A 230686-nucleotide genomic window follows, 5' to 3' on the forward strand; every position below is an offset into this window, starting at 1 on the left:
GTAAGCTGCGCGGTGTATGGTGGAATTACACCGGATGTTTTTCCAGCAGAGGAGTAAAATATCCCGCGGGCTGCCGGCTGGTTTCCATAGCCGGGAAAGGTTCCCGGGTCATAGTTTCCGTACCCGGCGTTGATGTCGATTTGCTGACTGTATCCGATGCCCGGAGCGAGCAGGGACAGCGCCAGTAAAATCAACCCTAGGTAATAATTAGTTCTTTTCATGATTGCAAAATTTTGGTATGAACTCGCGTCCGTCTACATGTTTTTGAAAACCTGTATGATCAGGTTATTGTTGACATTGTCGGCCACTATTTCTCCCCCTGACAGGTCAGGAATGAACACGCGCAGAGGATAAGTTCCACTAGGCGTCGCAGAGGCAATCGAGACAGTAGCTGTAATGCTGTTGCCCAACGGTGATGCAGGGATATCTGTGTTAGTTGTCAGCGTATAATAGGTCCCCGAGTTGGTAATGGTCCATTCGGCAGCCGAAGCGCCCGTCAGAGCGATCACCGAGCTAGGCGTTGGCTTGTAGACACGAACAGTGATCAGATCGCTGGCAACAGTTCCCGTGCGCATGTTACGAAGCCTTACCGTGAAAGGCCTGACGGTCTCTGTTGTCGAAAAGGTCACATTGGGCATGATGGTAAAAGGACGCAGATCAGGGGTGGTTGCCAGGTCCTGAATAGAACCGATCCCGATCTGACTAATTGCAGCGCCAGCAGGAACTACGCCCGTGAGTGTACTGTTCTCGGCCACGCCTGACGCGTTGGCTGACCCGCTCAAATCGAGCCATTGGGAACCGTCCCAGCCGACCAGCCTCAGGTTAGAAGCCGTGGATTCGAAGGCTGCCACATTGGGGATGGATACGGTCACATCCAGATCGATCGTTGACGCTGTAACTGCGACCCAGTCCCAACTGCCTGCCGCATATACGCGCTTGATAGATGGCGATGGCGTGTTTGGTGCTTCTCCCAGATCGGACGCGTATGCCACACTCAGATGGGCATCGGCATTGGCAGGAGCCGAAATCTCCAATGTTCTCAGATCCGCGCTGCTTCCGACCGGGAAGACAAAACCTGTGTTACCGATTTTGGATACGTACCCGTCTACGTGCTGCGCATCTGTGAGCCCACCCGTGTAAGTAGCCCCTGCCTGGAACCTGAGCGCGCCGGTCGCCGCGTTGGCTCGTACGGTGGTCGTAATTCCGTTTTCAAAGCTAGCCGTATTAAACACGTTCGCGCCAGCGGTATTGGTGATATTGAATGCACTGGCCGCCCCGTTCTTCAATGCAAGTGTGGAAAAATTAGGAGCAACACTACCGCTGATTCCCTGCACACCGGCTGCTCCCGCCGGACCATTGAAATTGTCGGTGCTCCCGCCGGACCCGTTGGCATTGTAGCTGTTATTGACACGCAGAGAGTTGGCATCTGTCTCATAGTGCTCAAATACTGCTCCCGAGGAAGCTGTGTAGGCGCCCGAAGCGGTTGCCGTTACAGCCGTGTAGCTCTCGCGGTTGCTTACCGCGCCGTAGTTATTGAAAGTAGCCCCGTCGATGACAAGCTGCGCATGGGCTAGTTGGTTCCCCAACAGTAATGCCATACCTGCCATCAGGCTGATGTATTCTTTTTTCATCGTGAAAGCTGTTTAAATGAAGACTGTATCTTACAACTCTCCGACTAGTTCAAGTAGGTTACATCCAGGTTGGAAGAAATGGTGCCACAGATTTGGTATGCGCTGGCAGGAGCACCGTTGTTATACCATCTGGTCGCCCTTACATCGAACGTGTGGTTTCCTGCAGTCAGGGTGCGAACACCGGACAAAGTCAATTCGAAGTGACCGCTCACTTCAGTCTGGATGATAATAAAGATGCCGCTGGCAACTCCGTCGATATATATCTCAAAGCGGTTAAATGGGCTGTAACCTGTCCATGCAGACACGTCGTCAACACCAAGTACGTAGTTGATAAATGCGGCTTTTTGACTGGGGAAATTGATGACATTGGTCGTATTTGAAACCGTTGTATAAGAACCTTCCGTCACACCAAAAAAAGCATCTGCCTGCGCACCGTTTCCAATGGGTACTGCATAAGAGGCCGTTTGAGTAGCGGTGCTAGCGCCCGATCCCGCAGGGGCCTGCCAGCTGGCGATACCCGCGGCGTTAGAAGTCAATACTTTTCCGGCACCCTGGGTGCCATCTTCGATAGCCACATTGCCCACTACATGCAATTTGGCCGCAGGAGTGGTAGTGCCGATCCCTACATTTTGCGCCATGGCAGCAGAAGCGGTAAGGCCCATCAATAGACTTAGGGAGTAGATTGTTTTTTCCATCTGGATTTTAAATTAGATTAAGAAATAAATTGATAAAACTGTTGGAGTACAGGCAATTGTAAAGGCGATTTGGTGGAAACCAATGGTCGACTAATGCACTAATCACCGGAGATTGCCGGCAATACGCTGAAATTTTTCTTATCGTGGGAAGATCATGAGCTCAATGACCAGTGCGTGTTTGTATTACAAAGATGGGTGGTGAAATCGGTTTGGATGAAGACACTTTGTGGTAGGTTTGAGACGAGTTTTGGTAGTATTGGCATACCCGTCGGACGGAAATCGGCTGCTTTTCTCCGGAAGTCATAGAGCAGATGCCATATTCTTGTCTGAATATGCAGGTCAGGTGTCGAATTAGTGTTTATCGAGGACAAAATTGTGTCCTGCTGTAACCTTATTTGCCTGCCTGGATCATGCTTGATACGCATTATACCTGGTCAGTGTGCACATCGTTTGAATCTGCGACCTCCGGGACTTGTTGTCGGGGGATGGGTAGAAAAAAGCTAAGCCATTCCTGCTCTCTTCGCCGAGCATGAATGGCTTCCATATCTTTAAGTTTACTTGCTGCCTTGCCTGGTCGTTTCCCGATTGACTGTCAACCCGGTACCGCCTCAGGCCGGGACCTTTCGAAGCGTTTCATTTTTCTCCTCAATGATCCTTTTTTGACTTTCGATGATGTCCATTAACTGCGCAATGATATATTCGTAGTGATTTTTTTGAGGTTGATCCTTGCTTCTTTCCTCAGAGGCAATTCTCTTTTCAAGACTTTGTTGCTGGGTTTGAAGAACCGGGGCTAATAGATTCAATAGGTCCATATCCATAGCACTTGCAACAGCGATCAGCAAGTGCAAGTCGAGCTGTTTACGTTCGCCTCTTTCGAGCCTTGCGTAACTTCTCTCGTCGATTCCAAGCTTAAAAGCTAGATCGGCTTGTGACATTCCGGCTGCTTCCCGGAGGCTTCGGATACGTTTTCGTATAAGGTCTTCTCTGGACATTTTTGTGGTGGTAAGATTTAAATTGGCTTTGCTGATAAAAATCAAGTTTTGTAGCCTTGGCTATTGTTGGAGAGCTTATTAAGCTCGGCAATGATGTTATGCTGCTTTTCGATAATCGACCGGAGTAAGGTGATCACCTCCTGGTAATGATACTCCTTATTGGTGAAATCCATCGATTCGGCTAATGCAATATCAGGTTGGGCTGACCACGCACGATTTTGCGTAATTGGTACCAAGGTTTGTTCAGGCGCCGTTTTCAACGCATCCGCGATCACCAGTAACTGATGAAGGTCCAGCCGTTTTCGCTTGCCGGCCTCCAATTTTCGGTAGTTGGTAACGTCCAGATTGATCTTTCCGGCCATTTCTTTTTGGGAAATGCCCGCTGCCTGGCGCAATATCTTAACTTGATCGACAATGGTTTGTACAGGGTGCATAGGCTATTGAGAGTGCTGATAAAACTAATTGTACAATATGGATTGAGGGTATCCCGACGGCTTAGCTTGTTGCAAAAAATTTTTGGATGTACTTCAATAATTGGCTTTCTAGCGCTCAGATCTTTGGTCTCGGAATATACTCCACCATCACGCAGGTTGACAAAGGTAAATTAATCCAGGGTCCGTATGTCTCGAACCTGTTCGAGGGATTAATAGAATTAAGACGATAAGATATCCCTTTTCTAATTCGATTTGCCTAGAAACAAGATGACCTCCTGCCAAGGGGAGGAGGTCATTCTAATGTGATACTCAACGTGCTCGTCTAGACTAAGACAAGTTCTTTCAAAGGCGACGATATGTCTTAACGTATATGTATATACGAAGTTTGATTTTGTATTGCTGACCGGGGTTTTGATAGTGATTGCCTGATGTTCTTAAACAATCCCGTTTAAAACATGGCTTTACACGGGATTAAACACCAGTCCTGTATTATCTAGCTTTACCTTCCGAGTCCCTGTCGCCGATCAATAGCTGAGCCATATGGCAGCAGGTGTACCAAGCTGGGAGTCGCGGCCCTGGTTGATGAACTCGTCATGGCCTTGAAAAGGCCATCTGGATTTGGGAACAAATCTATTGCGGAATTCCAGGAAAGGGAATAGCTATTATTCGAGAATCGTCTAGAATCAATTACCTGCGCATCGCCGCATTTCAGCGGCACATTTTTGCCTGGAGCCCATTTAACTTTGCTTGAATCGAGCAGGATTCAATCGCGAACAGAAAATCAGAAGATGAAAAAAGTTTTAATTGTAGACAACCAATTTTTGATGAGGTTAAGCCTAAGGGTGGTAATTAGAGAACTAAGCGGGGAAATTGGCGTTACTGAGGCCGTGAATTTTAAGGAGGCACTTAAACTGCTGGTTTCTGATCAGTTTGATCTGGTCATTCTGGAAGTTTTGATGGATGAATACTCGGGAATAAAGATGATGGAAATGATTCGCAGCATTGCTCCTTCCACGGCGGTGCTGATCTGCTCGACGGGGGATGAGCTACTGTATGCCGAACATTATATTCTGCGGGGAGCCAGTGGCTTTGTCGTTAAGACAGCCGAAAAGGAAGAAATTTTAACTGCTATTTCAACGGTTATCAAGGGAAACCGTTACCTCAGTGACAGGGTACATGATAGATTGCTGATAAGGACCGAGCTGGAAAGCAAAGTCAAAGAAGCACTCACAAAACGTGAAAGACAGATATTGCCGTTAATCCTGGAAGGCAGAACCACGAAGGAAATTTCGAAAATGCTGGAAATACATGTAAACAGTATCAATTTTTACAAGTCGAATATTTTTCGAAAAATGCAGGTGAATAACATTCTTGAATTAGCAGAAAAGGTCGATATCAGTAAGCTTTTTCCACAATCTTACTCAGTCTCTGTCTGACTTTTGACCAATGTGCCGGGCCTGGGCAGACGCAGATGGAAACGAATGTAATCAGTTTGGCTAACCCAAACGGCAATGTTGGCCAGGGTAGCTACTTCTTTAACAATTAACAATCCCAAGCCTTTTAGCTGGCTCGAATTAGAAAACTTTTCGATAGCCGCATCGTTGTCTTCTAACGTAAGAAGTTCAAGTATTTCCTCGGGCAGATTTGTAGCTGTGTTGGCTATAATAATCTCTTTGGTGTCAGGTTGAGAATTGTTCAGATACACGCGAATCTCTCCCCGTAAGGTATATTTTGTAGCGTTATCAAGCAAATTGTGAATGATTATAGAAAGCAGCTGATAGCTTGCGTCAACATGTTTGTTTTCGGGAATTTCATTGTAAAACGCGCTTGCATTGGTGTGCACTGTTTCCCGGAAGAGTTCATACTTCTCCTGAATTAATTGATAGATGTTAACAGTTTCGAACGTCATTTTTTTGCCGTAAAGCTGTGCTCTGGCGAAACTGACCAGTTGTTCGAGCATTGAACCCATCCGGTCGGACATATTTGAAACCATTAAACCGACTTTGGAAATTTCATCGATCTGGCCCGACTCGGCCAGGTCGGGAATTCTTTTGGAGGCAAACGAAACATATCTGAGTGGAGATTGTATGTCATGACTGATAGAGGCAACAATTCGGGAAAGTAAATAAATCTGTTGATCCATGTCTTTGCGTGAGGCCTCCAGATCTTCCAAGCTTCTGCTCAATTTATCGGTCCTGACAGCTATTATTTCTTCCAATTCGGTATTCTTTTGTCTCATGGATCTTAGCCTATGCCGGTTATAGGCAAAAGTAGCCAAGATGACTAACGCGATTATGGCAACACTGATAGCCAGGATAATCCAGATGTTTTCATACCATCTTTCGGAAAAATTCAGCCCGATGTGTTTAATCTCATAATTATCCAGGCCAAAACCGTTGTTTTTTCTAACAAAGAGCGAGTATTCGCCCGAGTAATGGCCGGTCAGGTTGACAGTAAGCTCGTCGGTTTCCAAAGGTATCCAATCAGATGGAGCTACGGTCTCAGAGCGTTTGACGACGGCATAAGAAACATTCAGGTTGTCTTTATGACCCAAATAGGCCGTGGCGAAATATAGCCTCACATCTTCCACATTCTGCGGGAAATCGATCGTCTCGCCGGAATAGCTAACCGGGATTCCGTTGGCTTCCACTGCACTCAGAATAATCCTTTCGTCAGGCAGGTGGCGACGAATTTCAGTTGGCTGAAACCAAATCAGGCCATTTAGTGAGGGTAGCGATATAAATCCGCTGGCCAACTTGACTCCGCAGGGTTGGCATTCCCCATTAAATTCATTGGTGTTAAATCCTTCATCTTTTGCGTGATAATGGTAGTAAAGCCCACCAGTGTAACGCCTTGTTGTGCCATAACTTGTAATATTGCTTTTGCCCGAGTATTTCTGTGCGTATACAAGCAGATCGTTTTTCTTGACCTGAAACAATCCCTTGTTGGTGGTAACCCATAGATATCCCAACCCATCTTCAACTACGCAGTGAGAACTCGCCAGGTAGCGTTTCCGATCCAAGGGAAAGCGGGTTAGCTTTCCGTCAGCCGTCAAGAGCATCAACCCGGTTTCCAGGCCCGTTATCCACACCCGACCGTTATCTGACGGATGTATGCTTTTGATGTGAATTCCACGGGTGCCTTCTATGAGCGAGCTCGTTTCTGTGAGCGTATTTACCCGGTAAAGTCCCTTCGAGGTGCCCGCAAGTACTTCACTTTCACCGCCAGGTTCCAGACAAGTGATTTCTGTCAGAGCATGGCCTTTTATTAACCTTGGTCGAATCTTGTCCGCTGCTGTTTGGCCTCTGTACAAACCTTTGTTGATCACACCGATCCAGATATCATTATCCGTGCCCTCACATAGGGCCGTGATTTCATTTTCAAAAGTCCACACCTGATCGGGTCTTAGTGATTTTTGATCAATGCGAAGCAGTGTTTGATAACGTTTGGTCCAGATTGTGCCATTTCGACTTTTAAGCATAATTCGCTTCTCGAAAGGATTGATCTTTGCGATCTGGCTGACAAATTTATGATTGGTTTGGCTGGGAACTGGGCCCTTTCCGATAATAATGCCCGTCGGCGTGATCACACTACTTGCAGAGTAGGGGACTTGCGCGTAAAACACATTTTCTCCCACCTCTCCTTTGACTACCACGGGGGTAAATTGTGTTTTGCTCAACACGAAAAGTCCATTTACCCGGCTGCCCAAAAACACTTTTTGAGAAACATTATCCAAATAGATTACATCGACACCCAATGCGTGCAGGTCAAAATCCTCCACCAGCAATTTCGCGGAAAGATCGCCATTTCCCTGCTGGACCAGCATGTATAAGTTCTTGCCGGAGAAAAGAAAGGCTTGTTCGGAGTTGCCATTCCAATAGAATTTCTGTCCCTTGGTTTGCTGGTGGTCTTTCGACGGGTCTTCTACGGCTGGGGCAAGAGCGAAATGCGAGGTCTTGCTCTGAGATATTTGGATATAATTCCCCTGACCGATCCGGTAATATAGTTTTTTGCCAATCGAAAAGTAATTCCACAGTTGACTGCCAGCGCTCGGGCGTTGGTAGCGCTTTTTCCAATCCTGGTAGTAGGCGATTTTATTTTTAGTAATCATGAAAAAATTACCTTCACCACCGCCGGCCATAATCATGTGGTGGTCATTGCCGGTCGAATCCGAATACAGCAGATCGGGAAGGCCGACAACGTAGGTGATGTCGTTCAGATCATTGATATCCAGCCCTAACGAAAGCATGCGCCGATCGCGGTTAGGGTAATAGTTTGAATCTGCGGTAGCATGGCCCGCTTCAATCTTTACCGAGTAGTGTGGCCAAAACCTTGCGTAGGCGACCTTGACTCGTTCAGGGCGGTCCAATGCTTTTAACTTGTGAGTCCGTACAGAACTGCGTATACTGGCGACACGGTTGCTGGAAATGTTTAGATTGGAACTATTGAAAACTTCGAAATGGTGACCATCGAAACGGACCAGACCATCTTCCGTCGCCAACCAGATAAAGCCATCATCATCCGAGGAGATCCCCTTTACACTATTTTGTGGTAACCCGTTGTCTGCGGTAAACTGACTGACAGAATATCCAACTTGCCCGTATAAAGTATTCGGGGAACCAGCACATAAGGCAAGCAAAAATATTAATAGTTTTTTCATATGCAGTTTACTTCATTTGGGGGTACATACCTGTACCCAACTTAGACAGCGAGGGGTACTACGTTGTCAGGATTTCGGCTTGACCTGAGTTGTACTTACATCAATCAGATCCGGATAGTCTTGCAAAATTTTCTTGTAGAGCTGAATTACGTTGGTGACTCCAAACTTTTCAAAGATGCTTAGCTTGTGGGTACTGACCGTGCTCCATTTGATGCCAAGCTGGGATGCAATTTCTTTGGTCCACTTTCCTTGCAAGAGCAATGTGATAATTTCTGCCTCCCGTGGCGTGATTGTCGATGCTTCTTTGGGTTTTGTCGGATTAGTGACTGATTTGAGGTAACTGTTGGCAAGCAAATTTTGGGTTTTCGGACTCATGTATTTCTCTCCCCTGAGAACAGTCTGTATTGCCTCTGCGACGGTGGGTAGCGGAGAGGCCTTTGATAGAAAGCCGTCGGCACCCGCTGTGAGGTATTTGATAGAATAATCTTCTTCTTCCATCGCAGTGTGTATAAGTACCCGGATGTCGGCGCGGAGACTTTTGAGCTTTTCTATCATCTTGGTACTGTTGCCACCAGGCACATCAATATCCAGGATGATTAGATCCACGGGGGTATTTTTAATCGTCTCAAGACCCTGATCAAAAGTGGACGCGGAAAGTACCTGGGTGTCCGGGAGCTTTTCTCTAATAATCGCTACGAGAGCCCATAGAACAAGTTCGTGATCGTCTACTAAAAGTATTCTAGTTAATTGATTCATAGGTAAATGTATTTGATCCTCCGGATGCTTCGCTACAAAACTATGGTATGTAGATTAAAATCTATACAAGCTATAATTCGATATTTGACTAGAATTCATTTCGACTTGAACTGGCATCTTAGCCAATCAGAAATGCGCTGGTCGCAATTAACTTTGCAAACCCATTTACAGCAGAAGCAGGAAAAGTGCTAGGTGGCGTGACTTTAACTATTGGATAACGACTTGTTAGTCAGAGTTAAAATGCTTGAAAGGTTGGTTTAAAGCAAGATGTTAAATAAAGTTTGTCTGAAAGCATACAGCACTATTCGCACACACTAGCGGAGCGCGGAATAATGCAGGCCCATCCAGAGCTCTGGACAGGGCCTGCCGAGCTCCATCCACCAGGACTATGCTTCAAATCACTGACTATTGAGAATAATGAGCAAGATTTTGATCATCGACGATGTGTTTCTGTACCAACTTAGTTTGGGTGAAATAATACGGGAATTAGATGGCAAATCTGAGATAACCCATGTTAGCAGCTTGTATGTTATTGGCAGCCATCCCCGTTGCTTTACCCTACGAGCCCAAACTGGTACCCAGGGAAAAAGAGGTTATGCATTTGGTTTTGCAGGGGTTGAATACCAGGGAAATATCACAGGTGATGAATATCATGGAAAGTACTGTGTGCACTTACCGGGCAAACATCTTCAGGAAGTTGAAAGTGAAAAATGTGAAAGACCTTGCAGCGAGAGTAAGAGTATAAAATTATTTACCTATCTGGTCAATAGCAGGGTTCTAGGCCATTGCATCGGAATAAGATAACCATTATGATTTTGCAGGCTTTTATTTTGTGTTACCTTCGATCGTTTCGCGAGTAGAGTTACTGATATATTTTCCGTTATTCAACACGGTTTGGCACGCCTCAAGGACATCTTCAAATGCTGCGTGTTTTGAGACAAAGCCATTCGCTCCGGCAATCAGATATGCAGCTGCAAATTCTTTCTCGGGCAAACCGGTGTGAATCAATACTTTTACTTCTGCTTGCACATTTCTCAGATACTGAATTGTCTCGACAGTATTTCCTCCCGGCACACCAATATCCAAAATGACCAGGTCGACAGGGCTTTGCAACAGAATTTGCAGGCCCCTGTCAAAATTTGGGGCTGATTTAATCACGGCGCCTTCGATCGCTTTTGTGAGCATTCTTTCCAGAGCCCAAACGACAATGTCGTGATCTTCAATGATTAAAATATTTATTGGGACGTTCACTCCTAATCTCTGATTTGCTCACCGTTTAATTGATCATCGCAAAATGATACCTAAGATAGGTATCATAGGGGAAGTACTAACCGTTAAAGGCATTCTTTTTTGCGCTTTTTGCAAGGGTTAATTGTAACCGTCTGATACATGGAGTCATACCTTCCCAAAGGCAGCGTTCCCCCACCTTGATCAGGCGTGGAAAGGCAATCCTGTTTCTAATCTACGACCAACCGGACAGAATTCACCTTTAAAATACCTAGAAATGTCCTGTAACAGGCGGTATCTGTCTGCGATGGATTCGCCTGAATCAGCAAGATTTGTATAAGTCAGGAAATAGAATTTGCATAACGTATATAAAACATAGTGATAGAGGTTTTACAGCCCGGCACGGTTGATCGCCGGGTTGTTTCTTTAACATTTCTTATCGTTTTCCGGCTATCTCCTGGGATGGGATGTAGCGCATCCTTTTTATTATATTTTTCAAATTTTATATGAGAATTGCATTTGTGTTTTATGTGTTGCTGGCCCTACTGTCGTATAGCGGGGTTTCAGCCCAGGTCGTTTCGCAGGATTCATTGAAGGCATTAAATGACCAAAAAAAGGTTCTGGCGCTAAACAAGCGGTTGAACGATAGCAAAATCGAGCTAGCCAAACTTGAGAATCAAATCCCACATGCGGTCGATGAAACAGCCAGTACAGCCGAACGCGCCCAACGATCAGCAGAGGAGAATAAGGTGGCCGCCGGCGAACTGAGTACCGACCCTCAAGACAAACAATTGGCCAGAAAGGCCAGCAAAGCTGCATCCGCTGCCAGTCGTGATGCCAAGCGGGCAAGAAAAGCGGCGGATAACCTCGCGAAGCTGCGTCGCAATGTGGACTCGCTCAGGGAGAAAATTAAGGAAGATGAAGGTAAATTAGCCTTACTGACTCCCAATTAATCCATTTGCTATCAGGTTTGCCCCGCCCCAAGTTTTCATTGTGAAAGCTTGGGGCGTTCGTTTTAAACTTGCATCCGATCGCTTAACGAAACTCGTCGGCGACTTTCTGTTGAAGCGCCTGAAGGCTCAGTGCTATCTCAAAGCATTCGGTGTCGGTCATGTTTTGAATCGTATGTTTAATGTTGTTGACAACCACGCGTCCCCCCCGAATCAACCACATGCCCGAGTCTGTTGACTTTTTCACATAGTGAATTCCAGTCGGTAGATAGATAATCCGAGAATAGATTGGAGGGAATGATTTTGAAATAGGCGTGCTGGGCAATCAGCTCTGATTTAATTGAACTCACCTCTAGGGACGAATTCTGGGTAAACTTGGTGAGTTCCAGGTAGACGAAAATATTGAAGGATTTCATCTTGCATATTGATTATTACAGTAACAGGAATGGTTATTTGAGCTAACAATATTATTTCGATATCCATCCTGAATATTCAGGTTTGGATTTACGATTTATTAGGTATTTGGTGAAAGTTTTTTTTATTTAAATTGGTAGGTAAAATGCTATGAATTAAAACAACTACATTCTACCAACTCAACCCCCTCTACGTTGCCAATTGCCAATGCAAGTTTTTCTGAATCTTCTTGTTTGGCAACTTCCCCTTCAAGGGTTACCGTTTCATTGGACGTCTTAATAGTCAGATTGTGATAGGAGAGGCCCAGAGACTTGACATGTGCCATCAAAGCGCCTGCGCGTAGTGGTTCGGCGGCTTCGGGATGAACTATTTCAATAGTTTCATTTTTATTGAATACTTTAATCCCAACACCTTTAATAAAAGATAACAGGCCCATAGCTTTGAATTTATAGTTGATTATTTTTTGCAATAATTAACCATATATTCTTCAAAAACAATGAGAAGTATGAATTTGAATTTAAGTTTCCTTTAATTAAATGTTTTGTATTTGATATATACTGTCTAATATATTTCCTAAATGAATATCGACTATTATCTATGTCATATCTAAAACTGACTGGATAATTAGATTTTTACCGCATCTATTTGTGGTGTATTGGCGTAATTTTATTTTTAATTATTTAAGTAAAATGGGTGCTAATTTTAAAAATGGGTGCTGTTAATGATTGGCTATTTTCTTCGCAACGAGTCTATCAGTGCTGCGGTGATCTGTTGATTATCCGGCTTGGATAGCTCTTGAATTAAATGGATTTGCCGCCGGATTTCCCTTATTATGCTCGTTGATTTCGTGGTATTTGGTCTTTGATTGTTAACATTATCGGACCTGACCCCGTCCTGTATTTGCTCGGATGTTTTGAACGCATCCCTGGCATAAGTTGCAACAGCGACAATGCTCTCGATATCATTGGTAATCATATATTCCAGACTGCTTAATGTGATGATGCAGGCATCTTTTGCCCGTTGACTGATAGAGTCCGGGCATTGGTTGATGTCCGGCATTATCAACTCTACACAGTCCATTAACCCCACGATTTGAGCAGGCGAGCTGGAAATGTCATCACTCAGTCGTAAATGGATCGCATCTATTGCGAGGCACAGTATGTGCGCATCACCCCATTCAGCCTTTTGCTGAAAAGCAACATAGTTTGGATACAGGTGCTCGCAGGTCAGTGCGCCAAAGAGCAGTCTTGCCTTGTCGGATAATACGTTTAGTCTTTTTCTTATTTTGGCCGGATACCTGGACATGTTTCGAAAGTGCTTTTTGGTTTAGTATAGTTTGTTCGTGCTTTCTTGCAAATAGGTTTTCCAATTCATTCTGTGCGCATGATTGGCATTGGCATACAACGTTGTACTGTCTACGGTTGCTTTCTGGCCATTATACCGGGCTGTCCGGTAGCATTTTACTGGTCTGATCTTGCAAAGCTGTCACCTTTGCATCGAGTCTCTCTTTAAGGCGGAAAACGAATTAGGGTGCATATGAAGGAAATTGGCAATGTCCTTTTCCTTTGCCTGTCCTATGATCCGGGGGTTTTGACTTAAAAACTTATTAAAGCGAGAAGCTCGCGGAAGCCTGAGCACCACTTGGTTATGCTCAAAATGCTTCTGATGATAGCTGGCCTGGAGCCTGAGGCAGACGTTTCTGAACTCCGGATACGCGCCCGTGATCAGCTCAAAATTTTGCGTACTAATCCTATATGCTTTCGTTGGGCAAGTTGCCTGCATGCTCAGCTGTGAGGGCTGTTTGTAGAGCAGGCTGCTTTCAGAGAAAACCATATCCCCGTTGCCAAAGAACCAGCAAGTTGTTTCAGCCTCATCGGCCCGTTTAAAAAAGCTTCTAATACAACCCTGCACGATAAAATAGATATACTCCTGGTGGGTGTCCGCAACCAGAATGGTCTCATGCTCATTCAGGTAGGTTAGTCGAGTTGACTTGGTTAGATCCTCCCATAGTTTTGAATCTTGTTCTACCTGACCGGAATTTGATAGGAGCGCGAAAAATTCAGTCATTTTACTGACGTACACTAAAGTAAAATGATATCAAAAAGCCAGGTAGTCAAGGTCCGTGTTTTGCTAGTGAGTGACCTGGAATATTGCCAAAGAGTTAAGCACGGATGCGTGTTGTTAGTTATTTACAAATCTGATGGCCAGATTTGTTTACCACCTGGTTTTGACCGGAACTGACTTTCTTTTAAATGCACAGCCCGAAGACTCGCCGGATTGGAAACATACTGGCCTTGACTATTCACAATATACGGGCTGCCCGGCCCTGGTTATCTTAAGTGCTTGATCGGGCAATCGGCCGCATTTTTTGAATCAGCCTGATTCCTCATGGATTGGCTTGGGGCCGGTTTCACAAATGCAGCCACCAGGCCGGTTCCGGGTTTGAATGGACCTGCTTGACTTGCAGGCAGAACCGGTGACGGGAAACAAGGAAAACCTGTGTCGCTTGGATGTTGACATGGGTAGTTGGACAGTAGATTTGTGGTCAGGAAAGGGGATATATTGCAAACATACGGGCACCATCGGTTACTTGTCAATCACAAATCGTTAGGAAATTGCTCACAATTCATTAGGTCGTTGTATATTTTTAATATCATTCATCCAGCTTTTGACTTGTTTTGAATGGCCGGGACGAATGATTTTGATTTCGCATATGACGAATCATAATTGAATTTGGATACATAATGGTAGGGTAGTGCTTTTTGCAAAATCTTAGAGGGCGCCTCTGAGCGGTCCTACCCAAGCGAGCATTATAGCATGGTGGTGCCTGGTCTTTGTATTTTTCCAAGTTGTTGCGATCGTTGGCTTAACGCCCAATACCGGATAAGGTAGAAATATTTTTACGAATCGAGCCGGTTAAGGCAGTCATCTGCCACCAGACGTGATTTCGATTTGATTCGCTCCCGTTTACTACCTTACTAGCTTTGTATACTTGTCGGCCATCTCAGGCAGAGCCTGACTGTATGCGAACCGAAACATTGGCAATGACATCATCTTAAATGGCAACCAAGCGCGTGGACCAAGCTTGGTGTCACAGGAATTCAAAAATGCCAGGTCCGATGCCGGGATTTTTGTGATTCGAACACAGACGTACTGGTAGGGGGCAGTTAGTTTGTAAAGATGGCGACTTCATAGGTATGTCCGCTCTATACTGCCTTTTGATTTGAGGAGGTGACCGGTAGGAATCTGTGCATAGTCAAGAGACCATTTTTGGTAAGTATTAAGACAGCTGCTAATCATAGTGTGTTAAGTTAATATTCAGCTCTATACATTTTGGAGTAGAGTTGTTTTCCATGTGACTGCAACCCGGGCAGAATGTAGTATTGAAAGCGGAGCTGGAATTTTTCCGCTCCGCTTTTGCAATTCTGATTTGTAAGCTGCTTTCCTAGTCGATGATCGCACAAAGCCGGATATGTGTGACGGTGTTTTGCCCGTTTCGGCAATAGCTAAATGTCCGGATGAATATTTGTTCATATTTGAGAAAGCAAGAGGATACAAATGTTTCAAAAGTGGTGTCCGGATATCTGTCAGCCAAAAAGGATGTATGTGGCAAAAATAGCGATCCCAGGCCATGTGATTAATGGCGTTTATTCGCTCTTTGGATAGAAATAATTCGGCTTTAATAACTGCGGGCAATATTCGGGCAGCGGGCTTTTACCCCGATGCAGTTTGGGCAAAACCGGTTGCATGATTACCGGTTCTGTTATTGTCCGGCGACTGTTTCTGATTTGTTGAGTTGAAGCCGGAAATAAGTGAAGTTGGCTTGACTAACGTTGATTGAGATTTGAGCCAGTGCGGCGACCTCCTTGACAATCAGAAGCCCCAGCCCTTTGACTTTGCCAGTGTCTACAAGCTCGTCCAGACTGCGCTCTTTGAAGGGTGAATTTACCATATCGACGATATAGTTGGGGATGTTGGCTCCACTGTTGGCAATAATCAACTCTTCACTATTCTGATCTATATCGCTCATATACACTCTTATCTGGCCATTTAGAGTGAATTTTGCGGCATTATCCAGCAGGTTATGCAAAATAATCGATAGCAGCAGGTGATCTGATTTTACTTGCTTTTCTACCGGCAGGTCATTAAAGAACAGACTGCCGTTCCGCTGAATTGTGCCAAGGAAAAGTTCCACTTTTTCCTCCACAAGATCCCTGATCGCAATGTCTTCGGGTGTTAGTTGTTTACCATACACCTGCACCTTTGAAAAATTAATCAATTGTTCCAGCATTGTACCCATCCGGTGCGACATGCCTGATGTCAAAGAGCCAATTTTGAGGATTTGATCGGTATCGCCCGATTCAACAAGTGGGGCAATCTTATCTAAGGTAAATGACATGTACTTTAGCGGGGATTGTACATCATGACTGATTGAAGCTACAATCCTGGATAGTACATGCAGCTGTTTGTCCTTTTCTCTTCTGGACAACTCAAGGCCATGCAGGGTCCGGTTTAGCTTCTCGGTGCGCTGCGTAACGATTTGTTCCAACTGGACATTCTTAGCAATGATTGACCTTAGCTTATAGCTATCAAATGCAGCCGTCGAGCCAAAAATAATCAAACCGATCAACAAGACTGCTCCTGAAATAATCCACAGGTTTTCATGCCATTTCTGAGGAAAATCCAGCAGAATACGCGTTGTCGTGTAATTGTCCGGGCCAAATCCGTTGAGCTTGCGGATTGTCAGTGTATACCTTCCTGAGTGTTTTTCTGAAATTTGGACTTTAAAATCGTCGTTTTGCAATGCAACCCAATCAGACTCCAAAATGGGTTTGCCTTCTTTTACAAGTGAATAGAAAACCTTTAGATTCTCACTGTTGCCGAAATAGGCGGTAGAGAAAAACAGTTCGATATTGTCAGCCTTGTCGGGGATGCCCACTACTTCATTTGTGATCGGAATTTGCTTGCCGTTAACTTCAAACCTGTCCAAGATGATGCGTCCTTCGGGCGTGTAACGCTGCACATTCCTGGGCTGAAACCAAACCATACCTTTAATGGACGGTATGGAAATATAGTCAACTTTGACCGACGTGATTTTTAAGTAAATCATCGCTTGCCAGATACCTAATAAACTGTAAGTAAGTGACATCGAACAAACTGCTACAAATTTCCGGCGAATTTGGATCGCCAAGCGCTTGAAGTCTAGCCGGGTTTTGTTGCCATTTATTTTTCGGATTGGGGATTCGTATCAAAAGGGGGAAAAGCGGATGCCTGCCGACAAATTCGGGCTTAGAAAAAATGGCTTTCTGAGCACTTCAACATAAATTCCCGCTTCCAGGAATACGCTGACCCGGTTGTCGGGTATAAAGTATTCAAATCCCCCAATCGCAGAGCCGCCCAATGTGAGCGCCTTTTCATACTGACCATTTAGCCGTTTAGGATATGACCGGCGGTGTTTTCCTGTCCTCGGGCAATCCCGCACAGCAGCGTTAAAATAAAAATGCTGACCGATTTTTTCATTGTTTCTAAATTATGGTTTGTTGAAGTGAAGATTTTCGGTTAGATGTGACCGGCAGAGGCTGCACCGGTACACTTAACTGTTGTTTATCAAAATGCAGCGTTTGCAGGATGTAATCTGACAGGCATTTTTGCCTGCATACCGACACAGCTAAAAAGTAGTTTGCGATTTTTAAAAGAAGCGTTATGTGGAATGAATGCGCAATGCTTGTACTTAGGTGTTAGCTATGTAGTTCGTCTTCCTGCGATTAGTTGGGCTTGTAGTTTTTTTAGCTCCTCCCATTTGCCATCCCGGGCAAGCCTGGATTGCAGAGGCCAGCTTGTCGGGTCATGCATTTGATAACCTTCGCCGGCTCTGTTAAGCAGGTTGAGCAGCTTACTTAAATTGGCGGCGGCCAGATCTGCATACGTGTCGATACCGTCATTATAGAGAAATTCCTCAATTTTGGGTCCGATTCCTTCAATCACTTTCAGATTGTTTTTTTTGACTTTCACCTCACGTCTGCTCAGTAAGCTTACTCGGCTCTTTTTTTTGCAGGCATTCATCGAGCTCTTTGCGGATCGAGTGCAAGTCAGCCTGAAGACGCTTTGACCGTTGGTAAGTCAGCCAGCTGGCTAGCAACCATCCCACCAGGGCACAGAGGATCAGTAGAACGATAATCTCTGCGATGGCGACAGGCCTGCTCATCGGGTCTATCAGTAGAAGCGTATGCGGTCGGGATGTTACCAGCGTCGAATCGGGGGCAGCTTCGATGGCTGAAAAAGTAAAATTCAGGGCCTGCAGCAGAGAATCCTGGCTGGCTGGCAATGACTGCGCGCTTTCTCCCAAAGTGCTGATCTGACCTCCGGGGATGCCCCTCTGCAAATGCAGTTGTTTTATTTGCTCGGCCCTGGCAAGGCCCAGATTAATAGCTTCTGATTCATTGGACTCAGAAAGTAAATAATGACCTACGATCGTCAGCTTTCGATCCGGTTAGCCCTCAGATAGCTCGCCAGCGAATCCAGCAGGTGCTGTAACGGCATCCAATTGGGCTTTTCTTCTGATAAAGCAAAGCTTATATTTTTCTGAGAAGTCACCGAAAAGCGGTCGCCGTCCTGAATAGATAGCGGGCTGTCGGGACGCTGGTAGCGGATAGGCTCACACAGAACCGGTTCGCATAACAATTTGATCTTGCATACATGCCACCAGGTGGAGGCGGCCATCCATCCACCAAGGATAAGCCACCTGAAAACGTTACTTTTTGACATAATACGGATAAATTATGGAATGCCTGACTTTGATGAAGACCGTAATCACCGGTTTTGACCGGCCAACAATTTATGGACAAGCCCGGCCAGTATTGCGCCTGCGATAGGCGCGGCAATAAAAAGCCAAAGTTGCTGGATTGCCCACCCGCCCACAAAAAGGGCCTGGCTTATACTTCGGGCAGGATTGACTGACGTATTGGTTACCGGGATACTGATCAGGTGAATCAGCGTGAGCGCTAGGCCGATAGCGATGCCGGCAAATCCGGATGGAGCTTCGACACGCGTTGCGCCCAGAATGATCAGCAGAAAAAAGAAAGTCAGGGTAAGCTCGGTTACAAATGCGGAAACCATATTGTATCCGCCCGGGGAATGCGTGCCATAACCATTGGCGGCAAAATCGGCAATGGAGCTGCCATTACCTGTTACAATAACAAATAGCGTTGCCGCACCCAGTAACCCGCCTGCTATTTGGGAAATAATGTATCCGGGCAGCTGGTCGGCATCGAGTCTGCCACCGGCCCACAGACCTATCGAAACAGCCGGGTTTAAATGTGCGCCTGAAACAGAGCCCACTGCATATGCCATGCTCAGAACGGTGAGACCAAACGCAAGAGAGACCCCCAGAAGACCGATACCGACCGCAGGAAATGCCGCTGATAACATGGCGCTTCCGCATCCGCCGAATACCAGCCAAAATGTGCCCAAGAACTCAGCTAAATACTTTTTTTTCATTGTAAAGCGGATAAGAATTAAAATTGGTTAAAAGAATATTGAATGAAATTAAAAGAGGTGGGCACTGGATCTTGTTTGCGCGCTGGTGGGTAGTTTTTTCCTGAGAATAGGTCTGTGAGCAAGCAGCAGGAGCAGAGAAACGATCCCAAATGCTACCCAGCGGTTAATGGAGCTGCCAGGCATCAGATCTGTAAGTGCCAGGGCGAGGTATCCCCATGAAACAGAAAAAAATACCACCAATACCACACGGAAGAAATGATTGCCGTAGCAAAGCGTACTGGTGAGCACGCTGGCGAGTGCTGCTAAAAAGAATGCAGAGGGCCGATCCAGGCCTGCAGATTCATAGCACAGAAACGATACATACATCCATGATGAAACGATCTCAAGGATAAAAATTACAAAGTGTCCGGTTAAATTGAAGCGCTGTGGACTGTCGGTAATAGAATTGTAATGTCGCTGCATAGGCATCTTCGCTATCGGGTTGAACGGAGGTTGTTTTCAAACGATTGTGGGTTGGTCAATGGGCGACTAATAGATTTCTTATTTTATTGAGCAAACATATTTTAATCAGCGCGTAAGAAATGTAGATTTGTTAATGGTTGTTTGTAGATTTTTACGCACAGATGAAAATATATCTCCCGGTATAACCGGGAGACTATCGGCATTTCGTGTCCAAAAGTTATTCGAAAGAAATTTAATGTATTGAATATATTTACTAGCCTTACAATAGCTAATTGCCAATTGATTTGTTGGTAACTTTAATTTTTTCGTGACAATAGTTGTCGTTGAACTTTTGAACAGACTCCGACTGGGTGATGGGTGCGATTAAGTTTACCAAAGATAAAATGTGCAAATATTATTTGTAATAGCAATTATTCTAGTATGTCATAGAATTTATTTAGATATATATATCATATTGAATCAATACGCAAGTCGCTAATTAAAAACTAAATTTGTTTTTCAATTAAAGCTGCCGCTAGCAGCGACCTGTTCCATGTTAATATTGTTGATCCTCACAAGGCCTGGTTCCTGCGGAAAATGAGTGTTAGTACCCTTGAAGTCCCCTCTAAACTGAATCGTAGACAGATAGTGAGAATTTTTTGTTTTAACAGATGAGTTGAATAAATGATATGCAAAAGGGAAGACTTTCTCCGATCTGCTCCTGGGCTTTAACTTTATGCACGCTGATTTTAGCACTTAACCTGACGCTAGTCAAGTTTGATCCTGTGACCGGAGGGGGCGTCGCTGAACTGCTACTTTCGCTGTTGCTTTCCGGTATTATCTTCAACGCGTATGTAGTTCTCAGTGAGAAGCTGTCCGAATGGTATAAAAAGCATCTGATGCTTTTGCAAGGCTGGCTGATGATGGTTTGCCTGACGCTTTTTTTTGGGGTACCTACTTTATTTGTCATCCCTGAACACACCAAGCTCGTGGGATCTGCACCCGGTTCATATCAATTGCAAAACCCAAATATCAATGATGTAATGCACAAAAAGTTTATCGACTACTGCCGGATCTATGTCTATCCGGCCCGACTCGATGCAGGGCTGAGCACCGGGGATCTGGTGGTACAGTTTCTGATCGGACTTGCCTTGTATATTGTCATAGATATTTCAGTGACGTTGGTGCTGATCCTGTTGGCAAATATTTTCGATAACCACTTCGAAATTGGCCTTGTAGACAACTGTATGATCGCCGTTGATCTAGCCATCAAATTCCTTTTGACAATTGTTTTTGGAAAACGGCTTTTACCCATCATTAAAAAGCTTTTCAACAATCAATGATTCACTTTGATCGCAGCGCAGTAGCTTCGCTCAGCGTCTCATCATGATTCTTAGATCACTTCGCTGCTCGATCCGTGCACAATCACCGGTCGTATTGGCTTTTTTATTGTGGAGCTTCTCGTCCGCGACTTTTGTTTTGGCGCAAAGACCAGGTAATGTGCTTGAAAGGGGCAGGTTAGCTCCCGCCGTCCAATGGTCATTGAATTGATAACCAACTCCGGGGCTCAGTGAAAATGCATTAGACTTGACACCCGTCGAAGCCTTCGAGGAGGCGATGTCAAGGTTGCCATACACGAGCAGCGTGCCGGTTTGAGCTAATGCTGCTTTTGAAAAAAGCAATGCCGAAAATAGCAAAGTAGTAACTTTCACGGTTTGAAGATATTAGTTGTTGGATGTAATTCACGGCCAAGACGACTGCATGCGGCAGACCGGTAGTCCAGGGCGCTGGCTCGCAGGGAAGCTTTACCTATATGGCTGTCCGTTGGTAGTTGATTTTCGAAAGACAGTATTGTCCAATGCCGGGTATCGGAAACACACGGCATTGGAACTGTGCTAACGCCTAAAAGCATACGTCGCTATTTAACGTCTGCTTACCAAGCTGATCAGAAAGAGCAATAGCCATCCACCAAGTGCAGCAATGATGATGTGCCCCAACAGGCCTTGTCCTCCAATGCCCAGTTTACCGGCAAGCCAGCCACCCAGAATAGATCCGGCAATACCAACAAGTATGTTGCCAATTAAGCCGAAACCCCATCCTTTGAACAGTACGCCGGCTAGCCAGCCTGAAATGGCTCCGATCAGGAGGAAATACAGGAAATCCATAATAAATTCGATTTGTTTGGTTAAGAAATTGTCTGTTAAGAAGTTCGGATTTGCAATGTTTTATCAAGCTTGCTGGCAGCAGCTGTGCAAACCTCAATTATATACCCTGCCGGTACTCTGAGTCGACGGTTGATAATAGCTTTGGCAAACGTAAAATTTTTATTTGTAAAAAAATGGATACTAGAATTGATTCTAGTAATGTTAGCCGCTGTTCGAGAGGATGGTTGAAATCTACATTTAATTATAGAAGTAATTTGTGAATTGATTTTCGATTATGTCGACTAACCTGAATACGATTAAAGACGTTTCTTTTATATTAAATGTTCCTTTTAATTTCGCGCCATGATTGGTTTTATTGCTCATTTTATGGTCAAACTTATTTAATTAATTATTTATGAAAGATAAATCTATTTATTGTATTGTTCTTTATTTTACTTTTATAGTAGCATTTAATTGTGCTTGTTCGAAAAAGAGTGATGAAATAACGCCAGTTACAAATTCGATGGTTTATACCGAAAACGAATCTGGTGATATTTATGCGGTTAAACAACAGCTTTATTTTTAGTTTCAAGTCCGAAATCTCGTCAGAAAGCTTTTATTGTCCGGGCTTTTCACGCACCGAGCTAGCTGGGGTATAACCTAGCAGTAAGGCGATCTATTTCGGTGATATATTTATTGGCCTTTTCGATAACAAAACATGATGATCTCATAACGAAGGCTGTTTTAGTGTGAGACATTGAACGTTTACGGCAGACTTAATTTAAAAAAGGTTTTCGCGTCAATCTGTCGCTTGCAAGAGATGTCATCGTTCGCAAAGCAACGACAACCTTGACAAACCAAAGCGCTTTTTTCTTAATGCTCCTAATACACTGAATCATTTCTAGGCGACGGTGCGATTAATTCTAGATGTATGCTATTGTTAGTGTAAGCGACACTGTATGAATTCTAGCTATCACTCGAACAGTAGCTATTTTAGCTTACCTGGTAGGACGCTATTTTTGGTGCCATGTTCTTTCATGCGCATGTTATACATCTATCTAATTTGTTTCAGCCTTTTAGCCCCCTTTTGCAGCACAGATCTGCTCAGTCAAAGCACGTCGACCGTTGGGGTTAGTCGATTGCGCGGCAACCATGAGTCAGGTTACTTTTTCGCGCTACGTCAGGTTCCTTTGGGCAAAAAGGAGTATATCTTCACCGCAGATCCGTTAAAAAGGGCCGCTTACATTAGTGCAGGTCAGACCATTCCATTGAGCTACACGATGACCGTAAAGAATGCCCGGGGATTTGATATGTATTTCTCCGCGACGGATTATAGCATAATATTATCTGTCAAAGAGCAGAAAGTGGTTGATGAGCTGACAAGTGAATACGAAGGCACCTTGATTGTTCGCCATGGGCGGGATAGGCAGAAGTTTGCGGTACATGGGCTGTATGTCAGGTGAAATGAGGTAACAACTTCTCCAAAATGCTCCCTGACGAAATGAGTGACCTGACTGGAGAATTCGGAACTGCTGACCAGGGTAATCCGCTTTTGGCTCACCATGTTATTTCGGATGGTATGGACCATGATATCATCCAAATTAACAGGTAGTTATCTACGTGCTCGAGAGATAAGTCAGGTGGTCACTTTGCCACGGAATAGGCTGGTCTGACACCATGGTTAGACATGTTGTTTTTTGCCCCAGCCCCCCAAGACAAAGATAGCGTAGCACTTAGCACTTTCAAACTAAGGTTATGGCAGCGCAGATCGATTCTTTGGGTTGGTGCTGACCCAGAGGAAAAATGTTGACTATTCATGACCGGGAATGAACCGCGTCTGATCATCTGCCCGCGCCAACAAGGCGTCAATGGCCTCAATCAGGATAAAATATTGCCGTCTGCATCTGCATCAACACCTGGTAGGCCATACTAAGCGAAAAAAAGGCACTGCGCCCAAGAAGTTCTAACTTTTTTGGGAACAGCGCCTTTTGGGGCGTTCTCTGTTGTCCCGCCGGGATTCAAACGTGTGACCCAAATATTGGGAATAGCCATACGGCCCGGTGACCTGTTATATAATGCAATTAGAATCTAAAAAGTCAGTCTAGTCTTCCAGTTTAATAGTCTCTATCAATGTTAAAAGTCGTGTTAAGTGTTCGATTGACATCCCCGCATCTCCGTAGGTTGATTTTGGTCTAATTGGTTGCCATCTTTTTAAATTCGTTGTATTTTCACGTTAAGTTTATGTCTCGAGAAAGCCCCGCAACTCAAAAAAAGGGAAGTTGCCAATCTACATTAGAGTCACTATCGAAGGTAGGAGACTTGAAATCTCCACCCAACGAACCTGTGAACCAGAGAATGGACTGCGTCGACTGGCCGAAAAAATGGTCAAAAGGAGGATGTGAAGCAGCTAAATCTGTACCTGGATCCCGTTCAGAACAAGGTGTATGAGATTCATCGATACTTATTGGATCATGAACTGGACATCACCCCAGCAAATTTTAAATCCCAGCTTACAGGATCGTCTTTTCAAAAAGCACAATGATGAAATGTTGGGCTTGGTGGGAAAAGATTTTGCGAGGGGAACGTATAATCGGTATGAGGCAGCTTCCAGAAACGTCAAGAGTTTCCTTAACTGCAAATCTTTCTCTTCTGCTTTTTAGTAGGTGAACTCTCCACTTTGAATCACCTCTGAGGCGATCTTTCGAAAAACAGATCGACATTAGACTCTATCCGGAACAGGTTACCGAGGCTTGAGGTCGAATTCCCAAACTTGAAGCGAGAAAGATCTGAGAAAAATTGACAGCACCCCTAAGCAGGGTTTTGTTCTTTTTCCATACGCATCAATGGTTTGACAAAGGGATCCGGCCGAAGTTGGCGCAGCTTTGGCTCTACTCGCTCCGCAAACTCTTGACCGGGTCTGTGAGCGCTGCTTTGATACTTTGAAAACTGATCGTGAACAATGCGATGCCAGTCGCCAGTATGGCAGCCAGGCCGATGACCCACCATTCGAGGGTGGTTTGGTAGGCGAAGCCTTGCAGCCATTTATTCATGGCATACCACGCGATCGGTGATGCGATGACGATGGCAATCACGATCAGTTTTAAAAAATCCTGTGAAAGCAACCCTACAACCCCCGCGACGGTGGCGCCGAGTACTTTACGTACGCCTATTTCCTTCGTGCGCTGCTCGGCCATGAATGCGGATAGGCCGTACAAGCCCAGGCACGAGATGAAGATAGCCAGACCCGCAAACAAATTGAAAATGCCTCCCATTTGCTGCTCGCTACGGTAGAGATTATCCAGGTCCTTATCCAAAAAACCAAATGTGAAAGGAAAGGCCGGGTTGAGTCGTTGGTTGATCTTTTCCAATGCTTTGATCGTCTGCTCGTTATTGCCCGCTGTGGTACGGACCATTACCACGCCGCCCCATTTGTTAAGGCGCAGGATCAGCGGCTCCATGGCATATTGCAGCGACTTGAAATGAAAATCCTTGACGACCCCAATGATCGTTCCCTTGGTATCTCCGAAAGTGAGCGGCTTTCCTACGGCATTGTTGATGTTCATCCCCATGACCTGCATCGCCTTTTCATTGATCATATAGCTGGAACTGTCGCCCGAAAATGTTTTGTCGAATCCACGGCCTGCCAGCACTTGCGATTTGAAGACTTTGACGAAATTTTCATCCACATCCAGCGAGGGGAACACGACCTGGTTACGGCTAATTTGGCCGTCCCAAACGACGTCAACGGTCCCGGATTCCAGCTTTGTGGGCAGATCTGAAATGACGGTGAAGTTTTCCGTCAGCGGATTTTGGGCCAGTAATGTTTTCAATGCCTGTTGTTTTCCTCCCAGCTCCCCGGTCATGGGCAGATACAGCAGGTTGGACTTGTCGAAGCCCAGGTTTCGTTTTTTGATAAAATCGAGCTGTTTGTAGACCACCGCAGTGCCAACGAGCAGCACAATAGCGACCGCAAACTGCGTTACCACCAGCGCATTCCGAAAAAGCAGGTTTCCTCCGGCTACCCGCATCTTGCCTTTCAGCACTTTTACAGGCGCGAACCCCGACAGGAACAGTGCGGGATAGCTGCCGGAAACCAGGCCCACCAAAACTGCGATGCCTAGCAGGCTCATCAGCAGCTTACCATCCAGCAAATGAATGGCGAGGGTTTTCTCGGTCAGCATGGTGAACACGGGCAGCAACAGGTACACGATCCCGATCGCGATCACCAGCGAGAGGAACGAAAACATGAGCGATTCGCCCAGGAACTGGAACACAAGCTGGTACCGATTGGCACCCACCACCTTACGAAGGCCTACTTCCTTGGCCCTGCGCTCGGAGCGTGCCGTGGCCAGGTTCATGAAATTAATGCAGGCCACCGCCAGAATGAAGATCGCTACGATAAAGAAAACGTTGACATACTGAATGTTACCATGTCCCGGAACGTCGATCTGCAGGTTGGAATGCAGGTGGATATCCGTTAACGGTTGCAGCTGGAAATCGATTTTGATCGTCTCGCCATGTGCTTTGAACATTTTGCCTATTTGTTGCAGGAGTTTTTGCCGGGCGGGGCCAGAGGCGGCCGTCTTTTCGTCAAGTTCGAGGTAGGTATAAAAGTTGAAATTGCCCCAGGTGTCGTTTTTTAAATCCCAGTTCCAACTGGCCATTGTTTTCATGGGAATGATCGCGTCGAACTGCAAATGAGAATTGGAAGGCGTATTGGCCAGCACGCCGGCAATGGTGAAGTTGTCGTGGTTGTTGATGCGCATCGTCTTGCCTACGGCGTCGGCTGTACCGTAATATTTTCTGGCCGTTTCTTCGGTGATCAATATCGCTCCCGGGTCGCTCAGGGCCGTAGCGGTATTTCCGGCCAGCAGCGGGAACGAGAACACTTCCAAGAAGTTGGAATCGGCATAAAAGACGCGCTTTTCTTCCACCTTTTTTTCTCCCACTTCAAACAGCATCGGGCTGGGTTTGCTCATTCTTACCCCGCCTTTGACCTGCGGCAACTGCGCCTGCAAGCCCCTGGCCATTCCTGCCGGACTGACGGCCGCTTTGAAGTCGCCTGCACTGCAGGTGAGGCGAAATAGCTGGTTGGCTCGGGTGTGGAAGCGGTCGTAACTCAGCTCGTTCTGCACCCACAACAGGATCAGAATGCTGCAAGCCATGCCGATGGATAAACCGGCAATGTTCAGTAACGAATAAGCTTTTTGACGGACAATGTTCCGCCAGGCGATTTTGAAATAGTTTTTTAACATATCAGGGCTAAGAGAAAATGGTTGATCATATTGGGTTTTGCCACCACGCCGGCGCACAAATGGTGGGAGCACCGTGAGAACATTCAGCAGATAGCGCAGCAATGCATGTGTTTTTCCAGAACGTTTACACGCATACGCATACAGCTCGTCCAGGTCGCCTTCCACTTCTTCAATCGTATTTTCAGGGTGCAGCCAGCGAAGCAGCGTTTTCGCCCACCGCGGCGGTTGTGGTGTGTTCATATCCCGCTTAGCTTTAAAGTAGCATCGGGCATTAGTTTCCAAAGTTTGTTGCGCAGCTGCTGGATATCGGCCAGCGCGCTTCTCCCGAGGGTTGTCACCTTAAAAAGTCGTTTCCGCCTGCCTCCACGCTCAGTAGTAGCCCCTCCGAGCTCGGAGGTTACAAACCCTTTTTCTTCCAGGCGGATCAATGTATTATGAACCGCGCCGAAAGTGACTACCCTGCCCGTATGCTGCTCGATTTCATGAGAAACCGTTACGCCATAAGCGTCGCCATCCAGGATTACGATCATCAATAGAACGAGCTCTTCAAATTCACCCAAATAGGTCCTTCGCATTCAAGAAAATGATTAGTTTATATTTTATAGTATAAATGCATGCCAGGTTTGGGAAGCCCCAAAAAAGGGCTATTAATGCCTTCCAGAATCATCGAGGAAAAATTTATTGTTCACGCGGGGACGGAGCCGTGTCCGATATTGAACAGTAGATAACAGGAAGGTCAGTGGACGTTGGGAATTAATGTGATCATACTGCTGGCATCGAAAGTCCGTTCCAGTACCCACCCAGATGTTTCCTCCGGCAGCGGCCCTATTTAAGGATACACTTTCAATGACCAACGTATTGAATTCGGCATGCCTGCCTGTTTGAATCCAATGGCTCAATTCATTCAGTAATCTATTTTAGCCTCCAAACTACCATAGCTGATTAAAGAGTCTGGTGTATCAAAATGCACCATTTTCGAATGTGTGTGAAAAATAATGGTCCTGTAATCTGGATAAAATGTTTGGCAACCCAATCATGTCGGTAGCCTTTTTAGGCCACCGAAAAGTATTAAGCGCATTGGTTTGTCTGAATTTTTCCCATTTGCTTCATGAAACTATTTTTGCATTGCATCCTGCTCGCCCCTTTTTACTCGTTAGGCCAGTCGGCCGCTGACCAGAAATTCGTGCAGGAAGTGGTAACCATTCATTCAACTAAAGAAGGGTTGCCGGAAGGGAAAATCTCTCGGATAACATTAAAGAATAATAAGCCCGTCGCAACGGTGACGGGTAAAACAGTGCAGTTCCACGAGGGGAAATGGATGTCGGTTCCTAATGAAAAACCGGTGGCTTATGCGGGGCTACCCGTTTTTTCTCAAACGAAAATACTCACCGCTGTGCCCTATCGCGATGGGTATGCGATTGGATGTGAGGAGGGTTTGTATTTTTTCAAGCATGGCAAAAAACCGGAACGGATCTTTCCAAGAGATAACCAATATAGCTGGGTGCTCAGGAATGTTGCGGCGCTGGTAACCGACTCGAAAGGGCGGCTCTGGTTTGGTGCGGATGAAGGCGCGGGGTATTTGGACGGCAATAAATGGAAGCTGTTCACCGGAAAGGAAGGCTTACCTTATAACCAATTCACCTGCGCTGCCGCCGGCCCGGAGGGCATTGTCTGGTTCGGCACGAAAAAAGGAGCTATTGAAGTAGACAATGACGAGTTTAAATATCGTTTCAGCCGCCGCTGGCTACCGGACGATCAGGTAAATACCATTGCAGTCCAGAATGATAACGGCACCGCGTGGATTGGCACAGACAAAGGCGTCAGTCAGATCGCCCGGGTTTCTTTGTCGCTGGAAGAAAAGGCAGGACTTTTTACAAAACAGGTGGAGCAGCGGCATAACCGCATGGGTTTTATCGCGCAAAGCCATTTGAAAGAACAGTTCAATGTAGCCACTTCGGAAGTAGCGATTTCGGATAACGACGGGATGTACACGGCCATGTATGGAGCGGCGCAGGCATTCAGGTACGCCGCCACGGGTGACCCCGAGGCAAAAGTGCTGGCCGACCGAAGCTTCAAATCCTGCAAATGGTTGGTCGACATTTCTCATGAAAAAGGTTTTCCGGCACGGGTAATCGTTCCGGTAGATTGGCCTGAGCCCGTGAACGAGATATACAGCCGGGAAGCAAATCTGCGACACCAGCAAAGTGATCCAATGTGGAAGGATATCTACCCGCGTTTTCCAAAAAGCAAAGACGGTAAATATTATTGGAAATGCGACACGAGTTCAGACGAACTGGCCGGACATTTTTTCTTCTATGGTGTTTACTATGACCTGGTCGCCAAAACAGAAGAGGAAAAACAGGCGGTCCGGGACGTAGTAGGCGACATCACTGATCATTTGGTACGCCATGGATATAAGCTGGTAGACCACGATGGCAAAGTGACCCGCTGGGGTGATTTCTCTCCGGAATATATCAATTCAGTGTATGGATACGATCAGCGCGGGCTTAATTCCATGATGATGCTGTCGTTTCTGAATGTAGCCAGACATATTACCGGTGATAAAAAATACGAGCAGGAGGCAAAAATCCTGCGCGACAAATACAGGTATCACATCAATGCAATGCACCCGAAGGAATTTTTCCCGCCGGAAAACGTAGTTCCCTGGGACAATAACCTTTGCCTGATGAGCCTTTACGGGCTTATCAATTACGAAACAGACCCATCACTGCTACTCATGTACCGCCAGGGGCTTGAAGTGGCCTGGCAGCATATCCATAAACAGAAAAACGCATTCTGGGACGCGATTTATGCATCACTTGCTAACCGTTTCACCCAGCAGGCAGACCACAAGATGTTCGAGAATAAAGGTCTTTTTCCAGAAAACAGGCTTTATTCTTCTAAGGTTGTTAGTGGGCATTATAAGGGAAACTACCGCGTCGACTTTATCCTGGAAAACCTGCAAAAAATTCCGTTGGACCTGATCGGCTACACAATGGATAACACCCATCGTCTCGATGTGGTGTTTGACACTTCGCCGATGCAGGAAAAAAACATCGGATGGCACGTCAATGGCTATGCCCTCCCTATTGATGAGCGGGGCCACGTCCGGCAAGACCGCGACGGTTTTGCATTGCTGGCATCGGAAGGCGATGGCCACGATGAGCACGAAGGGACTTTTTTCCTGCTCCCCTACTATATGGCCTACTATCACGGATTACTTTCGCGCTAGTGATCCAAACTGGACTGGTCAGCTTACCGCATTTAAAGCATTCGGAAAGTGCGTGCCAAACGCTGGTGTTGACCCAAATCTACCATCTAAATATTTTCTCAAAACGCTAATCATCGTACCATAATTTTCGATGAGTTACACATGGAGTTTCATCGAGAAACTAACCAATCGTTTTAAACGATTGGTTAGCGAGACGTTCCTCGGTTGCCTACCCGCCATGTATTCTGAGCCAGCCGAGAGAAAATAAAACGATTCAATTAGGAATTTTTCACTGCTGTTCTGGTACCAGGGCGTTCAGCACGGGTTGATGCCATTTGCCGGTTTCTTCGTCGAAAACGCGAAAAATTTCCCGGAAGCCCCATATATGGAAGCTCATGCCATTTTTTTCTGCCAGCTCCCGGATAAATTTGATATATCGGGCGCGGGACACTATATCGGCTTTTTCATTCACGCCAAATTCCCCCAGGTTGATAGGCCTGAACTGCGTCTTACTCCATTTGGTGCAATAATTGAAATCACGGATCAGCGGCCTTTTCTCTTCGTCCGTGCCTGCCCATTTCGTTCCCACACCCGACTCTGCCCTCGCATAAGCCAGCCCCTGGTGTGTAAACAGGTGTGGCAGATAGTAATGGATTTGCACAATTAGGTTCCATTCATTTTCAGGCAAATCCAGTAATCCGATTGTCCATGACTGCCCAAGGTTTGGTGTGCCGATGATGATGGTACGTCCCGGGTTTGTTTTCCTTATTAGCTTAATTGATTTCGCAATTAACTCATTCCAGAGTTTTGCGCCCATTTCAATATTGGGTTCATTCAGTAAATCAAAATAAACTTCCGGAGGATAATCTTTGTAATGCTCGGCTATTTGCTCCCAAAGCGCATAATAGCGGTTGATGTTTTCATCAAAAGTAACTCCTTTCTCGCCTTCCGACATATTGATGTATGGGTAATAATGCAGGTCAATCGATACGGCCAACCCATTATCCAGGCACATTTTTACAATGCTGTCGACTTTGTCAAAGAAGGCAGGCTCAATGGCGTAAGGAGGCGTTTTAGAGCTGTGGACAGACCATGTAACAGGAAGGCGTACGCTGTTGAACCCTGCATCGGCAATCATTTTAATGTATTCTGGTTTGATGGGTTGGTCGGCTATCTTGTACAAATGCAGATCTCCGGAATTGTTATCCAGAAGTCCGTTCAGGTTTAGCCCCCTTCCCAGGCGTTTGTTCCGTTCAAACGCCAGTTTAGCTGCATTAGGTGGAGTTACGGCCAACGGTTTTTGTGCAATGACTTTTGCGTCACGGCTTAATTTCAAATACAGGGCCTCAGGTTTTTTTGAATCAGGATCGATTGTAGCTGGACGTTGCGTATACCCGGGTGCACCAAACAAACCAAAGAACTCTATCGTACCGAGATCTGAAAAATGGACGATTGCAGCGCAAATCATTCCTCCCGGAATGGCGGTCAGGTCAAGAGCTACCGGGCTGGAACTGGAATCCACCTTATATTGACAAGTGAAAGAAAGACCTGAAAAAGCATCCGAGTGGATGGACATGGTCTGGTCGTTTTTGAACACGACGGTCACCGGACTGCCATCTTTCATGCCGTACCATTTTCCAATGATGGAAGGCGGCATTGCCTTTGCATGGCAAACGCAGTAAAAGAGACATAACAATAATGTCAATAGATTTTTTACGGTTTTCATTTTTTAAATTTTAATGTGAGTCTGCTACTTTCTCCGGCCTGATCAGAACAGGGCCTAGTAGTCCGGCGGGCATGATTTGGTCTTCTTTTCCTTTAAATTGCCGGTACCTGGCATCGCCATTTTTCGCTTTGCCGATAAATTCATTCAGTTGACCCGGCGTAACGCGAACCTGGATTGTATTATTCCCGGATTTCAGAAACCGGGTGATATCAAGCAGGTATGGCGGAAATATCCGTTTGCCCACAAATACATTGTTGATGTACACTTCGGCTGTAAAGCAGACCTTTCCCAAATCCAGAAAAAAATGCTTGTCGGCGCTCCCTTGTTTCCATTGAAAAGCGGAGTTATAAATTCCATCTGCCGAAGAAAATCTTAATAGCGAATCGCTTTTCCAGTCAAATAGCACGGTGTTTTTAAGCAGTACGCTATCAACCCTAATGTCCCAATTGCTAAGCGACAGTACAGCTTCTGTTGGATTTACACGGGCTGTGGATGCCTTTGCCGAACTATCAGCGGTGTCGCTATTTTGAGAGGCATAAAAAAGAACGGAACTGAACGGAGCCAACTGATAGGAAACCGTTGAACTACTGTTGGCTATAATGGCGCCTGTTGTTGCATCCAGCCAGTAGCTGTGCTTGTACCTCTTGTCCAGGACCAAATCAAGCGATTGCCACGCGGCACTTTTGTTCCAGATAAAATGGATACGGCTGCCGTCACTCATCTCCCGCCGTGCCTGGCGGGTGAAAGAACTGCGCTCCTTAAATTGGATTGGCTGGGGCAAATCTTTTATCCATGCACGAAGCTGACCGATATCATTAGTATGAAGACTGTTTTTCCCTTTGAGCGCCGCCGCAATGCATTGCGCGGTTTTTTCATCGTTCTGCTTCCAGTTGAGGAAAGATGGTTGTTTGGTGGGCACGCTACCTACTGCCAGTAAGCGCATGCCGCCAGAAGCCAAACGCCTGATCCGTTCAGCGGTTTTGAGGTGGATTGTGGAATCATATGCCAGAATGAGTGCGGAAATGTGGTTGTCACGGATATTCAACCTGCCATCCTTTTGTAGTTGGGCTTCCTGTATCGAGGCATCGTTCACCCATGCCCAGCTAACACCGCCTGCTTCCAGTTCATTGATCAAAGGATAAATCTTCCCGGCCCACTCCACCTTGGCAGCATTTACATGTTCGTCGCCTTTGGGTAAGGGCCCTTCAACATCCGGTAAATAGCCATTGGAAAGGATCTCCTCCGGATTAGCGGGTATATCCTCCACACTGAGGAAGGGAAAGTAGATAAGCACATCCGCTTGCGGCTTTCCTGAGCGAAGGGCATATTGTACCCTGCCTACGTACTCATTAACCTGCTTTTGATCCTTCCAGAAAATATTTGCTTCTCCCAGATTGGAGGAGAAATTGATACCCGCAATGAAGGGAGAGGAAAAAGGATACCACCCTTCGGGCCCCAGCTTCTCGGGTTTATAACGGTAAGGTACGCCGTGATAAATGACCTGATTGACGCCAGCAGCAAATAGCTTATCGACAGCAAATTTGATTTTTGAGGGGGTGGTCGTATAGGCCCGGTTACCGAACACGACCGATTCTGCTGTCATGAGGGGCCGGTTGTACAAAAGAGCACCGGAAGTCATGACTTTCATGGCAGCTTCTGACCCGAGCATGCTTTCCGTTTCAGGAATCGAGGCAAGACCAGCCATGGCGAGCATGTCCATATTCAAACCATACGCCTGGGTACGGTGCAGTAACCCCCGGGACTCCATCCACTTTTTACTGGTTTTAAAAAAATGCTCTCCCAGCAATTCACCTAGCGTAATGTCGTAGTCATAACGCAAACGCCAGTCCTGGTTCGAAAAAGTAAAATCGGGTTTTGCATGCGGGTTCAGATAACCGACGAAGTTGTATTTCCGCTGCATGTTGGCAGGCAGGTAGGGAGTGATGTCATAACCCCGTTTCTTTTTAAAATAAGCAATAAAATCAGGTGAGTAATGACGGTTGGCCTTGAATTCATAACTGTCATTGAAAACTGCCCGAAAAGGATTGCCGAAATAGGGCTGTAAACCAGTCCTGGAACCAAACAAATGGCTATACAATTTGAGCACTTTTGTGGAATCCAGGTGATCGACGACCGGACCTTGTTTCGGCGTGGCGGCAATATTAGTTTGCTCACCACTTGGAACTGCCCAGAAGGCGATTACTTTCCACTTTCCTTCCGGAAAATTCCAAACGAGTGTATCATTTTGGACCCAGGAGGTGACCACCCGGGTAGAAGCAAAATCCAGTGGAACAAGCTCGCCGGTGTCGGTATCATTGGATAATTTAGCGACAACCACAGCCTGCAAACGGGAAGGAACCGTTGTCTTGTTTGGAAGCCGGGGCAGCGGGATGGATTGCTTGGTGCCTCCACTGACGGTGACGGCACCATATTCCAGGGAAAGAAACCCATCCTCCGGGGCTAAAAAAGGACCTCCGGGAGGCCAGCCGCTGCCATTTGTCACGTCCACAATCAGCTTCCGCTTCCGTGCTTCCTCCATCACGACTGTTAGGTTCTTGTAATACGCAGGCGTGTCCCAACTTGTTACTTTTGGCCTCGTCTTCTCATTCATCGGAATTACGATGTTCAATGGCTGGACTTCAACCCCGCCAAAAAAGTGATCGGCGAACAGGTTCATCTCCCTTTTCAATTCTTCCGGTTCTACATCATTGCCGGGCCACCACCAACGTGCCATGGGCGCAAATGATTGCGAAGGCTTCTGAAAGCTTGCTAAGTTGAAATTGAAGGGATTTAACCAATGAGATGCCTGATTTTTACTCGAATCCGGGAGCACCTGTGCGATGCTGACTGTGGTTGCGAGCAGAAGGGGGACTATCACTTTCATGAGTTTTAGTTTTTGACCCGTACCGCTGTCGCGTCAAACATGTTCATCAGTTGTCCCTTTAAATGGTCCTCGTCAACTTTCGTCAGTTCAAGGTTTACGTCGTAGCCCTGGGCGGTGAAGAAGAGATTTACTTTATCGCTTCCTTCCTCAACCTGGGTTATGACAATGGGCTCTTTGGGCGCATCGGCCGCCAAACTCACCAGTTCGCCCGTGAGCTTACCGTCTTTCCGGACCAGGACGGCGCCCATTTTGGCGTCGCCGTCGGGTGTGCCCACTATCAGGATTTCCCATTTACCGGCAAAAAAATCAGCTGCAGGCGCCGACTGAGAGGACGCGTTGTAATAAAAGCCCAGCAGAAATAAGAACATGAATAAATTTGCTTTTTTCATTTTGTTGGTTGGTTAATTGTGTTTTTGTTTGATTTGGTCAAGAAAAGAGTCTGTCAGAATCGATAAGAGGCCGACAGATATAACGATCGAGGTTGGATCGGGAGGATGCTGAAAACCGCATTCGGGTTCCCCTCCCGTTGCGCCGGTGTAAACCCACCCGTGTTGCCGCTATTGGGAAAGCCACCGGGCGCTTGCCAGTCCATCACACCCACCTTGTTGAACAGGTTGTTGATATTGCCATTAAGTGTCAACCGCTTCGTGAACCGATATCCCAAGCCCAGATCGGTCTGACCAAAACCAGGCAGGTAGAAAGTTTCCAGGTTGTTGGCGGCCCGTTTTCCCAGGTAGTAATAGTTAACGAATGCACTGAACCGGCCAGCTGTATACGTTGGTGTCAGCGTGGCCATAAAGTCTGGCGTACCAGCGATGCGGCCTCCCCGGACCTCCTCCACGCGATCATCCTGAGCGCCCGGATCACCAGTTACCCACGACCGGCTGAGAATGGAGCGGGTTCGCTGCAGCGTTGCAACGGCCCGGATACTTAGCTGGCTGACAGGCGAGTAGGTCCCTTCCAATTCCAACCCATAACTTTGCCGACTGCTATATACATTTGGGGTATAATAAAAATTGTTGTTCTGGTCGGAGACATATGCACTTGTGGCCAGGTTGGTCATCCGGCTGTAATAGGGGGTAATAAATGCTGTCAACTTGTCCCGCTTTACTTTCAGCCCCATTTCAACCTGGGTGACGTATTCGGGTTTAAACAATTGTTTATCGACCTGGTCCTGCGAGAAAGCACTGGTATACAAGGTGAGGTCCGGCGCTTTGTTACCTTGTGAAAACCGCCCATACAACGCCAGATTATCCTGGAATTGGTAATTCAGGGCTCCGGAGAATGAAAATGTGGCGATGGTATTGTCCGTAAACCAGGGCGCCGTAGCCTTATTGACTGCATTATCCCAAAGCGTCAGGGGATTTTCATCATAACCACCAGCTGAGGCCGAGCTGTCCGTAACAGAGCCGAGGCTACTGCCTTTTACCCGTGTATGATCGTAGCGAAACCCGTAATCGAGGTTTAGTTTGTCAGTGATCTGCCAGCTATGGCCAAAGAAGAACGCCAGTTGTTTTTGTCGCAGGTCGCTGGATTTGAAGGATCCTCCGGTGTTGAGCATTCCCTGCGGGTTGGTAGCCTGGTAGGTGGTACCGGCAAAATCGGTAATGCTTATGCCCAGCGGGTGAGGCCGGTTTTCAGCAGTGGAAAGGGCGAGTCCGGCCACATTCTCCTGGTAGTCCATATGCGAGGCACCATAGTACAGACCCGCTGTGAAGGTCATCTTGCCAACACGTTTGCTGACCGAAAACTGATCGAGTACTTCGTTTAGTTTATTGTCATTGGACCGGGCCAATTGCAGCAGAACCGGGTAAGGTTGGATAACCGAATTCGGCAACTGTCCCTTTATGACTGGAAAATCAAAACCCAGGAACTCGTTGTTGGGCCCCAACCGGGGCAGCTGCATGGTCGTCAAAGCTGGTTGTCCGGTGGTGAGGTCGGTAAAGTTATAGGTGCCAAACCGGCCCAGCGACTGCATGAAATAATAAGTCAACAGTTCATTGGCCGACAGAATGCCAAGCGGTAACACCGAATTCCAAGTAAGTACCTTGCTGGTGTATTTAATGTTGTTACTGACCGACCAGCCTCCACCCAGCTCATGCTGCCAGTCGATCCCGAGGGCACGATCCCGGGCATGGATCAGGTTTTCCGGATCAAAACGACGAACAGGAGCGGCCTTGCTGTACTTATAATCGAAAACCTGACTGCCGGGACCGGCAAAGGTGTCGGTGTTCCGGATCCCAGGTGCAGTCCCTGGTTTATCAAAGTTCCGGGCCGGTAAAAAGTCAAGGTAACTGTTGTGGTCGTTGAGGAATTTGCCATAGAGTTTCACACTACCCTTCCGATAGGTTTTCACCACATTTGCTTTCAACTGACCCCCATAATTCATGGGGTAGCCCGCGTAGCGTACGCCGTTGTTATAGCGATAAAAACCTCCCAGGTGAAACGCAAGATCACCCTTTCGATTCAGCTTACCACCCAGCGACAAATCGGCACGATAGTATGGATTGGCACTACCTTCCAGGCCGAATTTCGCCCGCATTTCTCCTGCCAGGACGGCCCCGCCCGTTTTGGAGACATAGTTGAAGATGCCGCCAGGCGCGTTAGGGCCGGTAATGGCCGCCGAACCTCCCCGAACGGCCTCCAGACGGTTGATCGTAGCGTCGGCCCGCAGAAAGTAGTCGGGCCCCAAGCTAGTGCCGGACACATTGGTTACCGGTAAACCATCCTCTTGCATCGACACATAAAAATACCCGCTCGTGCCGGCACCGACGCCCCTTGAATAGACCGTGTTGCGGATTTCTCCCTGTGAAGAATTGACATAGACCCCCGGAACGTTTTTCAGCAAATCAGCAGCACTATTGGGCTGCAAACGCTGAATCTGATGGGAAGACAGCGTGGTGATACCCACCGAGGCCTCCATGCGTCTGCGCTTGTCGAAGACCCCCGTTACGATAACCTCATTCAGGGCTCTACTGTCGACGTCCAACGCTACGTTAAGGGTCAAGCCGGTACCCACTGTCATCTCTTTGGCCATATAGCCCACAAAACTGAACACTAATACCGCTCCTGCATTCGGGACTGCAAGCTGGTAGAGGCCCTGGACATCCGATTTTGTACCCCAGGTAGTTCCTTTCACCACGATACTGACACCGGGCAGCGCCTCGCCTTTTTCATCGGTGACTTTGCCCGATACCACAAGGTCCTGTTGCCTTCGAGAGGCAACGGACAAGTCTGCGCTTGAACCTGTTGGCAGGCTCTGGTTGGTTTGGCCGAGACAGAGAGCCGCGGACAAACCAACTGAAAAGAGGTAGAGAGTTGATCCCATAACTGATCGTTAATAACTGAGAATGTTTTTATTTCTCCCACAAAGTTTACTAGCCGAAAAGTAAAAACTGTCCTCAACTGTCCCCCGACATTTATAAGTAACCTGCGTTCGATCAGCCCATTGGGAGCAGAAACAGGCCAGATTATACGCCTGAGGCTGTTTTTGTTAATATTCTCAGAAGTTTTGGTGAAATTATTATTGCGTATTTTTTACAATATAATTTTTTTAGCCCTATCTTTATTGCGTAAAAACTACGTAATATATGGTTGGTCAGATAGCAATCAATGATTTCTCCAGCACGCCAAAGTATTTGCAGATTGTCAATTACATTGTTGATGGCATTCAATTCAATGCAATCCGGCCGGGTGAAAAACTACCTTCATTGTATGAACTCTGTGCCGAACTCAACGTCAGCAAACGGACCGTCGAACGAGCCTATGATCACCTCAGAAAACAGAATATCATCGGAGGGGTCCATGGTAAAGGCTATTACATTAACTCCTTGAAACCGGGGCAGGGCCTGAAGGTTTTACTACTGTTCAACGAACTGAGCACACACAAGAAAATTGTCTACGATGCCTTCGTTGACCAGATGGGAACAGATTGGAGCGGCGATCCCGTTGCGTTAGACTTGTTTACCTATAACAACAACTATCGCATTTTCGAAGACCTGTTGCTGAAACACCTGGGGGAGTATAGCCATTATGTTATAATCCCTCATCTCGACAGCCATCAGGAAAAAACAGCACAGTTGCTCAACCAGGTACCTAAGGAGAAGCTCATTCTGCTGGATAAGCGGGTGGAAGGGCTTAGCGGCCAATATGCATCCGTCGTCCAGAATTTTGAAAAAGACCTGATTCAATCGTTGACCGAGGCCTTACCGCTCCTTAACAAATACGCAACGCTGAACATGCTCCTTCCCACCGACACGAATCGGTCTAATGCGATTGTGAATGGCTTTTTTGCTTTCTGCTATGAGTATGGCTTTCAGGCAAAACCTATCTACGAGGTAGGTAACCTTAGTATCGAGGGTAGTAGTGCCTATATCTGTTTACGCGAGGAAGATTTGTTTACAGTAATTGGAAAGACCAAAGACACCTCCTATCAGATCGGGAAACAGGTCGGCATCATTGCCTACAATGAGACGCCCCTAAAAGAAATTCTGTTGGATGGCATCACGGTGATATCGACAGATTTTGACCGGATGGGCCGAACCGCTGCCGACCTGGTTCGTGCCAACCATCCCCGGCATGTAGAAAACCCATGTCGGCTGATTACCCGCCGGTCACTTTGATATGTCTTATTCATAATCCTATTTTTGCTTTATGACTGAAATTGACGCTGCCATTGCTTTTATACTTAATGGTCACCAGCAATTCATGGCTCATCTGTCGCTGGATTGCGCCATTTTGGGCTATCATGACCAACAGGTAAAAATTCTGTTGATCCGATACAACGGCCATCAGCAGTGGGGATTACCTGGTGGACCGATCCGTCATGAGGAACCAATCTCCGTAGCCGCAAACCGGATAGCGGAGGAGACCACCGGTATAAGCGGTCTGTTCCTTCAACAGTTTCACACCTTTGGGGATAGTCCCTACCGGGTACACCACCGAACAGTTCAGGATCTGGAACGATTAATTCAGCCCGATGCGCTGGGGATTAAAATCAAGAAAGATAACTGGCTTTTAGGTCGCCAAATAACAATCGGCTACTATGCGCTGGTTGACTACCAGCAGGTTTCGGTCCGAACTAACTTGTTTGTTGAAGAATATCGATGGTGGGACATTGATCAGGTTCCCGAGCTGCTCTTCGATCATAATGACATGGTTACAAAGGCGCTGCAGACGGTCCGCCTGCACCTTTACCATCAACCGATCGGGGCTAACTTGTTGCCACCCAAGTTTACCCTGCCCGAAATTCATTTCCTCTACGAAAGCCTGCTGGCAAAATCATTGGACCGGCGTAATTTCCCAAAGAAGCTATTTGCATTGGGCTTGCTCAACAAACTCGACGAACGGCGGTTTATCGGGCCTCATCGTTCCCCCTATTTATATGAATTCAATAAAGCGAATTATGAAAAAGCATTAGAAGAGGGAATTGTGTTGGTCATTTAAGAGAAACTGGCATGCAGCTCTCACTGCTCTATCACAAAATACACGCTCATTGATTTTTGCTTAAAAGTATCTTGATTTCAAAGTAAATATTTTCGAAGTATAATCAATTCAAATCGTGAAATTGATGAATTACTACCATCAGAAGGAATTATTCAACCAGTTTTCGGAAGGCGCTGGCTTTTACATGTAAAACTGGTTGGGATGGCAGTAGGGTATAGTAGCCTTCCAAACAATAAATCAGAAAACGCGACATTACTGGGCGGTGAGAAGATTTCAGCGCTTTTTGACGCAAGCCTTAAACCTCCAATAACTCTCGTGTTTTGCTTGAAGTGACTTACCCGAATTACTTGTCGCATCTGTCTCAAATCTTGTTGTGAGATGGGAATTGCTGCATTGATCAGACGGAAGGACGTCTCGTAAGCCGGTGCGGCCCAAAGGAGAGGGCTGTGCCCCATTCAAGGTAAGGTTGAGTAACTTATATAGTGTTTCATCCTCCCGATATTTCGGGAGTAATTGATTAGCATTCGGTAAATAAAGACGACTAATTGATGGCATTAAGTTTTTTAAACGAAAAAGCGCCCTCTAAGGCGCTTTAAACAACAGTACAAATAGACACAGGATATTTCCCTAGGTCTTCTTGGTACCTAAGGGGCCACACCTTTGTTGCGCGCTATTTATCTATTGAAGTTTATCCCTAGTCTGGCATTCAGCAAAGGAAGATAAGGCGCTCGAAAAATCAGTTGTTTGTGAAATGCAGCATTGCACGTTTGCCCATTTCGCCGGGACGAAAGCGGGGATAGCTGATAGTAGCGCTTATAATAACCGGCCTTACCCTCGGGTTCCAATCCGTAAGGGCAGGGGCAGCTAATCCGATCGACAATTTAAGGGATGATTACTCCCAAACCCTTAAACATCGTTGCTGGATGTACTTACAGTTAAAATCTCACTCCAGAACCGTGGCGGTGTTGATCATTATGTTTACGATTCGTGTTCAGTTAACCTTAAACGGCTGTCGATCCGTTCAAGGTTAACTGGAAACAGGGGTGTTATCGGGTAATGGCTTGGTTTTTGCGAATTACCCAATGCATATCAAGAGCAAACAAAGTATTGAATACTTAGACGCTATAAGCCATCGCAATAGACTTCGATACTTTCAAAGCCCATCGATCCGCCTTCCTGACCGGGAGCATTTGGCAGGATACTTTTGAAAAATACATATTGTGTCAAAACAGGGTCGAATTTAAACTGAAAGTCCAAATTTTTGTTATTGACGTAATGGTTCATCAATACCGCGTCACTTCCGTTTTCATCGGTCGAGCAGTAGATTTCAAACTCCGTTGCATAGTTATACGGTGTGAACCTGAAAGCTATTCTGTTTATTTTATTAAGGGAAAGCAAATTAACCCGAACGGTATTTGCATAGACTCCGCCGGCAATCGCATAGGAATTGGGGTTGCCATCCGTTGCATTAATCGCATACCGAATGTATTGCGACGGGATTAATTGACTTCCACCAATTCCACTGAGAAAACGCACTGGTTTACCCAATGCCAGGTCATACTTTCTTTCGTCTGACACTACTCGATATTTCAAATTTACAATCTGACCAACTGTATCCATTTTGTTATTGTGATCTAATGGAAATGGATAAAAGTCGCCGAGAGGACTTAGATTAAACGCCTGGATAATGCGCAAGTCTCGCGTGTACGGAATATCTGTGAAGGTATTGGCGTAATATTTCTTGCGGTCTGCATCGGGAATGCCTTTTTCGTTGGAAAGTTCCTGAATAGCAATTATATATGTCATTCCCGCTTCTAGCCTGATCTCGGCAATGTCAGTGAAATAGTAATCCCCTGTTGAAGAAATGTCTGGCAACAGATTACCGGAATAGACAGGGTATTCGTCAAAGTACCGCTTGACGATAACGTTTCGCGTTACGTTTGTGCCCACCGATCTACGTCCGATTCCTGTGATGATAATCGGCGCGCTGCCAACCGTAAATTGCATGCCGCGGTAGAAGCGGCTGTTGTCGACAGTTTTGTATAGATTTGTTACTTCCTGATAGGATAATGTGTCGTTCGGTTTTTCTCCAAGCAGTAAATTTACTGGTCCGCTTGTCGAATAGCCTTCGATCACTAGCTGCTTCATGAACCCGAGACTTTTGCCTGTCTGCAAAGTTCTCACTTTAATGATGGTGTTTCGGGTAATGGGTATCGGATTCAGGTAAACATTCGAGGAGTTCTCGTCAGGATCGGTCCCGTCCAATGTGTAGAATATCCTAGCCGGCAAGCTCGTCGTAATTATAACAGTATTGTTCAAAAGGGAAATCTGCGGGTCCTCACTAAATGCTTTGTTTGTAGTTACATAGCTACCAATGGCCGACATTATTGGTTGAAACCGAGGGTCTAGCAGCAGTCCATCGCACCGAACGGGTAAACCCATAGATACAGTAGCACCGGCCTTCCAATTTAGCCCGATGTTTTCGTTGACAGAGACAGGGTCTTTAATAGGATCTTCATGTGTCGTCGCGCCCCAACCCCATGAGCGGGTGACTTTGTTAGAGACATAGATTGCCATTTTCTTTTTTGACATCAATGGTGTAGCTTGCTCAGAGCTCATAATCGCGTTTGTCGAAGAGTCTAGCGTACTTTCATAAATGACAAAATCGGCGTAAGGATACAGCACTTGGGTACCCCCAAATTTTAACTCTGTGTTGAAGCTACCACGAACGCCCGGATTGACTCCGAAGATAAAAAAGGGGTTATGATGTCGAATTACCGGTATGACTTTGTCATAGTACAACCATCCTGGATTGATTGGCGGATTTCCATAAATGTCCGATGCTCCGCCGATGTCCATCCATAGACCGTCAATTTTCTTATTTACAACAAGTTCGGTAATGTAGCCAAGGTTAGGTGTTCCCCAGTTTCCGTTGGAATCCGCGTCAGTCCATGAAAATTTTACTGGATCAGTGCACCCTTGAGTGCCATCAACGCATGCCGGATTTCCACGATAGTCGGGACAAAAATAGCTGATTACCTTTAGGTTACGAGCATGGAATGCCGCGACAATTTCATCGACGAAGTCGCGATTTTCCGTATGAAGCTGATATCTTGTTGGAGTAGTTGATATCCAGTTGCGATAACTATCTTGCCATATTGCGGAGAATTCGATAAAACCGGCGCCCCAACCTTCCATCTGTTGGGCCCAGTTTGCTGCGTTTAATTGCGTCACACGGCCTTCGAATTGTTGCGTTCCCGTTCCGTTTAATGGCGGGTCACGCGGTGGGCTATTCTGGATGGCAGGATGAGTGAATCTTCCCCAGTGAGTGGTAACCCCAAATCGGGCGTCCCGCAGCCACCGGGAGCGTTCCGGATAAACCTTAAATTTGAAACGTTTTGTATCATAATCTGCTCCCGATGTTGCGCGTAGCGTAAACTCGAAAAGCCCTTCTTTGGTGGGCGTACCAGAGAGCTGACCATTTTGTAATAGCGATAGTCCCGGAGGTAAAACACTGTTCGTATTTGGTTCAACTTCCCATTGATATGTTGTGCCTCCTGCTGCTTTAAATTGGAAGTATGGTTTGCTAGTTTGCGCAATGGTTGCGTTAGAAACCCAATCTGTCCAGGCTTCATAGGGCAGGTTGTCTACAAATGCAGGATATATAGCGGTTGCTTTATTTAAGAAATAGTCGTCCTCGGTTTCACACGAGGTTGTTGTGATTGTAACTGCCATTGTCGATCAATTTAGAATGACTGTGATACACTAGAAATGTGGGGTAGGGTCACAATCTAAGTTGCTGATTGTCCTGAAATAAGATTGTCGGTTGACAGTACTTTGGGGTCTGGGCAACGAAGTAGTGCATATGCTACAACGCCACTGGAAGTTCCGGTCTTTATAATGTTGTTTCCGTTAATATTTAAGTTAGAAACATCATTGATTTGGCATGCTGCTTGTTTATTTAGGATTTGATTTGCTTGTATCAGTACTCCATCAATAGACAATGGAGCCGGTAGGTTTGTAGAATCTATGCCAGTTATCCTAATCGGGCCCGAAAACCCGGAGCCTGATAGGTCTTTAAAATAGTTGCCGGTAATTGCCAGGTTTCTCAGCAGTCCTGAATTTGATGTAAATATTCGAACCGAATACTGTATAAACGACAAAAGTTGATTATCGCAAATTTTGACATTTTCGTGGGTCCCGCTTGCAAGGTCCAATATAATGTTTCGATTAGAATGGGTCAGCGGTGGGGCGATCCTGAAAATGTTTTCCGCTATAATCAAATTATTCGCCGACTTTGCATAGATACCATCGAACGCGCTTTCGAACCGACACCGTCGAACTGTGACATTGTTCGTTGGGGCTACGTGACCAATAGCCAAGGCTGTTGGGCCTCCAAGAAACTTGCAATTTTGCAAAACAAAGTCGTTAACATTATCAAGGAAAAGGGCGCTTGTGTTTGTATGTAGAAAGTCCTTGAACGAAACAGAATCGATGATGCTATCATAGTTTGCGACCGTAAACCGAAAACTTGTTATCTGCGCGTTGGTGTCAACTGGGGAAATGGCTATACTTCTACACTCAAACCTATCGGATGTAGTTATCGTAAACAGCTCTTTATTCGGGTTGGGATTACTAATCCGAAATTGTGTGTTTTTGCCCTTAATGGCGAGCGGACCGTTAACGGTAAGGGCAGCATTTACCCTGATAGCGTTTTTTTGAAGAAAAATCAGTTCTCCGCCGTTTTGAATTGCGTTGTCAATCTCATCTTGTATCCGTGGTGCGTTGTCTGTAGAATTGTTATCAACTGCTTTGGACATTACCGAACTCCGTTCAAAGAACGTATACATGTATTCTGAATTTCTAAGTCCTGTCTCGACTTTGTCAATTGCAACAGTATATCCATCTGTCTTATTAAAAGCATTCAGTTCACTCCAGGTGATAGTTCTGTTGGTACCCGACTGGGCATCCGATCGGACTGTCAGGCGTAATTCCATGCTTTCCGTGTTCGCTTGCAGCGTATAGGGAACGATTACCTCGATGAATGCAGGGTTGGCCGAAAATGTGCGGGAAACGATTGAGGAGGCGATTGGAGTCACATTCGTCCCTCCCGAAAACAATGAAACGGCAAAATTCTGTTGAAACACACCAAGGTTCATGTCCGAAATCAGTAGCCTGAACCACACTTCGTCCCCACCTGTCCGGTCAGGGAATATCGTAGTATTGAAATTACCACGACTTAGGTACGCGCCACTGCCAGTTACAGATGAAGAAATGGTCATGGTTTTACTGCCATTAGTGATCGTCACACCAGTCACTGCTTGTCCTGCTGGTGTTCCAATTGGGCCGCCCCAGAAATCTGATCGATTAGTTAAAATTTTGTCCGTGAAATACTCTTCAAAAGGAGTCATACAAGTGTTTTTATATGGTTTAAACAAAAAAAGGAAATCCATGACAAAGTCAATATTCACGTGCTACTGGCGTGACATAAGGATAAAAGAATCGAAGAGATGGGTGCGGTATTTCTTTAATTACTTGATTTTTGACAAAATATTGCTCAATCGTAAAAAGAAGTCAATAAATAGTTTGCGAACATATCAAGCCTTCTTTATCGATTTTCCTTGTGTTCAATTCCATAGTGATAATTAGACGCTTTGCACGAAAAGCTCTACGTAATACCTATATAGCAATCTATTGTTAGATTTTTATTTCGCTAATGGTATTTATAATTGATTTTCATTCGGTTAGCTACGCCTTATTTTCCACCAAGTATCAAAAAACGGCGTATAATATTGATCGTCACCCACACCGGATACGACTATCTGGATAATCCGCCGAAATGATTACTGGGTTAGTCATTGGAAGGCGTAGTGTTTAAGTGCAATGTGCTCTTGTGCAGCCGTTTAATCAAATTTTTGAAACCTTGTAATATTTCAGAGCCTAAAATGGTAACTTTTGGTTATTCGCCTAGAAACCAACCCAACTCTGATAATGAATAAGCTAAGATACGCTGAGCTCATCACTCAAATTCTCGCCAATAGCTACGGATTTTGGTCCTCCCTGAAAAATTCACTGCTTTTTTGGTGCCTGATCGCAGGTTTGGTGTTGCTCATTTGCGCCAAAACGAAGCTGCTTTTTCGGTTTTATTTTTGGTTGACCAAGTTGATGCAGCGGTATTGGGGAATGCCGCGAATCTGTCGGCAATACCTCGTGCCTATGTTTTGGAGAATTCTCAGATCAAACTGGTACACTGTCTTATTGTTAGTGGTTCTATGGATTCTGTTCTTTTATATCGATGCAGGAAGTGATTTGATTATCAGTTTTGTAGGTTACATAATCAAGGATGGTGAAGAATGGTGGTGGAAACTCCTGGCGATATATTTTTTGTTTTTTTTGACTTTGTTGACAGCTCTCGCAATTTGGGCGATACCTTTTTTTCTATTTACCGGCGAGAGGGTGAACAGAATTAATCTCGACCGACGTAGTATTCAGCGGTTTTATGTGGGATGTAGGATCCTTTCCATTGTGGCAACTGTCCCTTTCCTGATCCTGGCAAATGCTTTCTTTTTTAGGTACGTTAACGAGGACGTTGCAAACTCTAAAGTTATTGGTGTGAATGGGGCAATTTTGTTGTTCTTGGCTGTTTTCGATGCTTTGATTCTAAATTTGAAAACTGTCAAAGCACCCATGGAGAATGCGACAGTTCTTCTACGCGAGCTGGTTGGCCGAGTATTTCCCAATTACTATTTCAATCTACTTACACGTCTTTTATTGATCGAGCTACTTTACTCGGCGCTGGTTCTCCTAGCAGTGTCTCTGATCGACGAGAATCTCCGCGATAGGGATGCGTATATTAGTTGTATAATTGGAGGCTTCATGGTTTTGAGCGGCGTCACTGTCTTTAGGTTGATTTTCTTTACGAATGGTGTTGATATGAAGCAAAAGGACATTCGTAAACGAGTCGACCAATTGACCAGTACAAAAACCGCAGCCGAGAGCAAGAAGTTTTACTACACGCTGTTCTGGTTTCTTTGCATTTTCAATTTGACTTTTTTTCTGCTGCCGTCAATGACTGCCATTAATACGATGTTTGTCATGTTGGCAGTTTTCGCCTTTTTGATCAATTACGTTGATTTTTGCCGGCACCTGGCTGTGGCCGAAAAACCATGGCAAAAAATACTGGGCTATCTGGGCATTGTCATATTTCTTGTCGCTCCCAATATAACCCCGCCTGGCCAGTTCGTCGTGCCTTTAAGAGAATTGAAAACAGCTTCGGCGCAGAACCTGATTTCTTGCGAAAGGTTTAGCAAAGGTCTCGGACCTGTAGATAGTAAAAGGCTCTTGGAGAATGCAATAGAACGACGCATTAAGTTTATTGAATCTCATAGTAAGGCGGCAGATAGTAGCAATATTTACATTGTCTGCGGAATGGGTGGAGGGTCAAGGGCTGGTTATTTTACGGCTCGGGTATTAGGGCTTCTTGATAACAAAGTAGACGGCTTTTGGAGTAATACGTTGCTATACAGCACCGTGTCTGGGAGCTCACCTGGCACCTACCATTATCTGAAACATAGGATCGCAGCTCCTTTGGAAAAGGGGGAACTGAGCTACCTTCAGCACATCTACCGGCAGAACTTTAATTCTAGCGGCATGTTTGGCCTATTACTTGGTGACGGATTTGAAGGTGCATTTGGGGGATTGATTAACAGGATCAAGGCGCTATTTTCACCTTCAAAAGTTTACACCGCATTTCGCGATCGGAATGTCCGGATCCGGCAGGAATATGATTTCGCACTTAAAGAGGCACTGGCTGGAACCGGCAATGAGAAATTTCTTAAAAACACTTTTCGATTCGGTGTCGATATTAGTGAGCCCGATGACTTTCAGGGATTTTATCTGCGGAATCAGGATACGATTCCAATTCATCTTGTAAATACTTTTGAGGTAAATTCAGGGCGACGGACTGTTTTGTCGCCATTTGTTGCAGGTGACACTACGTTATTTTCAAACGCCATCCAACCACTTCAGGATATCTCATTCTCTAACTCCATAGCCAAACGCGATATTACCTATCGCGAAGCAGTTAACCTTTCTGAATTGTTCCCTTTCCTTAGCGCGGCTTCAACGATCGGCGAAAATGACCGATATCAATTCGTTGATGGTGGATACTTTGAAAATTACGGACTTGCGACGGCGTTGGACGTTGTACGGTATCTCGAATCTATCCAGAGCCCGGTTTTGAAACGGCTCAAAATTGTACTCATAAAGAACAGTCTGCAGCGCTCAAAGGTTGAAAAAAGTAGCCTTCAATTGTTAGCACCCCTTGTTGGAGTAATCAATGCACCATTTACAGGTCATGCAAATCAGCTTCTGTCAGACGGGATCAAAAAGTTCAACGCAAATATGGTGGTTTTGGAATTCGATCCCGATGCCGACACTTCGAAAATTTCGCTCACCAGGGCCCTGACAACGAAACATATCAAAGCACTTGATGAGCAGGCGATTAGCCAAGTAATTATCAACGAAGCTGCCATCAGGCGTTTGTCTGCTACGGCAGCTGCCCAGCGGAGGGACTCGTGCGGCCTTAATAATTGAAAAAATACTGGAATGCAAAGCAGTTGACTGCCCCGCATATTCCTGTTTACGCGGGTTGAATTGCATAGCCTTCGGAAGCTCCAGCTTTCCCGGCTGCGCGCAATCCAGGCGCCAACAATTTTAAGGTTGGGCCTCAGCAATCAGGGCTTTTTTGATGAGTGAGCGCTCTGTGGTCGAAAGAACGAACGTCGTTTTGGACTGGTGGTGGTGTTCCTTTTTCCTTAGGCAGCTTTCTAGCCCTACCAAATAAATGGAAGGTTCTCGGATGAGATCTGAATTAACTAACAAATGTCAAGTGCTGCTGGATTGGCGATGATAACCTTTGTCCTATCAATAAAAGATAGCAAAAATGGGACAAAGAAATCTGGCGCTGGTTACCGGCGCGAACGGGCATTTAGGGAATAACCTTGTTCGTCTATTAATAAAGAAGGGTATTCCTGTAAGGGCAACGGTTCGCAACCTGGGCAATATTACTTCTCTTTCAGGGTTGGATTGTGAAGTACATCAGGCGGACATTACTGATAGGCAATCGCTATTGAAGGTACTTGATGGCGTAGATGTTTTTTATGCCGTGGGAGCGGCGTTCAAACTATGGGCGAAGGATCCCAAAAGGGAAATCTATGACGTAAACATGGAAGGGACGCGCAATATGATTGAAGCGGCGGCCGAAATGGGCGTCAGGCGAATTGTTTACGTGAGCTCTGTTGCCGCGCTTGACTATACAAATCTGCCGACCAAGGAAAGCTCAGGTTACAATCCTGAACGAGGAGATATGTATTACAATTCAAAAAATGATGGCGAGCAGTTGGCTTTTCGCCTGGCGGCCGAGCTGGGAGTCGAATTGGTCGCAGTTTTACCCTCGGCAATGATAGGAGGTGAGGCTAGCTTGCCTCTGAACGTTTCCTATGGCGTTCTGAAACTGATCTTGAACAAGCAAATCCCGGTTGATACAAAAATTACTTTGAACTGGATCGATGTCAACGACGTGGCAGAAGGCTGCTACCTTGCAGCCAGAAAAGGCAGGACGGGTGAAAGGTATATTCTGGCCAATGAAAAGTGCATGTCTATCACTGAGTCTACCAGGATTTCAGCGAGTATATATCCTGAATTAAGACTGTCGGTTCCTAAGTCCTTGCCGGGCTTTATGTTGACGGCTATTGCGGGCATGATGGAGTTTTCTGCCTGGATTCGCGGAAAGGCTCCAGTGCTGACCAGAAAGGATATTGTGATGTTTTCTGGTCTGCAACAGAATTTCGATATCAGCAAAGCGCGGATGGAGCTTGGTTTTGACCCGACTCCCCCCGAACAGGCGTTAAAAGCAGCGTTGGCTTATTTGATGGAACATAAGCACCTGCTTTCGTAGTTTTGCTATCAATAAATGACCTAACGTAGGAAACCAACCGCATGCACAGTAAACTGATCGGATGCATTCAGCAATTCCATTCGCTTTCCAGCGAAGAGGCCGCCCTAATCACGGCTAGTTTTGATGCGGTGTTGATTCCGAAAAACCGGGTTATCGAAGAGCAGGGAACGGTGCCTAAATATCTGTATTACATCGTATCGGGTTACCTGAGACTATTCCACTATAACGAAGTTGGCGATGAGGTTACGACCCATATTAATTGCCCACCGGGGTTTTTTACGTCTTATTCAAACTTTGCCTCGCAAACTGTCTCTTCAGCAAACGTAGAATGCATTACCGCATGTGAGTTGCTAAGAATCACGAAACCTGAGATGGATGCGCTTACCGCTGCTAGCCCTGTGATGAAGGATTTTAGTATAAGGGTTTTTCAGCAGTCGATTGCTTACAATGAAAACAGGTCAAATGAGCTAGCCACACTCAGCGCCGAGCAGCGGTACCGGAAGCTTATCGATTCATATCCAGAAATACTGCACAACGTGCCCATTCAGTATATCGCTTCTTTTTTGGGAATGAAGCCCGAAAGTTTGAGCCGTATAAGGAAGAAAGTGATGCATTAGCTGGTGCAGGAGAAGTGTTGAGTTTTTTATTGATTCGAACGAATGTTGATAGATTGGAGATTAAAAAACTTTATGTGGTTAAGGTGTTGATTATAAGCTTAGTGATGGTTCGAATACCTTAGGGGTATTTTTGATTTAATTCTCCATTAAATAGGAATAGTCCGTGAAAACTGCGTCGATTTGGCGATTTTCCAGACATACCGGTTAAGGACCTGTGTTTCGAGAAATTCCTCAGGAGTCAGGATATACCGCTCCCAGATCGACTTATACTTCCGCGATCCAGTCTCCCAGGTCTTCTGATGTCCGCTTCGGATATGCCGGCTATGATCTGGTCACCCTATTAGAATGACATTGATAGAGAGTCGAATTGACTAGTAGTTGATTTGACAGCACACGCAACATACATTCGAGCAGACAACACGGCTAGTTAATGACTGAAATTGTTTGCCGCTATGACCGGGCTCATGATTTTGCATCGGCAGTCTAACTAGATTTGATCTGGATATACCTCATATATTGAGATGTATTTGAATTTTGATCACTTGGTAATATTGTACATCGTACCATCCAATCCGTGTCGTATGAAAAATTCCTACCTACCAAAACTGGTATCGTTGACTTTCATCTTTGTGATGGCAGTAGCGCTTTCCTGTACGGACCACACCGAACCGGACCCGCAGACTGGGTGTAAATTGGTCGATGGCACTCCCAGGCTTTATCCTTGTGAATTTGAAATTCTGAAAGTGGAATTTTGTAACAAGTTAAATATCAATGATATTTTCGGAACTGTAATGCCGGGCCATCCCGACATTACCCTGCCTGTAAGCCTGGCATGGAGCAGCTTTCATCCCTCGCCTGGTTTCGTAGATGCTACTTTCAAAGTCAAGATCCATGTCAAGCGAATTTCGAATCCGGCCTTCGACGTATTTTATCAGTATATAATGCCCAAAATTATACGTGTATTGCCGGTTGGTCCCGATGCATTTGACATTAGTAGTTTCCCTCCGGTTTTCCCGCCGCTTCCGGTCCGGCTGGATATGCCGGTCGGTGATACGTCCATCGTCATTGCAGATGCTTCTTATCACGCACGCGAGCAGGTTTTACCACCCCTGAATAAGCCTGTGTATTCAGAAATATCCGGCAATGTCCTTTTTCTGATATACAATATGACGACAGCTAACGTTCTGGCCAATGCTCCCAATAATTATCCGACCATTTTGGATGTTGCAGAAAGTCATATAGCACTCAATCCCACCTTAGTAGAGTAACGCCTCAAAAAAAGTATGAAAAAGGTGCTTTATAGGAGTCTTCGGCGCAAATTTTCATTTTCAATGCAAAAATTGGCCTCCCGCTGCTGACCTGCATTTTAAGATCGTCCTTTTATCACGGTATGCAGATCAATTTTGTTGATGAGAACATAGTCACCGAAATCATCAGGTCGACCAAATTGTCTTTATTGACTCCGTCCCTACCGTTTTGCATCACTTGTTTTTTGATCGGATTTTTTTCAACCATCGCAGTCATTCTGAGTGCGCAGCGATCTAGCGTATCTAATGCGGTAGGTACCAATCTACCAGCCATAAAAAAGATGTCGCTCCAAAGATCAATTGGGTTGGGGATGCTGTCTTTCATTATGCGGTTTTGCGTGTTTTCATCTGGTGTTGTCCATAAAATATGTAAACAGATTCTTCAAGCTCAATACGTTCTGGGGGAAATGCCACCAATGGCAGCCAGGACAAGCCCAGGAAATAGCTTGTCGGGGAAGGATATTTGAAGGAGTTGATTATTGTCTGTCAGATTGTTAACTTAGCATGCGCACATTCGAAATATTTGGTTCCCTGCGAGAAATAACCCGTCAAATGGAGATGTTGGATGCGCTTTTCAGACATGCTACCGAAGGGATTATCGTTGTGAACAGGGGAGGGGTGATTGTTATGGCGAATCCCAGCCTTAGTCCCTTCCAAACCAGCGAGGGACAGTTTGTGGTAGCATTTATCATTGACATCACCGAAAGAAAGACGCAGGAGAAGAGGATATTGGAGGCCAACGAGCAAATTCATAAGCTCAATGCCGAGCTTGAAGAACGGGTGCGCCAGCGGACGGCCGAGCTTGCCGATGCAACCCGCTCGGTTGAAAAATCGCAACGAGAGGTTGTCAAGGCGCTGGAAAAAGAAAGAGAGCTGAACCAGATGAAAAGCCAGTTTGTCACAGTTGCCTCTCATGAGTTCCGTACCCCGCTCGCTACAATCCTTTCTTCATCATCGCTGATCAGCAAATATAGCTCCGCTAAGGACGACGAAAAAAGGCAAAAGCACATTCAAAGGATCAAGTTCACGGTAAACAATCTCACAGAAATTCTAAACGACTTCTTATCCATTGGGAAACTAGATGTGCGTGTCGAGGAAAATATGCTTCTCAAAGGTTGCTAGGATCTGTTTAATCACTCATTTAATGATCAATAACTTGGAAGCTAAAACGATTCTTTTGATAGAGGATAATCCGATGATGCGCGAGAATACAGCCGAGATTCTCGAATTGGCGAACTACCGGATATTAACCGCCGAGAATGGTAAAGAGGGAGTTCAAAAAGCTATCCAGTCCAGACCGGATTTGATTATTTGTGATATTATGATGCCGGAGCTTGATGGGTATGGGGTGTTGCACCTTTTGGGGAAAGATGAAAAGACAGCTAGTATCCCGTTCATATTTCTGACCGCCCGCGCCGAGAAAAACGACTACCGGAAAGGGATGGTGCTCGGTGCAGATGATTATCTGACCAAGCCTTACGATGATGTCGAGCTGCTCAGCGCAGTGGAAACGCGGCTCAGCAAGAACGACCGTATCAAGCGGAATTTCGAAAGATCAAGCGAAGGGATCGATGATTTTCTCGTAGAGGCAAGCAGTTTGAACGGAATGGGGAATCTTTGCGCCAATAAACGCGTGAAGACTTTAAAAAAGAAGGAAATGCTCTACTCCGAAGGGACCTACCCGGCAAGTCTTTATTTCCTGCAAAAGGGTAAGATCAAAGAGTTTCGTTCAAACGACCAGGGAAAGGAATATATCACTAATCTGTACAAGGAGGGCGATTTTGTGGGCTACCTGGATTTGTTGCAGGCAGATTCCTACCAGCAGTCAGCTGTTTGTCTGGAACCATCGGAAGTTGCTGTTATACCCAAGGACGATTTTCTCAAACTTTTTCAGGGCAGTCGGGCCGTAGCATCCAAGTTTATCCGTATGCTCTCAGACAATGTTCGCGACCGCGAAGAGAAACTTTTGCACCTTGCCTATAATTCAGTGAGGAAAAGGGTAGCTGAATCCCTTGTCGCGCTGGCTAATCGTTATCATGAGGATAAATCCAAACCGTTTTCGATGGCCATTTCCAGGGAAGACATTGCATCAATGTCCGGAACGGCGACCGAGACGGTGATCCGTATGCTCTCTGATTTTAAGGAAGAACTTTTGATCGAAATGAGAGGGAGCACCATCACCGTCCTGGAATATGACAAGCTGCTCAGAATGCGGAACTGAACCGTTTTTTCTTCAATGTTTATCCCGGTAATCACTTGACAAGTTTAAATGGTTAGGACTGACAGCGATCAGTATTTGTATTGCCGGACATCATGTTCAACACTGGCTGTTGTTGGTAGATTGACGCTGGCAAAAAAGCGGTAGCATGACAATAACGGAAAGACAGATTTCTTCGGTTCGTGAAATCGACCTGAGCCCTAAGCAAGGCAAAACCTACTGGGCAGACGCCAGCCGTGAATGGCGTGAGGAATTTATCTACTTCTTACTGGTCGACCGTTTTCACGATGACCTGGACCGTATGCCAACCACCGTTCCCGGCAGACAGAAGGGCTATGGGGATGCAGAGCAACTGCAAAAGAGGTGCGGTGGAACGCTGAGAGGCATAACAAGACACCTTGATTATATAAGGGACCTGGGCTGTACAGCATTATGGCTGAGCCCGGTATTTGAAAATAACGATACCTGCTATCATGGGTATGCCATTGAGAATTACCTCAATGTTGATCCAAGGTTTGGCAGCAAGCAGGATTTGGCCGAGTTGGTTGAAAAGGCTCACGAATTTCGTATTAAGGTATTTCTGGACATTGTCCTGCATCACTCGGGCGATAACTGGTCCTATCCCGGCGACTATGATTACTACTATTATCAAGGTGCTGTGTTCCCGTTCTGCGAATGGAGATCCGATGAAATTCCAGTTCCGGTTGAACTTCGTAATCCGGAATTGTATTGGCGCAAAGGTCGTATCCGTAATTTTGATGCTTACCCGGAAACCCGGGAGGGAGACTTTGCAGGCTTAAAGAGTTTTAAGAACGACGCTTCCCCGGAAGGCTTGCTGGTTCAGCAAATATTGACGAAAGTACATTGCTACTGGATACGTGAAACCGATGTGGATGGCTTTCGAATTGACGCCGTCAAACATATGGGTGAAGAGATGGTTAGTCAGTTCTGTTCACACGTGAGGGAATACGCATATTTGTTAGGGAAAAAAGATTTTTTTCTTTTTGGTGAGCTTGTCGGGCCAGAAGAAATGTACAACCGCTACATCGGCCCGAAGACTTCGGTAGTGGTCGAAGACAAAGCCATCTATTTCGGGCTCAATTCGGTACTTGATTTTCCGCTTTATCACATTCTGGCGGATGTGGTTCGGGGGATATCACGGCCGCAAAAGCTTATCGAGCGGTATGAGTCGCTAAGGGAAAATGCGATGAGCAGGGGAGAATTCGGGGAGTTCCTCGTTACTTTTATTGACAATCACGATCAGGTCGGGCAGACATTTAAAAAGCGGTTTGGCCATGAGGCTTCGGAAGACCAGATCATCGCCGGAATCGGATTTTTACTGTGCGCGCTGGGAACGCCCTGTATTTATTATGGGACCGAACAGGGCTTTGAGGGCGCGGGTACCGAAGACTATAATGTCAGGGAATCGATGTTTAGCCTCGAAGGCAGCCCTGTAAGCGCGCTAAGTAAATCCGGCCGGATCTACCAGCAGATCGCTGCTTTGGCCAAAATCAGGATGAAGAGCCCGGTGCTTAAATTCGGCAGGATGTATATGCGCAAGCAATCCATGGACGGAGAGATTTTTACCTTGCCGACCTTCGAGAAGTGTCTCCTGGCCTTCTCGCGGGTGCTATATGATCATGAAATGGTGATAGCCTACAATAGTTCTCTGACTGAGGAAGACCAGGAGTATGTGCGGGTAGACCCATCGCTCAATCCGCAGGGAAGCGTCTTTACCTTCATCTATGGACAATCCGGTAGCATGAATGTATTGACTAATGAGGAGGGAAGCCGGCATTTTATCAAGCTGCGGCTTGCGCCGGCGCAGTTCGTTATTTTAAGTAACAAACCAATGTAAATCCCGCCTGCAATCCCAGCCAACATTTCCACCTTACGACTCCAATACAAATTGACGATCTGTAATCGACCAACCCATGCAGCAGCTGGATAAAAGATATTATACCCTAACCGTAGAACAGGCCCTTGTGGTTCTGAACACCGACCCTGAAAATGGTTTAGAAAATCAGCAAGCCAGCCTAAGATTATTACAATATGGTCAAAATGTAGTTGAAGACAAAAGGGAGAAAAGTATGCAATTTGCGGCTCCTGAGCGCTCACGTAGGAAGTGCTCAGCGCTACAAGTATGAAGATAGTTTTCAGTGTTGTAAGAAGCATATTTCCTTGCTGGCGTTAACTGAACCTTGCATACCTTATAGGTTTGCATCGCTCAGGGTTGCCTCCTTTTGTTGATCGCTCTTTTGGAATGCTGATCCGCACTGGCAACGTTGCGCTATTTTGTGGTATTCTTTTTCAGCTTTGCCTTTGAGGTCTTCCAGCGTGTCCTGGCAGCTCTTTTCAAGGTCTTCGATCAAGTCCAACCCAGCCTCAGTAAGTTTGCGCCGGGTACGCTTGCCTTTTTCCGGAGCAATTAAAATACCTGCCGCTAAACCTGCCGCGGCGGCAAGTGTTATGGCGAGTGCAATTCTGATACTTTTCATGATTTGAATAGTTAATTAAATAAATTGTTTCTGCAAGGTTGCCGCCTTCTGCAATGAAGCGACAATTGCAGGATAAAGTAAGTGGCCTGAAATCAATTAATCTGTGATCACAGAGTTGTTCAATGCTGACCTTGCTCATATTAACTGGTATTCAGAAATCGTAACTTTCTATACGTAAGCTATTGGTTATCGTTAACCAATGATTACGATAACGTTGGAGTCTTAACAAGATAGTTGTATGAATCTGCCAGCAACGATGCGTGCGATGGTTCTGTCCGAGCCCGGAGAGCCATTAAAGGAGGTCACTGTCCCCGTTCCAAAACCCGGGACCAGTCAAGTGCTTATCAAGGTTGTCGCCTGTGGTGTCTGCCGGACCGACCTTCATATCATAGACGGGGAATTGAAAGGGGCCAGGCTCCCCTTGATCCCGGGACACGAGATAATGGGTACAGTGGTTGGGCTCGGGGAAGGGGTGACTAATCTGAAAATAGCTGCAATGGTCGGGATTCCATGGTTGGCTCGTACCTGCGGAAAATGTAAGTATTGTTTAACCGGTAGAGAGAATTTGTGCGATCAGGCTCTGTTCACAGGCTTTACAGTCAACGGCGGATATTGCCAGTACACTGTGGCTTTTGAAAAATACTGTATTCCGCTTCCCGGTTATTATCAGCATCCGTGGGCAGCGCCCCTCCTATGTGCGGGCTTAATTGGCTACCGCTCTTATCGAATGCTTGACAGGAATTGTGAAAAAATCGGCATTTATGGTTTTGGAGCTGCTGCTCACATATTGATCCAGATTGCCCGTTTTCAGAATAAAAAGGTGTATGCGTTCAGTAAAAAGGGGGATACCGCCGCCCAATTGCTGGCAGAAAAATTGGGAGCAGTCTGGGCTGGTGATTCCTCTCAACCCGCTCCCGAAGAGCTTGACGGAGCGATCATCTTTGCGCCAACGGGGGAGCTTATCCCCAAGGCACTTTCAGACATCGAAAAAGGTGGCACCGTCGTCTGCGGGGGGATCCATATGAGCGATATCCCTGGATTTGAATACCGTCTGCTGTGGGGGGAACGAGTGGTCAGGTCAGTCGCTAATCTGACGGTCAGAGACGGGCAGGAGTTTTTCCAATTAGCAATGAGGATTCCTCTCAAAACGCAGGTCCAGTTTTATAAACTCTCACAGGCCAATCAGGCCCTTGGTGATCTCAGGGAAGGGAGGGTTTACGGTGCGGCTGTTTTGGTTATGAATCAGGAAGGAGAGTGATACCGAGTTTATGCATAATCTTGTTTGCTGGTGGTAGGGAAGATCGAATAGTAAAGCGAAAGATGAGAAATGACAAAATAGATATTGTGCACAACGAGGACCCTGTTTCATCGATCAGCGCGGATGCTGAGGTTGATTCTGAACTGGCCGAGAGGGTGTCTGAGATCCTGCATGGGGATCATCTGATCGACACCGCCAAAATATCGGTCAGGGTCTTGAATCGCACTGTTTACCTTGAAGGTGCTGTCAATTCCGAAAACGAGCGGAATATGGCTTACCAGGACACCATAAATATTTTTGGCGTCAGGAATGTTGTGAACTATTTGACCTTTCCGTGTCCCTACTTGAGGGGAAATAGGATGTGAAATTTTGCGGGTATAACACAACCCGGATTTTAATCGCCATCAGCTAGACGAAGCTCGCTGGCTGCTCCTGTACGACTACTCAATAGTATAGCTCAGCCGGTTTGCGTATACGACAGAATTATCTCCCAGAATTGCATATGCCCTGTAATAGAAGAAAGTCCTTCCCGCAATGATATCTTTCATGTAAGAATATTCATTGGTACCCAGGGTCAGCTTCTTGTCAAAAACAACCTTGTTGTCACTGATGGTGGGTAGCTGATTATGATTTCCCACGCCTCGGAAATAGGCGGTAAATACCACCCCGTGCTCAATAATCGGCTGATCTCCAAGTTGGCTGGCCTCCATTCTGAAAACGGTTGATTGCGTTGCCGGACTAAACGGCAATGTTCGTATTTCAATCTGAAACGCCGGGATTTGGTGATCTTTGACGCAAGATGAAAGCATTGACATTATTAAAACCAGGAATGCAAAATAAGAGGACGGTTGATGTGCCTTTGAAGGCGCCTGGTTGAACGGTTTCCACACAAGGCCACTAACCGAAGCCACCGTGGATCTACCTTCTTTGCGTGGAGGTATTTCTTCCGGTTGTGTTAACGGACGTGGCTCAGTCTCGGGAACTATCTCAGGTTCATAGGGAATTTGCGGCCGGACTGGTGCGTCCGGTATGAATTCGGGCTTTGCCGGCTGGCCGCCGATTTCAGGATTGATAGTCAGGATATTTTTCATTTGAAATAGGTTAATGGTGCATAATCAGATCTTGTTCCATGCTAGCGGTGGGCGATGAAAAGGGGTGTCTTGAGCTGCGCCATCAAATGGTCGGCCATATCGACGCGAAGCCAGCGGGAAACCATTGATCGTTGGAAGGCGCCCAGGACCACAAGTTCATCCTGGCGTTTATTTTTGAGATGCTTTATAATTTCAGCAACCGGTTCGCCGTGGATTACTTTGTAGGATGCCTCCGGGAAATGCCGCTTCATGAACTCTTTCATCAACCGGTTTTCGGGTAAATGCAAATCAAGGTGATAGGGTTTAACCGTCAGCACTTCAACAGGCAGTTTGCCAAGAGTCGGAAGTAAATAGCTGAACATTTTGATCGCATGTACCGAGGCAGGGCCTCCGTCGTAAAGCAGCACTACTTTTTCGATATTTTCGAATTGCTCGGGTACGACCACCACAGGGCACTCCGCACTTTCCAGCAGGTGTCTCACAAAGCTTGTCGGTACATCCTGATCGAAGCGGGAAAATGTTTCTTTTTTACAGATGATCATCAGGTCCGCATACAGACTTTCATGTAACAATTGCGGCATGGCTGCGCTCTTGCCATGATGGATATTGAAATTAATCCGGGCGGATTGACAGGTTTCCGTGAACTGTGAGACGGCATTGTCCTGGACCATTTTATCGTGTTCGTCCAGCGTGCGAGTGATGTTTTCCTCGACTGCGTCTTCCAGTGAGAGATCGTAAATAGAATAGCTATGATAATTTTTGTCCTCGTTAAAAACCCCTACCAAATGCGAGTGGGTCTCCCGGGTCAGTTGGGCGGCGTACTCAGCTGTGCTTTCTGAGTACTTTAACCCATCAATGGCGGCGATGATTTTCTTCATGGTCGGATGCGTGTTTGTGAAACAATATTGATTAAAAATACAGGGCTGACTTTGGGTGATTAGCGATGGTGATCAATGCGTGATATGATTAGCGTCAGTGCCTTGTCTTGTGTCAGGGAGCGTATGCGTACTGCTCGAGTGTGAAATCAGCTGGCTGTGCTTACCCGGTCATTCAGTCGGCCTGACTCTCCAGTTGAAGCCTGGTGTGATGTCTGGTGCCGTTCCTGACGAAGGTGATCGTGACTTTTTGTCCGGGATGTGACCGGGCAATCCATTCGCTGAGCTGGGCCGTAGATGCTATCTGAACATTGTCCACCGCAATGATCATATCCCCGGGCTCCAACCCAGCCGCGCGGGCTGGCCCGGCATTCTCAATATCTTCAATTAGTAGTCCTGCAACAAGCTGATTATTGAGCTCGGCTGCTTTGGCTGGGTCCATTTCAGAAGTTCCAATGCCAAAGCTTCCCCGTCTGGCCTTACCATAATTCAGCAAATCGTCGGCCGTCTTTTTGACCACCTCAACCGGTATTGCGAACGAGTAGCCCGCGTATACGCCATTGGGTGATGCAATAGCGGTGATGATACCTGTTAATCTACCGTCCAGATCTACGAGCGCTCCGCCGCTGTTGCCTATATTGACAACGCCGTCGGTCTGAATGAAGGATTGCAATACCCAATGAGCGCTTTTTTGAGCAATATTTCGCGCTTTGAAGCTAATGATGCCTTGTGTTACGGTGGAGGTAAAGTTCAAAGGGTTCCCGGCAATAAGCGCTATGTCACCGGTCATCAGAGAATCGGAATTGCCGAATTGCAGAAATGGTAATCCGCTTTCATTGATGCTAAGTAAAGCGAGATCGGTTGCCTTGTCTGTCCCAATGATTCGTGCGGCATACCACCGGCTGTCGCTGAGTAGGACTTCAATTTTGTCGGCTCTTTCAATCACATGATAATTGGTGACAATGTAGCCGTCTTCACTGATCAGGACCCCTGACGCAGAGCCACTTCCGTCCCCGAGGCGGTCGGCGGTGGGATGTTTGTAAGGCCCAACCACATCTTTATCGAAAAAATCAAAGTAGAAATCCGGAATTGCTTTCGGGATCTCTTTTATGTAGCTCGTTTTAATCCGGACAGTTGATTGTATGGCGCGTTGGGCTGCGTACCTGAAATTGAAACTGCGCATACCGCCCTCCCTCGTACGCTGAGTTGTTTTGCCCCTTGCCAGTAATTGTTTTGAAGCAAATGATTGGAGCGGGATTTTGTCAACCGGCCTTTCTATTTGCTGGCCCTGGCCTTTGCAGGCAGATAGCAGCACACAAAGAATCATGGCATAAAGCCACCTGAATGTTTTTCGATTAATGCGACACGGGTTCATATTCTGGCACATTTTTAAAAGCCTTCTTTAGTGGTAAAGTTTTTAATATGGCCGCATTATTTTTCTGATCAATGCTGGTGCAAAAGATGACCATTGTCAGCCAGATTCGCATTGGGCTGTGCGATATTTATCAGTGAGTTGTAGAGGAAGAAATTATGATGATTCTCGTCTGTGGACTGCCTGGATCAGGCAAGAGTTTTTTTGCTTCCCGCCTTGCCGCGAAGCTGAATGCGGAGTACATCAATAGTGACCGGGTTCGTAAAGCGTTGCTGGCCGCGGGCAGGTACTCTTTCGAAGATAAGCTTCGGATTTACCAGCACATGGCTGAAAGGGCCGTGACCTTAGCGAGGCAGGGGAGAGACGTGGTAGTGGACGCTACATTTTATCATCATACTATGCGCGAGCTATTTACCCAGGCTGCCCTGCAAAACCGGTGTCCGGTCCGGTTCATTGTGATCGTGGCTTCTGAGGCACTCGTGAAAGAGCGGCTGTCACGGCCAAGAACCGACAGCGAAGCTGATCTGGGGGTGTATCAGACCATGAAGGCTCAGTTTGAAAAGTTTACCCAGCCACATCTTCGGCTGCAATCCGAAGCCGACAATATTGAACAGATGCTGACGGCGGCAGTGGATTATTTAACCGTCACTAATGGAAAGCCTTGAAATCAATAGTCTCGCCCAGGAGGGCAGCTTTCAGGGAATGCCGTTAAATGCTTCTCTGTTGCAGACGCATATCTCCTGGGTTTTACTCAGTGGCAGAAGGGCTTTTAAGATCAAAAAGCCTGTTAAACTTTCATTCCTGGATTTTTCGACAATTCAGGCTCGAAAACTAGCCTGTGAGAAGGAACTGGAAGTCAACCGGCGTTTTTCGCCAATTTATCAGGGTGTGCTTCCGGTTGGAAGGGGAGGTAATACTTTTTGTATCGGCGGGGCCGGAAGCGAAATTGTTGACTATGCCGTGATGATGCGACGGCTCCCGTCTGCGCGGAAAATGGATGCGATGCTGGCCGCCGGAAAAGTAGAAAGCACCCATATTGTCTCTCTGGCAAAACTGGTTGCATCATTTCACCGGAGCGCTGAGGTTGTTTCACTACCATTGCAGCTCAGTGAGATGGTGGCAACCTTTGATGACATTACCACGGTGAGCGGGTTTGTAGCAGAACATCTGGGCACTGCATTTGGCAAGCTTATCGAGCATGCGGTAGCGCTAAGTACGCAGTTTTTGACCACCTATTTACCTCGTATGAACGAAAGGGTTCGACTGGGTTTTCGAAGGGACCTTCACGGCGATTTGCATTCGGGGAATGTCTTCCTTTATAAAAAGCCAATCCTGTTCGACTGCATCGAATACAACGATCGCTTCCGGCAAATAGATGTGCTCGATGAAATAGCATTCCTTTGCATGGATCTGGAATGCTTCGGGAGGTATTCGCTTTCGGAAATGTTTCTCTCGCTTTATTGCGAGGATTTTCCTTGTTTTCAGACCGAATCAGACAATCTGATTTTTTTTTACTACAAATGCCTCAGGGCCAATATCAGGGCCAAGGTTTTCGCAGTGACCGCCATGACCGCACCCAATGATAAAAGCAGGCAGAAGGCGCTGGGTTTATGCAAAAAATATCTGGACCTTTTAAGCACCTATTCCGGCCAGCTTGCGATGCATTAAGGTACCCGTGTGTTCTTTGTATGATCGGATTGCATGGTTGATAACCAATTGATTTTTAAATGACTACGAAAATATACCACGCTGCCTGCTTTTCGCTCTTTTGATACTTCACGGAGTTCCCATCTGGCGGGTTCCTTTACTCCCGTCGCAGGCCGTTTGCTGGCGATTGCTCTTCCGTTTTTAGAAAAGCAAAAACAACATCATAAAATTCGTTCGGAAGAAAGGGCTTGACCAGGTATTCGGAAAACCCGTTCGATAATGCCTTGTCACGCTCGTCGGTAAACGCTGAAGCCGTCAGCGCGATGATGGGTGTAAGGGCCCCCTGGGCACGGATGATCTGGGTAGCCTCAAAACCATCCATAACCGGCATTTTAAGATCCATTAACACCAAATCGTAGTGATTGTGATTGAATTTTTCAACCGCTTCGCAGCCATTTTCGGCCTTATCGTACTGCAAACCTATTTTTTTAAGCAGACTCGTGGCAAACAGTAAATTAATAGCATTGTCATCCACGACCAAAACCCTTGCTTCCGGGAGGATAACTTTTATGCCCACCGGTTTTTCTTCCACCTCTTGTTGATCGGAATACTCGAAATCAATACAAAAAGAAAAACGCGATCCGTGCCATTGCTCGCTTTCTAATTTTATTTCACTCCCAAAAAGTCGGAGAAGCTCTTTGGTTATCGCCAGTCCGAGCCCTGTGCCGCGATTGCCTCTCTTGGCTTCCATACTGCTTTGTACGAAGATGTCGAAAATAGAAGATTGATCTTCCAGCGAAATGCCGATTCCTGAATCGCTGATTTCAAAGTGTAACGATGTCCGGTTGTCATCCCTTTTAAGTTCTGTAACTGCCAGCTTTACAAAGCCTTTCTCCGTAAATTTAATCGCATTATGGATCAAATTGGTGATGATTTGGTTCAGGCGTACCTGGTCGCCGGTCAGGTGTGCTGGCAAAGCCGGGTCAATTTCAAAGATTAAATCCAGTTCCTTCTCCTGAGCACGCGGAACGAAGGTTTTTTCAAGATTTTCAAGAAAAAAGGAAAGGTTAAACGGCTCTCTGGCAAGTTTGACATGATTGGAGTTGATTTTATTGAAATCCAGGACATCATTCACCACCGCCATCAGGTGATCGGAGGAAAACTTTAATGTGCCGACCAGCTCCTTCTGGAAATCTGTTCGCAGATCCTCTTGCAGCAGCAAATGGATAACGCCCACGATGCCGTTCAGGGGCGTCCTGATCTCGTGGCTCATGGTGGAAAGGAAGTCGGATTTTGCCTGCATTGCCTCCTTAGCAAGCAGGTTTTGCTTCTCGAGTTCCTTGTTTTGCCTTTGCAGGCTGTGGAAATAAATAAATTCACGGTACTGCTTGTTATAGCGCATTTGCATAACCAAAGGGAAAACGCTTTGCCCCAGAAAATAGAAGAAACCGCCCTCTTTCAAAAAACGAAGCAGCACATCCTCACCATTGATATACAGCGCAAGGGAAAAAAACAAGACTGTGGTTGCCGAACTGGCCAGGGCATAACTAAACTTCCAGCGCAGGACCCAGAACGAAAAAATAAGTTGTAGGGTCAGATTAATACTTAGATCATAGTAATAAAGGGTCTGAAAACGGGCCAGGATAAACGAATGGAAAATGACCATTAACATCCGGCTGTAAAAAGAGGCGTTCTGACTAGTTATCTTCTCTCTGAAATGCAGGAGAATGATCAGCGCTACCAGGCTGCTGCAAGTAATTTGTATCAGGAAAATAGACTGATAATTGGGATTGCCATTCAGGTAATAGAGGAGCGAGGTGGATGGATAACAAACCGCAAACGTGAAACAAAATATCCTGTTTCCCCAAATGGACTTTGCTTCAAACTCTTTTTCCCAAAGATCCTGCAAGCCGCGTGGGTTATCCATTGCCTTTTGGTAGAAATTAAGTGTTGCCAATGCCGATAGAACGCGCTATAAAAACATCGCAAAGTAGCAATTTGGAGCACATATTCCATATTGAAACCCTGAAATAGCAGATAAATGTTATGCGATTGGGAAAGAGCTCATTTATTGCTTTTTTGGACGCGAGCGAAAGGTACCCAATGAACTATTCCGACACATACCCCTTGGCAACAAAAGTTCGGAAAAGTCCAGCTGAGGGTTTCCCGTACAACCGACATATAGCTCGATTTTATACCGCCGGGAAAACCACTCTTTTAAAATCAGAACAGCTTCCGCATTAGATAGCACCAACTACGACTGGTTTAGCTGTCAGAATCCATTCGTGGCAAACTTACGACTGACGCCTTGTGCACGTGTTAATAGGTGTCCGGCAAATACTCAGAAGTAAGGTAGTTTTTAAAATGAACAAAAATTTATATATTTGAATGTTCTAATATAATAGTATATGGATAGCCCACTACACCTTTACAAAGCGGAATTTTTCAAGACGCTGGGACATTCTGTCCGGCTGGCGATCCTGGATGCGCTCAGAGAAGGCCCGCTTTCGGTCAGTGAATTGCAGGTTATTATACAAACCGAGCAATCCATTCTCTCGCAGCATCTGGCTAAACTGCGTGCAATGAAGTTTGTAAGCAGCCGCAGGGAAAAAACCACCATCTACTACCATGTCCATGATCGGGAAGTTTACCAGTTCCTTGATTTGGCAAAAAATATATACGTGCGCCAGCTGCAACAGTCGCAGGAAATGCTCAAAGAGCTAATGCCTTCAGATATAGATTAATGGTTTATGCAGAACCGATGAAGATGACCTGAATATCCCTCGGATATGTTAGCGGTAGACAGCAGCAAAAGTAATGAATGCCTCAATTAACGATAGTCCGGCCCAAAATGGCCTATACAACGAGCAGAAAACGCTTGAACTGCTGAGGCGTTTTTTGCCTTCACAACCACCGCTGAAAGATTTCATCCACCACAACCCGCTGCATGGCTTTCAAAGGTTAAAATTCGAAGACGGACTTGCCTGCGCCTCGAAGATTTTTGGTTACCAGCTTTATCTCCCATTGGAAGAATACAGATCGCTTTATGGCTCGGGACGCATCAGTCGCACCGCGTTGGGACAGGCGGTGTTAGAAAAACATCCTGACAAAGGTTTTGAAAGCTGGCAAGACAGGCTTTTTTCCAAACAATACAAAGCCCGCAAGCACGCTCGCATCGGGTCACTACGCTCCAATTGGAAGAGGTTATATAAAATTGACCTTGATTCGCAAACACATCCAGTGTTGTTTCGTATCCTATCCGGTTATCTGGACCAGGGAATCGCTACCTGGCAGTTTCCGGTGGAACCGGCAGGGTTTATCGGCTCTGTTCGTAAAATGGAGCAAAACGGCTTGGTGAGCTTCTTCCAGAGTAAACGTGCTTCGCGTCTGTTACTAGATACTTCTTGCGAAATAACGGATCTTTTAGAGACCCTTGTCGGCCGGCCCGCTTTATACAGTCAATATCTCTTTGACCAGCAATTTGCCCATCCCGGCTGGTCGGGAATGGCATCCTGGGTCGAAAACAACCCCGGCAGCCTTTCGCTGGAAAGAAAAATTTCCCTTCGTGAGCTTATTCAGTTTGAATTGCTGTTGGAAATCGATGCGTTAGATTCCCGTTTTGGATACGCCTGGCTGCCATTGGGCAGGCGAGTCGGCACAGTGTCCGGGGATATTTTCGCTCCCGCGGAAAAGACAGAGCAGGAACAGATACTGGCAATCTGGCAAAACGCTTTTGAATGGACCTACTACGATCATGTTCTGGCTATGCTTTCCCGCCAGAAAGGCAAGAATGAGCAGTACCACAACAGGTCGTCTCAGAGTCTGTTCTGTTTGGACGACCGTTCCGGCTCACTCCGGCGCCACCTCGAGCAGGCTGACCCTGCATGCGAAACATTTGGGACGCCGGGCTTTTTTGGCGCTTCGTTCTTTTTTCAGGCTCAGCCCAACGGAAGTTATACCAAACAAGCTCCGGTCCAAAGCAAACCCACACATCTGATTAAACAAATCGGAGCAAGTCAAACCCACAAGAGCAGCCTTGACTTGCCCTTAGGTTCCAATTCTCTTTTCCGGGGCTGGTTGATCTCACAGACGCTTGTTTTTTGGGCGACCTTCAAATTATTGCTCAACGTTTTCAGGCCGCAATCAAGCCTGCTCGCGCCGGAAGCCGCCAAAGAACATGAGAACGCCCCTTGGCTTAGCATCGAAAACAGCGCTTCCTACCAGTTGGAGAAGGGCTTGCAAGTTGGCTACACGGTGCGGGAAATGGCCGATTGCGTCGAAAGCGTGCTGCGAAGCATCGACTTGACAGCTGATTTTACCCGGGTTGTATATGTGATCGGGCATGGGGCGAGCAGTGTCAATAACCCCCATTATGCCGCATACGATTGCGGGGCCTGCTCGGGTAATCCTGGCGGGATCAATGCCAGGGTTTTGGCCTGGATGGCCAATCACCAAAAGGTACGCGAGCTACTTGATGAAAAAGGAGTCCGGATACCAGACCAAACTCAGTTCGTGGGAGCCTTTCACGATACCACCCGTGACGATATCACTTTCTATGACACCCAGATGCTGTCCAAAGAAAATCGGCTGCACCATGATGCCAATCATAAAGTTTTTGTGAAAGCCCTGGATCTGAATGCGAAGGAAAGAGCCGGAAGGTTCGCTTCGGTAGATCCAAAACTGACCCCTGAAAAGGCGCACCAGGCAGTAAGGTCCCGGTCTGTGTCCCTGTTTGAACCTCGCCCGGAGCTCAACCATGCCACCAACGCGGTTTGCATCGTCGGGCACCGGAACTTGTCCAGGGGACTCTTTTGGGACAGGCGGCTTTTTATGAATTCATACAATTATGCCAGCGATCCCGATGGCAAGGCCCTATTCGATATTCTGAGCGCAGCAACGCCGGTTTGTGCTGGCATTAATCTTGAATACTTCTTCTCGCGAACCGATAATCTCCGGCTTGGGGCGGGTAGTAAACTACCCCACAACGTCATGGGACTTTTAGGGGTGGCAAACGGCATGGAAGGGGACTTGCGGACCGGGCTGCCCAGTCAGATGACTGAACTGCATGACCCTGTCCGCCTCCTGATGATCGTCGAGCATTTCCCCCATGTCGTCTCGATGGTTATCGGCAGGTCCGAAAAACTTCGAGAGTGGTTTGTAAACCAGTGGGTCCATTTGGTGGTGGTGGAGCCAGGCAGCAGGACATTCCTTAGATTTAAGGATGATCGGTTTGTGGCGTATCACCCATCTGCTTACGATGAAAAAGCCGCGGAGAATATCTGGCCAGTCCACGGGCAGCGCATGGATAATCTTTCAAAACATACACTCCCGGTGCAGCCATGACATATTTTATCATACTGTTGCCACTAATTCCGTTGATCGGATTTCTGATAAGCCTGGTTGTTCCGTCCCAAAACGAACGGCTGATCTCAGGTGTCGCATTCATTACGACAGGCCTTCAACTGTTTACTTCCCTGGTATTTACAATTTTCTGGATACAGACCGGCAGCCAGGTGCTAACCTCGGAGAATATGGTGATTTTCAAATCTGGAAGCTATGAATATGCCCTGGATTTATTCCTTGACAGAATCACCCTTGTGTTTCTTCTCACAGGAGCTGTGCTGACTTTCCTGGTCACTACTTACAGCAGGCGGTACCTGCACCGGGAGGAGGGCTATAAGCGTTTCTTCTACACAATCCTCCTGTTCTTTTCCGGGTACAACATTACCATTTTTTCAGGGAATTTTGAGACGCTTTTTATAGGCTGGGAGATCCTTGGCATAACCTCATTTCTGCTGATCTCGTTTTACCGGGACCGCTATCTGCCTGTCAAAAATGCGGTCAAGGTGTTCTCAGTTTATCGTCTGGCGGATGTGAGCATATTGCTGACTATATGGGCGAGCCATCACTTTTGGAACACCTACATTACTTTTGAAAAAATATCCGACTACCAGCTGGTAGATCGGCAATTGCAGGCACACGACTTGGTTGGTACAGCCCTTTCTGTCATGATAGTCGTTGCTGCGGCAGCCAAATCGGCCCAATTGCCATTTTCGTCCTGGCTTCCACGGGCAATGGAAGGGCCCACCCCCTCGACTGCGATCTTTTACGGCGCTCTTTCGGTCAATATGGGCGTGTTCCTGCTACTGAGAACATGGCCGTTCTGGCAGCACCAACCAGGGATTCGCCTGTTGATCGGTACGATCGGGTTATCAACGAGCCTAGTCGCGACTGGCATCGCGCGGGTACAGTCCTCTGTGAAGAGCCAGATTGCCTATGCATCCATTTCGCAGATCGGGTTGATTTTTGTGGAGATTGCCGCGGGTTTGGAAAACCTGGCGCTGCTACATTTTGCAGGAAATGCTTTTTTGAGGGCTATTCAACTGTTAATATCTCCTTCCATAGTGAGCCAGAGGATCGGTCAGTATCCAGGGGTCGAAGAATCCTCTGCTATCAGTCTTAAAAGGTTTGTTCCCGAGCGCCTATGGATCGGCTTATACATGCTCAGTCTCAAAGAGTGGGGCCTGGACCTGTTCATGTACCGTTACCTGTGGAACCCATTTAAAAAAATTGGAGGGGCGCTTGGTTTTCTTACCACCCGGCGCGTCGGCCTGTTCCTGACAGCCCTCTATCTGGCAGGTATCTTCTTTTGCTTCAACCGGCACTATGTTCCCCGGCAGCTAGGGGAATGGCTGTCCATTGCGTTTTCACTCCTTGGCCTGATGATGGCTATTAAATCCTTTTCCGAAAGAAAAAATGTCTGGTTAAGCTGGATATTGGTTATTACGAACCATCTCTGGGTTGCATTGGCGGTGTCCTGCAACGAAAGTGTTCCCGGCGGTCAGCTTATGATGTATTTAAGCGGGGTCGTCATTGCCGGCCTGGCTGGCTACTGGTGTCTGTTGCGGCTTCGGAAAACGGAGCGCCACATCGGGCTGGGCCAGTTTCACGGGCATATTCAAAGGCACAAACGGATTGGTATTGTATTCTTTCTTTCATGCCTGGGGCTTTCAGGATTTCCCATCACGCCAACTTTTATCGGCGAAGATCTTGTATTCTCCCATATCCATCAAAATCAGGTCCTGTTTGCATTTTTTGTGTCGGTGGGATGCATCATCAATGGTTTATCCCTGATCCGCATTTATGCCCGGGTCTTTCTGGGACCAGGCATGCGTTCACAATACGAATTAAACTACCGCTCATCCTGACTAATTCGGTTACGCTCATAAAACAGACTGGTCAGAAACAGATAATCTTAAAACAACATTGAATCCGCTTAATGAAAGATAGTAAGAAAGAGAATGGCAAAGTGGAACAGTCTTTAAAGAGCAGTCCCACTCTTTTAATTAATAGCATCCTGGTGATGAAGTGCCCCGCTGCCGGAAAGGCCATCTTTTCGTAAAGAAAAATCCCTATGCATTCAGAGATAGCCTTAAGATGCCCGACTTCTGTTCGGTCTGCGGGCAGGACTTCAAGATCGAGCCCGGATTCTACATTGGCGCGCTGTGGACCAGCTTCCAACGCATGTGAACTGCAACATCTTAAAAACCGGGGATACGGTCGTACTCACCCGATCGCTGGCCGTGAGGGGTAGTTCGCTGAACGCCAGAATGGGCACCGTCGTGAAGAACATCCGGGTCGTCGAAGACAATGCAGAACAAATTGAAGGCAAGATAGATGGTCAGCTGATCGTGATTTTGACCAAATATCTCCGCAAACAAGCTTAAAGAGAATCTTAATTTTTACCCGACAAGTGGCAATGATCCAAAAACTAAATCAGCTTTTCAAACAACTTGATCGTCAAAAATACCCCTTTGTCGATGGGCTCTACTATTTATTTATCCTTGTGTTCCTATTGCTGCTCTTTTTAGTTTTCGCTTGACACCGGTAAAAAAGTAGACCCTTTGCTGGCCCCTCAGGGTCAGCTCCCTGGCCACTGGCTCCTGATCGGTAAAATGTTACAGCTGCTGGAAAGAAGTGTAAACAAACTGGCTGTTGGGCGCGTAGTGACCCGTCCCGACTTAAGCCTTCCCAAAGTCCAAATTAAGAGACACGGAAGAATATCGAGGTGAAATTGCTCATAGGATAGTTCGAAGCATTATGGCCGGGTCCTGTGGACCTGGTTATAATTGTAAAGAAGAGCGAGCAGGTATAACTAAAAATCATTAAGTCACCTACAAGATGACCCTAGAACAAAAAAAGCAGCTATATCGGGCACTTTTCCCAGAGGTTCTGGCCAAACGGATGTGCGATCAAATGGATTCGTTTCACGTTGTCAATAAAACGAACAGCATACCGGAGATCCTTGCGGTCTTTGTGCAACACAGCATCAACTGCCCGCGCGCATATCGGGTTCTTGGATACCTTCCCAGACCAGCGGAGCCATTTTTTACCTTGCTCAGCCTCGTGCTTCTTTCAAAGGAAACTTCTTTGACAGCGTCCAAACCGTGGTTAGCAACGGTTGTGGTAGATATACCAAGGCTTCCCATAACGGTGATTAGTTCGCCCACAAACTGGGCCTGCTGGCTTTCCGATCAAATACCAAAGAAATCGAATCAAGTCACTGGCGCAACAAGTTAAGCGTATACCAGCACTTAGGGACTCTTTCTTTGCTGCCAGGGATTTTCTCGCCCGTTCAAATTGCCGATCGGGGCAAGATTTCAATCAAACAATCAGAGCATAAAATGACCAGAGACCTAAGCTAGACGTACGTCTGTAGTAATTTCTGTCTCATTTCATTTTCATATCCTTATGCTCATTTTTCAACTTTAGACAATGCATGGCGCAAGCACCGTACTGCTTGTAGTTTTCATGGACCAGAAGAAGCGTTTTGCCATGTTGATCTTTGACTTCACAAATCCCGTTCATGGGGACAGTTACAGTTAGACTGTCACTGGCACCGCTTTGGACATGATACAGATATGTACCGTTTTTCGATGCCTTTCCCAGTTTTTTTCCCGTTGCGGCATCAACTGCATTACCCTGATCGTCAATGTGGGCGATTTTTTTTCCGGCGGCATCCTTAATAATCCCCTCGCTGGTTACCCAGCCGATGTGCTTCCCTTTTGCATCGATCACTTTTCCATTTGCATCAATGGATGGGACTGGTTGTTTGTAGTTCTGAGCGTACGTTCCGGGCGCAGTCAACACCATCAGTAACATGATGGCAATCATTGTTAGATTTTTCATTTTCATTGATCGGTTTTGTTATTGGCGATCAAAGATAACTTGGCACCGGGGTTGAAGGTCTGATTTGGGGCATGATCAAAAATGACCCTGGTCACAACTTGATTCAAAAGCAAAGCGCCTATTTTACTTTCAACAATCCCGCATTGACCGCTAAAACGACAGTAGAAGCGCTGTGCAGGAAATAGCTGGATATCCTAAGAAGTTATACCGGCCGGCTAACAGCGCATTAGGATGCGTCGTGGTTTGCTGTTTTACCAGAATACAGGTTGATAACCAATTGGTTTGTATATGACTAGGGTCATAATTTGACAGTCTGATAACGAGCAACTTTGTGCAGTAACAACCACACGAAAACATGCTACGCTATCTGCTTTTCGCTCTTTTGATGCTTCATGGAGCTATTCATCTGGCAGGCTTCTTTACCCCGGTCGCTGGCCGTGTAATGGCGATGGACAAAGCCCCCGGAATTTATTGGGCAGCCTGTTCGGCCCTGTTTGGACTCACCTCGCTGCTATTGATCTTGCATGAAAAGCACTGGGCCTGGGTAGCACTTCTGGCCGTTGTCAGTTCGCAGGTGCTCATCGCATCGGCCTGGGAGCAGGCCCGTTTTGGGACGATACTTAATGCTATGATCGTGGTGGTGATCCTGGCGGCGCTATTTGTCAGAGAGGCGCCTGTACTGTTTCGCGACTGACCTTTAGGTTTACTTCAAATACTTGCTTCGAAATATATATGATGGCTTGCTTTACTACTACTCAGGCACTTTTGGCATTATGGCGCCAGGCCCGCACGCGATTTTCGGATCAACTGCCGGCGTTGACAGAAGAAGATTTGACAAAAAGGTTGCCCGGTACGCAAAATAGCGTGGGTTTTCTGCTCAGGCATATCGGCGAGGTGGAAATGCTTTTTGCAAAGAACGTCTTTGGTGAGCCTATCCAGGTAAAGGCGCAAACCCTTATAGCCCAGTACGATACCGGAGAATGGACGGATCTGGACGAGCTGTTGTCTTTTCTGCACCGGTCAGGCCAGGCACTTGAAGCTGTTATTTCCAGACAGGGTGAGCAGGACTGGCAACGTGAAATTGAAACGCGGGAATTTGGGAAAAAGACATTGGCCGAATCGCTGGGCAGGATCATCTCGCATACCGCTCATCATGGTGGTCAAATGGCCGTGATTCTCAAATATGCTGTTGCCCAGCCATCAGTGGCCTCGGAAACGAAAGTCAATTCCGGGGCGTAGCAGTACCGCTCCGGACAACGACCTTTAACCCCTAAAATTCATGAAAGCACTTTTTAAATTTTCCTCGCTATCTGTTTGGGTGATATGCGTATCACTGGTTGCCTGCACAGACCACCAGGAGCCGGGTACGGAGCGGCTGCGCATCAAAAAGCTCACCAGGAGCTTGCCGTATCAGCATGGGTACAGTGTTGTCAGCATACTCGGTTATGACTGGCAGGGCAGACTCGATTCTGTTTACAGCTACCAGACTGCCGACAGTGCACATTCACCTACTCAGACCAGCAACTTCCAGTACGATAATCAGGGCAGGCTGGCCCAGATGAAAAGGACGCTGTTGATTGCCACCACCACGGTCGAAAAGGGGGTGCCAGCTACATCAGTGTCAACAACGGACTTTGTTTACGACGATCATCCTAACCCGTTTTATGGTATTTCTTTAATTCCCGCCCCGGTCGGGATTGCCGCACCCACCAGTGGAAATTTCTCTCACTATACTTATTGCGGGGGCGTCGACAACTTCCTCCACCTGAGCCGGAACAATCCTACCTCTTCCAATATCAAGGGATATACCCAGACGCTTTATCGCTATCAATACAATGCACTTGGGCTACCGGAAAGCAGGGTGACACTCGTCAAGCCGATGCTGGATCTGCCAGCTGTGCTCTCGGAAACTTTGCTGTTCGAGTATGAAACATATTGATCGTATATAGGTGAGCGGTAAGATTTGGTTTCATTTTTAAACCTAAAAATAAACGAGCTATGAATAGCATTTACCATTCGCTGGTTAAAGCGTTTGCGTGGGTGATCCGGCCGGATCAGACCGGACGCCATTTGCCCGCAGCCCATTCCCCACAGGATTTCCACGCGTTTATGTCAAAGATCAAATCCAACGCGGGCCGTTTTAAGCGCTAGCTATTATGGACACAATTAGACCACTTTCCAAAAAGGAGCGGCCAGTTAGCGGGGACGGTAACGTTACTACTGCGACCAAATGGGCATTGGGCCTGATCACTTTACTGATCTTGGTTTTCTTATGTGGCCGTTTGAACCTGTATTTGCGGTTCAGCGGGGACGTGGCCAGATTGCTGGCGAACGGCTCGGATGTTTCCGGCCGTAAATTTAGCTACCGGCAGCTGGAAGGGCTACCGCAGCCAGTGCAACAGTATTTCACGCATGTGCTCAGGCCCGGGCAGTCCTATATTTCGAGTGTGCACCTGCTGCACACCGGGCTCTTTAAAACAGAGCTTAAAAAGGGCTGGGTGGCAATTTCGGGAGAGGAATATTTTACGGCTCACCGCCCCGGATTTGTCTGGAAAGGGAAGACGCCCACCTTCACAGCACGCGATATGTTCGTGGATGGTAAAGGGCTTGTGGTGCACCTGTTTTCTCTTTTTCAAATACAGGACAGCCACGGGCCGCAATTTAACCGGGGGGAGCTCATGCGTTGGCTTGGCGAAAGCGTTTGTTTTCCGACAAACCTGCTGCCATCCAAGGACCTGCAATGGTACCCGGTAGACGACCAATCGGCCAGGCTGGAATATAGCTATCAGGGTATGCTGATCAGCCTGATGGTAAAGTTTAATGCTGCCCATGAAATTGAACAGATGACAGCAATGAGAAATATGGGTGAAGGGCCCAGACAGAAATGGGTTACGCGCCTGAGCGAATATCAGCTTCGCGACGGTATCCGCATTCCGACCGTATTGGAAGCGGCCTGGGATTTGCCGGAAGGCTATTTCCCCTATGCACGCTTCGTGATCACAGAGATCGAATACAATCGGGCATTGTAAATGGCGTCACAAGAATCATTTTGAACTAAATATTAATCTGAGGACCATGAAAATCTTACAAGATAAGGTCGCCATCGTTACTGGCGCAGGCTCGGGTATCGGGCGCAGTGTTGCGCTCACCTACGCGCAGGAGGGAGCAAAAGTTGTTGTTTCGGATATGGACGAAGATTCAGGCCGTCATACCGTTCGTCTGATTACTAACCAGGGAGGCGAGGGCTTTTTTGTCAAATGTGACGTCTCATCGCCGCAGGATAATGAGGCGCTCGTCTGGGCGACCATTGACAAATATGGTGCACTGCACATTGCGTGTAATAATGCAGGGATAGGCGGCGCAATGGCGCCAACGGGCATGTACCCGGTCGAGGCCTGGGACAAAGTGATCGCTGTAAATCTTTCGGGCGTATTCTACGGTGTGCGCTACCAGATTCCGGCCATGCTGAATTCGGGTGGGGGAGCGATTGTGAATATGGCCTCCATTTTGGGCAGCGTCGGCTTTGCCAACAGTCCGGCGTATGTGGCCGCCAAGCATGGCCTGCTCGGGCTAACCAAAAATATCGCCCTCGAATATGGTCAGAAAGGAATAAGGGCTAATGCAGTCGGCCCTGCATTTATCAAAACGCCGCTGCTGAAAGACCTGGACGAACAGACAATGCAATGGCTGGTCGGCCGGCATCCGATCGGGCGAATGGGCGAGCCGGAGGAAGTGGCCGAACTGGTGCTGTGGCTTAGCAGTCCGAAGGCTTCATTTGTCACAGGCGCCTATTACCCGGTCGACGGTGGTTACCTGGCGCAATAAAAGGGCACCCGCTACCGGTGTAATGCTAACCGGCATTCCAGCCGTGTTCCGAAGCGTGGTTGTGCTTTGCTTCTCGATGATTTTCGGTTGCCAGCAGCGGTCGAAGCCGATCCGGCCGGTTCAGGGTGCCATCACAGAATCTGTTTATGCTTCCGGTATTGTTAAAAGTAAAGGGCAGTATCAGGCTTTTGCCGCGGTTTCCGGCATTATCGACAGCGTCTATGTCAGAGAGGGTCAGCAGGTCAGCAGAGGGCAGACGTTGCTGACTATCATGAGCGATCAGCAGAAGCTGGCCAGCGAGCGGGCGCTGCTGGCTGCCGAATATGCATCGCTGCCAGCCAACCTGGACCGTTTGCAGGAAATGCAGCGCAATGTGGAGCTGGCTGCCGACAAGTTTAGCAATGATTCCTTACTGCTCGCCCGGCAGCAGCGGCTTTGGCAGCAGAAAATCGGCACTTTGGTGCAGGTTGAGCAGCGTCAGTTGCAATACGATGCTTCCGCTGCCGCATGCAAGTCTTCGCTAAGGCAGCTGACGGACCTGCGTAGGCAACTGGCGCTGGATGAAAAGCAGTCGCGGCTAAACTGGGCAATCTCACGCGCTCAGCAGGAGCAGTTCAGTATCGTCAGCCAGCTCGATGGTGTAGTTTTTGATTTATTGCGTGAGAAAGGCGAAAGTGTCGCGCCGCAGACCATCCTTGCAATCCTTGGAAATACTACTAAATACCTGCTGGAATTGCAGGTGGATGAATACGATATTTCCAGGATTCGTATTGGAGCACAGCTCCTTGTAACAATGGATAGTTACCAGGGTCAGGTCTTTGAAGGCATTGTAGAAGAAATTCATCCTATTATGAACACGCAGACCAGGACCTTTACCGTGCAGGCCCGGCTTAAACACCCCCCGCCGGGACTTTACCCGAACCTGACATTGGAAGCCAATATTGTCTGTGCCTATAAGAAAAATGCCTTGCTGATTCCCAGGCGCTTTATGGTCGACGATTCGACCGTGTTGCGTAAAAATGGCGACCGGATCCGCGTCCGTCCAGGGCTGCGTGATCTGGAAATGGTCGAGATACTGTCAGGGTTATCGGCAAGAGACGAAATAATCCAGCCCGAACAGTGAAATACGCATTGCTCATCCAGATATCCCGCGCGCTGCTGCTAGCCAGGTGGAAGCAGACGCTTGTCGCTGCGATAGGCGTTACGTTCAGCATCACTATGTTCATCGCTTTACTAAGCTTTATGTCCGGGCTCAACCAGCTTTTAGACGGGCTGATCATTAACCGGACGCCACATGTCAGGCTCTACAACGATATTAAGACCTCACCGGTCCAGCCGGTCGCCCTGTCGGCTAACTTCAAAGGGGCTTCCCACCATTTTGTCAGATCAGTCAAGCCGAAAGCGGAGCGGCCCGAAATTCGAAACAGCCGCGCTATTATCAAAGCCCTGCAAAAAGATCCGATGGTACTGGGCGTGGCGCCCAAACTCGTTACGCAGGTTTTTTATAATCTCGGAGCTGTCAGGATCAATGGGATCATTAACGGGATACAGCCCCAGCAGGAGAAACGGCTTTTTCTATTTCAGGACTATGTCACCCGGGGCGATGCCAGCGATCTGGACAGGGTCTCGGGCGGCATTATCCTTGGGAAGGACATCGCCGATAAAATGATGGCCGCGCCCGGAGAGGTGATCTACGTGACCACCATCACAGGCGCAATGATGCCGCTGAAAGTGGTCGGTTATTTTCAGTCGGGCCTGAGGGAAATTGACCAGGTGAACAGCTATGTTTCAATGGCGACGGCGCAAAAGCTGCTTGGAAAACCTTCCAATTATATGACCGATATCCAGGTCAAGTTGCGCGACATCGGCAATGCGCCGCTGCTGGCCGGTCAGTTCAGCAAGCGTTTCAGCGTAGATGCCATCGATGTTCAAACCGAGAACGCCCAATATGAAACCGGCAGCTTCATCCGCAGCCTCATCTCCTATTCGGTCGGCATTACATTGCTGGTCGTGGCCGGTTTTGGGATATACAACATTTTAAATATGATGATCTATGAAAAAATGGATTCCATCGCCATCCTGAAAGCGACAGGCTTTTCAGGATGGGACGTTAAATTCATCTTCACCGGCATTGCCGCTGGCATTGGTATTTTGGGAGGATTGATCGGCCTGCTGCTCGGCTTTGGCGCCTCGTTGCTCATCGACCAGGTTCCTTTTGAGACGTCCTCACTGCCAACGATAAAGACATACCCTGTTAACTACGATCCTGTCTTTTACCTGATCGGATTCGTTTTTTCTGCCGCTACCACATTTTTTGCGGGCTATTTTCCCGCACGAAAAGCCAGCCGGATCGACCCGGTTATCATCATCAGAGGAAAATGAAAGAGCTCATCTTGCAGACCAGCCACATTAGCAAATCGTTTCGTGACCCGGTTGATGTAACGGTATTAAGTGACATCAATTTACAGCTGTCCAGGGGAGAATTTGTGTCGGTAACAGGCAAATCCGGCTGTGGCAAATCCACGCTGCTTTACATTTTATCGACTATGGATACGGACTACGATGGAGAGCTTTACATCGACGGCGTTTGCATGAAGGGCAAAAGTGAGCCGCAGCTTGCCCGGATCCGCAATGAAAAGATAGGGTTTGTATTTCAATTCCATTATCTGCTCAATGAATTTTCTGTCTTGCAAAATGTCATGTTGCCCGCGCTCAGACTGGGCCGGTGGGAGGCTGATGAGATCCAACAGCGCGCCTATGAGAAACTTGTAGCACTGGACATGGCCGAGCACGCGCAAAAGAAACCCAATCAGCTTTCAGGCGGCCAAAAGCAAAGGGTGGCCATCGCTCGGGCGATGATCAACGATCCGCTGATCATCATGGGCGACGAGCCGACAGGCAATCTGGACAAGCGCAATAGCGAAATTGTTTTCGATATTTTCCTCGAACTGGCCCAGCAGCAGGGCCAGACGCTGCTGATTGTAACCCACGATCAGCAGTTCGCCCGCAAGACCGGGCGAACTATTCAGATGGAGGACGGAAGGATTCTTGAACCACTTTACTGACTACCATTTTCTTTCAAATGGCATACCAGCAGCGGAATATCAGTCGCAAGCGCCAGCTTCCGGGTAAGGCCCCGGCCATTCAGCAGCAGTTGCAGTAAATTCTTGTCGCGCCTGCAAAGGATCAACAGATCGGCATGTGCCTGGTGACAGTATGCTTGAAGACCTTCCAGGACGCTATCTGCGTCGCGGACAGCAATATCTTCGGGTGGAATTCCAAAATACTCCTTTATTTCCCGCATGTATTGGGTATCAGACTGAATATTGAGCTGCTGGTCGGAATTGATTTTTAGAAATGTAATGTGTGCTTTCAGCTGCCGGGCGAGCCCGATGGCTTGGGCGAGCACCGGTTTTTCGTCGAATTCCAGTTGGGTGGCATAGACAATATTTTTAAAATCAGCCTCCACAGCCATTGGCGGAATGATCAGCACGGCACAGTCGGCATCTGAGGCAATGGCTGCGCTGTTACTACCCAGTAATTTGTCCAGCAAGCCGCCTTGCCCTGTTCTTCCCATCACGATCAGATCGATCTGATTGCTTCGGGCTTGATCAAGGATCGCGGGCTGGGTTCCGCCGGTTTCCCAGACACCTTCCGCATGGACTCCCTGCCGGCGAGCGAACGCCACGGCTTCGTCGAGTTTTTCGCGGTATGACTCTTCCAGCTCGCGGTAAATTTCCAATGAGCCGATATACTCCGGCAAAGCAATGTCATTTACATAGGGGTGATACACATAAAGAATCAGCAGGCGTGCCTTGGTTTTGTCTGCGATACGAATGGCGAAAGAAAGCGCTTTGTGGGCATTCTCTGAAAAATCGATGGGTACGAGGATTTTTTTCATGAGCTCTTCAAGTGTATATGTGGCAGACCATCGTGGTTCTGCAGGCTCAAATTTCCGGCTGCTTGCCGGATACATTTATGATTTATGTCATGCAGCTTTCTGACTAAAGTTTTGAAGTGGAAATAATTGATTTGGGCCATTACCGTCATTTTTGAAACTGACAACCGTCATGATCACCTGGGCTTTTAATAACCAACTTTACCAGCAGATTCCACTTGAAAACTAAAAATTATGTTACCTCAAACGATGAAAGCAGCGGTTGTCCACCAGTTCGGCCAGCCGCTCAGGATCCAGGAAGTCGCGGTGCGCCGGCCTGGCGCTCACCAGGTTTTAGTCAAAGTGGTCGCCAGCGGCGTTTGCCATACAGACCTTCACGCAACAGATGGCGACTGGCCGGTAAAACCGCAATTACCGCTCATCCCGGGCCATGAAGGTATCGGCTATGTAGCCGCGGTGGGACCTGAGGTGACTGGCGTTAAAGAAGGCGACATTGTGGGGGTGCCCTGGCTGTACAGCGCGTGCGGTTGCTGCGAGTATTGCATTACCGGCTGGGAAACGCTCTGCGATGCCCAGCAGAACGGAGGGTATAGCGTCGATGGTAGTTACGCGGAATACGTGCTGGCCGACGCGCGCTATGTGGCGCACTTGCCGGCATCAGTAGATATGATCGGCATGGCGCCCATCTTATGCGCTGGCGTGACCGTCTACAAAGGTCTGAAGGAAACTGATACCAAGGCAGGGGAGTGGGTGGCCATTTCAGGCATCGGCGGTCTTGGCCACCTGGCCGTACAATATGCGAAAGCAATGGGTATGCACGTAGCGGCCATCGATGTGAGCGAGGATAAACTGGATCTGGCAAAGCGCCTTGGGGCTGATCTGACCGTAAATGCTACCGTGAATGATCCGGGCGATTTTCTGAAAAAGGAGACCGGGGGGATGCATGGCGTGCTGGTTACCGCGGTTTCACCCGTGGCTTTTCAGCAAGGGATCTCCGCGCTCCGCAAAAAAGGCACAATGGCCTTGACCGGGTTACCTCCCGGCAGTTTCGATCTACCCATTTTTCAGACTGTGCTTAACCGGCACACCATCCGCGGCTCTATCGTGGGTACGCGCAAGGATATGCAGGAAGCAGTCGGCTTCGCCCTCGACGGAAAGGTGAAAGCAACCGTTCACACGGCGCGACTCGAAGACATCAACAGTATATTTGACGATATGAAGGCGGGCCGTATCGAAGGTCGGGTCGTGATGAGCATATAGTGGTATGGCGCCTGCTGAACCAATTTTACAAATGCAGCTTGGGGAGCCGCCCCTAACAGCGCTATATCAGGCCCTGGAAACAGATGGAAGCGGTCTTGACCGTGAGCAGGCTGCGCTGAGACTGCAACGCAGCCGCGCTGGTAAAGGCCGCCCAGATAGCGGGCTGCGAAAGATATTGGCAATCATGGCTAACCAATTCAGAAGCCCGCTGGTGCTGCTATTGGTGGTCGCAGTCGTTTTGTCCGCCTTTTTGGGGGAAGTTTACGATACGTTTATTATCGGCTGCATTATCCTGGCAAGTGGGCTTTTGAGCTTCTGGCAGGAGTACAAGGCAGGTAAGGCCGTCGAAAAGCTGCAAAAACTGATTTCGCAAAAAAGTACCGTGCTTCGTGGCAACACCCAGCAGGTTGTCGATGCACAGGATGTGGTCCCGGGTGATTTGGTTCTGCTGAAAGCCGGCGATATTATCCCCGCAGACTGCCGGATCATCGATAGCAATGAACTGCATGTCAACGAAAGCAGCCTGACCGGGGAAAGTTTTCCCGCAGAAAAGATGTCGGGACAAATCAGTAGACAAACCGCGCTTTCAGAGAGCTTCAATTGCCTTTGGCAAGGCACCAATGTGATCAGCGGGACCGGCAAGGCGCTTGTGGTCCGCACCGGCGCGGATACCGTTTTCGGTAAACTCCGGGAAAGTCTTTCGGAAACTTCCGAAACAGCCTTTGAGCGTGGAATTCGTGGTTTTGGCTACTTTCTCTTGCAGATCACCACCGTTTTGACGCTGGTGATACTTGCGGTCAATATTTATTTTGGAAAGCCGCTGATCGATTCGGTGCTTTTCTCGTTGGCTTTGGCTGTGGGGATGGCGCCCGAGCTGCTTCCTGCTATCATGACGGTGGCCATGTCCACAGCTGCCGCGCGTATGATGGAGCGCAAGGTGATCGTCAAAAAGCTCTCTTCGATTTTCAATCTGGGTGAAGTGACTGTGCTCTGCACCGATAAAACCGGAACCATCACCGAGGGCAGTGTCCGGGTTTGCGATGCGGTCGACGGGGCGGGGAATTCCCGGCAGCATCTTCGCCTGTATGCTTATCTGAATGCCGTCATGCAGCAGGGCTTTGCCAACCCGATCGATCAGGCATTGGCCGATTTGGCACTGGGTATGGACGGCTACCGGCGGCTCAATGAAGTTCCATACGATTTTATCAGAAAGCGGGTGACGGTGTTAGCGGAAGGTCAGAATGGCAACCTCATGATCAGTAAGGGCGCCCTCGAATGTATCCTCGAAGTATGTTCACGTCTGGAGGTTGATAAAGGGGTTTATGTACCCCTGGACGAAGCGCACCGCCTGTCGCTGCTGAGGCAATACCAGACCTATTGCGAGCAAGGTTACCGGGTGTTAGGCATTGCAGTCAAACAGACTCCGCTTGACCATATCACAAGGGCCGACGAAAATGAAATGTCATTTGCAGGGTATTTGCTGCTTGAAGACCCGTTAAAGCCGTCGAGCCTGGCCTCGATTCAAAAGCTGCGCGCATTGGGCGTGGAAGTGAAAATTATCACGGGTGATAATCGTTTTGCCGCCATGCACATTGCCCAAAAACTCGGTGTTGCAGCCGGCTGCGTCCTGACGGGCCCCGAGCTCGATGAGCTCTCCCCGGAGGCATTTCACCAGCGCGCGATGGGGATAGCCGTCTATGCAGAGATAGAGCCGCATCAGAAAGTCAGGGTGGTCAAAGCGCTCCGGCAACAGGGGGCGGTAACGGCCTATATCGGCGACGGGATCAATGATGTGGCGGCAATTAATGCGGCCGATGCGGGTATTTCGACACACAATGCGGTCGACGTGGCCAAACAGGCTGCCGACTTCGTTTTAATGGAAAAAGACCTTTCCGTGCTGGCCGATGGTATCATGGAAGGCAGAAAGTCTTTCGTTAATTCGATGAAGTATATTTTCATTACGACCGGCGCTACTTTCGGTAATATGTTCAGTGTAGCGGGCGCTTCGTTGCTGTTGCCATTTCTTCCGATGCTGCCCAAACAGATACTGCTTACCAACTTCATTACCGACCTTCCTGCTCTGGCCATCGCCTCCGACCAGGTAGATTCGCAGCAGACAAGACGATCGGGGAAATGGAGCATGAGCCTGATCCGGCGCTTCATGGTCGTCTTCGGGCTTCACAGTTCATTCTTCGATTTTCTGACTTTTTACATCCTGTATTTTAAACTCCACCTGTCGGGAGCAGCTTTTCGTACGGGCTGGTTTATAGAATCAGTGATCACAGAGCTGTTGATTCTACTGGTGGTCAGGACACGCCAGCCATTTCTGAGCAGCAGGCCAGCCAATCCTTTGCTTTGGCTTACAGTCATCGCATTACTGGTCACGATTTTGCTTCCGGTATCACCAGTGGCAAGCCAGTTGGGTTTTACTGAAATTTCTCTCAAAGAAACGTCATGGATCGGCGGCATTCTGATTTTCTACATCGTCACTGCCGATACGCTCAAAGTGCGGTTTTTTCGAGCCGGCAGAAAGGGCGGCCAACGCTGAGCAATGTCATATTCTGCGGTGCGTGGTGTCATCGGTGCGCCAACGGCCGAAGGCTAATTTAGGGCTGGCGTATAACCATACAGGGTAGTGCGGTCAAACCTTTAACATCAAGCCTATGAAACGAATACTTGTTCCCTGTGATTTTTCGGCAGCGGCAAAGCATGCCTTTCAGTTTGCAGTTGAAATGGCGGCCGCTTGTAACGGTCATGTTTTTGTACTAAAAGTAATGCAGGTCCCTCATGTTTTCGCAAACGGGATGCCGGGGCAGCCTTACATGGCGATCGACCCGATACCGATGATCGACGAGTGGATCGCTTACAGTGAAAAAGAGTTTGAAAAGATGAAAATTAAAACCGGTCGCCCTTCAGGCTCGGTAGAGCTGCTGCTGGAAACCGGATACGTAAACGATGTCATTTGTGATGTGATCACTAGAGAGAAGATCGACCTGGTCATCATGGGCACTGACGGTGCTTCGGGGTTCAAAGAATTCTTCATCGGTTCGCATACCGAAAAGATCGTCCGGGCCTCCCCGGTGCCGGTTATGGCCGTACATGGCCCGCTGCATCTGGAATGGATCAAAAATATCGTGTTTCCGACCAACATGGAGCTTGATCAGAAGCCGCTTGTCGAACAGGTCAAGTCACTTCAAACATTATTCGGAGCAGTAGTCCATTTGCTATATGTGAACGGGTTTCCGTTTACACTGGAATCCGATGAGGAGGCTGAACGTAAGTTAGAAGACTATGCCCTGTTTTATGGATTGAAGGACTACACCATCCATGTCAGCAGGGGCCTCAATATCCAGGAAGGTATCCTTAAATATGCCCGCCGTATCCCCAATTCAATCATAGCCATGGGTACGCACGGTCACAAGGGGCTGGCACATATTACCGAAGGGAGTCTCGCCGAAGATGTAGTCAACCATCTGGCAGAACCTGTCTGGACCTATGTAATGCAATAAGCTAGTATTAACCCAATAGCCTGATCTATTATGACAACCTGTATCCCCGATCTTGCTATCGCTGAGCAGATCAACAGCATTCTTCACCGAGATGTCCGCATTGATGAGCATGACATTCATGTGAGCGTTTACGACGGCTGGGTATTTCTGGACGGGCACGTGGACTTTGAGACCGACCGCGACCTGGTTCAATCCCGGATTGAAAACGTTGCCGGCGTTTGCCGGATCACCAATAATCTGACCTATCCACGCCTGGTAAGTCATTGACCCATGGGACATTCTACTGACAGATTCCGTATCTTGATTCCCTGCGACTATTCGCTGGCGTGCAAGCAAGCGCTGGAAGCTTGCGCGACACTCGATTGGCGAATGCCTGTTGAAGTATTCATTCTTACCGTCGAAGATCCTATGCAGGCCGGCGCGCGCGAGATGATGGATGAACGCCTGTTAGCAGAATGGGTTAAAGTTTTTTCCCCCGATATCAACGTCCGGAACTTGCAGGCAAAAGGCCGGTTTGTCAATGTCGTCCTGGAAGCGCTCGCAATTCATGGTATTGACCTCGTTATTGCAGGTACCAGAGGGGCCAGGGGATGGGAGGGAGTCTTTCTGGGATCGCATGCCGAGAGAATCGTTCGCGTGTCTCCTGTTCCCGTCCTTGCCATTTCACAGCGCCCGCACCTTACCGGATTGCGGGATATTGTCCTTCCCATCGATATCGATCGCGATCCTGTCGAACTGCGCGCTTGCATGAGGAAGATACCAGGTTTGTTTAACGGGCGGTTTCATCTCTTGCATGTGCAAACAAACCCTGCTGGAAGCGAGCGGGCCGCCATGAAGTTGCTGGGAGAATACAGCCGGCATCTAAGGCTTGGGCATTGCACCAGCTCGGTGATTTTTAACGAATCGGTTGCCGGGGGTATCCTCAGATATGCCACGCAGGCCGGTGCGGACCTGATTGCGCTGGGAACATTGGGGAGCCCGGATCCGGCACACATGTTCCGGCCCAGCGTTGCGGCCGATATCGTCAATCATGCCAAAATACCAGTCCTTACCTTCCAGCTTAGCCACCGGCAGGTATCGGTATCATTTTAAACCTTACTACTATGACCTACCAAGCAGATCAAGAAAAAGTTACTTTCGTACTTCCCTTGTATTTTCTAAAAGCGGAAGTCACATTTACCCGGCAGTCGGCTGACGACGGGCTTACTGTTCCCCTTGCGCCGGGCAATGGTCCCCGCGTAAGCATTTCAACGCGTCAATTTGCAAAAGGTTTCTGGCTCGCCCGATTAAGCTGGTCTGTCGGACGCGAGCGGTTTTGCAGCGAAGGCTGGTTTGAGATTGCATAAGGAAACATGTAGCAATAAAGAAGGGCTGTTATCGCAGCCCTTCTTTATTGCTACATGTTTCAAAACCGAGGTTATGGATGCGCAATGAAGACCGGCAGGTTCAGATTGCGGATCAGCGGATCGGCAGTGCTCGGTGTGAGCATTCTTGAAAACGTGCTGCGGCAATAAGAACCCATGACAACCAGCGTCTTCTTCTTATTCATTAAAAAGGCGAAAAGCTCCGAATTGGGCTGGCCATAAAGTTTTTTGAAATGCGCGTTGGAGTAGTGTGCGCTGACAAGCCTGGCCAGTTTCCCCTCGTTAGGGTCTTCCTGCGCGCCTTCATTCATTACCTGCACGATTGTCAGCCGGCAATCTTCCAGCTCGGGGAAAAGATAAGAAAACTGCTTGATGGAATGAACGGCCGCGGCATTGCCGTCGTAGGCAAATACGATCTCTTCGATCCCTTCGAATAGATCGGGCGCTATCATCACGGGGCATTCGATGGCGCATAGCACATCTTTGAGAAACGCGCTGGGTTTTTTCTCATCCCAGGGTTCGAAAGCCAGATCGCTGCCGATAATCATCAGATCCGCGTAGCGGCTTTCGGCAAGAATCTGTTCAAGCGGTTCGTGCGGGTTCTCATGCACGCTTACGTGTACACCCTGCCGTTCACAGATCGCGCGGAAAGTACTTTCGTTTTCGCGGAGCAGTGCCTGTTTTTCTGCGAAATCGGGTAGGTCGCTCAGTGTCAGTGTCTCTACAAAAGCAGTCCCTAATGCTACTTTCATCTCAGGGACTTGTTCGTAGGGCGCATTTTGCATAAAGATTCCTGTGAGCCTTGACCGGGTCAGCGAGGCCAGATAGCAGGCGAACTGTACGTGATGGGTATTGAGGTGACCGGCGTCGATCACCAAGCGAATGTTTTTCATAGTGAATGCTATTATATGGATTGTAGAATACGGGCTTTCATTGAGCCGGTTGCGGCCAGGTTGGCATGTAGTTGGAAGGCTTCTTCGAGAAGGTGCGGAGTATGGCCCCCGCGTCGGCAGGCACGCAGGAAATAGTCGGAGAGCTCCTGATAGTAATCAGGATGGACACAATTTCTGAGAATAGCCTCTGCTTTTTGCCTTGGCGCTAGTCCTCTCAGATCGGCAAGTCCTTGTTCGGTAACGATCACATCCACGTCGTGCTCGGAATGGTCGACGTGCGTAACCATGGGTACTATGCGCGATATTTTGCAGCCTTTGGTCACCGACTCGGTTACAAAAATGCTCAGGTAGCTGTTCTGGGCAAAATCGGCAGAACCGCCGATGCCGTTGACAATGTGACTACCGGAGATATGCGAAGAATTGACATTGCCATAAATATCGCATTCAAGGGCTGTATTAATGGCGATAATGCCCAGCCGCTGGATTATCTCGGCGGCATTGGTAATGTCTTGCGGGCGAAGCAGGATTTTGTGACGATAACGCTCGAAATCGGCGAACACGCGCTGGTAACAGGCTTCGGACAAGGTCATCGAGCTTCCGGATGCAAAATCCATCTTCCCGCTCTCAATGAGCTTGAATGTGCTGTCTTGCAATACCTCCGAGTATATGGTCAGATGCTCAAAGTCGCCTTCTGCAAGCCCGCTCAGTACGGCATCGGCGATTTTGCCGATCCCCGCCTGCATGGGCCTCAGCGAGCGTGTCAGGCGCCCGGCAGCTATTTCCTGCTCAAAGAAATGCAGCAAATGCCCTGCAATGGCCTCGGCGACAGCATTGCCAGCCGCGGTTTCGGCAGGGCTGTCCTTCTGGTTGGTAAACACGATGGCTGCAATCTTGGATGGATCGCAGGCAATGACCTGCTGCCCTATGCGCTGCCATACCTCGGTAATCGGCAGAATAGCCCTGCCGGTGGGATCTTCGGGCAGAAATACATCGTGTATGCCCCGGATCCCAACAGGTACCGCCTGATTGATCTCGATAATTACCTGACCGGCTTGCTGGACAAAGATCGCCGAATTACCCAGCGAAGTGGTGGGTACAATACTGCCATCGGCTTCGATCGCTGCCGCCTCAATGATGGCAATGTCAATCGGCGGTAAAAAACCGTTGCGGATATGGGCCGCTGTTTCGCTCAGGTTTTCATCGATATAGGAGAGTTTACCCTCATTGATGATCGTCCGCATCACAGGATCGGACTGGAATGGCAGCCGCGTGTGGACTGCGCCAGCTGTGGCCAGCGCGCCGTCGGTCCCATGGCCCAGCGAAGCCCCGGTCATGAGCGTAATGCGGGTGTGGTCGTGTTCAGCCTTTTCGGCCAGCGCGGCCAGTACCGCTTTGCTGTCTCCTGAGCGCGTAAACCCGCTGGCGCCAATGACCATTCCATCACCGATGAGCGCGGCGGCCTGCCGGGCAGGCATAATTTTGGAAGCCAGAGATGTATGTTTAATTCGGGATGTGTCGGGCATGGTGTTTGTTTTTTAATTTGACGGATTTCGGATCTTCAAAGAGGATGGCATGGCCGCTGTCAGTTCTCAACAGGCGTAGCATGGCCCACGCGAGCAGCAAGGGCATTGGAAAGGCTGCGTACAGTCCCAAAGGGGCAATAGCGATCAAGAAGATAATTCCCGCCCAGCAGCCCACTTGAAATAACTGTCCCCTGGTGGTCATGGCTAGCGCAATTAGCAATTGGCATACTGCTATGGTGAGAACCATCGGCGTAATGATGGGAATGAAAGCGCCGAGTATAAACCGCTTGTAGAACGGCGTAGCGCTATCGGCAAAATCCTGGTAGTTCCATGGTGCATTCAGAGCGATATAGGCGTTGAACCCCGCAGCGAACAAGAAAAGCAGCAGCAGGATCATGCGCGCCAGCGGCGGCCGGGTTCTGCTAATCCAGATCATGAAGATGGCTAACGCGTTGCAGCTCAGGTAGAAGATCCAGGAGACCGTGTCAAAGAATTTGAGTGAGTCCATCGTGCTGGCTGTTAAGGTAGTTGGGTTTATTTAACTACCTCAAAATAAGCGTTATATGGCCTTAAAAAACTTGACAGGGCTTATCTGGGAATATGATCTGCGTCAGGTTTTAGCAAGCGCTGGCCGTAGCGGGTTTTCTCAGAGTGCCCATGAGCAGTTTATAGATTCCAAACCATAGAACAGAGGCCATACCGCATCCGATACTGAAAAGTACTTTTCCCGTATCAGGCATTGAAAGCCGGAACAGGCCCGAAACAGCCGGGATCAGAAATATCAGAACGGTTAAACAGATGTTGATAGCAAGCGTATAAAATATCAGCTTGTTGCCCGGTTTGAGAGATTCACCAAGGCTGCCCTGATAGGAGCGGTTTGTTGTCGTTAAGGCAATGTTGGCCGAGATCAGCCCGATGAAAATCATGGCGCGGGTGGCATCCTCCGTCTGGCCGCCACTTAACGCGATTTGGTAAATCAGTATCAGGGCGGCCGCGATGACAACTCCCTGCAAGATGCTGAATGCCAGCTCGCGCAAACCGAAAAGCCTGCTTGTGGCCGGGCGGGGTTTCTCCTTCAAAAGGCCCGCCCGGGCCGGCTCATTCTCGTAGACGATCGAGCAGGTAGGGCCCATAATCAGTTCAAAAAATATGATGTGTACCGGATCGAAGATGACCGGATAGGTCCAGTTCAGCGCCAGAGGTAGAAATACAAGCAGAATCAGTGGCGTGTGTATCGCCACGATGTACCGGATAGCATTGCGAAGATTGACGTAAATGCGCCTGCCGCTTTCGATGGCGGTGACCATTCCGCCCAGATCGTCATTGAGCAGGATTAAGGCCGAAGCCTGCCGGGCGATCTCGGTGCCTTTCCGTCCCATGGCAATCCCGATGTCCGCTGCTTTTAAGGCCGGGCCGTCGTTGACGCCGTCGCCGGTCATCGCAACGATCTCATCTTGCGCTTTTAAAGCCCGGATCACGCTTAATTTGGCCTCGGGGAACATCCTGGCAAACACGGTGATCCTGCCGACCTCTTTCAGTAACGCCTGTTCGTCCAGGGCCATAATCTGCTCACCTGTCGCGATGTGCTCACCGTCTCGCAAGCCAATTTGCCGGGCAATGTAGGCGGCCGTTACCGGGTTATCCCCCGTCAGGATTTTGACTTGCACGTCGGCTTGATAGAACGCTTCCAGGACCTGTTTTATCCCGGCTTTGGGAGGATCATAGAATGCAACCAGGCCTAGGGGTTGAAACGGGAGGCTTTGCTGGCTTTCGGGAAAATCCGTGCCTTGGAAGTCTGATTTTCCCACGGCCAGCACCCGAAAACCTTTGGATGTAAAGCTGCCAGTGGCATCCAGCAAAGCAGCGCGGTCTTTGGCAGAAAGCGCACACACATTCATCAAGGCTTCCGGCGCGCCCTTGACGGCGATGATACGCTGATTTTCTTTGCCTTGCCAGATATGGGTCATCATCGGCGGTTTGCCTTCCAGCGGGTAGCCCAGCAGCATCGTTAGCCCGTCGTATGCAGACAACCCGGTAGGGGAGGTCTTTCCAAAGACGCGGTGCAGTTCTGCTTCCATGGGATCAAACGGGCTTATTTCACTGGCCAGCGCCGCATGGTAGAGTAGCTGAGTGGCACCCGCGGAAAGGGAGGAAAAGTCTGTAACAAGCTCCCGCCCGTCGAGCACGAACATCCCGCAAAGCGACATTTTGTTTTCGGTAAGTGTGCCGGTTTTGTCAGTACAGATCACAGTCGCGCTACCAAGCGCTTCCACGGTTTGCATCTGCTTGACCACAATGCCCTCTTTCATCAGCCGGTAAGCGCCCAGCGCCATGAAGGTGGCGAAAGCAACCGGGATCTCTTCGGGCAGAATGCTCATCGCCAGCGTCAATGCGCCCAAAAGGCTTCCCGGCAGATCGCCCGACCGCGCAAACCGGATCGCCCAGACGGCTACGAATATAATCGCCCCGATGATGGCCATGTCCCTGACAAGGCGCCGGATCTGGACTTGTAAAACTGATTTTGCAGCCGGAATGGAAGCAATGCTGCTGCCGATCCGGGCAAGTCGGGTAGCGCCGCCAACCGCTGTAATGCTGCAGACAGCCTGGCCCGAAGTGACTTGCGTTCCGGCAAATAGCGGGTCGGGAGGGCTACCCGCGAGTTTGTAGACCGGCATGGATTCACCGGTCAGGATTGATTCATTGACCGAGAAATCGTCAGCCGACAATACGATCGCATCTGCCGGCACGAGGTTTCCTTCTCCGAGCTCAACGGTGTCGCCCACCACCAATGCCTCACTTTTAAGCAAGGTCCAGACCCGGTCACGAAGAACGCGGTATGCCGGGCTGGTGAAGTTTTCCAGACTGACCATTGCGCGGCGGGTCCTGCTCTCCTGAATGATTGAGATCGTTGCCACCAGCCCGATTGCCACCAGCATGATGACCGCCTCTTGGGTCGAGCCCATTAAAAAATAGATTACCGCCGCAGCAACCAGCAGCATCAGCATCGGTTCAGCTGCTGCCGCTTTCAGGATAAACCATAGTCCGGACGACTTTTGTTTTTTGAGCATGTTCTGCCCATGCTGCTTGCGGGAGGCTTCTACCTGGTCAGAGGTAAGGCCACTGTCTTTCAGGGGATCTTTCACCGGTCATTACATTAAGTCATAAAGGTTGTTGAAATTCGATTCTATTTTACTGATTATAATCAGTTTATCGGAAGCTGCACGGCAAGTAGCAATCAAGTAAGGTTTCCAGCTAAAAGTAAGTGCCGCCCGGATCACCGGCGGCACTTTTCATTTTAGTTTAGGTTAGTTATGCATTCGATTTTGCATTCACGCATGCTCGGAAAGTTTGTAGGTCCAGACAGCCTCGTTGGTGTGGTTGATGACATTTTCGGCCACACTTCCCAGCATCAGGTGGGTCAAACCTGTGTAGCCGTGCGTGGCCATGGCGATCATCGAGCCTGACATGCGGGCGGCGAATTTTAGCACGCCTTTTTCCTCGGTGGAAGCATGGGTAACATGAACGCTATATTCGGAAAGGTCATAATATGCGGCCAGATCGCCGAGCATGCCAGTCAGTGTTTTATCAGTGTCTTTGGTATTGGGTGTCTTCACGTAAAGCAGATGAAGGTGTGCGCCAAAAAATGATTGCAATGCCCGGATCTGCCATATAAAGCGATGCTGCTGCAGATCGAAGGTCGTGGGGAAAACTATATTGCGTATCTGACTGATTTTTTGGCCCTTATGGATGGAAATAACGGGTACGGGGGCGGTCCTGACGACTTTTTCTGTATTTGAACCCATCATCACCTCAGCGATCCCGTTGCTCCCGTTTGTCCCCATCACCACCAGATCAGCTTCTGTTTCATGTATGGTCTTAATCACTATCTGATGCAGCAGCCCCTGTTCGACACGAAAGCCAGGTTCTATGCGCGTTTTCAGCTCACCTCTTACCCGCGCAAAATGCTCAGTTGCCTCGCGACTTAATTCGGAGAGTATCGAGGCAGAGCCGATCGGATACCCGTTCGGGTCCAGACTTTCCAGGTAAAGCGGTGTCATATTTACCACATGCAGCGCTGTTACCTCACCATTCGCTGTTTCTGCCAGCTCGATAGCGAACCGGAGGGCGGACATGGAAAGCGCAGAGAAGTCAAAAGGGACAAGGATCTTTTTCATATACAGCTCGCTTAGGTTGAAATGGTCATTTAAGCCAGTTGCAAGTTATTGACTGATAATGCCTCGAAAGATGATCAATAGCGCCCGGTGAACTGACTTTGCTCATGTCTGCCAGGTTTTGTCTGCTTTAATTTTATGTCCATACCAACTTTTCCACGAACTTATGCGGACAGCGCTTGCTATATTGGGGGTGATGCTCATCGGGTGCAGCCCCGAGATTAGAGTCTACCATGAGGTTGACAAGAGCTATCCCGTTAATCAATACAAGACTTTCCAATGGGCAAAGGCGGATAGCCTCGTCTGGGAAACGAATCCGTTGTATTTCAATGAATTAAATGATGGGAGAATCAAGCAGGCTGTCAATGATCTGCTGATCGCGAAGGGATATCTGCCTGGTCGTGACACCGCCGCCCTGACACTACGCTATGATATCCGCGTGGAAGAACTATCCATACTGTTGCCGGATCCATATGGGTACATGTACGGTGATTATTGGATGATGCCGCGCGATAACTTGTTCCGATACCGGGAGGCGACATTGGTTATCGATGTCTGGCATTCACACAGCAGAAAGCTGATATGGCGGGGCTGGGCGGTTGCGGCCATCGAAGTGGTTTTCGATGACGGGAAAAAGCCCGAAGTCGTTATCCGGTCGGTCGCAGCAAAAATTCTCGATGCATTCCCCTCGCATGTCGACCCAGTCGACTCAGTGGCGACAAAAGATCGCTTAGAAAACTAAAAAAGGCCGGTACACCGGCCTTTTTTAGTTTTATTTTGTTCAGAATGCGAATTCTTCTTCCTCTACAATCAGATTGTTGACTACCTGATTGACGCCCCTGGCCGACCAGGCTGCCTCCTCGGCATCATCTCTTTCGGCCCACGATCTGACCCGGCCTTCCAGGGTTACACGATTGCCGGTGATAAAGACTTTGATCTTTGAAGAGTCAATTGAAGCATGACGCTGAAAGGCCGCGCCGATTTTTTCAGTGACGTCCGAGTAGACCGGGTGAGGCCTGACGGTGATTTCATTCACAACAAGCCGGATACCTTCAATGTTTTCGATCGCCGTTTTTGCCATATTTCTCTCATAGCCCCAATCGACCTGGCCGGACAGGGTTACAAACCCGTGCTCAACGGTGACCTTCAATTTTTCGTCGGCCACTGCCGTGTGCCAGCGCAGGGCGTGCAGGACCTGGTCCGCGATTTGCTGGTCGCTCTTCTGCTTGTTGGTCGGAAGGTGCACTTCCAGATTTTCAATGACTGCTTTGACGGCGCTGACCTTGCGTACACCTTTTTCAGCGGCGAGCTTTTTAGGGTAAGAATCAATAGTCCCCGACAAAGTCACAATCCCATCTTTAACGGACACTCCGATCTCCGCGGCAGCCAACGCCGGCTCCCACCGAAGTTGTTCAATGACATCTTTTTGGATCTCAAAATCGGTTTTCATGATTTTTTTGATATTAAGTTGATCACGTTTTTTCTGTTTTCCTGTGAAAACTATTACCTCGAAATTAGCCGGTCCTGATGTGGGCAATAATGATCAGCGTCAATATGGAATGTGATTGTTAGTTGTTCCCCGCTCCACCGAGCGCGGCGCTGGTGTAATGCCGGAAATAGATGGATCTTATTGGTCGGATTTGTTTTTCAGAAACATCAGCAGCGAATAGGCGCCTTTCGTAACGCAAAGCGTCCCTTGCAGACCGGTAGGACTCAGGATTTCGGTCATGCCGTTTTCGCTATTGCCCGTCTGGACTGCTGTCATGACAAACCCTTCTGTTCCGGAAGTAAATATGAATTCCTTTCCTTCAAAGCTGACGATGGCCTCGTCAGGGAGAACAGTCGCATTGCGTGACTCGAGTGCAAGCTCCGCGTTCATGAATGTGCCGGGCATCAGGCCTGGCTCATATTTCTGAAAGTGACAATGGATCTCGGCTGTCCGCTCGGCCGATAGGTCTTTGCCAACCAGTATCACCTCGCACGGAATTTTCCGCTCGGGTCTGGAATTGGTAAATGCAAGTACGCTCTGGCCCTTGCGGATCTTGTCAAGGTCTTTTTCAAAGACTTTCAGAGCCAGATGGATCTCCGAGGGGTTGATCAGATCAAAAAGCACTTCGGTGGGCGCCAGGTATTTACCGATGTTGACCTTGACGCGGGATACATAGCCCGAGATGGGCGAATAGATGTTGACGCTGCGCGATATTCTTTCGGCGCTTAGCTGGCGCGGATTGATTCCCACCAACCGTAGCTTTTCGGCCAAAGCACCCATTGCCACCTGTTGGGCCCGGAAGTCGGCTTCCGCTTGCTGATAGGTTTTGTCGCTCACAGATTTAGAGGTGTTCAGGCTCTTTTGACGCTCGTATTCGGTCTCAAGGTATTCGATGCGCGCACTGACAGACAGATAATCCTGTTGCAACTGAATGTACTGCTGATCTTCCAGTACCGCCAGCACTTGACCTTTTTGTATAAACATTCCAGGCAATAGGTTGGTTGACTTCAGATACCCACCCATTGGCGCGCTGATTGATACCGTATTTTGCGGCGGCACATCGATCTTACCATTAAGTCGTAATACGGACGAAACCGATCTGGCCTGGGGAAATGCGGTTGCAATACCCGCGTTGCGGATTTGGTCTGGCGTTAGTTTGGCGATGTTTTCTTTTGCCGATGTTTTCGCGGCGGGCTGCTGATCAGTCGTTTTCGCAGCACATGAGCTAAGCAAGACGCCAAGGGCAACATAAAGCAAAGATTTGATATCCATCATCACTATTGGCTGAGGAAATAGTCTAGTTCTATCGCATTTTGGTTCAGAATGGCGATCACATCAAGGTATTCGCTTCTGACCGAGGTGGCCTGCGCAATCAGCTGACTCCATTCCAGGTAGTTGATATTACCTTCCCGAAGCTGGCGGGTTGCCGTCAGGGTAATGAGCTCGGCGTTGGGCACGGCGGAATTCTGATAGTAGCTGGCGCGCTCGAGTGCCTGACGGTAGCCAGTTAATGCCGCCAAGTACCGGGCTTCAAACTGTCGGTACTGGCTCTGATACAGTTCTTGTGCAGCCTGCCCAGCTATCTTTGCTGCGTGGATGCGTGCCTTTTGCGCACCTGCGAAAACAGGAATGCTTATACCGATCTGCGCAGCCTGAAAGCGTGGCCAACCATTGTACAGCTTATTGTCAGCACCAGTGCCGCGCATGCTCATATTGTTGTAAGCCAGGCTTAATTCGGGTAGAAGCCGGGCTTTCTCCACAGCAATAGCCGCACGGGCAACGTTCTGTTGCCGGTCGGCCAACTGCATATGGGGATGCGATGATAATTTAGAAGTATCTACATATATGGCCGAAGAAAAGATAAGTGCCCCATCTTGCGGAGCATATGATTCTGGCCCGTTGAGCAGTAGGTTGAATGTCATAAGCGCCAGTTTATGATCGGCACCCAGCTGTCCCAGCTGTTGCCTGAGCTGCCTCAGTTGCATTTGAGCACTTGTCTTTTCGAGTATATTGGCCTCTCCCTGTGCCGACCGTTCGGCAGCGCGCGTAGCAACCGCATTGAAGAGGCTGTCGAGCGAGCTGAGAAGGTGCGCCTTTTGCCTCAGATAAAGCAGCGTGTAAAATTGATCAGCGACATTGCGCCGTAGATCGACCGCACTAACTGAGGCTTGGAGCAGCCCCGCGTCAAATTCCTGTTCCAGTAGCGATCGCTGACGCCGGTACACGACAGGAAGACACACCGACTGGGATAGCGTAAGCCGCGTATCGGTATAAGCGCTGTTGATCTGCCCGGCCTCCATACTTATGCTGGTTTGTGGTAGGTTGACGGCAGTTTTCAAAAGTGCTTTGCGGTATTCAGCCTGTAACTTTTGGCTTTTCAATTGATTATTGTCTCTAAGAGCCAGGTTAATGGCCGTTTGAAGGTCGATCTGTTTTTGTGCTTGCGACTGGCCGGGAGCAAGTGCACAAGCCAAGACCAGCAGGATGCCTGCGCGTGCTTTAAAAAGGAACTTGTTTTCAAATACAAAATAAAGAACCGGTAAGACGAACAATGTTAACGCCGTCGCGACCAGAAGGCCGCCGATCACAACCGTGGCCAGTGGCCGTTGTACTTCTGCTCCGGCACCATTGCTCACCGCCATTGGCAGAAAGCCCAGGGAAGCGACAAATGCAGTCATCAGAACCGGGCGGAGCCGATGGCTGGCGCCTTCGAGTATGGCCTTCTCAACAGAGCTCCCACCCGCTTTACGAATCCGGTTGAATTCGGCTACGAGTACAATGCCATTCAGTACCGCCACGCCAAATAACGCGATAAAGCCGATCCCGGCACTGATACTGAACGGCATTCCGCGCAAGGCAAGCAGGAAAATGCCTCCGATCGCCGATAGTGGTATGGCTGAGTAAATCAGCAGCCCGTCGCGCACCGAATTGAATGCAAAATAAAGCAGCAAAAAGATCAGCAAGAGCGATACCGGAACGGCGATCATCAACCTTGCTTTGGCGGCATTCAGATTCTCGAAAGCCCCGCCGTAGGTGATGTAGTAGCCGGCAGGTAAGCGCAAGCTTTTGCCCGCTTTGATTTGTAGCTCATTTACAATGCTCTGCACATCGCGGCCGGCCACATTGAAGCCCACCACAATGCGCCGTTTGGCGTCCTCCCGCTGGATTTGATTGGGACCTGTGACTCTGCGGATGTCGGCCAGTTGGGAAAGCGGGAGCTGAACTCCACTTGGGGTCGGCACCAGCAGATCGCGGATCTGGGCCTCATTCCTTTTTTGAGACGGGTTGAGCCTTACGACGAGGTCAAAGCGTTTTTCTCCCTCGAAAACCATCCCGGCGCTTTGACCGGCCAGTGCCGTGTTCACGATGCGGTTGACCGACCCGACGGTCAGGCCGAACTGGGCAATGGTATTTCGGTTGTACCGGATTACAATCTGCGGCAGACCCGATACGGCTTCGATGTACAGGTTACGCGCACCGTCCACCTGATTGACGAGCCTGCCCAGGCGGGACGCGTATAAGGCCAGCGTATCCAGGTCTTCCCCGAATATTTTACAAACTACATCCTGGCGCGCGCCGGTCATCAGCTCATTGAAACGCATTTGCACCGGGTACTGAAACCCGGCCGTGATGCCGGGGACTTCCTGCAATGCGCGGCCCATCTTTTCTGAAAGCTCGGTGAATGTGCTTGCTGAGCTCCACTGGCTTTTGTCTTTCAGGATTACCATCATATCACTCGCTTCCATCGGCATCGGGTCGGTAGGGACTTCGCCGCTACCAATCTTGGTAACCACTTTTTCGACTTCGGGGAAGCGGGTTTTGAGGATATGTGCCGCCCTGGTGGTGTTGGCAATTGTGGTCGCCAGGCTGCTGCCTGTGAGCACACGCGTATCGACGGCAAAATCTCCTTCTTCCAACGCGGGTATGAATTCACCTCCCAGTGTGGTGAGCGTAAAAACCGCCGCTGCGAAAAGCAGCAATGCAGAAATCATCACTAGCCTGGGCATACGCAGCAGCTTTTCGAGCATGATCAGGTAGCCGGCCGAGACTTTTTTTATTGCCCTATCCGACCAGGTCAGTTTGCGGCGTACTTTTTTGCTTAAAAACAACGCGCTCATCATGGGAATGTAAGTGATCGAAAGCAGAAAGGCCCCCAGCAGCGCAAAAGCTACTGTTTGTGCCATCGGTTTAAACATTTTCCCTTCTATACCTTGCAGGGTGAATATGGGTAGGTAGACAACTAAAATGATCATCTGCCCGAAAACAGCGCTATTCATCATGCGATCGGCCGATTCGTTGACCTGCTCGTCCATTTGGGTTTGCGTAAGCCGGTCGGTGCCTGAAAAATGGGTGCTCTGAGCGATCTGATGCATTACCGCTTCGACAATGATCACAGCGCCGTCGACAATGAGGCCAAAATCCAGGGCCCCAAGGCTCATCAGATTGCCGCTGACGCCGAAGGTGTTCATCATGATTACCGCGAAAAGCATGGCTAGTGGAATCACCGACGCCACCAGCAGGCCTGCCCTGACATTGCCCAAAAAGATCACGAGTACGAAAACAACGATCAGGGCACCTTCCAGCAGGTTTTTTTCAACCGTGCCGATCGCATTGTTGACCATTTTGCTACGGTCCAGAAAGGGCTCAATCACCACGCCCTCGGGCAGTGTTTTCTGGATCTGCGCCACGCGCTGCTTCACCGCGCGGATCACCTCGCTGCTGTTGGCGCCTTTTAACATCATTACCACGGCTCCCGAGACTTCGCCCTGATCGTTGTAGCACATTGCTCCGTAACGGGTTGCAAAGCCTGTCTTGATTTCGGCAACGTCGCGTATGAAAACCGGCTGCCCGTCGGGCAGGTTCCTGACAACAATGCTGCCGATATCTTCCAGGTTTTCCACCAACCCCTCGCTGCGGATGTAGAGCACCGACGGGCCCTTTTCGATATAAGCTCCCCCGGTATTGGCGTTGTTTTCCTGTAATGCGGTAAATACATCATTGATATTCAGTCCCATAGAAAGCAGTTTGGCAGGCTCTACCTCTATCGAATATTGTTTGAGCTTGCCACCAAAACTGCTCACCTCAGCTACCCCCTGGACTCCAAGCAGCTGCCTTCGGACGATCCAATCCTGAATCGTTCGAAGTTCGGTTTCATCGTAGCGGTGCCGGTAACCTTCCTTGGCACGCACTACGTACTGATAAATTTCGCCGAGGCCGGTGCTGATGGGCCCGAGCTCCGGCGTGCCGATGCCCTGAGGAATTTGCGATTGTACTTTCGCGAGCCGTTCGGAGACCTGTTGGCGTGCCCAGTACACATCCACATCATCCTCAAAAACAATTGTGACCAGGGAAAGGCCAAAGCGCGAGAAACTACGTATCTCTTTGAGTCCCGAAATGTTGTTGTTGGCCTGCTCAATGGGAAACGTAACGAGTCTTTCGATATCGGTCGCGCCGAAAGAGGGTGCGATGGTGATCACCTGCACCTGATTGTTGGTAATGTCAGGTACCGCATCAATCGGCAGCCGGGTGAGCTCATAGCTTCCGTAACCGATGAGGGCCAGCACGAGCAGCCCCACTTTGAGCTTGTTGGCGACCGAGAATGCGATGATCCTGTTAAGCATTGGGCAGTTTACGATGTCTTTTTCAATGTCAGCTCAAACCTGTTTTTGACCGAAATAGATTCTGCGATCTTGGTGATCACCAGGGTAGGTACCTGTATATGATGGTCTGCTAGTTTTACATCAAAGGTGCAGCTGAGCGTGAGCCGTCCGCCGCTGACAGTAAGCTGACCGTTGAGCGTCCGGTTTTGCTTGACGCCATGTATGTCCAGAACGCCGCTCGCGCTGACTGGGTAGGTGCCGTCCCTGGAAAAATCAACCTGTTCGTTGATTTTTCCAGTAAAACCGGCGGCCGGGTACTTATCGGTCTCCATATAGTTTTCATTGTAATGCTCCTGCATTAGCTTGTTGGGGAAGTTAAATGCCCGGTGCTGCATCCGGACTGCGATTTCTCCGTTGACACTATTAAGCAGGACCGACACTTGTTGGTTTACTGCCGATATGTTTTCGAGCGGTGTTTCCGAGAAAAAACTGGTTTGTCCGGCTTTGGTCATATACACCTGCGCGCTCGCGCAGATCGCCAGCAGTTGGCTGACCATTAGCAGCAATGCCCATTTGAAAAGCTTAGTATCCATCGTTTTTGCCGCGTTTTTTACTTTTATCAAAACTGAAAGTCCTGGCCACATTGAAACCATAGAAGATATCCCCATTGCTCCATTTGCCAGTAGTTTGGCCCAGGAACTGCTTTTCGATCATGCCGCGGGAGTTGGTCAGATGAAGCTGGAAAACGTGTCCGCCGGTCTCGATGTCAAAGCCAAGTGAGAGTGTATTGGTGTATTGCGGGTCCCGCTGCGTAGTGCCGCCAATGGTCTTGGGTGTATACCAATATTCTACATTGAACGAGGTCCGCTTGGTGAGCTTGTAGCGGCCTCCCATTCCCAGCGCGTACACATTGTTGGCATCCAGAGGCTTCTCTGCCAGATTGCGGTGCATTACCGTTGGGGTAAGCTGCAAGGATAGCTTTTCATTGAATTTCCGGGCAATCAGCGCCTGGAATGTATAGGTCTGCCGTTGGGTGATGGTGTAAAACGGAAGATCCGGCGTGGATGTGCTTGCATTATGTGCGTCGCTTGCGAAAAGCGTCACCGATACGGGCATGTTGCGCAGGCCGCTCGATTGGCGAAGCAGGCGATATTTTACAAAAACGTCGATCGTTTTTTGATAGCTGCTGCGGCCTAGGCCCACCATCAGACGGTCGGTGAGGCCGTATTCCAGCGCGAGCCGGATCTGGGATTCGTCCAGACCGAAAAAATTGCCCGCACCGGAATTGATCGCCCCGAACCGGTGCGAAATAATAAAGTCCATGTTGTTCTTGCCAACTGTTTCTACCGAATGCCCGTTGATAATGCGGGTGCCTTTGAAACTTGCCGCTGCATAATGCACTGTAGAATCGTCTGCTTGTTCGAGCTCTTTCATCAGATCCGTCTGAGCGAATACGACAGAAGCCAACAGGCTGAACAGTAGGGTGAATGTCGTTTTGCGCATCGCTTAGGCGGTTATGGTCAGGATTTGGTCGGCAAGGGTTGTCGTGTAGACGGCTATGCCCTTCCTGCCTTCGCTATTGAGGCCCTTGCCGGCGTTATCGTACTTGGCCCCATGGGCTGTGCAATAGAAATGGTCGGTCTGGTAGATCACCTCGTTGCGGCCCTCATGGCTGCATGTGCGGGTAGCTGCTATGTAGGTGCCTGTATTGCTTCGCACGATGACGACGCCGTCCTTTACGACGTAACCACCACTGGATTTCAGGGCTGCGTAGGCCGGATCGTTCAAATCCAGGGTCATATTGGTAGGCGCGGGATTGACGCGGTCGTTGGTGCAGGATTGCATATGGCTGCCAAAATAGAATGCGGCAAGGGCAGTTCCGCCAAAACCAAGCTTACGCAGAAATGCATGGCGGCTTAGATTCTCAGCGTGTCCGGTGGAGTTCATAAATGATCAGTTGGGTTATCTGTGATTACTTTCTGTTTAATCAAAGATATCCCTGCCTTTCTTAAGGGATTCTCAAGAAATTCTTAAGATTGGCTTAAAATTGGGAAAGAGAGCGTCACTTGGGTGCCTTTGCCAAGTTCGCTTTGAATCGTGAAACCTACGCCCAGCATTTCGCACATACGGCTGACAATAGAGAGCCCCAGGCCGCTGCCTCTCACTTCAGGGTGGGATAGGGGGGCGGACCGATAGAAGGCATCGCGGATCCGACTGATGTCGTTGGAGTCGATTCCGATCCCCTTATCTGCCACGGCGTAATAGGTGATCTGCTCAGAAGTAGCGATGCTGATAGCAATGCGGGCCGGTCCGGATGAATACTTCACAGCATTGGAAATAATGTTGTCCAGCATGATATCGGCCATGTACGGATCACTATATACGGTATCAATTCCAACTGTATCCAGATCGACAGATAGATTCTTTTCTACGATTTGCTGCTGGTGCCGCACCAGAATGTTGGCGGTGAGCTCGGAAAGGTCAACGATTCCCATGGTCATGGCCTTTTGCTGGCTTTCAAACCGCGCCAGTAGTAGCAGTTGATCGACCAGGTGATTAATGCGGTCCATTTCCCCGATGCAGAACGAGATTTTTTCCACGTATTCATCGGCTGACCGCGGCTTCCGGATCAGCACTTCCAGGGTGCCTTTAATCACAGCCAACGGAGTCCTGAGCTCATGTGAGGCGTCGGAAGTAAATCGTTTTTCCCGCTCGATGGCATGCTCGACGCGTGTCATCAGCTCGTTCAGGGTCGTGACCAGCAAATACAATTCGTCCTGGACAAATGGCACCGGAATGCGGCTACCCATGTTGCTATTCGACATCTTGCTGGCCGTTTCGATCACCGTCAGTACCGGTTGAATGCTCCTGCCGGCCAGGTAGCGCGTGAAAATAAAGAGGATGGCTAGCACCGCCGAAAACGCGATCAAAAGCACCACTTTTAAATTAAGAAGAACTCTCTCCGACTCATCGATGGGCATAGCGACAACGATGTAGCCCACCGGCCGGCCATTTTCCCTGATCACCTGCTGGACCTGTTCGATGGCCAGTCCATGCAGGGTAGTTTTGAAAACAGCATGGTCTGCCGGCGAGAAATGGAGTTTTAGCGAGTCATTTTTCAGATTGGGAGATTTGTCGATTACCTTCCCCGAAAGATTGGTAAGTGCGACAAACACCGGGTTGATTTCCAGTTCGCTATGCTCGCGTTCGAGCCATTCGGCCTTGTCGGCAAAGTAGGGCTGTCCGCGCTGGACGCCTACCTCATAGAAATGCTTTTCCAACTCATAGCCCAGGTCTTTTTCCAGACGGTTGAAAACTGTGGCGCTGACGATGTAATAGATTAGTAGAAAAATAAGGGCGATCAGTAGCCCCGTGCCGAGGGTAAAGTTAAGCGCGATCCGGTTTCGGTAGGAGGATCTCATGCCAGTGTTGTTCATATTTCCTTTGCAATGTAACCCACGCCCCGGATTGTCTGGATGTAGTCTTCCTCTTTGGTGAGCCCCAGCTTTTTGCGCAGCGAATTGATATAAACGTCGATCACACCGGTATTATATTCGAAGTGAATATCCCAAACGCTTTCGATGATGCGTGTACGGCGGCATACCTTTCCTTTGTTGCGAAGCAGAAATTCCAGCAGGCCAAACTCTTTCTGCGTCAGCTTAATTTCCTGCGAATCCCTGAAAACCTGGTGCGATTGGGTATCTACTACAATAGGGCCCAGCCTAAATTCGATCTGTTCACCTGAATGCGGCCGCAATTGCACCTTGATCCGCTCTAAAAGTTCTTCAAAGCTGAATGGCTTTTTGATATAATCATTGGCGCCGGCCTGCAAGCCGAAGACCGTGTCCTGCACCGTATCGCGGGCTGTCAGAAAGATGATGGGTGTTTTGATACCAGCTCTTCTGATTTCCCGGCACACTTCGACTCCGCTTTTACCCGGCAGCATCCAATCGAGCAGCATCACATCGTATCCTTCGGCAAGTGCCATTTCAAGGCCGTCCAGGCCGTTGGTAGCCGTATCAACCGAATAAGACTCCTCTTCAAGCCCCTGTCGGAGGAAGTTTAAGATGCCGGATTCGTCTTCGATGATCAGGATTCGCATACGATTGGTGATAGTACTACAATCAGGGCATACGAAATAAGTAAGAAGCTGTGAAATAATTATGTTGAAGACTCTTAAGATATGCTTAAATCTCAAAAGTGCCCTTGGCAGTCTCCCACGTCTTACGCGCTTTAATCCAGAATTTTCCTGATCATCTGCCGGATTTCAAGGCTGGCCATGCTGCTCTGCCTCGGGGTGGTCTGCGTAAAAATAATGCCTGCAATTTTGTGTTTGGAATCCTGCCATGGGTGTGTACCAAATAAGCCAGGGCTGCTGCTTTCCACTACTTTTCCGTCGCTATCGAAAACGTCCAGCCAGTTGCCGACACCGTAACGGACCGGCCTTTCGGGCGTCGATGAGAACGGATTGTGTGCGTAGGGCGTGCCCGTAATCTTTGCATTTACAGTCTGGTCGGTCAGCATCGCATCGATCGCTTCTTCGCTTAGTACCCGGTGCCCGTTATAAGTGCCCCGGTTGACCAGCATTTCTAGGAACCGAAGATAATCGGCGGCGGTCGTGCGTACGCCGCCTGCGATGATCGGGTTGCGAACGGAGCGGTAGTCGGCTGTCATCCCGCAGGGCCCGGCAATGCGGTCATCGAACAGGTCCTGCCATTTTTTACCCGATACGATTTCGGCGATTCTGCCGCCGATCTGCATACCCGCGCTGCCGTAATCGAATTCTGCACCGGGGTGGGCGATCAATGGCGTATAAACCGCGATGGAATCGACTGCCTGGGCAAGGGTCATCAGCCTTTTGTACTCGTATTTCTGTGGGGAGTCGCCTCCGAATCCGGCCGTATGGGCAAATAATTGCCTGATGGTAATACTGCCTTTCCGGTGTGCGGTGAAAATCGGCAGGTACTTGCCGATCGTGTCCGAAAGCGATAGCTTACCCTGGCCGACCAGGCTCATCATGACTGCGGCCGAAAGCCATTTCGTCGCCGAGGCAATTGGCTTTGCGGTATGCTCATCCAGCCCGATGCTTTTTCTGTAAATCAGTTGGCCGTTTTGGGACACCAGCACGATTACCTGATTATTATAATCATCCGCATGCCCTTCAATGAATTTGTCGACCTCGGAAAAATCGTAATCGTCAGACGCTTTCGGCTCAACCTGGCCGGTGCGACAGGAGCAAAATACGAGTGTGCACGCGGTCAGTACTTTCAGGAGTTTGATCATCTCTGCTTATGATTTACGTTTTCTAAATTGCTCTTTCATTTCCTGCTGTTGCTTTTTGAACTGCCTGAATTGCTGCGGGCTGAGCACACCTTGCAGCTCCTTTTCCTTTGCCGCATTAATCTGCCTGAACGCTTTGAGTTTGGTGAGCCTGCTGCCGCTACCAGCGATAACCGGGTCCGTTTGCCGGGCATAACTTAAATTGATGGAGGATACTTTTGCTACCTGCGCAGAATCGAGTTGGAGCGTTTCTTTCATTCGCTGCGTTTGCCATTGTGCCCGCTCATCAGCAGGCATATTGGCCAGCTGGGCTTGCTGTGCATGTGCGGAGCCGGCCAGCAGGAGTATCCATACAATGGCACAGATAGTTGTGGTCAGGTTCTTCATTGGACGTATCGTTTTGTTTCTCGGCCAAAACAAATACAGGAATGTGGGATCAAAAATTTAACTCAATGATCGCGGGTAAATCCGGCGTGGAATCCGGGTGTTTTCCCTTGAACGGATTATTTTCGGCAGAAATGTATCTGAACCGGAAAATCAGCAGGCTCACAGGATAAACTGCGCCATTCGACGGAGATTGTTTTGGTTCTCGACGATATGGCTTACCATTGCAGCTCCAATCCGTCTCACAATGAAAACGACTGCGTTCAAGAAGATCCCAGCGATGACCATATTTGCCTGGCTGGGCTACTGGCTGATCTGGGTGCTGATGTTTTCCAATGCCCGTCGGGACACTGATGCCGTTTGGGCGGCGACTGTCAATGTAGGTTTGCAGGCAGGGACCGTATATACCAATATGCTGCTGCTGATCCCGACCTTTCTGGAAAAAAAGCGATATATCGTTTACGGTGTCCTATGCTTTGCGTTGCTGGTGCTGTTCGCCAAAATTCAGACATCGCTCGTGCCCGCGGACATGAAGATAATCCTGAAACGCAATATTCAATATCCCAGGGCATTTCAGTTTATGCGGGCCTACCTGTTGTTTATGGTTGTGCTGATCATCAGTACCGCGCGGAAATTTGCGGCGGACCGCTTCGAAACCCTGCAAATGCAAACCGAACTTTCCAGACAGCAACTGGAAAGTGAATTGCAATTTTTGAAAAACCAGATCAATCCGCATTTTTTGTTCAATACACTCAACAACATTTATACCCTGGCTTACCTGAAAGACGACAGCGCCGCGCCGATGATCATGAAGCTTTCGGATTTGCTCAGGTACATGCTATACCAATGTCACCCGCAATGGGTGTCATTGCAGGATGAGGTCGCTTTTTTGCGCAACGTCGTGGAAATGCAAAAATTGAAATCCGAAGTTTACCAGCGCCAGGTCACATTCGAAGCGGCGGGTGTAAGCGGTGACCATCAGATCGCGCCGTTATTGCTATTGACCTTTTTAGAGAACAGCTTCAAACATTCGGACCTGGATATGAACCCGCAAGGTCGCATAGGCATTAAGCTGCATGTGGATGGCCGGAATACAATGTCCTTTCGATGTATTAACACCAAAAGGGCTGTATTGACGGCGGAGAGTGAGCCCGGCGGGATCGGTCTGGCCAATGTTCAAAAGCGACTGGAACTCGCATATCCCGGGCGACATGCATTGGATATCGCCGATCATGCCGATACCTTTGAAATCCGACTGACTGTAAACCTATGAAAATGACCTGCATGATTGTCGATGACGAGTCCCTGGCGCGTAAACTGCTCACGGATTATGTTTCCAAAATCCCTTCGCTCGATCTGGTAGCCACGTGTGCCAACGCGATCGAAGCTGCGGCCGTGCTGCAAAGCCGCCACCTCGACCTGCTCTTCCTGGACATTCAAATGCCTGACATCAATGGGATCAGCTTTATGCAGACGCTTGGGAAAGACCAGTTGGTGATTTTTACGACTGCCTACACTGAATATGCCGTCAAAAGCTATGAGCTTAATGCAGTCGACTATCTGGTTAAACCCATTGCTTTCGAAAGGTTCTTTCAGGCGGTTGGCAAGGCAACGGACCAATTGAGCAGGCGTAATCTCATACAGCAACCGGCCACCGCCGATGATGAGCAGGACCAAATATTCATCAAAGCGGACTCTAAAATATACAACGTTACACTTGGCGATATCGACTATGTAGAGGCTTACGGCGAGTATGTACTGATCCACCGCGGGGCCGACCGCCTGATGCCGCTTTTGCAGCTTGGCAAGTTGGAAGAACTATTGCCCGCTACGCGTTTCATACGGGTGCACCGATCCTACATCGTTCAATTTTCCAAAATTGAAGCTATTCAGGGCAATTCGATTTGGATCGGCAAAAAAGAAATTCCAGTTAGCCGGACCTACCGCGACATGCTGATGGAGCGGGTTCAGTTGCGGCATGTGAATTAGCCGACTTGACCCCAGGGCCTGCACGGACAGCCTAATAACAGCATTATGTTTCGGTAAAAATACCTTAGGAGGAGCATTGTAAATTTGGCACGGCGGAGTGCTTTGCAGCTAAGGCTATTGTAAGCGTTGAATCCTGTTTATTTTGACTACGGAGTGTAAGTGATTGTGCTCGGAATTCACTACGAGATACTCGACCAGCTAACGAAATTCGGCTAAAATATGTCTGAGGGAGTTTGATTTAGGGTGTACGTGCTCCAAAACGATCGATAATATAATACAACAACATTCAGAAAAACCCTGCAAATAACTGATTTGCAGGGTTTTATTTTTGTGCGTATACAATCAAAACGTGCAATTTTTTTCAATATTCCGGTGAGCAAATCGAGAGCAAACCGCCTTTTTTAGGCAAGTTTTCGAAGTGCTCACCAGAATGTGGCAATGGGCGCTGAGGCTACTTGCTCACCACAATCTTTCTCATAGTTTGCTCACCATCTTTGGTAACGATTTTAACCAGGTACATTCCGTTGGGAAATTGGCCGAGATCGATACCATTTTCTGGCACAGAGTTGTATTTTAAAACGGTTACGCCGCCGGTATTAACCAGCGAAACCAGGCGAATCGCACTCGCATCAAGACCTTTGATATACAGTAGGTGCGAAGTAGGATTCGGATATATGCTTATCACCAGACCGGCCGTTGTGACGCTCACCGTGCGTGAGTAGGCAAAGCTACCGTCCAGGTCAACAGTTTTTAGTCGGTAGTAATTGGTCCCGGAAAGCGGTGCTTCATCGATCAATGAGTAGCTTATTAATCCGTGGCTCTCTCCGGCAGCAGCAGTCTGTTTGATTTTGTTCCAGTTCTTGGCGTCGCTACTACGCTCCACGTCAAAGTGGGATGCATTGATTTCTTCGCTCGTTTTCCACGACAAACGTACGAGGCCTGCTTCCTTAACCGCCTCAAAGCTGACCAGCGTTACTGGCAATGCGCCTTCCCAGGTGAGGGTGTAGGTGGCAGGGCTAGGGTCGATAAGCCCGTCTGCGTCGACATAGGCATATTCAAATGAGGTTTTCGAATAACCTGAGCCCGTCATTTTTAGACTGAACAGTGCGGGATTGGGAAACAATCTTGCGGTAACAATTTCATTGGTGCTTACCAAAGAGCCGTCATAATACAATTCTCCATTGTCAGGAAGCGAGGTAATGATGACACCTTTCGGGTTGGCATTGGTACCTGTGTTACCCGAATAAAATCCATCTTCCGAGTCGTTACCTGACATGAGGGGAGGATTTGCGCCGGTTCCATTCAAAGAGATCATCTGATCGACTGTCGGCCGGGCGATAGGAGCGTTCACGCTATTGGAATTTGGCAGATTTAGGTAAGTGACAGTAATGGCAGCCTGATCGGAGAGGCCGGTCGCAATTTCCGTCAGTGTATAAACAATCGGTGTTGGATTTCCATTAAAACCTATCTCGGGTGCAAAAGTAACTTCACCTGTTGCGGGAGCGTAGGTCCACATGCCCTGGCCTGGTACGCTAAGTGTATTTTGAACGCCGTCCAACGAAGGATCCAGGTCCACGGCAACGGCTGCGGCTGTTGGCACACTTCCGCCATGAAGCTTGTCATTACTAATTATGTTCAGGGTAACATCGGTTGCTGGTGCATTGCGCAGGCTTTGATCGTCGTCGGCGATAGGTGGGGTTACTACCTCCGCGTTATCTTTATTGTTGGCCTGGTTGTCGTCGTTTTCGTTGCTCTGTACTATGGCCGTGTTCAGGTAAGGTCCTGTTGTATTGACTTTGGCCGTCACAGTCATCGTAACGACTTCGTTTTCGGCTAATGTACCGATCGTCCACGTATCGGTTGCCGGGTTCCAGGAACCTTTGGAAACGCTCACATTCTCAACGGTGTAACCATCCGGAATTTCGTCTGTTACTATCACGCCGGTAGCGGTCATCGGGTTTCCCGCATTCTCAGGCAGCGGAATGTTGGTCGCCTCGATCGTAAAGGTTATAGTTTGCCCGACACTGGGCGTAGCCGCAGACACTGTTTTGGTTACTGCCAGGTCTACGTCGGAAGTATAGTTGAAAAGCAGCTCACGAACAATTTCGTCGTTGTAAGCGCCTGTCCAGGTATTGATCGTGTTATTTTGACTAAAACCATTGTCGCCGTTGGCCCACCATTTGTGATCAGGTCCTAAAACGCCTGTCACATTAACCGGAACGCTCCTGGGGCTCAATGTGCTGGTGCCGGAGATATTGGCTCTTGCGATGTCACTGTCATCCCAGTAAAGCTTGTCGTTAACAGGCTCGGTACCTGATCTGAGCGGTCTGACGTGCTTGATAGAGATGCCCAGGCTTTGCTCCATATCATAGATCGGAAAGTGTACCGGGTAAAACATGAGCGAGGACACGAAGTGGATTGCCGTTCCTGAGGGTACATCTGTGCCGGTGCGGTCCTTTCCGTTCCAGTATATTTGGTAGATACCTGCGGCGTCATACTCGTTTGAAATGATCACGTCGCTTCCGTCGTAATACCCGTTGCCATTCAGATCAATCAAAATATCTACAATGGACGGGTTGTCGATTTCGACCTTGAAAGACGCTTGGCCGGCGGCGGGACTAGAACCCGGTCTTCTGGAAAAGACGGCTTCAAATGTTGCTATTGGTAACGGAGGCGAAGGCCAGACACTCGCGTCTGGATTGCTTACGAACAATGGGAAATGCGCATTCGACGAAGAGCCATTCATTGAACGACGGTTTTGTTCGAATGTCAGATTGCTTTTGGGACCATCCAGGTTTGCAAAAAATATGGCATAACCAGAGCTGCTGCCCCCAAAGTTGGCGTATTTCACATAAAAATCCTGGGCAGGTGTAAGGGTATTGTCGATCGGAATGTAAAAGCCAAAGTTTGCAGGCGAAGAAGTGGAGCTGGAAGAGCCTGCGGTAGTTGGCAGGTCATTTACCACACTCCAATATTTGCAATACAAACGGCCGTTTTGCCGCGTGTAGCTGCCGGGCGATCCCGAGGCTACGGTAACATCCCAATAATTAAATTCCAGGTTATTCGATTCGATTTCAACCCAGTAGGCTCTATCCGATCCAGTGGTGTTTTTAAATGAATAAGCAGTATATCCATTTCCCGTTACCTGGCTGGGCCCACTGCTAGCGGCTGTGGCGCTAGAAGGCCTGCCGGTAGCCCCTCCGGAGCCTTGGGTAATGCCTTGCGCATGAGCCAGTACTCTGTTCGGAGCGGTGGTGGCAGTCGGGTAAAAGCCTGTGGAAGAATTGTCATGGTACCAGTTGAAGTTGACCGTAGCGGTACCGGAAGAAGTCCTGAAACCATAAAAGACGGTTTCGTTTGCTTTAACCCATACATACATACGGTGTGCAGGATTATAGGGATTACTTGCCGACCCTGTGTTGGATGCCAGCATCATAAAGCCCCGGGTGACATATCCCGTATTGCCACCGCCCGAACTGCTTGTTGACGGGATAAACAGATTAACTTGCCTGTTGTCGGTCACGCCCCATGCGGAGGAACCTTCGGCGGAAGCACGGTCTATCCCGCAAAGCAGCGCCATCGCGAGCACTGCGAGGCCCATAAGCATTTGAGTGAACTTTTTTGTGGGAGATAAAGGATTGATCAGGGGGGCGCCGGGCTCGGCCGACCTGGAAATTTCTTTCATTGAAAAGCTACTGGTAAATTCTGATTGCATGCTGATATAGAGGTTTTACTATGGGAAAACAAGACAGTGCCATCTGCGAGCAGGCTCGCAGCGGTCCATCTTTAAATATTTAAAGAGATTTGTTGGGACTTTGAGCGTGGTTTGTAACACTCTTTTTTGTGATGTCGCCGCCCGATTACTTTGGCAAGTATATACGTTTTTGGTGCGAAGACTGTCCTTTAAGGGATCAAAAACCAACTTTTCGGGGTGAAGATCTTAGTTCTTGGGGAGACAATTTTGGCTGATCAAATGTATTCAGGCACTCGAAAAATTTTAACTACAAGCTTAGTCAAATCAGGCTATCGTTTTTCTCTATACGTATGACAATGAACGAGCGGACAGTTCTAATTTTGAAATCGTATTAGTTCACTTCATCGAGTTGTTTGGGACACCGTTATACTTATGATTGCTGCTTGGAGTGTATTGCATTGCCAGACCGCTACATCCGAGGCTGCTGCTAAATATCGGCCCTTTTCCTATGCGGGTGTTGCGCACATTGGTTTTGCGAGGCCCAGTCAACTTGATTTAATTGGCCACCTTTATTTCTGTCGGCGTCAATGCGTTTTTTTCGCTGAAAGACCCGTGGAGTTGTCATCAGCAGGTCGATCGCAATTTGCATATTGACATATATCCGGTTTGAGACCAACGATTTGACACAATCTTTGAGATCGTGGTCGCCGAAATCATCGGGTAAATATGCATCGATTTTTTCCCGGAAGAAATGGATGATGTCGCCAATTTGATGCTGATAGTCAAAAAGAATGATCTTGCAGTTCAGATACACCGACCTTATCTTTTTAATAGCGCTTATAATTACTTTATCGGACATATTTCTCACCCTGAAAAAAAAATAGGTGCAGCATTCGACCGTGCTGTCTATTGACAGATCGGTTAGCAAATTGTATTCAGAAAACCTGCATCTGGGTATCATCGATTGCATAACCGATTTGATTCCCGCTCGGAACATGGGGCGGCTATCTACAATGATTACCCGATAATCTTCTTCGGTGAGGTGGATTCTCATTTTCGTATAATATTCTTTATATGAATGATGCGGAGGCGATCAAATCAATGATGGATGTCCGACGATTTTATCAGGCTCAAATTGCCACTTTATTTTCAGACACTGGGGGGAGATAATCGTCATTTTGGTGCGGTTATTTTTTTGCCGGATAAAAAATTAAGTGTAGGGAAAAATGCTTTCCGGTAAATCTCGTGACAGGCCCCGACAGTGCTATCCTGCCGGTATCCGAACCCCGGCGGAATGGTAGAAAATCTTGCCTATCTGGTAGGATTTTTGTGTTTATGGCCTGTTTTGGGCAGTAATGCGTTGAATGCGAATAAGCTGTCAGGTATGTTTGTGGGCATCCGACGGGAAGTCAAGATCGTCGGCCCAGATCTTTACTCAACTCCGCAATAGGTAATTCCGGCATTTATTTTAGCAAGCACCTTTTTATTAAAATAACAAATTATTTGCACTTGATCGTGTTATGAATTCGGAAGAAGGGAGGCTGATATTAATTATTGAAAATAGTATTAATCCGTACAATCTGGGGCGGAATATATCAAGGAATAGCTTCCGTGTAATAGAAAGCAATGGCGGTGAAGAAGGGCTTTCCCTGGCACGTCAATTAAAACCCGATTTGGTTATCTGCGATATTTCCACTTCGTCGGTTGGCGGAATGTCGATCTGTACGGAATTGAAATCCGATGCCGCGACAAGCCACGCATCCGTCATTTTATTGGGGCCCGTTTCGCAGCAAATAGACGGACTTAGAGCTGGTGCGGATGATTATATCTCTTTGCCATTCGATAGCCAGGTGCTGGGATTGAAAATAGAAAACCTGATTCGGTCACGCGATGCAATGCGTGGTAAAGTCGTACAGGAAATGTCGGCCCAATCCGAATCGAATGGATTAAACGACCAGTTTCTTGAAAAACTGGAACAGCTCATCCTCGAAAATATAGCGGATCCGGATTTTGGTGTCCATGAAATGGCATTTCAAATAGGCATTAGCGTTTCGGTCCTTTATCGTAAGCTCCGGTTACGTACAGGTGCCACTGTAAACGAATTTGTTAAAACAATTCGAATGAAGGGAGCCATGAAACTATTGGAGACAGGAATTTATAATGTGGCGGAGGTAGCCGCCGCAATCGGATATGAGGATAGCAAATATTTCAGCAAAGAATTCCGGAAATTTTTCGGAGAAACTCCCACGGAAGTGAAACGACGTGCTAAATGAAGTAAACGTAATGACTACACTGGTATACACACTAAATCTTAGCCGGATTCCGGCCGACGTTGAGTAAGTAAATCAGCCTCCCGGATTTGCGGGAGGCCTGATTTTGTATAATTAGCTGATTGTGTTCTTTTTAAACTCGTTCGGGGTTTTCCCGAACACCTTTCTGAACTCTTTGCTGAAATACTTGCTGTCGTCGAATCCGATCATCGTGGCTACCTCTGCTACATTATAAACCCCCGATATTAGTAGTTTTTTGGCTTCATTAAGCCGGATCGCTTTTACAAACTCGTTTACGGTCATACCTGTGAGCGCCCTCAGCTTGCGGTATAGCACCGATACGCTCACCCCCGCCTGCGCCGCAAGTTCGTTTACGCCGAAGTCGGGGTCGGCCAGGTTTTCGGCTACCATGGTTCTGATCCTGGCAATAAATGCCTCGTTCACATCCTGGGCAATAGTGTTCCCGTCCTCGTCTGTCAACACTGATTGCCGGTAACGCGCCCGCAACTGATCTCGTACGCGGATGAGGTTGCGGATTTTCAATTCAAGAATCCGCGGATCGAAGGGTTTAGCCAGATAGTCGTCCGCACCCGATTCGAGCCCTTCGATGACTTGTTCGTTCTGGGTTCGGGCGGTGAGCAGTACCACTGGAATGTGTGCGGTGGCGATGTTGGTTTTCAGTCTGTTGCAGACTTCCAGTCCATTCATTTCGGGCATCATGACATCCGACAGGATAATGTCAGGCAAATGCTCGTTGGCCAGTTCCAGGCCGTGCAAGCCATTCTCCGCTTCAATGATATTGAACTCGCCTTCAAACAGGTCCCGGATGAATACCCGCAGCTGGTCGTTGTCTTCGATGATGAGGATGGTGTTGGACTGTTTGGCATCAGCTAGTTGGTTACTGGCCGGCATCGCCGCCGTTTCAGCCAGCATATCGCCCATATAGCCATTTCCGTTCAGCGCCAGCTCGTCGGGCCCGAAATGCCGCTTTTCCCGCAGCAGCCTGATCGCCAAAGTAGTGCCTCCGGGTGACGCTTCGCCGTGTGCTTGACCATTGTGCAGACGGCTTTCGGCGGTAAGGTAGCCGCGGTGCTGCTCTACAATAGCCTTGGACAAGGCCAGTCCGATGCCGTAACCGGGCTTCTCCGAATCCGCCTGGTAGTAATAGGTAAAAAGCTTCTGCAAATGCTCCCGGGACATGCCCTTGCCGTTGTCTTCCACGGTGATTTTTACTTCGTTGGAGGTTTCTGCAATGCGCACGGTTACCTTGCCGCCTTCGGGCGTGAACTTATAGGCATTGCTCAGCAGGTTGTAGAATACCTTTTGCATCTGGTCGATATCGAACCATAAGGGTACCGGCGTTTCCGGAGCGATGAGCATGGTTTCTATGCTTTTGTCCTTCGCCATGTGCTCAAATGCGGCAATCACACTTTTGATAATCCTGACCACGTCGTGTTCGCGCACCTGCAGGCGCGAACCGCCGCTTTGGATCTTACGGAAATCGAGCAGCTCGTTCACCAGCAGCATCAGTCTGTCGGAACTGGTTCGGGCATAGCCGAGGTAATTTTCGTTGTTCTTGCCCTCTACCGCCTGGTGGTAGGCTTTTTCCAATGGCCCGCTGATCAACGAAAGGTGCGTCCGGATTTCGTGGGATACGTTGGTGAAGAAATCGAGTTTTACCTGGTTCAGTGCATTTTCTCTTCTGAAAGAGCTCCTTATCCAGAAGAAGCGCGTAATAATATACACGATACCGGCGGTCAGCAACAGGTAGAAAGCGTAGGCGTACCACGTTCGCCACCAGGGCGGCAGGATGTTGATCCTGACTTGCAGCGGCTCTTCTGTCCACACGCCGTCGCCATTAGCAGCTTTTACCTGGAAAATATAGCTTCCGGCAGGCAGGTTCGTGTAGGTGGCCGATGGGGTTTGCACGTAATTCCAATCCCGGTCAATGCCGTCTATTTTGTAGGCATACCGGTTGACATCCGATCTCACATAATCGAGCAGCGCAAAGTCGAGGGTAAAAATGCTCTGATCATGCCGGAACGTGATCTCCTTTACCTTGCCGACCGGCAGGGGGAGAATGCCGGTACTGTCGCTTACTCGTACTGTTTTGTTATACAATTTCAATGCGCTCAAGACAATCGGAGCGGTGCGGTTAGGAATGGAGATGGTGGCCGGGTCGAAGCTAAACATGCCCTTGTCGGTCACGAAATAGAGATGGCCATTCCTGTCGACCGTCCCCGCGCCCTGCATTAAGGTCCCTTTCAAAGGCAAACCATCGTGTGCGCTGTACGATTGCAGGGTCCTTTCCTTTGGATGGTACCGGTACAATTTCGATGATGCATTGATCCAGATATAGCCTTTGCTGTCGGGTACTACATCCAGCGCGGCTTCCCTCGGGATGTCCGTGTTCAGCTCAAATTGATTTTTTTCGGGATTATATTTTAAAAGCTGCGTGTGGCAAGCGGCCCATATGGTTCCCGCCCGGTCTTCATTGATCCGCCAGGAAATGACGAACTCTTCCTGCGAACGAATTTTTTCAATCGCGGGCCTGGGCGACCTGGCTGCTTCCGCTTTTATGCGGTACAACCCGGCTTTTCCGCCGATCCAGATATTCCGCCGGGAGTCTTCGAAAATAGTTGTGGTGTAGGTGACCACAGGTTCTTTTGTGAAAGTACCGGTCGTTTTGTCAAACAAAAGCAAGCCGTACCGCCCACCGACCCAGAAATGCCCGAAGCTGTCTTCGGTGATTGCGTAGGTGCGTCCATTAGCAGGTTCGATCTGCCCTGGTTTAGCGAATGGGTAATGCCTGTAAATTCCCCTTCGGAAGTCGTAACTGGTGAGGAGCGTGTTGCCGCCGGCCCAAAGCACCTCGTTTTGATCGATATAAAACGTATAATAGTCGCCCTCAGCAGCCAGTTTTAGTGGAAATGTCATCGAATTTTTGCCGTCGGCATCGAAAAGCAGGAGCTTGTCCGCTTTGTCCGAAATACTCCACATGCGATTCGTTTTACTTTTTCCGATCCACGCATTCACAAACGAGCCGGCACGCGGATCGTTAGGTTCGAACGGCCACCGTCTGAAACGCGGCGAATTGAAATGGAAATAGTGAATCCCGGAATAGTAAGATCCCAGCCAGAGTCCGCCCTGGTTATCAAGGTATGCCGAAAGCAGCGCGTTTTCGGGCAAGCTTTGCGGATTGCCGGGCTGGTTGGTATACCAATCCGCCTCTCCGGTTAATGGATCGAAGTGCGCCAGCCCTGAATCCGTGGCGAGCAGCAGCTTACCCCGTCTGTCGGAGATGATTTCCCTTACGACCGGCAAGCCGCCCGTGGTGTTTTTCAAACCAGTGATGGTACTGAAAGCTTCGGCCGCCGGGTCGAACCGGATCAGTCCTCCGAGACTGTTTCCCAGCCAAATAGCCCCGTTATCGTTCGTAAAGACCGTCAGAAACTCGTTCAGCTGCGTTTGGGATATGGTCTTCGGCATTTGGTACAGCTTCGGTTTCCCGCCATTTGCCGGCATTCTGATCAGCCCGTCGGCGGTGCCCAGCCAGAGCGTTCCGTCTATACCTTCCGCCATGCATTTGATATTCAGGGCCCGGCCTTTGAATTCGTTTTGCAAATGGCGGGAAACATTGAACGACCCGTTGCCCGTGACGATCCGGGTGAGCCCATGCTGCGTCCCTGCCCAGATCTGTTTTTTGCTGTCTTCGATCAGGCAGTTGACCCACTCGTTGGACAATGAGTTAACCCGGGTGGAGTCATATTTAAAATGGGTAATATCAGCCGTATTCGGGTCATAGAGCGTCAGCTCCGAAGCCGTACCCACCCAAATGCGCCCCCGGGAGTCGGAAATGATGTCACGGATGTCCGAAAAGAGCGGCTTTCTGGCCGGATCCATCCGGTAGGGCGTCAGCGTCCGGGTGTCGTAACGGATCAGCCCGTTCAGCGTACCGAACCACATAAACCCGTCTTTATCCTGCGTAATGGCAAGGACTCCGTTTATGGGCGATTCTTCCGCCTCCGAAAAATTCTTAAATGACTGTCCTGCCGCGGGGGCGAAGCAGGAAAAAACGGCAATGAGTGTAAGCAGTAAATTTTTGTAGCTATTCATCAACGGGTATGCACTAGGGAAACAGACGATGATTTTGTGAAATCACGCAAACTTACGACCTCTCGACGTATACAGCCAAACTGAATGTGGCCTGGCAGGGCTCCGACAGGTGCTCGTAAGATTTGCCCAAACTTTCCCGCTAAGATCCGTGAAGTAGTGCGGGAAATGTCATTATGGGGCCTTTCTGACAAGAAAAACCTACTATTTAGCCAAGATTCTCCCCTACCTCAATCGAATTAAGTTTGGACATTTGTCGTAGAAATATTTTCAGAATACCTCCACTATTAGAATTAATTCCGCGGTAAACGATCCTGGAAATCTGCGCTATGCCACACTATGTCATTTTCATTTCCTGACACCAGGCAGAACAGTTTCGCACCTGTGAGATAAAGCCTTGTAACTGAATCGGACCGGGGCAAAGAACCCATTTCGGGGCGGAGCGTATCCTCCTGGCTGGCCATGCCATGCCCAAAAATTCTAAAATCAATTTATTAATACTTAATGTACTGATTATGAATAAATAAAAGAAAGAGAAGAGAAGTGTAAACCATTTATGGACAATTGAAAACTATTTTATGAAACGAAATGTACAAGTTGCCGCCATCGCACTTGCTTCTGCAATGCTTGCGTGCTTTGGCGCACGTGCGCAGACACCCGGTGGGGTTTCCCCAGCGGTCTGGTACCGGGCCGACGCACCTGGCTCCGTATTTTCAGACGCAGGCTCCACGGCCGCGTCGAATAACGCCACCGTTCAGCAATGGAACGAAGCGCGCGGGACAGGCAGGAACCTGATCCAGGCTACGGCCAGCGCACGGCCGGTTTTTTCCAATAGCTCCGCGTTGGCAAATTTTAACCCCACCGTCACCTTCGACGGCAGTAACGACTTTCTACAATTCACCGCGGGTACGGGTGTAAATCTGATCGACAGGGCCAATGGCAGTATCTATGCCGCCGGCTATGTGAACACGCTGAAACAAAGCGGATTTGCCGGGTTTCACGCATCGATGGATTATCCGGGTCTGCATATTTTTGGTAGCAATAACAAACTGCTGTTTTTTACAGGAGGTCCTGGTTACCAGGGATTGAGTGCCTCTGCCTACACAGCAGACATGTTCTTTTCGGCTGGTTCGGGATGGCAGAACGGCGCTGGTACGAATGCATCGTACGCAGCGGCGACCGTCTCGCTCAACGGTACACGTACCGACTACAACGGCAGCCAGCTCTATAATGCCAACCTGAGCACCGGCGCGCGTGATTTCCGCATTGGCGCCGACAACAACTACGGCGCATTCAGCGGCCAGCTCAATGAGGTACTGGTATTTGAGGATAAACTGACAACAGACCAGATGGACCGTGTCGAGACTTACCTGGCTATCAAATACGGAACCACTTATGCCAGCGGAACGCGTGATTACAAAAATTCGGCGGGTAACGTGGTTTGGAGCGCTTCCGCAAATGCAGGTTTACAAAACAACATTGCGGGTATCGCCAACGATGGTGTTTTGCAGCAAAAACAATCATGGAGCACAAACCCCGGACAACAAGTGCTGATCGGTACTACGGGCTTAACGAACACGAACGCAGGTAACTCATTAGCGCTGAACGCAGGGCAGTATCTGATATGGGGCGACAATGGCCTGGCCAAAGTGCCAACCGTATCTACCACTGCATTTCCGTCGGTATCCCATCATTTTCAGGCGATATGGAAGGTGCAGAATTCAGGGGCTGTGGGAACCGTTCGTGTGGCCTGGCCAAAAAGCCTTAAAAGTCTGAGCCTGATCCAAAGTAGCGATCAGACTATCGGTGCAGGAGATGTGCTGACACCTTTGACATCCGAGACTACAATCAATGGCGTCGTTTACAACTATGCGGATGTGACGCTGGCCGATGGTCAGTATTTTACATTTGCGGCCAAAGTACCGGCGCCCGGTGGTGTTACCACAGGTTTAACCCAATGGTATCGTGCGGATGAAGGCTTGGTTAAAGTTGGAGGGGATGGTAGCAATGTTACGACCTGGACAGATTTTGCAAGAGGTACTGTTTCCGGTCAAATTGCAACAGCGCCTGTTCCGGTTTATAAACAAGGTGCAACAAACTATTTCAATTTCAATCCGGGTGTGAATTTTACTGCAATCCAGCAAATGTTGGGCAACATCACCACCCAGACCTTAGAAAATACTTCCTTCGATATTTTCACATTGACCAAAGAAGGTATGAGTGGAACGAGGTATTTTAACATTGGCATGAATAATACCTCATTGGGTGGTGCCAACTGGGATCAGCCCGGACTCTATGCCAGCGGCAACATGGCTACCAGAAATAGTACAGGTGGAGGGCTAGGCATTTCAAATCCAGGTAATGTTGGCTTTTCAGCCACTATACCAAGCATCATGTACCACACTTTCACCAATACCTCCATCAGGAAAGGTATCAATGGCGCTGGGGTGGGTGCACAATGGAATGTTTCGGCAAGAGGCCAGATGACTGGCGGCCATATTTTTGGCTCTAACGGAGGTACCAATCCTCCGGGTGGTGATGACTGGGGCTTCACCGGTCATATTGGAGAAGTGGTTATTTATGGTGGCGGAAATTTGACTGCGGCTGAAAGAAACAGGGTAGATAGCTATCTGGCAATCAAATATGGTATCACATTGCCGGCGGGTGTAAATTATCTGAACTCCAATGGAAGCGTTGCGTGGGATGCGGCTGCTAACAGCGCCTATCATAACAACGTGGCTGGTATTGCCAGTGATGAGTCGTCCGCATTGAGTCAAAAGCAAAGTATCAGCGTCAATAAAGGGCAGCAGGTTATAATTTCGACCACTGGCCTGACAGACACTAATGCTGGAAACGGAACTTCACTTTCTGATGGACAGTATTTGATTTGGGGCGATAATGGTTTGTCTAAAACGCTTTCTGCATCGTTTAATTTTGCCAGTGTCCCCACATTGAATTTACGCTTTGCGGCTATCTGGAAAGTACAAAATACAGCAAATGTAGGAACAGTGCGTGTGGCATGGCCGTCCGGAATTCCAAGCCTTACGCTTATTCAAAGCGCCGATGCTACCATTGACGATACAGACGCCAGAACAGATATGACTGCCAATTCAGCATCTGTAAATGGTGTTTCTTATAATTACGCTGACGTAACCCTGAGTGATGGTCAATACTTTACTTTCGCAGGGTTCGTATCCGGACCGGGTAATGTAGCTTCGGCGGCATGGTATAGGGCAGATGCAGCAGGTCAGCAGTTTTCTGACGCGGGCACAACGGTGGCAACAGATGGACAGGCTCTGCAACAATGGAATGAATACAAAGGCACCGGATACAATCTTGTGCAGGCGAGTGCAGGAAACAGACCTACTTTCTCTAACACCACAACGCTGGCCAATTTCAATCCAACAGTTACATTCCCTGGCAGCCAGTGGATGCGATACACTGCTCCCACAGGAGTAAATGTAATAGATCGGGCAAATGGGTCAATTTATGCGGCAGGATATCTTAACAGCCTAAAAAATGTTGGTTTTGCCGGTTTTCATTCTTCCACGGATTATCCCGGGTTACACACTTATCCTTCGGGTGGCAACTATAATCTGTTGTTCTTTACAGGAGGGCCGGGTTATCAGGGTTTAAGTGGTAATAGTTTTGTGAATAAAAATTACTTTACCATAGGATCCGGATGGCAGAATGGTGAGGGCAGTACCGCGGCTTATGCGGGTGCTACTGTTTCATTAAATGGTAACCGCACCGTCTATTCTGGTACCAACCAGATTCAAAATGCCGTCATCAATAATGCTTCCCGGGATTTTCAAATTGGCCAGGATGACAACCATGGCGCGTTGAATGGGCAGTTGAATGAAGTAGTTGTATTTGAACAACGACTTACCGAGGATGAAATGAATCGGGTTGAAACCTATATGGCGATCAAATATGGTACAACCTACGCAGCGGGTACAAAAGACTATGTAAACTCATCTTCTGGTACTGTGTGGGCAAATGCTACCAACAATGGCTATCATTTCAACATTGCAGGTATTTCCCGTGACGATATGGGTTCCTTGTATCAGAAGCAGTCATGGAGCACCAACCCAGGCAGGCAAGTTTTGATCAGTACCACGGGTCTCGACAATACAAATGCTGGCAACACAGGTGTACTCTCCAACGGTCAATACCTGATTTGGGGTGATAACAATCTCGCAAAAGCGCCAACGGTTTCTATCGCAGGAATAAGTGGTGTTAATTACCGCTTTGCATCCATCTGGAAAGCTCAAAATACCAACGCTGTTGGTATGGTAAGAGTCGCATGGGCTAAGGGATATGCCAACCTGAAACTGATCCAAAGTGGGGATGCAACCATTGATGCATCGGACGTAATAACAGCGATGGAAAACAGCCAGGTTGTAAACGGGATAGAATATGCCTATGCCGATGTCACAATAGCGAATGGACAATATTTCACCTTTGCAGCCTTTATCCAGGCACCGGGTGGAGTAACCAACAACCTGAGCTACTGGTACCGCGCTGATAAATTAGTTGATGCTGCGGGTGAAGATGGCGATGTTGCTTATTGGACAGATTTCACTTCTGGTACAACGGTTGGGCAGATTAATGAAGCTCCTTTGCCTAAATTTAAAAACGGAGGTGCTACTTACTTTAACTACAACCCGGGCATCAATTTTACGGCTATCCAGCAAATGATAGGTAATATAGATGTGCAAACCTTACATAGTTTGGACTTTGATATCTTCAAGGTTACAAAGGAGGGGGCAGCGGGTTCTAGGGTATTTAATGTTGGTATGAATAATACAACATTTAATGGAACCAACTGGGATCAGCCATCACTTTATCCTAATGGCGGGGTTGGCCGAAGAAATAATACTGGGTCACTAATAACGTACAACGCTGTTCCAGGCGGCATTGTAGCTTCTACTACTGTATCAAGTATTATGTACCACAAGTTTTCTGATGTGAATGTAAGTAACGGCCTCAATGGTGCTGCCATTGGAACTGGTACAGATCATACTGCGACGGGCGCTGTTACCGGTGGGCACATTTTCGGTGCAAATGGAGGAGTAAATCCCCCCGGAGGAGATGACTGGGGATTTAGCGGGCATATAGGCGAGTTGGTTGTTTATGGACATGGTAGCGTTACTGCTACCGAAAGAAACAAGGTAGATACTTATCTTGCTATCAAATATGGTGTCACGTTGAATAATACTAACAATTACACCACTTCCAGTGGAGTAGTTGTTTGGGATAAAGATGCAAACATTGCCCATTACAACAACGTGGCCGGTATAGGTAATGACTTTATTTCTGCCCTGCATCAGAAACAAAGCCGCAGCCAGCATGCGAACACCAACGATCAGGTGATCATCGGTTTGGAGGACATTGCCGCGACCAACGCTGCCAATACCGGTACATTGTCGGATGGGCAGTTCCTTGTGTGGGGTGACAACGGCAATACCCAGGCGATGACCAACACAGCCAGTACTTACACAGCATTCGAATATGAAGGCAGCGTCAACAATGCGCGTCGCATGAACCGTATCTGGAAAGTGCAGAATACCAATGGGGTCGGAGAGGTGCTGATCCGTTTCCCGCAAGCTTCGGTGGGGACTACTACGCTGGCCAACGATGCGTGTGCAGGTTACGTGATCCTGTTCGCGTCCGACGCTGCGTTCTCGTCCAACGTGACGGCAGTTCCGGTGACTTTGAATGGCACAGACTACGAAGCCACTCATAGCTTCCTGAACGGTGCCAGCTACTTCACATTCGGGAAGGTGACACCGATCACCACGGGCACCGTGTATCTGCCGGCGGTAGTGGAAGAGACCACCCAGTACAACGACAACTGCGGTACCGGCGTGTGGACGTATTTCCGTAAGAGCGCTGACGCTTCGCTGAAACTGTTCGCAACGTCAGGTCTACCTGCGGACGTCCTCAATAACCTCACGGTGAAGATTACTCCGGAAGGCGTGACCTATACAGATGGTACCAAAACGACCAGCCTGATGCCGCGCATTGCATCGGTTACCAACGGCTCTGCTACTGCATTCACAGGGGCCAAAGTACGTATCTATTACAGCGCTTCCGAATTGACTGCTACGCAACTTCCGGGCGCTCAGGTGAACGCATGGTTCAAGTATGAAGGATCAGCGGAAGACGTCATCGCGAATGTGTACGGTTCCGGAGTGCTTGACGCAAGCAAGGCCGTCCAACTGACACCTAACGCGAGCGGCGTGGAGGATGGGGTCAATTATGTGGAGTTCCATAACATTTCTTCACTTTCTTCATTCGTGTACCTATCGACTACCTCTGAATCGGCAATGCCTGTAACGCTTACTTACTTCAAGGCGGCTAAGGAAGGTGGCATAGCCAATCTGGCCTGGGCTACTGCCGAAGAGGTGAACAACAAAGGGTTCGAGATCCAGCGGAGCGCCGATGCACGTAACTGGAACATCATCGGATTTGTGGAAAACCAAACCGAAGGCGGTAACAGCAAAGGTGCGTTGAGCTACGATTTCAAAGATGCGTCGCCGATGACAGGTACGAACTACTATCGTCTGAAGCAAATCGATCTCGACGGAACTTACATGTATAGTTCTGCCGTAGCACTCCGGTTCGACGTTGTGAAAGGTGCATTGTCCGTATACCCTAACCCGGTAGTCAATGGAAGATTGTCGCTCAATCTGCCACATTCCGGCTCGTACAAGGCATCGATCTACAATGTCGCCGGCGTGGAAGTGATGCAAGCCAACCAGTCGGGTGACAGCCTGGATATTCGTAATCTACGCGCAGGCCTGTATGTGGTCAGGATCGTGTACGCAAATGGCGAGAGCCACAGCAAGACATTTGTAGTGAAATAACAAAGTGTGCTGGGGTAAGTAAAACAGTATCCGAAGTTTTCGGATACTGTTTTTTACCAACCATTTGATAACCAAATACCTTAACTACGCTATACCGCACTAGACCAATTGGACCAGATCAACTCCCTGGCCTGCGATAATCCTTATACCCAATGGGCTCCCCTCAGGAACCCAAAAAGGAATTCTTACTTAAATCAATATATTCCATGAAAAATGTTTACACATCACCAGACCTTCTGGCCCGAAGATTCAGTAGCTTTATTTTTGCTGCGATTCTGACATTAAAGGCATTATCCTTTGCGAATGCACAGTCATGCCCGGACCCAGGGGGCGGAACTCAATGGTATTTTTTTGACCAGGACTTTGATGGGGGGAATTATTTCCCGGAAACCGTGCCTGCCGGAAAAATTGGGAGTGGAAGGTCGACTTCCGGCAAATTCAATCTCGAAGCGACGATGAACGCCATATACCCCCTTCGTTCAGCCACCATCTATCCTGAGCTTTCTGACGGAACAATGGGCAAAGTTGTCCTTCGGTTTGACTTTCTGGACATGGCACCTTCGGCTGTTATCAAAATCTATTTGGGGACTTCGGCAAGCGGGACTCCCACAGAAACCGTCACGCCAGCGAATGCTTCCGGCTACTTGTCGCAGACGCGGACATATACGGGCCCGATCACTGTGACTTTCGAAAGTCCCGTTGCTTCGTCGGGCGGCGATTTTAAAATTGTTATTCCTTATACTACCGGCGACCAGTTAGCTACATCGGCATTTGGTTTTCAGGTCGCATATTGGAAAAAGTTTATAACCCCGAATTCATACATTGCGATGGATTCATATCCGGAGGAAGCTGCACCAATTGCTACCGCCTATTTTGATGGGAACAAGAATCTTGTTTCCTCTGAAATATCCTTTTGCATCGATTACGGGAAGCCGGCGCCTTCCATGGCCAACAGCAACTACATCGGTGAAGTTATATTCTCGCCCAACGTTCGTCCGGACCTGGATAAGTCGGGAAGTGCGGATGCGGTCGATCAACTGAAAGCGGCACGGCTGGTTTACATATTGAATAATATTCCAGCACCGGCAACAACATATGCCAATTTTATGGCTGTCCAGTCTGCGGTGAATTCTACCACAGGTGCTGACTATGCAGTGCACTATTCCGGGCTCCACGGGGACGCTATCGACGCTATTCCAGGCCTGCCAAGTCCTGCTGAACCGGTGTTTTCAATTACCGGTCCGGGATCGCCGGCCGTAGCAGGAACCGCTCAGAATTTTACGGTTGACCTTACGGACGACGGCGGGCATCCGAGAATTTTCAAGTTGGAACTTCCCGCCGGCATAACGCTCAATTCGGTGACAGGGGCTTCATACGATGCCGTCAACGGAACCATCACTTTTCCTTCCTCACCGGCTTCTGCGACCGTCTCGGTTACCAACCCGGTCAACACCACCGCGACCCTGCGGGTCATATACGATCAGCCGGGCTTCTGGAATGTCAAGAATCTTATTGTATATGAACCTTGCACTGGTTTAGACGATTTCCAAGGGTTTATTGGCCTGAGCAAAGGTGACATCACGCACCCGTTCCGGGAAGCAACCGGTTCCTGGCTCGCCCAGCCTGCTTTTCCATGTTCGGAACTGAGCTATGTGATCGGCAACCGGAATATAGATGGTGCCAACGTTTCGGACGGTTACACACTTGATCTTTCGACCGGTAATACAACCCTGGCCAAACAGACCCTGATCCCAGGTCCCAACGCTTTCGTTAACGCCATCGGCTACAACACCGTCGACAACTATATCTGGGGTTTCCGTTACGGCACTAATCAGCTCGTCCGGATCGGCAGTGATTGGTCTGTGACATTCCATGATGTGACCGGTTTCCCGTCTCCGGTTCCGGGCTTTGCAACCGGAGATGTGAGCCCGGGTGGCATTCTGTACCTGTATGCAGCCAATTCAAACCAGATCACCAAAGTCGACCTGAATCCCGGCTCAGCAAATTACCTGACTGCCGTAACATTGCCCACTACGCCGACCAACTTGAACGATTGGTCGTTCAATCCTACCAACGGTCTGATTTATGCATTCGGTACAGACAAAGTACTATATCAATTTGATCCGGTAACTGGTAACCGCACCACAGTAGGCCCTGTAACCGGTGCAGGCATCGAAACATCTGGCTACACCGGCGCTTTTGGTACCGCTTTCTTTGATACAGACGGGGACATGTATGTAGGCAATAACGGCAGCGGGGCCATTTTCAAGATCAGCGCTCCTCTTACCAACCTGACGGCGTCGCTGTTCTCGACAGCGTCCGGAGTAACCCCAGGTGACGGCGCGCGCTGCCCAAGCGCAATTGTCAATGATCCGCCAGTGGCCGTGGACGATGATGGCACGACTACTTGCAATGCTACTACGGTCGACGTGCTGGCCAATGACATCGCTGGAAGCGTACCGTTGGTACCATCGAGTGTGAAACTGCTGACGCCAGGCTCGCCCGATCGGGTAACGACCCTGACTGTCGCTGGACAGGGCCAATATAATGTGGACCCAGTCAGTGGGGCCGTGAGTTTTATTCCATTGAACGGCTTGCGTGATACGGTCTCTATTGACTACGTTGTAACCGACGGCAACGGGCTCGAATCGATCGCCACATTAACCATCATTGTCGATTGCCCAATGCCCGTCAAACTGGTTGCCTTTGATGCCAGGAAAGAGGGAAATTTGGCGCACCTTACCTGGTCTACCACCGAAGAAGTGAACTCGGACCGCTTTGAAATAGAGCGCAGCACCCATGGGAAAGTTTGGGTTTCAATAGGCAGTGTTCGGTCAAACGGGGAAAGCAGTATTTTGAGAAATTACTCTTACACCGACAATTCACCGGAAAAAGGTCAAAATCTATACCGCCTGAGAATGGTCGATATGGACGGTACATATGCTTTTAGTTCTATCAGAATGCTGTCTGTTGAAAATGGCGCGGCGCAGATCTCGGTCTACCCCAATCCGGTGCAGGACGAGCTGACTATTGAAGGATTAGGCGGGTTGGAAACGATCAGGATTCTGGATGTATCAGGACGGATCATAACCCAAGGCCACAACGGAACAGGCCAAAACAGGCATACGTTTGACATTCAGTCCCTCCCTAATGGAACCTATGTGGTCAACATTCAAATGCCTGACGGTTCTATAGTCTCCCAAAAGCTGATAAAAAGCAAATAGTATGTAAAATTTTGCTTGCTATAAACTGAGCCCCCGGCGCAAAAAGAGGGTGTCTAAAAAGGAGGGGCAATGAAAAAGTCCTTTTCAAAAAGGCTAAAAAGGAGTGGGAAACGGCAGTTTTCTGCTCCTTTTTTTGTGTTAAAGCGGGCTTTAAGGGACATCAGTATGCTTAAAGTCAGTTTAATGCGGTAGTCGCCACATAAGGACAATCGACGTCCCGACTAGCTACTATATTTCTTGAAATTAAGGTTCAGTTAGCCCTACGCAAGTTCCTTAATGATCTTCCAAACTTCGATACGGGCCTCCGGATCCAGGCCGGTCGTAGGTTCGTCCAGAAATACGAGCTGAGTGTTTCCAATCAGACTCATCGCTATGTCGAGCCTTCGGCGCATACCGCCTGAGTAAGTGGATGCCATTCGCCCGGCCGCTTCGGTGAGGCCAAAGCGGTTTAACAAGTCATCGGCGATTTGACGCGGGTTTTGAAGATGCCGCAGCCGCGCGATCAGTATCAGGTTTTCTCGCCCGGTAAGCATTTCATCAACGGCGGCAAATTGGCCGGTCAGGCTGATCACCTGACGGACATGCCCCGGATTTGCATTGACGTCAAATCCACCAACGATCGCTTTTCCGTTATCGGGTTTAAGTAGTGTGGTCAGGATTTTAACGATCGTCGTTTTCCCGGAGCCATTGGTGCCGAGCAGGGCGAAAATATTGCCCTTTTCTACCTCGAAATCCACTCCTTTGAGCACAGAAAGCCCTTTGAAGGACTTTTGCAGCCCTTCAACTTGTATTGCCAGGTTTTGCATGATTACTTTCGGTTAGAGGATTGTAACGTTTGACAGATCGACTGCCATCAGGCCTTTGAGCGCCAGGTAGGTGAGCTTGTCCATGGTAGCCCCATAGAAGTCGATGGTTTTCAGCGCCAGGTGTGATTTGTTAGTCAAGGAGAAGGGAACCGTAAAAGATACATTCCTCAGGGCTGCGCCCCGGAAAGACACATCGTTTAGGGCAGACTTGTCAAACCGGACACCATCAAAGGTCTGCCCATTGAAATCGATCCCGCGCAGGTCGCAGTAACTGAAATCAACGCCTGTAAAGGTGCAGTTCTGGAAGACTGTTTTTCTAAGGTCTGTTTTAATCAATTTCACATCCACCAGGCTGGCGTCCACAAACTTTGCGCCCTGGCCGGACATGTTCAAGGTCGTGCGGACAAGAACGGATTTGTCAAAGCTTGCACCGGTAAGTTCTGTGGCCGAAAAGTTGCATTCCGTCAGATTTGCGCCATTAAAATTGGCTTCACGTGCGTCGGTGGCATCAAATAAGCATCCGGTCAGGTCGGCATTGGAGAAGTCGGCCCCGCGTAACGAGCTGGCTTTGAATTTTCCTTTATGCAAAACAACCCCTGCAAAATCGCTTTCTTGCAGATCGGCCGCCGTGAGGTTTATCAGAACCTGACGGTCGTTGGAATTGGTAGCGTTCTCCATTACAGGAACGGGTTGGCTTGTCGACTCCCTCGCATTAGGTATTTCGGCGGTCACAGACGGCGCGTTTTCAGAAAAATAATTGAGGTCAACCCCTAAAATCTCTGCCAGCCGGTCAAATGTGGTGATGTCGGGCATCGATTCTCCGCGTTCCCATTTTCCTACTGCCTGCGGGCTTATGAATATTTGCTGGGCGAGCTGCGCCTGCGACATGTTTTTCTCTTTTCTTGCTTTGGCGATTTTCTCGCCGATTACCTTACTGTCCATGCGTGTTTTGTGTTTTGTTTTTCGACATCGCAAAACTATATTGGCGACGTCGACCGGCCTGCAAAAAAGCAACTACTCTTGGTTGTATCGACGCTACACTTGGTTGTTATTTACTTACAAAGCGTGGTTTCAGTGAAAAACCCGACGATTCGAGAGGTCCGACACCTAAATTTTGCAGATTCCTGAGAAAGTTGATTTATTTCGCAAAAATCGAAAACTCCTTTTACTTTGGAACACAGTACAGACTATCACGCATTTCACAAACAGATCAAACCCGCCGGGCTTCTGATAGCCATCGGGATCGTATTCGGGGACATTGGAACCTCGCCACTTTACACATTGAACGCTCTTTTCCATGAAGGAGAAATCGTTTCGCAAACCAAGGCACTGGGGATTCTCAGCTGCATCATCTGGACGCTTACACTTCAAACCACTTTAAAATACATTCTGATCACCTTGCAGGCGGATAACCATGGCGAAGGTGGAATCTTTTCGTTGTACACATTGATCAGAAGATATTTTGGTAAATGGCTGATCGTGCCTGCTATCCTGGGAGGGGCATTTTTGATTGCGGACGGGATTATTACCCCGCCCATCTCGGTAGCTTCGGCCATTGAGGGGCTTCAAAAATTCGATCCGCACCTGGATACGGTGCCTATCGTGATTGCCATTATCATCGTTTTATTCCTGATCCAACAGCTAGGGACGCAGCAGATCGGAAAGTTTTTTGGCCCGGTAATGCTCATTTGGTTTTCGTTTATCGGCGTGATCGGTTTGATGGCGCTTTCATCGAACTGGGCTGTTTTAAAGGCTATTAATCCCTGGTATGCATATGAGCTTTTGGTTAACTATCCGGAAGGTTTCTGGCTTTTGGGAGGTATCTTTTTGTGTACCACAGGTGCGGAAGCACTGTATAGCGACATGGGCCACGTCGGCCGAAACAACATTCGCATAAGCTGGATTTATGTAAAGGTCTGTCTGATTTTAAGCTACGCCGGACAGACGGCCTGGCTGCTGGGCGTCGGAAAGGCCAATGCATTGAGCCCGTTCTACAACATTATCCCGCAGGGTATTTACATTCCTACGGTCATTTTGGCCTCTATGGCGACGGTGATAGCCAGTCAGGCGCTGATATCGGGCTGTTTCACATTGGTGAACGAGGCGATCCGGCTCGGTGTGTGGCCCAGAAACCGGGTGATATTCCCGGGCACGATCCGTGGACAGATGTACATTCCGTTCTTCAACTGGTTTTTGATGTGCGCCTGCATTCTGATGGTCCTGCATTTCCGTGAATCCAAAAACATGGAGGCGGCTTTTGGCCTTTCCGTCACATTGACGATGCTTATCACCACCTTTCTGATGGCGCTGTACCTTATCACCCGGCGTTTAAATCCGGCGCTTGTTGCGCTGATCACCGCTGTGTTCCTCGCCGTCGAATGCTCGTTTTTGATCGCTAACCTGCAAAAGCTGCACGAAGGCGGCTGGATCATGCTAGTGGTTGGAGCTATTCTTTCCCTGACGATGCTCACCTGGCAGCAGGGCCGCCGGATGCAGGAAAAACTGGTTGCATTTTCGCCCATTACACCCATCGTCGCGCAAAAGTTGAGCGATCTTTCAACGAACTACGCCATCAGGAGTTATGCCACTAACCTGATATACCTTACTTCAAGCAACAAGAATGAATTGATTGAAACCCGGGCGCTGGATTCCATTTTTAACAGCCCCGCCAAACGGGCAGATATTTATTGGTTCATCCATGTTAACGTGGCCGACGAGCCTTACACGCTACATTACGATGTGAAAACAATTTCACGGAACGATGCCTACTTTATCAATATGCACATCGGGTTTCGCATCGAGCCCAAAGTCGATTTGTTCTTCCGCCGCATTGTTCAGGACCTGATAGCAAGCGGAGAACTCGCATATGAACAGGCTGAGGAAAAGAAATACGACAGGCGCGATATGGGTGATTACCGGTTTATCGTGGGCAGTTCCTACCTGTCCTACGACAACGCTCTATCATTTTGGAAAAATCTTCTGATTAAATCCTATTATAACCTGAAACTGATCGGCGTGCAGGAAGGGGCTAATTTCGGGCTGGATGAAAGTAACGTCGTCTACGAGAAATATCCGCTCGTTTATCAGCCGCTGGACGAATATGTGATAAAACGAATTCCGACGGCGGGGAGCCAGTAATGTGCTACATTACTGAAAAGTTGTAAAGACAATCTTATCGTTTTGTTCGTAGACACAGAATATTTTGTCTTGGACTGAACTAGCAGCGAGCTTCGGAAACTGCCCTTTTGCAAGTCGCCCCTCCCTTCCATGTGAGCCTTTGTACAGTATCTCGCCGTTTTGGTGCCATACAATCAACGGGCCATGCCGTGTTTCAACTACCGTCGGGGTATTGCCTGTGCCAACTTTTACTTCTTGCTTACCGGGTTTCGCCTCGAATACTTCGGTTTGACGCCTCCAAACAGTAGTAACGATTCCGCTTCCGTCGGCGGAAATATCGCCACCATCCATGGGACAGCCATCAATCATGAAATCCGTTGATCCGAGTTTTTTTGCAGTACTAAAATGTTGCCCATAATCCTTTGACTGGACAATGTACATGTTACGAGCGCCATCCAGTTTGTTTCGAAACATTATATGCAGCACCTCCGTCTTATCGATAAACACGGAAGGTTTACAGCAGTCGCAAACGCCTTTTTGTTCTCCTTTATAAATGAGCTGGTTTTTCCCCCAGGTCGCTCCGCCATCTTTAGAAATAGCTCCAAAGAGGTTGTTGTTGCCTAAGCGGGTATCTAACCATGCTGTGTAGACCAGATTGCCGCTGCCTGCACATATCTCCGATAGCGCTTCTTTTGCAGTTGAGTCTTTGTCGTTGATCTTTACCGGAGCAGACCAGCTTCCTGGTCCGCCGGAAGACCTGAGGGCATACAAGTTTCCGTGATGATCACCAACGGTGACAGTGACGAAATCTTTGGTGGTGGTAATTTGAGGTCCACGTCCCATTCCCAAACCCATTTGGGGGAATTTTCCGAGTAAGGATGGCGCGGAGAATGATTTTCCGCTGTCTTTTGAAAAAATATAGTAAAGCAGCCGGTCATTGCCATTTTTTAAGCCATAGGCAATATGTATGGTACCCTTTGAATCGACAGCAATTTGAGGCTGAGCACCCACAGCCAACTCTTTTTCGGATATTACCCCAGCGGACTGCCTTTTTTCTTTAATCGTCGCTAAGAGAAGCGGAACTATAAAGAGGACAATTAATAGCTTGCGTAAAAACATGATTTTGGAAACTGATCGTTCGACACTTTAATATGGGTAAGATAAAACGGGTGGTGATTTACCCCCGAGCGTAAGAAATCCCATAATTATGTAACACACAGCACAAATTGTGTAGAAAAACCTGTTGAATAGGCTGCAATATTTGCACCTTCGAGATATGGAACGGAATGAAAGGATGTGTTTTCTTTATACTGATCTTGGTGGGCCAGCTGTTTGGAGCTGGCGAAGGCCTTGCATGCGGTAAGAAGCACGTCAATAAAATCAGCTCTGTTTCGCACAGGGTTGTCCAAAAAAAGGCCTGTTGCACGAGGCACCAGTACTACGGGTCGTGCAATCGAAGTAAACAGTGTGATCATAATTGCAGCCAGTCCGGCTGTGACTGCGCACACGCAGCCAGTGCCTATGCAATGAAGACGCAACCGGCCGGGCTTGTCAATACCGTATTTTACACCATCGATAATACTTCATGTTGGTTTTTCCAGCAGCCGGCGCCGAAGCCGGTCTACCTTTCCCTTTGGACACCTCCCAATATAGGTTGGTTGTTAAATTATCTGCAGCCACAGGTACGCCCTGTCGGGACTGTTGCCTGATAGAGGCTTTTTATGTATTTAACAACCCGAAATTCTATTCCAATGAAATCAATAAAGCTATTGATGGCAATGATCCTATTGCTATCCACCCTTTTGTCATACGCCGACATCAAGAACCTTCAAACAGAAAACGTGAGAATTGCCGGCGCATGCGCTCAATGCAAGGAAGCAATCGAAGCTGCCGCATTTCAAAAAAATATATCCGAGGCCTCGTGGAACAAGGACACAAAAATAGCCGCTATCAGCTATGACAGTAAGAAAACCTCGCTGGATGCGGTATTGAAAAAGATCGCACTGGCCGGGTATGATAACCAAAATTACCTCGCGCCCGATGATGCCTATGCCCGCCTGGACGAATCTAACCGATATGAGCGTGCAGTGAAGCGCCCGGTGGCCGCTCAGGAAAAAATGAACGCTCATCAGCATGGACATGACGCTGCCAACAGCCCAAACGAACAGGTTGTACCGTCAGCCGACGATCCGCTGAAACCGGTTTTGAATGCTTACTACGCCGTGAAGGATGCGTTGATCGCTTCTGATGGAGCAGCAGCTGCCTCGAAAGCGGACAACCTGGTGAAAACGCTTAAAGCGGTAAAAATGGATCAGCTCGGAAGCGAGCAGCATACCGTTTGGATGAAAGTGGTGAAAGACCTGGATTTTGATGCCGAGCATATTGCCGAGACGAAAGATGTAGGGCATCAGAGGGATCATTTTACTTCACTGTCTGATAACATGTACAAGCTGATTAAATCGGCCAAACCAACCGAGCCGGTTTATTATCAACATTGCCCGATGGCCAAGGAAGGGAAAGGTGCGAATTGGCTCAGCCAGGAATCTGCAATCAAAAATCCTTACTATGGCGCGCAGATGTTGAATTGTGGCAAAACAACCGAAACAATCAAATAATCGATGCCTTCATAGCGAAATGCCATAATCAGGTGATTAATGCCGTTCCGCTATGAAGGTACTATCTTATAACCACCTACACACGATGGATTTATTGAGAGTCCTCATTTTTAAGGCTACGCTATCGCTGGCTATCCTAATGCTAAGTTCGGGGCTGACACATGGCCAGAAAGTTGTCCGCTATGATCTATACGTGAAAGACACAACCGTGAACTTTACGGGAAAGCCCAAACGTGCCATTGCAGTAAATGGACAGATTCCCATGCCGACTTTGACATTCACAGAGGGAGACACAGCCGAGATTTATGTCCATAATGAGCTCGACGAAGAAACCTCACTGCATTGGCACGGGTTGTTTCTGCCGAACAAATATGACGGGGTGCCCAATCTCACGCAGATGCCCATCGAGCCTCATTCTACTCATTTGTACCGGTTTTCGATTATCCAGCACGGCACGCACTGGTACCACAGCCACACCGAGTTGCAGGAACAAATAGGCATGTACGGATCGATGATCCTTCACAAGAAGAGAGAACCCGAAATACCCACGGTACCCATTATCCTGAGCGAATGGACAGATATGAACCCTAAAAACGTCCACCGGATGCTTCATAATGCCAGTGATTGGTTTGCGATACAAAAAGGGGCAACCCAGAGCTATTCGGAAGCGGCTGGCCAGGGGTATTTGAAAACCAAACTGGGCAATGAATGGAAACGGATGACGGCGATGGATGTGAGCGACGTTTATTACGACCGTTTTCTCATCAATGGAAAAAACGAAAGCCAACTTAGTCAATTCAAACCGGGAGATAAGGTTCGGCTGCGGATTTCAAATGGCGGGGCATCGACCTACTTCTGGCTTACTTATGCAGGAGGAAAAATGACTGTGGTTGCCACTGATGGCAATGATGTGGAGCCGGTTGAGGTAGACAGATTAATCATAGCCGTCTCGGAGACCTACGATGTGATCGTTACAATTCCGGCCACACCGGCGGGTGCTGAGCCGGTATCTTATGAATTCCTGGCTACATCCGAGGACCGTACCAAGTCGGCATCATTATACCTGGGCGCAGGGGTGAAGCAACTTGCATCGCCATTACCAAGACTCAAATATTTCGAAGGGATGAAGATGATGAACGGTATGATGAAAATGAATGGTAATCTGGATGATATGGGAATGAATATGAGCCTGAATCAGATGGATATGAATGTCGTCATGTACCCCGAAATTACAGGCCCGCTGAAAACCCGAAAGCAAGGTACTGAGAGCAAGAACGAAAAGGATGACATGAAAATGGGAAATCAGGATGACGCCGAAAAGGACAAGCATGCAAAGCACAATATGTACAATAGCAATGCATTGTCTTCGATAACGACCTTGAACTATGCCATGCTCGCATCGCCTGAAAATACATCATTGCCTAAAAATTCAACCGTAAAGGAATTGCGATTTGTGCTGACGGGTAATATGAACCGGTACGTGTGGAGTATGGACAATAAAGTTGTCTCGGAACGGGATAAGATCCTGATCAAAAAGGGAGAGAACGTTCGTATGATCATCTACAATAATTCCATGATGCGCCATCCTATGCACCTTCATGGCCACGATTTCAGGGTGCTTAACGGAAATGGTGCGAACGCGCCCATGAAAAACATCATCGACATCATGCCGATGGAAACCGATACGCTTGAATTTGCCGCTACCGAAAGTGGCGACTGGTTTTTCCATTGTCATATCCTGTACCATATGATGAGTGGGATGGGCGCGATTTTTTCGTACGAAAATTCGCCTGCAAATCCTGAGATCCCGAATCCCAGGTTAGCGCAGCGCAAATTGTTTGCCGACGACCGGGAATTCCATTTCATGGCCGAAAACGACTTTGCCACCAATGGAAACGACGGTGAAGCGATGGTTCAAAACACGCGCTGGAGCATCGGCTCAGAGTGGAGATTGGGCTGGAACGACCATCACGGATACGAAGTAGAGACCCATTTGGGCCGGTACATCGGCAGAATGCAGTGGCTGATGCCATTCATCGGGTTTGACTGGCGATACCGGAAGATGGGAATGGATGAAGTCGAAAAGAACCTGTTCGGGCAGCGCAATACAAAAGACAAACGATCAGTGTTGAGCGTGGGTGTCAACTACGTCTTACCCATGCTGGTAACAGCGCAGGCGGAGATTTTTACAGATGGAAACGTGAGGTTTCAGTTGGAACGGATGGACATCCCGCTCTCCAGGCGATTGAGAATGAACTTGATGGTCAACACTGACAGGGAGTACATGGCGGCAGTCAAATACATATTCACCCGGTATATTGGGGCTACGGCTCATTACGACAGTGACATGGGATTCGGGCTCGGACTGACACTGAATTATTGAAAATAAGTGTAAGCACATGATAAAATGATCTGATTATGGAACATCACCATCACCACAGTCATCACTCAGACAAAAAAACGGAACACGATGATCCAATGAAGTCGCATGGCAGCGCGGATCATTCCCAGCACGGAGGTAGTCGTGGCGACGATGGTGGGCATAGTGGGCATGACAAGCACGCTGGCCATCACACGACTGACTTTTTGAAGAGGTTTTGGATATCTCTTGTCATTACAGTCCCTATTCTATTGCTATCCCACATGATCCAGGAGTGGGCTGGTATCGATTTGCGGTTCCAGGGTGACCAATATCTTCTTTTGGCGCTTAGCAGCATCGTCTATTTCTATGGAGGTTGGCCTTTTCTGAATGGCTTGGTTGGTGAGCTGAAAAGCAAGACTCCGGGCATGATGACGCTGGTGGCGGTGGCGATTACTATGGCATATGTTTACAGTGTGGCTGTCGTGATTGGGCTTGAAGGCATGGACTTTTTTTGGGAGCTGGCGACATTAATCGATATCATGCTCATTGGCCACTGGCTTGAAATGAAATCACAAATGGCGGCCTCGCAAGCGTTGGAATCGCTGATTGCTCTTCTTCCTTCTATCGTTCATGTCGAAAGGGATAAGCAGGTAACCGATATTCCGTTGAAAGACCTTCGGAAAGGCGACATTCTGTTGGTTAAACCGGGGGAAAAGGTTGCCGCTGATGGATCTGTCATTGAGGGTTCTTCCCATGTGAACGAAAGCATGCTTACCGGAGAAAGCATCCCTGCCCAAAAGCAAAAGGATGATAAGGTGATTGGCGGCGCGATCAATGGTGATGGCATTTTGAAAGTCCGCGTCACCGGGGCGGGGGATGACAGCTACCTGAATAAGGTGATTAATATGGTGAAGACAGCGCAAAGTGCCAAGTCAAACACCCAGAACCTGGCAGATAAAGTAGCAGGCTGGTTGACATTGATTTCAATCACGGTCGGCGTTGTTACTTTTATCGTATGGTATACGAGCGGCCAAAATCTGGCATTTGCCCTGGAAAGGATGGTTACTGTAATGGTAACGTCTTGCCCGCACGCCCTCGGAGTCGCCATCCCGTTGGTCATCGCGATATCTACAACCCTTTCGGCGACCCATGGCCTGTTGATAAGAAACCGTACCGCATTTGAGAACGCCCGGAAGCTGACTACCATCATTTTTGATAAAACAGGCACGCTTACCACGGGCTCTCATGAGATACAGCAAATTATTCCGACTTCTAACGAGTTCTCTTCCAGTCAAATATTGCAGTATGCTGCGGCTTTGCAGCAGAATTCTGAGCACCACCTTGCGCACGGAGTAATCAGGGAGCTGAAACGCCGGGGCTTGGAGCTGTGGGCATCGACGGATTTCAATTACAAACAAGGTATTGGAGTGAGTGGTGTGGTGAACAGTAAAAAGGTTGTCGCTGCGGGACCTAACTATTTCACGAGGGAAAACATGCCTGTGCCAACTATTCCGGAAGAAGTCGATCAAGCAACCGACACGGTGAATTTCATTATGATAAATGGAGAAGTAGTTGGTGTGATCACTTTTGCGGACAGCATCCGCGAAAGTGCCGCGCAGGCCATTTTGGAATTGAAAAAGATGAATATCAAATCATTTCTCCTGACTGGAGACAATGAAAAAATTGCCCAGTCTGTCAGCCAAAAGTTAAAGATGGATGGCTACCTGGCTAATGTGCTACCCCATGAGAAACAGGAAAAAGTTAAAGAGTTACAAAATAAAGGGGAAATCGTGGCAATGACTGGTGACGGGGTAAATGACGCGCCGGCACTTGCCCAGGCGGACGTAGGAATTGCTGTGGGTTCCGGAACCGACGTCGCGGCAGAAACGGCAGACATTATCCTGGTCAATAGCGATCCCATGGATGTTGTTCAAATGATAACATTTGGCAGGGCCACTTATCGGAAAATGGTGCAGAACCTGGCTTGGGCAATAGGATACAACATACTAGCCATCCCCCTTGCCGCTGGAGTCTTGTATCCGTCTTTCATGTTGAGCCCGGCAATGGGCGCCGTGTTGATGAGCGCATCGACCATTGTGGTTGCCATTAACGCAAAGCTTTTGCGGGTAAAACCGCACACGAGTACCAAATAGAAAGTTAGTTACCCGTTGCAAGTACAATCTTTGTCTTATCTGTCGGATAATCAGACAACTATGATGAAATTATTTGCAACACGCGAATCCGACAAATCGCGTCCGGAAGCAATAGTGAAATGAAGGCGAAGGCACAGGGAACCCGGCTGACTGTAAGCGAGATCGGTTTTCAGCTAGGCTTTGAATTTCCGCAATCGTTCAGTCGGCTATTCAAGAGTAGAACCAATGTGACGCCGCTATTTTACCGGCGTTCGCAAAATTAGGATTAAAAGGATTTAGTAAAAACGTCTCCTTTTTACCGACTTTTGTATCCTATGAGTCAGTCAGTTTATGCGGAATTTTGCCTTGTATTTAACATAGTAGAAAGCAATGGCAAAAACAATTTTTATTACAGGAGCATCCCGTGGATTGGGGCGCATTTGGGCAGAGGCATTTCTAAGTGAAGGTGATCAGGTAATTGTAGCAGTGAGAAATACGGATTCATTGCAGGCGCTGGCTGAAAAATATCCATCCCATTTGCTTGTTTTAAAATTAGATGTAACTGATAAAAAAGCTGGCTTTGAAGCCATCACAGCAGCAAAAGCCCATTTTGGAAAGATCGATGTTCTGATAAACAATGCCGGGTACGGACATGTTGGCGCAATTGAGGAGTTGAATGAGCAGGAGATCAGAGAGCAGTTTGAAACCAATGTTTTTGGCTTATTATGGCTGACTCAGGCAGTAATACCCATCATGCGTGAACAAAATTCAGGACATATTATTCAGGTTTCAAGCGCATTAGGGTTAGTAGCGTTTCCAACGCTTGGTATTTACAGCGCATCCAAGTTTGCGGTCGAAGCGATCAGTGAAAGCCTTGCAAGTGAAGTGAGCGGCTTTGGGATAAAGGTAACTATCGTCGAGCCTAATGGTTATCTGACAGAGTTCAGCACTTCGTCCGGTGTACAAAGCGAGCCAATAAGTTTGTACGATGGGGTGAGGGCTTCGCTGAATGAATCAAACCATCTTGAAGATTGGGGAGTGCCGGAAGCCACCGCCGAAACCATGCTCAAACTTATTAATTCAAAAAAACCGCCTCTGAGATTGATATTGGGCAAGGCTGGTCTGCAGTGGATTAAATACACTTATGCAGAACGCATGAAAACGTGGGAAGAATGGCAGGATGTTTCCATTGCAGCACACGGTAAATAAAACTTTAAATTGTAGCCCTTTAAAAGGGGCTACTTAACCGGCCCTCAAAATGAAGCATTTCGAGAGTATCAGCGCATTCAACCAGGCTACCGGAGTGAAACCACCGGAGCACCCTATGTTCAGTATTCTGTATGCCAATAAAGATGACCATTGGCCCGGTGACGTTGAGTTTATTGCAAACTTTTACATTATTGGTTTTAAAAAACTGACTTCGGGAAGTGTGCTTTACGGAAAAACAAAGTATGATCATGACCTTGGAACGATGTCATTCATTAAGCCGCGCCAAAAAGTTACGTTCAGAGATATACGCTTAGAAGAAGCTTGTTTTCTTATTCTTGTTCATGAGGATTATCTAGCAGGCTCGGCGCTGCACAATGAAATAAAAAAATATCATTACTTCGATTATGATATTAATGAAGCACTGCACCTTTCGCCAAGTGAGGAGGAGACAATCTGGACGCTGATGCAAACCATGAATAAGGAGCTTCACAATAACACAGATGCATATAGTAAAACCATTATTCTGAGTCATTTGAATACACTCTTGAAATATGCAGAGCGTTTTTACAAAAGACAATTTATTAACCGGGCGGAGATTACCGGAGCAATTGCCACCAGGTTCAATGAAATGCTGGCAGCCTATTTTGCAGCAGAAGAAGCTCATAAATCCGGTCTTCCAACCGTGACCGCACTTGCTGAGAGGCTGAATTTGTCACCAAGATACCTGAGTGATCTGCTCAGACAGCAGACGGGTAAAACGGCATTGGAGCTTATTCACCTTTATTTAATAGCAGAAGCTAAAAATTTGCTCAAAGGAACGGCCCTGAACATCAATGAAATTTCTTCCGCACTGGGTTTTGAAAATTCCAACTATTTCTCTCGCTTGTTTAAGCGGACAGTCGGGCTTACACCACACGTTTTTCGGCAGCAAAATTTGAATTAGTTAACGCCTTCAATGGGTTAAATTAAACGCCTATTTAGCCACGACCCGCACCCGATCCAGATTTTGGATGCGGGTATATGGGATCTTGGCGTTTCCACTCCCTTGGGAGGCAACCCTGAACGTTGGGAAATAGGTGCCGGTTTTTAAAAACTTATAGGTAGCCTCGATTGTGACACGAGAACCGGTCCTGTCGGCTGGTAGGATCTACCCGCAACGGGTTATTTTTTTAATTAACCATAGGGTGTCGCGCTCAAAATTGTCTCTGTACAGTTAGCAGTCAGATCGTTGATGTTTCCCTTAACTGGTGTTGCCATGGAAGTCTCCAAACAACTTGTCATGCATTACTTTTCCGGAAAGACCACCTCCGAAGAGGATAAGGTGGTAGAGCAATGGCTTGCGTTGCATCCGGACAATGCCGCCAGGGCGTTGGAATGGATCAGCAAGGAAGCGCAGGAAAAGGATCAGGAAATTTTCGGAGATCTGATGATGTCCAAAGGGCAAGTCTGGGCCGATGCACGGCAGCGACTTCCGAATGCCCGTGCCAATCGCAAAAAGCCCTTCACCTCCTATGAGAGTCAACGGACTCTGAAAAGATATCTGGCCATCGCCGCGAGCCTTATATTGATCTGTACGCTTGCCTGGTTCCGGCTGAAACAACCCGAAACAGTCCATATCGCAGCCGCTTACGGACAAACCCGTCACATCATCCTTCCCGACAGCTCCGAAGTAGTTCTGAATGGTAACAGCAGCTTGCGGTACCCGGCATCCTGGGATGGGCGCCCGCGCGAGGTATGGCTGGAAGGAGAAGCTTTCTTTGACGTGAAACATCTTCGGACACATTCGGCTTTTACAGTCCATTTGTCTGCGGACAAAAACATCCAGGTGCTGGGAACGCAATTCAACGTGATCGACCGGCAAACCAGGAGTTGCATCGTGCTCAGATCCGGAAGTATCCGGCTAAGCCTGGCAGGAACAAAAAAACAGGTTTACATGACGCCAGGCGATATGGTGCGGATCAGTGAGAACGGCTCGGAAATAACCGGAAAGGAGGTTGTCAATCCCGAAAACTATTCGTCCTGGACCCGGGGCCGCTGGCGGCTTGATGGTACTTCGCTACAAGAAATGCTGCAAAAAATCGAGGAAAATTATGGCGTGACGGTACTGGTCGAAAACCGGGAACTGTTGACCAGAAGAGCTTCCGGCTCTATTCCACTGGGCTCAACAAACGCCGAAACCGTTATCGGGGACATCGCCAATTTGTTTGAATTACATTTCGTCAAGAAAGATAGTAAGCTGATCCTGGCCCGGTAACCGGCCAGCTTCCGGGGAAAGACATTGTGCTCCATAGCCGCAAAACGGGGTGCAGTCTTTATTGTAAACCCCAATTTACCCAGTCATCATTAACCCAGAGCCTGTCGGCGTAAGTCAGCTGTTTGAAAAGACCGTTGACAAGGCGCTACCTGGCCGTGTATTGCAGTTACGTATAACCTGTTTCGTTACTTAAACTACGGATGACCACTATGAAAAACATTTCCAGGATTGCACTATGCATGTTTTTAGGGCTGATCGGCTACCCGGCGAGCGCTCAGGGACAACTGGTCTCATACCTGAGCGAAAACCGCGAGGCCGATCAGCCTCATCAACCGCAATACATTCAGTTGAAAGACGGGCTTATGGCGCTTGAAGGAAAATTCAATGTATCGATCGCCTACCAAACGGGGCTTATCGACCAGATTCAGATAGACAGAAAGCTGCTGGTATCGCCCAACAAGGATGCGACGATTGAAAGCATGCTCGAAACGGTACTGAAAGGCTCGAAAATACATTACCGAAAGCCACGCGAGGGGTTCTACCTGCTCTACAAGGAGGAAAATACACCCAAAGCCCAGGTTAAAGGCAACGGTGACTCCCCGAATGTCCTGTTGAAAGTCGACGCCAGCCCGGACTACGACAACAAGGCATTCGGTATCAGCGGCAAAGTGTCTGAAAAGACGACAGGAAGCGGAATTCCCGGGGTTAACGTGCTTTTAAAAGGAGCCAACATAGGCACCGTTACCGATGAGCAGGGTGGGTTCAGAATTGAAGTACCATCGACGGAGGGGGTGCTGGTATTCTCCTACATCGGATATGTTACACAGGAAATACCCATTGCCAACCAGTCCGTTGTGAATGTAGTCCTGGCTGAAAACGTGCAGGCCCTTTCGGAGGTAGTCGTGACCGCGTCGGGGTTTAAGGAGGCGGCCGACCGGTTGGGTTCAACCAGCAGTAAGGTCGCCGGAGAAGCGCTGGCAAGGTCGGGAGAGACCAGCGTGATCAACGGCCTGGCCGGGAAAGCGGCGGGGGTACAGGTATCCAGGGCTGCCGGCGATCCGGGTGCTGCGGCGTTTATCCAGATACGCGGCCAGAACACGCTCACAGGCAATACGCAACCGCTGATCGTGGTGGACGGTATCCCGATCAGCAATACCACCGAGGGCGGCACCTCGGGTGGCGTAGTGCCCCAGTCGCGCCTGAACGACATCAATCCGAATGATATCGCCTCTATGCAGATACTGAAAGGCGCCTCTGCGGCCGCCCTATGGGGCTCCCGCGCTGCAAACGGGGTAATTTTGATTACCACTAAAAAAGGGGCCGACAGTAACAAGCTTAATATCGGTTTCAGCTCCACATTTTCGATCGACCAGATCAACCGCTTTCACCCTTTCCAAGACAAATTCGGGCAAGGCGCCGGAGGTGTCTACAATCCCAATGGGGCCAACGCCTGGGGGGATAAGATTGCCAACCGTGCCGGCGGTGCGGATGAAGTCAATGCGGCAGGGGCCTTTTTTGAGGCTGTTGATGGTACGAGGTATTATCCCATTATTAAAAAGAATTCACAGGATGTTTTTAATACTTCCAACTATGACAAGGTTTTTCGCGACGGTCATTTTATGGACAATGCGTTGAGCCTGAGCGGCGGAGATCAGAAAACTACCTACTTTTTCAGCATTGGCGACATCCGACAGAAAGGTGTACAACGCGGTAACAGCACCTACAACCGCACCACGCTGCGACTGAATGTGGAGCGTAAATTCAATGAAGTGGTGCGGATGTCCGCCACGGCCGCCTACACCAAGAGCTTTTCGGACAGGATCCAGCGGGGCAACAACCTGGCAGGGGCGATGGTGGGCCTTTTACGCAACCCGGCAGACTTCGATATCTCCGATTACAAAGGGAGCTACTATACCAGTCCGACGGCGTCGGCGGTTACCGGCCGGCAGCGTGGGTACCGCAGCTACCTGGGAAGCGTCATCAATCCGGCCAACAACAACGCGCTATGGGCGCTGTACGAACAGCAGAATTCTACCGATGTCGACCGCTTTATGAACAGCGCCGAATTGGGGATCAAGCCCGCTGCATGGCTGGATATTGTTGCCCGCGCCGGGCTGGATACGTATTCCGACGAACAAATCAACTATTTTCCGGTCAATGACATCACCGGTGCGGGAACCGGCCAGTACAGGGAGCAGGTCACCAAAGAAACCCAGGTGAATGCGGACCTTCTGGCTCGGGCCACCAAAGATTTTGGCCCCAATTTCAGCTCCACCTACGTGGCGGGCATCAACATCAATAACCGCAAATACAATAACATGGGTGTGACGATCTCCAATTTTCTGGTGGCCGACGCACCGGCAAACTTTGCCAATGCCACTGCGCTCAACCGTACGCCCGTTAACCTGAAAACGGAGGTGCGTACGGTCCGGGCGTACGCTACCGCAAGTTTTTCGGCTTATGACGCATTGTTTCTGAACCTGTCGGGCGCCGCAGAATCGGCTTCGTCTTTCGGTGCGCTTTCCGACAAAACATTCTACTATCCTTCGGCGGACTTAGCCTGGGTTTTTACCAGGCTGAAATGGATGGACCGGGTAGGGGCTATCAATTTCGCCAAGCTGCGCGCATCCTACGGTGTGGTGGGTGTGCAACCGCTCCCATACCGCTCCAATACGATCTTCTCTTCCACCATTTTTAGCGCCAACCCCTGGGGAGACAACCTGGTGGGCTCCCAATTCGGCAATGGCGCCTATACCCAGGGCAGCTCTATGGGCGACCAGTATCTGAAACCGGAGCGAAAGACCGAGTACGAAGTCGGTTTGGATATGCGCCTGCTCGACAACCGCTTGAAATTGGGCTTGACCTACTACAATAATAAGATACGCGACGTGTTGGTACCGGTAACCCTGGCGCCCAGCACGGGCTTCGCCACCAAGTACACCAACGCCGCAATACTCCAGAACAAGGGCCTTGAAATGGACCTGAGCTATGATGTGATCCGTAAGGGAGGCTTCAACTGGGCCGTTCGCGGGAATTTTACCCGGAACCGCAGCAAGGTGCTCGATCTGGCCGGTACGCAGTCGCTGTACCTGGTAGGTGGTATCGAAAATTTTTTGGATGCCCGCGCGGTCGTGGGACAGCCCACAGGCGTATTCTGGAGCAGCCGCTACCTGCTGAGGGAAGATGGGTCGATGATGCTGGATGCCAATGGATTTCCCGTGGCAGACCCGGTTACCGGGGTAGTGGGCGATCCGAACCCGGACTGGATAGGCGGCTTTGGGACTACATTGTCCTACAAGAAATTCAGCCTGGATGTGCTCTTTGAAACCTCGCAGGGCGGCGACTATTTCAGCGGTACCCGGGGTGTTATGTACAATTTCGGCACGCATCGCGACACTGGCAATGAAGTCACGCTGACCACCGACACCAAAAATTACGCAGGCAAGACCATCCCCGCTGGAACCACGGTCCGCGGTAATCTGAAGGACTTTGGGGCAGGCCCTGTGCTGCTGGACGAAAGTTGGTACACTACCCTTGGTAGCGGATTTGGGTCGTTGAAGCAGCAGTTTGTGGAAGACGGGAGCTGGACGCGTCTAAGGCAGCTTTCACTTTCCTACCGGTTAGATACCGAGGCATTCAGGAGGGCAACGAAGCTACAATCGGTAGAGTTTTCGGTAACCGGTCGTAACCTTTTTTTATGGACGAAAGTGGTAGGCATCGATCCGGACACTAACCTCTCAGGAGGACCTGCTGGCCGCAATATGGATTACTTTAATACCCCCGGCACACGTTCGTACCTGTTTACCATTAAAGTAAACTACTAGCATTCCGCAACCCGTAGCATCCATTTCACAGCATTTACAAATCACGATGAAAACGACGAGAAGGAAACTGATAATAATTGTAGGCATGGTCCTGGGAGCCGGGCTCATCTCCTGCGAATCACTGGTCGACAATATGAACACCGACCTGAACAATCCCACCGATGCCTCGGCATCTTTGATCCTGACCGGTGCCCAGTTGGGGAACGTTTCCGTGCAGGAAGGCCACCTGGCGCGCGTGGCGGCGATGTGGTCTGGTTACTTTACCGGCACCGATCGTCAGTACAAGGATATTTACAGCTACAACGTCACCGGCGCGTCCTTCAATGACGTCTGGCAGTTTGTATACCAGGGGGTCGTAGAGCAAACCAAGCTGGTGATTACCAAGTCCCAGACTACGAATAACCGGCTCGTGCAAGGTATCGCAAAGATCACCCGTGCCCATGCGCTGGGTACTGCTGCGGCCTGCTGGGGTGATGTTCCCTTTTCGGAGGCTGCTGACATCGCTCGGTTTCCCAATCCGGCTTTTGAGCCACAGGTCGAAGTCTATCAAAAACTGCAAGCGTTGCTCGACGAAGCTATTGCCGATCTGGAATCGGGCATTGGCAGTTCTCCCGGGGCTGCCGACATTTTCTTTCAGGGAGATGCAGGCAAATGGAAGGAAGCTGCCTATACGCTTAAATCGCGGTTCTATATGGAAACGAGGGAGTACCAGCTGGCCTATGCCGCAGCAGGTAAGGGGATCGCAGGCGCGGCGCGCTCGCTTGTGGTTACGCACGGAAGTACGCTGAACGTGAATGAAAACCTGATGTACGCTTTCATCGCCAGAAACCGGGTGGGAGATATCAATGCGGCGTTGTCGCTGGCACCGAAACTATTGAACCCGGCCAGCCCGGATTATCGTGGCAATGCCAGAACAGACGAAACGGCGCGCTATAACCATCATTTCATCACCGTAAACGCCAGTGGTACGCAGATTCCGGTTTCTCCCAATACCAACAGCTCGACAACTTCCAGAGGGCTCTTCGGTCAATCGGCACCCTATCCATTGGTTACCTTTTCCGAGAATCTGCTCACATTGGCGGAGGCCGGGTTGAGAAGCGGCGGGGTGGCAACCGGACTGGAAAAGCTCAATGCTTTCCGCGCCTACCTGAATGCCGGCGGGGATCTTGATCCGACCTACAAAACGTACACTTACCGGTACGAACCCTACACGGCCAGCGATATCGCGCCGGGCGGCATGCTCAACAAAGACGGCATTCAGGCGGAGCAGGCATTATTGCGGGAAATCCTGATGGAAAGGTACCTGACTTTTAACGGGCAGATCTTAGGTTTTAATGATCTGAGACGGACCAGGAAAGAAGCCGTGGCGGTGCAATTATCACCGAATGCAGGCGTCGCTTTGCCCGAACGGATGATTTACAGCGAAGCGGAAGTAAATTCCAACACCAGCGCCCCGCGCCCGGTCCCCGGGGTATTTGTAAAAACACCGGTAAATCTTTAATAAATTGTTTTGTAATCTGCCAAACCGATCCATAACCGAATGATGTTTTTTCAGAATCAAAAAATATGGCTGCTGCTTTTAATGCAGGCAGTGCTGTTTACGGTCAAAGCCGCGGCGTCGCCGGCTGACTCGGTGAAGGTTACCCTCACAGAAGGGACCAACCTGGCCATTGCCCTTTCACCCGATAAAAAAACCATTGCGATGGATTTGCAGGGTACCATTTTTACCATTCCTGTTACTGGTGGAGCGGCTCGCGCTGTGACCGACGAATTCGGTGATTGCCGACAACCGGTATGGACTCCGGATGGTTCCCAGATTACTTTCCAGGCATTCTGGGACGGAAACTTTCACATTTATTCGGTTGGGAAAAACGGCGGGAATCCCGTGCAGCACACATTGGGCAGCTTCGATGACCGCGAACCCTGCTGGTCGCCGGACGGCACCCGTCTGCTTTTTTCGTCTGACAGAAGCGGCAACTACGACATCTGGCAACTCGAACCGGCAAGTGGCAAGCTCACTCAGCTTACCAGTGACCCGGGAAACGATTACTTTCCTGCATTCTCTCCGGACGGCTCGCAGATCAGCTACGTCTCGGAACGAAGTGCAGCCCCGGGGATTTACATGATGGATAGTGCAGGCCGGGAGAAACTGTTTCTGACCACCACCGGCAAACTCGGTGCTCCTGCTTGGCATCCGAGCCAGCCCAAAATCGTTTTCCATAATTTTATCGAGGGTAAAACAGTGCTGGATATGGCCATGATCGGCGGAGGCGAATGGGTAACCCTTTCCGCAAACGGCGAAGATGTATTCCCTTTCAAAGCCAGCTGGATTTCCGATACCGAATACCTTTATACGTCAGGGGGAAAGATCAATCGCGGAAAGCTCGGCGAGCAGCAAAAACTTTCAATACCATTTGCCGCTCAAATGACATTGGGCAGAAAACCCTATCCATCTAAAAAATATGATTTCAACTCAGCAAACAGCCACCCCGTTAAAGGTATTCGGGGGCCGGTAGTCTCACCGGACGGCAACAATGTCGCTTTTACCGCATTGGGGGATATGTACTTGCTTAAAAAAGGCAGCGCTGTACCGACGCAGCTGACCAACGATGAATTCATTGAAATCGATGCGGCATGGTCGGCGGACGGCAAACGGCTCGCGTACCTGAGCGACCGCAAGGGCGACATGGACCTATATGTGCGGGAAATGGCCACAGGTAAGGAAACCCTGCTGCTGGACGCTGACGGGCCACTTACCCTGCCTGCCTGGTCGGCCGATGGAAAACAAATTGCCTATTATCAAAAAGACCCATCGGTTTTCGGGCGTTCTTCGCTCCGGGTCATTGATATTGTTTCAGGCAAATCCACAACTGTTTTCGAACCGGTTTTCGATGGCTCTCAGCCCAGCTGGTCACCGGACGGCAAATACATCGTCATATCTTCGCTGGTTCCCTACTCAACCCGTTATCGGGAGGGTGTCAGCAAATTCCTGCTTATTTCGACCACCGATAAAAGTTATCGCTACGTGACGCCTATCAATGAGAGGACACTTTCCACCCGTGGAAAAAACGGGCCGTACTGGTCACCCGACGGTAGCAAATTCGCATTTTCGATGGACGGTGTGCTCTGGACAGTCGCAGTAGGAGCAAATGGCGACCTGCTTGCCGCCCCTCGCAGGCTGACCAACGAACTGGCTGAAAATCCGAGCTGGACGGGCGATTCGAAAAGTATTGTATACATGGCGACAGATGTTCTCAAGAAGGTTTCCGTAATAAGCGGCATTACCGAGACGATTCCGGTTACACTTAACTACAAAGCACGTCAGCCCACGGGGCGTTATATCATTCAAGCCGGAAAACTATTTGACGGCAAGACGGATGGTTACCAGAGCAATGTGGATGTGGTCGTCGAAGGCAACCGTATCATCAGCATCGAGCCACATAAACCAGGACGGGCAGGGAAATTGATCGATGCATCTTCCCGGACTGTGATCCCCGGTCTGGTCGAAATGCATACACACCAGTCGGCCAGTGCGGGTGAACCTCTGGGGAGGTTATGGCTGAGCTATGGCATTACCACGATCCGGGAGCCGGGTGGCGATCCTTATGACGTCATTGAACGGAAGGAATCCTGGATCAGCGGGCGGAGGCTCGGGCCCCGCGACTTTTATACCGGCGGGATTCTGGATGGCAGCCGGATCTATTACGGGATGAACGTGGGCAATGTTCCCGGCGCACAGCTGGAACTGGAATTGGAAAAAGCAAAGCGGCTCGATTTCGATATGATCAAAACCTACGTCCGGATGCCCGACCTGATGCAGCAGCGCATTACGGCTTTCGCGCATTCGATTGGCGTACCGGTGTCTTCCCACGAGATTTATCCGGCAACGCGCTATGGTGTGGATGCCGTAGAACACATGGGCGCGACAAGCCGGAGAGGGTATTCGCCCAAGCTGACGGCCCTGAATAATTCGTATCAGGATGTTACCGAGCTGCTTATCCGGTCGGGAATGAACATCACACCGACCGCTTCCCTGCAAGGCGGGCTGCCTATGCTGGTTGACAAGGACCCCGCCTTTTTTGAGCATAAACAATTTGCTGCCTTTTATGGGCCGGCTGTCGTCGAGCAGATGAAAGCGCAAACGAGCCTGCGGACTAAGGGCAATCCGGCCTTTTTAACGACATTTTCAAATATCCAGAAAACGGTCAAAACCATGGTAGAGCGCGGAGGGCACGTCACGCCCGGCACTGATTCCCCGATTATACATCCGGGGATCAGCTACCATGCCGAGTTGCAGAGCTGGGTCGACGGCGGTATCTCGCCCTTTCAGACGCTTCGGTCAGCCACGCTGTATTCAGCTGAGGCACTGGGTGTCGCCAAGGACCTGGGCACTTTGGAGAGGGGAAAGCTTGCCGATATGGTGATCGTCGACGGAGACCCGCTTAAAAATATCAAAGATGTTCTCAATGTGCAAACGGTCATCCGGAACGGCGAAATCTTTGGCATTGAGGATATTCTGAAAGCCAGGGTCGAACAAGGCAAAACGGTACTGCCGGGTTTTCATTCAAGCAACTAAGCGCTCCAATGACGATGAAAGTCCTACTCATCACAGTCCTTTCTTCCCTGATTTTCCTTTCCAGGGTAACCGCTCAAAACGATCAGCTTGTGAGCGAACGGATGCTGCCGGCCATTGAGGAACTGAAAGATTTTGTGGCGATCCCCAATGATGCGCTGGTGGCTGAGGATATCGACAAAAATGTGGATTGGGCCCGAAACGCTTTTGTGAAAAGAGGTTTTGAAATCTCGGTGCTTAAAACGGATAAAATGCCCCTCTTTCTGGCAAAAAAAGCTTTCCAGGGTAGTCGTAAAACGGTGCTTTTTTACTTTCACCTCGATGGTCAGGCCGTGCGGCAGCCAGAATGGTTTCAACAAAATGCCTACTCAGCCGTGTTGAAGGAAAGAGACCAGACCGGTACGTTCAGTGAAATCGATTGGTCAATGCTGCGTAACGGAAAAATCAACGACGAATGGCGGCTTTTCGGGCGGTCGACATCCGACGACAAAGGTCCTATTATCATGTTTTTGCAGGCCCTGGATATGCTAGCCACTCAGAAGCAGCAACCACCATTCAATATTAAAGTGGTTCTGGATTGTGAGGAAGAAAAAGGTTCCCCCGGGCTCAAAGGCGCGCTGGCAAATTACAAGACCGAGCTGGCGGCCGACTATCTGATCGTCATGGACGGCCCTATGCATTCGTCGAACCTTCCCACCCTGACTTTCGGCTGCCGGGGCGGTACAGGCTTTTCACTGACGACCTATGGCGCCATTACCCAGCAGCACAGCGGGCATTTCGGGAATTACTCGCCCGATCCGACATTTAGCCTTTCCAGGATAATCGCCTCGATGAAAGATGAAGACGGCAGGGTTTTAATCAAAGGCTTTTATGACGGCATCAAGTTCGACGACCAGGCGGCGAAGGTAATGGCGGCAGTACCCGACGTGACGGCCGACATTAACGACAGGCTGCAAATCGCGGCAGAAGAAAAAGTAGGGAAAAACTATCAGGAATCGATGCAGTATCCGTCCCTGAACGTCCGGGGCCTGAAGGCGGCGGTGGTAGGGAAGGGGGGCGGCTCGATCATACCGGAGCAGGCCATCGCCGAATTTGGCATCAGGCTCGTGCCTGAAACCGACGGAAAAAGAATGACCGGGCTTGTAAAAACGCATCTTGAGGGTTTGGGGTACCAGGTCGTCGACCATGTCCCGACCAAAGCAGAAAGGCTACGGTACCCCAAACTGGTTTTTATGGACGGCGGGGGAGGAGGCTCCCCGGCGTTTCGAACCGAAATAGACTCGCCAATAGGAAACTGGCTGAAAAAATGTGTGACAACGGCTTTTCAGACCGAGCCCGTCATCATACGGATCATGGGCGGCTCGGTGCCGGTAGTGCCTTTTATACAGGCCCTCGGAGTACCCGCGGTGATTGTACCGCTTGTGAATATGGACAACAACCAGCATAGCCCCAATGAAAACCTCCGGCTGGGTAATCTCAGGTCCGGTATCAAAACCTGCTATTCAATTTTAACGACACCTATCGATCGATGATCCGTCACCGGCAAACACGCGCAATCGTTTTCAAATTAATGTCTGCCAGCGCAAGTATCATGCTGGCGGGCATTTTGCATTTAACACCGGCAGCCAACGCTTCCCCACAGCCACCTGCCGATTCAGTGAAGGTTACCCTTACCGAAGGGACCAATATGGCCATGGCGCTTTCGCCCGACAAGCAAACGATCGCAATGGACCTTCAGGGGACGATATGGGTACTGCCCGTAACGGGCGGCAACGCGAGAGCCATTACCGACGCGCTCGGCGATTGCCGGCAGCCAACCTGGTCACCCGACGGGACCCAGATTGCCTTTCAGTCCTACCGGGACGGTTATTTCCACATTTGGAAAGTCAATAGGGACGGCAGCGGGCTCCGGCCACTCACCAGCGGAATCTACCATGACCGTGAGCCGTACTGGTCACCGGACGGGACCAGCATCGCATTCTCTTCCGACCGCAGCGGCAATTACGATATCTGGAAAATTGTTTTAAAAAGCGACAGTCTGGTGCAATTGACCGATCACCCCGGTAGCGACTATTCCCCCGTTTTCAGCACAGATGGCAAAAGCATTGCTTATGTATCCGAACGCGCTACGGCTGCGGGCATCTATATGGGAGATTCGGAAGGCAAGCATCTGTTGTTTGTGCACAGCAAAGAGAAGTTGGCCTCCCCGGTATGGCATCCCGACGGACAGCATATCATCTTCAACAGTTTTGCAGCAGGGATAAGTCAGCTTGAAATGGTAAAAACGGGAGGCGGTGATTGGCAGACCCTGTCGCGGGACGTGGAAGACGTATTTCCGTTCAGAACAGCCTGGCTTTCGCCTACCGAATACTTGTATACGGCCGACGGGCAGATCAAGCTCGGCAGGATTGGAACGAGCACGGCGGAAACAATCGCCTTTACAGCCGAAGTAACGCTTGCCAGGGACAGGTATGCACCTAAAAAACGCGACTTTGACACAGCCGTTTCAACGCCCGTACAAGGTATCCGCGGGCCGGTGGTTTCCAACAGCGGCAAGTTCGTAGCGTTTGCTGCACTGGGAGATATCTGGGTTTTAGAAACGGGTAAATCCCGACCGGTGCAGATCAACAACGACGTGTTCATCGATATCGACCCGGTATGGTCTCCCGATGACCGGTGGCTGGCCTTTACTAGTGACAGAAATGGTAATATGGATTTGTGGATCAGGGAAATAAAAACCGGAAAAGAGGTGTGCCTGCTGGATGCGGCGGATAACCTGAAATTTCCAAGCTGGTCGGCCGACGGCAGCCAGATCGCGTTCTATCAGGCCGATCCGAATGCTTACAGTCGTAGCAGCCTCACCGTGATCGACGTTAAAACGCAAAAAGTGACGACCCTGTATGACGGATTGTTTGAAGCTTCGCAGCCCAGCTGGTCAAATGACGGCAAATACCTGGTGGTTTCTTCGCTGGACCCGTATTCCAGCCGTTTTCGTGAGGGGATCAGTAAATTTCTCGTCATTCCATCCGATCGGTCCGGGGCACGTTTCGCATCCCCGGTCCCGGGGCGTTCGCTGGCTACGCGAGGCAAAAATGGCCCGGTGATTTCCCCCGACGGCAAGGCGATCGCCTACATTCTGGATAATGTGCTCTGGACCGTCCAGGTGGATGCCCGGCTTAATATCCTCGGGCGGCCGGTTCAGCTGACGCATGAGCTGGCGGAAAACCCCAGCTGGACGGGTGATTCGAAAAGCATTGTTTTCCTGGCCACGGATAAGCTCAAAAGGGTCGCTGTCTCCGACGGACGCATAGAGCCGCTCAATATGGAATTTAACTGGGAACCGCAACAGCCTGAGGGGCGGCTGGTGATCCACGCGGGAAAAATTTTCGATGGTGTATCGGATAAATACACAGAGAATGCCGACATCGTCATCGAGCAAAACCGTATCAGGGAAATTGTGCCGCATCAGCCCGGACGGAAGGAAAGGGTTATCGACGCTTCGAGACAAACTGTGATCCCGGGCCTCTTTGAAATGCATACCCATCAAAATGCCCAATTAGGCGAAAAAGGCGGCCGGTTGTGGCTGGCATATGGGATTACTTCCATACGGGAACCCGGCACAGATCCCTACGATGCATTGGAGCGGAAAGAGTCCTGGACCAGTGGCAAGCGACTGGGGCCAAGGAGTTTTTTCACCGGTGGTCATATGGAAGGCAACCGGATTTATTATAACCGTAACACCAGCAACGTAGCAGGAGCCCAACTGGAACTCGAACTTGGCCGTGCGGCCACATTAGGGTACGACATGATCAAAACCTATGTGGGGCTGCCCGATATTTTACAAAAAAGGGTCACTGAATTTGCCCATGCACACGGCTTGCCGGTATCATCGCACGAGATATATCCCGCCGCGGGCCTGGGCGTCGACGGAGTGGAGCACATCGGGGCAACGAGCCGGCGGGGGTATTCTCCCAAATTGTCGGCGCAGAACAAGAGTTACCAGGATGTCCTGGCCCTGACGGCACAATCGGGCATCTACATGACGCCTACTATTTCACTTCACGGAGGAATGAATGCATTGATATCGGGCGACAGTTTATTTTTCGACCATTGGCAGTTTCAGGCATTTTATGCTGAGAAGCAAAAACAAGAGCTCCGATCTGCTGCCGCAAGAGCCAGGGGATCGAACAAGACCTACCAAAATATCGAAAAAACGATGGTCCGGCTTATGCGGTCAGGGGCCAGGCTTACGCCGGGGACCGACTCTCCGATCATACCGTCGGGACTAAGCTACCATGCAGAACTCCAAAGTTGGGTGGCTGCCGGGCTTTCACCGTTTGAAACTTTACGTGCTGCGACCCAATGGTCGGCCCGACAAGCAGGGGCTGGTGACGACCTGGGTGCGATCCAACCCGGCAGGCTTGCCGACATAGTGATCATCGACGGAGATCCGTTGACGCGGATCAAAGATCTTCTGAATGTAAAGGCGGTCATCAAAAACGGACAATACCTGGATATTAAAGACCTTAAAGAAGCGAAATGATACATTATTCTGCCGGGTAATTGCAATACAATTTATTATATTTAACAATATGATTTTTACGGAATAATATTTTGATAATATTGCTATTTCAACGATAAAAAATATGAATAAATCAACATTTTCCGACGATCAGCTTGTTGATCTGATCGCGGCGGACGATACAGAGGCATTCAAAATACTGTTTGACAAATATTATTCGACGCTGGCCCGAATCCTGATGCGCTATTCGGATGACCCCGAGCTGATCAAGGATTGGGTCCAGGATATTTTCGTTATGCTCTGGGAAACCAGGGCGCAGCTTCAAGGTTACCAGATCGCCAACTTTAAGGCCTATTTTATTGTAATGGCGCGCAATTATGCGATGCGCGTGCTTTCCAGAAAGAAAAGAGGAGTGTTGGTTTTCATCCGGGAAATGGAAAGATGTGATGTCCCGGATAATACCCTCTGTGAAAGCCTGGACGAAGCCGAACTACAACTAATGCATGATGCTGCGCTGGCCAAGCTTCCTCAAAAGACACAGCAAGCCTACCTCCTTAACCGGCACAAAGGACTCACATACGGCAAAATAGCCGATAAAATGGGGATTTCCGTTAAAACTGTCGAAGCCCACATATCCCGTACGATCGCATTCCTACGGCAGGAACTGGTCATTTATCTGCGTTAAATCGCTTGCGAACAGCTTTTCCCCGGCGCGCGTGAAGTGGACGATAGAACACTGAATAAGAGTTAATGAATAGATGTAGTTCTGTAGGGCATGGAATAGGTAACTGTCCGAGGAGCTGCAAACATGGTGGGAAAGTCGCTGTCGTAAATTACTTAGGTATATTGTGGTATCCGTGAATAGTTAATTATAGGATCTGGTTGTGATCTATAATGCGCTGAAATGGAGGTTAATAATCTTATTTAAAGGATAATTATAAACTTTTCATGAAAATAGGGTGATTGTTTGTACGTACGTAATTTGTTTATATTTTTGAACTATATTACTTACGTAAACAAATCAACGACCATCATGAAAAGACTTTTCCTACATGCAGGATTGCTGCTGCTGCTTTGCCAGGGCGTCGCACTGGCCGATGGCAGTCAAGATGCGAGAGATCGAAAGGCAGCCCGGAAAGTGCGTGTGCTGCGTGAACTTCCCGGTTACCTGGCGCCGAAGGATTCTGCGCTGGCGGCAGAAAAAGCAGAGGACGACTTCAAGCCGTCCATTCACGTAGGTGCGATCGTGCACATGTTCGCTTCCGCGGAGCAATCGGGGTTCGGTGGTAATGTTACCAGCAAGGCAAGTGACTGGAACAAAGGGTTTTCGCTGTACAGGGCTCGCGTGCTGGTCGGTGGGCAGCTTTCCCGGAAGGGTAGCTTTTTTATGGAGACAGACCTTCCGTCGCCCATAGGTATCCAGCTGGGAGATAGCACCAAAAATGTAAAAGTGGCGCCGATCCTGCTCGATTGCCAATATGAATATGCCTTTTCCAATGCATTTCAGCTCATTGCAGGGATGCAGCTCGTTTCCAGCAACCGGAATGGCTTACAGGGCGCTGCCGGGCTAATGGCCAACGATTTCACCTATTTTCAATATCCTTACAACCTGTTTGCCGAGAGCCCGTTGCAAGGTAACTTCGGTCGCGACCTGGGTGTGAATGCGCGCGGGTTTTTGTTGAAAGACAAATTGGAATACCGGTTGGGTTTATTCACGGGAAGGAACCTCGATGGTCAGGCGCCGTTACGTATAGTGGGTCGCGTTGCTTACAATTTCCTCGATCCCGAAAAAGATTATTACTATGCCGGTACCAAACTCGGCGCGGGCAATACCATCGCCTGGGGTGCGGGTTTCGATACACAGGGTTCCTATTACAATGTCGGTACGGACCTTTTTATTGATAAAAAAGCCGGTGACGCCGGTTCGGTAACCCTGAATGCTGCATTTCAATACATGACGGGCGGCACGAATGTCAATTCGAAATATTCCTTTGCACGTCAGATTCCCAAACAAACGGTGCAGTTCCTCGAACTGGGTTACTATTTCAAGAAATCGCGTATTCAGCCCTGGCTGCGTTACGAAAACCAGCATATATCCGCCAGCAAAGAACAGGTTGGTTCGGAACTGATCGATAATTTTGACAAGGCCAAATCGAGCAGCGTTTACGGCGGCGGGTTGAACTACTTTTTTAATGGAAGCGCCACGAATCTTCGTCTCTCCTATGTAGCGCGCAAGCACAATGTGGCCGACGCGGGCGGCGGATATAGCTCGAAGACGTACGGCCAGGTTTGGTTGCAAGTGCAGTTTTTCCTATTTTGATCCACTCCGGCACAGTCCGGAAGGTTTCTGTTGATCTTAATTTTCACTCATATCACTATTAAAATTTACCGATGAAAACATTCAAAATGTCTTACCAGGTAGTATGGATGGTTGTGCTGGTGCTCGCACTGGCGGCTTGCGGCGGCTCGGGTTCGGGAGGAAACGAAGGGGGCAAAAAAGAAACCGTGAAAGTTGGCATCCTGCATTCGCTGAGCGGAACGATGGCGATTTCCGAAGTTTCGCTAAAAGATGTCGTGCAAATGGCCATCGACGAAATCAATGCGAAAGGCGGTGTGCTCGGCAAGCAGATCGAACCGGTGATCGTCGACCCGGCATCGGATTGGGACCTTTTTGCGGAAAAATCGAAGGAATTATTGCTGGATAAAAAGGTGGCTGCGGTTTTTGGTTGCTGGACGTCCGTTTCCCGCAAATCGGTACTGCCGGTTTTTGAGGAAAACAATGGCTTGCTGTTTTATCCTGTGCAGTACGAAGGCGAGGAGTGCTCAACGAGTGTGATCTATACGGGTGCAACACCCAACCAGCAGTTGATCCCCGCCGCCGAATACATGATGAGTGAAGAGGGAGGAGCTTACAAGAAGTTTTACCTGCTGGGGACCGATTATGTTTTTCCAAGGACGGCCAACAAGATACTGAAAGCGTTTTTGCTTTCGAAAGGCGTTCCCAAAGAGAATATCGTGGAAGAATACACGCCGTTTCACCATCAGGATTACCAGACGATCGTTTCCAAAGTGAAGCAATTCGCGGCTGGTGGTAAGGCCTGTGTGCTTTCGACCATCAACGGTGATTCGAATGTGCCGTTCTACAAAGAGTTTGCAAATCAGGGGCTTTCGGCTGCTACCTGCCCGATTATGGCGTTCTCGGTAGCGGAAGACGAGCTGCGTGCAACGGATACCGAATTTTTGGTGGGCCACCTGGCGGCATGGAATTACTTCCAGTCCAAAGAATCGGCTGAAAACAAGAAGTTTGTCGAAGATTTCCGCGCATTCTGCAAGAAAAATAACCTCCCCGGCGGCGACAAAAGGGTAACCGACGACCCGATCTGCTGGGCTTATACGGGCGTATACCTGTGGGCGAAGGCAGCCGAAAAAGCGGGCTCGTTCGAGGTATCCAAAGTGCGCCCTGCATTGTACGGCCTCGAATTCGAATCTCCTGATGGTCTGGTGAAAATGGATACCAAAAATCACCACCTGGCCAAGCCGGTAATGATCGGCGAGATCAAGCCCGACGGACAATTCGATATCATCTGGCAATCGACAGGCCTGGTTAATCCTGAACCATGGTCGAAACTGACTTCCCCCGATAAAGACTGCGATCACGTGGCGCACGGCGGAACGTATACAGTCGCAAGTAAGTAGGCATCTGTCCCAACGCGGTCATCGCGACCGCATTTAACTTCCCTGGTTATGAACTGCATTCAAAAGGTGTGGCTGGTGATCCTCTTGTCCATAGGAATGGGTCACGGGGCGATTGCACAGCAGGCAGACAGCATTTCGATTCGGGTTGCCGCCGTCCTGAACCCGCCGAACGATACGGCCCGGAGCCAGGCGCTGCGGTATCTGGCGGCGCAGAAAGACCCCGCGACCTTCCCGCTGCTCGCGGCAATCAATGACAAGAAGCTTTATACGCTGGATGGCAAGCCAGTCACGACGGGCGAGGGCGAAACTTCCGGCGGAAAAGAGGTTTTTACAGTCTTTTACCTCTATCCGCAAAACAAGCCGGCAGCCACAAAGCTGTCGGCCGAGCAACTGCAAAAAGTGGAGATCAGCAGATCTGAAAGGCTTATACTTAACGTTGTTTTGCCCTATCTGAATTTGACCAGCCATGATCCCCAAAAGCGGATCATGGCGTACGGTCAGCTCGTGGACGCGAAGGATACTGGGAAAATCGCGCTTCTTGAAAAAGCATTGAAGCAAGAAACCGATCCGGGCGCGCTGACGGCAGGCAGGGAGGTGCTTTTTCAGTTGAAACTGAATGAAACCGCTTCCGAACATCAGGCAAAGGCATACATCGACAGCCTTGACCAAAACTGGGGTGAAAATGTGGGGCTGATCCTGAAAAATTATGCGGAAAAAGGCAATGTGGTGTCGGCGCGGGCATATGCTGCCGAAAAGGTAAAGTCGCTTGAAAGCCTGCAAGGGCGTATCGAGAAGGCACAAAATCTGTTCAGCGGCATTAGCCTGGGTAGTATTCTGATCCTCATCGCGCTTGGCCTGGCGATTGTGTACGGGCTGGCAGGGATCATCAACATGGCTCATGGCGAATTTCTGATGATAGGCGCTTACACGACCTATTGCATGCAATCGCTTTTGATAGAAACGCTGGGCGTGAAATCCGATTTGTATTTCTGGGTATCGCTGCCGGCCTCGTTTGTGGTGGCCGGGGTGTTTGGATTGGTGCTGGAAAAGTTGGTGATCAGGCATTTGTACGCCAGACCGCTGGAAAGCCTGCTGGCAACCTGGGGCGTCAGTCTGATTATGGTGCAAACCGCGAGGAGTATTTTCGGAGATCTGACAGCAGTGAAAGCTCCCGCATTCCTGGCTGGTGGCTGGCAGCTGATGCCGCATTTGGTATTGCCGTTTAACAGGTTGTTTATCATTGGATTAACGATCGTCGTAGTCTCGCTCACCTACCTGATGCTCTACCGCAGCCGCCTGGGAATCCGCATTCGCGCGGTCACCCAGAACCGCACCATGAGCGCATGCCTGGGCGTAGAGACGCGCCGTGTGGATGCGATCACATTCTTTTTGGGTTCGGGACTGGCGGGGCTTGCCGGATGTGCCATGACGCTGATTGGTAATGTGGTGCCCGATATGGGCCAAACCTACATTGTCGATTCCTTCCTGGTGGTGGTGACAGGCGGCGTCGGGAAGATTGCCGGGGCCATTGTTTCCGGACTGGGCATCGGCTTCCTGACCAAGGTCCTGGAATCGTTCTATGAAGCTGTTTATGGAAAAGTGCTCATTCTGGCACTGATCGTGATCTTCCTGCAATTCAAACCCCGGGGGCTCTTCCCCGACAAGGGGCGGATCGCCGAGGATTGACGGAAAGGTATTGTCAATTTTGAAGGGAAACCAATGTTATCTCAATCGATTATGGGAAATAAAAAGGATTTCGGGTGGTATGCATGCTGCATTGCATTGTTCCTGATTATTTTGCCGCTGGGAAATGTGCTGGGTTTTGTATCCGGTAACACGATCTCGCTCTGGGGCCGCTACTTCTGTTTTGCGATCGTCGCGCTGGGCGTTGACCTCATCTGGGGCTATACCGGCATTCTTTCCATGTGCCAGGCCTTTTTCTTCTGTCTGGGCGGGTACAGCGTAGCCATGCACATAGTACTTAGGGGCGCAACAGCCTTGGGAATCAACGGCATTCCAATGCCCGACTTTATGGCCTGGAACCAGGTTGAATCATTACCGTTTTTCTGGGTGCCCTTCCAGTCGTTTGGCCTGGCAGTGGTGCTGGGGCTGCTCATTCCGGCTGCATTTGCACTGGTTTTCGGGTATTTTATTTTCCGAAGCCGTATCCGGGGCGTTTATATGGCCATTATCACCCAGGCACTGGCGTTAGCAATGTGGCTTATTTTCCTGCGGAACGAAACTATGCTCGGTGGTACCAACGGCCTGACCGACTTCAAAACGCTGCTTGGGCTCAGTCTGTCAACACCGGGTGTGAAGCTGGGACTCTATCTGCTTTCGCTGCTCACGCTGGGTATCGCATTCTGGCTGAGCACGAAGCTCGTCGACTCCAAGTTTGGTAAAGTACTCCAAGCCATCCGTGACAGCGAGTCGAGGACGAGTTACACCGCCTATCGCGTCATGCATTATAAACTGGCCATATTCATCGTAGCCGCATTGCTCGCCGCCGTTGCCGGCATGCTTTATGCACCTCAGACGGGCATTATTACGCCCGGAAGAATGGACGTACGGGCGTCGGTTGAAATGGTGATGTGGGTGGCGATAGGCGGCAGGGGGAAATTAAAGGGGGCTATCTTAGGTTCACTGATCGTCAATTTCCTGTACAGTATTTGCACCAGTCTTTTCCCCGACTCTTGGCTGTTTATCCTTGGTTTCTTGTTCATTATCACTGTATTGTATTTTGATAAAGGACTACTAGGTATGCTGGAAACGGTAATTGCCAAACTGGGAAGAAAGCGTACACCGGCCGCCGAGCCGACAGGTCGGGAGGTAGTGCAGTCGTAACGCTGCATGGCTGGTTATCTGTTATTTCAAATCACAAAACTGCCATTATCATGCTATTGACAGTGAAAAACCTATCCGTCTCCTTCGGGGGCGTCCATGCACTGAATTTGAGCCATTTCAATTTGCTGGATCGCGAACTCAGGGTTATTATCGGCCCCAACGGCGCAGGTAAATCGACATTCCTGGATATTCTGTGCGGCAAAACCAAAGCGGATGCCGGCGAAGTCCATTTCGACGGTCATCCGGTATTGGGTAAAAGCGAAGTGCGGATCGCCGACATGGGCATTGGGCGGAAATTCCAGAAACCTTCTGTATTTCCCAGCCTGACGGTCTATGATAATATGCTGCTCGCTTTCAAGATGAACAAGGGCATTTTCGCTTCGCTTTTTTTCAAACCCAGCGTGCAGATCGACGACCGCATCCGCGAGGTAGCATTGAAAGTGGGTTTGCAGAAATGCCTGGGAAAAATTGCGGGAGAGCTCTCGCACGGACAGAAACAATGGCTGGAAATCGCCATTGTGGTTTTGCAAGACCCGAAACTGATGCTGATCGACGAACCGGCGGCGGGGATGTCGGATGAGGAAACAGAGAAAACCGGTGAACTGCTGCTGCAACTTGCCCGCCAGCACGCGATTATCGTGATTGAGCACGACATGAAATTTGTGGAGCAGATCGCGCAGGACCTGGTAACCGTGCTCGTGCGCGGGAAGCTGCTCATGGAAGGCACTTTCGACGACGTACGTAATGACCAGCGGGTGATCGACAGTTACCTGGGCCGGGCTAATGTTCAACTTGAAAATTTCTGAGAATGGGGACGCCGATCTTGAAAGTCAGTTCGCTGACATCCGCCTATGGGCAAAGCACGATCCTCTGGGGTACGTCGCTGGAAGTGAAAAAGGGAACCGTGACCACGGTAATGGGCCGCAATGGGGTGGGTAAGACCACTTTGCTGAAAACCATCATGGGCATTGTGCCGCCGAAAGACGGGACCATCGAATACAATGGCGAGCCCGTAACGAAGTTGCCCGCATTCAAAAAATCGAGAATGGGCATTGCCTATGTGCCGCAGGGAAGGGAAATTATTCCCAAACTGACGGTTTATGAAAACCTCAAACTCGGCCTTGAAGCGGTTCCTGACCGGAATGCTAAAATTCCCGAGGAAGAGATTTACACCTTATTCCCGATCTTGAAAGATTTCCGAAACCGGCTGGGCGGTAACCTCAGCGGTGGCCAGCAGCAACAGCTGGCCATTGCCCGCGCGCTCACGGGAAGGCCGTCGTTACTGCTCCTGGATGAACCGACCGAAGGCATTCAGCCTTCCATTTCGCAGGAGATCGGGCAGATATTGAAGACTTTGGCGCGGGAAAGAGGCATTTCGGTATTGCTGGTAGAACAAAAGATCGACTTCGCCAGCCCGGTCACGGACTACTACTATTTCATGAGCCGGGGCGCGGTGGTTTCGGAGGGTAATGCGGAGGAAATGAGTATGGAAGAGCTGCAAAGCCACATTTCGCTTTAAGTTTTACAGGTTTACATAATGCATATGCTCATGTACCTACGTATCTTTACGCGTAGGTACATGAGATTTTCCAGTTTCAGCCCATGTTAAGAAAACAAGTTGTCCAGGACGAAACCCAGGAGCGGAAGACATTTCTGTACTTCACCTGGCTCTATGTGTCGGCATTGCTGATTGTGGCGGTGATTTCGATCCTCAGCCAAATCCTGATCCAGCGGTATCTCACCGCCCAGCGAGACGATTCGCATATTATCAACTATGCCGGTCGTTTACGTACTTACAGCCAGACGCTGAGTAAAACAGCATTGCTCATCGAGTCGGGAAGGGACGTGGAATCCAACCAGAAGGAATTTGTGAACACCCTTAAACAATGGCAGAAGGCGCATGTATCGCTTATCAGCGGTAACTCCTTTTTAAACCTTCCCCCTAATAACCGTAAGGAGATCGCCATGATGTACGACATGGTGAAAGATCCTTACCAGGAGATACTGGCGGCCTCCAATAAAATGGTGGCTGTCATGGACAATCAAAAGGCCGGGGACTCGCTGAACATCGGACCTTATGTGAAAAAAATACTGGAATACGAAAAATCGTACCTGCTCGGCATGGAACTGATCGTATTCGACTACGACCGTTTCTGGCGGCAGAAGGTACGTACGTTGAAGGAGATCGAATACATCCTGCTCGGCGTTGTGCTGTTTACGCTTCTCCTGGAAGCGGCGCTGATCTTCTTTCCACTTTCGATCCGCATCCGGCAGACGATGACCGGGCTTATCGATTCGGAAAACCGTTCAAAGCAACTCGCGAAGCAATTGCAGGAAAGCAGCATTTCCAATGAAAAATCGCATAAGGAGCTTCGGGAAACCAATTATGCATTGGAAAAGGCAACCTATCTGGTCAAAACAGACCAGGACGGCAGGATCATTTATGCCAATGACAAGTACTGCCATGTGACCAAATACAGCGGCTCCGAATTACGCGATCGACCGCTTTTTTACAATAATCAGGGCGGAAACGAGAGCATTATTTACAGCCATATCCGCGACCCGCGCCGGCGTACGGAAGTATGGCAGGGAGAAGTATTCGACACAGCCTCCGACGGTTCGGGTTTCTGGCTGGACGTGACATTGATGCCGATCATCAATAATCAGGGCGAGCTGTATCAGTATCTGGTCGTTTGCACCGACATTACTAAGCGCAAAAACACCGAAAAGGAACTCTGGTTGCTTACCGACGAGAAAATGCGGCGGCAGGAAACCGAGCAGCATATTCGGTCGCTGTCTATCATCACCGGGCAGGAAAAGGAACGCGAGCGCGTCGCCGCCGAAATCCATGACGGGATCGGGCAAATGCTCACCAGCCTGCGTATGAAACTGGAACAGGTCGACGACCGGATGGAGCATAAGGACCCGGAAATTCACCGCGTCAACGAGTTGCTGGCGGCGATCATATTTGAAACCAAACGCATTTGTGCGGACCTGCTACCCAGCGTACTGGAAGATTTCGGGTTGCGCTCGGCGATCAGGGAGCTGGTCAAAATGTGCCGGGAAGCATCAGGTCAGCTCACTTTTCACCTCGAAGAGAACATCAAGACCGAAGCATTGCCGCGCGAACTGGAAGTCGGGGTTTTCAGGATCTTGCAGGAAGCGCTGAACAACGTGATCAAGCATTCGGGCGCGACGATGGTCGAAATCCACGTGGATAGCGACAGCGAGTTCCTGAACATGATCATTCAGGATAACGGGAAAGGATTTTATTTTGAGAACCAATATATTTATTCGCGGGAAAAGTTTCCGAAGGCGCATGGGTTGCGGGGGATGAAGGAACGTGCCGATCTGCTGAGAGGTACGCTCAATATCAGTTCGGAGCCCGGAAAAGGGACTACCGTCCAGCTTGAACTTCCGTTGCACCTTTAAACTAACTTCTCACGACAGTCAAACGACCCGATCACATGAAAAAAATCGCTGTATTTTTAGTCGACGACCATGAAATATTCAGACACGGTCTCAAGCAGCTCATCAACAACGAGCCGGATATGGAAGTGTCCGGCGAGGCCTCTTCGGGCGAGGAGGCGATCGCAGCACTTGCGCACATCCCCGCGGACGTGATCATCATGGACATCCGCATGCAGGGTATCAGCGGGTTGGATACCGGCAAATCGGTCATTAAGGCCAATTCCAATGCGAAACTACTGTTTTTTAGTCTCTTCGATAACCCAGATTACGTAAGCACTGCACTCGATATGGGCGCGAGCGGCTACATTTTGAAAGATACAAGCAACAAGATTTTCCTGCATGCAATCCGCTCGGTTCATGGCGGGCATTTCTATTTCATTGGCGATGTGACCGACACGGTAGTGCGGAAATACCACGAGCAGCGCAATGCTACCGGTGAGGCGTCGGCTGTTGCGGGTGCGGCCGAAATCGCGCTTTCCAAACGGGAGCAGCAGATTATTCGCATGATCCATCAAGGAGTGAGCAACAAGGATATCGCCGAGACGCTCGGTATCAGTATCCGCACCATCGAAGCACACCGTTTGAATATCCTTCGCAAGTTTCAGGTCAGTACGATCGAGGAAGCGATGGAAAATGCGCGGGCAGCTTCCTTATTGGTTTAAAAAATACTTCAAAAACTTGCAGCGCTTGGAATAGGTACTTATATTTACGTACGTAATAATACCTAAGTAATTCCGAGCGCTATGCATTTATCTCCCAGAGAACAGGAAAAGCTCATGTTGTTTCTGGCCGGCGAGCTGGCCGAAAAGCGAAAGGCCCGCGGGTTGAGACTGAACTACCCCGAATCGATCGCGCTGATCAGCAGCCGGTTGCAGGAAGCGGCACGTGACGGGCATTCGGTGGCGCAACTCATGCAGTTTGGCGCTACGATTCTGGCCCGTGAGGATGTCATGGAAGGTATTCCTGAAATGATCCATGATATTCAGATCGAAGCTACCTTTCCGGATGGCACCAAGCTGGTGACGGTCCACAATCCGATACGTTAAAAAGTCACGATATGGTACCAGGTGAATACTTTCTCGCGGAAGGCGACATTGTGGCCAATCCCGGCCGTCGCACCGAGCAGCTCACGGTCGTCAATACAGGCGACAGGCCGGTTCAGGTAGGCTCGCATTTTCATTTTTTTGAAGCCAACAAGCAGCTCGCATTTGAGCGTGGGAGGACATATGGCATGCGCCTGAACATCCCGGCGGGTACAGCGGTGCGTTTCGAGCCCGGTGAGGAAAAAGACGTATGGTTGGTAGCGTTAGCAGGCAGCGGCCATGTTTTTGGCTTCAATAACCTGGTAGACGGCCCGCTGGAAGGGGGCGAGGATGCGGCGCTGGCCGAAGCATTAAACAGGGGTTTTAAAAACGAACTGCCATGAGTCTGCGCATTAACCGCATTAAATACGCCAATATGTACGGCCCTACCACGGGCGACCGGGTGCGCCTGGGCGATACTGACCTGATCATCGAGATCGAGCGGGATCTATCAGTGGGCGGGCCGGAAGGGTATGGTGAAGAATCGAAATTTGGAGGGGGCAAAACGATCCGCGACGGCATGGCGCAGTCGGGCACGGCTGTGCGCGACGAAGGCGTACTGGATATGGTCATTACCAGCGTGATGATCATCGATCACTGGGGCATTGTCAAGGCCGACGTCGGTATCCGCGACGGGCATATTGTGGCTGTCGGCAAGGCGGGCAACCCCGATACCACCGACGGTATTACGCCCGGAATGGTCATCGGCGCGGCCACAGAAGTACACGGCGGTGCGGGGCTGATCGCGACCGCGGGTGGCATTGATACGCATATTCATTTTATCTGTCCCCAGCAAATCGACCACGCATTGTTCAGCGGGATTACCACCATGATCGGTGGTGGTACCGGGCCGGCGGATGGCACCAATGCAACTACTGTTACGCCCGGCGCCTGGAATATCCGTAAAATGCTGGAAGCCGCAGAAGCTTTTCCGATGAACCTTGGATTTACCGGTAAAGGAAACTGCGCCACCGAAGCCCCTCTTGAAGAGCAGGTGAGGGCAGGGGCAATCGGGTTGAAGATCCACGAAGACTGGGGTGCCACGCCGGCAGTGATCCACGCATCGCTCCGTGTCGCCGATCGTTTGGACATTCAAGTGGCTATACACACCGACACGCTCAATGAGGCCGGTTTTCTGGAGAGTACCATGGAGGCCATCGGCGGGCGCGTGATCCATACTTACCACACGGAGGGGGCCGGCGGGGGGCATGCGCCCGACATTATCAAGGCGGCGATGTATCCCAATATCCTTCCGTCATCCACCAATCCGACCCGACCTTTTACCGTCAACACCATCGATGAACATCTCGATATGCTCATGGTATGCCACCATTTGGACAAATCGGTGCCCGAGGATGTTTCATTTGCCGACTCTCGTATCCGTCCCGAGACGATCGCCGCCGAGGATATTCTGCACGATATGGGCGTTTTCAGTATGATGAGCTCCGATTCGCAGGCCATGGGCCGGGTGGCGGAGGTGATCACGCGCACGTGGCAGACGGCCGATAAGATGAAAAAGCAGCGTGGTTTCCTGCCGGAAGACAGCCAGGCGGGCAATGACAATTTCCGGGCAAAAAGATATGTGGCCAAATACACAATTAACCCGGCCATTACCCACGGCATTTCGGAATATGTCGGCTCTATCGAACCGGGGAAACTGGCCGATCTGGTGCTATGGAAACCTGCGTTTTTCGGGGTAAAGCCGGAAATGATCATCAAGGGTGGTATGATCATTGGCAGCAGAATGGGCGATCCGAATGCGTCTATTCCCACTCCGCAGCCTGTTATATACCGGCATATGTTCGGGGCTTATGGCAAGGCGCTGACGGGTACCTGCATCAGTTTTGTTTCGCAATGTTCATTGGATGAGGGTGTTGTGCAGCAATATGGTTTGGAAAAGCTGCTGCGGCCCGTCCGGAATTGCCGCAACATTTCCAAAAAAGACCTGATCCACAACGACGCGACCCCGCACATCGATGTGAACCCTGAGAACTACGAAGTGAAAGTAGACGGAGCGCACATCACCTGCGAGCCGGTTTCGGTAGTGCCGTTAGCCCAGCGCTATTTTCTTTTTTGATAAAATATCCGATTGACTATCAACGCATTTGTAAAATGATCATCAGGGAAAAAGCCGGGCGAATCGAAGCGTACGAGGGCATGGGCATTGAGCCCGACTGGCTGGACCTGGAATGGTTCGAGACCAGAAAGCGGATCCTGCATAAGAAAAGCAGTGAGGGAGTGGCGGTATCCCTGAAATTTCTGGCCGAATCGCCGGAAATTACGGAAGGTGATGTGTTGCATGCCGATGGGGAGCGGCTGATCGTTGCCCGCATTCTTCCTTGCGATAGCATTGTGGTAAAACCGGGCAGCCTGTTTGAAACGGCTTCACTTTGCTACGAAATCGGGAACAAACACCTGCCGCTTTTTTTCGAAGACAATGCATTGCTGGTGCCGTTCGAGGCGCCGCTCTATCGCTTGCTGGTAGCGCAGGGGTATGCTGTGCTGCGGGAAAATCGGAAGTTGCTCCAACCGCTCAGAACGACCGTTTCGCCACATCCTTCGGGAAATAGCGGCAGTTTGTTTTCGAAAATCATGCAATTAACCAATTCCTGATATGGAAATGCGTATGCTCAGCCTGCTGCAACTAAGCGATCCGACGCTGCCGATCGGCGGGTATGCGCATTCGGGCGGGCTGGAAACCTACGTACAGTCGGGGAAGGTGTGCAGCCGGGACAGCGCCGGCGACTACATCCGACAAATGCTCACTGAAAATATCCGGTATGGCGACGCGGCATTTGCTTCGCTGGCTTATGAGGCGGTTTGCCATAGCGATATCGACGAATGCATTTGTCTGGATACCGAATGTACGGCGCTCAAACTGCCCAGGGAAATCCGCGAAGCGAGCGCTAAACTGGGGATCCGGTTGTTAAAAGTATTCCAACCTGTCTTGCAAAATCCTGTACTGGACCAGTATGCCCAAGCTATCCGCAAAAAGACCGCTTCGGGGCATTACTGTCTGGCTTTCGGGATGTGCGCCGCTGCGATGGACATTCCTAAGAATGACATGCTTGCGGGATTTTATTACAATGTGAGTGTGGGAATGGTTACCAATAGCGTCAAGATGATCCCGCTGGGACAGCAGGAGGGGCAGGAGCTTTTATTTTCATTACAACCATTGATAGCGGAGCTGGTCGAAAATACCATGAATCCGGACCGCGACCTGCTCGGACTTTGCTGCACCGGCTTTGATATCCGCTGCATGCAGCATGAAACTTTGTATTCAAGACTTTATATGTCCTAACATGACTCGTAACTATATTAAAATCGGCGTGGCTGGTCCCGTGGGGTCCGGTAAAACAGCCCTCATCGAGCGGCTTACACGGCAAATGGCTTCGGTTTACAGCGTAGGCGTTATTACCAACGATATTTACACCCGCGAAGATGCCGCGTTCCTGACCGTCAACAGCCTTTTGCCACCGGAGCGGATCATTGGCGTCGAAACCGGCGGTTGCCCGCACACGGCCATCCGCGAGGACGCGAGCATGAACCTGGAAGCTGTCGAAGAAATGGCGGAGCGCTTTCCCGATCTGGAAATCATTTTCATCGAAAGCGGTGGCGATAACCTGTCGGCCACATTCAGTCCCGATCTTGCCGACCTGAGTATTTTTGTGATCGACGTGGCCGAAGGGGATAAGATCCCGCGGAAGGGTGGGCCAGGCATCACCCGCAGCGATTTGCTGGTGATCAACAAGATAGACCTCGCGCCTTACGTGCACGCCGACCTGGGCGTGATGGAGTGTGACGCGCGCAGGATGCGGAATGGCGCGCCTTTTGTTTTCACCAACCTGATGTCGCTCCAAGGCCTCGACCAGGTGATCGGATGGATACGCCGGTACGCATTGATGGAAGAGATTGACGAGCCCGAGCTGGTCCGATGATTGCTTCCCTGGACATTACGGCCGCCCTGCGCGACGGACGCACCTACCTGAAAAAGAGCTTTTGGCAACCTCCGTTCAAAATAGCGGATGTTACCGAAGACAGGCGGCGGCCCACCTTGCATTTAATGCAAATGAGCGCATCGCCGGGTGTGCTGGCCGGGGACTGTTACCAGATCGGCATTCAGCTGGAAGAAGGCGCGGCCCTACACTGGCACACACAATCGTACCAGCGACTGTTCAGTATGGCATCGGCGGCACGTCAGCAGGTGCGGGTGGATTTGGCTCCCAGGGCTGCATTGACATACCTGCCACATCCTTGCGTACCACAAGTGGGAGCCGATTTCCGGGCTGATAACCAAATATTTCTCTCTGCAGACAGTAGGCTGATATGGGGTGAAATCATAACCTGCGGGCGGAAGCTGAACGGGGAGATGTTCCAATTTTCCAACTACCGCTCGGTAACCGAAGTGTTTCTGGAAGACAAGCTCATGGTAAAGGAAAATCTGCGTCTGGTACCGCAACGCGTCGATCCGCGGGGGATCGGGCATTTGGAAGGTTTTACACACCAGGGAGGGCTGCTCTGTATTGATCAGCAACTGGATGTTCCGGGTCTGGTCCCGCATTTGACGGAAGCGCTGGCGGCGATCCCGGGTATCGATTTCGGTATTACCGGGTTGCCGGTCAACGGGTTCGCGTTGCGAATGCTGGGCAACCATTCCGAACGGCTGATGCAGGCACTCAAAATGGTATCGGAAATTATTACAAACGACAATATATTATGCAAACCGAGTTTCAGGTATTAATGGCTGCGGCGATTAGCATCGCTTGTCTGCACACGCTCAGCGGCCCCGACCATTATGTTCCATTCATTGCATTGTCCCGAAGCAGAAACTGGTCGCTTCCCAGGACCATTGGCTGGACGGTACTTTGCGGCTGCGCGCATGTTTGGAGTTCGGTACTGCTGGGCCTTGGCGGCGCGGCTGCGGGCTGGTCGCTGAGCAGGATAGAATGGCTGGAAGGCGTAAGGGGAGGCATTGCGGGCTGGATGTTACTCGGTTTCGGGATTGTTTACGGGATATGGGGATTATGGAAGATACGGCGCGGGTATTCACACAAACATTTCGATGCCAGTGATAACGGGGAACTGTATGTGTATGAACACAATCATAATCAGTCAGTTGTGCCGGGCGACCGCCATAAGGTCACGCCATGGGTGATGTTTATCATATTCCTGCTAGGGCCTTGTGAGCCGATGATCCCGCTCCTTTATTTCCCGGCAGCGAAAAGCTCCTGGGCAACGATGGTAACGATGATTGCCGTCTACACGATTTGCACGCTGGCAATGATGCTCCTGATGGTTTTGCTGGGATTCTTTGGTATTTCAATTTTTCGTTTGTCCTCACTTGAAAAGTATATGCACGCCCTGGGTGGTCTTACGATTACCATCTGCGGCGCCGGAATGGTGTTTCTGGACTGGTAAGCTGAACTACGACGAAACGACGGAACACTCCAGTTGAAGGAAAATTCTGGGAATATCGGGTTGATGGTAGTACCCTCATTGCTCACTGATACTGGTGCCTGAGTGGCTTAGAGTCGCATCAAAATAATTTCAAAGATGTTAGGTTGATAATCCTTCGTGAACGCTGCTTCATGGCCGGATTTCTTAAAAATGTATCATTCAATAATATCGGCACACAGAAATCCAGTAATTTGGCCTTATGCCAGAAACTGCTGAACATATACCTGTATTAAACTCGATCGCAGATTTTTTCCGGGTTTACGGACTTGGAGAGCCTGTTAACAATGAAATTATGTGTATGCGCTTGCAGGATCAGCCAGACAAGAGGCTGATGAGCATGCCTCTTTGCCGGACCAACTTTTATCGGATCATTCATTTAACCTCCGAAAACCTTTTTCATCTATACGAAAATAAAAAAACAGAGATTGCAGCCAATACCCTCATTTTCAGTTACCCAGGAAAACTGGAATCATGGAGCCGGTCGGGAAAGCTCTATGGTAATGTGGTGTATTTTTCAAAGGACTTTTTGCCATTGGATCCTGTCCGTCCCGGATATGAAAGCTTGTATCCCTATTTTACTGCCGACGGCGCTTTGCCGCTTGCGATCAGCGATCAGCAGGCTTCAAACCTTAAACTGCTTTCAGATGAAATGATTGAAGAAACAGGTTCGAGCCGCCCCGACAAAACAGAAATGCTCAAAAACCTCCTTCCCGTCTATCTGCATAAAATAAAAAGAATTTACGAGACGAATACCGGCAAATTGACGGGCAAAACAAAAGAAAACCGCTTACTGTATAATTTGTTCAGGAAACAGCTTGAATCTTACATTGTCCAGCTCCAGGCCGGCAAGCACACCATAATGCCATCCGTCTCAGCGCTTGCTGAAATGATGAACATGAATCCGAATTATCTGAATTCTTCAGTTAAAAAAGTGACAGGACAAACGGCATCGGCGATGATCCAGGAAAAACTTTTACTGGAAGCCAAAGCATACCTGATCCATACCTCACTGCAGGTTGCTGAAATTGCCTACCGGCTTGGCTTTGAAAATCTTTCGTACTTCAACCGCTTCTTTAAGAAGCATACCCAAACCACCCCGTCCGAGTTTCGCAAGTCGATTATTTTGTAGCTGGTCAAAAGCGTATGGCCTATTGTGAAAAGTGCTATTATACCTGTAAAAAGTACTAGCAGTAACCCTTCACGCAGCGCTTACTTTGCAACAACATTTGAAACCAATCAACAGTTGTTGCGGCTATGAAAGCGATCCTAATTATCACAGTTCTCTGCCTGCTTCTCAACCTGCTCGTTTTTGCTCAGAAATCGGACACTATTATCGGCAGGCAGGTCGGTGACACGGTCAAATCACAAGCGTCGATTGATTCCGTGATTCAAAAGAGTCTAACCGCGCAGGAATATCAGGATTATCGCGCCTGGGTTGCCTTAGGCATTGGAGGCTTACCGCACACCCTGGAAGGTTACCGGACGGTGAAAAAGATGGGCATGGCAATGAAGGATCCACTGGATGTGGACAGGGTCAGTCCATACATAGGTAAAAACGGGGACCTGGCTTCGTTGCAACCGTTGCCAAAACGTCCGGGAACAAAACCTTCCATAGCCCCATTCGCCGTACCCCACCGTCAAACTGACCAGCATAATACCGGGCAGATCAGAAAGAAACAGACTGAGCTATTTGATGCCGCGGTACAAGGTTCACATGGGCAGCTGATGTATCGAAATTCCTATCTGGAAAAGCATAGCCCGGGGATTTTTTTGGCCGACCCTACCAAAGGGAACCAGACCGTTGTTGGTCTTTCCCATGCTGAAATCGGCCATATCCATGCATTTGACGGATCTATGCATCTGATTCTCAGCCCGAGCGATACCAAAGAAGTGATCGAAAAAGGATGGGGGGAATTACACGGCCTGGCTAATGGAGAGGGCATGGTAGCCAGGACTTATATGTTGATTTATTCTCCCCGCGACCAACAGGAACTTGCCATAACAAGTCAAATACTGGATGCAGCCATCCAATACAGCAGCTATCCGGCCCACCCATAATTTAAATGCAAACCTTTCAACCTGATATCAAAGAAGCTGATTCTGGGAATTAAGGCTACAACCAAAATCGACGGCCAGGACTTCATGGTTGGCACATCACTGGCTTCAAAAACAGTAGCAGATGAAGTAGAGTTGCGTGCTACCGGAGAATTCAAACAAAATTAGACCGGCATAAACCAAGCGTATTACAAACACCTATATCAAGGAAGGTGAAGAAAACTAACAAATATTTCAATAATCAAAAGAACAATCCGAATATGAAAAAGCTAGCATTTGCATTCTTCTGTCTGATCGGCATTTGTGCCGCGGGTATCGCTTTCGCCCAAGGCCCGCCGCGTGGCGGCGCGCCTGCGCTAATGGATTTGGCGACTGCCAAATCACTAACCGAGGCCGCTAGCGCAGCCGCCAAGGCTGCCAACGCCAATGTCGCCATCAGTATCGTGGACGCCAATGGCGACCTTGTGTTTTTTGAAAGAATGGACGGCGCCATCAGTATGGCTGTGACCAGTTCTCAGGGAAAAGCACGTGCCGCCATACTTTTTGGTATGCCTACCAAAGCGGCCGCTGATGCGGCGGCGGCGGGAACGCCGCTTAATGCTAAAATAATGCCATCCGGAGCAGGTTCCTTCGCTATTGCTGTTCAGCAGGGCGGGCTTCCGATTGTAAAAGACGGGAAAATCATTGGCGGTATCGGTGTAGGCGGGTCATCGCCAGCCAATGACGAGACATTTGCGCAAAAGGCGTTAGACAGCCTGCGGTAAATAATCTTGAATGGTGTATCCCCAAAATCGTTTTGGAAACAAATCAAGGAATTCGGTATCGATTTTTAGCATTCCTTTCATCGGTAGTTGCCCTGTTAGAAATAATACAAAGGGAAGTGACTACCCCAACGCGGCGTCCAGATGATATTATTCTTGACACCGCACTTAACATTATCAGGATGGCAATAAGAGTTGAAACTCAGTCCGTTATTTCGAAAGGATCCCTTGATCCGTCATCTGGTATTTTGGAAATAATGGAGCATATCCGCACGTGTGTCAGCGATCAGCTATTGCGTAATCACATCAATTTCACCATAACCCACTTCGCCATTCCCCTGCGTGTTTTGAAGTGCGCGGAGCTTGATATACCGTCCTTTAACCGCGTCGAATTGTTTGATCTGGATTAATGGATTGTTTTTAATGTTGGAGAATTCTCCCTCAGTTGCCAGTTTCCATGTTTGACCATCGGTTGACACGTAAAACTGGAAATGGGAGATGATACCGTCGATTCTTCCCTGGCCCGGAAGATATTTGAAACCGGTCAATGCCTGCTGCTCACCTAAATCAATGACGATATCTACCGGCATTTTTTGGTCCCGCGGCTGGTACCAGGCCGTGTTGGGGTTTCCGTCGATCACCGCAATGGCTTTTTCGTCTGCCAAGTTTAAAAGCTTCCAGGTTTTGCGAGTTATATCAAATTTCTCCCGCGCCTCCGGGCTACCTGCTCCCGATTTCGAATCGACGGCGATCGTGCGGACTTCGATCTTTCCATCAGTTTGAACCGGTGCGGTGTACCTTGTTGAATGCTTGCCTGGCGCACTGCCGTCGAGTGTATAGTAAATATCCGATTCTTTATCAGCCGCTTCGATGGTGACAGCGCCATCCTTATTCCTGGTGATAGCCGGCGCAGTGAGTACCTGGGGCGCATTGTAAACACCGATGTTGGAAATGATGGGAGAACTCTTTGCATCTGTAATGGTAAAGCGGAGCTGCGTTGTCTGAACCGTCGGGAAAACGAGGATTCGTTTGTATCCGATCGTGCTTTGGGAAGCCAGCTGTTTCCATTCGCTTCCTACCTTCGCTTCAAGCTGAAAGGATTTCACCCGCTGCCCAAGGGGAATATATTCCTGCACCAGAAAGCGGTTAAAGGTAGTTGGTTTTCCAAAATCAATAGTCAGTGAAGCAGACGTGAGCTTATCATCGGTGGCCCAGTAGGTATCTTTCTTGCCGTCCAGCGCTTTATCAGCACCAAACACTTTGGCATTGCCGCGGACGTTCGATGCACTGACTTTTTTGTTTGCTGCAAGATCCACGGCAAAGGTTTTTCTGACGGTTTCGGCCAGTTCCAAAACCGCCTTTTCGTCGTTTTCATGGATTAAACCTCTTTTGTCGACCGGGAAGTTGAGCAGTAGCGTTCCGTTCCGGCCAAAGGAGCTGTAATAAGTTTCCAGCAGCCGTGGTAATGTTTTAACCTTGCTGTCTTCATATTCATGATAAAACCATCCCGGACGAATTGAGGTATTGACTTCACCCGGCACCCATGAATCTCCGTTTTCAAGACCATGTCGAAGCATATCCCTGGTGACTTCGCCGGAAGCATTCAACAGGCTCCAATTTTTTTCACCCACATGTCCATCCTCGGTTCCCACCCAGCGCAGGTCCGCCCGGTCGCCGCCATCGTTCCAAATGACAATGTTGGGTTGCAATTTTCGGATCAATTTGTAGGTATTTAGCCAGTCGTAGTAGGTTTTGGCATCAATTCGGCGCGTTTCTTTCGCGCCGCCGTAATATCCTGAGCCCCCGTTCGCACCATCAAACCATATCTCAAAAACCTCGCCGTAATTCGTTAGTAGTTCGGTGAGCTGATTTCGGAAATAGGTAATGTATTCCGGCTTGCCGTAATCCGAGTAGTTGCGGTCCCAGGGAGATAAATAAATTCCAAGTTTAAGGCCATATTCTTTACAGGCCTCCGCCAATTCCCGAACGATGTCACCTTTTCCCGCTTTCCAACTGGAATTTTTTACAGAATACTCCGTGTACCTGGAAGGCCACAGACAGAATCCGGAGTGGTGTTTGGCCGTCAGTATGATCCCCTTCATCCCCGCTGCCTTACATACCCGCGCCCACTGGCGACAATCCAGTTTCTCGGGATTGAAAATCTTAGGATCGTCCTCCCCGTATCCCCATTCCTGGTCGGTGAATGTATTGGTCGATAAGTGTATAAAGGCATAGTACTCCATTTGCTGCCATCTGATCTGGTTTTTGTTGGGCTCCGGGCCAAATGGCTTAGGTGGGGTAGGTTGCCCAAGGCAATTCCCCGACAATTGCGTGATTAAAAGAACCATTAACAATCCTCTCAGCATATGATGCCGGCTATTTATGAAGGTAGCTTCTGAGGTATATTTTTTCATTATTTGCAATTGATTTTCTAATTAACCTGCTTGTTCCATTTTGTAAATTTGTTCCATCAAATGCCATTTCTGGTCGGCCGAAGCCGCTAACGTGGTTGCTCGAAATTCAGACATGTACTGCCGATTACCGCTATACGTGCCCTCTATCAGATCACGCACCGTGTTTGTGTCAGAACCGCCGAATTTCGGAATAACATCGTTGTTTTGACTTTTGCTCCAAAAAGCTGGCGGTTTCGCTTTCTCCCGTCGTGGAAGCTCGATTTTTGCCCTCTGCCTTCCAGCGTCAGCTCACTGTCAGAATCCATGCTTGTAACGACGTAATGAACATCGCCCCATTCTGCGCGGTGTAATGCGTGTACATAGGCTCATTGCGCCAGTCGCTGGCACAGTATCTTTGGCGTTACTCCTGCTCTTCGAACGCCATGTGCCCCGATCGTTCTTCTCTGCATAGCACTATTTTGGCAATTGGTAAGTAGTCAAAACATACCGATTTCCAGGAGATCGGAATATGGGACAAATGTATAGTTTAATAAATTGTAGTAATTGTACAAAAATACTTTTTATTTTAACAAATCAGACTATCTTTGAAAAATGTATCAATGACAATTATCGACTTGAATGGACAATGAAGGCTTTAAATCCATATTTTCGTTATTGAATGCGGACTATGTACAATTGAACAAAAATTGGAATTATCGAAATGTAATCAGTCCTTTTTATCGGATTTACTTGATTGATGACGGGTATGGGTTGCTCGGTGAGGAAGACAGTGGGCATGTCTTGGAGAAAGGCTACTTGTATTTGGTGCCCAGTTTCACTTTATGCAGTCACCACTGCCCCAAACATCTCAGCCAGTTTTACGTTCATGTATTGGAAGAAACTACAGACGGGACCTCGCTATTTTCTTCCGGCAGAAAAATCTATAAGATTCGGTCGGAACCGGAAGACACCATTCGCTTCAAAAGGATTCTGCAACTGAACCCTGGTAGGGATCTGAGAAGGTCAGACAATCCCCGTGAGTACGAGAAACAGCCCACACTTGCCGGTTTTCAGAAAAAAAACAATCTGATACCGCTGTCTGACTACATCGAGACGAAAGGCTTGATTCTCGAATTGATTGCACGATTCTTAAGGCTTGAGTACTTCCAGCCTGCGGAGCCAAAAAAGATTCCTTCCAAGATTCTCGACTCGATCAATTATATCCTCACGCATCTGCAGCAGAATCTGACTGTTGAACATTTAGCTGACCGGGTAAGCTATAATGCTAATTATTTTTCCAAGATTTTCACCAGCTATACAGGGGAACGCCCGTTGGTATACATCCAGAAGAAAAGAATTGAAAGGGCGCAGTACCTCATTATTGCCACAAATCTTACCCTTTCGGAAATTGCGACAGAAACCGGCTTTGATAGTCTTTCTTATTTCTCTCGCACGTTCAAGAACATTACTGGACAAACGCCTACCGAATATAAGAAAATCAACAGTGTCGTGTAATAAGTAGCACCGAGATTAGCAGTGCGTAGATTTACACGGCACTGCCGGCCGCGGGAACCGATACCTGTGTTAGCCCCCTAAATGGTTGGACAAAATTGTAAAAACAGCCGCGTCGGCAGTCCGATTAGTCCATTAATTTAGGAATCATGATAAAATTATTACCGAGTTTAAGCCACCAATGCCCTGAAAACGGGAAGCCTTCATTCCGTGAATAAAAATTAAGGACGGCTGTTGGTATGACCATGAAGTATTGATTTAGTCGGTATTTTTCAGGAGAAGCCTTATCGTTACCTTTTGTATACCTACTTTCCAGGCCAGTGTACCTCTTGTATACCCGTCGGAATAGGATGCCTGCCGCCGCCATTCCTAAGTTTGCATCAGTCGAATCTGAGAATATTTGCATCACATGATCATCAGGATTTTACACACAATCGCCGATGTCGGCCGAGTTTTACCCGCGATGCTTTATCCAAGGATATTTACTAGTCAAATCAATTCAATTTATTTAAACCACATGCAAAACGCCATGAAAAATGTTCTTACGAGTACCGCAATGCTTTCACTTTCACTGTTTATTTTGAGCTGCGAAAAACCGAATGACCTGACGCCGGATGGCGGCGCAATGCCTACCATGGCTGGTTATGCGGCTACGCCAAACGAAAGCACAGCGGCTATGCAGGTAGACGGCAGGACACCGAAACAAATACCACCTTTCTTAACGGTTACCTGGAAATACGTTCACACAGCGACAGTTCCGCTACTCAAAGGATTGAAACTGACCAGTCCGTTCTCGATCGTGGATGAGCATGCAGGAGATATCAGCTGGGGAGTAGGTTCCAATTGCTACTATGCGATCAACACAGAATCAATGCATTTCGCAATTGCAGGCATCCAGGATGTCAGTAAACTGACGAAAGAATATTTGGCTACGCTCAAATTTTACACGGGGGGCGGCGCGAACTGGGCCCCTGCGGGTTCCGCGTTCTGGACAAACTATATTCCAGTCGGAACGGTGCTAGCTTACAAAACGCCAGGCGGAAAATACATTCTGGTACAGGTCAAAAGCACAGATACCCTGGTGCTGGATATCTATCACGAAAATGCCCTGATATCGTATTAAGGAGATTTAAGGCCGGGGCAGTAAAACCCCGGCCTTTTACCATGCACCTCTAATAATGCTTGCAAATGATCGTCTTCTGGGTTCTTTGGTTTTTTTGCGCCGGTACACTGCTGGTTTTGCTTTACCTTTTCAGAGACAGCGTATACACTACTCCGGGAGGCCCGTCGGCACCCTTTTATAGGGCGGCGATCGTCGCCATTGGCGTGCCTCTTGTTGCATTGTCGGGAAGTTTTTGGCTATTCAGCAATGGCTTTTACGCAGCCGCCAAGCTGTTGCTCGCCATACCCGATTTGCCAGGACTGGCCTTTCTGCTTTGGTTGCTGATATTCCGGTTCTCAAATGGCCGTAAAAATTAACCTGCGATTGTTTGTCGCCAACACCATTTTCATTTTTTCAAATACAAATTAGCATTAGTCATGAAACTTTCGATTACTAAAAGGCCAAACAACTACTTTAAACATACATTGCTGGTACTGCTGCTGTTTGTCCAGATTTTCGCAGCCCAGGCACAGATTGATTGGACGAGCCGCCAGCTATTACCCAGCATTGTTCTTTTTGACGTTGCATTTGGTGCAGGAAAGTATGTAGCAGTAGGGCAGTCCGGGATGATCCGGGTTTCAACCGACGGTATTACCTGGGACGAACGATCATCACCCGTCGGCAAGACCAGAAATTTGAGGCGCATTGTATACGCCAATGGAATTTTTGTCGTGGTGGGAGACCTTGGGACAGTCTTGACATCAACCGATGGCCTGAGCTGGTACCAGCATGATTCGGGAACAGACCGGAACCTGTACAGCCTTGCCTATGGTGGCGGAACTTTCGTCGCGGTGGGGATGCAGGGTTGCCGGTTAACATCATCGAGTGGTATTGACTGGACTATCAGGTCAGATAAGCAGCAAAACAGCATTTATGACGTCGTTTACGGCAACGGACTTTTTGTGTCGGTCGGGGAAAGTGGCCTTTTGAAAACATCTAATGACAATGGTGTAACATGGACTGCAAGGGTTTCTGCAACAACAAACACTTTGTATGGCATCAGTATCAACAAATCAGGACGTTTCGTAGCAGTCGGCATTAAAGGTACGATCGTCGCTTCGGCAGAAGGAATGGCGTGGAGCTCATATAGTCTGGCTGATCAGACATTGATCCTGAAAGCAGTCGCATCGAATCCGCAGACCGGGAAGTTTGTTGTCATGATCCAAAACAAAAATAAGGTACTTACTTCTGCCGATGGTATTTCCTGGAATAATCCACTCGTTGCGACGGCCATCGATCAAAACCTTTATAGCGTACGCCATCTTCAGAATCAGTTTCTGGCCACGGGGGAAGGTTGTATGTTCCGCTCGTCATATAACGACGGCCTCACCTGGGTTTCGGAGACAGTCAATTACTGGAAGACGCAGATCGGCGGTTCGGCTTATGGAAACGGGCGTCTTGTACTCGCTGGCGGTACGAATAACGGCGAAATCTATGGAACGAAGCGCAACCTGATTTTGACTACCCTGGATGGTATAAATTATAAGGCGGCGGAAACGATCCAATTGAATCTCGGGGCAGAAGTGTTTACCTCCGTTACGTTTGGTAAAGGACTTTTTGTCGCAGTGGGCACAGACGCCATCATTCAAACCTCTATCGACGGTTACGTGTGGAGTTATAGCCAGGTAGAGTACGGACAAAGGCTTGAAGGTGTCGCATATGGTGGTGGTAAATTCGTCGCAGTCGGCGATCATGGCCTCATTCTATATTCCTCTGATGGTAAAACCTGGTATAAGGCGGTTACTAAGAGTAATTACCACTACAAAGCTGTGGCTTATGCCAACGGAATGTTCGTGCTGGTAGGATTGCAAGGAATTTTGGCAACCTCCACGGATGGTAATCAATGGACATTCAGGGCCAGCGGCACGCCGTATCCATTGGAAAGTGTGACTTATGGAAACGGCAAATGGGTAGCTGTGGGCCTTGCAAAGTCGTTTGCGACATCGTCAGACGGAAAGGTCTGGTCAGCAACCAGCGATCCTTACAGTGATATTCACTATCTCGACGTGGCGTTTGCAAATGGCCAGTTCGTGATTTGTGGAAGAGATGGAAAATTGTTCAGATATATTCCTGGCGTAGCGTGGACGGCTTTGAAGAGCAAGGTAAGCGTCGACTTGCTGACAATTACTTATGGTAATGGTATTTTCATTACCGGCGGATTTGTGGGAATTCAAACGTCGCCTGGGACGAGCTCTGCTGCCCCGGCACAACAAAATGCATTTTCAGCTGACAATAATATGCGGCAAGCTTTCGCAGGCGACAGTACCGGACTTGAAAACGTAGCGCCCGAAGATGCATTTAACGCCATTACATATCCCAATCCGGTTTTGGATCAATTTTCGCTGAATGTGGAAGGTGCGAGTGGCGAGACGATACGCCTTCAATTGTCGGACCTTTCGGGGCGGACGATCTTTGACAAAGTGGTGACTGCTCGAAACGGAAATTATCAAGAAACGATCTCCATGACGCAAAAGCAAACAGGATTGTACCTGATTCGGGTGAGTACGCCGACCCAAACGCAAACTGTGAAGGTCTTGAAGAAATAAGTCTCAGCACTTTTCTGCCACTTTACGTTAAATAAGCTTATTGGTCATTTGGGGCCGAATCACTGAATAGTCTTCTCAGTTACAATTATATTCGTGAAACCTAAACAGACTGGCGGAACGTCTCGATGAAATTAATGCTCTACCTCCTGCTCATTGCTACTTTACCCGTTTTTGCACAGTCTCCCAAAATTGATAGCCTCCAAAATCTTTTAACCAAAGCACAATCGGACACCACACGGGTGAACCTGATCTTTGAGATCGCAATGGAATCGTGGAGTACTGCCCCGGAAAAGACATTGGCCAATGCGGAAAAAGTGTTGTCGATTTCACGTAAAATAAACTACCCGAAAGGCGAGGCAGACGGTGAATATGCGCTCGGGGTATATTATTGGCAAAAAAACAAATACCCCCAAGCGCTTGCCCATTATTCAAAAAGTGAGAAGATCTCAAAAGACATCGAAAACGAGATTGGCGTTGGCAAAGCCATCGCTAGTGCGGGAATTATCTATGGCGAACAGGGAAATTACGGTCATGCGCTGGACAATTATTTACAAGCGCTGGCTATTTTTCAGGGTCTCAGGGATCAGAAGCGCAGTTCCAATATCCTCAACAGCATTGGTAATGTCCATAAAAACCAAAAGAACTACGATGAGGCGCTGAACTTCTACAAGCAGGCGCAGGCGATCTGGATGAAAGCGGGTGACCGGAAGTCGCTTGCCGGCTCCTACATTAATATCGCCTCGATCCAAATCCGGAAAAAAGATTTTAATGCGGCACTCGCCAGCGCACAAAAAGGATTGGAGCTGTTCGACCAGTTCAAGGATATAAATGGCCAGATCATTTGCCACAACAATCTCGGCGAGATCTACTTCCAAACCGGAAAATATGACTTAGCCGCGACGGAGTATGAAAAGGCACTGGCCATCAATCATGAATTCCAGCGGAAACCCGCGATGGTTAGCTCTTATAATGGACTGGGCCATGTTTATTCCAAAACCAACGATTTTCAAAAGGCGCTTACCAGTTATCACCAGGCGGAAGAGCTGGCCAGGACTAGTGGGGTACGGCCCGCATTGCAGCTGGCTTATGAAGGATTGGCGCACGTTTACGGGCAGAGCGGCAAATTTGCCAATGCATTTCGCTATCAGGAATTGGCGATGGTTTTAAAAGACTCGCTGTTCAATGAAGAGAATACCGTAAAAATGACCAATCTCCGCGTGCATTACGAAAACGAGCGGAAGGAATCGGAGATCAAGCTGCTGCAAAAAGAGAAGGACCTGGGAGATGCCACCCGGAACACCGTTATGGTGGCATTGGCCGCGATACTCATACTTGTAGCCCTGGCTTTTAACAGGCAACGATTGAAAGTTGGCAAAGACAAGGAACTGCATGCCGCCCAAAGAGCGCTTGCAGACATTGAGATACAAAATGGTTTTGAAAAAGAGCAGCGCCTCCAAGCCGAACTGGAATTCCGGAACAAGGCGTTGACCACCCATACTTTAAACCTGATCCAGAAAAACAGTATCCTGGAAGATATCCGCCAAACGGTTTCGCAAGCATTGAAAACGGGCCCCAGGGATGAAAATACGCCGCTATTCAGCAAGCTCATCAACCTGATCGATTACAGTTTCAACCAAGACAAGGATTGGGACGAGTTCAAGGCCTATTTTGAAGGGGTTCACCCGGATTTTTTCTCCAAACTTAAAAAAGCCAATCCCGAACTCAGCGCGGGCGAGCTCCGGCTTTGCGCGCTCATCAGACTGAACCTCAATTTAAAGGAATCCGCGGGGCTGCTCAGCATTTCGCCGGACAGCGTCAAAACTGCCCGCCACAGGCTTCGGAAAAAGCTGAAACTGGGGGAGGAGGGTAGTTTGTTGGATTACCTGATGGGTATTTAAAGGCTGATTACCTATTGTATACCTCGCTTTTTTGGTGTTGCCGCCGAAAATCAATCTCTTTGGTCAGGCAAATTCTTCGTCGATATAAACAGGCAAACCGTGACAGACCGGAAAATATTGATCATCAAAACAACCTGGAGCTACGCCATTTCCCAGCCGGAGATGACGGGAGAAATGTTCTATGAGGCGCTTTTTGAAATCGATCCCAGCTTACAGGCCATGTTCCCGCGCGATATGGAGCAGCAGGTAAGAAAGCTTACCGACATGATCACGTACATGGTGAGCCGCCTGCAAACGATGTCTGAAATACAGAAAGACATCGATGCAATGGCCGTTCGGCATGCTGGGTACGGCGTAAGGGGCCGCCATTATGCGACGGTGGGAAAGGCATTGTTGCAAGTGCTGGAACAGCGTCTTGAAGACCGATGGGATGAAGAAGCCAGTCAGGCATGGAACGAGCTTTACGATATCTGGGCGACGTCCATGATCAAAGCCGCGCATAAGGCGTGATAGCCGCGTTGTATAGTAATCAGGTAAATCGCCGACGTAAGACAACATACCGCAGGTCAGTGTAGCGTCATAGATAGTCACGTCGCCGCTTGATGGTATTTTACTTACAATCCGGTATTTAGATACCAGAACAAGCAATGGTCGATAAAATCGGTTTATTGACGGGCAAAAAATACCTGTTGAGCCAGTTTTTTTCTGTTGAGAATGGAAATGGGTATTATCGCGTATGATTGAGCCGACAAAAGAAGCATGGCAGCCGTTGCTGGAAAAGAAACTTCCGGCGCTGTTGCATGTGCTTGCGTGGGGTATTTACGCAACCCTGGTATTCTACGGGAACTTCGCCCGGATGTCTCCGAAAGCCTTCTTTGTACATTACGGTCTGGCTTTCGGGATGCATGCAGGCAGTTTTTATCTTAATTACCTCTATCTGGTCCCCAAATCGCTGCCGCGGCACAGTGTAACGCGGTTTTTGGGGATAAATCTGCTGGCAGCGCTGCTGATGGCGGCAGCTGTCCTCGTGGTAGAAGACTTGTTGCTGGCTGAAAGTAATTGTGTCAAGCGGATAACCAATGGCGATTTATTGCCTTTGCTGACCCGGATTAGCAATTACATTATTTTTGCCCTGTTCGGGCTTCTTATAAGGTTGAGCGTTGATTGGTACAGGAAGGTTCAGAGGGACAAGGAAAAGGAAAACGAGCACCTGAAATCCGAACTCGCGGTTTTAAAGGCGCAGATTAATCCCCATTTTCTTTTCAACTCGCTGAACAATCTGTATGCACTCTCGCTGCGCCAGGCAGCCGAAACACCAGATGTTATCCTGCGTATTTCTGAAATGATGCGCTACCTGTTGTATGAGACCAATGCCGAAATGGTCCCGCTCGAAAAAGAGATCGAGATGATACGCACGTATGTGGCCATGCACGAGCTGCGCAGCAAGTCGGGGGAGGGGATCCAATTTGAAACGTCGGGTAACCTGCAAGCGGTGATGATCCAGCCGCTGTTGCTTTTGCCTTTGGTTGAGAATGTATTCAAACATGGATCGCTGCCGATGGCTATCAGGGTCAGTTTTGCCGGCAACGTGCTCAGGATTTATACCGAAAATAGGCTGCGGGCGGCGGGGCCGGAGCTTTCAGGCGGCGTTGGCATTGCCAATCTGCGCCGCAGGCTGGCGTTGCTTTACCCCCGGGTGCACGAACTGGCATTACAGCAGACGGGCGACTCGTTCACCGCCGATCTTACCATTCAATTGTCAAGCACTGCCCATGATTAAATGTATCGCCATCGACGATGAATTCCTTGCACTGGAAATAATTGAAAATTACGTCTCCAAATGCCCCTTCCTGGAACTTGTTGCCGCCTTTGCATCTCCTTTGGAGGCGCTTTCCGTTCTTAATGGTACAGGCTGCGATCTGCTGCTGCTGGATATCAATATGCCCCAGGTCAACGGCCTGGACTTTCTGTCGGCGATCGCCAATCCGCCGCTGGCAGTGCTTACGACAGCCTATCCCCAGTTTGCGCTGGCAGGTTTTGAAGCCGATGTGGTCGATTACCTGGTCAAACCGTTTTCTTTCGAGCGCTTTTTGAAGGCGGTTCAGAAAGTGCAGTCGCGCCTGGCACCCGTCCAGGTCAGCGGACCAGAATACCTTTTCATCAGGTCGGCTCACAGGATGATCCGTGTAGATCTGGACGATATCCTTTTGCTCGAAGGGAAAAAGGACTATGTCGCCGTACATACGCCAGCTCAGGTGATCGACACGCTAACAACCCTTACCGCATTCCAGGACAAGCTGCCTGGAAAAGACTTTGTGCGCGTGCACCGCTCTTTTATCGTCGCCCTCAGCAAAATCACCGCCATCGAGCGCAACATCATTTATATAGGAGAAAGGAAGGTGCCGATCGGTGACCTGTTTCGCGAAGAGCTGCTGAGGCGCATTGGCTAACGTGCCGGTATTTTGGTCGGTCATTTCAATGCGTTCGAAGGCAAATAAAGCCCGTTGGTGATTTTATTTCCGCTTGTGAAAAGCTACGTATTTCTTTGATACACAATCAAAACAACAACGGAAATGAAACAAGCGGTTATCGAAACTGACCATTTGGTTTACAGCTTTCAAAAAGGTCAAAAGGTTCTCGACGACATTAATCTACAGGTACCGCAAGGCAGTATCTACGGTTTTCTGGGGCCGAACGGCGCGGGGAAAACAACGACTTTACGACTCTTACTGGGGCTTCTTCGTAGCGAAAATACCGGGATACGCCTTTTCGGTTATCAGATACATCGCAGCCGGATCGAGATTTTACGGCGTATCGGCTCGCTGATCGAGCAGCCTTCGCTTTACCTGCATTTGACCGGACAGGAAAACCTGGAAGTGTTCAGGCGATCCTATGATTGCCCCAAAAGCAGGGTTGAACAGGTTTTGCGTATCACGGGCCTTTCCGATGCGGCCCACAAAAAAGCAAAGACTTATTCGCTGGGTATGAAACAGCGGCTTTCAATTGCGATTGCCCTGCTGCATGACCCCGAGCTGCTGATCATGGACGAGCCCACCAATGGCCTGGACCCCAGTGGTATCATCGAGATCCGCGAGCTGATCCGTGATTTGAACCAAAACCAGGGAAAGACAGTGCTCGTTTCGAGCCACTTGCTGGCAGAAGTGGAGAAGGTAGCGACGCATGTGGGGATTATTCATAAGGGCAAACTGCTTTTTCAGGGGACATTATCCGAGCTGCAAAGCCTGCAACACCGGCACGCGCTGCTGGAAATCGAAGTTGACAACCTTACCAGGACCGAGCAGATTCTCGCAGGCCGGTTTTCTGTCTTTGTCAAAGACGGCTTTACTGTCCATGTTGGCCATTCAGGCCCGGATGAAGCCGCATTGATTAATCACATGCTGGTCGGAGGTGGCGTCCGGGTGAGCCGGCTTGGCGCGGTTGGCAACGACCTGGAAGAGCTTTTTTTACAAATCATTTCAGCCTGACCGATGAAAACAAGATTTTTTGCTAACACGTCCGCAGAGTTCATTAAAACCAAAAGAAGCTTTGCCCTGTGGCTGACGATCCTTGCCGCAGCATTCATTCCGGCGATCAACGCGGTCATTCTGCTCGAACGGCCCGAGGTGCTGCTGACAAAATTTGAACAGACTCCCTGGCTGACCTTCCTGCGGTTTAATTGGAAGAACGTGGCGGCGGTGATCCTGCCAATGTATATCATATTGATCACAAACCTTGTCGTGCAGATCGAATTCCGAAGCAATACCTGGAAACAGGTGTATGCCTCGCCGCGGCCTTTTGCGGACATCTTTTTTTCGAAGTTGCTGGTAATCCAGGCACTTGTGCCGTTTTATATCATTTGTTTCGATGGTTTTGTCCTATTGTCGGGGCTGCTCGTTCATCGCCTTAATCCGGCCTATCGCTTAACGGTTACCAGCATCGACTGGCAAAATCTGCTGCTGATTTCGGGCCGTGTTTACCTGGGCTGCCTGTCCGTCTCGATCATCCAGTACTGGCTGAGCCTGCGTTTCCGGAACTTTGTCATTCCGCTCGGTCTTGGGCTGGGACTATGGATTACCGGCATCATATTGATGGATTGGGACAAATCGATCTACTATCCTTACGTATATTCCGCATTCATGTTTTTTATCGATTTCGAAAAGGAGCCCGGGCAGCTTGTCGTGCTTACAGTCAGCTCACTGACCGCATTGGTGTTGTCAATCGGCTTTGCCTTTTACGACATCAAACACATGCCGGAAAAAGGGTAGCGGCCTAGGTGTAAATGCCGATCAGCAGGGAGAATACCGGCTGTCACTTCCGGCGGGAACTTATCTATTGAAGGCATGCGGGGTTGGGTTTAGGCATTGGAGCAAAAAAATGTCGGTTTTGCTGAATTTGCTGCTGACATACTGTTGTCAGATGATGGTTGTTTCTTTGGAAAATCAAGCATTAATCGAGCCAGTCTATGACATTCATTTCAACACGGATCATTACCGCCGATATCGATCGGCTTATTGATTTTTATCAGGAAATCACGGGCTTTCCTGCCAACCGATACACCGAGGATTTTGCCGAGTTTCGCACACCAGTCGCTGTACTCGCAATAGGCAGTATCCGTACTTTGCAACTGTTTGGTGGCGAGGGCGTTGCCTCACCGGCGGCAAACCGTTCGGTAATTCTTGAATTCCGGGTTGACAATGTGGATACATATTACGAGCGACTTGCAGCCTACCTCGGCGAAGCACTCGTTCAGGAGCCAACGACAATGCCATGGGGAAACCGCTCGCTGCTTTTCCGCGATCCGGACGGTAACTTGGTCAACTTTTTTACACCAGTTACGCCAGAAGCGGCCGCGCGGGCGCGCTAGGGCTATCTATCATTCGGAAGAGCCGCTAACTTCCTCAAATCTTCGAGCAAAAGATTCGACCAACTCCTAAATCTGGCTTCCTATGAAAACTCCAGACAACATCCGGCAGGCGGTGCCCTTTCTTTGGGTTTCAGATATGGATAGGTCGCTGCGATACTATGTCAACGATCTAGGCTTTGAAGTGAGCAATCAATGGGTCCCCGACGGGCGTATCGAATGGTGCTGGCTGCAATTAGGCGGTGCTGCATTGATGTTGCAGGAAGTGCGGAAAAATCACTTGGACCAGTGGTTCGCAGACGGTAAACCCGGGCACGGCGTTACCATTTACTTTATTTGCGATGACGCCTTAACGGTTTATCGGGATGCGCTCGCACGAGGTATTGCGTTGGAAACGCCATTCGTGGGAAATGGCATGTGGGTAGTAGGTATGAGCGATCCGGACGGATATAGTTTAACGTTTGAAAGTAAAACAGATGTTAAAGAAGGAACTGAATATACGGATTGACAGTCAAAAGCTTCGTCGTTTTTCTGACAGCCCCAAAGAGAAACAAACATCAACGCCGTCAACGCGCGGATTTTTAAAGTTTTCATATCCTTTCGTTTAATTTTTGGTCAAAACTACCCGGATATAGTGCTCATGGACAGGGGCGTTGCGTAGACGGCGCATTTATTGAGCAGGATTTACTTTTTTGCCGGCCGACGGCATCAGAAAGTCTGGCAGTTTCAAAGCTAATCTTGTTGTCTGCCGTCAGTCTCAATCACAAAACAAAGCTGTAAAGAACCCCTAAAGTCAGCAGTACCGCTTTGGGGCTGTGTAGCGAAAGCCCCCTTAGGGATATAGGAGATACTTCTTTCTGATCGCCTTAAACTGCTGCAATCCGGGCTCCCAACTTTTTCTGATGTCTGCTTCCGATACGCCCGCTACGATCTGTTTTCGCAGTTGATCAGTTCCGATTCGCAGGTCAAAGGCGGATATGTCCTGGTTAGCCCTTCCGGGGGTAAAGAAATGCGCTTTATCCGGATAGGCATTGTACAACTCGATGAGCCACGCTAAATTGATCTGGCGGCGCTTGCGAAGACTGGCCATATCGTATTCCCGAAGGTCGAGCCCGTAGCAAACAGAGTCTTTGTGATTGGGCCGCTCGCTCATTCCGGGAATACCGACCGGTTTGTAAGAAAATGGATACTTGCCTTTCAATGCAGGCGCCCCCAGAATAGTAAATGGCATATAGGTTCCTCTTCCTTCATTGATGGCTGTTCCTTCGAACATACATAAGCTGGGGAAAAGCATGACAGCTTGCCGGCTATTCAAATTTGGCGAGGGATTGATCGGTAATGCATACGCCATATCATGATCATAGTTAGCGACCTTGATGACCTTTATTTTGCATTGTTTTGGCAGATATCCTTCACCGTTAAGGTATTGGGCAAATTCGCCGATTGTCATGCCGTGCGTCATAGGCGTATAATGGATCCCTATGGCAGATTTAAATCGATCATCCGTCATTACCGGTCCGTCCACCACATATCCGTTTGGATTGGGCCTGTCAAGAATGAGCAGTTCTTTATCATTCTCTCCACAGGCTTCCATTACATATTCAAGGGTATTGATATTGGTATAGTAGCGACAGCCCACATCCTGAATATCAAATACAAGAAGGTCGATATCCGCCAGTTGTTCTTTCGTCGGTTTCTGGTTTTTTCCGTATAAAGAAATGATTGGAATGCCGGTTTTGGCGTCCGTCTCATTGTTTACCGCGGCTCCGTTACTGGCGTTGCCACGGAAACCGTGTTCAGGTCCGAACACTTTAACAATCTTGATACCTAGGCTCAGCAAGCTGTCTACGCTGCTCTTTGTGCCGATGATGGAACTCTGATTTGCCACCAGGCCAATTCGTTTCCCCTTTAGAAGCGGCAAATATTTTTCAGTCTGGTCTGCACCCGTGATAATTTCCTGATGGTCTGGTATACGTTGGTTTGCTGATGCAATTTGTGCGACGCATTCAATAGTGCCGATCGTCAGAATCGTCAAAAAAAGTATTGAAAAAAGTTTCGTCATTTTTGTTAGGGTTATGATTGGGTTGCCATTCGTGGCCAGCCAGGAAGTTCCTTAAGTGATAAATGGCAAATTAGCCAATTTAGGTGAATGAATGTATTTGTATGAAGCACGTCTTATTTACCATTTTTAGGCAAGTTTTCAAACTGCTCGCCGGAAGGCCTTCTTAACGCTTGATACGGACAAGCCACTCCTGATATTTCTTTAATAAAAAGTCATTCTGCGCTTTGCCGTACGCGGGAGTAGCTACGGTGAAATGTGTACCGGGATAATACGCAAATTCAATGTTGGCACCCAGTTTTTTCATTTCCGTTTCCATTATTCTGATGGCAGGACATTGGGCGTTGTCCTCAGTGCCGACGGAAATGCGTAGCTTTCCATTCAGATCCGTTTTAAGATTTCCCCAATGCTTGATGATGTATTGCGTCAAGTCATATTGTTTCCAATGCGCTAATACCTGACGGTCAATTTTGCCCGTTTGGGGGTCATAAAGCGGAATGGGCAATCCATCCTTTCCTTTAGGTCCAAACACGGCATCGAAAGAGACATTTTGCTCGCCGCGATAGATCACCTGCTCGATACTGTGCGCGATGTTTGGTCGGTCATAAACCGACGGCAGATCCTTCCTTTTATCAAATTTGGCCCAATCAACAAACTCTACACGTTTGTGATCTGTGTACAGGTTGGTCTCATTGAACCGACGAAAGTCCACGGGATCAGGCGCGCTTGCGTTGCCGCCCGCAAATAGCGAGGGATAATGTGTCATCAGGTAGGCCACGGTCCATCCACCGCTGCTGTGGCCGCGTATTACCCGGCCGCCATTTGTCCGGAAACAACGGTCGAGTTCTGGTATAAATTCCTTTGCGAATGCGTCGCCGACGGGGCCATTATTATCGCTGTTGGCGTAGGTACTATGGCCGAGCCGACAATCGCCATCCAGGTATACCTTAATGCAGGCAATCGTGTCGAGAGGAATTGACGCTGCGGTGTCTGTACTTTCAGTTTTAGAATAATGATAATAAGCGCCACCAAAACCGCCGACCATAAAATAGACTGGAAAGCGTCTTTGGGGTTCGGTGTAGTACTGAACCGGTAAAATAACGGCTCCTGCCAGGTACTCGGGGCGGTGGTGAAACCGGCTTAACAACTTCGACCGGACTTTGATCTCTTTCACAAATTTACTATCAGCAAACACCGGTGTCGGGACCTTACTGTCGCAAACCAATGAGAAGCGCTCGGTGGTATCGCCCATCGTTATCTTTTGGGATGGATTATACATGTTTCCCGCGCTCTGTCCAATGACCCGGCCGCCGAGATCTCTGTCCCAAACTGCCTGAACAAAATAGTCACCCCGCGGGATGCGTGACAATAAATTGGGATAGGACAGCGCCGCGTCGGTAAAAACGACCGGCTGATCAGGCATCACATTACGAACATATACGCTATAACAGGGCCATCGGTTATGGTCTTTGGGAGTTTCATTTTTCTGGGAGAGATAAAGGATAACATTCCCCGTGAAAGGTCCTTGAAAAGCCGAAGATTTATATATAACGGAGAAATGCTGCGCTATGGTGGAACTTTGTGAGGCGATGAAGAGAGAAAGGGCGAAGGTGAGATATTTCATAATTACAACGGCATTTTTTTGTTTAAAGACATTTAGGGCCGCCCTCGCTTTGGGTTTTGATCTGTTTTTGAAACACAATAAGTGAAGTGTTTGCTGGATGGCCCTTCTAAACTGGTGGGTGTCTATGGCAGAGACGATTGACGCAAAGAAATGTTACAGATTCCGGCAGTATTAATTCCTCCTAAGGCAATACCACCTTTGAAGCGTTTAAATAGAGGTAATGGTGTCGTTCCAGTGCCCCGGTTCCTACCTGTTCAATCGCCGGACGACCCCGGAAGGCTTTGATGCCGCCCTCTCAATAATGGACGTATGCTGTTCGATAGCGAACAGTATATGTTTTAGTTGTTCTGATAATATGTTTATTTTCAACTATTTATAATGAAATAATTCCCTGGCAAGTTATTTTATCAGCAAATATGGAAATAACTAAATACGATGAACAGAAGCTATCTCGGCGAGTTTGAAGAAATCATCTTGTTGGCCGTCGCTGTAATGGATGGGAGGGCTTACGGCGTTGCGGTAATGCATGAAATTATGGAACAAAGCGGGAGGGTAGCCAGGCTGAACCAGGTACATTCGGCCTTGCAACGTCTTGAAGAAAAAGGGATGGTACGCTCGGCGCTCGGAGAACCGACAGCCGAGCGTGGCGGGAAACGCAAGAAACTTTTCACAGTAACTGCCTACGGGCAACGAACACTGAGAGAAATACAGGAGGTACGCACCAGTTTTTGGGACCGACTCGTAAATCCGTTTAAATTATCTATTTCAGAATGATTCAGCCATGAAGCAACCGCCCCGTTTAGCCGAAAATTTTTTGAAATGGTTTGTAGCTCCACATTTGCTGGAACCGATACAAGGCGATTTGACTGAGGAGTTTTACTATCAGCTCAAAACCGTAGGTTACCGGCGCGCGTCAATGCTTTACTGGTGCGGCGTATTGGGCTTTTTCAAGCCACGATACATCCAAAGACAGTCCGGCTTGAATTCTCCCAGCCCTTTATTTAGCCATCCCATGATCAGAAATTACTTTAAAGTCGCTACGCGGCACCTGTTGCGCAACAAGACGCTGTCATTCATTAATATTCTGGGCCTGTCACTTGGGATGACTTTCGCGCTCCTTATCGGAATGTGGGTTTATTTCGAAACTAGTTTTGACAGTTTCAATAAAAACGGCGAGCGGGTTGCACTGGTAATGAAACATACGCTCATGAACGACCAGAAAAATACATCCAGTTCGCTCATGATGCCGGTTTATGATGAGTTGAAAAACAATTATCCCGAGATTAAGCATATTTCCAGGCTGGATTGGGGCAGCACCCACAGCCTGGTTAGTAAAAACCGCAAGTTCAAAAAGCAGGGTTATTATGTGGACCCCGACTTTTTGCGAATTTTCACTTATCCTATTATCAAAGGCAATGCGGAAACCGCGCTACGTGAGCCCAATTCCATTGTGTTGACCGAATCACTCGCAGACGCCATCTTCGGGAAAGTCAATCCTATTGGAAAAGTAATCCGGATCGACAATAAGTATAACATACAGGTTACCGCCGTTATGCAAGATGTTCCCACGAATTCTTCCCTGGATTTTGAATATCTGGCTCCATTTGAATTTAAGGTACAGAATGATCCCGATGTGAAAGGGTCTCAGACGCGCTGGAATAACAGTTTTATCGGAACGGTCGTCGAAGTGAATGAAGGTGTTTCGATGGATGCGCTTTCCAAGAAAATCAGTCCGATGCTCGCTGGAAGAGACCCATATATCAAAACCCAGACCCTTTCACTGTATCCCATGGGCAGATGGCATTTGCATGACGATTTCAAGGACTGGGTCAATACCGGGGGGCAAATTCTGTTTGTGCGGCTTTTCGGTATCATTGGCGCATTTGTGCTATTGATCGCCTGCATCAACTTCATGAACCTGAGCACTGCCCGGTTTGAGAAACGGGCAAAGGAGGTGGGGATCCGTAAAGCAATCGGCTCACAGCGCCGCCAACTGGTCATCCAGTTTCTTGCTGAATCGTTACTGACTGTATTTCTGGCTTTTTTCCTGTCGCTTGTCCTTATCCAGCTGTTACTGCCTTTTCTTAAAGACATTGGATTTGAAAATATTCAGTTCGATTTTACCAATGGATCGCTCTGGGCCGCCGTTTTGGGCGTATGTCTGCTGACAGGTTTGCTGGCAGGTAGTTACCCTGCCCTTTATCTTTCCTCTTTTTTACCCGTTAAGGTATTGAAAGGAATACTGCAACAGGGAACCGGTACAGTAAACTTCCGCAAAACGTTGGTTGTGACCCAGTTTTTTATTTCCATCATGCTCATTATCGGCACCGTCGTTATTTTTCAACAAATTAGCCATGTCAGAAGCCGCTCCATTGGATACGATCCGGATAATCTGATCACGCTCGACGCGAGTGAGGATCTTGTTAAAAACTATGATGCACTCAAACATGATCTCCTAAATACCGGCTACATCGCCTCGGTAGCCAAAGCATCCAGTGGGATGACGTGGGTTAATAATGATTTTACGCATTTCAGCTGGGAAGGAAAAGACCCCGGGAGTGCCGTGACGATCAATGTTGTGATGACAGACTGGGATTACGAAAAGGCAGCGGGGTTGAAATTCATCGCCGGTCGCTCATTCGAGAAACGATATGCGACTGATTCAACCGCGGTGATCCTCAACGAATCTGCATTGAAACTAATCGGATATAAAGAACCCATTGGTAAAACCATGAAACTGGGCGATCAGGATTTAACCATTATAGGTGTTACTAAAAATGTTTTAATGCAAAACCCATTTAGTCATGTCAAGCCCGGTGTAATTCTCTTTAATGGGGGTAATGTAAATGCCATTCTGATCCGGTTGAAAGACCAGGCCGATTTATCGAAAGCCATCGCAGCAATGCAGCCGGTTGTGAACAAATACAATCCTTCACTGCCGTTTGAGTATCGTTTTGCCGACGAAGAATTCGGGAAGAAGTTTAGAATAGCGAATCAGGTGGCCAAACTCGCCGGGATTTTTGCGTGCCTTGGCATTTTTATCTCGTGCCTGGGTCTGTTCGGGCTGGCGATATTCATGGCCGAACGCAGGTCGAAAGAAGTGACGATCCGTAAAATATTAGGTGCAACGGTCACCAATTTGTGGCTGCTTTTGTCCGCAGAATTTGTCTGGCTGGTAGCCATAGCATGTATTCTGGCATCTCCTATTACCTTTTGGGTGATGACCAAGTGGCTTCAAACCTATGAATATCACATTGAGATCCAGTGGTGGATCATTCCTGCCGCGGCTATGGCGGCCATATTGATCGCCTTGTTCACCGTGAGTTTTCAGGCCATCAATACGGCTTCCCTGAATCCTGCAAAGACACTTCGTTCGGAATAGGATAGTGATCTTGGACCTCAATGCAGTTACCTATTGTTACAATCTGATTTGTTTGATTGATGTGTATTCCGCCGATTGGGTTCGAACCGGCATAGTTTTTGACGAGGTGCTTAATAAACAATCGAACATTACATATGGGAATCATCACATGGATTATTATTGGACTTGTAGCAGGTGCAATTGCGAAGGCCATCCACCCGGGCAAGGATCCGGGCGGCTTTTTCCTAACAATTATAATTGTTGGTGCGGTCGTTGGTGGATGGATTTCCTCATTGCTAGGCTACGGAACAGTGGATGGCTTCAATATTGGGAGTCTGTTTGTCGCAGTTTTAGGTTCGGTTCTTCTTCTGTTCATTTACAGAAAGTTTGCTGCCGGCCAGAACCGATCTTAAAGCGGCTGCTAATTCTCGCAAAAAGCGCATCAACTTAATTCAGCAACAGCCGTTACGCAATTAAGTTGATGTCCAACTTCAATGTACTGTATGCCGCCTTGTGGATAGCTCACAATGAGCTCCATTTGAGCATCTGCATTGGATTTTGGAGATCAGAAACGAAAATATTGACTTCACCTATTTTAATCAATTGATTTTTAAAATCGGTTGATACCGTTTATAATTGCATTTGCTTTGGTACCAATAGTTTAGGCTATCTTCAAGCCTATGAAATAGTCGCTCTTTTGCCATCGCTTTCAAGAAACTGGTCACATTGTAAGCATCGCCAGGATTGAACCGCTTGCCACCCGGAGTTCGGGTTATTCAAAGCATTAATATTAGTTTTCATGAAAATGTTAATGCATTTATGGTTAATGCTGCTGCTGTTATCTGCGGGCAAGAATGTTGCCCAGCCTCATCCTGCTAGCTTCAGGCAATTATCTACCCGGCAAGGGCTGTCGAATAATTTTATCGGCGCCATTTGCCAGGACCGGGAGGGTTTTTTATGGTTTGGTACCGCCGACGGGCTCAATAAGTTTGATGGCTACCAGTTCACAGCTTTCCGGTTTGATCCAAAGGCTGGTAGCAACACCATGCAGCATACCATCGTCACCGACCTTCATGAAGACCGAAAGGGGAGATTATGGGTGGCGACGATGGGGGGCGGTTTGCACCGGGTAGACAAGCGTACTGGGAAAGTAACGGCCTATAACCAGCTTCCGGGACTTTCCTATTACTGGAATGTCGATTTCAATATGTTTGAAGACAGGCAGGGCTACATATGGCTTGGCACTCCTCTTGGCCTGCTTCGTTTTGACCCCGCTACCACTAAATTCATTCCTTTTCCGATGGAGCGGGTCAATCACATCATCGGGCAGGATACCCGCGGCGACCTGCTCGTAGAAGTAAAATCCCGGGGCCAGCTTTGCAGGTTTGATCCAAAGACGGGGCATTTTGCGCCCATTTGGTTTCAATTACCAAAACTTACTCATAATCCGGATGTTTGGCGCAGGGCTGCCAGCGGGCGACAGTTCGCTTTGCCCTATCAAGCCGTCAAGCCTGTGAGCCCCTATGCTTTTATGCTCGACAAGTCCGGTGAACTGTGGATCGGAACGGAGAGCAATGGATTGTTTCGGGTTAAAATCACAGGCGACTCGCTCAGGCCCATTGCTTACAACCCGAAAGGGCTCGTATCGCAAACGATTTATGAAAGCGGCATTTTTGAGGATCGTGCCGGGTTTGTATGGGCTTCTTCACCGGAAGGGCTGCAACGCATAGATCCTAAAACCGATGAGCTGACAACCTATCGGGCCGAACCGACACAGCCGGGCAGTATGAGCAGCAATGATGTGCGCGCCGTTTTTCGCGATCGCACGGGCACCGTATGGATCGGTACCGATAATGGCATTAACCAGCTTCCTGCCGTTTCAAAGACATTCCAAACCTATCCCGCACATTTGCCGCATGCACCTGTCAGACTACCGGAATATAACTTTCAGGCCGTGCTGCGGGACCGAACCGGCACAATCTGGCTGGGCAGTTTGCAAAAGGGACTTTACCGCTGGCGCGCAGACGCCGGGAAGCTGGAACACATCCCGGCAAATCCAAGCGATCCAAGGTCCTTGGCAAGTGAAGGGGTTTCGACCCTTTTCGAAGACCGTGCGGGCCAGGTGTGGGTCAGTATCAAAGAGGCATTGCACCGCTTCGACCGCGCCAGTGGTACATTCAGGCGCTACCCCACGCAGGTGCCTACGATGTGCATGGATGAGGACCGGGACGGTAAACTTTGGATAGGCGGATCAGTAGGGCTGAAAGGAGCGGTCGGGCGGCTCGACCCTGCAACCGGGCAATGCCAGTATTACACGCGGGATGTTTTGCAACCCAAAAGTGAAGCAGCGTTGCGCCCATACCGAACGCTAAGCCACTTTCTTATTCTTGACCTGCTGGTGGGCCGAAAAGGGGAGATCTGGATTGCCACCGCCCAGGGACTGAACCGGCTTGATCCGGCTACGGGAAAATTCACCTACCACCAGGCCGGTCGGACTTATTTGCCGGGCCTGCTGACCGACAATTGGGTGCGTGCATTGTATGAGGACGAAAAAGGCATTCTGTGGGTCGGTACCCATCACGGCGGGTTGAACCGCTTTGATCCGGCGACGGGGCGGTTTTCCTATTACAACATGAAAGACGGCCTGCCTTCCAACCAGGTAGTGAGCATTGCCCCTGACAACTCGGGGAACCTTTGGCTGGGCACCGGTCACGGGATCAGCCGTTTCAATCCTTCTTCCCGCCAATTCAGGAATTTTGATCTGCAAGACGGGCTGCCCGATAATGAATGCAACCTGGGCAGCGTACATAGTCGGGACGGACGCTTGTTGTTTGGGACGATCAACGGCGCTGTTGATTTTGAAGCTGTGCAAATCAAGCAGAACAAGGTCATTCCTCCCGTGCAACTAACTGGCCTGATGGTTCAGGAAAACAGAAGGCCAGTTCCGGCCGGTATGCTGGAATTACCCTACGATGAGAATTTTCTTTCCTTTGAATTCGTATCCCTGGATTACAACGCACCGGAAAAAAACCAGTATGCATTTCAACTGGTAGGGGTGGACAACGATTGGGTTTACTCAGGGAACCGGCATTTTGCGCGCTATACAGACCTGAGACCCGGCACTTACACCTTCCGGGTGAAGGGCTCGAACAACGATGGTGTATGGAATCAGACGGGAGCTTCACTTCATGTAATCATTCATCCGCCCTGGTGGGAAAGCAGATGGGCTTATGCGCTATACGCGGTACTTGTCCTTATTCTTTTTTGGCTGGCACGGCAGCATTTGGTCAATCGGGAGCGGCTTCGGAGCGAGCTGAAATTACAACGGCTTACTGCCGAAAAGTTGCAGGAGGTAGATAAATTGAAGTCGGATTTCTTTGCCAACCTTTCCCACGAATTCCGTACACCTCTTGCGTTGATTAAAGGAGCGATCGACAAATTGAAAGCAGAGGAGAACGATAAGCATCGGGCTGATTATCAGCTTCTCGACCGGCAAGCGGGGCAGTTGCTGGATATGATCAACCAACTCCTGGATCTTTCCAGGCTGGAAGCGGGCAAATTAGCGCTTAATCCACAGCCTATCGATCTGAGTGATTTTCTTAGGCAACTCGGGGGATCGTTTGTGTCCCTTTTTGAAAGTCGGCAAATCAGTTACCGTTACACCGTGCCGCTGCAATCGGTTTGGGTAAATGCTGACCAGGAAAAGCTCACCCGCATCCTGTCGAACCTGTTGAACAATGCGGCCAAGTTTACGCCAGTTGGAGGCCAGGTGCAGTTTTCAGTATGGGCAGAAGCTATCCACGCCGGCTTGCTCGATTTGCGCGTGCTTGTGCAGGACACGGGAATAGGCATCCCCACCCAGCAGCTGCCCTATATTTTCGATCGGTTCTTTCAAGCCGACAGCTCCATTACCCGCAGTTACGAAGGCACCGGGATTGGGCTGGCACTGGTAAAGGAATTGGTAGAATTGCATAACGGAGCGATCGAAGCAGCGAGCATTGAGGGAAGCGGCACCACTTTTACGATATCATTACCATTTTTGGTTGTAGATCAGCAACAGCATGCCCGGCAAACGGCCGCAGATCTGTCGGCGTTACCCAACTCCTTAGCGGCCGGGGAGCTCAAACCCGAACAAGCGGGCCAGAAAGCACAGCTGCTTATTATTGAAGACAATAGCGATTTAAGAAATTTCCTCGTCGATTGTTTTGCCCCGGCCTACCGTACGCTGGCTGTGGATAACGGCAATAAAGGCTTTGACCAGGCCATCGCGCACCTGCCCGATCTGATCATCAGCGATGTGATGATGCCGGGAATGAATGGCGTAGAGCTATGCCGCCGCCTGAAAACAGATGAGCGTACCAGCCACATACCTGTTGTGCTATTAACCGCAAAAACCGGCTCCGAAAGCAAACTGGCCGGATTGGAAACCGGGGCTGACGAATACCTGACCAAGCCCTTCGACCGACAGGAGCTGGTAATGCGGGTTAAAAACCTTTTGGAAGGTCGAAAGAAACTGAGGGAGCGCTTTGGCCGACAGCTCGTTGTACAGCCGACTGAGGTGACCGTGACTTCGACGGATGAGAAGTTCCTGCAGAATGTTTTTGCATCGCTGGAAAAAAACCTATCTCATGCCGATTTTGACGTCAGCACTTTTTGTCGGGAAATGGGTGTGAGTCAAACTCACATGCACCGCAAGCTAACGGCGCTTTTGGGACAATCCGCCAACGATCTGATCCGCTCATTTCGCTTGAAGCGGGCGGCCAGTTTGCTGGGCCAGCAACACGGCAATGTCAGCGAAATCGCATTTATGGTAGGCTTCACCAATCCCAACTATTTCAGCAAATGTTTCCGCGACCAATTTGGTCAGACGCCTACCGAGTATGCCCGTATCAATGCAGCCAGCCCATCTTCAAAGTAAGCCATCGGCATAGTATCCGGCCGGGAGCGCCAGGCCGGGCACCGCGCATTGGTTAGCAGGATAATTTCTTTTTCCTACAAATTTCGACCATGGTCAATTTTTGCTGCATCGAGGGTGATCCGGACTAACCATTGCCCGGGGGATGAACTAGGTTTGGGCATTGATTCATTTTTCATAGCCAATCCTACATGCCATGTGTGCACGCAAGCTTTACCAGTGTAATGAAGTTTCTGATGAGTATAAGCCCCTCAACCGCCGGACCGCATTAGCGCAGCTTTCCGCATTCGCGGGCTTTGCGGCCTGGCGTGGCCAGATCGAGGGTGTACTGGGCCAAAAGAATAATGGGGTGCCGCCGCCAGTCCAGAAGCGGGTAAAGAAAATTGCGACCGAAGAAGCTTTCATGATTCCGGAAGTAGCCACTGCCGTGCGCGAGCTGGTGCGAAAGGGCGGATCGAACCTGGATATCAAACTGCTGACTACGGTGTTTGACAGTCCCGTCGTTTCCCAGGACCCATCAAAAGCACCGCCTCCGATATCCAACCGTGATGCGGGCGCCCGGTTGCTGCTACCCAGTCTGCTCGACCTGGACGCTGGCCGCCTGGCCACTATGGACGCGTCGGGCGTGGACATGCACGTGCTCTCATTGGGGTTGCCCGGTGTTCAGCTTTTTGAAACCGACAAGGCAGTAGCACTTGCCCGCCTTTCCAACGACCGGCTATGCGAAGCTATTCGCCGGCATCCGACTCGTTTTGCAGGCCTTGCCAGCTTTGCGCCCCAGGATCCCAGGCAAGCCGCTATGGAGATGGAGCGCTCTATTCGAACGCTCAACTTGAATGGCTTTCTGGTCAATTCGCATACCGCGAACGGGTATCTGGATGAACAGCGGTTCTGGCCGATCCTGGAAGCTGCCGAGGCTTTGGGCGCCCCGCTGTATATTCATCCCAGGGCGCCGTCGGATGGTATGGCCGCGCCTTTTCGCGACTACCGGTTGGAAGGGGCAATCTGGGGGTATGGCATCGAAGCGGGCACGCATGCGCTGCGTTTAATACTTAGCGGTGTACTCGACCGGTTTCCGAAGTTGCAAATCGTGCTCGGGCATATGGGTGAAGCGCTGCCATTCTGGCTTTGGCGACTTGACTTTATGGGCGCGCCGGGAGCGCGGGCTGGCCGGAGAAACCAGCTCAAACCCAGCGAGTACTTCAGGCGTAATTTCTCTGTTACCACCAGCGGGGTGGAGGACCCGCTCGCCCTCCGGTTTTGTATCGATAAGTTGGGCGTAGACTCGGTGATGTGGGCCATTGATTATCCTTTTCAACCCACCGCCCCGGCCGTCACATTCATCGATACCGCGCCGCTTTCCTATGCCGAACGTGAAAAAGTGGCCCATGGAAATGCGGAGCGGATTTTTGGTATTACGATGTGAGCAGTGCAGCATCAATCGAGTACTGTGTGGGTTACGATTACTAAACCAACAAAACTTCTTTCATCATGAAAAATCTATGGATGTGTGGCCTGCTGCTTGCGGTGGGGCTGACGGGTTGTGAGAAGAATGAAGCTGTCAAACCAGCCGAGAACCCGATAACGACCCTGTTGAGCGAAGAGTCGCAGGCGTTAAAAATAGTAGCATATCGGACTAACAGTTTTCGGGAGTCGGGTGTCCTTTTCAGCAGTTCCGTCGCCGGTAAAATCACCCAAGTGGGCAGCAAACTGCCGGACGCTGGTATTTATGTAGTTACGGTCTGGGATTTTAATAACGGACAAATATTGCTGCAAAAGACGGTGGAGCAAGAGGTCCCCGACAAACTATCACTCACCGATACAGACTTAGGGCCGCTGACTATCGACAAGCAATATGTGATCAGCGTCAACAACAGATCAGGCAGTCGCGGCGAGGGGTCTGTTGCCTTTGCCTTTAAAGCCAGCGGGGGCGATGTTTTTCCGACCAGTAAAGGCAGCATCACGATGCACGCCAGCCGCTCCGGTAACGGCAATACTGTTGCCTTTCCAGCCTCCTCTAATAACCAGTTCAGCACAATTTACGGCTTTCCCGAATTTACGTTTATCCCCGACTGAGCCGTTGAATGTCGACGGCGGTCGTTTTACCCTGAGTGTTCATAAAAACCGACAACCTCGTTCGGTCAGCTGGCCGACAGTACCCAATCTTGTGCACGTTCGCGGTGCGGTCAATGCTTTTTGCTGAACACGGACTTAGAAAAGTAACAAAGTAACCTGGAAGTAATGTTGTGTTGGCCCGAATCGGGAAGATCATGGTAACCGGGCTCTGACATACCGCCTGAGCAAACATATTGAGCAAAACAACTCGGAGATTTACTTAACGATATTGTACATAACGGCAAATTTCACATTATCATGCTTGTTGAAAAGTTTAACAAGTCGGGCGCGTCCACGTGCATCCAACTGCCATTCTTTCGATGCTTTGTCTTTCGATATCTCGTGCGAACCCATCACAGAGTCACCGGTATTGAGAATAAGTCCGGCTTGATGCTAAGGTTCTGGACCCGTCGGAGGTATTTACGCCGTTTTGCTGCCCAGAGGAGGGGCTGAATGTGCTCGGACGTCTATGAACTTGTGGCCGTCTTCGAGTTAGAGGTAGTATGTGTTATGCGGCTGGAGATTTGGTTAAAAAAGCAATTGAGCACTGCTACCTGACTATATCCAGTTTCAAATACATTTTCTACATTGTGCAATGCAATTAATTTTGAACGGTACGACACCGCATTACTGAAAGGCATTAAATGAAACTCCCGACTTACATTTCGATTTTATTGTTGGCTATTTCTCTTGTGAACTGTAAAAAGGATGCACCTGAAATCCCCGATTTGCCTCAAATTGACAATTTTTCTTTGCGTGAAGATACTGTTGGAGCAGTTGTGACAATTTTAGGAAAAAATTTCAGCGAAACATCTTCCAACAATATTGTCATCTTCAATTCCGCACAAGCCAATCCATTCTATTCCAGACGTGATACATTAAAAGTGAGGGTGCCGAACGGAGCGTCAACCGGTACGATTCAAGTGAAAGTTTACTCCAAACTTTGCGTAAGCAAAGACACTTTTTTTGTACTCACAGGAAAATGGACCAAAATGGCCGATTGTCCCGAAGGCGGCCGCTTCGATGCCGTGGGTTTTTCTGTTGGAAATATCGGCTATATCTCCAATGGAACGGGTTATGACAAATACCGCAAGGATACCTGGGCTTTTAATCCGGCCAGGAACACCTGGACGAGGGTTGCCGATTTTCCGGACGGAAATCGCAGGGAAGCGGTTAGTTTTTCAATTGGTAACAAAGCCTATGTGGGTTACGGAACCAATACGGACACATTCTCATCGATGCGCGACTTTTATGAGTTTGATCCCGAAACCAACAAATGGACCCGAAAAGCGGATATTCCATTGCTTTCAAACAACAATGCGGTGGGACTTACATTAAATGGTAAGGGATATATTATTACAGGTGATTTCAGTAAACAAGTTTTGGAATACGATCCGGTAAAAGACCACTGGACTCAGAAAAAAGATTTTCCTGGTGAAGAAAGGACAGCCGCGGCGGGGTTTGTCATTAACGGCAAAGGTTATATAGCCGGAGGAGGTCCCGGTCCCTTACAAGGATTTGTCGACCTCTGGGAATATGATGCCAGCGTTGATAAATGGACAAGAAAAGCAGATATGAAACCGATCGGCTATGAAGGAATCGGGTTTTCGGTGAAGGGCAAAGGCTATGTCGGCAACACGAACTGGGCATATAAACAGTTATGGGAATATGATCCGTCCAAGAACAAATGGACAAAGAAAAAGAATTTCCCAGGGATAGCGGTAAGTGGCTGTGTTTCATTTGTAATCGATGATATAGCCTACGTTGCGACAGGTGTATTAAGTAATAATGTTTCCAGTGAAATATGGAAGTTCGAACCGGAATAAGATAGTTTTACTACTTATCCATGTATTCGTTCTAATCAATCATAAGGCCATTCATGACTGACAAAGATGAGATCGTTAGCCTGCATTTAAAGGAATTCGCTGTTTAACGGACAAAAATATTAAGGAGAAAAAACCATTCTTTTTTAGAGCTGGGTGATGATACTTGTTGGATTTTCGATAGAGTATCAAAGCTAGCATGTTTCTTTTTTACCTATTAATCCGCACATGAAGAATGGGCCGCCACTTCAGACTGGATAGCGTGTAGCCACCGAAATCCGCCGAGCTCAGGGTCGCTTTAAAGCGATGAAGGCAGTTCTCTGGCAGACTCTGATAAAAAAGATTTTGTCAAAGAGCTAGTAATAACTATTTCATTATGGTTCATATCTTCAACTGATTAATCATCAGTAAAAATACAGCCAATCAAAAACATGGACAAGCCTACACTTAATTAGTGAGACAATATTATATATTGCAATTATTCATATATCGAATGTATGAATTATAGATTATCATCAGTGCTAAATACAAATGATTGATCGTTAAAACAAATCAGTTTCACAATGAAAATATTTACAGATTTCTATTGCAATACTGATTAGTTTTCGTCGTTGTGTTTCTGAAAGCAACGGTGTGATTTGTATTCATTGACGCCATAAAATAACCTCCTTTTTTAATATTTGTTTGTGGAAATTCAATGACAGTGTCATGGTGATATTGCTATGTCCATTCAATATCAATTACAAAAAATCAATAAGCATATTGAGTCTTAACTCTTATTCCATAACCAATAATCAATTTAAATAAACTACACTATGCCTACTGTTCAAGAATTCGATTCGATCAGAAAAACCAGCACGCTTCCATTGGATGCAAATTCCATGAAGGCTGATGGGACACCTTACACATCTGTTGCCGAGGCGCATTCAAGTGTTCCGGGCACACGCATAGCCATCGGGGATACGCGTATTATCAATTCCGGCAATGGCAACCGGGAATTCTGGTACCAGGGAGGCACAGCACTGGTCAATCTCGTTAAAAAGTACCCTGACAGCGGTTTTGGTGAAACGTTCAGTGATATCATACTGAAAAACAGACAAGCCGGATGGGGGCCTTCTGTTCCCACCACCGACACGAGTGGCGAAAGCAATGGAGGCGATGTTGACGCCCTTTTAAAAACAATAACCATCACTTCGGGAACAGGGATCAATACTTTCATAGCCAGATCGTTCCAGACCTCCACTTTTACCAGCTACGAGATCGGCGATACCATCAAAATCCGGCTTTTGTTGACCGAAAATAAGCCGGTGCTGATCGGCAATATTACAGCCGTGACATTATCATCCGGCGGAACAAACGTTCCACTTGCGCCAGAGGATATCGTCACCAGGCCCTATCCCGAGGACAACCTTAAAATCGAGGTGATAATCTCCTACGTCTTACAGGCCGCCAATGAAACACTGGCAGTAAAGCTTTCGATTGTTGCGGGGAACCCGCCGCAATCAGGAAACAGGACCATTACCTGGGAATCTCTGAACGTTCTGAATGAAACCCAGGCTTATGTTGCTGCGACTAATATTGTCGATCAGGCAGTGCGCGATATCGAAGGGCTTTATCCTTTCTTCGAGCGGAGTGCGGTGGTTTCTCTGGCCGATACTAGCACGGGCGTTGATAACTTGGCAAGATTACAAGACGAATTTGAGGACGCCAGGCAAAAAAGCGGCGTGATTATTTTGCCTAATGGCACGATCACGGTAAGCGATACGCTCGAAATCAATGGTCCGCTGTACATCATGGGACGCGAAAATACAATTATTAATCCCACGACCCTGGTGGCCAATAAATGCGTGTTTGAAGTAAAGACGGCCGATTCTATTCAATGTGAGAGTTTTACGATCCATCGTGGTACAGCGAATACTTCCCTAACAAGCTTTAAGTTCAACGCTGCCAATATCAACAAGGATAGTGTCTTCAAACGGGTCACCTTTTCCAATATGACCAACGGCCTGCTCCTGGACTATGTCGACGGTTTTGTGGTCGAGGATTGCGTGTTCCTCAGTGGCGATAAGGGGATAATCCTCGGAAGCGTAGCTCCTGGCTCTGTCAAGAATGTGGCCATTCGCCAGTCCAGGTTTGAAGGAAATACCACCAATGGGATTTCGGCGCTAGCCGCCGCCGACCTTGTTATTGCCGGTAATATATTCAGGGCGGGGATCGGGCATATTGCGCGCTGTATCTCGATTATTGCGACGGGAGGCACTTCTTCGGTGCCGGTAACTTACGATAACACTGTGATACGTGAAAACACTTTCAAATCATTCACGCAACACGCCATCCGGGTAGCCGCCGCAGATTACTCCCGGTTAACAGGATTCGAGATCAGCAACAATTACTTTCGCGACGAATCCACCGCGACCGATTGCAGCCCAATCAACGTAAGCGGTACGCTGATTACCGACATCTACACCCTTAATTCTGTGCTGATCGCTAATAACAGGGTTAGAAACAAGAACAGGGCAGTATGGGTCACGTTAGGCGCCAACCTTCTGGTGAGCAACAATACGCTTGTCAGAGATGGCAGTTATGCCGGAGCGCAAGGGCTTTATATCGACCAATGTCCCAATCCCAAGAGCCTGGCGGGCAATGTCATTTCCGGCCAAGTTCTTTCTGACTTCATCACTGTTTAGTCCAAAACACACTAATTATGCCAGTAACGATCACCACAACGTCATCGGTCGTGCCTAGTGATTATATGAATGACAAGGCAAACGCGATCTATCCTGTATTTGTTGACAATTTGAAATACGCTTCCTGGATTTCCGAACATGTCATGGACAACGGCCCCGATCATCCGGAGAAGGATTATTTTCAAATGAGAGCAACCGGCGCAACAACCTACGCTTGGTCGCTTGTTTCCGGAACTTTACCAACAGGGCTCATTCTTTCCACAAATGGAAGAATTACGGGAACCCCCACAGAAGAGGGCCTTTTCGAATTTAGAGTAAGGGTAGTTACCGATGTTGGGACAGAAGAGAAGGACCTGGCCATTACGGCATTTCCTGAGCGGTCGCGTTGGCTGAGGGATGCTCGTTTAGGGGTGACCGTTCACTGGGGACGGTTTACCGATCCACAGATCAAAAATAGCCCGCCGCGAGGAGATGGGACAGGAACTACCGAATTTCAAGGCAGGGTGGGTCAATTTAATGCCGCGAGCTGGGCCCAACAGATGGAAAGCTGGGGGGCAGGCTTCATCGAGTTCTCGGGACTTTGGCAGGATAGCTACCGGAATTGGGACTCCACCACAGTAACACGGTATTTCTTGCATTCTACGCGTGGATTTATGGACGAAATTGTTACCGCATTCCATGCCCGTAGCTTAAAAGTACTGTGTTATTTCCCACCGGATTACCGAGGAAATCCCGCATGTCAAAACTGCTCAGATCCGGATAAATTCTTATGGACGGATGGCGATGGCAATGGTAATTGGGGGGGACCCAACATCGGTTATGTTCGCGAGTTGGTCGTCGACAAAAAGCTGGACGGACTTTGGATCGATATTGGCGGAGCGTCGGATATTTTTGATCCCCCTAAAATCATTCCGCAATGGTTTTATTGGAATAACATACTCCCTATTATCCGCTACAACAATCCGTTTTTTATTTTCGGCGTTAATCCCGGAACGAGGGAATCGTTGCTTGAGCGAAAAATGGGCGGAACGCAGGTCCGGTATCCTTATGCGGATTTTGTAATCTACGAAACCACAAAATCTGATTCGACCAGCGCATCTCTTCTTGAAACGGCCACGCCATTGCTGTCAAAGAAAAAGATGGCCATTTATATCTCCAATCAGATCACCACCTCATTTGCCTGGGGGCCGGGCTCTGGCAGCTCTCCTGTTAAAAACACCCAGGGTACCATTGACAACATCACGAACAATTGGCTGGCAGGAGCGACGGTTGCCATAGCCTTACCAGTAAAGGCCTGCGGAGAATTACTGGATAGTCATTATCAGCCCCTCATCACTTCGATCGCACAGTATGTTACAACAAACAAAGCGTTCAGTGCAGATCTGGAAATCAGCTATGTTGATGGCAAGGTAGTCATGAGCACTCCGGTTCCAGCCAGGATATTTTACACTTTGGACGGAAGTGATCCCGATACCACCAGCCATATTTACTCGGGTCCGATAGCGCTTAAAGCCAATGTCAAAGTCAGGGCACGATCAAAGGAAGAGGGCAAATTCATCGGATATGTGAAAGAGCTCTATGTAGAGACTTACGCCAATCCCGACTTCGGCCGCAAGTTGTTTAGCAACCAGGTCGACGGCGTTGCAGATAGTGAAGATCCCGGAAAGCCCTACTACCGTGGCATGCAGTTCACGGTCGGCAGTGCACCCATTATTGTAACGGCTGTGGGAAGAAGGTCTGCCTCAGCTATCACAACGAGCCACGATATCATTATCAAGCGATATTTTGACGAGTATCCGCTCTACTCGGGATCGATGGACGTTGCCGCTCCGCTGGTAGACGGCTATCAGTACCACAATACGGCCGAAATCAGGCTGGAAGCCGGTACAACATACATCGTATGTATCCAGGAAAACAACGTCGATAGCTATTTATCCAACGCGGTAACGGAGGGCTCCATTCCTTATAGTCAGGACTTGCGGATTACCCACCCATTCTTTTTGAGTATAAACGGCGATTTTTTTCCGATACCGCCCAATAAAGTCGGCCAGCTAATCAATTTGAAATACCGGGTCGTCGAGTCGGAGCGCAGCGTAAATTTTGCTTTGGGTAAACCTGTGGGATTTTTTAGCAATGCAGGCGCTTCACTTAACGCTTCCGCGCTCTATTATGCCATCAACGCTACAGATGGGAACATGGACTCCTGGGCTCGCGCCGGCGGGCTGATTGCCTACACGCTGCGGGTCGACCTGCTGACAGCTGTCCGGATCGACCGCATATCTCTGGCATTTACCGAGGAGGCCTTCGCGACCGAATTTGTCATTGAAACTTCACTGGATAATTTGGCAAGAACGACCGTTGCTGTTAGAAAGAACAATAATCTTAAGTACCTCTCGATCAGTTTTAACCCTGTCGTTGCCCGCTACGTCTATATAAAGGCTCTGCAACCAAGCCTTGACGACCAGCCCGGAGCCCAGATGGCTATCGCCGACCTTGGCGTTTTTTGTGACAATCCATCATTTAATTAATTCAACGATATGAGCCTGCCAATCAGCGATCTGGAATTTCAGAAAAGTCACACAAAATTCATTATCGGCAATGAGGACGCCATCATAGTAAGTAAAGCATATAATGCGACTGACGGTGTTTACTACAATATTACATTGACCGCACCAGTCAATGTAATTGATGAAAGAGGTGGTTATCGAGGCATTGCGCCCACCACAATCTCTGTCAAAAATTATGAGATCCTTTGCTTGTCGGGCAGTGACGGCGGAGTCTACAGTGATCCTAAAATTTACGAAAAAGGTACTGGTCAGGCTCTGTATTTATATAAGTTCCCATTCAATAACCCAAGCCAAACAGAGCCGTTGGAGGGGTACGCTGAAATAGGCTCTGTGCTTAACTTCGTATGGAACTCACAATATCCTTCTTTCGACGGCCGAAAAACACGGTTTCAGAAAGGGCATGCCAAGTTTATAATCGGAAATCCTCAGGGAATTTCAGTGATCGACCATGGCGACACGGTAACCGTAAAAGTTGACGGGATCTATCTGTTCGACGAAATGGGTGGATACAAAGTAGTCAAGTCGGCAAGTATGACACTGAGCAACAATGAAATCCTTTGCCTTTCAGGAGCCGAATACCCAGCTTACAGTGATCCTAAAATCTATGAAAAAGGAACGGGGCAGACACTGCACTTGCATAGGTATCTATTCAACAGTGCCACCCAGCTCGATCCGCTTCAAGGCTATGCCGAGCTGGGAGCAGTTATGAACCGCTCCTGGACGCCTTACAATCCGTCTTTCGCGGAAGGGGTCTATGACCGTTTTCGTGACCTGGAAGGGAAAGGCCTGCTCATGAAGCGTTCGGACGAGAATTCCCCCATTAAGGACAAAGTCTCCAATTTTGTCAAGAAATGGAGAAACCGCCGCGAAGATGTCAATATTGTCATGCTCGACGGGTCGATCAGCACAGACATGAATTACAGCGTCAAGCGTACTGACGAGGCTTACCGGCCACCTTGTTGTACGGAGCGGAATATCCCTTCCTTCATTGAAGAGAAACTCAGGTGGAAGCAACAAAAATTTCGCCGGTTTGACGCGATGACCGAAATTACAGCTGTCAATGATCCCGCATTCGTTGAGGTCGGATCCGGGGTGACGAAAAACAAGGATAAGGCCTGGGATTGGATCTACCGGGTCGGCGACGATCCTAACGGCCAAATCGAAGAGCCCCCTGTCGCCAACTATAACGGCCTGACCAGAATACTTACCGGCGCGAATCCGCAGGTAACCTTTTTGTTCAGAAATTTTTATCGCAGGTGCGACTTCATTTACCGAACGGATTATCTCTGCTCAGACGCACTTCAGGTAATCGTAGGAGAATTGAACCAGCCGGTTAACGGCGTCGTGGAAGTCTTCGACGAACTAAACAATGTGTGGAAGGAAGCAAACGGATTTATATTTTCAGCGCAGGAACCGGACCTGATCGAAGCAGCAGAATTCGAATCAACCATTAATGGGACCAAGCGTAAATCCCATGGTTTTCGAAAGACCATATTTCAGAAACGCTTGAAGATGAGACGAACGGTCGTTGACAACAGCCGAAAAATAACCATCAAGAGTATGGACGGCGGGCGCCTGGGTTATTGGGGCATTCAATATTCGTCAACCGAAACGATGATTAATTTTATTGATTCGGCCAGAGGCTCTCATAATATTGACGCACTAGGCAAATTCGAGGAGTGGTCAGTGGATTATTGGAAACCTGATCTGATCCTTTATTCCTGCAACACCATCAACGAGGGCGCTAGTTGCTTTTCGATAACCTCAGACAAATCACCAACAATGTTTGCTGCCAAGTTTGAGGAATTCATTACGCATCTTTTGAACAAGCCCTATCAACCCGACCTAATGGCTTATATCTTGTTCTGTATGCGTAATCAGCTTCTGGTAGATTCAAATGATTTGGTAAGAATGACCTATATCAACGGCTACGGCGCCGCGACCGTATTCGACTATCACGATACCTTGTTCCAAACCCTGCAAGAGCTGCCTATCGCGTCTGCAAATGCGTTCTACGAGTTTTGGAACATCGCCAAAGCAAGGTCGGAATACTATGGCACGTCCATCTATAATGAAATGCATGGAGCAGCAGGCCCCGATAGCAACAGTTTTACGACGGACGCCACCCATTTAAATGAATATGGCGCTATGGTAGGTTGGCGTTTCCTTGAAAAATATTTCAATTTTTAATGTAGAGACGTCCATTATCGCATTGATTGATAATCCTTTTGTTTGAAAAGCAGTATGCATTCCGTAGCATACACCGGCCTTCACCTGTAGAATCTCACGCTCTTAATCAAAAAATGCTCCCGCCACAGGCGGGAGCATTTAACAAGTACAGTGTATGAGTTGACTCCATTATAAGCTCACGTTGATCCGGTAAAAGAACGGGGAACTATAAAAAGCGCCGCCGGTGATGTCGATGGTGGTGTTCGATGCGGTGAATGATTTACCGTCGGTCAGCACCATCGTGCCGGTTACCTCGAACCGGTCTCCCGCACTCACCAGTTTGGGGTCAATACCGGTGGCTTTCAATGCCTCTTCGCCTGTAATGGTCATTGTTGCGCGGGGGTAGCCGGTAGTGGGATCTTTGGTATACGAGGACGCGGCTATCTTCCGCAAGGCCACGTCCGAAATATTATTGGTGCCGTTGGCGGGCGTGTTGTCGACAAAACGGATCGTGAGGTCATAAGAGGCAAATAGTCCCCCTTTGTCTTTGGTGATCGCCTCATGCAGGCATTCCAGTTTGGTCCCCGCCATATTAGCCAGGCTAACGGTAAATGTGTTGGCCAAAACCGGGTAAGGCGTTACCACGCGCATGTACCCGCCCGATTGCAGGGAGAATTCATCGATCCGCTCGTTTTCGAGCGGGGAGTCACATCCGGCGCCAGCCAGGGCGAGCAGGCAGTTCAGTAACACGCTTTGTATATGTTTCATAACCGATATTTTAAAGTTGAATTAAACTTTGATCCAATGAGCTCGCTATCTGAAAAGCGTTGCCGGATTATTATCCCAGAACACGGGTTGTGTCACATCTGCTTTCTGCTTCGCGTTCGCATTCCGGGTAATAAAGGAGGCCGGGTAGTAATACGACCTGGCGAAGCCGCCCGGATTGGCCTCCAGTGCCGGCTGCATATTAAGCGGCATGCCTGTCCGACGGTATAGGTTATACGCTTCGACGCCGTTGCCATAAAGCGCCAGCCAGTACTCGGTTGCAATGATGTTGAGTCTGGCTGCGTCTGTGGCTGCTGCATCGTAGGCTTTGAGTACGGTGCTCAGGTATGTCTCAACATCCTTGGCCCATACGATCGCTTTGGCCTCTTCGAAAGCGGAGATTTTGCTACTCTCTATGGTCGCCAGTCCGAAGCTCCTTACATCAGCCATCGATTTTTCGATGCCGCTTTTCAGTAACTCGCGTGGGCTGCCCGCTGTACCGAGTGTCAGGGCCGCTTCGGCCAGCATAAAATCCACGAACGACCGCATCATGATCGGGTGTATGCCCGCGCCGCCTGCCCCCGCACCGAGGGAAACAGCCTTTCCCGCGTCATTGTCATACAATCCCCCTGCCGGATAAACTCCCCAGGCAGTTCTGAGCAAGCCATCTGGCGGAATGCCTTCGTTGCTTAGATGGTCGCGGCCCCAGTAACCCACTGATGTCGGTAAGCAGTAAACGTCTGTGGCCGAGTAATGGGATGGTTTTTGATTGTTAATGCATCTGAGGGTATTGACGTCAGTGGGGTTGACAATGGTTTGGCGGTAAAAATAGTAACGGATGCGGGGATCGGGAAACCCTTTGGACGCGTACAATGCGGCCATGTAATGGTTGGCCTGGTAGTCGCCGCCGCCGGTGGGGGAGTACTGCCCCGCATATCGGGGATGGCGCGTGTCGGGGTTGGTCAGGTTCGAGCCGAATTTAAACTGAAAGTTCTCCGTGGCCGAACTAATGAGCCGGCCGCCGGTAATCAGGGCCGAGATGCCGGAAGTAGCTTTCGCTTTGTCAGTTAATCTCAGGTTCAGTAGCGCTTTCAATTTGAGCGTATTGGCCGCCTTGTTCCAGTTGTCGACATTGCCGGCATAGTACAAGTCGCCTGCTGCCGCTGAGCGTGAAGTGGCCGAGAAATTGGCGATGGCCTGGTCCAGGATCGTCAGGGCGGCGGTATAGATGGCGGCCCCACCGTCTGTCTTCGGATTGAAATTATTGATATCCAGCGCCTCGCTGTAAGGTACATCCCCGAAGCCGTCGACCAGGTTAAGCATCACCGATGCCTGAATCGTACGGGCGATACCCGCATGGACAAAGAACTCGCTCGACTCCGCGATCGGGATCAGGGTTTTGACGTCGGTCATGATATTGGCGTAGGCATTGGTCCAGGCACCGTCAAAACCACCGGGCGAAACGGCGTTGTCATAGATGGCCGCGCCCTGGTTGAGCATACGCGTCAGGCGCATTCCGGAGTTGCCCATTTGATCGAAATGGCTGGCGTAGTCGAGTTCGATGCGGCTAAGCAGGTAATTGATATCGGTATTATTGGTCGTAACCGCATTAGGGTTGTCGAGCAGGTCCAGCGAACAGGCGCTGACCAGCAGACAGGTAAATGCCAGCAGGCATATTTTTAATTTTGGTAACATATCCTTCTTCATAATCTGGATGGATTAATGGCAAATAAATGTTTTGAAGGGCGGCTAGAATGTAAGCTTCAAGGTCGCGCCGTACCGTTTCGAGCTGGGCCCGGTCAAAAACTCGAAACCCAGGCCGTTGCCAACCCCTAGTCCGAGGTTGTCCGTGTCGAAATTCAACCCCTTGGGAAAGTGAAGCGCCTTATACCAGAGGTTGTTGCCGGTGAATGCAATGGATGCCCTTTTGATCTTTAACTTGCTCAAAAGGCCGGTCGGAAGCCGGTAGGAAAGCGAAACCTCCTGAAGACGAACGGTGCTGCCATCGTACATCCTGCCTTCATCTCCAAAGAAGTAAATATTGTTGAACCCGACATCGGAAGCTGTCACCTGATAGTTGTTGGGCGTGCCATCCGCTTTTACACCGTCAAAAATATAGGTCTGGGCGCGGTCGTAGCCGTTTTTCAGACCAGTGTCTTCGGTCATGCCCCGACCCATCAGAGCCCCCGCGGTAGAGGAATACATCGCGCCGCCGTGACGGTAGGAGACCATTACATCCAAAGTAATGCCCTTGTAGCTGAATGTGTTGGACAGGCTGCTCGTAAATGCAGGATTGGGGTTGCCCAGTATCACCGGAGAAGTGGTGGCTTGCAAGTAGCCGTTGCTGCCGATCAGTAGCCGGCCCTGATCATCCCTGCGGAAACCTGAACCTTTGATGATATTGAAAGGCTGCCCTACAATGGCATAGTTGCCCAGTGATGCTCCGAAACCGCTGATCTGGACCTCCTGTAAGGTGCCGCCCAGGTCGAGCACTTTTGGCAGGATTCTGGAATATACAAGATTCAGGTCCCAGGAAAAGTTGGCCGTTTTGATTGCGGTGGCATTCATACTGAGCTCGATTCCCTCATTCCGGATCTTGCCGATGTTAATCGTCGTAGACGTATAACCTGCCGATGCATCCAGGGGCGAATTGGTGATCAGGTCGCGGGTATTTCTCCGGAACAGCGTCAGGTCGAAACCCACTTTGTTGTCAAAAGCTTTGCCTTCTACACCCAATTCGTATTCTGTATGCAGTTCAGGTTTCAGGTTGGGGTTACCCAGGTTGTTGTTGACCGAATGCGTCTGTATGGTCGCGCCGGCGCTGTTCAGAAATGCTCTTGCGTTCTGATCCAGTATGTTTCGCGTGCTGTAAGGTGAAGGGAAACCGGCGGAAGTTCCTACGCCAACGCGCAGTTTCAGGAAATTCAGGAAGTCGGACTGCATCCCTCTGAATGCGCTGGTCGGTACAAATGATAGACTGGCGGAGGGGTAAAAGATCCTACGGTTGGCGATTTCCACGGTCGAGGTCCAATCGTTTCGGCCCGCTACGTTCAGAAACAATGCGTTGTCGATATCGGCCGTAATTTCCCCGAATATCCCGATCCGCGTTTGCTCGGTTTCGAAATCGGCGGCCGAATTGTCGATGAAATTATCATGACGGAAAAGCCCGCGGGCCAATTGGTTCTGGCTGGTGATTACTTTCCCTTCAAATAAGTCATTACGCATATTTCCCCCGATTTTGGCAGAAAATGAAAACTTCTCCGAAAGTGTTTTGCTATATGAAAGGATCAGGCTGTTATCCCAGATCCTGTTGTTGATATCAAAAGTGTTGTAAAATCCATTGACAAAGCTCACACCTCCCTTGTTGAGCATGTATCGCTGGTTTTCCGTGTAGTAATCCAGCCCTACCTTATAAATCAGGGAAAAATCCGGGGCCAACTGATAGTTGAGCAGCGTCGAGGTAAAAAGCCTGTTGACAATGCCGGTGGTCTTGTAGTTTTTCAAAATCCACCTGGGGTTTGGAATGTCGTTGCCGCTACGGAAATACACCGTGCCGCCGGTAACAGGGTTTTCGTAGGGCCACCCCATCAGGTCGACCTGCCTGGGCGTGTACATCACATTGGCGAGTACCGACGGAAAATCGAGCGCATTGTTTCCGGTTCCCCCACTGAGCGGCGGGGAGTACTGGTCGGTATTGACGAAATTAAACGAGGTGATGATATTGAGCTTTTTACTGAGTTGAGCGTTCAGTCCCAGACCCAGATTGAGCCTTTTCAAGCCATTCTCGGGGATGTAGCCCTGTTCTGCGTTGTATCCCGCCGATATATTGTAGCTCACTTTTTCTCCGCCTCCGGACACGTTCAGAGATGTTGTAGAGATTTTCCCGGTACGAAAAAAGTCCTTGACGTTGTTGGGGTAAACCTGCATTTTATACGGGCTTACGGAAGCCACATAATCCGCCATGGCCGCCCGAAGGCCTCCGGATGTCGTCAGGTTGGCATAAGGGTGCGTGGTCAGGGCCGCATTGGTGTTTTGGGACGGGTAGGTCTGGGCTTCCTCCAAAGTGGGGCCCCAGTTACTGAAAAAATAGCCCAGGTTTTGCTGGAAGCCACCCACGTAATCATTTTGATACCGGGGCAGATGTGCCTGGTTGGCAAATAACGACTGGCTTATGGAGTATTCGGTTGCGCGGGCCTTTTTACTTCCGTTCTTGGTCGTTACCAGGATAACCCCGTTCCGGCCCTGGTCGCCATAGGTTACCGTCGCGGCAAGACCTTTCAGCACGGTGATATTTTCGATATTGTTCGGGTCGATGTCCAGGAAGCGGCTCGAAGCCGATTGCCCGCCGCCTGTGAAACCACCGCGTGAGTTGGTATTGGAATTGAACGGGATGCCATCGACGACGAATAGAGGCTGATTGGAGCCGGTAATGGAAGAATATCCCCGGATTGTAATGTTGGTACCCGTACCCGAAACCCCGGATGTGGACGTGATATTGACGCCGGCGATCTTGCCCTGCAATACCCGGCCCACGTCTGCCTGCGGGCGGTCCTCGATCGATTTTTTCTCGATGGTCGTCACCGCGTACCCCAATGCACGTTTCTCGCGTGCAATGCCCTGGGCCGTCACCACGATCTCCTGAAGGTTTTTGGTGTCGACTACCAGCTGTACATCGACCGTGGATCGGTTGCCGACCAGGATTTCCTGGGTTGTGGTACCGACGAAACTGTACACAAGCGTCGTGGCACCGTCGGGCAGGGAAATAGCGTATGTTCCGTCGGTACCGGTGTTGGTGCCTATGGGCGTGCCCTTCACCACAATCGCAACGCCCGGGAGCTCACTCCCGTCGTCAGAAGACGTCACCTTGCCGGTGACTTTTCGTTGCTGGGCAGAGACAATCTGCCAGCAGGAGCATCCCAGCAGGATGCCCAGCAGTAAAAATTTCCTCATAAATTATTCCGTTAGTTAGGTTTTGGCAGTCGGCTACAAGTAACCTGTCCACAATGATAGAAAACTTGATTAGTGACCATTTACCGGATATTAACCGATTTTTACCAAAAATTAACATAACAGAATGTTATTCTATATTTATATAATTTTGCATTGATTAAATGTTGAAAAATACAAATGATGGAAAATAAAATTTGTAATTTTTTGACACTTATAGTATTGTGTGTGTTTAAAATTTATTATTTTGAATTGTAATAATACCAATAGGTCGTCAAGCTGCTCCCGGGGGGCGCATCCTATTTTTGCCTATAAGATGCCACGGGCAAAGGAATGCACTGGTCTCATTGCCGCCGGAATAAGTATTCAGATTGGGGGCATTATAGTAAGCAGCATACTGCGTTTCACAGACGTTACAGTGGAAAAATCCTTGAAAAATCAATCGTAATATTGCAATTGATAAATCAATCTTTATATTTGCATCATGGGAGTCACGAAAACCGAAATATTCACCGAGCAGCAGAACCGGATTGCGGATCTGGCCAAGGCGTTCTCGCATCCAGCCAGGGTTGCGATCTTACAACTCTTGATTGCAAGGAAAGCCTGTGTTTGCGGCGATTTGGTCGATGAGCTCGAACTTGCCCAAGCGACAGTATCCCAGCATTTGAAAGAGTTGAAACGAATCGGGATTATCCACGGTGAAATTAATCCGCCACGGGTATGCTATTGCATCAATCCAGTCGTATGGGAGGAAGCACAAAAGACGTTTGGCTCATTACTTGACACGTTTGCCCTTGCTACATCCTGCTGTAATTAAGCAGGGTATTTTTTTGAATATATCAATCGTAATATTACATTTAACCAATTAAAACCATGAGCCAATCAAATCCAATGACGTGGGGTGATTTTAAAAGCACTTTGGAGCAAAATCCGGATTTGCACCTGCAATTCCAGTATGAAGAAGGCAAGTTTGTAGATAGTTCTTACCACATTACCGAGATCAAGCAAGCGCCGATCGTTTCGGTAGACTGCGGCGGCGTTATGAATAGCTGGACAGAGATCATCGTGCAACTTTGGGAGCCTTCGGTGAAGGAAGTGGACCGTTCCATGAAGGTCGGCAAAGCACTTAAAATTGTTAACCTGGTTGAAAAAACGCTTCCTTTGAATCCGGATGCAACCGTGAAGGTAGAGTTTGGGAATTCAAAGTTCGATACGCGGCAAATGTATCCTGGTGAATTTGTTGCCGATGGCGAAACATTCACAGTCAACCTCGTTCCGGACTTTACCCAATGCAAGGCGCTCACCCGCAACCAGAGTTGCGGTACAACAGCAACAGAAGCATCGTGCTGCGCGCCTGCCCCTGTCAAACAGGAGCTGGAATTAGTCGCTTCTGAGCCGGCGTGCTGCGAGCCTGGCTCAGGATGTTGTTAATCAAAATTTAAAAATATGCGGATTCAAATCGATAATGCCAGGCCGGAAGAAAAAGAATTGGTGGTCAGCCTACTAAAAGAAGCTGACCTACTTACCGAAGATTTACCGGATGGCCTGCGCAATTTTCTTTTGGCAAAACAGGACGGAGTGCTTGTGGGCGTCGCCGGTCTTGAACTGTTTGGGTCCGTCGGGCTATTGCGCTCAGTCGCTGTCTATCCTACCCACCAGGGCAAAGGTATTGCCGGCCAGATGGTCGAGCAGCTACTGGCAGGTGCAGACGAGCGAGGATTGCGAGAGGTTTATTTGATCACAACGACAGCTGATCGTTACTTTGACCGGTATGGTTTCGCGGCAGTGAACCGTGAGCAAGTGCCAGAAGCAATTCAACAAACCAGGCAATTTAGCGGTCTTTGCCCTTCATCAGCTGCCGTCATGAAACGGAATTTAACTCAGCAAACGGCATGAATACCCCGCGTCTTTCTTTTCTAGACCGATATCTGACCCTATGGATCTTTTTAGCTATGCTTATCGGTGTATTAATCGGCTATTTCTTGCCAGGTACACCCGATTTCATCAATCAGTTTAATTCAGGGCAGACAAATGTGCCGCTAGCCATTGGTCTGGTGCTGATGATGTACCCGCCCTTGGCGAAGGTGCGCTATGCAGAGCTGCCGAAAGTGTTTAACAACACCAAGATTTTGGGGCTCTCACTGTTCCAAAACTGGATAATAGGCCCATTGCTGATGTTTGGCCTGGCAGTAATATTTCTGCCAGATAAGCCGGAGTACATGACCGGGCTAATTATGATCGGCATTGCCCGCTGTATCGCGATGGTTATTGTGTGGAATGATCTGGCTAATGGTGACCGCTTGTACGCTGCCGGCCTGGTGGCTTTCAACAGCATTTTTCAGGTCTTGTTCTATTCTGTGTATGCCTATGTGTTCGTAACAGTTTTGCCGCCACTTTTTGGATTGAAAGGATTCGGGCAGGGCCACCTGGTGGTGAACATTACGATTGGCCAAGTCGCCCAGAGCGTTTTTATCTATTTGGGTATCCCATTTTTGGCTGGGATCATCTCCAGGGTCGTATTGACCAAGCTGTTTAGCAAAGAATGGTATGAGAAGAAATTCCTTCCAGCCATCAGCCCGATCACCTTAATCGCACTGCTCTTTACGATTGTAGTCATGTTCAGTTTGAAAGGGCAGCTGATCGTCGGTATACCGTTTGACGTGTTGCGCATCGCGCTACCGCTAACGATCTATTTTGCTATCATGTTTTTCTCTGCCTTTTACCTTTCAAAACGTGCGGGCGCGGACTATGCCAAATCTACGTCGCTGGCCTTCACTGCGGCAGGGAACAATTTTGAGCTTGGGATTGCGGTCGCAATAGCGGTATTCGGCATTGATTCGGGGGCAGCCTTCGCAGCTGTGATTGGCCCGCTGATCGAAGTGCCGGTATTGATCCTATTGGTCAATTTTGCGCTTAAACAACAAAAGAGGTTTTCTGTATAAGGTTGCTCTATGAACGATGAACTATATGAGCTGATCATTATCGGTGGCGGGCAAAGCTCCTTGCCAGGCTGGATGATCAGTGTTAATAGCCGGCGGAGGAAATTATTGAATACTTAAATAATGATTTATGAGAATTGCCCTTTTTTCAGACATTCACGCCAACCTTCCGGCATTGGAGGCGTTTTTTAATGATGTCGAGTCAAGAGACACCGACGCTATTTATTGTTTAGGAGACCTGGTTGGTTATAACATCTGGCCCAATGAAGTAATAGACCACATCAAAAGGCGTGGCATCCCTACCATTGCCGGTAATTACGACTTTGGGATCGGAAGGAGCAGCGACGATTGTGGCTGCGCCTATAAAACCGACAATGAAAAAGAAAATGGCAAAGTGTCGATTGCCTACACAAACGAAATTGTCAAAGACGAGCAGCGGGCTTATTTAAGAACGCTACCGTCACACATCCGTCTTGACTTTCAACTCAACGATAAGCCGCTTTCAGTGCTTTTGGTACATGGCAGTCCACGACGGATTAATGAGTATTTGTTTGAAGACCGGGACGAAAAAAGTATGCTACGGATCATGGAGCAGGCCAGTGCAGATGTGATGCTTTTTGGCCATACCCACAAACCTTACCATAGGATCCTGGACTCCGCAGCGTCAGACGGCACGGAGCATTTCCGTCATGCGATCAATATAGGTTCAGTTGGTAAACCAAAGGATGGTGACCCAAGAGGTGGTTATGTAATCCTGCACATAAATGCCGATGCGTCCACATCCAGCAAGGAAAGTATCACCGTTGAATTTATACGTTTTGAGTACGATGTTGAAAAAGCGGCGCAGGCCGTTGAGTTGAGCCCACTTCCCAATTCATATGCCGATAGCCTTAGGAATGCATATTAGCCCAAAGGGGATAAAGGCTTTATAGTTAATGAAAGGTTTATGAAGGCTAAATAAATCCATCACCCAAGGATGCAAAAGCATATTGACGAGTTAAAATTGCCGATGTATGCATCGTTCAGCTTGACGTTTGCCCTGATGGGTGATGCGTTTTTGTATTCATTTTTGCCTGTGAACGCGCCTAGTATCCATGTGCCAGTCATTTGGATCGGGACTATTTTGTCTATTAACCGTTTCACCAGGATCCTGCTTAACCCGTTAATTTTGCGCGTTTTCAGCCGTCTGGGCTTTCGTCTGCCAATGATTTTTGCGGCCATTGCCGCCGTATTTGCCACTGCTGGCTATGGTGCTGGTTTTGGTATCGCAACATTATTGCTGCTCAGGATCGTCTGGGGCATATCGTATTCTATTCTTCGCGTCGGAGCAATCACCTATGCGATGGATTATCCTCAAAAAGGCCTTGCCTTGGGAGTGAGCCAAAGTATTATTGAATCCGGGCCGCTGCTGGCGCTTTTAATCGGTCCATTGCTTTTTGATCTGATCAGCCCGAAATTGATATTTTTCGTAATAGCGCTCCTTTCAACGCCCGGAATTTATTTTGCCATCAAACTTAAAGAAAGAGATCGCGCGCCAGGCCGGCAGTTCAGCTTCAAAGTATCTTTTCCTTCAATTTTTAACCGGTTGGCGTTCTTAGGAGCTTTTGCAGTGGAAGGTATGCTTGTGGTTTTGATTGGTGCCTTGTTGCTGGATGCTCGGCCCAATTGGTCAGCGGTTGAAATTACTGCCGCAGCTGCGGGGTTTCTGAGCTTTCGCCGGATTTGCTCTCTTCTGATTTCGCCGTTTGCCGGTTGGGCGGCTGATCGGTACGGACTCCCCAATATTTATTCAGGCTCTATCCTGTTGATTTGCTCAGGCCTATTGTTGGCAACAAATGGCTGGGCAATTACCGGGTTGGTTGTTGTGTTTACATTTTATAACGTTAATGCCTCTCTTGCGGCCGGGGCGGCATCAGCAGGCAAAGCCAACGTCACTCAGGCAGTATCCGAAAATGCCACGTTCAGGGATGCGGGCTCGGCCTTTGGCGCGTTAGCAGGTGGGTTTTTACTGGCTAATGATCATCTATACTTAATGTACGCGCCAATTGTTGTACTGTTAGTATTCTTCACCTGGAAATATCATCGACAGTCTAACGCATTCCCTGCGTAAAGCAATATTATAGATCTTGTCTATGGCAAATCCTCTGCATCTATCATCTTTCACTTTAACTGTAAGATTGCCGTCGCTTTGAATATCATGACCCGCACGTTGCAGCGGAAACTGCAACAAAGAAAATACTTCGTTCCGGGAACTAAGCGATGCCGTGAAATGCGAGTTTGCTTCCGCATTGCTAAGGCATGGTGCGTTCACTGTTTCGGAAGTTTACTACACCGGTCCGACAGCGCAGGGAATGATTTAACCGCAGCCGCGGACGACCTCAAAAGAATTTGTTAATTTACATCGAAAAACACCGGAAACGCTACGTTCACCCGTCTGTGGACCCGGGAGTGGCTCAAAAAAGGAAATACGACACCAAACGACTGTCCAGGATACGGGGTACTTACAAATGGATTTTATCTACGCCACACAGGAACGGGAGATAAGTGATGAGCTTTGGAGTCAATTCAAAGCCGGCAATCCTGATGCTTTGGGCCGGCTTGCAGATATCCATCACCGCAGCCTGCTCAATTACGGGACCAAATTCTCCCGTGATCTGGAATTTATCCGGGATTGTATCCAGGACGTTTATCTCCAGCTATGGGAAAGGAAGCTTTTCCTTGCCGAAGACACCGTGGTTAAACCTTACCTGTTCAAATCGTTAAGGAATAAGATCTTCAAGGAAAGTGTTCGCCTGAAACGCCTTGGTGAGTCATCAGAATTGCTGTTCGAGCCTGAGGATTCTTCGGGGACTATCGAGAGCAGTCTCATCGAAGACGAACTTCAGAATCGGGAATTGCATCGACTTAATCAAATCATTTCCGGGCTTTCCAAACGGCAGCGCGAGATTGTTTATCTTCGTTATTATCAGGGGCTCGGTAACGATGAGATTGCTGAAATTATGGATATCGGCAAACCCGGTGTGGCTAATCTCCTGTCCAAAACCCTGCGTGAAATGCGTGAACAATGGGGCGCTTATCTTTTAGCTTTTTGCTGCTATTTTCTTTGGCTAAAAGGGCATTAGGGAGCGTTTTAATGGCCTTTCTGAAATTTTTTTGAAAAATAATGATGATAAATCGGTGATTTGCGGATAATCATACCAAACGAGTGTGTTCGTGCACATCGAAAATCTGTCCAGCCACCATTTATGAGCAACGAAAGTAATATCGGATTTGAAGAGTTAGCGGGCAACCACGCATTTCGCAAGTGGGTTTTAAACCCGGCGGATCCTTCTGCGTCCTTTTGGGAAGGCTGGGTGAAAGAGGACGAAAGCAGAAAAGTAATAGTGGAAAAGGCCAGGCTGTTTGTTCTGGCTCTGGAAGAACGGTTTGGGGAAATCACCGATGAGAAAATAGCGCAGGAAGATATCCGGAAGTTGGTCGATGGTGTGAAAAACAGGAACATCCCGGCTTCGGCCATCTCGCGGGCACGTCACATTTTGAGAAAAGGCTACTTCTGGCGGATCGCTGCCTCATTTATCCTATTGGGAAGCCTGGGGCTATGGTATTTTCAAATGAAAAAGACCGATGTACCGGTTATTGTGCAGACTTATACGGGTTCGAAGAATACGGAATGGCTTACAAAAGTAAATAGCGACGATCAGACATTGACGGTTTTATTGAGCGATGGCTCTGTCGTTATGCTGGAAAAGGGAGGGGAATTGATCTACCCTGCAAGTTTTTCCGGCAGCAACCGGGCGGTGTATTTAAAAGGGGATGCATTTTTTGATGTGACTAAGGATGTACAAAAGCCTTTTCTAGTCTTCGCAGGTCAAACAGTAACCAAAGTGCTGGGCACCAGTTTTCGGGTTAGGACCAACAAAGAGGATGGCGGTGTGCTGGTGGCGGTGAAAACCGGAAAAGTTTCGGTATACAATCAAAATGAGTTCAGGAATGATGGGGCCGACTCGGCCACAAGCGTTGTGTTGACGCCCAACGAAGGAGTTGTTTTTAGCGCAAAAGCTAAAAAGAATGAAAAGGAGGTAATCCGTGACCTGGCGATACTCGAAAGCTTACCGGATGATTCGGACGTCGTTTTTGAAGAACGGCCGGTTTCTGAGGTTTTTGACAGTATTGAAAAGAAGTACGGGATTGAAATTCTTTATGATGAGGCTCGGCTGGCTTCCTGTGTCGTATCGACAGTTTTCAGGGCAGAAGGATTGAAACAAAGGTTACATGCAACCTGCACGGCCATCGGAGCAACGTATAGCATAAAGGGTGAGAAAGTTGTCGTGCATTTAGCCAAAGGTTGCAAATAAAAACGTGAATCAACTACCTAACTATATCGTAATCTCTAAACCGCTTTCCTGCCTATGAATTAGTAGCCATCACAAAAAAAGCCAGCAGTGTTTGCCCCACTACTGACTTCAATTTTCCCGGAGCTGTGCAAGCGTCCTTCGCAAAAAGGACACGGGAGCAATTTGTCCGATTCTGAAAAGAACAAATCATTTCAAAAGTATGAAAAAACGTCGACAAAGAACTCAGTTGTTACTGATAGCAATGAGAATTTCATTTTACCAACTTTTACTGGCCGGTTTGTTCGCGGGGATTTCCTTCGCGAACAACGCGGATGCGCAGGAGCTTTTAAAGCAAAAGGTGTCCATTCATGTTAAAAATCAGGAGATTAAAAGTATTCTAAAAGAACTTGACAAAATTTGCGACGTACATTTTACCTATGCGCCGTCGATCTTTCCGGCGCGACATCGGGTAAATATTCAGGTAAGCAACAAATCGCTGGGAGAGGTTTTGGATGAACTGCTCACACCGCTGGAGATAAACTATCAGGTAGATGGCCAGCAAGTGATTTTGAAGAAGGAGGAAAGTGAGCCCGAACTGTCGACCGACGAAGTAAACAACTCCACCTTGCTGGACAAGCAGATCAAAGGCACCGTGAAAGACGAGAAAGGCGATCTGTTGGCCGGGGTTACGATCATGGTAAAAGGGTCGAATCAGGGAACTGTTACCGATGCGGGGGGGAGTTTTTCGCTCAATTTGTCGGATACGGATGTGAATACCGCCTTACTGGTTTTCAGTTTTGTGGGATACCAGTCCACCGAAGTTCCGGCCAACGGGCAAACAACTTTTGACATTACCCTGCAGCCGTCCGTAAACCTGTTGGAACAGGTGGTCGTAACCGGGTATGGGTCGAAAAAGGCGAAATACCTTTCCAGTTCCGTCGCGGTGATACCCAATGAGAAATTGCGGGACGTAACTTCGAATGAGCTATCGAGCCTTTTGCAGGGTAAAGCCCCTGGCGTAGTGGTATCAACCAGCTCGGGAGATCCAACCAGCGGATCAAATATCCTGATCCGTGGGGCAGGTACCATTTCGGCAAGCACAGCCCCCCTGATTATTGTGGATGGGAATATCGGCGGTTCTTATAATCCTACTGATATCGAATCTGTTACTGTTTTGAAAGATGCTGCCGCTACCGGCCTTTATGGGTCCCGCGCCGCGAATGGCGTGATCATCATTACGACCAAGATGGGAAAAGCCGGTAAGACAAAAATTGATTTCAGTACCACTTTGGGCTTTGCTGAGGCGACAACCGGAAATTTCAAACTGATGAATTCGCAGCAGTTGTACGATTATCAGAAAACATTTTACGACCGCGATCCGTCCATCGTGAATACCAATACCAATTGGTGGGACCTGGCGTTCAGAAAGGGTTTCGTGAATAGCTACACTTTGTCGGCGTCGGGAGGTTCAGAAAAGACCCAGTTTTATGTTTCCGGCAACTATTACAAGGAGCAGGGAACTGTCCTGGAAAATGATAAAACGGGGTATAATTTCCGGTCTAATATTACTTCTCAATTGACCCAAAAGTTGAAATTGAGCGTATTATTCAATGGGATTTTCACCCAGGACAATTACGAAAACAGCGGTACGCTTTATGATGCCTATGTAAACATGCCTTTCGATGCGGCATATGATGCGGACGGAAGCCCCATCGACGGCCGGATTGCGGCAAACTGGCAGGGGAGGGACCGCGAGAACTTTTTGCACTCCCTTCCATACAACTACTCTAAAGCAAGAAGTCTGAATGTCAATACAGACGTCAACCTGGATTATGCCATCACGCCCAAGCTGACATTCTCGACCTATAACCGCGTTCGCTTTTTCGACTATAAAGACGCAAGTTATTACGATAAAAGAACAAAGCAGGGTGGTGCGAATGGGGGCGAATTGTACAATTCCCGGTCTTATACGAGCCGTATACTGACCTCGAACCGGTTACGATACGAGGAGAGTTTCGGATTGCATAACCTGGCTGTTCTCGCGGTCGGCGAAGCGGAGCGCAATTATTATGACGATGCGTCCATTTCAGGGAAAGGGCTTCCTCCGGGAAGAGATGTGATGTCGGTGGCCACGGATATTATCAATAACCCGACGGGGGGTAATGATCAGTATAGTTTTAGCAAATACCTTGCGCAAGCCGACTACAATTTTGACAACCGTTATTTCGCGATCGCGTCTTTTGTTCATGAATATTCTTCCAAATTCGGAAGCAATAATCCGGCGGGTAACTTTTATCAGTTGGGTGGCTCGTGGATTGTAAGCAACGAAAACTTTATGAAGCAATGGAAAACCATCAGCTTTTTGAAGCTCCGCGCCAGCTACGGTACGGTGGGTAATGCCGATGGGATATCCAATTACGCGGCACTGGGGCTATATAGTATCTCACAGGATGCCAGCTATGCAGGTCTTCCGGGAGCGGCGCCCTCGCAGAAGGGCAACCCCGATTTATCTTGGGAGAAAATGAAAACAGCCAATATTGGCGCGGAAATTGGTTTGTTCAACAACAGACTCGATCTGACCGTCGACGCATACGAGAAGAAATCAAGCGCACTTTTGTACAAACAACCTTTGCAGGCTACAACCGGTTACAGCTACCGCTGGGTAAATGCGGGGGCCGTCAGAAACCGTGGAATGGAGTTCAGCGCCACTTCGAAAAATATCGTCGGCGTCTTCAACTGGGAAACGAACCTGAACGTGTCATTTAACCGCAACAAGGTTTTAGAGCTCAGCGACGGAGCGACGGTGTTTAACTCCGGTGCACGTCAGCCTATCGCGGTTGGACACAATATGGATGAATGGAATCTGCCCATCTGGGCTGGTGTGGACCCCGCCAACGGAGATCCGTTGTGGGAGAAGATCGTGACCGATGCAGACGGGGCGAAATATAAGGTGTTGACCAACTCTTACAGCTCGGTGGCCACGGCGCAGTCGCGGCAGTTCACGGGAACCTCGGCAGCTCCGAAATTTACGGGCGGGTTGACTAACACTTTTTCTTACAAAGGCATATCCCTGAGCACGTTTTTCAATTTCGTATACGGTAATGAGATTTACAACAACAGCCGGGCGTATTTCGATAATGACGGTTTATACGAAAGCTACAATGCGATGGTCTTGGCCAAAGGATGGAGCAGATGGGAAAAGCCCGGCGATATCGCCACGCATCCGAAACCGATCGTTGGCGGAAATCATGACTCCAATCAATCGTCGTCGAGATACCTGGAAGATGGAAGCTATATCCGTTTGAGAAACATCAAATTGAGTTATGCCCTGCCGGCAGCCTGGCTTGCCAAAAGCGGGATCTCTAATCTGAATATATTCCTGAGCGGAGATAACCTGTGGACTGCCACCAAATTCTCAGGGCCTGACCCGGAAGTGTCATTCACCCAAACCGATCTCAGCTCCGGGGTTTCAAGTTTCAAATATCCGATCAGTAAGAAATTTCTGTGCGGAGTAAATATTTCATTCTAAATCAGATAGGCGATGAAAGCGAACGATCTTTATAAATATATCCTGTCAGGCGTACTGATAGTAGGAGCGTCGGCCTGCGAGGAAACTTTTGCTCCTTCCACGGCAATCGAAGAAACCTCCGCACTGACCAATGCGGGTGATGTTGAAACGGCAACCATCGGTACATATGCGGTGCTGCGAAATCCGTCCTATGTGCGAAGCGTCCATTTCCTGACCGAGTTCCCAAGCGACGAGGTGGCTCAGGGACAGTCCTCTTCCGACGACCTTACGCGTGCTTACCGGTATACCCATATTAATACCTCCTCACATTGTACCAATTTCTGGGGGCAGGCCTACAAGGTAATAGCCGCGGCGAACAAGATCATTGCCTATGTGCCAGACGACGCATCTGCGGACCTGAAACAGCTCAAAGGAGAGAATTTGTACCTGCGTGCGATGATGCATTACAATTTGGTGCGCGTATTCGGCCGGCCGTATCCGCAGGGTAATGGCGCGGGCGCGGGTGTGCCTATATTGAAAGACGGTCTTTCAGATGAAGAAACAACGGGCCTTTCGAGAAGTTCTGTGAAAGAGGTTTATGACTTCGTGATCGCGGATCTTTTGAAAGCGGTTGACCTCATGTCGGTTGACAAGGGTAATTCCTTCGCTTCAAAAGAGGTAGCATATGCGCTCTTGTCGCGGGTATATCTATACAAGGAGGATAATGAGAATGCGGTTAAATATGCAGATTTAGTAATCAACTCGGGGCGGTATGCTCTGCTCGATGGCGCCAATTTTCAGGGATATTTCAAGATGGACCCTGAAACGAATCCTGAAACGATCATGTGCATCCGTCACACCAAAGTTCAAAACCAGGACTTCTCGGCGATTGGATCGATGTATTTCAGCGGTGATGTTGCCGGCAATCCGGCCGGACAGGGCGTTAGCGGGTGGGGCGAAATATATGCTTCCGAAAAGCTGGTTAACCAATATGCACTGCATCCCAAGGATCTGCGGAAAAGCTTTATCACGCCTTATGTATTAAATGGCGTGCAGCAAAAGAACCTGAAACTGACCCCGCAGACACCCATGTATTATGTCAACAAATACAATCTTCAGGAGAGTATTATCAATCTCAGCTCGCCGGTGTATTTGCGTCTTGCGGAAATGTATCTGAACCGTGCCGAGGCCAATGCCAAACTGGGTAAAACAGCCGCGGCGCTTGCGGATGTGAACATCATTAGAACAAGGGCAGGGCTGGATGATGCACTTTATACTTCGCTCCCTGCGGGTAAAACGGCGCTCGATATTGTATTGGAAGAGCGTTGGATGGAATTGGCATTCGAAGGGCACCGTTCCTATGATCTTTTCCGGAACAACCGTTCAATGATCCGGAATTACCCGGGAACGCATTCGCTTAACAACACCCCGACGACGAATGTCAACCAGACGGTGCCGGCAACCGATGCCCGCGTGATATTTTTTATACCGCAGTCAGAAATAGATAAGAACAGCAAACTGACCCAAAATCCGTAACTGTTACGCCTAATTTTAAACGGACGCCAATATCTGTATGCTATGAATAAATTGTGTTTGATTACTGTCCTATTTGTATGCGCTCTGACGTGCAGTTATGGTTGCACCAATAGGGCTAAGAATGACCCCAAAGAAGAGGTACTACCTGATCCAACACCCAAAGTGAGTATTCCCTTAGCTGGGAATGCCTATATCACCAAAGGTGCTGCCGGGCAATCTGAAAAGATCACCAGCAAGGGGCTCGTCAACTGGACCACACCCGGCGTTGTGACAAGCATCTGGTTTCGTGCGGCGCAGCCGGGAGAGCTCACGGTATTTCTAAAGGCCGGTGTCGCCGGCGGCGGGACAAGCAAGGTGAACGTGCGTGTGAACGGAACTTCTTTCGACGTTAGTTTAGCGGGAGCGGATGCAAAACCCTACTATGCCGGAAAAGT

174 protein-coding genes and 1 pseudogene (1 of these 175 cut by a window edge) are annotated in these 230686 nt (G+C 48.8%); 112 read left to right on the forward strand and 63 right to left on the reverse strand.

All coding sequences use genetic code 11. The features are described from left to right. From ACTJJJ_RS00005 to ACTJJJ_RS00025, 5 genes are all read right to left on the reverse strand, one after another. On the reverse strand, positions 1–221 hold a 221-nt coding region (locus ACTJJJ_RS00005), incomplete at its 3' end, for a hypothetical protein (RefSeq protein ID WP_440701020.1). Between the two features lie 33 nt (positions 222–254). Beyond that, the gene (locus ACTJJJ_RS00010; protein ID WP_440701021.1) at positions 255–1631 is read right to left on the reverse strand and encodes a hypothetical protein; all 1377 of its coding nucleotides are present in this window, start codon (positions 1629–1631) and stop codon (positions 255–257) included. Between the two features lie 44 nt (positions 1632–1675). Further along, the gene (locus ACTJJJ_RS00015; protein ID WP_426295341.1) at positions 1676–2326 is read right to left on the reverse strand and encodes a hypothetical protein; all 651 of its coding nucleotides are present in this window, start codon (positions 2324–2326) and stop codon (positions 1676–1678) included. Positions 2327–2934: 608 nt separating this feature from the next. Beyond that, positions 2935–3318, reverse strand: a complete 384-nt coding sequence (locus ACTJJJ_RS00020; protein WP_188931999.1) for a helix-turn-helix domain-containing protein — start codon at positions 3316–3318, stop codon at positions 2935–2937. Positions 3319–3359: 41 nt separating this feature from the next. After that, complete coding sequence (locus tag ACTJJJ_RS00025; protein WP_440701022.1) at positions 3360–3752, reverse strand: helix-turn-helix domain-containing protein; 393 nt, start codon at positions 3750–3752, stop codon at positions 3360–3362. Between the two features lie 788 nt (positions 3753–4540). On the opposite strand from ACTJJJ_RS00025, the gene ACTJJJ_RS00030 reads away from it, so the two are divergent. Then, positions 4541–5188, forward strand: coding sequence for a response regulator (locus ACTJJJ_RS00030; RefSeq protein ID WP_440701023.1), 648 nt, complete (start codon positions 4541–4543; stop codon positions 5186–5188). On the opposite strand, the gene ACTJJJ_RS00035 is transcribed toward ACTJJJ_RS00030, so the two are convergent. Both ACTJJJ_RS00035 and ACTJJJ_RS00040 read right to left on the reverse strand, forming a co-directional pair. Then, a complete protein-coding gene (locus ACTJJJ_RS00035) occupies positions 5170–8412 on the reverse strand; it encodes a ligand-binding sensor domain-containing protein (protein ID WP_440701024.1) in 3243 nt (1080 codons plus the stop codon). The genes ACTJJJ_RS00030 and ACTJJJ_RS00035 overlap by 19 nt on opposite strands. Before the next feature lie 66 nt (positions 8413–8478). Beyond that, entirely contained in the window at positions 8479–9168 is a 690-nt protein-coding gene (locus ACTJJJ_RS00040) for a response regulator transcription factor (protein ID WP_342089424.1), read from the reverse strand. Between the two features lie 417 nt (positions 9169–9585). Here ACTJJJ_RS00040 and ACTJJJ_RS00045 point away from each other — a divergent pair, with 417 nt between their 5' ends. Further along, positions 9586–9972: a hypothetical protein gene (locus tag ACTJJJ_RS00045; RefSeq protein WP_440701025.1), complete on the forward strand. Its 387-nt coding sequence runs from the start codon at positions 9586–9588 to the stop codon at positions 9970–9972. 21 nt (positions 9973–9993) lie between these two features. On the opposite strand, the gene ACTJJJ_RS00050 is transcribed toward ACTJJJ_RS00045, so the two are convergent. Continuing rightward, the gene (locus ACTJJJ_RS00050) at positions 9994–10419 is read right to left on the reverse strand and encodes a response regulator (RefSeq protein ID WP_188931994.1); all 426 of its coding nucleotides are present in this window, start codon (positions 10417–10419) and stop codon (positions 9994–9996) included. A 482-nt stretch (positions 10420–10901) separates the two neighbouring features. Here ACTJJJ_RS00050 and ACTJJJ_RS00055 point away from each other — a divergent pair, with 482 nt between their 5' ends. Next, positions 10902–11348, forward strand: a complete 447-nt coding sequence (locus ACTJJJ_RS00055; protein ID WP_426295337.1) for a hypothetical protein — start codon at positions 10902–10904, stop codon at positions 11346–11348. 82 nt (positions 11349–11430) lie between these two features. Here the strand turns inward: ACTJJJ_RS00055 and ACTJJJ_RS00060 are convergent, their stop codons facing one another. The 10 genes from ACTJJJ_RS00060 to ACTJJJ_RS00105 all read right to left on the reverse strand — a co-directional run bounded on the left by ACTJJJ_RS00060 (position 11431) and on the right by ACTJJJ_RS00105 (position 19724). Then, positions 11431–11568 (reverse strand): hypothetical protein, encoded by a 138-nt coding sequence (locus ACTJJJ_RS00060; protein ID WP_440701026.1) that lies wholly within the window; start codon positions 11566–11568, stop codon positions 11431–11433. A 339-nt stretch (positions 11569–11907) separates the two neighbouring features. Beyond that, positions 11908–12195: a BON domain-containing protein gene (locus tag ACTJJJ_RS00065; RefSeq protein WP_440701027.1), complete on the reverse strand. Its 288-nt coding sequence runs from the start codon at positions 12193–12195 to the stop codon at positions 11908–11910. Positions 12196–12488: 293 nt separating this feature from the next. Continuing rightward, positions 12489–13064 carry a DUF416 family protein gene (locus ACTJJJ_RS00070; protein WP_188931988.1) on the reverse strand — a complete coding sequence of 192 codons (576 nt, stop codon included), beginning with the start codon at positions 13062–13064 and terminating at the stop codon, positions 12489–12491. Between the two features lie 180 nt (positions 13065–13244). Continuing rightward, on the reverse strand, positions 13245–13826 hold the full coding sequence (locus ACTJJJ_RS00075; protein ID WP_440701028.1) for a Crp/Fnr family transcriptional regulator: 582 nt from the start codon (positions 13824–13826) through the stop codon (positions 13245–13247). A 1696-nt stretch (positions 13827–15522) separates the two neighbouring features. Continuing rightward, positions 15523–16908 (reverse strand): sensor histidine kinase, encoded by a 1386-nt coding sequence (locus ACTJJJ_RS00080; RefSeq protein WP_440701029.1) that lies wholly within the window; start codon positions 16906–16908, stop codon positions 15523–15525. 593 nt (positions 16909–17501) lie between these two features. Next, complete coding sequence (locus tag ACTJJJ_RS00085; protein ID WP_440701030.1) at positions 17502–17771, reverse strand: helix-hairpin-helix domain-containing protein; 270 nt, start codon at positions 17769–17771, stop codon at positions 17502–17504. A 1-nt stretch (position 17772) separates the two neighbouring features. Continuing rightward, positions 17773–18141 (reverse strand): hypothetical protein, encoded by a 369-nt coding sequence (locus ACTJJJ_RS00090; protein ID WP_440701031.1) that lies wholly within the window; start codon positions 18139–18141, stop codon positions 17773–17775. A 92-nt stretch (positions 18142–18233) separates the two neighbouring features. Further along, complete coding sequence (locus ACTJJJ_RS00095) at positions 18234–18524, reverse strand: hypothetical protein (RefSeq protein WP_440701032.1); 291 nt, start codon at positions 18522–18524, stop codon at positions 18234–18236. Between the two features lie 45 nt (positions 18525–18569). Further along, positions 18570–19256: an aquaporin Z gene (gene aqpZ, locus ACTJJJ_RS00100; protein ID WP_188931982.1), complete on the reverse strand. Its 687-nt coding sequence runs from the start codon at positions 19254–19256 to the stop codon at positions 18570–18572. 48 nt (positions 19257–19304) lie between these two features. Continuing rightward, entirely contained in the window at positions 19305–19724 is a 420-nt protein-coding gene (locus tag ACTJJJ_RS00105) for a hypothetical protein (protein WP_440701033.1), read from the reverse strand. Between the two features lie 662 nt (positions 19725–20386). Between ACTJJJ_RS00105 and ACTJJJ_RS00110 the strand changes: the two genes are divergently transcribed. Further along, the gene (locus ACTJJJ_RS00110) at positions 20387–21040 is read left to right on the forward strand and encodes a hypothetical protein (protein WP_440701034.1); all 654 of its coding nucleotides are present in this window, start codon (positions 20387–20389) and stop codon (positions 21038–21040) included. A gap of 30 nt (positions 21041–21070) precedes the next feature. Here the strand turns inward: ACTJJJ_RS00110 and ACTJJJ_RS00115 are convergent, their stop codons facing one another. Both ACTJJJ_RS00115 and ACTJJJ_RS00120 read right to left on the reverse strand, forming a co-directional pair. Then, positions 21071–21409 carry a hypothetical protein gene (locus tag ACTJJJ_RS00115; RefSeq protein WP_188931974.1) on the reverse strand — a complete coding sequence of 113 codons (339 nt, stop codon included), beginning with the start codon at positions 21407–21409 and terminating at the stop codon, positions 21071–21073. Positions 21410–21619: 210 nt separating this feature from the next. Next, complete coding sequence (locus tag ACTJJJ_RS00120) at positions 21620–21862, reverse strand: GlsB/YeaQ/YmgE family stress response membrane protein (RefSeq protein ID WP_090387141.1); 243 nt, start codon at positions 21860–21862, stop codon at positions 21620–21622. Between the two features lie 1022 nt (positions 21863–22884). Between ACTJJJ_RS00120 and ACTJJJ_RS00125 the strand changes: the two genes are divergently transcribed. Further along, the gene (locus ACTJJJ_RS00125; RefSeq protein ID WP_188931972.1) at positions 22885–23304 is read left to right on the forward strand and encodes a hypothetical protein; all 420 of its coding nucleotides are present in this window, start codon (positions 22885–22887) and stop codon (positions 23302–23304) included. 798 nt (positions 23305–24102) lie between these two features. Further along, positions 24103–24243, forward strand: a pseudogene (locus tag ACTJJJ_RS00130) (hypothetical protein); the annotation flags it as partial. A gap of 486 nt (positions 24244–24729) precedes the next feature. Here the strand turns inward: ACTJJJ_RS00130 and ACTJJJ_RS00135 are convergent. Next, positions 24730–27336, reverse strand: coding sequence for an ABC transporter permease (locus tag ACTJJJ_RS00135; protein WP_440701035.1), 2607 nt, complete (start codon positions 27334–27336; stop codon positions 24730–24732). Beyond that, the gene (locus ACTJJJ_RS00140; protein ID WP_188931968.1) at positions 27333–27671 is read right to left on the reverse strand and encodes a PadR family transcriptional regulator; all 339 of its coding nucleotides are present in this window, start codon (positions 27669–27671) and stop codon (positions 27333–27335) included. Before ACTJJJ_RS00140 ends, ACTJJJ_RS00135 begins: the two co-directional genes overlap by 4 nt. Positions 27672–28204: 533 nt before the next feature. Here ACTJJJ_RS00140 and ACTJJJ_RS00145 point away from each other — a divergent pair. After that, positions 28205–30328, forward strand: coding sequence for a hypothetical protein (locus ACTJJJ_RS00145; protein ID WP_440701036.1), 2124 nt, complete (start codon positions 28205–28207; stop codon positions 30326–30328). 268 nt (positions 30329–30596) lie between these two features. Here the strand turns inward: ACTJJJ_RS00145 and ACTJJJ_RS00150 are convergent, their stop codons facing one another. The 4 genes from ACTJJJ_RS00150 to ACTJJJ_RS00165 are packed head-to-tail and all read right to left on the reverse strand — an operon-like array spanning position 30597 to position 38245. After that, positions 30597–32033, reverse strand: coding sequence for a glycoside hydrolase family 5 protein (locus tag ACTJJJ_RS00150; protein WP_440701037.1), 1437 nt, complete (start codon positions 32031–32033; stop codon positions 30597–30599). A gap of 10 nt (positions 32034–32043) precedes the next feature. Further along, positions 32044–34917, reverse strand: coding sequence for a glycosyl hydrolase (locus ACTJJJ_RS00155; protein ID WP_440701038.1), 2874 nt, complete (start codon positions 34915–34917; stop codon positions 32044–32046). Positions 34918–34922: 5 nt separating this feature from the next. Continuing rightward, positions 34923–35306 (reverse strand): hypothetical protein, encoded by a 384-nt coding sequence (locus ACTJJJ_RS00160; protein WP_188931961.1) that lies wholly within the window; start codon positions 35304–35306, stop codon positions 34923–34925. Between the two features lie 53 nt (positions 35307–35359). After that, the gene (locus ACTJJJ_RS00165) at positions 35360–38245 is read right to left on the reverse strand and encodes a TonB-dependent receptor (protein ID WP_440701039.1); all 2886 of its coding nucleotides are present in this window, start codon (positions 38243–38245) and stop codon (positions 35360–35362) included. 262 nt (positions 38246–38507) lie between these two features. On the opposite strand from ACTJJJ_RS00165, the gene ACTJJJ_RS00170 reads away from it, so the two are divergent. Continuing rightward, a complete protein-coding gene (locus ACTJJJ_RS00170; protein ID WP_440701040.1) occupies positions 38508–39539 on the forward strand; it encodes a GntR family transcriptional regulator in 1032 nt (343 codons plus the stop codon). 31 nt (positions 39540–39570) lie between these two features. Then, on the forward strand, positions 39571–40362 hold the full coding sequence (locus ACTJJJ_RS00175; protein WP_188931955.1) for an NUDIX hydrolase: 792 nt from the start codon (positions 39571–39573) through the stop codon (positions 40360–40362). Positions 40363–41484: 1122 nt separating this feature from the next. Here ACTJJJ_RS00175 and ACTJJJ_RS00180 read toward each other — a convergent pair. Further along, positions 41485–44097: a chitobiase/beta-hexosaminidase C-terminal domain-containing protein gene (locus ACTJJJ_RS00180; protein ID WP_440701041.1), complete on the reverse strand. Its 2613-nt coding sequence runs from the start codon at positions 44095–44097 to the stop codon at positions 41485–41487. A gap of 56 nt (positions 44098–44153) precedes the next feature. Then, positions 44154–45773: a hypothetical protein gene (locus tag ACTJJJ_RS00185; RefSeq protein ID WP_188931923.1), complete on the reverse strand. Its 1620-nt coding sequence runs from the start codon at positions 45771–45773 to the stop codon at positions 44154–44156. 580 nt (positions 45774–46353) lie between these two features. Between ACTJJJ_RS00185 and ACTJJJ_RS00190 the strand changes: the two genes are divergently transcribed. The 4 genes from ACTJJJ_RS00190 to ACTJJJ_RS00205 all read left to right on the forward strand — a co-directional run bounded on the left by ACTJJJ_RS00190 (position 46354) and on the right by ACTJJJ_RS00205 (position 52205). Further along, on the forward strand, positions 46354–48957 hold the full coding sequence (locus ACTJJJ_RS00190; RefSeq protein WP_440701042.1) for a hypothetical protein: 2604 nt from the start codon (positions 46354–46356) through the stop codon (positions 48955–48957). Between the two features lie 349 nt (positions 48958–49306). Further along, positions 49307–50320 carry an NAD-dependent epimerase/dehydratase family protein gene (locus tag ACTJJJ_RS00195; protein WP_440701043.1) on the forward strand — a complete coding sequence of 338 codons (1014 nt, stop codon included), beginning with the start codon at positions 49307–49309 and terminating at the stop codon, positions 50318–50320. A 41-nt stretch (positions 50321–50361) separates the two neighbouring features. Continuing rightward, a complete protein-coding gene (locus ACTJJJ_RS00200; protein ID WP_440701044.1) occupies positions 50362–50937 on the forward strand; it encodes a Crp/Fnr family transcriptional regulator in 576 nt (191 codons plus the stop codon). Positions 50938–51518: 581 nt separating this feature from the next. Continuing rightward, entirely contained in the window at positions 51519–52205 is a 687-nt protein-coding gene (locus ACTJJJ_RS00205; protein WP_440701045.1) for a hypothetical protein, read from the forward strand. A gap of 115 nt (positions 52206–52320) precedes the next feature. On the opposite strand, the gene ACTJJJ_RS00210 is transcribed toward ACTJJJ_RS00205, so the two are convergent. Continuing rightward, complete coding sequence (locus ACTJJJ_RS00210) at positions 52321–52569, reverse strand: hypothetical protein (protein ID WP_440701046.1); 249 nt, start codon at positions 52567–52569, stop codon at positions 52321–52323. Positions 52570–52796: 227 nt separating this feature from the next. Between ACTJJJ_RS00210 and ACTJJJ_RS00215 the strand changes: the two genes are divergently transcribed. From ACTJJJ_RS00215 to ACTJJJ_RS00230, 4 genes are all read left to right on the forward strand, one after another. Further along, the gene (locus ACTJJJ_RS00215) at positions 52797–53366 is read left to right on the forward strand and encodes a histidine kinase dimerization/phospho-acceptor domain-containing protein (RefSeq protein ID WP_440701047.1); all 570 of its coding nucleotides are present in this window, start codon (positions 52797–52799) and stop codon (positions 53364–53366) included. A 22-nt stretch (positions 53367–53388) separates the two neighbouring features. Beyond that, positions 53389–54465 (forward strand): response regulator, encoded by a 1077-nt coding sequence (locus tag ACTJJJ_RS00220; protein ID WP_440701048.1) that lies wholly within the window; start codon positions 53389–53391, stop codon positions 54463–54465. A gap of 145 nt (positions 54466–54610) precedes the next feature. Then, positions 54611–56320: an alpha-amylase family glycosyl hydrolase gene (locus ACTJJJ_RS00225; protein WP_440701049.1), complete on the forward strand. Its 1710-nt coding sequence runs from the start codon at positions 54611–54613 to the stop codon at positions 56318–56320. 76 nt (positions 56321–56396) lie between these two features. Further along, entirely contained in the window at positions 56397–56609 is a 213-nt protein-coding gene (locus tag ACTJJJ_RS00230) for a cation-transporting P-type ATPase (RefSeq protein WP_188931907.1), read from the forward strand. Positions 56610–56672: 63 nt separating this feature from the next. Here ACTJJJ_RS00230 and ACTJJJ_RS00235 read toward each other — a convergent pair whose 3' ends face one another. After that, positions 56673–56960 carry a YtxH domain-containing protein gene (locus ACTJJJ_RS00235; protein WP_440701050.1) on the reverse strand — a complete coding sequence of 96 codons (288 nt, stop codon included), beginning with the start codon at positions 56958–56960 and terminating at the stop codon, positions 56673–56675. Between the two features lie 238 nt (positions 56961–57198). Here ACTJJJ_RS00235 and ACTJJJ_RS00240 point away from each other — a divergent pair, with 238 nt between their 5' ends. Continuing rightward, positions 57199–58218: a zinc-dependent alcohol dehydrogenase family protein gene (locus ACTJJJ_RS00240; protein ID WP_440701051.1), complete on the forward strand. Its 1020-nt coding sequence runs from the start codon at positions 57199–57201 to the stop codon at positions 58216–58218. Between the two features lie 62 nt (positions 58219–58280). Further along, complete coding sequence (locus ACTJJJ_RS00245) at positions 58281–58583, forward strand: BON domain-containing protein (RefSeq protein ID WP_440701052.1); 303 nt, start codon at positions 58281–58283, stop codon at positions 58581–58583. Between the two features lie 75 nt (positions 58584–58658). Here ACTJJJ_RS00245 and ACTJJJ_RS00250 read toward each other — a convergent pair whose 3' ends face one another. From ACTJJJ_RS00250 to ACTJJJ_RS00260, 3 genes are all read right to left on the reverse strand, one after another. After that, on the reverse strand, positions 58659–59309 hold the full coding sequence (locus ACTJJJ_RS00250) for a hypothetical protein (protein ID WP_440701053.1): 651 nt from the start codon (positions 59307–59309) through the stop codon (positions 58659–58661). A 41-nt stretch (positions 59310–59350) separates the two neighbouring features. Further along, positions 59351–60187: a universal stress protein gene (locus ACTJJJ_RS00255; protein ID WP_440701054.1), complete on the reverse strand. Its 837-nt coding sequence runs from the start codon at positions 60185–60187 to the stop codon at positions 59351–59353. A 172-nt stretch (positions 60188–60359) separates the two neighbouring features. Beyond that, positions 60360–61511 carry a S1C family serine protease gene (locus ACTJJJ_RS00260; protein WP_440701055.1) on the reverse strand — a complete coding sequence of 384 codons (1152 nt, stop codon included), beginning with the start codon at positions 61509–61511 and terminating at the stop codon, positions 60360–60362. A gap of 203 nt (positions 61512–61714) precedes the next feature. Here ACTJJJ_RS00260 and ACTJJJ_RS00265 point away from each other — a divergent pair, with 203 nt between their 5' ends. Further along, positions 61715–62221 carry an AAA family ATPase gene (locus ACTJJJ_RS00265; RefSeq protein ID WP_440701056.1) on the forward strand — a complete coding sequence of 169 codons (507 nt, stop codon included), beginning with the start codon at positions 61715–61717 and terminating at the stop codon, positions 62219–62221. Next, positions 62208–63224 carry a hypothetical protein gene (locus ACTJJJ_RS00270; RefSeq protein ID WP_440701057.1) on the forward strand — a complete coding sequence of 339 codons (1017 nt, stop codon included), beginning with the start codon at positions 62208–62210 and terminating at the stop codon, positions 63222–63224. The genes ACTJJJ_RS00265 and ACTJJJ_RS00270 overlap by 14 nt, the downstream gene beginning before the upstream one ends. Positions 63225–63360: 136 nt before the next feature. Here ACTJJJ_RS00270 and ACTJJJ_RS00275 read toward each other — a convergent pair whose 3' ends face one another. After that, positions 63361–65130 (reverse strand): response regulator, encoded by a 1770-nt coding sequence (locus ACTJJJ_RS00275; protein ID WP_440701058.1) that lies wholly within the window; start codon positions 65128–65130, stop codon positions 63361–63363. Positions 65131–65611: 481 nt separating this feature from the next. On the opposite strand from ACTJJJ_RS00275, the gene ACTJJJ_RS00280 reads away from it, so the two are divergent. From ACTJJJ_RS00280 to ACTJJJ_RS00295, 4 genes are all read left to right on the forward strand, one after another. Beyond that, positions 65612–65947 carry an ArsR/SmtB family transcription factor gene (locus ACTJJJ_RS00280; RefSeq protein WP_188931896.1) on the forward strand — a complete coding sequence of 112 codons (336 nt, stop codon included), beginning with the start codon at positions 65612–65614 and terminating at the stop codon, positions 65945–65947. A gap of 73 nt (positions 65948–66020) precedes the next feature. Further along, positions 66021–68546, forward strand: a complete 2526-nt coding sequence (locus ACTJJJ_RS00285; protein WP_440701059.1) for a YbcC family protein — start codon at positions 66021–66023, stop codon at positions 68544–68546. Then, positions 68543–70411, forward strand: coding sequence for a proton-conducting transporter transmembrane domain-containing protein (locus tag ACTJJJ_RS00290; protein ID WP_440701060.1), 1869 nt, complete (start codon positions 68543–68545; stop codon positions 70409–70411). The genes ACTJJJ_RS00285 and ACTJJJ_RS00290 overlap by 4 nt, the downstream gene beginning before the upstream one ends. Positions 70412–70708: 297 nt before the next feature. Then, the gene (locus tag ACTJJJ_RS00295; RefSeq protein ID WP_440701061.1) at positions 70709–70930 is read left to right on the forward strand and encodes a PhnA domain-containing protein; all 222 of its coding nucleotides are present in this window, start codon (positions 70709–70711) and stop codon (positions 70928–70930) included. A gap of 1003 nt (positions 70931–71933) precedes the next feature. On the opposite strand, the gene ACTJJJ_RS00300 is transcribed toward ACTJJJ_RS00295, so the two are convergent. Further along, positions 71934–72392, reverse strand: a complete 459-nt coding sequence (locus tag ACTJJJ_RS00300; protein WP_440701062.1) for a DUF3659 domain-containing protein — start codon at positions 72390–72392, stop codon at positions 71934–71936. A 355-nt stretch (positions 72393–72747) separates the two neighbouring features. Between ACTJJJ_RS00300 and ACTJJJ_RS00305 the strand changes: the two genes are divergently transcribed. Genes ACTJJJ_RS00305 through ACTJJJ_RS00345 form a run of 9 tightly spaced genes read left to right on the forward strand, consistent with a single transcriptional unit; the run spans position 72748 to position 79282 of the window. Beyond that, a complete protein-coding gene (locus ACTJJJ_RS00305) occupies positions 72748–73086 on the forward strand; it encodes a hypothetical protein (protein WP_440701063.1) in 339 nt (112 codons plus the stop codon). Positions 73087–73124: 38 nt separating this feature from the next. After that, positions 73125–73631 carry a DinB family protein gene (locus ACTJJJ_RS00310; RefSeq protein WP_440701064.1) on the forward strand — a complete coding sequence of 169 codons (507 nt, stop codon included), beginning with the start codon at positions 73125–73127 and terminating at the stop codon, positions 73629–73631. A gap of 40 nt (positions 73632–73671) precedes the next feature. Continuing rightward, positions 73672–74331: a hypothetical protein gene (locus tag ACTJJJ_RS00315; protein WP_440701065.1), complete on the forward strand. Its 660-nt coding sequence runs from the start codon at positions 73672–73674 to the stop codon at positions 74329–74331. Positions 74332–74390: 59 nt separating this feature from the next. Next, positions 74391–74543 carry a hypothetical protein gene (locus ACTJJJ_RS00320; RefSeq protein WP_188931877.1) on the forward strand — a complete coding sequence of 51 codons (153 nt, stop codon included), beginning with the start codon at positions 74391–74393 and terminating at the stop codon, positions 74541–74543. Between the two features lie 5 nt (positions 74544–74548). Beyond that, complete coding sequence (locus ACTJJJ_RS00325; RefSeq protein WP_440701066.1) at positions 74549–75421, forward strand: DUF6544 family protein; 873 nt, start codon at positions 74549–74551, stop codon at positions 75419–75421. A gap of 46 nt (positions 75422–75467) precedes the next feature. After that, positions 75468–76217 (forward strand): SDR family NAD(P)-dependent oxidoreductase, encoded by a 750-nt coding sequence (locus ACTJJJ_RS00330; protein ID WP_426295295.1) that lies wholly within the window; start codon positions 75468–75470, stop codon positions 76215–76217. Then, positions 76168–77340 (forward strand): efflux RND transporter periplasmic adaptor subunit, encoded by a 1173-nt coding sequence (locus tag ACTJJJ_RS00335; RefSeq protein ID WP_440701067.1) that lies wholly within the window; start codon positions 76168–76170, stop codon positions 77338–77340. The genes ACTJJJ_RS00330 and ACTJJJ_RS00335 overlap by 50 nt, the downstream gene beginning before the upstream one ends. After that, positions 77337–78599, forward strand: coding sequence for an ABC transporter permease (locus ACTJJJ_RS00340; protein WP_440701068.1), 1263 nt, complete (start codon positions 77337–77339; stop codon positions 78597–78599). Before ACTJJJ_RS00335 ends, ACTJJJ_RS00340 begins: the two co-directional genes overlap by 4 nt. After that, positions 78596–79282, forward strand: coding sequence for an ABC transporter ATP-binding protein (locus ACTJJJ_RS00345; protein ID WP_440701069.1), 687 nt, complete (start codon positions 78596–78598; stop codon positions 79280–79282). Before ACTJJJ_RS00340 ends, ACTJJJ_RS00345 begins: the two co-directional genes overlap by 4 nt. Here the strand turns inward: ACTJJJ_RS00345 and ACTJJJ_RS00350 are convergent. Continuing rightward, positions 79276–80118, reverse strand: a complete 843-nt coding sequence (locus ACTJJJ_RS00350) for a universal stress protein (RefSeq protein WP_426295291.1) — start codon at positions 80116–80118, stop codon at positions 79276–79278. The genes ACTJJJ_RS00345 and ACTJJJ_RS00350 overlap by 7 nt on opposite strands. A 246-nt stretch (positions 80119–80364) precedes the next feature. On the opposite strand from ACTJJJ_RS00350, the gene adhP reads away from it, so the two are divergent. The 6 genes from adhP (at position 80365) to ACTJJJ_RS00380 (ending at position 86230) form a co-directional block, all read left to right on the forward strand. Continuing rightward, positions 80365–81375, forward strand: a complete 1011-nt coding sequence (gene adhP, locus ACTJJJ_RS00355; protein WP_440701070.1) for an alcohol dehydrogenase AdhP — start codon at positions 80365–80367, stop codon at positions 81373–81375. A gap of 31 nt (positions 81376–81406) precedes the next feature. Further along, a complete protein-coding gene (gene mgtA, locus ACTJJJ_RS00360) occupies positions 81407–83923 on the forward strand; it encodes a magnesium-translocating P-type ATPase (protein ID WP_440701071.1) in 2517 nt (838 codons plus the stop codon). Positions 83924–84038: 115 nt separating this feature from the next. Continuing rightward, positions 84039–84884, forward strand: coding sequence for a universal stress protein (locus ACTJJJ_RS00365; RefSeq protein ID WP_188931859.1), 846 nt, complete (start codon positions 84039–84041; stop codon positions 84882–84884). 30 nt (positions 84885–84914) lie between these two features. Continuing rightward, positions 84915–85151: a BON domain-containing protein gene (locus ACTJJJ_RS00370; protein WP_188931857.1), complete on the forward strand. Its 237-nt coding sequence runs from the start codon at positions 84915–84917 to the stop codon at positions 85149–85151. A 3-nt stretch (positions 85152–85154) separates the two neighbouring features. Next, the gene (locus ACTJJJ_RS00375) at positions 85155–85976 is read left to right on the forward strand and encodes a universal stress protein (protein WP_440701072.1); all 822 of its coding nucleotides are present in this window, start codon (positions 85155–85157) and stop codon (positions 85974–85976) included. 11 nt (positions 85977–85987) lie between these two features. Then, positions 85988–86230, forward strand: a complete 243-nt coding sequence (locus ACTJJJ_RS00380; protein WP_188931853.1) for a hypothetical protein — start codon at positions 85988–85990, stop codon at positions 86228–86230. Between the two features lie 71 nt (positions 86231–86301). On the opposite strand, the gene ACTJJJ_RS00385 is transcribed toward ACTJJJ_RS00380, so the two are convergent. The 5 genes from ACTJJJ_RS00385 to ACTJJJ_RS00405 all read right to left on the reverse strand — a co-directional run bounded on the left by ACTJJJ_RS00385 (position 86302) and on the right by ACTJJJ_RS00405 (position 92839). Beyond that, entirely contained in the window at positions 86302–87141 is an 840-nt protein-coding gene (locus tag ACTJJJ_RS00385; RefSeq protein ID WP_440701073.1) for a universal stress protein, read from the reverse strand. An 11-nt stretch (positions 87142–87152) separates the two neighbouring features. Then, positions 87153–88664: a succinate CoA transferase gene (locus ACTJJJ_RS00390; RefSeq protein ID WP_440701074.1), complete on the reverse strand. Its 1512-nt coding sequence runs from the start codon at positions 88662–88664 to the stop codon at positions 87153–87155. Further along, positions 88642–89172, reverse strand: coding sequence for a hypothetical protein (locus tag ACTJJJ_RS00395; RefSeq protein WP_440701075.1), 531 nt, complete (start codon positions 89170–89172; stop codon positions 88642–88644). Before ACTJJJ_RS00395 ends, ACTJJJ_RS00390 begins: the two co-directional genes overlap by 23 nt. 109 nt (positions 89173–89281) lie before the next feature. Further along, a complete protein-coding gene (locus ACTJJJ_RS00400) occupies positions 89282–91807 on the reverse strand; it encodes a cation-translocating P-type ATPase (protein WP_440701076.1) in 2526 nt (841 codons plus the stop codon). Positions 91808–91993: 186 nt separating this feature from the next. Next, positions 91994–92839, reverse strand: a complete 846-nt coding sequence (locus ACTJJJ_RS00405; protein ID WP_440701077.1) for a universal stress protein — start codon at positions 92837–92839, stop codon at positions 91994–91996. Between the two features lie 163 nt (positions 92840–93002). Here ACTJJJ_RS00405 and ACTJJJ_RS00410 point away from each other — a divergent pair, with 163 nt between their 5' ends. After that, entirely contained in the window at positions 93003–93578 is a 576-nt protein-coding gene (locus ACTJJJ_RS00410; RefSeq protein WP_440701078.1) for a DUF4136 domain-containing protein, read from the forward strand. Positions 93579–93617: 39 nt separating this feature from the next. Here ACTJJJ_RS00410 and ACTJJJ_RS00415 read toward each other — a convergent pair whose 3' ends face one another. The 10 genes from ACTJJJ_RS00415 to ACTJJJ_RS00460 form a co-directional block, all read right to left on the reverse strand. Then, entirely contained in the window at positions 93618–94286 is a 669-nt protein-coding gene (locus ACTJJJ_RS00415; RefSeq protein ID WP_440701079.1) for a BON domain-containing protein, read from the reverse strand. A 177-nt stretch (positions 94287–94463) separates the two neighbouring features. Beyond that, complete coding sequence (locus ACTJJJ_RS00420; RefSeq protein ID WP_440701080.1) at positions 94464–95600, reverse strand: efflux RND transporter periplasmic adaptor subunit; 1137 nt, start codon at positions 95598–95600, stop codon at positions 94464–94466. 2 nt (positions 95601–95602) lie between these two features. Further along, positions 95603–99946, reverse strand: a complete 4344-nt coding sequence (locus tag ACTJJJ_RS00425) for a CusA/CzcA family heavy metal efflux RND transporter (RefSeq protein WP_440701081.1) — start codon at positions 99944–99946, stop codon at positions 95603–95605. 8 nt (positions 99947–99954) lie between these two features. After that, complete coding sequence (locus ACTJJJ_RS00430) at positions 99955–100518, reverse strand: YceI family protein (protein ID WP_229221993.1); 564 nt, start codon at positions 100516–100518, stop codon at positions 99955–99957. Next, positions 100508–101428, reverse strand: coding sequence for a DUF5777 family beta-barrel protein (locus ACTJJJ_RS00435; protein WP_188931832.1), 921 nt, complete (start codon positions 101426–101428; stop codon positions 100508–100510). Before ACTJJJ_RS00435 ends, ACTJJJ_RS00430 begins: the two co-directional genes overlap by 11 nt. A gap of 3 nt (positions 101429–101431) precedes the next feature. Further along, positions 101432–101872, reverse strand: a complete 441-nt coding sequence (locus tag ACTJJJ_RS00440; RefSeq protein ID WP_426295275.1) for a Rieske 2Fe-2S domain-containing protein — start codon at positions 101870–101872, stop codon at positions 101432–101434. 83 nt (positions 101873–101955) lie between these two features. Beyond that, entirely contained in the window at positions 101956–103347 is a 1392-nt protein-coding gene (locus tag ACTJJJ_RS00445) for a sensor histidine kinase (protein WP_440701082.1), read from the reverse strand. Positions 103348–103358: 11 nt separating this feature from the next. Further along, positions 103359–104027: a response regulator transcription factor gene (locus tag ACTJJJ_RS00450; RefSeq protein ID WP_426295273.1), complete on the reverse strand. Its 669-nt coding sequence runs from the start codon at positions 104025–104027 to the stop codon at positions 103359–103361. A gap of 131 nt (positions 104028–104158) precedes the next feature. Continuing rightward, a complete protein-coding gene (locus ACTJJJ_RS00455) occupies positions 104159–105208 on the reverse strand; it encodes a serine hydrolase domain-containing protein (RefSeq protein ID WP_440701083.1) in 1050 nt (349 codons plus the stop codon). Between the two features lie 6 nt (positions 105209–105214). Continuing rightward, positions 105215–105592, reverse strand: a complete 378-nt coding sequence (locus tag ACTJJJ_RS00460; RefSeq protein ID WP_426295271.1) for a hypothetical protein — start codon at positions 105590–105592, stop codon at positions 105215–105217. A 244-nt stretch (positions 105593–105836) separates the two neighbouring features. Here ACTJJJ_RS00460 and ACTJJJ_RS00465 point away from each other — a divergent pair, with 244 nt between their 5' ends. Continuing rightward, positions 105837–106862: a sensor histidine kinase gene (locus ACTJJJ_RS00465; RefSeq protein WP_426295270.1), complete on the forward strand. Its 1026-nt coding sequence runs from the start codon at positions 105837–105839 to the stop codon at positions 106860–106862. Next, a complete protein-coding gene (locus ACTJJJ_RS00470) occupies positions 106859–107578 on the forward strand; it encodes a LytR/AlgR family response regulator transcription factor (protein ID WP_426295269.1) in 720 nt (239 codons plus the stop codon). The genes ACTJJJ_RS00465 and ACTJJJ_RS00470 overlap by 4 nt, the downstream gene beginning before the upstream one ends. 451 nt (positions 107579–108029) lie before the next feature. Here the strand turns inward: ACTJJJ_RS00470 and ACTJJJ_RS00475 are convergent, their stop codons facing one another. Then, the gene (locus tag ACTJJJ_RS00475; protein ID WP_440701084.1) at positions 108030–111263 is read right to left on the reverse strand and encodes a T9SS type A sorting domain-containing protein; all 3234 of its coding nucleotides are present in this window, start codon (positions 111261–111263) and stop codon (positions 108030–108032) included. A gap of 1529 nt (positions 111264–112792) precedes the next feature. Here ACTJJJ_RS00475 and ACTJJJ_RS00480 point away from each other — a divergent pair. Then, on the forward strand, positions 112793–113545 hold the full coding sequence (locus tag ACTJJJ_RS00480) for a helix-turn-helix domain-containing protein (protein ID WP_440701085.1): 753 nt from the start codon (positions 112793–112795) through the stop codon (positions 113543–113545). Positions 113546–113656: 111 nt separating this feature from the next. On the opposite strand, the gene ACTJJJ_RS00485 is transcribed toward ACTJJJ_RS00480, so the two are convergent. Beyond that, complete coding sequence (locus tag ACTJJJ_RS00485; protein WP_440701086.1) at positions 113657–117658, reverse strand: hybrid sensor histidine kinase/response regulator transcription factor; 4002 nt, start codon at positions 117656–117658, stop codon at positions 113657–113659. Positions 117659–118233: 575 nt separating this feature from the next. Between ACTJJJ_RS00485 and ACTJJJ_RS00490 the strand changes: the two genes are divergently transcribed. Next, positions 118234–124527 (forward strand): T9SS type A sorting domain-containing protein, encoded by a 6294-nt coding sequence (locus tag ACTJJJ_RS00490; RefSeq protein ID WP_440701087.1) that lies wholly within the window; start codon positions 118234–118236, stop codon positions 124525–124527. A 206-nt stretch (positions 124528–124733) separates the two neighbouring features. Then, on the forward strand, positions 124734–127751 hold the full coding sequence (locus ACTJJJ_RS00495) for a DUF6923 family protein (protein ID WP_440701088.1): 3018 nt from the start codon (positions 124734–124736) through the stop codon (positions 127749–127751). Between the two features lie 260 nt (positions 127752–128011). Here ACTJJJ_RS00495 and ACTJJJ_RS00500 read toward each other — a convergent pair whose 3' ends face one another. Both ACTJJJ_RS00500 and ACTJJJ_RS00505 read right to left on the reverse strand, forming a co-directional pair. Next, on the reverse strand, positions 128012–128557 hold the full coding sequence (locus ACTJJJ_RS00500) for an ABC transporter ATP-binding protein (protein WP_440701089.1): 546 nt from the start codon (positions 128555–128557) through the stop codon (positions 128012–128014). A 12-nt stretch (positions 128558–128569) separates the two neighbouring features. Further along, positions 128570–129499, reverse strand: a complete 930-nt coding sequence (locus ACTJJJ_RS00505; RefSeq protein ID WP_440701090.1) for a pentapeptide repeat-containing protein — start codon at positions 129497–129499, stop codon at positions 128570–128572. A gap of 228 nt (positions 129500–129727) precedes the next feature. Here ACTJJJ_RS00505 and ACTJJJ_RS00510 point away from each other — a divergent pair, with 228 nt between their 5' ends. After that, complete coding sequence (locus ACTJJJ_RS00510) at positions 129728–131695, forward strand: KUP/HAK/KT family potassium transporter (protein ID WP_229221975.1); 1968 nt, start codon at positions 129728–129730, stop codon at positions 131693–131695. 9 nt (positions 131696–131704) lie between these two features. Here ACTJJJ_RS00510 and ACTJJJ_RS00515 read toward each other — a convergent pair whose 3' ends face one another. Together ACTJJJ_RS00515 and ACTJJJ_RS00520 are read right to left on the reverse strand one after the other, a co-directional pair. After that, positions 131705–132793 carry an exo-alpha-sialidase gene (locus ACTJJJ_RS00515; RefSeq protein WP_440701091.1) on the reverse strand — a complete coding sequence of 363 codons (1089 nt, stop codon included), beginning with the start codon at positions 132791–132793 and terminating at the stop codon, positions 131705–131707. A gap of 86 nt (positions 132794–132879) precedes the next feature. Further along, on the reverse strand, positions 132880–133149 hold the full coding sequence (locus ACTJJJ_RS00520) for a hypothetical protein (protein ID WP_440701092.1): 270 nt from the start codon (positions 133147–133149) through the stop codon (positions 132880–132882). A 276-nt stretch (positions 133150–133425) separates the two neighbouring features. Between ACTJJJ_RS00520 and ACTJJJ_RS00525 the strand changes: the two genes are divergently transcribed. From ACTJJJ_RS00525 to ACTJJJ_RS00680, 32 genes are all read left to right on the forward strand, one after another. After that, positions 133426–134289 (forward strand): DUF3347 domain-containing protein, encoded by an 864-nt coding sequence (locus ACTJJJ_RS00525; protein WP_440701093.1) that lies wholly within the window; start codon positions 133426–133428, stop codon positions 134287–134289. 85 nt (positions 134290–134374) lie between these two features. Next, entirely contained in the window at positions 134375–136672 is a 2298-nt protein-coding gene (locus ACTJJJ_RS00530; RefSeq protein WP_440701094.1) for a multicopper oxidase family protein, read from the forward strand. Positions 136673–136707: 35 nt separating this feature from the next. Then, positions 136708–138804 (forward strand): copper-translocating P-type ATPase, encoded by a 2097-nt coding sequence (locus tag ACTJJJ_RS00535; protein ID WP_440701095.1) that lies wholly within the window; start codon positions 136708–136710, stop codon positions 138802–138804. Between the two features lie 119 nt (positions 138805–138923). Then, positions 138924–139067, forward strand: a complete 144-nt coding sequence (locus tag ACTJJJ_RS00540; RefSeq protein ID WP_440701096.1) for a helix-turn-helix domain-containing protein — start codon at positions 138924–138926, stop codon at positions 139065–139067. 106 nt (positions 139068–139173) lie between these two features. Next, positions 139174–139992, forward strand: a complete 819-nt coding sequence (locus tag ACTJJJ_RS00545) for an SDR family NAD(P)-dependent oxidoreductase (protein ID WP_440701097.1) — start codon at positions 139174–139176, stop codon at positions 139990–139992. A gap of 49 nt (positions 139993–140041) precedes the next feature. Beyond that, positions 140042–140935, forward strand: coding sequence for a helix-turn-helix domain-containing protein (locus tag ACTJJJ_RS00550; RefSeq protein WP_426295254.1), 894 nt, complete (start codon positions 140042–140044; stop codon positions 140933–140935). A 312-nt stretch (positions 140936–141247) separates the two neighbouring features. Next, positions 141248–142246, forward strand: coding sequence for a FecR family protein (locus ACTJJJ_RS00555; protein ID WP_440701098.1), 999 nt, complete (start codon positions 141248–141250; stop codon positions 142244–142246). A 209-nt stretch (positions 142247–142455) separates the two neighbouring features. After that, positions 142456–146070, forward strand: a complete 3615-nt coding sequence (locus ACTJJJ_RS00560) for a SusC/RagA family TonB-linked outer membrane protein (protein ID WP_440701099.1) — start codon at positions 142456–142458, stop codon at positions 146068–146070. Between the two features lie 46 nt (positions 146071–146116). After that, the gene (locus tag ACTJJJ_RS00565) at positions 146117–147571 is read left to right on the forward strand and encodes a SusD/RagB family nutrient-binding outer membrane lipoprotein (RefSeq protein ID WP_440701100.1); all 1455 of its coding nucleotides are present in this window, start codon (positions 146117–146119) and stop codon (positions 147569–147571) included. Between the two features lie 39 nt (positions 147572–147610). Continuing rightward, positions 147611–150646, forward strand: a complete 3036-nt coding sequence (locus ACTJJJ_RS00570) for an amidohydrolase family protein (protein ID WP_440701101.1) — start codon at positions 147611–147613, stop codon at positions 150644–150646. A 14-nt stretch (positions 150647–150660) separates the two neighbouring features. Then, positions 150661–152175, forward strand: coding sequence for a M20/M25/M40 family metallo-hydrolase (locus ACTJJJ_RS00575; RefSeq protein WP_440701102.1), 1515 nt, complete (start codon positions 150661–150663; stop codon positions 152173–152175). A 38-nt stretch (positions 152176–152213) separates the two neighbouring features. Beyond that, complete coding sequence (locus tag ACTJJJ_RS00580; protein ID WP_440701103.1) at positions 152214–155186, forward strand: DPP IV N-terminal domain-containing protein; 2973 nt, start codon at positions 152214–152216, stop codon at positions 155184–155186. Between the two features lie 103 nt (positions 155187–155289). After that, positions 155290–155850, forward strand: a complete 561-nt coding sequence (locus tag ACTJJJ_RS00585; protein WP_188931765.1) for a sigma-70 family RNA polymerase sigma factor — start codon at positions 155290–155292, stop codon at positions 155848–155850. A 348-nt stretch (positions 155851–156198) separates the two neighbouring features. After that, a complete protein-coding gene (locus ACTJJJ_RS00590; protein ID WP_440701104.1) occupies positions 156199–157485 on the forward strand; it encodes a hypothetical protein in 1287 nt (428 codons plus the stop codon). Positions 157486–157556: 71 nt separating this feature from the next. Next, positions 157557–158861, forward strand: a complete 1305-nt coding sequence (urtA, locus tag ACTJJJ_RS00595) for an urea ABC transporter substrate-binding protein (protein ID WP_229221939.1) — start codon at positions 157557–157559, stop codon at positions 158859–158861. A gap of 48 nt (positions 158862–158909) precedes the next feature. Continuing rightward, the gene (gene urtB, locus ACTJJJ_RS00600) at positions 158910–160547 is read left to right on the forward strand and encodes an urea ABC transporter permease subunit UrtB (RefSeq protein ID WP_440701105.1); all 1638 of its coding nucleotides are present in this window, start codon (positions 158910–158912) and stop codon (positions 160545–160547) included. Positions 160548–160598: 51 nt separating this feature from the next. Then, positions 160599–161705, forward strand: a complete 1107-nt coding sequence (gene urtC / locus ACTJJJ_RS00605) for an urea ABC transporter permease subunit UrtC (protein WP_440701106.1) — start codon at positions 160599–160601, stop codon at positions 161703–161705. Positions 161706–161755: 50 nt separating this feature from the next. After that, entirely contained in the window at positions 161756–162511 is a 756-nt protein-coding gene (gene urtD, locus ACTJJJ_RS00610) for an urea ABC transporter ATP-binding protein UrtD (RefSeq protein ID WP_426295244.1), read from the forward strand. Between the two features lie 2 nt (positions 162512–162513). Next, positions 162514–163224, forward strand: a complete 711-nt coding sequence (gene urtE, locus ACTJJJ_RS00615; RefSeq protein WP_440701107.1) for an urea ABC transporter ATP-binding subunit UrtE — start codon at positions 162514–162516, stop codon at positions 163222–163224. Between the two features lie 83 nt (positions 163225–163307). Continuing rightward, on the forward strand, positions 163308–165137 hold the full coding sequence (locus ACTJJJ_RS00620) for a sensor histidine kinase (RefSeq protein WP_188931756.1): 1830 nt from the start codon (positions 163308–163310) through the stop codon (positions 165135–165137). Between the two features lie 35 nt (positions 165138–165172). Beyond that, complete coding sequence (locus ACTJJJ_RS00625; protein WP_188931754.1) at positions 165173–165838, forward strand: response regulator; 666 nt, start codon at positions 165173–165175, stop codon at positions 165836–165838. An 81-nt stretch (positions 165839–165919) separates the two neighbouring features. Beyond that, positions 165920–166222 (forward strand): urease subunit gamma, encoded by a 303-nt coding sequence (gene ureA / locus ACTJJJ_RS00630; RefSeq protein WP_188931752.1) that lies wholly within the window; start codon positions 165920–165922, stop codon positions 166220–166222. Positions 166223–166233: 11 nt separating this feature from the next. Further along, the gene (gene ureB, locus ACTJJJ_RS00635) at positions 166234–166602 is read left to right on the forward strand and encodes an urease subunit beta (protein ID WP_440701108.1); all 369 of its coding nucleotides are present in this window, start codon (positions 166234–166236) and stop codon (positions 166600–166602) included. Further along, a complete protein-coding gene (ureC, locus tag ACTJJJ_RS00640) occupies positions 166599–168335 on the forward strand; it encodes an urease subunit alpha (RefSeq protein WP_440701109.1) in 1737 nt (578 codons plus the stop codon). The genes ureB and ureC overlap by 4 nt, the downstream gene beginning before the upstream one ends. 35 nt (positions 168336–168370) lie before the next feature. After that, positions 168371–168871, forward strand: coding sequence for an urease accessory protein UreE (locus ACTJJJ_RS00645; RefSeq protein WP_440701110.1), 501 nt, complete (start codon positions 168371–168373; stop codon positions 168869–168871). A gap of 1 nt (position 168872) precedes the next feature. Next, the gene (locus ACTJJJ_RS00650) at positions 168873–169559 is read left to right on the forward strand and encodes an urease accessory protein UreF (RefSeq protein WP_440701111.1); all 687 of its coding nucleotides are present in this window, start codon (positions 168873–168875) and stop codon (positions 169557–169559) included. Between the two features lies 1 nt (position 169560). Next, a complete protein-coding gene (ureG, locus tag ACTJJJ_RS00655; RefSeq protein WP_440701112.1) occupies positions 169561–170196 on the forward strand; it encodes an urease accessory protein UreG in 636 nt (211 codons plus the stop codon). Next, complete coding sequence (locus ACTJJJ_RS00660) at positions 170193–170999, forward strand: urease accessory protein UreD (protein WP_440701113.1); 807 nt, start codon at positions 170193–170195, stop codon at positions 170997–170999. The genes ureG and ACTJJJ_RS00660 overlap by 4 nt, the downstream gene beginning before the upstream one ends. Further along, positions 170975–171676: a hypothetical protein gene (locus ACTJJJ_RS00665; protein ID WP_426295237.1), complete on the forward strand. Its 702-nt coding sequence runs from the start codon at positions 170975–170977 to the stop codon at positions 171674–171676. Before ACTJJJ_RS00660 ends, ACTJJJ_RS00665 begins: the two co-directional genes overlap by 25 nt. A gap of 337 nt (positions 171677–172013) precedes the next feature. After that, the gene (locus ACTJJJ_RS00670) at positions 172014–172844 is read left to right on the forward strand and encodes a helix-turn-helix domain-containing protein (RefSeq protein ID WP_440701114.1); all 831 of its coding nucleotides are present in this window, start codon (positions 172014–172016) and stop codon (positions 172842–172844) included. A gap of 125 nt (positions 172845–172969) precedes the next feature. Then, positions 172970–173773, forward strand: a complete 804-nt coding sequence (locus ACTJJJ_RS00675; protein WP_440701115.1) for a luciferase domain-containing protein — start codon at positions 172970–172972, stop codon at positions 173771–173773. 257 nt (positions 173774–174030) lie between these two features. Beyond that, positions 174031–174534, forward strand: a complete 504-nt coding sequence (locus ACTJJJ_RS00680) for a heme-binding protein (RefSeq protein ID WP_440701116.1) — start codon at positions 174031–174033, stop codon at positions 174532–174534. 287 nt (positions 174535–174821) lie between these two features. On the opposite strand, the gene ACTJJJ_RS00685 is transcribed toward ACTJJJ_RS00680, so the two are convergent. Beyond that, positions 174822–176945, reverse strand: coding sequence for an alpha-L-fucosidase (locus ACTJJJ_RS00685; protein WP_440701117.1), 2124 nt, complete (start codon positions 176943–176945; stop codon positions 174822–174824). Between the two features lie 618 nt (positions 176946–177563). Between ACTJJJ_RS00685 and ACTJJJ_RS00690 the strand changes: the two genes are divergently transcribed. The 12 genes from ACTJJJ_RS00690 to ACTJJJ_RS00745 all read left to right on the forward strand — a co-directional run bounded on the left by ACTJJJ_RS00690 (position 177564) and on the right by ACTJJJ_RS00745 (position 189411). Continuing rightward, positions 177564–178439 carry a helix-turn-helix domain-containing protein gene (locus ACTJJJ_RS00690; RefSeq protein ID WP_426295230.1) on the forward strand — a complete coding sequence of 292 codons (876 nt, stop codon included), beginning with the start codon at positions 177564–177566 and terminating at the stop codon, positions 178437–178439. A 526-nt stretch (positions 178440–178965) separates the two neighbouring features. Continuing rightward, the gene (locus ACTJJJ_RS00695) at positions 178966–179559 is read left to right on the forward strand and encodes a hypothetical protein (RefSeq protein WP_440701118.1); all 594 of its coding nucleotides are present in this window, start codon (positions 178966–178968) and stop codon (positions 179557–179559) included. A gap of 65 nt (positions 179560–179624) precedes the next feature. Further along, positions 179625–179915: a hypothetical protein gene (locus ACTJJJ_RS00700; RefSeq protein ID WP_440701119.1), complete on the forward strand. Its 291-nt coding sequence runs from the start codon at positions 179625–179627 to the stop codon at positions 179913–179915. A 60-nt stretch (positions 179916–179975) separates the two neighbouring features. After that, positions 179976–182144: a T9SS type A sorting domain-containing protein gene (locus ACTJJJ_RS00705; protein ID WP_440701120.1), complete on the forward strand. Its 2169-nt coding sequence runs from the start codon at positions 179976–179978 to the stop codon at positions 182142–182144. A gap of 134 nt (positions 182145–182278) precedes the next feature. Continuing rightward, positions 182279–184042 (forward strand): tetratricopeptide repeat protein, encoded by a 1764-nt coding sequence (locus ACTJJJ_RS00710; RefSeq protein WP_440701121.1) that lies wholly within the window; start codon positions 182279–182281, stop codon positions 184040–184042. 99 nt (positions 184043–184141) lie between these two features. After that, entirely contained in the window at positions 184142–184552 is a 411-nt protein-coding gene (locus ACTJJJ_RS00715; protein ID WP_440701122.1) for a globin domain-containing protein, read from the forward strand. A gap of 226 nt (positions 184553–184778) precedes the next feature. Next, on the forward strand, positions 184779–185822 hold the full coding sequence (locus ACTJJJ_RS00720; protein ID WP_440701123.1) for a sensor histidine kinase: 1044 nt from the start codon (positions 184779–184781) through the stop codon (positions 185820–185822). Next, complete coding sequence (locus tag ACTJJJ_RS00725; RefSeq protein WP_440701124.1) at positions 185815–186492, forward strand: LytR/AlgR family response regulator transcription factor; 678 nt, start codon at positions 185815–185817, stop codon at positions 186490–186492. Before ACTJJJ_RS00720 ends, ACTJJJ_RS00725 begins: the two co-directional genes overlap by 8 nt. Positions 186493–186615: 123 nt before the next feature. Further along, positions 186616–187527 carry an ABC transporter ATP-binding protein gene (locus ACTJJJ_RS00730; protein WP_440701125.1) on the forward strand — a complete coding sequence of 304 codons (912 nt, stop codon included), beginning with the start codon at positions 186616–186618 and terminating at the stop codon, positions 187525–187527. Positions 187528–187530: 3 nt separating this feature from the next. After that, a complete protein-coding gene (locus ACTJJJ_RS00735) occupies positions 187531–188307 on the forward strand; it encodes an ABC transporter permease (protein ID WP_440701126.1) in 777 nt (258 codons plus the stop codon). A 197-nt stretch (positions 188308–188504) separates the two neighbouring features. Continuing rightward, positions 188505–188906: a VOC family protein gene (locus ACTJJJ_RS00740; protein WP_440701127.1), complete on the forward strand. Its 402-nt coding sequence runs from the start codon at positions 188505–188507 to the stop codon at positions 188904–188906. 82 nt (positions 188907–188988) lie between these two features. Next, on the forward strand, positions 188989–189411 hold the full coding sequence (locus ACTJJJ_RS00745) for a VOC family protein (protein ID WP_440701128.1): 423 nt from the start codon (positions 188989–188991) through the stop codon (positions 189409–189411). A gap of 324 nt (positions 189412–189735) precedes the next feature. Here ACTJJJ_RS00745 and ACTJJJ_RS00750 read toward each other — a convergent pair whose 3' ends face one another. Continuing rightward, on the reverse strand, positions 189736–190965 hold the full coding sequence (locus ACTJJJ_RS00750) for an exo-beta-N-acetylmuramidase NamZ family protein (RefSeq protein WP_440701129.1): 1230 nt from the start codon (positions 190963–190965) through the stop codon (positions 189736–189738). 163 nt (positions 190966–191128) lie between these two features. Further along, on the reverse strand, positions 191129–192586 hold the full coding sequence (locus tag ACTJJJ_RS00755) for an alpha/beta hydrolase-fold protein (protein WP_440701130.1): 1458 nt from the start codon (positions 192584–192586) through the stop codon (positions 191129–191131). A 435-nt stretch (positions 192587–193021) separates the two neighbouring features. Between ACTJJJ_RS00755 and ACTJJJ_RS00760 the strand changes: the two genes are divergently transcribed. From ACTJJJ_RS00760 to ACTJJJ_RS00805, 10 genes are all read left to right on the forward strand, one after another. After that, entirely contained in the window at positions 193022–193360 is a 339-nt protein-coding gene (locus tag ACTJJJ_RS00760; protein WP_188931697.1) for a PadR family transcriptional regulator, read from the forward strand. A 7-nt stretch (positions 193361–193367) separates the two neighbouring features. After that, entirely contained in the window at positions 193368–195968 is a 2601-nt protein-coding gene (locus ACTJJJ_RS00765; RefSeq protein WP_440701131.1) for an ABC transporter permease, read from the forward strand. A 134-nt stretch (positions 195969–196102) separates the two neighbouring features. Further along, positions 196103–196360: a GlsB/YeaQ/YmgE family stress response membrane protein gene (locus tag ACTJJJ_RS00770; RefSeq protein WP_440701132.1), complete on the forward strand. Its 258-nt coding sequence runs from the start codon at positions 196103–196105 to the stop codon at positions 196358–196360. A 386-nt stretch (positions 196361–196746) separates the two neighbouring features. Next, entirely contained in the window at positions 196747–200865 is a 4119-nt protein-coding gene (locus ACTJJJ_RS00775; protein WP_440701133.1) for a hybrid sensor histidine kinase/response regulator transcription factor, read from the forward strand. A 193-nt stretch (positions 200866–201058) separates the two neighbouring features. Further along, entirely contained in the window at positions 201059–202288 is a 1230-nt protein-coding gene (locus ACTJJJ_RS00780) for an amidohydrolase family protein (protein WP_440701134.1), read from the forward strand. Positions 202289–202353: 65 nt separating this feature from the next. After that, complete coding sequence (locus ACTJJJ_RS00785; RefSeq protein WP_440701135.1) at positions 202354–202938, forward strand: DUF4082 domain-containing protein; 585 nt, start codon at positions 202354–202356, stop codon at positions 202936–202938. A 683-nt stretch (positions 202939–203621) separates the two neighbouring features. Next, the gene (locus ACTJJJ_RS00790; protein WP_426295210.1) at positions 203622–204803 is read left to right on the forward strand and encodes an IPT/TIG domain-containing protein; all 1182 of its coding nucleotides are present in this window, start codon (positions 203622–203624) and stop codon (positions 204801–204803) included. Between the two features lie 812 nt (positions 204804–205615). Then, positions 205616–207487 (forward strand): right-handed parallel beta-helix repeat-containing protein, encoded by a 1872-nt coding sequence (locus ACTJJJ_RS00795; protein ID WP_440701136.1) that lies wholly within the window; start codon positions 205616–205618, stop codon positions 207485–207487. 17 nt (positions 207488–207504) lie between these two features. After that, positions 207505–210015 carry a chitobiase/beta-hexosaminidase C-terminal domain-containing protein gene (locus tag ACTJJJ_RS00800; protein ID WP_440701137.1) on the forward strand — a complete coding sequence of 837 codons (2511 nt, stop codon included), beginning with the start codon at positions 207505–207507 and terminating at the stop codon, positions 210013–210015. A gap of 9 nt (positions 210016–210024) precedes the next feature. Beyond that, positions 210025–212244, forward strand: a complete 2220-nt coding sequence (locus ACTJJJ_RS00805; RefSeq protein WP_440701138.1) for a hypothetical protein — start codon at positions 210025–210027, stop codon at positions 212242–212244. Positions 212245–212412: 168 nt separating this feature from the next. On the opposite strand, the gene ACTJJJ_RS00810 is transcribed toward ACTJJJ_RS00805, so the two are convergent. Genes ACTJJJ_RS00810 through ACTJJJ_RS00820 form a run of 3 tightly spaced genes read right to left on the reverse strand, consistent with a single transcriptional unit; the run spans position 212413 to position 217938 of the window. Then, positions 212413–212991 carry a hypothetical protein gene (locus tag ACTJJJ_RS00810; protein WP_188931690.1) on the reverse strand — a complete coding sequence of 193 codons (579 nt, stop codon included), beginning with the start codon at positions 212989–212991 and terminating at the stop codon, positions 212413–212415. Positions 212992–213036: 45 nt separating this feature from the next. Next, on the reverse strand, positions 213037–214695 hold the full coding sequence (locus ACTJJJ_RS00815) for a SusD/RagB family nutrient-binding outer membrane lipoprotein (protein ID WP_440701139.1): 1659 nt from the start codon (positions 214693–214695) through the stop codon (positions 213037–213039). Between the two features lie 42 nt (positions 214696–214737). Further along, the gene (locus tag ACTJJJ_RS00820; protein ID WP_188931688.1) at positions 214738–217938 is read right to left on the reverse strand and encodes a SusC/RagA family TonB-linked outer membrane protein; all 3201 of its coding nucleotides are present in this window, start codon (positions 217936–217938) and stop codon (positions 214738–214740) included. Between the two features lie 481 nt (positions 217939–218419). Here ACTJJJ_RS00820 and ACTJJJ_RS00825 point away from each other — a divergent pair, with 481 nt between their 5' ends. The 11 genes from ACTJJJ_RS00825 to ACTJJJ_RS00875 form a co-directional block, all read left to right on the forward strand. Beyond that, positions 218420–218752: an ArsR/SmtB family transcription factor gene (locus ACTJJJ_RS00825; RefSeq protein ID WP_188931681.1), complete on the forward strand. Its 333-nt coding sequence runs from the start codon at positions 218420–218422 to the stop codon at positions 218750–218752. A gap of 56 nt (positions 218753–218808) precedes the next feature. After that, a complete protein-coding gene (locus ACTJJJ_RS00830; protein WP_440701140.1) occupies positions 218809–219366 on the forward strand; it encodes a DUF6428 family protein in 558 nt (185 codons plus the stop codon). Positions 219367–219381: 15 nt separating this feature from the next. Further along, a complete protein-coding gene (gene arsN2 / locus ACTJJJ_RS00835; protein ID WP_440701141.1) occupies positions 219382–219831 on the forward strand; it encodes an arsenic resistance N-acetyltransferase ArsN2 in 450 nt (149 codons plus the stop codon). Then, positions 219828–220877 carry an ACR3 family arsenite efflux transporter gene (gene arsB, locus ACTJJJ_RS00840; RefSeq protein WP_440701142.1) on the forward strand — a complete coding sequence of 350 codons (1050 nt, stop codon included), beginning with the start codon at positions 219828–219830 and terminating at the stop codon, positions 220875–220877. The genes arsN2 and arsB overlap by 4 nt, the downstream gene beginning before the upstream one ends. 127 nt (positions 220878–221004) lie before the next feature. Continuing rightward, positions 221005–221781 carry a metallophosphoesterase family protein gene (locus ACTJJJ_RS00845; protein WP_188931673.1) on the forward strand — a complete coding sequence of 259 codons (777 nt, stop codon included), beginning with the start codon at positions 221005–221007 and terminating at the stop codon, positions 221779–221781. Positions 221782–221850: 69 nt separating this feature from the next. Then, entirely contained in the window at positions 221851–222984 is a 1134-nt protein-coding gene (locus ACTJJJ_RS00850) for an MFS transporter (protein ID WP_426295203.1), read from the forward strand. 397 nt (positions 222985–223381) lie between these two features. After that, complete coding sequence (locus ACTJJJ_RS00855; protein ID WP_188931667.1) at positions 223382–223996, forward strand: RNA polymerase sigma factor; 615 nt, start codon at positions 223382–223384, stop codon at positions 223994–223996. 123 nt (positions 223997–224119) lie between these two features. Next, positions 224120–225229, forward strand: coding sequence for a FecR family protein (locus ACTJJJ_RS00860; RefSeq protein ID WP_440701143.1), 1110 nt, complete (start codon positions 224120–224122; stop codon positions 225227–225229). A gap of 241 nt (positions 225230–225470) precedes the next feature. Beyond that, the gene (locus ACTJJJ_RS00865) at positions 225471–228737 is read left to right on the forward strand and encodes a TonB-dependent receptor (RefSeq protein ID WP_440701144.1); all 3267 of its coding nucleotides are present in this window, start codon (positions 225471–225473) and stop codon (positions 228735–228737) included. Between the two features lie 12 nt (positions 228738–228749). Further along, positions 228750–230252, forward strand: coding sequence for a RagB/SusD family nutrient uptake outer membrane protein (locus tag ACTJJJ_RS00870; RefSeq protein ID WP_440701145.1), 1503 nt, complete (start codon positions 228750–228752; stop codon positions 230250–230252). A 162-nt stretch (positions 230253–230414) separates the two neighbouring features. Then, a protein-coding gene (locus tag ACTJJJ_RS00875; RefSeq protein ID WP_440701146.1) for a DUF3472 domain-containing protein crosses the window boundary here: on the forward strand, positions 230415–230686 show its 5' portion. The gene runs 904 nt beyond the window's last position; the window shows 272 of its 1176 coding nt (coding positions 1–272); the start codon lies at positions 230415–230417; the stop codon falls past the right edge of the window.

Origin of the sequence: Dyadobacter sp. 22481 (genome assembly GCF_052044875.1) — a bacterium.
GTDB classification, from domain to species: Bacteria; Bacteroidota; Bacteroidia; order Cytophagales; family Spirosomataceae; genus Dyadobacter; species Dyadobacter endophyticus.

Bases quoted from the DNA above. Each gene is read 5' to 3' on its own strand.
- ACTJJJ_RS00830 (WP_440701140.1), top strand. From the start codon at position 218,809: ATGAGCCAATCAAATCCAATGACGTGGGGTGATTTTAAAAGCACTTTG.
- ACTJJJ_RS00730 (WP_440701125.1), top strand. From the start codon at position 186,616: ATGAAACAAGCGGTTATCGAAACTGACCATTTGGTTTACAGCTTTCAA.
- ACTJJJ_RS00560 (WP_440701099.1), top strand. From the start codon at position 142,456: ATGAAAAACATTTCCAGGATTGCACTATGCATGTTTTTAGGGCTGATC.
- ACTJJJ_RS00855 (WP_188931667.1), top strand. From the start codon at position 223,382: ATGGATTTTATCTACGCCACACAGGAACGGGAGATAAGTGATGAGCTT.
- ACTJJJ_RS00385 (WP_440701073.1), bottom strand. From the start codon at position 87,141: ATGAAAAACATTCGCTTGGTGATCGACGCCGGTCACCTCAATACCCAT.
- ACTJJJ_RS00695 (WP_440701118.1), top strand. From the start codon at position 178,966: ATGAAAAATGTTCTTACGAGTACCGCAATGCTTTCACTTTCACTGTTT.
- urtD (WP_426295244.1), top strand. From the start codon at position 161,756: ATGCTATTGACAGTGAAAAACCTATCCGTCTCCTTCGGGGGCGTCCAT.
- ACTJJJ_RS00525 (WP_440701093.1), top strand. From the start codon at position 133,426: ATGAAATCAATAAAGCTATTGATGGCAATGATCCTATTGCTATCCACC.
- ACTJJJ_RS00235 (WP_440701050.1), bottom strand. From the start codon at position 56,960: ATGAAAAGTATCAGAATTGCACTCGCCATAACACTTGCCGCCGCGGCA.
- ACTJJJ_RS00055 (WP_426295337.1), top strand. From the start codon at position 10,902: ATGAGAATTGCATTTGTGTTTTATGTGTTGCTGGCCCTACTGTCGTAT.
- ACTJJJ_RS00445 (WP_440701082.1), bottom strand. From the start codon at position 103,347: ATGAGATCCTCCTACCGAAACCGGATCGCGCTTAACTTTACCCTCGGC.
- ACTJJJ_RS00320 (WP_188931877.1), top strand. From the start codon at position 74,391: ATGAATAGCATTTACCATTCGCTGGTTAAAGCGTTTGCGTGGGTGATC.
- ACTJJJ_RS00170 (WP_440701040.1), top strand. From the start codon at position 38,508: ATGGTTGGTCAGATAGCAATCAATGATTTCTCCAGCACGCCAAAGTAT.
- ACTJJJ_RS00810 (WP_188931690.1), bottom strand. From the start codon at position 212,991: ATGAAACATATACAAAGCGTGTTACTGAACTGCCTGCTCGCCCTGGCT.
- ACTJJJ_RS00685 (WP_440701117.1), bottom strand. From the start codon at position 176,945: ATGAAAAAATATACCTCAGAAGCTACCTTCATAAATAGCCGGCATCAT.
- ACTJJJ_RS00815 (WP_440701139.1), bottom strand. From the start codon at position 214,695: ATGAAGAAGGATATGTTACCAAAATTAAAAATATGCCTGCTGGCATTT.
- ACTJJJ_RS00775 (WP_440701133.1), top strand. From the start codon at position 196,747: ATGAAAATGTTAATGCATTTATGGTTAATGCTGCTGCTGTTATCTGCG.
- ACTJJJ_RS00155 (WP_440701038.1), bottom strand. From the start codon at position 34,917: ATGAAAGTGATAGTCCCCCTTCTGCTCGCAACCACAGTCAGCATCGCA.
- ACTJJJ_RS00550 (WP_426295254.1), top strand. From the start codon at position 140,042: ATGAAGCATTTCGAGAGTATCAGCGCATTCAACCAGGCTACCGGAGTG.
- ureG (WP_440701112.1), top strand. From the start codon at position 169,561: ATGACTCGTAACTATATTAAAATCGGCGTGGCTGGTCCCGTGGGGTCC.
- ACTJJJ_RS00580 (WP_440701103.1), top strand. From the start codon at position 152,214: ATGTCTGCCAGCGCAAGTATCATGCTGGCGGGCATTTTGCATTTAACA.
- ACTJJJ_RS00080 (WP_440701029.1), bottom strand. From the start codon at position 16,908: ATGTCACTTACTTACAGTTTATTAGGTATCTGGCAAGCGATGATTTAC.
- ACTJJJ_RS00325 (WP_440701066.1), top strand. From the start codon at position 74,549: ATGGACACAATTAGACCACTTTCCAAAAAGGAGCGGCCAGTTAGCGGG.
- ACTJJJ_RS00390 (WP_440701074.1), bottom strand. From the start codon at position 88,664: ATGCCCGACACATCCCGAATTAAACATACATCTCTGGCTTCCAAAATT.
- ACTJJJ_RS00010 (WP_440701021.1), bottom strand. From the start codon at position 1,631: ATGAAAAAAGAATACATCAGCCTGATGGCAGGTATGGCATTACTGTTG.
- ACTJJJ_RS00490 (WP_440701087.1), top strand. From the start codon at position 118,234: ATGAAACGAAATGTACAAGTTGCCGCCATCGCACTTGCTTCTGCAATG.
- urtC (WP_440701106.1), top strand. From the start codon at position 160,599: ATGGGAAATAAAAAGGATTTCGGGTGGTATGCATGCTGCATTGCATTG.
- ACTJJJ_RS00210 (WP_440701046.1), bottom strand. From the start codon at position 52,569: ATGAAAGACAGCATCCCCAACCCAATTGATCTTTGGAGCGACATCTTT.
- ACTJJJ_RS00645 (WP_440701110.1), top strand. From the start codon at position 168,371: ATGATCATCAGGGAAAAAGCCGGGCGAATCGAAGCGTACGAGGGCATG.
- ACTJJJ_RS00470 (WP_426295269.1), top strand. From the start codon at position 106,859: ATGAAAATGACCTGCATGATTGTCGATGACGAGTCCCTGGCGCGTAAA.
- ACTJJJ_RS00465 (WP_426295270.1), top strand. From the start codon at position 105,837: ATGAAAACGACTGCGTTCAAGAAGATCCCAGCGATGACCATATTTGCC.
- ACTJJJ_RS00540 (WP_440701096.1), top strand. From the start codon at position 138,924: ATGAAGGCGAAGGCACAGGGAACCCGGCTGACTGTAAGCGAGATCGGT.
- ACTJJJ_RS00690 (WP_426295230.1), top strand. From the start codon at position 177,564: ATGGACAATGAAGGCTTTAAATCCATATTTTCGTTATTGAATGCGGAC.
- ACTJJJ_RS00740 (WP_440701127.1), top strand. From the start codon at position 188,505: ATGACATTCATTTCAACACGGATCATTACCGCCGATATCGATCGGCTT.
- ACTJJJ_RS00145 (WP_440701036.1), top strand. From the start codon at position 28,205: ATGAAACTATTTTTGCATTGCATCCTGCTCGCCCCTTTTTACTCGTTA.
- ACTJJJ_RS00040 (WP_342089424.1), bottom strand. From the start codon at position 9,168: ATGAATCAATTAACTAGAATACTTTTAGTAGACGATCACGAACTTGTT.
- ACTJJJ_RS00015 (WP_426295341.1), bottom strand. From the start codon at position 2,326: ATGGAAAAAACAATCTACTCCCTAAGTCTATTGATGGGCCTTACCGCT.
- ACTJJJ_RS00265 (WP_440701056.1), top strand. From the start codon at position 61,715: ATGATGATTCTCGTCTGTGGACTGCCTGGATCAGGCAAGAGTTTTTTT.
- ACTJJJ_RS00545 (WP_440701097.1), top strand. From the start codon at position 139,174: ATGGCAAAAACAATTTTTATTACAGGAGCATCCCGTGGATTGGGGCGC.
- ACTJJJ_RS00025 (WP_440701022.1), bottom strand. From the start codon at position 3,752: ATGCACCCTGTACAAACCATTGTCGATCAAGTTAAGATATTGCGCCAG.
- arsN2 (WP_440701141.1), top strand. From the start codon at position 219,382: ATGCGGATTCAAATCGATAATGCCAGGCCGGAAGAAAAAGAATTGGTG.
- ACTJJJ_RS00790 (WP_426295210.1), top strand. From the start codon at position 203,622: ATGAAACTCCCGACTTACATTTCGATTTTATTGTTGGCTATTTCTCTT.
- adhP (WP_440701070.1), top strand. From the start codon at position 80,365: ATGAAAGCAGCGGTTGTCCACCAGTTCGGCCAGCCGCTCAGGATCCAG.
- ACTJJJ_RS00665 (WP_426295237.1), top strand. From the start codon at position 170,975: ATGCAAACCGAGTTTCAGGTATTAATGGCTGCGGCGATTAGCATCGCT.
- ACTJJJ_RS00280 (WP_188931896.1), top strand. From the start codon at position 65,612: ATGGATAGCCCACTACACCTTTACAAAGCGGAATTTTTCAAGACGCTG.
- ACTJJJ_RS00485 (WP_440701086.1), bottom strand. From the start codon at position 117,658: ATGAATAGCTACAAAAATTTACTGCTTACACTCATTGCCGTTTTTTCC.
- ACTJJJ_RS00820 (WP_188931688.1), bottom strand. From the start codon at position 217,938: ATGAGGAAATTTTTACTGCTGGGCATCCTGCTGGGATGCTCCTGCTGG.
- ACTJJJ_RS00650 (WP_440701111.1), top strand. From the start codon at position 168,873: ATGGAAATGCGTATGCTCAGCCTGCTGCAACTAAGCGATCCGACGCTG.
- urtA (WP_229221939.1), top strand. From the start codon at position 157,557: ATGAAAACATTCAAAATGTCTTACCAGGTAGTATGGATGGTTGTGCTG.
- ureB (WP_440701108.1), top strand. From the start codon at position 166,234: ATGGTACCAGGTGAATACTTTCTCGCGGAAGGCGACATTGTGGCCAAT.
- ACTJJJ_RS00530 (WP_440701094.1), top strand. From the start codon at position 134,375: ATGGATTTATTGAGAGTCCTCATTTTTAAGGCTACGCTATCGCTGGCT.
- ACTJJJ_RS00245 (WP_440701052.1), top strand. From the start codon at position 58,281: ATGAGAAATGACAAAATAGATATTGTGCACAACGAGGACCCTGTTTCA.
- ACTJJJ_RS00460 (WP_426295271.1), bottom strand. From the start codon at position 105,592: ATGAAGAACCTGACCACAACTATCTGTGCCATTGTATGGATACTCCTG.
- ACTJJJ_RS00310 (WP_440701064.1), top strand. From the start codon at position 73,125: ATGATGGCTTGCTTTACTACTACTCAGGCACTTTTGGCATTATGGCGC.
- ACTJJJ_RS00405 (WP_440701077.1), bottom strand. From the start codon at position 92,839: ATGAAAAAGATCCTTGTCCCTTTTGACTTCTCTGCGCTTTCCATGTCC.
- ACTJJJ_RS00845 (WP_188931673.1), top strand. From the start codon at position 221,005: ATGAGAATTGCCCTTTTTTCAGACATTCACGCCAACCTTCCGGCATTG.
- ACTJJJ_RS00500 (WP_440701089.1), bottom strand. From the start codon at position 128,557: ATGCAAAACCTGGCAATACAAGTTGAAGGGCTGCAAAAGTCCTTCAAA.
- ACTJJJ_RS00575 (WP_440701102.1), top strand. From the start codon at position 150,661: ATGAAAGTCCTACTCATCACAGTCCTTTCTTCCCTGATTTTCCTTTCC.
- ACTJJJ_RS00620 (WP_188931756.1), top strand. From the start codon at position 163,308: ATGTTAAGAAAACAAGTTGTCCAGGACGAAACCCAGGAGCGGAAGACA.
- ACTJJJ_RS00410 (WP_440701078.1), top strand. From the start codon at position 93,003: ATGCGGACAGCGCTTGCTATATTGGGGGTGATGCTCATCGGGTGCAGC.
- ACTJJJ_RS00185 (WP_188931923.1), bottom strand. From the start codon at position 45,773: ATGACTCCTTTTGAAGAGTATTTCACGGACAAAATTTTAACTAATCGA.
- ACTJJJ_RS00190 (WP_440701042.1), top strand. From the start codon at position 46,354: ATGAATAAGCTAAGATACGCTGAGCTCATCACTCAAATTCTCGCCAAT.
- ACTJJJ_RS00535 (WP_440701095.1), top strand. From the start codon at position 136,708: ATGGAACATCACCATCACCACAGTCATCACTCAGACAAAAAAACGGAA.
- ACTJJJ_RS00260 (WP_440701055.1), bottom strand. From the start codon at position 61,511: ATGATTCTTTGTGTGCTGCTATCTGCCTGCAAAGGCCAGGGCCAGCAA.
- ACTJJJ_RS00805 (WP_440701138.1), top strand. From the start codon at position 210,025: ATGAGCCTGCCAATCAGCGATCTGGAATTTCAGAAAAGTCACACAAAA.
- ACTJJJ_RS00455 (WP_440701083.1), bottom strand. From the start codon at position 105,208: ATGATCAAACTCCTGAAAGTACTGACCGCGTGCACACTCGTATTTTGC.
- ACTJJJ_RS00430 (WP_229221993.1), bottom strand. From the start codon at position 100,518: ATGGATACTAAGCTTTTCAAATGGGCATTGCTGCTAATGGTCAGCCAA.
- ACTJJJ_RS00450 (WP_426295273.1), bottom strand. From the start codon at position 104,027: ATGCGAATCCTGATCATCGAAGACGAATCCGGCATCTTAAACTTCCTC.
- ACTJJJ_RS00415 (WP_440701079.1), bottom strand. From the start codon at position 94,286: ATGAAAACCGATTTTGAGATCCAAAAAGATGTCATTGAACAACTTCGG.
- ACTJJJ_RS00165 (WP_440701039.1), bottom strand. From the start codon at position 38,245: ATGGGATCAACTCTCTACCTCTTTTCAGTTGGTTTGTCCGCGGCTCTC.
- ACTJJJ_RS00670 (WP_440701114.1), top strand. From the start codon at position 172,014: ATGCGCTTGCAGGATCAGCCAGACAAGAGGCTGATGAGCATGCCTCTT.
- ureC (WP_440701109.1), top strand. From the start codon at position 166,599: ATGAGTCTGCGCATTAACCGCATTAAATACGCCAATATGTACGGCCCT.
- ACTJJJ_RS00330 (WP_426295295.1), top strand. From the start codon at position 75,468: ATGAAAATCTTACAAGATAAGGTCGCCATCGTTACTGGCGCAGGCTCG.
- ACTJJJ_RS00035 (WP_440701024.1), bottom strand. From the start codon at position 8,412: ATGAAAAAACTATTAATATTTTTGCTTGCCTTATGTGCTGGTTCCCCG.
- ACTJJJ_RS00315 (WP_440701065.1), top strand. From the start codon at position 73,672: ATGAAAGCACTTTTTAAATTTTCCTCGCTATCTGTTTGGGTGATATGC.
- ACTJJJ_RS00045 (WP_440701025.1), top strand. From the start codon at position 9,586: ATGAGCAAGATTTTGATCATCGACGATGTGTTTCTGTACCAACTTAGT.
- ACTJJJ_RS00735 (WP_440701126.1), top strand. From the start codon at position 187,531: ATGAAAACAAGATTTTTTGCTAACACGTCCGCAGAGTTCATTAAAACC.
- ACTJJJ_RS00755 (WP_440701130.1), bottom strand. From the start codon at position 192,586: ATGAAATATCTCACCTTCGCCCTTTCTCTCTTCATCGCCTCACAAAGT.
- ACTJJJ_RS00305 (WP_440701063.1), top strand. From the start codon at position 72,748: ATGCTACGCTATCTGCTTTTCGCTCTTTTGATGCTTCATGGAGCTATT.
- ACTJJJ_RS00140 (WP_188931968.1), bottom strand. From the start codon at position 27,671: ATGCGAAGGACCTATTTGGGTGAATTTGAAGAGCTCGTTCTATTGATG.
- ACTJJJ_RS00520 (WP_440701092.1), bottom strand. From the start codon at position 133,149: ATGATCACACTGTTTACTTCGATTGCACGACCCGTAGTACTGGTGCCT.
- ACTJJJ_RS00865 (WP_440701144.1), top strand. From the start codon at position 225,471: ATGAGAATTTCATTTTACCAACTTTTACTGGCCGGTTTGTTCGCGGGG.
- ACTJJJ_RS00285 (WP_440701059.1), top strand. From the start codon at position 66,021: ATGAATGCCTCAATTAACGATAGTCCGGCCCAAAATGGCCTATACAAC.
- urtE (WP_440701107.1), top strand. From the start codon at position 162,514: ATGGGGACGCCGATCTTGAAAGTCAGTTCGCTGACATCCGCCTATGGG.
- ACTJJJ_RS00150 (WP_440701037.1), bottom strand. From the start codon at position 32,033: ATGAAAACCGTAAAAAATCTATTGACATTATTGTTATGTCTCTTTTAC.
- ureA (WP_188931752.1), top strand. From the start codon at position 165,920: ATGCATTTATCTCCCAGAGAACAGGAAAAGCTCATGTTGTTTCTGGCC.
- ACTJJJ_RS00375 (WP_440701072.1), top strand. From the start codon at position 85,155: ATGGGACATTCTACTGACAGATTCCGTATCTTGATTCCCTGCGACTAT.
- ACTJJJ_RS00270 (WP_440701057.1), top strand. From the start codon at position 62,208: ATGGAAAGCCTTGAAATCAATAGTCTCGCCCAGGAGGGCAGCTTTCAG.
- ACTJJJ_RS00505 (WP_440701090.1), bottom strand. From the start codon at position 129,499: ATGGACAGTAAGGTAATCGGCGAGAAAATCGCCAAAGCAAGAAAAGAG.
- ACTJJJ_RS00215 (WP_440701047.1), top strand. From the start codon at position 52,797: ATGGAGATGTTGGATGCGCTTTTCAGACATGCTACCGAAGGGATTATC.
- ACTJJJ_RS00705 (WP_440701120.1), top strand. From the start codon at position 179,976: ATGAAACTTTCGATTACTAAAAGGCCAAACAACTACTTTAAACATACA.
- ACTJJJ_RS00205 (WP_440701045.1), top strand. From the start codon at position 51,519: ATGAAAAATTCCTACCTACCAAAACTGGTATCGTTGACTTTCATCTTT.
- arsB (WP_440701142.1), top strand. From the start codon at position 219,828: ATGAATACCCCGCGTCTTTCTTTTCTAGACCGATATCTGACCCTATGG.
- ACTJJJ_RS00180 (WP_440701041.1), bottom strand. From the start codon at position 44,097: ATGGCAGTTACAATCACAACAACCTCGTGTGAAACCGAGGACGACTAT.
- ACTJJJ_RS00095 (WP_440701032.1), bottom strand. From the start codon at position 18,524: ATGTCAAAAAGTAACGTTTTCAGGTGGCTTATCCTTGGTGGATGGATG.
- ACTJJJ_RS00765 (WP_440701131.1), top strand. From the start codon at position 193,368: ATGAAGCAACCGCCCCGTTTAGCCGAAAATTTTTTGAAATGGTTTGTA.
- ACTJJJ_RS00825 (WP_188931681.1), top strand. From the start codon at position 218,420: ATGGGAGTCACGAAAACCGAAATATTCACCGAGCAGCAGAACCGGATT.
- ACTJJJ_RS00120 (WP_090387141.1), bottom strand. From the start codon at position 21,862: ATGGATTTCCTGTATTTCCTCCTGATCGGAGCCATTTCAGGCTGGCTA.
- ACTJJJ_RS00625 (WP_188931754.1), top strand. From the start codon at position 165,173: ATGAAAAAAATCGCTGTATTTTTAGTCGACGACCATGAAATATTCAGA.
- ACTJJJ_RS00660 (WP_440701113.1), top strand. From the start codon at position 170,193: ATGATTGCTTCCCTGGACATTACGGCCGCCCTGCGCGACGGACGCACC.
- ACTJJJ_RS00555 (WP_440701098.1), top strand. From the start codon at position 141,248: ATGGAAGTCTCCAAACAACTTGTCATGCATTACTTTTCCGGAAAGACC.
- ACTJJJ_RS00800 (WP_440701137.1), top strand. From the start codon at position 207,505: ATGCCAGTAACGATCACCACAACGTCATCGGTCGTGCCTAGTGATTAT.
- ACTJJJ_RS00710 (WP_440701121.1), top strand. From the start codon at position 182,279: ATGCTCTACCTCCTGCTCATTGCTACTTTACCCGTTTTTGCACAGTCT.
- ACTJJJ_RS00475 (WP_440701084.1), bottom strand. From the start codon at position 111,263: ATGAAAGAAATTTCCAGGTCGGCCGAGCCCGGCGCCCCCCTGATCAAT.
- ACTJJJ_RS00135 (WP_440701035.1), bottom strand. From the start codon at position 27,336: ATGAACACACCACAACCGCCGCGGTGGGCGAAAACGCTGCTTCGCTGG.
- ACTJJJ_RS00125 (WP_188931972.1), top strand. From the start codon at position 22,885: ATGTTATACATCTATCTAATTTGTTTCAGCCTTTTAGCCCCCTTTTGC.
- ACTJJJ_RS00225 (WP_440701049.1), top strand. From the start codon at position 54,611: ATGACAATAACGGAAAGACAGATTTCTTCGGTTCGTGAAATCGACCTG.
- ACTJJJ_RS00240 (WP_440701051.1), top strand. From the start codon at position 57,199: ATGAATCTGCCAGCAACGATGCGTGCGATGGTTCTGTCCGAGCCCGGA.
- ACTJJJ_RS00585 (WP_188931765.1), top strand. From the start codon at position 155,290: ATGAATAAATCAACATTTTCCGACGATCAGCTTGTTGATCTGATCGCG.
- ACTJJJ_RS00720 (WP_440701123.1), top strand. From the start codon at position 184,779: ATGATTGAGCCGACAAAAGAAGCATGGCAGCCGTTGCTGGAAAAGAAA.
- ACTJJJ_RS00345 (WP_440701069.1), top strand. From the start codon at position 78,596: ATGAAAGAGCTCATCTTGCAGACCAGCCACATTAGCAAATCGTTTCGT.
- ACTJJJ_RS00870 (WP_440701145.1), top strand. From the start codon at position 228,750: ATGAAAGCGAACGATCTTTATAAATATATCCTGTCAGGCGTACTGATA.
- ACTJJJ_RS00480 (WP_440701085.1), top strand. From the start codon at position 112,793: ATGAATTCGGAAGAAGGGAGGCTGATATTAATTATTGAAAATAGTATT.
- ACTJJJ_RS00070 (WP_188931988.1), bottom strand. From the start codon at position 13,064: ATGTCCAGGTATCCGGCCAAAATAAGAAAAAGACTAAACGTATTATCC.
- ACTJJJ_RS00160 (WP_188931961.1), bottom strand. From the start codon at position 35,306: ATGAAAAAAGCAAATTTATTCATGTTCTTATTTCTGCTGGGCTTTTAT.
- ACTJJJ_RS00440 (WP_426295275.1), bottom strand. From the start codon at position 101,872: ATGAACTCCACCGGACACGCTGAGAATCTAAGCCGCCATGCATTTCTG.
- ACTJJJ_RS00200 (WP_440701044.1), top strand. From the start codon at position 50,362: ATGCACAGTAAACTGATCGGATGCATTCAGCAATTCCATTCGCTTTCC.
- ACTJJJ_RS00230 (WP_188931907.1), top strand. From the start codon at position 56,397: ATGCAGCAGCTGGATAAAAGATATTATACCCTAACCGTAGAACAGGCC.
- ACTJJJ_RS00700 (WP_440701119.1), top strand. From the start codon at position 179,625: ATGATCGTCTTCTGGGTTCTTTGGTTTTTTTGCGCCGGTACACTGCTG.
- ACTJJJ_RS00570 (WP_440701101.1), top strand. From the start codon at position 147,611: ATGATGTTTTTTCAGAATCAAAAAATATGGCTGCTGCTTTTAATGCAG.
- ACTJJJ_RS00770 (WP_440701132.1), top strand. From the start codon at position 196,103: ATGGGAATCATCACATGGATTATTATTGGACTTGTAGCAGGTGCAATT.
- ACTJJJ_RS00110 (WP_440701034.1), top strand. From the start codon at position 20,387: ATGCAAAAGGGAAGACTTTCTCCGATCTGCTCCTGGGCTTTAACTTTA.
- ACTJJJ_RS00850 (WP_426295203.1), top strand. From the start codon at position 221,851: ATGCAAAAGCATATTGACGAGTTAAAATTGCCGATGTATGCATCGTTC.
- ACTJJJ_RS00435 (WP_188931832.1), bottom strand. From the start codon at position 101,428: ATGCGCAAAACGACATTCACCCTACTGTTCAGCCTGTTGGCTTCTGTC.
- mgtA (WP_440701071.1), top strand. From the start codon at position 81,407: ATGCAGCTTGGGGAGCCGCCCCTAACAGCGCTATATCAGGCCCTGGAA.
- ACTJJJ_RS00750 (WP_440701129.1), bottom strand. From the start codon at position 190,965: ATGACGAAACTTTTTTCAATACTTTTTTTGACGATTCTGACGATCGGC.
- ACTJJJ_RS00300 (WP_440701062.1), bottom strand. From the start codon at position 72,392: ATGAAAAATCTAACAATGATTGCCATCATGTTACTGATGGTGTTGACT.
- ACTJJJ_RS00675 (WP_440701115.1), top strand. From the start codon at position 172,970: ATGAAAGCGATCCTAATTATCACAGTTCTCTGCCTGCTTCTCAACCTG.
- ACTJJJ_RS00785 (WP_440701135.1), top strand. From the start codon at position 202,354: ATGAAAAATCTATGGATGTGTGGCCTGCTGCTTGCGGTGGGGCTGACG.
- ACTJJJ_RS00380 (WP_188931853.1), top strand. From the start codon at position 85,988: ATGACCTACCAAGCAGATCAAGAAAAAGTTACTTTCGTACTTCCCTTG.
- ACTJJJ_RS00425 (WP_440701081.1), bottom strand. From the start codon at position 99,946: ATGCTTAACAGGATCATCGCATTCTCGGTCGCCAACAAGCTCAAAGTG.
- ACTJJJ_RS00680 (WP_440701116.1), top strand. From the start codon at position 174,031: ATGAAAAAGCTAGCATTTGCATTCTTCTGTCTGATCGGCATTTGTGCC.
- ACTJJJ_RS00515 (WP_440701091.1), bottom strand. From the start codon at position 132,793: ATGTTTTTACGCAAGCTATTAATTGTCCTCTTTATAGTTCCGCTTCTC.
- ACTJJJ_RS00075 (WP_440701028.1), bottom strand. From the start codon at position 13,826: ATGACTGAATTTTTCGCGCTCCTATCAAATTCCGGTCAGGTAGAACAA.
- ACTJJJ_RS00590 (WP_440701104.1), top strand. From the start codon at position 156,199: ATGAAAAGACTTTTCCTACATGCAGGATTGCTGCTGCTGCTTTGCCAG.
- ACTJJJ_RS00175 (WP_188931955.1), top strand. From the start codon at position 39,571: ATGACTGAAATTGACGCTGCCATTGCTTTTATACTTAATGGTCACCAG.
- ACTJJJ_RS00725 (WP_440701124.1), top strand. From the start codon at position 185,815: ATGATTAAATGTATCGCCATCGACGATGAATTCCTTGCACTGGAAATA.
- ACTJJJ_RS00220 (WP_440701048.1), top strand. From the start codon at position 53,389: ATGATCAATAACTTGGAAGCTAAAACGATTCTTTTGATAGAGGATAAT.
- ACTJJJ_RS00795 (WP_440701136.1), top strand. From the start codon at position 205,616: ATGCCTACTGTTCAAGAATTCGATTCGATCAGAAAAACCAGCACGCTT.
- ACTJJJ_RS00745 (WP_440701128.1), top strand. From the start codon at position 188,989: ATGAAAACTCCAGACAACATCCGGCAGGCGGTGCCCTTTCTTTGGGTT.
- ACTJJJ_RS00030 (WP_440701023.1), top strand. From the start codon at position 4,541: ATGAAAAAAGTTTTAATTGTAGACAACCAATTTTTGATGAGGTTAAGC.
- ACTJJJ_RS00780 (WP_440701134.1), top strand. From the start codon at position 201,059: ATGTGTGCACGCAAGCTTTACCAGTGTAATGAAGTTTCTGATGAGTAT.
- ACTJJJ_RS00020 (WP_188931999.1), bottom strand. From the start codon at position 3,318: ATGTCCAGAGAAGACCTTATACGAAAACGTATCCGAAGCCTCCGGGAA.
- ACTJJJ_RS00065 (WP_440701027.1), bottom strand. From the start codon at position 12,195: ATGGGCCTGTTATCTTTTATTAAAGGTGTTGGGATTAAAGTATTCAAT.
- ACTJJJ_RS00395 (WP_440701075.1), bottom strand. From the start codon at position 89,172: ATGGACTCACTCAAATTCTTTGACACGGTCTCCTGGATCTTCTACCTG.
- ACTJJJ_RS00420 (WP_440701080.1), bottom strand. From the start codon at position 95,600: ATGATGGATATCAAATCTTTGCTTTATGTTGCCCTTGGCGTCTTGCTT.
- ACTJJJ_RS00370 (WP_188931857.1), top strand. From the start codon at position 84,915: ATGACAACCTGTATCCCCGATCTTGCTATCGCTGAGCAGATCAACAGC.
- ACTJJJ_RS00565 (WP_440701100.1), top strand. From the start codon at position 146,117: ATGAAAACGACGAGAAGGAAACTGATAATAATTGTAGGCATGGTCCTG.
- ACTJJJ_RS00060 (WP_440701026.1), bottom strand. From the start codon at position 11,568: ATGTGGTTGATTCGGGGGGGACGCGTGGTTGTCAACAACATTAAACAT.
- ACTJJJ_RS00350 (WP_426295291.1), bottom strand. From the start codon at position 80,118: ATGAAAAAAATCCTCGTACCCATCGATTTTTCAGAGAATGCCCACAAA.
- ACTJJJ_RS00250 (WP_440701053.1), bottom strand. From the start codon at position 59,309: ATGAAAAATATCCTGACTATCAATCCTGAAATCGGCGGCCAGCCGGCA.
- aqpZ (WP_188931982.1), bottom strand. From the start codon at position 19,256: ATGAAAAAAAAGTATTTAGCTGAGTTCTTGGGCACATTTTGGCTGGTA.
- ACTJJJ_RS00275 (WP_440701058.1), bottom strand. From the start codon at position 65,130: ATGGATAACCCACGCGGCTTGCAGGATCTTTGGGAAAAAGAGTTTGAA.
- ACTJJJ_RS00105 (WP_440701033.1), bottom strand. From the start codon at position 19,724: ATGCCTATGCAGCGACATTACAATTCTATTACCGACAGTCCACAGCGC.
- ACTJJJ_RS00495 (WP_440701088.1), top strand. From the start codon at position 124,734: ATGAAAAATGTTTACACATCACCAGACCTTCTGGCCCGAAGATTCAGT.
- ACTJJJ_RS00860 (WP_440701143.1), top strand. From the start codon at position 224,120: ATGAGCAACGAAAGTAATATCGGATTTGAAGAGTTAGCGGGCAACCAC.
- ACTJJJ_RS00760 (WP_188931697.1), top strand. From the start codon at position 193,022: ATGAACAGAAGCTATCTCGGCGAGTTTGAAGAAATCATCTTGTTGGCC.
- ACTJJJ_RS00255 (WP_440701054.1), bottom strand. From the start codon at position 60,187: ATGAAGAAAATCATCGCCGCCATTGATGGGTTAAAGTACTCAGAAAGC.
- urtB (WP_440701105.1), top strand. From the start codon at position 158,910: ATGAACTGCATTCAAAAGGTGTGGCTGGTGATCCTCTTGTCCATAGGA.
- ACTJJJ_RS00290 (WP_440701060.1), top strand. From the start codon at position 68,543: ATGACATATTTTATCATACTGTTGCCACTAATTCCGTTGATCGGATTT.
- ACTJJJ_RS00365 (WP_188931859.1), top strand. From the start codon at position 84,039: ATGAAACGAATACTTGTTCCCTGTGATTTTTCGGCAGCGGCAAAGCAT.
- ACTJJJ_RS00195 (WP_440701043.1), top strand. From the start codon at position 49,307: ATGGGACAAAGAAATCTGGCGCTGGTTACCGGCGCGAACGGGCATTTA.